This is a genomic window from Flavobacterium aestivum (assembly GCF_026870175.2).
Taxonomy (GTDB): domain Bacteria; phylum Bacteroidota; class Bacteroidia; order Flavobacteriales; family Flavobacteriaceae; genus Flavobacterium; species Flavobacterium aestivum.
In genome coordinates this window covers 3,171,441-3,402,126 of record NZ_CP113977.2, presented here as the reverse complement: position 1 = coordinate 3,402,126, position 230,686 = coordinate 3,171,441, and the positions used below count along the sequence as shown (strand labels likewise).

At 33.3% G+C, this 230,686-nt stretch carries 218 protein-coding genes, 2 tRNA genes and 3 rRNA genes (1 of these 223 running past the window's edge); 131 read left to right on the top strand and 92 right to left on the bottom strand.

The features are described 5' to 3' along the window. Positions 1-88 carry the start of a putative quinol monooxygenase gene (locus OZP08_RS14655; RefSeq protein ID WP_268846830.1) on the bottom strand. The gene continues 209 nt to the left of window position 1, outside the view, so only the first 88 of its 297 coding nucleotides appear in the window; it begins with the start codon at positions 86-88; its stop codon lies beyond the left edge, outside the window. Positions 89-222: 134 nt separating this feature from the next. Then, positions 223-1,053, bottom strand: coding sequence for an SAM hydrolase/SAM-dependent halogenase family protein (locus tag OZP08_RS14650; protein ID WP_268846829.1), 831 nt, complete (start codon positions 1,051-1,053; stop codon positions 223-225). A gap of 128 nt (positions 1,054-1,181) precedes the next feature. On the opposite strand from OZP08_RS14650, the gene OZP08_RS14645 reads away from it, so the two are divergent. The 6 genes from OZP08_RS14645 (at position 1,182) to OZP08_RS14620 (ending at position 6,283) form a co-directional block, all read left to right on the top strand. Beyond that, positions 1,182-1,454 carry a hypothetical protein gene (locus OZP08_RS14645; protein ID WP_268846828.1) on the top strand — a complete coding sequence of 91 codons (273 nt, stop codon included), beginning with the start codon at positions 1,182-1,184 and terminating at the stop codon, positions 1,452-1,454. A gap of 147 nt (positions 1,455-1,601) precedes the next feature. Next, entirely contained in the window at positions 1,602-2,555 is a 954-nt protein-coding gene (locus tag OZP08_RS14640) for a PhoH family protein (RefSeq protein WP_268846827.1), read from the top strand. A 303-nt stretch (positions 2,556-2,858) separates the two neighbouring features. Beyond that, positions 2,859-3,680 carry a Cof-type HAD-IIB family hydrolase gene (locus tag OZP08_RS14635; RefSeq protein ID WP_268846826.1) on the top strand — a complete coding sequence of 274 codons (822 nt, stop codon included), beginning with the start codon at positions 2,859-2,861 and terminating at the stop codon, positions 3,678-3,680. Between the two features lie 19 nt (positions 3,681-3,699). Further along, complete coding sequence (locus tag OZP08_RS14630) at positions 3,700-4,284, top strand: hypothetical protein (protein ID WP_281322191.1); 585 nt, start codon at positions 3,700-3,702, stop codon at positions 4,282-4,284. A gap of 148 nt (positions 4,285-4,432) precedes the next feature. Further along, positions 4,433-5,386 carry a phosphoribosylaminoimidazolesuccinocarboxamide synthase gene (locus OZP08_RS14625; RefSeq protein ID WP_268846823.1) on the top strand — a complete coding sequence of 318 codons (954 nt, stop codon included), beginning with the start codon at positions 4,433-4,435 and terminating at the stop codon, positions 5,384-5,386. A gap of 516 nt (positions 5,387-5,902) precedes the next feature. After that, entirely contained in the window at positions 5,903-6,283 is a 381-nt protein-coding gene (locus tag OZP08_RS14620; RefSeq protein WP_268846822.1) for an ankyrin repeat domain-containing protein, read from the top strand. A gap of 108 nt (positions 6,284-6,391) precedes the next feature. On the opposite strand, the gene OZP08_RS14615 is transcribed toward OZP08_RS14620, so the two are convergent. After that, positions 6,392-6,934, bottom strand: a complete 543-nt coding sequence (locus OZP08_RS14615; protein ID WP_281322190.1) for an SRPBCC family protein — start codon at positions 6,932-6,934, stop codon at positions 6,392-6,394. A 602-nt stretch (positions 6,935-7,536) separates the two neighbouring features. Between OZP08_RS14615 and OZP08_RS14610 the strand changes: the two genes are divergently transcribed. Further along, positions 7,537-8,073, top strand: coding sequence for a hypothetical protein (locus OZP08_RS14610; RefSeq protein ID WP_268846819.1), 537 nt, complete (start codon positions 7,537-7,539; stop codon positions 8,071-8,073). A gap of 111 nt (positions 8,074-8,184) precedes the next feature. On the opposite strand, the gene OZP08_RS14605 is transcribed toward OZP08_RS14610, so the two are convergent. From OZP08_RS14605 to OZP08_RS14590, 4 genes are all read right to left on the bottom strand, one after another. Further along, on the bottom strand, positions 8,185-8,781 hold the full coding sequence (locus tag OZP08_RS14605; RefSeq protein ID WP_268846818.1) for a DUF2238 domain-containing protein: 597 nt from the start codon (positions 8,779-8,781) through the stop codon (positions 8,185-8,187). Positions 8,782-8,815: 34 nt separating this feature from the next. Continuing rightward, complete coding sequence (gene cydB, locus OZP08_RS14600) at positions 8,816-9,853, bottom strand: cytochrome d ubiquinol oxidase subunit II (protein WP_281322189.1); 1,038 nt, start codon at positions 9,851-9,853, stop codon at positions 8,816-8,818. Positions 9,854-9,863: 10 nt separating this feature from the next. Then, positions 9,864-11,216 (bottom strand): cytochrome ubiquinol oxidase subunit I, encoded by a 1,353-nt coding sequence (locus OZP08_RS14595; RefSeq protein WP_268846817.1) that lies wholly within the window; start codon positions 11,214-11,216, stop codon positions 9,864-9,866. A gap of 236 nt (positions 11,217-11,452) precedes the next feature. Next, on the bottom strand, positions 11,453-12,541 hold the full coding sequence (locus tag OZP08_RS14590) for a M42 family metallopeptidase (protein ID WP_281322188.1): 1,089 nt from the start codon (positions 12,539-12,541) through the stop codon (positions 11,453-11,455). Positions 12,542-12,623: 82 nt separating this feature from the next. Here OZP08_RS14590 and OZP08_RS14585 point away from each other — a divergent pair, with 82 nt between their 5' ends. From OZP08_RS14585 to rrf, 7 genes are all read left to right on the top strand, one after another. Continuing rightward, the gene (locus OZP08_RS14585; protein WP_268846816.1) at positions 12,624-13,298 is read left to right on the top strand and encodes a DUF4294 domain-containing protein; all 675 of its coding nucleotides are present in this window, start codon (positions 12,624-12,626) and stop codon (positions 13,296-13,298) included. 402 nt (positions 13,299-13,700) lie between these two features. After that, positions 13,701-20,597, top strand: a complete 6,897-nt coding sequence (locus tag OZP08_RS14580) for a S8 family serine peptidase (RefSeq protein ID WP_281322187.1) — start codon at positions 13,701-13,703, stop codon at positions 20,595-20,597. 980 nt (positions 20,598-21,577) lie between these two features. After that, positions 21,578-23,091, top strand: a 16S ribosomal RNA gene (locus OZP08_RS14575). 130 nt (positions 23,092-23,221) lie between these two features. Next, a tRNA-Ile gene (locus tag OZP08_RS14570) sits at positions 23,222-23,295 on the top strand. A gap of 150 nt (positions 23,296-23,445) precedes the next feature. Next, positions 23,446-23,519, top strand: a tRNA-Ala gene (locus tag OZP08_RS14565). Positions 23,520-23,661: 142 nt separating this feature from the next. Then, positions 23,662-26,545 (top strand): 23S ribosomal RNA (locus OZP08_RS14560). Between the two features lie 129 nt (positions 26,546-26,674). Continuing rightward, positions 26,675-26,784 (top strand): 5S ribosomal RNA (rrf, locus tag OZP08_RS14555). Together the 16S, 23S and 5S rRNA genes with 2 tRNA genes alongside form the textbook arrangement of a ribosomal RNA operon. 146 nt (positions 26,785-26,930) lie before the next feature. Here rrf and OZP08_RS14550 read toward each other — a convergent pair. Continuing rightward, on the bottom strand, positions 26,931-27,134 hold the full coding sequence (locus OZP08_RS14550; protein ID WP_268846812.1) for a hypothetical protein: 204 nt from the start codon (positions 27,132-27,134) through the stop codon (positions 26,931-26,933). 429 nt (positions 27,135-27,563) lie between these two features. Here OZP08_RS14550 and OZP08_RS14545 point away from each other — a divergent pair, with 429 nt between their 5' ends. Then, a complete protein-coding gene (locus OZP08_RS14545) occupies positions 27,564-27,908 on the top strand; it encodes a helix-turn-helix transcriptional regulator (protein ID WP_268846811.1) in 345 nt (114 codons plus the stop codon). A gap of 101 nt (positions 27,909-28,009) precedes the next feature. Here OZP08_RS14545 and OZP08_RS14540 read toward each other — a convergent pair whose 3' ends face one another. The 4 genes from OZP08_RS14540 to porX form a co-directional block, all read right to left on the bottom strand. After that, a complete protein-coding gene (locus OZP08_RS14540; protein ID WP_268846810.1) occupies positions 28,010-28,384 on the bottom strand; it encodes a DUF4258 domain-containing protein in 375 nt (124 codons plus the stop codon). Positions 28,385-28,420: 36 nt separating this feature from the next. Next, on the bottom strand, positions 28,421-29,614 hold the full coding sequence (locus OZP08_RS14535) for an alanine dehydrogenase (protein WP_281322186.1): 1,194 nt from the start codon (positions 29,612-29,614) through the stop codon (positions 28,421-28,423). Between the two features lie 207 nt (positions 29,615-29,821). Beyond that, a complete protein-coding gene (tsaE, locus tag OZP08_RS14530; RefSeq protein ID WP_281322185.1) occupies positions 29,822-30,229 on the bottom strand; it encodes a tRNA (adenosine(37)-N6)-threonylcarbamoyltransferase complex ATPase subunit type 1 TsaE in 408 nt (135 codons plus the stop codon). Positions 30,230-30,305: 76 nt separating this feature from the next. Further along, positions 30,306-31,859 carry a T9SS response regulator signal transducer PorX gene (porX, locus tag OZP08_RS14525; protein WP_281322184.1) on the bottom strand — a complete coding sequence of 518 codons (1,554 nt, stop codon included), beginning with the start codon at positions 31,857-31,859 and terminating at the stop codon, positions 30,306-30,308. A gap of 308 nt (positions 31,860-32,167) precedes the next feature. On the opposite strand from porX, the gene OZP08_RS14520 reads away from it, so the two are divergent. From OZP08_RS14520 to OZP08_RS14480, 9 genes are all read left to right on the top strand, one after another. Beyond that, the gene (locus OZP08_RS14520) at positions 32,168-33,397 is read left to right on the top strand and encodes an HD domain-containing protein (RefSeq protein ID WP_268846807.1); all 1,230 of its coding nucleotides are present in this window, start codon (positions 32,168-32,170) and stop codon (positions 33,395-33,397) included. 130 nt (positions 33,398-33,527) lie between these two features. Further along, complete coding sequence (gene lpxD / locus OZP08_RS14515) at positions 33,528-34,571, top strand: UDP-3-O-(3-hydroxymyristoyl)glucosamine N-acyltransferase (protein ID WP_268846806.1); 1,044 nt, start codon at positions 33,528-33,530, stop codon at positions 34,569-34,571. Continuing rightward, complete coding sequence (locus OZP08_RS14510; protein WP_281322183.1) at positions 34,564-35,952, top strand: bifunctional UDP-3-O-[3-hydroxymyristoyl] N-acetylglucosamine deacetylase/3-hydroxyacyl-ACP dehydratase; 1,389 nt, start codon at positions 34,564-34,566, stop codon at positions 35,950-35,952. Before lpxD ends, OZP08_RS14510 begins: the two co-directional genes overlap by 8 nt. Before the next feature lie 70 nt (positions 35,953-36,022). Next, positions 36,023-36,808: an acyl-ACP--UDP-N-acetylglucosamine O-acyltransferase gene (lpxA, locus tag OZP08_RS14505; protein WP_268846805.1), complete on the top strand. Its 786-nt coding sequence runs from the start codon at positions 36,023-36,025 to the stop codon at positions 36,806-36,808. Positions 36,809-36,920: 112 nt separating this feature from the next. Further along, complete coding sequence (gene efp / locus OZP08_RS14500) at positions 36,921-37,487, top strand: elongation factor P (RefSeq protein WP_268846804.1); 567 nt, start codon at positions 36,921-36,923, stop codon at positions 37,485-37,487. A 68-nt stretch (positions 37,488-37,555) separates the two neighbouring features. Then, positions 37,556-38,485, top strand: coding sequence for a UDP-3-O-(3-hydroxymyristoyl)glucosamine N-acyltransferase (locus tag OZP08_RS14495; protein ID WP_268846803.1), 930 nt, complete (start codon positions 37,556-37,558; stop codon positions 38,483-38,485). Between the two features lies 1 nt (position 38,486). Continuing rightward, positions 38,487-38,849 carry a nuclear transport factor 2 family protein gene (locus OZP08_RS14490; protein ID WP_268846802.1) on the top strand — a complete coding sequence of 121 codons (363 nt, stop codon included), beginning with the start codon at positions 38,487-38,489 and terminating at the stop codon, positions 38,847-38,849. Positions 38,850-38,933: 84 nt separating this feature from the next. Further along, positions 38,934-39,806: a succinate--CoA ligase subunit alpha gene (sucD, locus tag OZP08_RS14485; protein ID WP_268846801.1), complete on the top strand. Its 873-nt coding sequence runs from the start codon at positions 38,934-38,936 to the stop codon at positions 39,804-39,806. Between the two features lie 72 nt (positions 39,807-39,878). After that, positions 39,879-40,307 carry a hypothetical protein gene (locus OZP08_RS14480; protein WP_268846800.1) on the top strand — a complete coding sequence of 143 codons (429 nt, stop codon included), beginning with the start codon at positions 39,879-39,881 and terminating at the stop codon, positions 40,305-40,307. Between the two features lie 74 nt (positions 40,308-40,381). On the opposite strand, the gene msrB is transcribed toward OZP08_RS14480, so the two are convergent. Both msrB and OZP08_RS14470 read right to left on the bottom strand, forming a co-directional pair. Next, entirely contained in the window at positions 40,382-40,774 is a 393-nt protein-coding gene (msrB, locus tag OZP08_RS14475) for a peptide-methionine (R)-S-oxide reductase MsrB (RefSeq protein ID WP_268846799.1), read from the bottom strand. Between the two features lie 5 nt (positions 40,775-40,779). After that, complete coding sequence (locus OZP08_RS14470; RefSeq protein WP_281322182.1) at positions 40,780-41,643, bottom strand: alpha/beta hydrolase; 864 nt, start codon at positions 41,641-41,643, stop codon at positions 40,780-40,782. Between the two features lie 273 nt (positions 41,644-41,916). Here OZP08_RS14470 and OZP08_RS14465 point away from each other — a divergent pair, with 273 nt between their 5' ends. From OZP08_RS14465 to OZP08_RS14450, 4 genes are all read left to right on the top strand, one after another. Further along, positions 41,917-43,197, top strand: coding sequence for a glucose-1-phosphate adenylyltransferase (locus tag OZP08_RS14465; RefSeq protein WP_281322181.1), 1,281 nt, complete (start codon positions 41,917-41,919; stop codon positions 43,195-43,197). 105 nt (positions 43,198-43,302) lie between these two features. After that, positions 43,303-45,237: an alpha-1,4-glucan--maltose-1-phosphate maltosyltransferase gene (locus OZP08_RS14460; RefSeq protein ID WP_281322180.1), complete on the top strand. Its 1,935-nt coding sequence runs from the start codon at positions 43,303-43,305 to the stop codon at positions 45,235-45,237. Between the two features lie 197 nt (positions 45,238-45,434). Next, positions 45,435-46,250 carry a M48 family metallopeptidase gene (locus tag OZP08_RS14455; protein WP_268846797.1) on the top strand — a complete coding sequence of 272 codons (816 nt, stop codon included), beginning with the start codon at positions 45,435-45,437 and terminating at the stop codon, positions 46,248-46,250. Positions 46,251-46,440: 190 nt separating this feature from the next. Beyond that, complete coding sequence (locus tag OZP08_RS14450; RefSeq protein ID WP_281322179.1) at positions 46,441-47,799, top strand: MFS transporter; 1,359 nt, start codon at positions 46,441-46,443, stop codon at positions 47,797-47,799. A gap of 57 nt (positions 47,800-47,856) precedes the next feature. Here the strand turns inward: OZP08_RS14450 and OZP08_RS14445 are convergent, their stop codons facing one another. From OZP08_RS14445 to OZP08_RS14430, 4 genes are read right to left on the bottom strand one after another with little or no spacing between them, the layout of a single operon-like run. Further along, positions 47,857-48,585, bottom strand: coding sequence for a head GIN domain-containing protein (locus tag OZP08_RS14445; RefSeq protein WP_268846795.1), 729 nt, complete (start codon positions 48,583-48,585; stop codon positions 47,857-47,859). 56 nt (positions 48,586-48,641) lie between these two features. Beyond that, a complete protein-coding gene (locus OZP08_RS14440; RefSeq protein WP_281322178.1) occupies positions 48,642-49,712 on the bottom strand; it encodes a DUF4097 family beta strand repeat-containing protein in 1,071 nt (356 codons plus the stop codon). Next, positions 49,696-50,232: an anti-sigma factor gene (locus OZP08_RS14435; RefSeq protein WP_268846793.1), complete on the bottom strand. Its 537-nt coding sequence runs from the start codon at positions 50,230-50,232 to the stop codon at positions 49,696-49,698. Before OZP08_RS14435 ends, OZP08_RS14440 begins: the two co-directional genes overlap by 17 nt. A 2-nt stretch (positions 50,233-50,234) precedes the next feature. Beyond that, complete coding sequence (locus OZP08_RS14430) at positions 50,235-50,789, bottom strand: RNA polymerase sigma factor (RefSeq protein WP_268846792.1); 555 nt, start codon at positions 50,787-50,789, stop codon at positions 50,235-50,237. 320 nt (positions 50,790-51,109) lie between these two features. Between OZP08_RS14430 and OZP08_RS14425 the strand changes: the two genes are divergently transcribed. The 8 genes from OZP08_RS14425 (at position 51,110) to rpsA (ending at position 61,865) form a co-directional block, all read left to right on the top strand. Then, on the top strand, positions 51,110-51,802 hold the full coding sequence (locus OZP08_RS14425) for a hypothetical protein (protein ID WP_268846791.1): 693 nt from the start codon (positions 51,110-51,112) through the stop codon (positions 51,800-51,802). Positions 51,803-52,072: 270 nt separating this feature from the next. Then, positions 52,073-54,526 (top strand): endopeptidase La, encoded by a 2,454-nt coding sequence (gene lon / locus OZP08_RS14420; RefSeq protein ID WP_268846790.1) that lies wholly within the window; start codon positions 52,073-52,075, stop codon positions 54,524-54,526. 178 nt (positions 54,527-54,704) lie between these two features. Beyond that, on the top strand, positions 54,705-55,727 hold the full coding sequence (gene porQ / locus OZP08_RS14415) for a type IX secretion system protein PorQ (RefSeq protein WP_268846789.1): 1,023 nt from the start codon (positions 54,705-54,707) through the stop codon (positions 55,725-55,727). 77 nt (positions 55,728-55,804) lie between these two features. Further along, positions 55,805-56,392 (top strand): murein L,D-transpeptidase catalytic domain-containing protein, encoded by a 588-nt coding sequence (locus OZP08_RS14410; protein WP_268846788.1) that lies wholly within the window; start codon positions 55,805-55,807, stop codon positions 56,390-56,392. A gap of 36 nt (positions 56,393-56,428) precedes the next feature. Beyond that, on the top strand, positions 56,429-57,505 hold the full coding sequence (locus OZP08_RS14405; protein ID WP_281322177.1) for a serine hydrolase domain-containing protein: 1,077 nt from the start codon (positions 56,429-56,431) through the stop codon (positions 57,503-57,505). A 61-nt stretch (positions 57,506-57,566) separates the two neighbouring features. Beyond that, positions 57,567-58,259: a (d)CMP kinase gene (cmk, locus tag OZP08_RS14400; protein WP_268846787.1), complete on the top strand. Its 693-nt coding sequence runs from the start codon at positions 57,567-57,569 to the stop codon at positions 58,257-58,259. Between the two features lie 68 nt (positions 58,260-58,327). Beyond that, on the top strand, positions 58,328-59,704 hold the full coding sequence (locus OZP08_RS14395; RefSeq protein ID WP_281322176.1) for a nucleoside permease: 1,377 nt from the start codon (positions 58,328-58,330) through the stop codon (positions 59,702-59,704). Between the two features lie 382 nt (positions 59,705-60,086). Continuing rightward, the gene (gene rpsA, locus OZP08_RS14390; protein ID WP_268846785.1) at positions 60,087-61,865 is read left to right on the top strand and encodes a 30S ribosomal protein S1; all 1,779 of its coding nucleotides are present in this window, start codon (positions 60,087-60,089) and stop codon (positions 61,863-61,865) included. A 664-nt stretch (positions 61,866-62,529) separates the two neighbouring features. Here the strand turns inward: rpsA and OZP08_RS14385 are convergent. Continuing rightward, a complete protein-coding gene (locus OZP08_RS14385; protein ID WP_268846784.1) occupies positions 62,530-62,883 on the bottom strand; it encodes a helix-turn-helix domain-containing protein in 354 nt (117 codons plus the stop codon). A gap of 115 nt (positions 62,884-62,998) precedes the next feature. Here OZP08_RS14385 and OZP08_RS14380 point away from each other — a divergent pair, with 115 nt between their 5' ends. From OZP08_RS14380 to OZP08_RS14265, 24 genes are all read left to right on the top strand, one after another. Continuing rightward, positions 62,999-63,199, top strand: coding sequence for a hypothetical protein (locus tag OZP08_RS14380; RefSeq protein ID WP_268846783.1), 201 nt, complete (start codon positions 62,999-63,001; stop codon positions 63,197-63,199). 21 nt (positions 63,200-63,220) lie between these two features. Next, a complete protein-coding gene (locus tag OZP08_RS14375; protein ID WP_281322175.1) occupies positions 63,221-65,254 on the top strand; it encodes a hypothetical protein in 2,034 nt (677 codons plus the stop codon). A gap of 15 nt (positions 65,255-65,269) precedes the next feature. Further along, positions 65,270-66,172: an AAA family ATPase gene (locus OZP08_RS14370; RefSeq protein ID WP_268846780.1), complete on the top strand. Its 903-nt coding sequence runs from the start codon at positions 65,270-65,272 to the stop codon at positions 66,170-66,172. A 1-nt stretch (position 66,173) separates the two neighbouring features. Next, positions 66,174-66,824, top strand: coding sequence for a P-loop NTPase family protein (locus tag OZP08_RS14365; RefSeq protein ID WP_281322174.1), 651 nt, complete (start codon positions 66,174-66,176; stop codon positions 66,822-66,824). Continuing rightward, positions 66,811-67,146, top strand: a complete 336-nt coding sequence (locus tag OZP08_RS14360; protein ID WP_281322173.1) for a hypothetical protein — start codon at positions 66,811-66,813, stop codon at positions 67,144-67,146. The genes OZP08_RS14365 and OZP08_RS14360 overlap by 14 nt, the downstream gene beginning before the upstream one ends. Before the next feature lie 5 nt (positions 67,147-67,151). Next, positions 67,152-67,325, top strand: a complete 174-nt coding sequence (locus OZP08_RS14355) for a hypothetical protein (RefSeq protein WP_268846777.1) — start codon at positions 67,152-67,154, stop codon at positions 67,323-67,325. A 12-nt stretch (positions 67,326-67,337) separates the two neighbouring features. Beyond that, complete coding sequence (locus tag OZP08_RS14350; RefSeq protein WP_281322172.1) at positions 67,338-67,553, top strand: hypothetical protein; 216 nt, start codon at positions 67,338-67,340, stop codon at positions 67,551-67,553. Between the two features lie 43 nt (positions 67,554-67,596). After that, positions 67,597-68,238, top strand: coding sequence for a DUF3164 family protein (locus tag OZP08_RS14345; protein WP_281322171.1), 642 nt, complete (start codon positions 67,597-67,599; stop codon positions 68,236-68,238). 281 nt (positions 68,239-68,519) lie between these two features. Further along, on the top strand, positions 68,520-68,696 hold the full coding sequence (locus OZP08_RS14340; protein WP_268846774.1) for a hypothetical protein: 177 nt from the start codon (positions 68,520-68,522) through the stop codon (positions 68,694-68,696). Between the two features lie 18 nt (positions 68,697-68,714). Then, the gene (locus OZP08_RS14335; RefSeq protein ID WP_268846773.1) at positions 68,715-68,903 is read left to right on the top strand and encodes a hypothetical protein; all 189 of its coding nucleotides are present in this window, start codon (positions 68,715-68,717) and stop codon (positions 68,901-68,903) included. A 3-nt stretch (positions 68,904-68,906) separates the two neighbouring features. Beyond that, complete coding sequence (locus tag OZP08_RS14330; protein WP_281322170.1) at positions 68,907-69,143, top strand: hypothetical protein; 237 nt, start codon at positions 68,907-68,909, stop codon at positions 69,141-69,143. Next, on the top strand, positions 69,100-69,396 hold the full coding sequence (locus OZP08_RS14325) for a hypothetical protein (RefSeq protein WP_268846771.1): 297 nt from the start codon (positions 69,100-69,102) through the stop codon (positions 69,394-69,396). The genes OZP08_RS14330 and OZP08_RS14325 overlap by 44 nt, the downstream gene beginning before the upstream one ends. A gap of 169 nt (positions 69,397-69,565) precedes the next feature. After that, positions 69,566-69,901 (top strand): hypothetical protein, encoded by a 336-nt coding sequence (locus OZP08_RS14320; protein WP_268846770.1) that lies wholly within the window; start codon positions 69,566-69,568, stop codon positions 69,899-69,901. After that, positions 69,901-70,344 carry an LvrA C-terminal domain-related protein gene (locus tag OZP08_RS14315; protein ID WP_268846769.1) on the top strand — a complete coding sequence of 148 codons (444 nt, stop codon included), beginning with the start codon at positions 69,901-69,903 and terminating at the stop codon, positions 70,342-70,344. The genes OZP08_RS14320 and OZP08_RS14315 overlap by 1 nt, the downstream gene beginning before the upstream one ends. A gap of 6 nt (positions 70,345-70,350) precedes the next feature. Continuing rightward, a complete protein-coding gene (locus tag OZP08_RS14310; RefSeq protein ID WP_281322169.1) occupies positions 70,351-70,725 on the top strand; it encodes a hypothetical protein in 375 nt (124 codons plus the stop codon). Between the two features lie 2 nt (positions 70,726-70,727). After that, a complete protein-coding gene (locus OZP08_RS14305; RefSeq protein WP_281322168.1) occupies positions 70,728-71,081 on the top strand; it encodes a hypothetical protein in 354 nt (117 codons plus the stop codon). Next, complete coding sequence (locus OZP08_RS14300; protein WP_281322167.1) at positions 71,078-71,608, top strand: hypothetical protein; 531 nt, start codon at positions 71,078-71,080, stop codon at positions 71,606-71,608. The genes OZP08_RS14305 and OZP08_RS14300 overlap by 4 nt, the downstream gene beginning before the upstream one ends. A gap of 49 nt (positions 71,609-71,657) precedes the next feature. Continuing rightward, the gene (locus OZP08_RS14295; RefSeq protein ID WP_268846765.1) at positions 71,658-71,873 is read left to right on the top strand and encodes a hypothetical protein; all 216 of its coding nucleotides are present in this window, start codon (positions 71,658-71,660) and stop codon (positions 71,871-71,873) included. Further along, the gene (locus OZP08_RS14290) at positions 71,854-72,015 is read left to right on the top strand and encodes a hypothetical protein (RefSeq protein ID WP_281322166.1); all 162 of its coding nucleotides are present in this window, start codon (positions 71,854-71,856) and stop codon (positions 72,013-72,015) included. Before OZP08_RS14295 ends, OZP08_RS14290 begins: the two co-directional genes overlap by 20 nt. Next, entirely contained in the window at positions 72,008-72,226 is a 219-nt protein-coding gene (locus OZP08_RS14285) for a hypothetical protein (protein ID WP_281322165.1), read from the top strand. Before OZP08_RS14290 ends, OZP08_RS14285 begins: the two co-directional genes overlap by 8 nt. An 84-nt stretch (positions 72,227-72,310) precedes the next feature. Beyond that, a complete protein-coding gene (locus OZP08_RS14280; protein ID WP_268846762.1) occupies positions 72,311-72,511 on the top strand; it encodes a hypothetical protein in 201 nt (66 codons plus the stop codon). Beyond that, positions 72,498-72,773, top strand: a complete 276-nt coding sequence (locus OZP08_RS14275) for a hypothetical protein (RefSeq protein ID WP_281322164.1) — start codon at positions 72,498-72,500, stop codon at positions 72,771-72,773. The genes OZP08_RS14280 and OZP08_RS14275 overlap by 14 nt, the downstream gene beginning before the upstream one ends. A gap of 77 nt (positions 72,774-72,850) precedes the next feature. Further along, a complete protein-coding gene (locus OZP08_RS14270) occupies positions 72,851-73,318 on the top strand; it encodes a hypothetical protein (RefSeq protein ID WP_281322163.1) in 468 nt (155 codons plus the stop codon). A gap of 80 nt (positions 73,319-73,398) precedes the next feature. Then, positions 73,399-73,644: a hypothetical protein gene (locus OZP08_RS14265; protein ID WP_268846759.1), complete on the top strand. Its 246-nt coding sequence runs from the start codon at positions 73,399-73,401 to the stop codon at positions 73,642-73,644. On the opposite strand, the gene OZP08_RS14260 is transcribed toward OZP08_RS14265, so the two are convergent. Genes OZP08_RS14260 through OZP08_RS14230 form a run of 7 tightly spaced genes read right to left on the bottom strand, consistent with a single transcriptional unit; the run spans position 73,641 to position 79,205 of the window. After that, on the bottom strand, positions 73,641-74,093 hold the full coding sequence (locus OZP08_RS14260; RefSeq protein ID WP_268846758.1) for a hypothetical protein: 453 nt from the start codon (positions 74,091-74,093) through the stop codon (positions 73,641-73,643). The two genes, OZP08_RS14265 and OZP08_RS14260, sit on opposite strands and share 4 nt — an antisense overlap. Continuing rightward, a complete protein-coding gene (locus OZP08_RS14255) occupies positions 74,090-74,647 on the bottom strand; it encodes a phage virion morphogenesis protein (RefSeq protein WP_281322162.1) in 558 nt (185 codons plus the stop codon). The genes OZP08_RS14260 and OZP08_RS14255 overlap by 4 nt, the downstream gene beginning before the upstream one ends. After that, positions 74,648-75,493, bottom strand: a complete 846-nt coding sequence (locus tag OZP08_RS14250; protein ID WP_281322161.1) for a phage head morphogenesis protein — start codon at positions 75,491-75,493, stop codon at positions 74,648-74,650. 23 nt (positions 75,494-75,516) lie between these two features. After that, positions 75,517-76,731: a phage portal protein family protein gene (locus tag OZP08_RS14245; protein WP_268846755.1), complete on the bottom strand. Its 1,215-nt coding sequence runs from the start codon at positions 76,729-76,731 to the stop codon at positions 75,517-75,519. Between the two features lie 2 nt (positions 76,732-76,733). Continuing rightward, positions 76,734-77,186, bottom strand: a complete 453-nt coding sequence (locus OZP08_RS14240; protein WP_268846754.1) for a phage protein Gp36 family protein — start codon at positions 77,184-77,186, stop codon at positions 76,734-76,736. A 1-nt stretch (position 77,187) separates the two neighbouring features. Further along, a complete protein-coding gene (locus tag OZP08_RS14235) occupies positions 77,188-78,777 on the bottom strand; it encodes a hypothetical protein (RefSeq protein ID WP_281322160.1) in 1,590 nt (529 codons plus the stop codon). After that, a complete protein-coding gene (locus tag OZP08_RS14230; RefSeq protein ID WP_281322159.1) occupies positions 78,777-79,205 on the bottom strand; it encodes a helix-turn-helix domain-containing protein in 429 nt (142 codons plus the stop codon). The genes OZP08_RS14235 and OZP08_RS14230 overlap by 1 nt, the downstream gene beginning before the upstream one ends. Before the next feature lie 167 nt (positions 79,206-79,372). Here OZP08_RS14230 and OZP08_RS14225 point away from each other — a divergent pair, with 167 nt between their 5' ends. The 28 genes from OZP08_RS14225 to OZP08_RS14090 all read left to right on the top strand — a co-directional run bounded on the left by OZP08_RS14225 (position 79,373) and on the right by OZP08_RS14090 (position 104,114). Continuing rightward, complete coding sequence (locus OZP08_RS14225; RefSeq protein ID WP_268846749.1) at positions 79,373-80,341, top strand: HK97 family phage prohead protease; 969 nt, start codon at positions 79,373-79,375, stop codon at positions 80,339-80,341. Between the two features lie 3 nt (positions 80,342-80,344). Continuing rightward, a complete protein-coding gene (locus tag OZP08_RS14220; RefSeq protein ID WP_268846748.1) occupies positions 80,345-81,262 on the top strand; it encodes a hypothetical protein in 918 nt (305 codons plus the stop codon). A gap of 71 nt (positions 81,263-81,333) precedes the next feature. After that, on the top strand, positions 81,334-81,639 hold the full coding sequence (locus OZP08_RS14215; protein WP_268846747.1) for a hypothetical protein: 306 nt from the start codon (positions 81,334-81,336) through the stop codon (positions 81,637-81,639). After that, complete coding sequence (locus tag OZP08_RS14210; RefSeq protein ID WP_268846746.1) at positions 81,636-82,091, top strand: CHAP domain-containing protein; 456 nt, start codon at positions 81,636-81,638, stop codon at positions 82,089-82,091. Before OZP08_RS14215 ends, OZP08_RS14210 begins: the two co-directional genes overlap by 4 nt. An 11-nt stretch (positions 82,092-82,102) precedes the next feature. Next, positions 82,103-82,594 (top strand): hypothetical protein, encoded by a 492-nt coding sequence (locus tag OZP08_RS14205; RefSeq protein WP_281322158.1) that lies wholly within the window; start codon positions 82,103-82,105, stop codon positions 82,592-82,594. 6 nt (positions 82,595-82,600) lie between these two features. Next, positions 82,601-83,230 carry a hypothetical protein gene (locus OZP08_RS14200; protein ID WP_268846744.1) on the top strand — a complete coding sequence of 210 codons (630 nt, stop codon included), beginning with the start codon at positions 82,601-82,603 and terminating at the stop codon, positions 83,228-83,230. Beyond that, positions 83,230-84,405: a DUF2586 family protein gene (locus OZP08_RS14195; RefSeq protein WP_268846743.1), complete on the top strand. Its 1,176-nt coding sequence runs from the start codon at positions 83,230-83,232 to the stop codon at positions 84,403-84,405. The genes OZP08_RS14200 and OZP08_RS14195 overlap by 1 nt, the downstream gene beginning before the upstream one ends. 3 nt (positions 84,406-84,408) lie before the next feature. Further along, positions 84,409-84,843: a hypothetical protein gene (locus OZP08_RS14190; RefSeq protein ID WP_268846742.1), complete on the top strand. Its 435-nt coding sequence runs from the start codon at positions 84,409-84,411 to the stop codon at positions 84,841-84,843. A gap of 23 nt (positions 84,844-84,866) precedes the next feature. Continuing rightward, positions 84,867-85,187, top strand: coding sequence for a hypothetical protein (locus OZP08_RS14185; RefSeq protein WP_281322157.1), 321 nt, complete (start codon positions 84,867-84,869; stop codon positions 85,185-85,187). 47 nt (positions 85,188-85,234) lie between these two features. Beyond that, entirely contained in the window at positions 85,235-85,390 is a 156-nt protein-coding gene (locus OZP08_RS14180; protein ID WP_281322156.1) for a hypothetical protein, read from the top strand. Between the two features lie 188 nt (positions 85,391-85,578). Continuing rightward, the gene (locus OZP08_RS14175; RefSeq protein WP_281322155.1) at positions 85,579-88,020 is read left to right on the top strand and encodes a phage tail tape measure protein; all 2,442 of its coding nucleotides are present in this window, start codon (positions 85,579-85,581) and stop codon (positions 88,018-88,020) included. Position 88,021: 1 nt separating this feature from the next. Further along, complete coding sequence (locus OZP08_RS14170; protein ID WP_281322154.1) at positions 88,022-88,576, top strand: DUF6046 domain-containing protein; 555 nt, start codon at positions 88,022-88,024, stop codon at positions 88,574-88,576. Further along, positions 88,560-89,543, top strand: coding sequence for a hypothetical protein (locus OZP08_RS14165; RefSeq protein ID WP_281322153.1), 984 nt, complete (start codon positions 88,560-88,562; stop codon positions 89,541-89,543). Before OZP08_RS14170 ends, OZP08_RS14165 begins: the two co-directional genes overlap by 17 nt. Further along, positions 89,543-90,064, top strand: coding sequence for a hypothetical protein (locus OZP08_RS14160; RefSeq protein ID WP_268846734.1), 522 nt, complete (start codon positions 89,543-89,545; stop codon positions 90,062-90,064). The genes OZP08_RS14165 and OZP08_RS14160 overlap by 1 nt, the downstream gene beginning before the upstream one ends. Positions 90,065-90,071: 7 nt before the next feature. Beyond that, positions 90,072-90,299 (top strand): hypothetical protein, encoded by a 228-nt coding sequence (locus OZP08_RS14155; RefSeq protein WP_281322152.1) that lies wholly within the window; start codon positions 90,072-90,074, stop codon positions 90,297-90,299. Positions 90,300-90,342: 43 nt separating this feature from the next. After that, the gene (locus OZP08_RS14150; protein WP_268846732.1) at positions 90,343-90,600 is read left to right on the top strand and encodes a hypothetical protein; all 258 of its coding nucleotides are present in this window, start codon (positions 90,343-90,345) and stop codon (positions 90,598-90,600) included. Beyond that, entirely contained in the window at positions 90,578-90,862 is a 285-nt protein-coding gene (locus OZP08_RS14145) for a hypothetical protein (RefSeq protein WP_268846731.1), read from the top strand. The genes OZP08_RS14150 and OZP08_RS14145 overlap by 23 nt, the downstream gene beginning before the upstream one ends. Further along, positions 90,862-91,701 (top strand): nucleotidyltransferase, encoded by an 840-nt coding sequence (locus OZP08_RS14140; protein ID WP_281322151.1) that lies wholly within the window; start codon positions 90,862-90,864, stop codon positions 91,699-91,701. Before OZP08_RS14145 ends, OZP08_RS14140 begins: the two co-directional genes overlap by 1 nt. After that, a complete protein-coding gene (locus tag OZP08_RS14135) occupies positions 91,691-92,155 on the top strand; it encodes a hypothetical protein (protein WP_268846728.1) in 465 nt (154 codons plus the stop codon). The genes OZP08_RS14140 and OZP08_RS14135 overlap by 11 nt, the downstream gene beginning before the upstream one ends. Continuing rightward, a complete protein-coding gene (locus OZP08_RS14130) occupies positions 92,152-92,991 on the top strand; it encodes a hypothetical protein (RefSeq protein ID WP_281322150.1) in 840 nt (279 codons plus the stop codon). Before OZP08_RS14135 ends, OZP08_RS14130 begins: the two co-directional genes overlap by 4 nt. 16 nt (positions 92,992-93,007) lie before the next feature. Then, a complete protein-coding gene (locus OZP08_RS14125; RefSeq protein WP_268846725.1) occupies positions 93,008-93,412 on the top strand; it encodes a hypothetical protein in 405 nt (134 codons plus the stop codon). 3 nt (positions 93,413-93,415) lie between these two features. Beyond that, positions 93,416-93,625, top strand: coding sequence for a hypothetical protein (locus tag OZP08_RS14120; protein ID WP_268846724.1), 210 nt, complete (start codon positions 93,416-93,418; stop codon positions 93,623-93,625). Positions 93,626-93,630: 5 nt separating this feature from the next. Then, entirely contained in the window at positions 93,631-94,818 is a 1,188-nt protein-coding gene (locus OZP08_RS14115) for a hypothetical protein (RefSeq protein WP_268846723.1), read from the top strand. 228 nt (positions 94,819-95,046) lie between these two features. After that, the gene (locus OZP08_RS14110; protein ID WP_281322149.1) at positions 95,047-96,135 is read left to right on the top strand and encodes a DNA cytosine methyltransferase; all 1,089 of its coding nucleotides are present in this window, start codon (positions 95,047-95,049) and stop codon (positions 96,133-96,135) included. Between the two features lie 67 nt (positions 96,136-96,202). After that, positions 96,203-97,039, top strand: a complete 837-nt coding sequence (locus OZP08_RS14105; protein WP_281322148.1) for a DNA adenine methylase — start codon at positions 96,203-96,205, stop codon at positions 97,037-97,039. Positions 97,040-97,270: 231 nt separating this feature from the next. After that, a complete protein-coding gene (locus tag OZP08_RS14100) occupies positions 97,271-100,795 on the top strand; it encodes a gliding motility-associated C-terminal domain-containing protein (RefSeq protein WP_281322147.1) in 3,525 nt (1,174 codons plus the stop codon). Between the two features lie 30 nt (positions 100,796-100,825). Continuing rightward, on the top strand, positions 100,826-101,761 hold the full coding sequence (locus OZP08_RS14095; RefSeq protein ID WP_281322146.1) for a PorP/SprF family type IX secretion system membrane protein: 936 nt from the start codon (positions 100,826-100,828) through the stop codon (positions 101,759-101,761). A gap of 91 nt (positions 101,762-101,852) precedes the next feature. Beyond that, the gene (locus OZP08_RS14090) at positions 101,853-104,114 is read left to right on the top strand and encodes an OmpA family protein (protein ID WP_281322145.1); all 2,262 of its coding nucleotides are present in this window, start codon (positions 101,853-101,855) and stop codon (positions 104,112-104,114) included. A gap of 158 nt (positions 104,115-104,272) precedes the next feature. On the opposite strand, the gene OZP08_RS14085 is transcribed toward OZP08_RS14090, so the two are convergent. The 7 genes from OZP08_RS14085 to recG form a co-directional block, all read right to left on the bottom strand. Then, complete coding sequence (locus OZP08_RS14085; protein WP_281323611.1) at positions 104,273-104,800, bottom strand: ExbD/TolR family protein; 528 nt, start codon at positions 104,798-104,800, stop codon at positions 104,273-104,275. 162 nt (positions 104,801-104,962) lie between these two features. Next, positions 104,963-107,383: a phenylalanine--tRNA ligase subunit beta gene (gene pheT / locus OZP08_RS14080; RefSeq protein ID WP_268846718.1), complete on the bottom strand. Its 2,421-nt coding sequence runs from the start codon at positions 107,381-107,383 to the stop codon at positions 104,963-104,965. A gap of 134 nt (positions 107,384-107,517) precedes the next feature. After that, positions 107,518-108,381, bottom strand: coding sequence for a bestrophin family protein (locus OZP08_RS14075; protein WP_268846717.1), 864 nt, complete (start codon positions 108,379-108,381; stop codon positions 107,518-107,520). Between the two features lie 26 nt (positions 108,382-108,407). Next, positions 108,408-109,718, bottom strand: a complete 1,311-nt coding sequence (locus OZP08_RS14070) for a TolC family protein (protein WP_268846716.1) — start codon at positions 109,716-109,718, stop codon at positions 108,408-108,410. Positions 109,719-109,888: 170 nt separating this feature from the next. Beyond that, on the bottom strand, positions 109,889-112,987 hold the full coding sequence (locus OZP08_RS14065; RefSeq protein ID WP_281322144.1) for an efflux RND transporter permease subunit: 3,099 nt from the start codon (positions 112,985-112,987) through the stop codon (positions 109,889-109,891). Positions 112,988-113,072: 85 nt separating this feature from the next. After that, entirely contained in the window at positions 113,073-114,143 is a 1,071-nt protein-coding gene (locus OZP08_RS14060) for an efflux RND transporter periplasmic adaptor subunit (RefSeq protein ID WP_268846714.1), read from the bottom strand. Between the two features lie 331 nt (positions 114,144-114,474). Continuing rightward, on the bottom strand, positions 114,475-116,583 hold the full coding sequence (recG, locus tag OZP08_RS14055) for an ATP-dependent DNA helicase RecG (protein ID WP_281322143.1): 2,109 nt from the start codon (positions 116,581-116,583) through the stop codon (positions 114,475-114,477). 509 nt (positions 116,584-117,092) lie between these two features. On the opposite strand from recG, the gene OZP08_RS14050 reads away from it, so the two are divergent. From OZP08_RS14050 to OZP08_RS14030, 5 genes are all read left to right on the top strand, one after another. Further along, positions 117,093-121,343, top strand: coding sequence for a M43 family zinc metalloprotease (locus OZP08_RS14050; protein ID WP_281322142.1), 4,251 nt, complete (start codon positions 117,093-117,095; stop codon positions 121,341-121,343). Positions 121,344-121,839: 496 nt separating this feature from the next. After that, complete coding sequence (locus tag OZP08_RS14045) at positions 121,840-122,385, top strand: DUF1697 domain-containing protein (protein WP_281322141.1); 546 nt, start codon at positions 121,840-121,842, stop codon at positions 122,383-122,385. An 84-nt stretch (positions 122,386-122,469) separates the two neighbouring features. Then, positions 122,470-122,895 carry a hypothetical protein gene (locus tag OZP08_RS14040; RefSeq protein ID WP_268846712.1) on the top strand — a complete coding sequence of 142 codons (426 nt, stop codon included), beginning with the start codon at positions 122,470-122,472 and terminating at the stop codon, positions 122,893-122,895. A 224-nt stretch (positions 122,896-123,119) separates the two neighbouring features. After that, positions 123,120-124,604 carry an aminopeptidase P N-terminal domain-containing protein gene (locus tag OZP08_RS14035; RefSeq protein ID WP_281322140.1) on the top strand — a complete coding sequence of 495 codons (1,485 nt, stop codon included), beginning with the start codon at positions 123,120-123,122 and terminating at the stop codon, positions 124,602-124,604. 52 nt (positions 124,605-124,656) lie between these two features. Next, positions 124,657-126,369: a carbamoyltransferase family protein gene (locus OZP08_RS14030; protein WP_281322139.1), complete on the top strand. Its 1,713-nt coding sequence runs from the start codon at positions 124,657-124,659 to the stop codon at positions 126,367-126,369. A 1-nt stretch (position 126,370) separates the two neighbouring features. Here the strand turns inward: OZP08_RS14030 and OZP08_RS14025 are convergent, their stop codons facing one another. From OZP08_RS14025 to OZP08_RS14015, 3 genes are read right to left on the bottom strand one after another with little or no spacing between them, the layout of a single operon-like run. Further along, entirely contained in the window at positions 126,371-127,060 is a 690-nt protein-coding gene (locus tag OZP08_RS14025; protein ID WP_281322138.1) for an aspartyl/asparaginyl beta-hydroxylase domain-containing protein, read from the bottom strand. A 3-nt stretch (positions 127,061-127,063) separates the two neighbouring features. Continuing rightward, complete coding sequence (locus OZP08_RS14020; protein WP_281322137.1) at positions 127,064-127,573, bottom strand: hypothetical protein; 510 nt, start codon at positions 127,571-127,573, stop codon at positions 127,064-127,066. A 39-nt stretch (positions 127,574-127,612) separates the two neighbouring features. After that, a complete protein-coding gene (locus OZP08_RS14015) occupies positions 127,613-128,350 on the bottom strand; it encodes a Dph6-related ATP pyrophosphatase (RefSeq protein ID WP_268846707.1) in 738 nt (245 codons plus the stop codon). Positions 128,351-128,454: 104 nt separating this feature from the next. On the opposite strand from OZP08_RS14015, the gene OZP08_RS14010 reads away from it, so the two are divergent. Both OZP08_RS14010 and OZP08_RS14005 read left to right on the top strand, forming a co-directional pair. Next, a complete protein-coding gene (locus OZP08_RS14010; protein ID WP_281322136.1) occupies positions 128,455-130,518 on the top strand; it encodes a M1 family metallopeptidase in 2,064 nt (687 codons plus the stop codon). A 149-nt stretch (positions 130,519-130,667) separates the two neighbouring features. Next, positions 130,668-131,567, top strand: a complete 900-nt coding sequence (locus OZP08_RS14005) for a patatin-like phospholipase family protein (protein WP_268846706.1) — start codon at positions 130,668-130,670, stop codon at positions 131,565-131,567. Between the two features lie 106 nt (positions 131,568-131,673). On the opposite strand, the gene OZP08_RS14000 is transcribed toward OZP08_RS14005, so the two are convergent. Beyond that, the gene (locus OZP08_RS14000) at positions 131,674-132,195 is read right to left on the bottom strand and encodes a DUF7935 family protein (protein ID WP_268846705.1); all 522 of its coding nucleotides are present in this window, start codon (positions 132,193-132,195) and stop codon (positions 131,674-131,676) included. A gap of 175 nt (positions 132,196-132,370) precedes the next feature. Here OZP08_RS14000 and OZP08_RS13995 point away from each other — a divergent pair, with 175 nt between their 5' ends. The 7 genes from OZP08_RS13995 to OZP08_RS13965 all read left to right on the top strand — a co-directional run bounded on the left by OZP08_RS13995 (position 132,371) and on the right by OZP08_RS13965 (position 139,666). Beyond that, positions 132,371-133,138 carry a sulfite exporter TauE/SafE family protein gene (locus OZP08_RS13995; RefSeq protein ID WP_281322135.1) on the top strand — a complete coding sequence of 256 codons (768 nt, stop codon included), beginning with the start codon at positions 132,371-132,373 and terminating at the stop codon, positions 133,136-133,138. Positions 133,139-133,461: 323 nt separating this feature from the next. Then, entirely contained in the window at positions 133,462-134,001 is a 540-nt protein-coding gene (locus tag OZP08_RS13990; protein ID WP_281322134.1) for a lipid-binding SYLF domain-containing protein, read from the top strand. A 300-nt stretch (positions 134,002-134,301) separates the two neighbouring features. Beyond that, positions 134,302-134,832 (top strand): ester cyclase, encoded by a 531-nt coding sequence (locus OZP08_RS13985; RefSeq protein ID WP_268846703.1) that lies wholly within the window; start codon positions 134,302-134,304, stop codon positions 134,830-134,832. Positions 134,833-134,965: 133 nt separating this feature from the next. Continuing rightward, on the top strand, positions 134,966-135,385 hold the full coding sequence (locus tag OZP08_RS13980) for a DUF1801 domain-containing protein (protein ID WP_268846702.1): 420 nt from the start codon (positions 134,966-134,968) through the stop codon (positions 135,383-135,385). Between the two features lie 122 nt (positions 135,386-135,507). Continuing rightward, positions 135,508-137,841: an ATP-dependent helicase gene (locus OZP08_RS13975; protein ID WP_268846701.1), complete on the top strand. Its 2,334-nt coding sequence runs from the start codon at positions 135,508-135,510 to the stop codon at positions 137,839-137,841. Between the two features lie 82 nt (positions 137,842-137,923). Beyond that, the gene (locus OZP08_RS13970; protein ID WP_268846700.1) at positions 137,924-138,544 is read left to right on the top strand and encodes an L-threonylcarbamoyladenylate synthase; all 621 of its coding nucleotides are present in this window, start codon (positions 137,924-137,926) and stop codon (positions 138,542-138,544) included. 96 nt (positions 138,545-138,640) lie between these two features. Beyond that, a complete protein-coding gene (locus OZP08_RS13965) occupies positions 138,641-139,666 on the top strand; it encodes a carboxypeptidase-like regulatory domain-containing protein (RefSeq protein ID WP_281322133.1) in 1,026 nt (341 codons plus the stop codon). A 127-nt stretch (positions 139,667-139,793) separates the two neighbouring features. Here the strand turns inward: OZP08_RS13965 and OZP08_RS13960 are convergent, their stop codons facing one another. From OZP08_RS13960 to OZP08_RS13950, 3 genes are all read right to left on the bottom strand, one after another. Then, positions 139,794-140,645, bottom strand: coding sequence for an OmpA/MotB family protein (locus OZP08_RS13960; protein ID WP_281322132.1), 852 nt, complete (start codon positions 140,643-140,645; stop codon positions 139,794-139,796). Between the two features lie 73 nt (positions 140,646-140,718). Then, the gene (locus OZP08_RS13955) at positions 140,719-141,714 is read right to left on the bottom strand and encodes a glycosyltransferase family 2 protein (protein WP_281322131.1); all 996 of its coding nucleotides are present in this window, start codon (positions 141,712-141,714) and stop codon (positions 140,719-140,721) included. Positions 141,715-141,791: 77 nt separating this feature from the next. Continuing rightward, complete coding sequence (locus tag OZP08_RS13950; RefSeq protein WP_281322130.1) at positions 141,792-142,259, bottom strand: type I restriction enzyme HsdR N-terminal domain-containing protein; 468 nt, start codon at positions 142,257-142,259, stop codon at positions 141,792-141,794. Positions 142,260-142,355: 96 nt separating this feature from the next. On the opposite strand from OZP08_RS13950, the gene holA reads away from it, so the two are divergent. From holA to ettA, 3 genes are all read left to right on the top strand, one after another. Further along, entirely contained in the window at positions 142,356-143,360 is a 1,005-nt protein-coding gene (holA, locus tag OZP08_RS13945; protein ID WP_281322129.1) for a DNA polymerase III subunit delta, read from the top strand. Between the two features lie 52 nt (positions 143,361-143,412). Then, complete coding sequence (locus tag OZP08_RS13940) at positions 143,413-143,595, top strand: CAL67264 family membrane protein (RefSeq protein ID WP_268846697.1); 183 nt, start codon at positions 143,413-143,415, stop codon at positions 143,593-143,595. Positions 143,596-143,697: 102 nt separating this feature from the next. Beyond that, positions 143,698-145,392 carry an energy-dependent translational throttle protein EttA gene (gene ettA / locus OZP08_RS13935; RefSeq protein ID WP_268846696.1) on the top strand — a complete coding sequence of 565 codons (1,695 nt, stop codon included), beginning with the start codon at positions 143,698-143,700 and terminating at the stop codon, positions 145,390-145,392. A gap of 279 nt (positions 145,393-145,671) precedes the next feature. On the opposite strand, the gene OZP08_RS13930 is transcribed toward ettA, so the two are convergent. Together OZP08_RS13930 and OZP08_RS13925 are read right to left on the bottom strand one after the other, a co-directional pair. After that, the gene (locus OZP08_RS13930; protein WP_268846695.1) at positions 145,672-146,088 is read right to left on the bottom strand and encodes a thiol-disulfide oxidoreductase DCC family protein; all 417 of its coding nucleotides are present in this window, start codon (positions 146,086-146,088) and stop codon (positions 145,672-145,674) included. Positions 146,089-146,224: 136 nt separating this feature from the next. After that, positions 146,225-148,390: an endonuclease MutS2 gene (locus tag OZP08_RS13925; RefSeq protein WP_281322128.1), complete on the bottom strand. Its 2,166-nt coding sequence runs from the start codon at positions 148,388-148,390 to the stop codon at positions 146,225-146,227. 182 nt (positions 148,391-148,572) lie between these two features. Here OZP08_RS13925 and ung point away from each other — a divergent pair, with 182 nt between their 5' ends. Further along, positions 148,573-149,244: a uracil-DNA glycosylase gene (ung, locus tag OZP08_RS13920; protein WP_281322127.1), complete on the top strand. Its 672-nt coding sequence runs from the start codon at positions 148,573-148,575 to the stop codon at positions 149,242-149,244. Positions 149,245-149,298: 54 nt separating this feature from the next. Here ung and OZP08_RS13915 read toward each other — a convergent pair whose 3' ends face one another. From OZP08_RS13915 to OZP08_RS13885, 7 genes are all read right to left on the bottom strand, one after another. Next, the gene (locus OZP08_RS13915; RefSeq protein WP_268846693.1) at positions 149,299-150,231 is read right to left on the bottom strand and encodes a transglutaminase; all 933 of its coding nucleotides are present in this window, start codon (positions 150,229-150,231) and stop codon (positions 149,299-149,301) included. Between the two features lie 157 nt (positions 150,232-150,388). Then, positions 150,389-151,516, bottom strand: coding sequence for an SDR family oxidoreductase (locus tag OZP08_RS13910; RefSeq protein WP_281322126.1), 1,128 nt, complete (start codon positions 151,514-151,516; stop codon positions 150,389-150,391). Positions 151,517-151,640: 124 nt separating this feature from the next. After that, positions 151,641-152,579, bottom strand: coding sequence for a GNAT family N-acetyltransferase (locus tag OZP08_RS13905; protein ID WP_281322125.1), 939 nt, complete (start codon positions 152,577-152,579; stop codon positions 151,641-151,643). Positions 152,580-152,581: 2 nt separating this feature from the next. Then, complete coding sequence (locus OZP08_RS13900) at positions 152,582-153,022, bottom strand: DinB family protein (protein WP_268846689.1); 441 nt, start codon at positions 153,020-153,022, stop codon at positions 152,582-152,584. Further along, positions 153,023-153,898, bottom strand: a complete 876-nt coding sequence (locus OZP08_RS13895; RefSeq protein WP_268846688.1) for a nucleoside phosphorylase — start codon at positions 153,896-153,898, stop codon at positions 153,023-153,025. 134 nt (positions 153,899-154,032) lie between these two features. Continuing rightward, on the bottom strand, positions 154,033-154,362 hold the full coding sequence (locus OZP08_RS13890) for a translation initiation factor (RefSeq protein WP_268846687.1): 330 nt from the start codon (positions 154,360-154,362) through the stop codon (positions 154,033-154,035). Between the two features lie 84 nt (positions 154,363-154,446). After that, complete coding sequence (locus tag OZP08_RS13885; protein ID WP_281322124.1) at positions 154,447-155,397, bottom strand: isopenicillin N synthase family dioxygenase; 951 nt, start codon at positions 155,395-155,397, stop codon at positions 154,447-154,449. A 171-nt stretch (positions 155,398-155,568) separates the two neighbouring features. Here OZP08_RS13885 and OZP08_RS13880 point away from each other — a divergent pair, with 171 nt between their 5' ends. The 12 genes from OZP08_RS13880 to OZP08_RS13825 all read left to right on the top strand — a co-directional run bounded on the left by OZP08_RS13880 (position 155,569) and on the right by OZP08_RS13825 (position 168,682). Next, positions 155,569-157,545: an alpha-ketoacid dehydrogenase subunit alpha/beta gene (locus OZP08_RS13880; RefSeq protein WP_268846686.1), complete on the top strand. Its 1,977-nt coding sequence runs from the start codon at positions 155,569-155,571 to the stop codon at positions 157,543-157,545. A gap of 306 nt (positions 157,546-157,851) precedes the next feature. After that, the gene (gene hisG / locus OZP08_RS13875) at positions 157,852-158,709 is read left to right on the top strand and encodes an ATP phosphoribosyltransferase (protein ID WP_281322123.1); all 858 of its coding nucleotides are present in this window, start codon (positions 157,852-157,854) and stop codon (positions 158,707-158,709) included. A gap of 106 nt (positions 158,710-158,815) precedes the next feature. Further along, positions 158,816-160,102 carry a histidinol dehydrogenase gene (gene hisD, locus OZP08_RS13870; protein WP_281322122.1) on the top strand — a complete coding sequence of 429 codons (1,287 nt, stop codon included), beginning with the start codon at positions 158,816-158,818 and terminating at the stop codon, positions 160,100-160,102. A 12-nt stretch (positions 160,103-160,114) separates the two neighbouring features. Beyond that, positions 160,115-161,155 carry a histidinol-phosphate transaminase gene (gene hisC / locus OZP08_RS13865; protein ID WP_281322121.1) on the top strand — a complete coding sequence of 347 codons (1,041 nt, stop codon included), beginning with the start codon at positions 160,115-160,117 and terminating at the stop codon, positions 161,153-161,155. A 55-nt stretch (positions 161,156-161,210) separates the two neighbouring features. After that, positions 161,211-162,347: a bifunctional histidinol-phosphatase/imidazoleglycerol-phosphate dehydratase HisB gene (gene hisB / locus OZP08_RS13860; RefSeq protein WP_268846683.1), complete on the top strand. Its 1,137-nt coding sequence runs from the start codon at positions 161,211-161,213 to the stop codon at positions 162,345-162,347. Positions 162,348-162,395: 48 nt separating this feature from the next. Continuing rightward, positions 162,396-162,746: a nuclear transport factor 2 family protein gene (locus OZP08_RS13855; protein WP_268846682.1), complete on the top strand. Its 351-nt coding sequence runs from the start codon at positions 162,396-162,398 to the stop codon at positions 162,744-162,746. 73 nt (positions 162,747-162,819) lie between these two features. After that, positions 162,820-163,407, top strand: a complete 588-nt coding sequence (gene hisH / locus OZP08_RS13850) for an imidazole glycerol phosphate synthase subunit HisH (RefSeq protein ID WP_268846681.1) — start codon at positions 162,820-162,822, stop codon at positions 163,405-163,407. A gap of 59 nt (positions 163,408-163,466) precedes the next feature. Further along, positions 163,467-164,189 carry a 1-(5-phosphoribosyl)-5-[(5-phosphoribosylamino)methylideneamino]imidazole-4-carboxamide isomerase gene (hisA, locus tag OZP08_RS13845; RefSeq protein WP_281322120.1) on the top strand — a complete coding sequence of 241 codons (723 nt, stop codon included), beginning with the start codon at positions 163,467-163,469 and terminating at the stop codon, positions 164,187-164,189. 87 nt (positions 164,190-164,276) lie between these two features. Then, on the top strand, positions 164,277-165,032 hold the full coding sequence (hisF, locus tag OZP08_RS13840; RefSeq protein WP_268846680.1) for an imidazole glycerol phosphate synthase subunit HisF: 756 nt from the start codon (positions 164,277-164,279) through the stop codon (positions 165,030-165,032). A 55-nt stretch (positions 165,033-165,087) separates the two neighbouring features. Next, on the top strand, positions 165,088-165,687 hold the full coding sequence (hisIE, locus tag OZP08_RS13835) for a bifunctional phosphoribosyl-AMP cyclohydrolase/phosphoribosyl-ATP diphosphatase HisIE (protein ID WP_281322119.1): 600 nt from the start codon (positions 165,088-165,090) through the stop codon (positions 165,685-165,687). Between the two features lie 117 nt (positions 165,688-165,804). Beyond that, complete coding sequence (locus tag OZP08_RS13830; protein WP_281322118.1) at positions 165,805-167,460, top strand: M1 family metallopeptidase; 1,656 nt, start codon at positions 165,805-165,807, stop codon at positions 167,458-167,460. A 97-nt stretch (positions 167,461-167,557) separates the two neighbouring features. Beyond that, positions 167,558-168,682: an acyltransferase family protein gene (locus OZP08_RS13825; RefSeq protein WP_268846678.1), complete on the top strand. Its 1,125-nt coding sequence runs from the start codon at positions 167,558-167,560 to the stop codon at positions 168,680-168,682. A 65-nt stretch (positions 168,683-168,747) separates the two neighbouring features. Here the strand turns inward: OZP08_RS13825 and OZP08_RS13820 are convergent, their stop codons facing one another. Continuing rightward, a complete protein-coding gene (locus tag OZP08_RS13820; protein WP_268846677.1) occupies positions 168,748-169,170 on the bottom strand; it encodes a glyoxalase in 423 nt (140 codons plus the stop codon). A gap of 73 nt (positions 169,171-169,243) precedes the next feature. Here OZP08_RS13820 and OZP08_RS13815 point away from each other — a divergent pair, with 73 nt between their 5' ends. Continuing rightward, positions 169,244-169,630 carry an acyl-CoA thioesterase gene (locus OZP08_RS13815; RefSeq protein WP_268846676.1) on the top strand — a complete coding sequence of 129 codons (387 nt, stop codon included), beginning with the start codon at positions 169,244-169,246 and terminating at the stop codon, positions 169,628-169,630. A 136-nt stretch (positions 169,631-169,766) separates the two neighbouring features. On the opposite strand, the gene OZP08_RS13810 is transcribed toward OZP08_RS13815, so the two are convergent. From OZP08_RS13810 to OZP08_RS13800, 3 genes are all read right to left on the bottom strand, one after another. Beyond that, positions 169,767-170,171 (bottom strand): ACT domain-containing protein, encoded by a 405-nt coding sequence (locus OZP08_RS13810; RefSeq protein WP_281322117.1) that lies wholly within the window; start codon positions 170,169-170,171, stop codon positions 169,767-169,769. A 4-nt stretch (positions 170,172-170,175) separates the two neighbouring features. Continuing rightward, positions 170,176-171,432 carry a mechanosensitive ion channel family protein gene (locus tag OZP08_RS13805; protein WP_268846674.1) on the bottom strand — a complete coding sequence of 419 codons (1,257 nt, stop codon included), beginning with the start codon at positions 171,430-171,432 and terminating at the stop codon, positions 170,176-170,178. Between the two features lie 61 nt (positions 171,433-171,493). Next, positions 171,494-171,769, bottom strand: coding sequence for a DUF3817 domain-containing protein (locus OZP08_RS13800; protein WP_268846673.1), 276 nt, complete (start codon positions 171,767-171,769; stop codon positions 171,494-171,496). 188 nt (positions 171,770-171,957) lie between these two features. Between OZP08_RS13800 and OZP08_RS13795 the strand changes: the two genes are divergently transcribed. The 5 genes from OZP08_RS13795 to OZP08_RS13775 all read left to right on the top strand — a co-directional run bounded on the left by OZP08_RS13795 (position 171,958) and on the right by OZP08_RS13775 (position 177,426). Continuing rightward, complete coding sequence (locus tag OZP08_RS13795) at positions 171,958-172,482, top strand: DUF6155 family protein (protein ID WP_281322116.1); 525 nt, start codon at positions 171,958-171,960, stop codon at positions 172,480-172,482. 112 nt (positions 172,483-172,594) lie between these two features. Further along, on the top strand, positions 172,595-174,133 hold the full coding sequence (locus OZP08_RS13790) for a DEAD/DEAH box helicase (protein ID WP_268846670.1): 1,539 nt from the start codon (positions 172,595-172,597) through the stop codon (positions 174,131-174,133). 72 nt (positions 174,134-174,205) lie between these two features. Continuing rightward, positions 174,206-175,540 carry a DEAD/DEAH box helicase gene (locus OZP08_RS13785; RefSeq protein WP_281322115.1) on the top strand — a complete coding sequence of 445 codons (1,335 nt, stop codon included), beginning with the start codon at positions 174,206-174,208 and terminating at the stop codon, positions 175,538-175,540. 97 nt (positions 175,541-175,637) lie between these two features. Continuing rightward, positions 175,638-176,909: an NAD(P)/FAD-dependent oxidoreductase gene (locus OZP08_RS13780; protein ID WP_268846668.1), complete on the top strand. Its 1,272-nt coding sequence runs from the start codon at positions 175,638-175,640 to the stop codon at positions 176,907-176,909. Positions 176,910-177,012: 103 nt separating this feature from the next. After that, the gene (locus tag OZP08_RS13775; protein WP_268846667.1) at positions 177,013-177,426 is read left to right on the top strand and encodes a hypothetical protein; all 414 of its coding nucleotides are present in this window, start codon (positions 177,013-177,015) and stop codon (positions 177,424-177,426) included. A 304-nt stretch (positions 177,427-177,730) separates the two neighbouring features. On the opposite strand, the gene OZP08_RS13770 is transcribed toward OZP08_RS13775, so the two are convergent. Then, on the bottom strand, positions 177,731-178,237 hold the full coding sequence (locus OZP08_RS13770; RefSeq protein ID WP_268846666.1) for a DUF2911 domain-containing protein: 507 nt from the start codon (positions 178,235-178,237) through the stop codon (positions 177,731-177,733). A gap of 176 nt (positions 178,238-178,413) precedes the next feature. Between OZP08_RS13770 and OZP08_RS13765 the strand changes: the two genes are divergently transcribed. Together OZP08_RS13765 and OZP08_RS13760 are read left to right on the top strand one after the other, a co-directional pair. Then, positions 178,414-180,330, top strand: coding sequence for a DUF294 nucleotidyltransferase-like domain-containing protein (locus OZP08_RS13765; protein WP_281322114.1), 1,917 nt, complete (start codon positions 178,414-178,416; stop codon positions 180,328-180,330). A gap of 2 nt (positions 180,331-180,332) precedes the next feature. Next, positions 180,333-180,929, top strand: a complete 597-nt coding sequence (locus OZP08_RS13760) for a 3'-5' exonuclease (RefSeq protein WP_281322113.1) — start codon at positions 180,333-180,335, stop codon at positions 180,927-180,929. Between the two features lie 32 nt (positions 180,930-180,961). Here the strand turns inward: OZP08_RS13760 and OZP08_RS13755 are convergent, their stop codons facing one another. From OZP08_RS13755 to OZP08_RS13690, 14 genes are all read right to left on the bottom strand, one after another. Further along, entirely contained in the window at positions 180,962-181,450 is a 489-nt protein-coding gene (locus tag OZP08_RS13755; RefSeq protein WP_268846664.1) for a 4'-phosphopantetheinyl transferase family protein, read from the bottom strand. Continuing rightward, positions 181,447-181,701 carry an acyl carrier protein gene (locus tag OZP08_RS13750; RefSeq protein ID WP_268846663.1) on the bottom strand — a complete coding sequence of 85 codons (255 nt, stop codon included), beginning with the start codon at positions 181,699-181,701 and terminating at the stop codon, positions 181,447-181,449. Before OZP08_RS13750 ends, OZP08_RS13755 begins: the two co-directional genes overlap by 4 nt. A 34-nt stretch (positions 181,702-181,735) precedes the next feature. After that, the gene (locus OZP08_RS13745) at positions 181,736-183,016 is read right to left on the bottom strand and encodes a beta-ketoacyl-[acyl-carrier-protein] synthase family protein (protein WP_281323610.1); all 1,281 of its coding nucleotides are present in this window, start codon (positions 183,014-183,016) and stop codon (positions 181,736-181,738) included. A gap of 106 nt (positions 183,017-183,122) precedes the next feature. After that, the gene (locus OZP08_RS13740; RefSeq protein WP_268846662.1) at positions 183,123-183,557 is read right to left on the bottom strand and encodes a 3-hydroxyacyl-ACP dehydratase FabZ family protein; all 435 of its coding nucleotides are present in this window, start codon (positions 183,555-183,557) and stop codon (positions 183,123-183,125) included. Between the two features lie 27 nt (positions 183,558-183,584). After that, a complete protein-coding gene (locus OZP08_RS13735) occupies positions 183,585-184,637 on the bottom strand; it encodes a type III polyketide synthase (protein ID WP_281322112.1) in 1,053 nt (350 codons plus the stop codon). Positions 184,638-184,687: 50 nt separating this feature from the next. Further along, positions 184,688-185,407, bottom strand: coding sequence for a methyltransferase domain-containing protein (locus OZP08_RS13730; RefSeq protein WP_268846661.1), 720 nt, complete (start codon positions 185,405-185,407; stop codon positions 184,688-184,690). Between the two features lie 23 nt (positions 185,408-185,430). Continuing rightward, entirely contained in the window at positions 185,431-186,567 is a 1,137-nt protein-coding gene (locus OZP08_RS13725; RefSeq protein ID WP_281322111.1) for an NAD(P)/FAD-dependent oxidoreductase, read from the bottom strand. A gap of 106 nt (positions 186,568-186,673) precedes the next feature. Beyond that, positions 186,674-188,584: an acetate--CoA ligase gene (gene acs / locus OZP08_RS13720; RefSeq protein WP_268846660.1), complete on the bottom strand. Its 1,911-nt coding sequence runs from the start codon at positions 188,582-188,584 to the stop codon at positions 186,674-186,676. Positions 188,585-189,013: 429 nt separating this feature from the next. Further along, complete coding sequence (gene ilvC, locus OZP08_RS13715; protein WP_281322110.1) at positions 189,014-190,483, bottom strand: ketol-acid reductoisomerase; 1,470 nt, start codon at positions 190,481-190,483, stop codon at positions 189,014-189,016. A 72-nt stretch (positions 190,484-190,555) separates the two neighbouring features. Next, positions 190,556-191,077 (bottom strand): acetolactate synthase small subunit, encoded by a 522-nt coding sequence (ilvN, locus tag OZP08_RS13710; RefSeq protein WP_268846659.1) that lies wholly within the window; start codon positions 191,075-191,077, stop codon positions 190,556-190,558. A 4-nt stretch (positions 191,078-191,081) separates the two neighbouring features. Then, a complete protein-coding gene (ilvB, locus tag OZP08_RS13705) occupies positions 191,082-192,779 on the bottom strand; it encodes a biosynthetic-type acetolactate synthase large subunit (RefSeq protein WP_281322109.1) in 1,698 nt (565 codons plus the stop codon). A 39-nt stretch (positions 192,780-192,818) separates the two neighbouring features. Further along, complete coding sequence (gene ilvD, locus OZP08_RS13700) at positions 192,819-194,492, bottom strand: dihydroxy-acid dehydratase (RefSeq protein WP_281322108.1); 1,674 nt, start codon at positions 194,490-194,492, stop codon at positions 192,819-192,821. 278 nt (positions 194,493-194,770) lie between these two features. Continuing rightward, positions 194,771-195,886 (bottom strand): 3-isopropylmalate dehydrogenase, encoded by a 1,116-nt coding sequence (leuB, locus tag OZP08_RS13695; RefSeq protein ID WP_281322107.1) that lies wholly within the window; start codon positions 195,884-195,886, stop codon positions 194,771-194,773. A 67-nt stretch (positions 195,887-195,953) separates the two neighbouring features. Beyond that, positions 195,954-197,123, bottom strand: coding sequence for a 2-isopropylmalate synthase (locus tag OZP08_RS13690; protein ID WP_268846656.1), 1,170 nt, complete (start codon positions 197,121-197,123; stop codon positions 195,954-195,956). A 154-nt stretch (positions 197,124-197,277) separates the two neighbouring features. Between OZP08_RS13690 and OZP08_RS13685 the strand changes: the two genes are divergently transcribed. After that, entirely contained in the window at positions 197,278-198,822 is a 1,545-nt protein-coding gene (locus OZP08_RS13685; protein ID WP_281322106.1) for a hypothetical protein, read from the top strand. 71 nt (positions 198,823-198,893) lie between these two features. Here the strand turns inward: OZP08_RS13685 and OZP08_RS13680 are convergent, their stop codons facing one another. After that, the gene (locus tag OZP08_RS13680) at positions 198,894-199,379 is read right to left on the bottom strand and encodes a DUF2231 domain-containing protein (protein ID WP_268846654.1); all 486 of its coding nucleotides are present in this window, start codon (positions 199,377-199,379) and stop codon (positions 198,894-198,896) included. A gap of 316 nt (positions 199,380-199,695) precedes the next feature. On the opposite strand from OZP08_RS13680, the gene OZP08_RS13675 reads away from it, so the two are divergent. Further along, complete coding sequence (locus tag OZP08_RS13675) at positions 199,696-201,831, top strand: LTA synthase family protein (RefSeq protein ID WP_281322105.1); 2,136 nt, start codon at positions 199,696-199,698, stop codon at positions 201,829-201,831. Positions 201,832-201,907: 76 nt separating this feature from the next. Here the strand turns inward: OZP08_RS13675 and OZP08_RS13670 are convergent, their stop codons facing one another. Then, a complete protein-coding gene (locus OZP08_RS13670) occupies positions 201,908-202,909 on the bottom strand; it encodes a zinc dependent phospholipase C family protein (protein WP_281322104.1) in 1,002 nt (333 codons plus the stop codon). Between the two features lie 170 nt (positions 202,910-203,079). On the opposite strand from OZP08_RS13670, the gene OZP08_RS13665 reads away from it, so the two are divergent. After that, positions 203,080-204,033, top strand: a complete 954-nt coding sequence (locus tag OZP08_RS13665) for a hypothetical protein (RefSeq protein WP_281322103.1) — start codon at positions 203,080-203,082, stop codon at positions 204,031-204,033. A gap of 4 nt (positions 204,034-204,037) precedes the next feature. Here OZP08_RS13665 and OZP08_RS13660 read toward each other — a convergent pair whose 3' ends face one another. The 19 genes from OZP08_RS13660 to OZP08_RS13570 all read right to left on the bottom strand — a co-directional run bounded on the left by OZP08_RS13660 (position 204,038) and on the right by OZP08_RS13570 (position 224,498). After that, positions 204,038-205,000 carry a YeiH family protein gene (locus tag OZP08_RS13660; RefSeq protein ID WP_268846650.1) on the bottom strand — a complete coding sequence of 321 codons (963 nt, stop codon included), beginning with the start codon at positions 204,998-205,000 and terminating at the stop codon, positions 204,038-204,040. A 72-nt stretch (positions 205,001-205,072) separates the two neighbouring features. Next, entirely contained in the window at positions 205,073-205,969 is an 897-nt protein-coding gene (locus OZP08_RS13655; protein ID WP_281322102.1) for a LysR family transcriptional regulator, read from the bottom strand. A 170-nt stretch (positions 205,970-206,139) separates the two neighbouring features. Beyond that, a complete protein-coding gene (locus tag OZP08_RS13650; protein ID WP_268846649.1) occupies positions 206,140-208,167 on the bottom strand; it encodes a hypothetical protein in 2,028 nt (675 codons plus the stop codon). 116 nt (positions 208,168-208,283) lie between these two features. Next, positions 208,284-209,030, bottom strand: a complete 747-nt coding sequence (gene fabG, locus OZP08_RS13645) for a 3-oxoacyl-[acyl-carrier-protein] reductase (RefSeq protein WP_268846648.1) — start codon at positions 209,028-209,030, stop codon at positions 208,284-208,286. A gap of 256 nt (positions 209,031-209,286) precedes the next feature. Next, positions 209,287-210,237, bottom strand: a complete 951-nt coding sequence (locus OZP08_RS13640) for an NAD(P)H-dependent flavin oxidoreductase (RefSeq protein WP_281322101.1) — start codon at positions 210,235-210,237, stop codon at positions 209,287-209,289. Positions 210,238-210,415: 178 nt separating this feature from the next. Further along, on the bottom strand, positions 210,416-211,030 hold the full coding sequence (locus tag OZP08_RS13635) for a hypothetical protein (RefSeq protein ID WP_268846647.1): 615 nt from the start codon (positions 211,028-211,030) through the stop codon (positions 210,416-210,418). Between the two features lie 14 nt (positions 211,031-211,044). Beyond that, on the bottom strand, positions 211,045-212,010 hold the full coding sequence (locus OZP08_RS13630; RefSeq protein WP_281322100.1) for a hypothetical protein: 966 nt from the start codon (positions 212,008-212,010) through the stop codon (positions 211,045-211,047). A 34-nt stretch (positions 212,011-212,044) separates the two neighbouring features. Next, on the bottom strand, positions 212,045-212,470 hold the full coding sequence (locus tag OZP08_RS13625; RefSeq protein WP_268846642.1) for a hypothetical protein: 426 nt from the start codon (positions 212,468-212,470) through the stop codon (positions 212,045-212,047). Positions 212,471-212,515: 45 nt separating this feature from the next. Continuing rightward, entirely contained in the window at positions 212,516-213,286 is a 771-nt protein-coding gene (locus OZP08_RS13620; RefSeq protein ID WP_281322099.1) for a hypothetical protein, read from the bottom strand. A 49-nt stretch (positions 213,287-213,335) separates the two neighbouring features. After that, positions 213,336-214,295 (bottom strand): hypothetical protein, encoded by a 960-nt coding sequence (locus OZP08_RS13615; protein ID WP_268846640.1) that lies wholly within the window; start codon positions 214,293-214,295, stop codon positions 213,336-213,338. A 27-nt stretch (positions 214,296-214,322) separates the two neighbouring features. Continuing rightward, on the bottom strand, positions 214,323-215,486 hold the full coding sequence (locus OZP08_RS13610) for a hypothetical protein (protein ID WP_268846639.1): 1,164 nt from the start codon (positions 215,484-215,486) through the stop codon (positions 214,323-214,325). 12 nt (positions 215,487-215,498) lie between these two features. Continuing rightward, on the bottom strand, positions 215,499-216,305 hold the full coding sequence (locus OZP08_RS13605) for a hypothetical protein (protein WP_281322098.1): 807 nt from the start codon (positions 216,303-216,305) through the stop codon (positions 215,499-215,501). A 299-nt stretch (positions 216,306-216,604) separates the two neighbouring features. After that, entirely contained in the window at positions 216,605-217,159 is a 555-nt protein-coding gene (locus tag OZP08_RS13600) for a hypothetical protein (RefSeq protein ID WP_268846636.1), read from the bottom strand. Then, positions 217,146-218,540, bottom strand: a complete 1,395-nt coding sequence (locus OZP08_RS13595) for a tetratricopeptide repeat protein (protein WP_281322097.1) — start codon at positions 218,538-218,540, stop codon at positions 217,146-217,148. The genes OZP08_RS13600 and OZP08_RS13595 overlap by 14 nt, the downstream gene beginning before the upstream one ends. A 94-nt stretch (positions 218,541-218,634) precedes the next feature. Beyond that, positions 218,635-219,864 carry a hypothetical protein gene (locus OZP08_RS13590; RefSeq protein ID WP_281322096.1) on the bottom strand — a complete coding sequence of 410 codons (1,230 nt, stop codon included), beginning with the start codon at positions 219,862-219,864 and terminating at the stop codon, positions 218,635-218,637. 88 nt (positions 219,865-219,952) lie between these two features. After that, the gene (locus OZP08_RS13585) at positions 219,953-220,912 is read right to left on the bottom strand and encodes a hypothetical protein (protein WP_281322095.1); all 960 of its coding nucleotides are present in this window, start codon (positions 220,910-220,912) and stop codon (positions 219,953-219,955) included. Positions 220,913-221,103: 191 nt separating this feature from the next. Further along, positions 221,104-223,032 (bottom strand): tetratricopeptide repeat-containing sensor histidine kinase, encoded by a 1,929-nt coding sequence (locus OZP08_RS13580; protein ID WP_281322094.1) that lies wholly within the window; start codon positions 223,030-223,032, stop codon positions 221,104-221,106. Continuing rightward, complete coding sequence (locus OZP08_RS13575; RefSeq protein ID WP_281322093.1) at positions 223,032-223,781, bottom strand: LytR/AlgR family response regulator transcription factor; 750 nt, start codon at positions 223,779-223,781, stop codon at positions 223,032-223,034. The genes OZP08_RS13580 and OZP08_RS13575 overlap by 1 nt, the downstream gene beginning before the upstream one ends. Positions 223,782-224,045: 264 nt before the next feature. Then, the gene (locus OZP08_RS13570; RefSeq protein WP_268846627.1) at positions 224,046-224,498 is read right to left on the bottom strand and encodes a hypothetical protein; all 453 of its coding nucleotides are present in this window, start codon (positions 224,496-224,498) and stop codon (positions 224,046-224,048) included. Between the two features lie 313 nt (positions 224,499-224,811). On the opposite strand from OZP08_RS13570, the gene OZP08_RS13565 reads away from it, so the two are divergent. Together OZP08_RS13565 and OZP08_RS13560 are read left to right on the top strand one after the other, a co-directional pair. Next, on the top strand, positions 224,812-227,358 hold the full coding sequence (locus tag OZP08_RS13565) for a fibronectin type III domain-containing protein (protein ID WP_281322092.1): 2,547 nt from the start codon (positions 224,812-224,814) through the stop codon (positions 227,356-227,358). 105 nt (positions 227,359-227,463) lie between these two features. Next, positions 227,464-228,435: a toxin-antitoxin system YwqK family antitoxin gene (locus OZP08_RS13560; RefSeq protein WP_281322091.1), complete on the top strand. Its 972-nt coding sequence runs from the start codon at positions 227,464-227,466 to the stop codon at positions 228,433-228,435. Positions 228,436-228,624: 189 nt separating this feature from the next. Here OZP08_RS13560 and OZP08_RS13555 read toward each other — a convergent pair whose 3' ends face one another. From OZP08_RS13555 to OZP08_RS13545, 3 genes are all read right to left on the bottom strand, one after another. After that, the gene (locus tag OZP08_RS13555; RefSeq protein WP_268846622.1) at positions 228,625-229,152 is read right to left on the bottom strand and encodes a DUF4303 domain-containing protein; all 528 of its coding nucleotides are present in this window, start codon (positions 229,150-229,152) and stop codon (positions 228,625-228,627) included. A gap of 87 nt (positions 229,153-229,239) precedes the next feature. After that, entirely contained in the window at positions 229,240-229,725 is a 486-nt protein-coding gene (locus OZP08_RS13550) for a DUF2947 family protein (protein ID WP_281322090.1), read from the bottom strand. A gap of 156 nt (positions 229,726-229,881) precedes the next feature. After that, the gene (locus OZP08_RS13545; protein ID WP_281322089.1) at positions 229,882-230,316 is read right to left on the bottom strand and encodes a hypothetical protein; all 435 of its coding nucleotides are present in this window, start codon (positions 230,314-230,316) and stop codon (positions 229,882-229,884) included. Positions 230,317-230,686: the final 370 nt, after the last annotated feature.

Below are 230,686 nucleotides of genomic sequence, written 5' to 3'. Positions count from 1 at the left end.
TTATTTTATCTTTCATTAATTCAAAGTTTTCCAGAAATGCAGGAATATTTTCCTTGTGAAAACTCAATTTGACTATTCGTACAAACATATTGGGATTTTAGATTTTAGATTGCAAATTTTAGTTTTTTTGATGTTACAAGCCGAATATTTTTTTAATTTTTATTTGAGAAAATTAAAGTTTCTTTGTTAGTCATTTTTGTTTTCTAGCTATAATTAAAAATCTCAATTTTTAAACCGTATAGAAACTACATCTCTGTAGTTTAGTCCAAGTAATGTACTTGCGGAACCTACAGTTAATGGATTGCTTCTGAAAATGGCAATTTCAAGAAAACCGGCTTCATTGAAAATAGCTAACTTTTCACCTTCATAATACTTTATAGGATATTTATCAGAACTAGCAATAGCAGAATAATAAGGTAGAATGGCTTTTATTGTAATCCTGTTAAAAACAATTTCAAAGGGTCTTCCTTTGGCTGCTTCTATAAATTGCTTTTTGGAAATGTTAGTAACTACATTTCCAAAATGGTCGATATAAATGACATTACCTTTCAATAAAATCCCATCGTCAGAAAATGTAACTTGTAAATCGGTAACCTGTTTCAGATTATTAATCTCTTTACCTATTACATTTAGCACACCACCTTTTGCAATATGGCAAGCTACTTTTACAAAGGCATCCAGATCGGTAGCATCGCTATGTAGTCGATCATGAATGGTTATCGCGACTATTTTTTGAGGAATTATCTTTTCCGTAAGCATACTTAAGATGCCATTATCAGCAGAAATAAAGAAATGATCGTTCCATTGCATGGCAATATGTTGGTTTTCTTTATTAGATTCTAAATCGACTCCTATGATATGAACAGTTCCTTTTGGAAAACTTGCATAAGAGGCAGAAATGATGTAACTTGCTTCTGCAGTGTTGAATGGGTCAATGTCATGTGAAATGTCTACAATAGTGGCTTCAGAATACTCTGATAATATTTTCCCCTTCAACGCACCTACAAAGTGGTCTTTCAAGCCGTAATCGGTAGTAAGGGTAATTATTGACATAAAATTGTTTATAACTATTGAGTAATATCGTGACCTAAACTTATTTTTTATTAAATTTGAGAAATGCAAAGCTAAAGTATTTTAAGCTTTATTTGAATAGATTTTTATTTGAATTAAAAACAAAATGTATGTCAAAGTTTATTTTTATTTTATTTCTTTTCTTTTGTAGTACACATTCATTTAGTCAGAAGCCCTCACCAGACCCAAAAATAAATTGTACAGGTTTTTCTAACAAAATAAATGAACTTAAAAAAGAAAACGTTGAAACTGCAAAAGTTCAAGAGCCAAATGAAAAAGAGACCGAAACAACTTCTGAAGACGATCTCTGTGATGTTTTAGCCATTAAAGTATCAGATTTATTAAATGAATCGATGTTAAAAAAATTGTTAGCTAACGTATAATTTAAAACTAGAAAAACTACGTTTCTAGAAAGATGTTTTTTAGTATTATTTACCGAATTAGAAATTTAAAACTGTGGTGTAATGAGACACAGCGTAAATATTAAAATTGATTTTTATCTAAATTAATTAACTTAAAAACTTCTTATTTTGAACGAAAGAATCATCGAGTTAATCGACATTGCTCCAAAAGATTTTTGGGGCGCTCAAGACTCTCATCTTGAGTCTATAAAAAAGTATTATCCAAAATTAAAAATTGTCGCCAGAGGAACAACACTTAAGGCATTTGGTGATAAAGAAGTTTTAGACGAATTCGAAAAGCGTTTTCAGCGTTTGATGTTACATTTTACACGATACAACACTATTGATGACAATGTAATCGAAAGAGTTATTCTAAGTGATTCCCAAGACGAAAACAAAGCTTACGGACATGATAAAATTTTGGTTCATGGTGTAGGCGGAAAAATCATTAAACCCATGACTCCCAACCAGCAATTGTTGGTTGATACTATGGCCAAAAATGATATGGTTTTTGCTGTTGGTCCAGCTGGAACCGGTAAAACCTATACGGGTGTAGCCATGGCTGTAAAAGCATTAAAAGAGAAACAGGTTAAACGCATTATTCTGACTCGTCCTGCTGTAGAAGCAGGGGAGAATCTTGGTTTTCTTCCAGGTGATATGAAGGAAAAACTAGATCCGTATATGCAGCCTTTGTATGACGCCTTGCGTGATATGTTGCCCAATGAAAAGTTAGAGGATTATATCTCAAAAGGAATTATTCAAATTGCACCTTTGGCTTTCATGCGTGGGAGAACCTTGGATCATGCTTTTGTGATTTTGGATGAAGCACAAAACACAACGCATTCACAAATGAAAATGTTTTTGACCCGTATGGGAAAAAGCGCCAAGTTTATGATAACTGGTGACCCAGGTCAAGTAGATTTGCCAAGAAGAACGATTTCAGGACTCAAAGAAGCCTTGTTGGTTTTGAAGGATATTGATGGAATTGGTATTATTTATCTAGATGATAAAGATATTGTGCGTCATCGTTTGGTTAAAAAAGTAATTGATGCTTACAAGCAAATTGAAAATAACGATTATTAAATTCTTTAATTTAAATTTAAAAAAGGAGAAACTCAATTGTGATGTTTCTCCTTTTTCTGTTTTAAATCTAAAAATATCCTTCACTAATTTATTTAGCTAATGAAAGTTAAGATATCTATATAATTAAGTTAAAAGCATTTTATATGAGAGTAATTTTTTGTGTATCTTTTTGAAATTCAATAAATTTGAAAGAGTTGAAATTAGGATACACTTCAAAAATGAATTTTATTTCTATGAGATTAAAGAGAGAGTTTCTTAATAATTGAAATTGAAATAAATTCCCCGAAGAAATTGAAATAACAAATGTTGAAAGAAAAAATAAAAGTTGTAATAAGTGATCTAGACGGAACCTTGCTCAATTCAGATCATAGTATATCTGATTATACAAAATCGGTCTTTCAAGAATTACATCATCAAAAGTATTTGATTATTGTTGCTACAGGGCGTCATCATATAGATGCGATGTCTATCGTAGAAAATTTAGGAATACCTATTTATTTAGTGACTTCAAACGGAGCAAGAATTCATTCTCCAAAAAAAGAACTTTTGTATTCCTTCAATATAAAGAGTGAAGCAATCAAATCGATTTTGTCACTAGATATTGATCCTGAAATCACTACAGTATTGTTTAAGGAGGAAGTTTGGTTGACTTCAAAAGTCAATAAAAAAATAAATAGTTTTCAAAAGGATTTAAAATATCCCCCAGAAGTGGTTGATTTTGATGATTTAGAAGATTTTACAGCTATAAAATTATTTTTTACTCATGATAGTCACGAAAAATTAGTTGAATTAAAGAATAGAATTCTGGAAGGTCATTCCGAAGAATTTAATCATGCCTTTAGTTTGCCTATTTGTTTGGAATTTATGGATAAATCAGTAGATAAAAGTGTGGCTATCGGTAAGATTCTAGAGCTTGAAGGATATTCTTTTCAAGATGCGATCTCTTTTGGAGATGGTTTTAATGATGAAAAAATGCTGAATGCAACTGGAATAGGATTGCTAATGGGTAATGCGCCAGATAGTCTTAAAGATAAATTACCTCATTTGGATATTATAGCTTCAAATGCAGAAGAAGGAGTTGCCCAATATTTATCAAGTAAATTAGAATTAATGGATAAAATATAGAACTTAAAACCAATCACTTATGGATAATTTTTTTCAAAGATCTAAGGAGAATTGCATATCAGGTATATTATTTTTACTACCAGTTTTAATCTTATTATTGTTAGTAAAAAAAGTTTTTGGCTACTTTGCTAAGTTTGGTAGTGGAATTGCAAAAGCGATAGGATTGGATCAAATATTGGGGCCTAATGCTGCTAATTTTATTGGTGCATTGATTTTGTTGATATTTGTGTACATATGTGGTTATTTGGTCAGGTTAGCTTTTTTTAAAAGAATAAGTGATGGAATTGATTTAAAACTAAAAGAAATTATTCCAGGTTATGAAAAGCATAAAGATATGGCTAAGAAGCAGTTAATTAATGAGCCAAAGGTAGAAACAGATTTACCTGCTTTAATAAAATTTGGAGACTATTGGCGGCCAGGATTTTTGACAGAGCAGGATGAACAAGGTAATGCCGTTGTAGTTATCCCCAATTCAGACGGTAGTGACAATGGAAAAATTTATATAGTTCCTGTTCAGTGTGTCAAAATCTTGCAAGAAACACCTATAAGTACTTTGAAATCTTCTATAAAGGCATCAGGAAAAGGTCTTTTAGGTTATAAATAATATATTTGTTTTTCTTGTGAACATGATATTGTACAGTATTCAATTTGCATATACTTGTATTATCGATTTCCTTTTTTGGATTTCCTTGCGTTCTCTATTAATTAGTTTTAAATTTGCATTCAAAATTTAACAACACAACACACTACCAATGAGCAATACAATTACCACTACAAATTTTAATTTTCCGAATCAAAAATCAGTTTATAGAGGAAAAGTAAGAGAAGTTTACAATATAAATGATGATCTTTTAGTGATGGTTGCTACAGATAGGCTTTCAGCTTTTGATGTCGTTTTACCAAAAGGAATTCCATATAAAGGGCAGATTTTAAATCAAATTGCCACAAAATTCATGGAATTGACTCAGGATATTGTTCCTAATTGGTTGATTGCTACTCCGGATCCAAGTGTTGCTGTTGGACATTTATGTGAGCCTTTTAAAGTAGAAATGGTTATTCGTGGATATCTTTCTGGTCACGCAGCTCGTGAATATGCTCAAGGCAAAAGACAACTTTGCGGAGTAACAATGGCTGAAGGGTTGAAAGAAAATGATAAATTCCCTGAACCAATTATTACACCAACTACCAAAGCTGATAATGGAGAACACGATGCGGATATATCGAGAGAAGATATTTTGGCAAAAGGTATTGTTAGCGAAGAGGATTATTTGATGTTAGAAAAATATACAAGAGCTTTATTTCAAAGAGGAACTGAAATTGCAGCTAATCGCGGTTTGATATTGGTAGATACAAAATATGAGTTTGGTAAAACAAAAGAAGGAGTTATTGTTTTGATTGATGAAATTCATACTCCGGATTCTTCCCGTTATTTTTATTCAGAAGGATACCAGGAAAGACAAGATAAAGGAGAAGAGCAAAAACAATTGTCAAAAGAATTTGTAAGACGTTGGTTGATAGAAAATGGTTTTCAAGGTCAAGAAGGACAACAAATACCAAATATGACTGATGAATACATTGAATCAGTTTCAGAAAGATATATAGAATTATATGAAAATATTCTTGGTGAAAAGTTTGTAAAAGCTGACATTTCAAATATTAATGAGCGTATTGAAAAAAATGTTTTGGCATATTTGGCTAAGAGATAATTCAAATAATATTCAATCTACGGATGTTTAGTTAATCCGCAATTCATGATTATGAATTGCGGATTTTTTTTAATCAAATTCATAAACGATTAATAACTAGTAATTTAATTAGAATAGTCTGTGAAGTCTTATTTTATGTGCTTTTTAAGAAATTAAATTTCTAAATAGATTTTTGTGTTGTATTGAATTTACTTTTAATAGTTAAAGTTTTGTTAAGTACTGTTACAAAACTGCAAGTTTTGAGTCTATTAATTTAACTGTTTTTAGTTTTTTAATTTTAAATAGATGTTCTTATTGTTTAGTGTTAATTACTGTTTTGCTAAGATTTATTCTTTTAAAGACAGTATTTTGTCAGTATATACATTGATAAAGTTAATTAAATATTAAATTTCGTACTGTATTAAGCATAATACCTTTTTTAGCAATATATTTGCATAAAATTTGTATAAAATAAAAATCATCAATCAAATCATGAACAATTAATTAAATATATACAATCAATCAAAATCAATCATTATGAAAAAATCAATCATTTATTTAGGTGTAGCTTTAATAGCTTTTGCAAATGTTTCATTTGCATCAAATTCAGAGTCATTGTCTAATAACAAAAGCATAGTTAAACTTTATACTGGTTTAACTCCGCTTGGTATTGCTATAAGCAAAGGAGATATTGAGGTAGTCAAAAAATTTATTGAATATGGTGCTGATGTAAATGAAAAATCAAACGGGATGAGTCCGTTAATGATAGCAGCTCGTTATAATAAAGTAGATATAATTAGAATTCTAATTTCAAAAGGAGCAAATGTTAATGATAAAGATGAAAATGGATTTACAGCATTAAAATATGCCGAATTATCCAACGCAAGAGAGGCAGCTCAAATTCTGAGAGAATCATAAAACAAATAAAAAAGGCATCAATTTTAAAAATGATGCCTTTTTTTATTCTCTGTACTCATTTGCTAAGATGATTTCTATAAAGATGATGTTATCTTGAAAGTTAATTAATTATTTTTCCTCTAAGTTAAATTTTAGGTTTTTAAGCCCGTTTTCTAAATCTTTGCCCAGCATTTCTTCCATATTCATAATAGGTAACATCAAATTCATAGGGTAGGGCATATTGCCACAAAATCCCCATATTACTTTAGTTTGGCTTGATGAAATACCTTTAGTTATCATAAAGGCATTGTCTGTAGACTCAAATGGAACTTTAAAGCGGAGCTCAAAATCAATTCGTTCACCTTCTTTTATTTTTGTAATCTCTTGTTCGCCAATTCCAACATTTTTATCCTTACTGTCCCAAGCTGAAATTGCCCCAACAGTTCCATCGGTTCCAGTAAATTTTTTTTTCATTTCAGGATCCATTTTTGCCCAAACACTAAAATCATCTTGATTTTTTAAATATTTGACATAGCTAAATACACTGTCTTTTGGTGAGTCTATTATTATTTCTCTTTCTACAGTATATTTTTTAGGAAGAAATAGTCCAAGCAACAATAAAAAAGCAATGATTCCTAACAAACCAAACAGAATTTTTTTGATGACTTTCATAAGTTTAAATTTAAGAATTTGTAATTAATCAAATTTATTTTATTCTTCAAAAAATAATTTTTAGGTTTCAATATAAAGGTATAAAATTTTATTCAAAGTAAATCTTTTCAATAAAGCCTATTCTTAATTAACGTATTAATTTACAGATAAATATGATTTTGTTTTGTAAGTAGCTTATAGATTAAAAATAAAAAATAGTAGTTGTAAACCAAAGAATTGATAGAAATGTAAGTCTTAATAATGTGAGTTGAACGTAAACATAATTGAAGACTAGAAGTAAGGGAATTGTAATTAATCACGAACGGACATGATTAATTATTTATGGCATGGATTTAATTTTCCATGACAATAGAGTAAAGTCTTAAACGACTGTAATGTTATAAGGTTATTCATTTATTGCATAATGTTTACGGTTTATGTTTATTTTTTGCTTTTCAAAAACCCCAGTAAATTGGCTTAAAAAGTTAATGTAATGTTAAATTTTAGTACTATGTAAAACATAATACTTTTTTTTATCAGTATATTTGTATAGGATATTATTATATGATTTTAATATTCATTTAAAAAACAGCAATCAAACAACAATCAAAAAATCAATTATCATGAAAAATTCAATCTTAGTTTTAGGAATCACATTAGTAACTTTATCTAATGTTTGTAATGCATCGAATGTAAAAAGCGATCTAATCTACCAAGGAAATGTTTTATCTGATTCAGATATAGTATTAGAATCAAATGAACCAGGAAAAGTTGTAAAACCATATCTAAAAGCCGATACAGAAACGTTTAATCCTGATACAGTTATTAGATATGATAACAGAAAAACTGTTAAGGAAGTTATCAGTGAAGATGATAAAATAATTGAGTATACAAATACTGATGAAATGGAGTTTAATGCCTTGGAGGAATCAATGAAAGAAGTAATAGTACAATCAGATTTAATTACTGAATTTAATACTTCTAGTGAAGATTATACCATTTATACAGGAAGAAGTATAGAGGATGAAATCGCTGAACTTGAATTGATTACTGAGAATAATGAGTCTAACGAAACCAGTCCATTGGATTTTAAAATAATAAATAGTAATTCTATGATGTTAAGCAAATTCAATTCTAAAACTTATGTTGGAATGAAGTAATGCTAAATGATACAAGACGCATATAAATCAGGAGAGGTAAAGGAGTACCAAAAAAAAGCACCATTATAAAGAAGATAATGATGCTTTTTTTTTTGTGTGTATTATAATCCTCTATATTTTTATAAGCTGATTGTCTTGTACTTTTGAAAATAGTAATAAAGCGACAATGGCCCCGATCGTAGCAAACAGCATATCGGATTGAGTATCCCAAACATATCCTTGTGTTCCTAAAAATGCATCTCCACCTTCTCCGGTAGAAATAGAAACCCACCATTCAATCCATTCATAAGCAGCACTAATTGCTAAACATATTGAAACGATTATAAAATTGAAAAAGCTCTGATTTGCAATTACATTTTTTCGAACAAATAGTTCTCTGATAATCATTGATGGTACAAAGCCTTGCATAAAATGACCAACCTTATCATAATTATTTCTGCTTTGATGAAATATCTCTCTGATATAATCAAAAAAAGGAACTTCTGCATAGGTGTAATGTCCACCAATGAAAAGAATGATACAATGAATCAAAATCAAAGTATATGTAAAATTGGTAAATCGAAAACGATTGTAAGTAAAGACTAAGATTAAAAAGCCAATTATTGCCGGAATAATTTCCAGAAAACAAGTAAAACCTTCCTTAGGATTTATTATTGACCAAAGAAAAGTTATAGCAAATGCTATTAGTAAGACAGATATGTATTTCATGTTTAATAGTATGGTTTGTTAATCTTGATTTGACTTAATAACTGGTGTCATCAAGTTTTACTTTTCCATTGAATGTTCGGTATAAAAAGAAAAAATAGGCAGCTAATAATGGTGCTCCAATAACAACAATAGTCAGCATTATACCCAATGATTTTTGTGAGGAAGCCGCATTATAAATCGTTACGCTGTACTTGGGATCTATTGTTGAAATCAAAAGCGTTGGATACAATTGCAAAGCAACGAGTATAAGCAAAAAGGCCATTGTTAATGACGAGAAAACTAATGCCAGCATGTATCTCTTTTTTGAAACCAATCGGGGAACATTGGCTACAGCCAAAAAGGATATTATGGGAACAACAAAATAAAGAGGATTGGCTCTGAAATTGGCAGTTACTTCAGGAATAAAAACTAAAGTATAAAGCGTGGTAATTCCAAAGCTTATGATAAAAAATATCATTCCATTTTTAAGCAAGAATGTTAGTCTAGCGTGTAATCGCCCTTCAGTTTTTAATAAAAGATAGATAGCGCCTTGAGTCATAAAAATAGATAATGTTGTAAATCCAACCATAATGGCATATGGATTTAAGAAAGAAAAAAACACTCCACCTTTATAACTAAAATTAGGTCCTAAAGCAAAGCCCTGTAGGATATTAGCTAAAACAACACCCAATAAAAAAGCGATGGAAATACTTGAAATACTGTAGATTATATCCCAGCTTTTTCTCCACCATGTCATTTCTTCGACACTTCTAAATTTAATGGCAGCTGCCCGAAGTACATTTAACATTAAAAAGAGCATAAAGGGAACATACATTGCAGATAGCATTGTTGCATACATTACAGGAAATCCTGCAAATAATGCTCCACCACCAATAATTAGCCAAACTTGATTGGCATCCCAAACGGGAGCGATTGCGTTTATTGCAATCCTTCGGCTTAAATCTTTTCTGAAAAATAAGTGCCATGCACCTGCACCAAAATCAAAGCCTTCTAAAATAGCATAACCCGAGAATAATAATCCGATTACTAAATACCATAATGTAGGGTAATCAATTCCTAAAAAAGTTTCCATAGTATAAAGATTAAAAGGATTTGAATGTTACCGTTGTTTTTGACTCGTCATAAGGTCCATGTTTTATTTTTTTATTGACCGTGTATAAAAATAATGCCAGTAATAGGGAGTAAACTACTGTAAACATAACCAATGAAAAAACGATTTGATTGGAGGCAACTTCTTGAGAAAAAGCGTCGCTGGTTCTTAATTGTCCATAAACGACCCAAGGTTGTCTTCCCATTTCGGCAGTAAACCATCCTACTTGATTGGCAATTTGAGGCAAAATGACAGTAAATGAGAAAATCCATAAGAGCCATTTGGTATCAAATAGTTTTCCTCGCCACCATAAAAAACTGGTATATAATGTAAGACCTATCAATGCCATTCCTATGGCAACCATAATGTGATAAAACTGAAAAACTGCATTTATTTGACTTGGTCTGTCTTCAACAGGAAAATTATTTAATCCTTTTATGGGAGCATCAAAATCATTATGGACTAAGAACGATAATCCGCCAGGAATGCCAATACCAGTAACTTTTTGATTTTCTTTATCTACCCAACCCATAAGATATAAATCGGCAGGTTTGTTTTTTTCAAAATGACCTTCCATGGTAGCGAGTTTTGCTGGTTGATTAACCGCAACTCCATCTGCAGTACTGTGCCCTGAAAGTAATTGGGTAAGTGAAAAAATGGTGGCTACAACTAAAGCAATTTTGAAAGCTTTTTTAGATATTTCAACATAACGTCCTTTTCTAATATAATAGGCATGCACGCTTAAAACCAAAAATGCGCCTGCTAAAATGGCTCCTTGCCAAGTATGAATTATTCTATCTAGACTTGAGGGATTGAAAACCATTGCCCAAAAATCAGTTACTTCTGCACGGGCATTTAACCCTGTACCAATAATATGATAACCCGCGGGAGTTTGTTGCCAGGAATTTGCAACTACAATCCAAACAGCAGAGAACATAGAACCTAAGAACACACCTAAAGCAGATACAAAATGTACCCAAGGTTTTACACGGTTCCACCCAAAAAGTAATATTCCAAGAAAAGTACTCTCTAAGCCAAATGCAAATAATCCTTCTGCAGCTAATGCACTTCCAAAAATATCGCCAACATATCTTGAGTACACAGCCCAATTGGTTCCAAATTCAAACTCCATTATAATTCCGGTAGCAACACCAATTCCAAAAGTTAAGGCGAATATTTTAATCCAAAACCGAGTCAAAATTTCATAGTCTTTATTTCCGGTTTTAATATAAAGTCCCTCCATAATTACCATTATTAACCCGATACCAATACTTAGTGGGGGGTAGATATAATGAAAGGCAATAGTAAAGGCAAATTGTATACGGGCAAGTATTTCAACATCCATGATAACTAATTTTTTATTTAAAAAGCACGCGTAAATTTACAATAGAAACATGACTAATCTGACATTATTAGTCGATTTTACTGATATTTAATGTAACGTGTTAATTATTAATGAATAAGGTTTTGCTTTTGTAAATGAAATTATAATAGATTTCCAATTTGGGATTTAAGTTTGATTTTTTCAAGAGAATATATTCAAAAAAAAAGCACCATTATAAAAATGATGCTTTTTGCTTTTTATTTGAAATATGAAAAGGTTTCGTTGTTTTCAATTTTGAGTAACGTTTCATAAATTAGTTTAATCACGTTTTCTACATCATCACGGTGTACCATTTCGACCGTTGTATGCATATATCGCAATGGGAGCGAAATTAGAGCCGAAGCGACACCGCCATTACTGTAGGCAAAAGCATCAGTATCAGTACCGGTAACTCGTGAAGAAGCCAATCGCTGGAATGGTATATTTTTTTCAACAGCTGTATCCAAGATTAATTCTCTTAAATTATTCTGAACCGCAGGAGCATAAGTAACCACAGGACCTTTACCAATTTTAGTGTCACCTTCAATTTTCTTTTCAATCATAGGAGTAGTAGAGTCGTGGCAAACATCAGTGACAATAGCTGCATTTGGTTTGATAGTTTGTGTAATCATTTCAGCACCTCTCAAGCCTACTTCTTCCTGAACAGAGTTGGTAATGTATAATCCAAATGGTAGTTTAATATTATTTTCATGCAATAAACGAGCTACTTCCGCAATCATGAAACCACCTATTCGATTATCTATGGCACGACAAACGAATTTGTTTTCGTTCAAAATCATAAAATCATCAGGATAAGTAATAACGCATCCTACATGAACCCCCATATTTTCTACCTGTTCTTTGGTTTCACATCCTAAATCAATAAAAATATTACTGATTTTTGGATTCTCTTCCTTGTCTCTGTTTCGAGTATGTATAGCAGGCCATCCAAAAACACCTTTAACAATACCTTTTTTAGTATGAATGTTAACACGTTTTGAAGGTGCAATTTGATGATCAGATCCACCATTTCTAATAACATAAACCATTCCTTCGTCTGTAATATAATTAACATACCAAGATATTTCATCAGCATGTCCTTCTATAACAACTTTATAAGGAGCGTCTGGATTAATAACACCTACAGCAGTCCCGTAAGTATCCGTAATAAAGGTATCAACATAAGGTTTTAGATATTCAATCCATAGTTTTTGACCTTCGGCTTCAAAACCAGTAGGGGAGGCGTTGTTTAAGTATTTTTCTAAAAAGGCAATAGAAGTTGCTTTTAATATTGAATCTGAACTCATAAAATTATTTTTTCGCTAAATTAGAAATTTGTCTTTAGAGTTGCATATATAATGTATAATTTTGTGCTAAAATTATTCTAATATGAAGCTTTTTAAAATTACTGTATTCTTTCTTTTTGCATCATTCGCAATTCAAGCTCAAGAAATAAAAAAAGACACCGTACAAATGGGGTATGTGCTAACAGAAGCAGACACCATATTTGGTGATACTATTGCCTTACCAGAAATAGTAATTGAAAGACATAAAATGAGCGATGAAGATAAGAAACAGTTTTTGTTGCTACAAAAAAGAGTTTATGTTACTTACCCTTATGCCAGAGTTGCCGCAGAAAGATTAACTGCGTTAAATAGAGGCATGCAAAAGTTTACTAATAACAAAGACAAAAAAAGATATTTTAAAATTGTTGAAGACTACTTAAGTAATGAATTCGAAGCCAAATTAAAAAAACTCTCCAAAAAGCAAGGACAAATCTTAGTTAAGTTAATTGACAGGCAAACCGGAAGTACAACCTATGAATTAATAAAGAATTTGAAAAGTGGCTGGAAGGCATTTTGGTCCAATACTACGGCGAGTATGTTTGATATAGATTTAAAGTTAAAGTATCAGCCATTCGAAGTTAATGAAGATTATTTAATAGAGACAATATTGGTCAGAGGATTTGAATCCGGCCGATTGAGAAAACAGGAGGCAGCTCAGCCTATAGATTATGACAAGTTATCTGATTCTTGGTCAGAAAAAGCAAATAAGACAAATTAGAAAATTCGTTTCTACTTTTTAGTTTATAAAAGAGGCAATTATCTTAAGGATAGTTGCCTCTTTTTTTATGGAAAAATATAGATCAAAAATCATTAATTAGTATTCTATATTATTTTTGAGTTAAATCAGTTAAGTTTTTAGATTGTTGGGGTTATGAAAAAATGTTTTTAGCATTTTTATAAATATATTTTTTAGATGAATTTTCTTTCATTTTTATATTTGATGAAATTTTATTGAAAAATTTTTTTTAGGCGACAAACCCAGTGTTTTGTTATATATTTAGAACAAAATTAGCTTTTGTGTTAATTATTTAACAAAAAAAAAGTTCTTATAATTTGTTTGTTATGGTTTAATTAGTAGGTTTACTTCCTTATTAACTGTTAATTAACCAAAAAATTACAAATGAAAAAAGGATTACTCAATTTTATTGTGATTCTTTTTGCGATTTCCGCATGGTCGCAAAATGAATCACAAAATGATTTTTCTGTTTCTGTAAATGGAAACAAAATTACTACTACTGCTAATTTTAAGCGGCAGGTTGAAGAGCTTAAAAAAACTGTAAGTAAGCAAGGTTCCAAAACGGAATATACCTTGTTACAATTTACAAAAATTCCCTCTCTAGATGAACAGCAAAGTTTGAAAAAACAAGGAATAACCTTGTTAAGCTATTTATCTAATAATGCTTATTACGCTTCTGTTAGTTCTCAATTTTATGCCAGAGGAAGTGTTTCTGGTAATATCAGAACAAAAATAACTATTGATCCAAAGTTTAAATTGGATCCTGCTATTGCAGAGGGAGCAATCCCAGATTATGCTATGAATGGTACTACTACAGTAAAAGTTGTAGTGACCTATTTCAAAGGAGTTGACAGCAATACAATTTCTAAAGATTTGACCAGTTTATATGTAAAAGATATAAAAAATAATGAGTCTTTTAATGAGGTTTATGTTCAGGTTTCTAAAGATAAACTAGAAGAAATTGCTAAATTAAACTGGGTACAAAATATCGAATTAATTCCAGCTCCAGTAGAAAGCGATAATCTTCCTGGGACAACTTCTCATAAAGCAAACGTACTTAACTCAGTTATTCCAGGATATGGATATGGTTTGACAGGGAAAGGAGTTAAAGTTGGTATTTGGGATGGTAACCTAGAAAAACATAAAGATCATACCGGTAGAGTTGTGAATAGAGAATATGAATCGAACTCTTCTCATGGTGAACACGTTTCAGGAACTATTGGTGGCGCAGGATTATTAGATCCAAGAGCAAAAGGTATGGCTCCTGAAGTACTTATGTATGGTTGGAATTTTAATACACAGTCTAATGGTTTACCAGTTTATGCTGAAAGAGATCTTGCAGCAAAAAATGATGGAGTAGAGCTTACTTCAAACTCGTATGGGGTAAACCTTGCTTCAGGGTATAATACAGGTAGGTATGGTGCAGGTGATCGTGGTGATGATGATGTTACAGTAAAGTATCCATATCTTTTGAATGTGTATTCTAATGGTAATGCACAAACGGCATACCCAGGAGGATTTAATACCTCTACAAAGAACTCAAAAAATGCATTGCACGTTGCTGCAAATGACCCTAATGATTTAATAAGCACTTACAGTAGTTTTGGACCAACAATAGATGGGCGTTTGGTACCACAAATTGCTGCAGTTGGTACAAATGTTTATTCATTAGACTATAGCAATTCCTATCAAATTATGAGTGGAACTTCTATGGCAACACCAGGAACAACAGGGACAATAGCTTTGTTGTATGAAAGATATAAAAATATTTATAATGCAAAACCTTTGGCATCTTTGATGAAAGCTTTGGTGGCCAATACAGCTAAAGATGCTGGTAATCCTGGTCCAGATTATAAATATGGATTTGGAAACTTAAATGGCATAAGAGCAATTAAAGTTTTAGATAAGAAAATGTTCTATTCAGCATCAGTTGCTAATGGAGCAACTTACGAAAAAGAAATTGTGGTTCCAGCAGGTTTAGTATCATTAAAAGTAATGCTTGCTTATACTGATATTGGAGCAACACCGGGAGCAAGATCTATTCAGGTGAATGATTTAGATATTAAAATAGTAAAAGATAATACGACTACACTTCCTTGGATATTAAATCCTACTTTGCCAAATGCAAATGCTACAAGAGGAGTAGATAATTTGAATAATATAGAACAAGTAACTTTAGACAATCCTGCTGCAGGAACTTATAAAATTGTTGTTACAGGTACAAAAGTTCCATTAAATAGTCAAGAGTTTTCGGTTGTTTATGATTATGTAGCTCCAGAATTGAGTTTAACGTATCCAATTGGTGGAGAAAAATTCAATACTGATTCAACAGAATATATCCGTTGGGATTATGAAGGAGTTGAAAAAACATTTACTATAGAGTATTCAGAAGACGGAGGGGTAAATTATAAATTAATTGCAAAAGATGTTCCGTCAGCGGCAAGAAATTTTGCATGGAAAGTACCTTCAGGGTTAGCTGTAAACTCTAAAATCAGAATTAGTGCAGGAAGTAAAGTAGATGTTTCTAAAGAAACATTTGCAATTATGTCAGAGCCTAAAAATTTAGTTATAGCACCAGCTGCGTGTGGTGTCTCATCTTATAAAATGGATTGGGATCCTATTGTTGGAGCAAAATATGAAGTAATGAAAATGAATGGATATAAGTTTGATGTTGTAGCTACAGTTACAGACCCTACTTATACTTTTGATAATCTTACTGTAAGTGATGACAATTGGTTCACAGTTCGTGCTATCGATATTGCATCGGGTATAGTTTCAGAAAGAGTTTCGGCAATAAATGTAGATCCGGTTTCAGCACCAGTTTTGAACGCATTAAGCTTGCCTTTCAAAGAAAATTTCAACGAAAGAAAAGCAACGAATTATGTATTCTCTAAAGGAACAACAGGAACTATCAAATATGAGTATATTTCTCCTGAATTGTTAGATGGAGTAAAAATGGAAGGATCAGGTGTTGCGTCTTCATCTTCTTGGGTTGCAAGTAATACTACAAACGCGTTTACTAATAATCCAGATTATATTAAAAAAATGTCATTTTGTGATATAGATGCAACAAGTCTTGCAGGGAAAGCCATCAGAATGAAATTTAATTTACTTTGGAGTAGTGTTGGAGCAGCTAATAAAAACTTTTTTAGGGTTTTAGTGAATGGAACACCAGTAAATAGCCATGAGAGTTTGGGAGTTTATGGTGGAGCTGAATTAACAGGTGAAACAGAGTTGATATATGATTTATCTGCTTATGCGGGAACTTCATTCAATGTAACTTTTGAGGCTGTTATGGATAATGATTTTATAGTGGTTAGTAATGAAAATGTGTACAGTTCAGTTTTTGTTGATAATGTTGAGTTTTTTGAAGCAACAGCAACAGATTTGACATTGTCTTCATTAACGCCTAATGCGGCTCTTACTGCTACAGAAACAGTAACAGCAACAGTGTATAATAATTCACCAGTAGCTATTAGTAACATTCCGGTTTCTTATAAAATTAATGGGGGAACAGAAGTTGTTGAAACGATTGCAGGACCTATTAACCCATTGAGTGAAGCAACTTATAATTTCACACAAAAAGCGGATTTTTCTGCTCCAGGAGTTTATACAGTAGTTGGTAGTGTAAATCATGCAGATGATGTAGATGCTAAAAATAATACTATTGAAAAAATGGTTATTAATGCAGGATCTGATGTCTTAATGGGCTCAGCAGCATCTTTAGTAACTTGTTCAGCGGCATTTACTGATAGCGGAACTCGTTTTGCAAATTATTCAGATAAACTTACACAAACAATGACTTTCAAACCTGCTACAGTTGGTAGTAGTGTAAATGTTGATTTCTCAGCTTTTGAGGTCGAAGAAGATTATGATTATTTGTATATCTATAACGGACCAACAGCATCCTCACCATTAGTAGGGATGTATACTGGAAACACATTGCCTCCATCATTTACTTCTACAGCGGCTAATGGAGAGTTAACATTTAAATTTACTTCGGACAGTGAAGTGAATGAGCCAGGTTGGGTTGCTCAGATTTCTTGTGTAGCAAAACCAGTTGTAAACGATGCTGCGATAGCGTCTATAACCACTCCGGAAACTATCGGAAAAAAGACAGCTACCAATGATGTAACTATTCGAGTTAGTAATTTGGGACCGGTAGCTTTGACAAATTATCCAGTATTTTATCAAGTGAATGGAGGTACAAAAGTTACTGATGTTGTGCCAACTATTGCAGCATATACAACTGTGAATTTTACTTTTGCAACCAAAGCGGATTTATCTACTGTAAATGCTACTTATACAATTAAAACAGGTGTTGATGTAGCAGATGATAACGTTGCTAATGACACAAAAGAAAAAACGGTATATAATAAAAATGAATTGCCAGTTCATGCTAATGCCAATGGTTATGGTATTTCTAAATTAAAATGGAACGATGTTGTAAATACTTCTGGAGCTTCGGCATATTCAGATTTTAAGAGTATAAAAATACCGGTATATGCAGGATTTACATATCAGCCAGAGGTTACAATAATAAAACCTGAAGCACCTATTACAAGAGATCAAACTGCAAAAGATGCAGGTGTATTTACAATGATGGTTATTGATTTGAATGGAGATGGTAATTTAACAGACGAGTTCTATGCAGGTAATTTTTGGGTAAATACTGTAATTTCTTCTCCAGCACCAGCAATTCCATCAACAACAAGTACGCATTATTTTAGAAATAATTTTACTCTAGCGGGAGGATTGACTATTCCGGCTAATACAACTGCTGGTGAGAAATTAATGCGTGTTATACACATGTTCCGTTCACCTAATGAATATTATAATGTGAATCTTGGTCCAACAATTGACGGATTGACAACTTCAAGACAGGATTTTGAAATTGAAGAGTATACAGTTAATGTATTGCCATTTACAGTTGCTGATGCAAGTGTAGATAAAATTTCGTCTCCAGTAAAACTAGGAATGAAGCCAGTAACTATTAGTGCGACTGTTCGTAATTATTCGAATGCAGCAATTTCTAACTTCCCTATTGCTTATAAAATTAATGGAGGAACAGAAGTAGTTGAAACTGTTACTGCATCTATTGCTGCAGGAGCAACGGCTTCATTTTCTTTTACTGCAAAAGCAGATTTAAGTGCTCCAGGCGATTATAATATCGAGGTTTATACTAAATTGGTAGGGGATACAGATGCAACAAATGATTCAAAAGCAGTAATGTTCTCACATGCGGCAAATTATGCTACAAATGTAACCGGAACTTTTGATGGTGTAGATGATTTTATAAAAACTGATATAACTCCAGCATTAGGACTTACCAACAATTATACTTTTGAGGCATGGGTTAATCAAAAGAAACCATCAACATTTGCTAGGATTCTTGATAAGAGTAAAGTCTTAGTTTATATACATAACAATAATAGCTTGTCACTTTATAAAGAAAATAGTCTTGTATTTTCTATTACAACAGCAACGGGTTCGTATGTTATGAATACGGGATTAAATTCGATTAAGCAAAACAAATGGCATCATGTAGCATTTACAGTAGATGCGGCTAATGTTTATACTATTTATATTGATGGGGTAGCAGTTCCTTATACAGCTACAGGTACAGCTGGTGCTGCAGTTGATAATACAACAGCTCCTGCATATATTGGTAATAATGCCGGTTTGGCTCGCGGTTTGAACGGAAATATAGATGAAGTTCGTATTTGGTCAGGTGTTCGCGATCAAGCAACAATTGCTAATAATGCGATGACAAAATATGTAGGGAATGAAGCTGGATTATTAGCTTATTATTCTTTTACCGAAGGAGATAAACAATTTGTATACGATACATCATCAAATGATAATACAGCAGTAGTAACAAATGCGAATACTAATGGATTAGGGGAAGGTAAATTTTGGAATGTTCCGGTTTTACTGCAAAAGTTAGATTTCGTAAACCAATTATCATCGACTTATGATGCTAATACAAAAACCTATACTGTATTATTGAATGACGGAGCTGATGTAACTACAGCAGTAGCTAATTTTTCAGCAGGAATGAATAGTATAGCAAAAATAGGAGGAGTAACACAAGTAAGTGGAGTTACCTCGAATGATTATACAAACCCAGTTACCCTTACAGTAGAAGGAGTTGGTTTTAATACAGGTATTACAGAAACCTATACTGTCAAAGTACTTACTGGTTTGAGTAATGAAAGTAAATTGATTTCTTATGATTTTAAAACAGCATGGAATCCTGGATTGATGCAGGAAATTAATACTGAAATTGTTGGAAGTAATGCAACTAAAGTGCTTCCATACGGATTTGATGTTACAAATTTGAGAGCTGATTTTGTTGTTTCCCCTGGAGCTGAGCTTTTCATCGACGGTGTAAAACAGTTAAATTCAAGAACTATTACATCAGATTATTCAAATAGTTATATGGTTACAGTAGTTTCAGAAAATAAACTTTCTCAAACAAACTACATGATTACGTTAAATGCTAAAAATTCTGAGGCAAATATTAAGACTTACTCAGTTTCTAACCAAATTGGAACAAGTGTTATAGATGCAGTTGCAAAAACGGTAAAAACGTATGTAGATAATAATGCCAATTTAAGTACATTGGTTCCAGCTTTCCAAGTGTCTGATTTTGCTACATTACGTATAGGAACATATCTTCAGAATAGTGGAGAGACTGCATTAAACTATACTGCGCCTGTTGGCTATAATGTTCTTGCTCAAAACGGAGCTATCAACAACTGGACAGTAACAATCGAAAGAGCAAAACCAACAATTACCCTTTTAGGAGATGCAGTAGTTTCTCTTAATAAAGGATGTGTTTATGCAGAAGCAGGAGTTACTGCCAAAGATAATTTAAATGCAGATATTGTTGCAGGAGTTGTAACTTCGGGTACTGTTGATGTAAATACGCCAGGTCAATACACTCTTACATATACAGCAAAAGATGCATTAAACAATGAATCTTCTGTTACGCGTACAGTAAATGTTTCGAGTACGACTTGTAGTTTAGGAATAGTTGATAATATAGTAGATGGTTTTGTTATTTACCCAAATCCAGTAAAAGATCAAAAAGTAAATATAATAACTCCATCTAATAGTATTAAGAACATCAGAATATCTGATATCTCAGGCAAGAAGGTTCTTTCTTTACAAACAGTAAATAAAGAACTAAATCTTCCTAATTTACCAAAAGGAGTTTATATTATAAAAGTAGAGCAAGATGGTAAAACATCAACTCAAAAATTAATTGTTGAATAAGAAGACTTATAAAATTGTTTTTAACTGCCTGAAGATATCTTCAGGCAGTTTTTTTATATAACCATTTCTCTAATTAGAAGCTTCATCCCGCTTTTCGTTTCAATCTTGTTGCTCGAACGCCGGGCAATAAGGATTTCCACTACTATCGGGGCTAGGGCATAGGTCTTTCATAAGAGAGATTCTTCTATATATAAGGTGTATTATGTAATTAGGAGTGTATAAAAACATATACCTTATATATAGGAGAGACGGTTTTGAGGTGAGAATCTGTATAAATAGGTGTTTTGGTATAATCAAATTGGTTGTATCCGTCTGCAATTTGAATGCCGATATCCCCAATTTGCCACTAAAAAAGGTGCAAAACGCCTAAATCCACCCCATATGGAGAGCCAAACCGAAAGAAACGTAAAAAAAGAAGAAATGTAAATATCGCAAAACCAAAGTGTTGAAAAAAACTTTAGGATAAGGTTAAAAAAAGGTTAGAAAAAGTATTGTTTAAGTGAATAAAAGGTCTACTTTTGCACCCGCAACAACGCAGACGTTCATAGAGAGACTGGCAAGAAAAAGAAATTAAGTTTGAAAAAAATTTTCAAAAAAGATTTCAAAAAGCTTGCGAGAATTAAAAATGATGTTTACTTTTGCACCCCGCAAAATGCGCAACGTTCCTTGAGAGACTGGATAGAGAAAGAGAAGAAATCGAGATAAAGATTTCGAAAAAAAACTTCAAATTTTTCTTGCCGGTTAAAAAAAGAATTGCTAGTTTTGCACCCGCTTTGAGAAACAACGAAAAGCGCGAAACACGGACTCACACTGAGATGTGAATCTTAGAAAGAATTAAGATACGTTCCTAGACATATTGAATTGACAGCCGTCTCGATTAATCGAGACAAAAGAAATAAGAGTAATAGAATCGAAAGATTTGAATAAAACCACTAGACCTTCAGTCAAATAAATAAAGAGATTTAAATCTCAAACAATATACGATGAAGAGTTTGATCCTGGCTCAGGATGAACGCTAGCGGCAGGCTTAACACATGCAAGTCGAGGGGTATTGGTTTTCGGACCAAGAGACCGGCGCACGGGTGCGTAACGCGTATGCAATCTACCTTTCACAGAGGGATAGCCCAGAGAAATTTGGATTAATACCTCATAGTATTAAAGATCGGCATCGATTTTTAATTAAAGTCACAACGGTGAAAGATGAGCATGCGTCCCATTAGCTAGTTGGTAAGGTAACGGCTTACCAAGGCTACGATGGGTAGGGGTCCTGAGAGGGAGATCCCCCACACTGGTACTGAGACACGGACCAGACTCCTACGGGAGGCAGCAGTGAGGAATATTGGACAATGGGCGCAAGCCTGATCCAGCCATGCCGCGTGCAGGATGACGGTCCTATGGATTGTAAACTGCTTTTGTACAGGAAGAAACACTCCTACGTGTAGGAGCTTGACGGTACTGTAAGAATAAGGATCGGCTAACTCCGTGCCAGCAGCCGCGGTAATACGGAGGATCCAAGCGTTATCCGGAATCATTGGGTTTAAAGGGTCCGTAGGCGGTTTAGTAAGTCAGTGGTGAAAGCCCATCGCTCAACGGTGGAACGGCCATTGATACTGCTAGACTTGAATTATTAGGAAGTAACTAGAATATGTAGTGTAGCGGTGAAATGCTTAGAGATTACATGGAATACCAATTGCGAAGGCAGGTTACTACTAATGGATTGACGCTGATGGACGAAAGCGTGGGTAGCGAACAGGATTAGATACCCTGGTAGTCCACGCCGTAAACGATGGATACTAGCTGTTGGGCGCAAGTTCAGTGGCTAAGCGAAAGTGATAAGTATCCCACCTGGGGAGTACGTTCGCAAGAATGAAACTCAAAGGAATTGACGGGGGCCCGCACAAGCGGTGGAGCATGTGGTTTAATTCGATGATACGCGAGGAACCTTACCAAGGCTTAAATGTAGATTGACCGATTTGGAAACAGATCTTTCGCAAGACAATTTACAAGGTGCTGCATGGTTGTCGTCAGCTCGTGCCGTGAGGTGTCAGGTTAAGTCCTATAACGAGCGCAACCCCTGTTGTTAGTTGCCAGCGAGTCATGTCGGGAACTCTAACGAGACTGCCAGTGCAAACTGTGAGGAAGGTGGGGATGACGTCAAATCATCACGGCCCTTACGCCTTGGGCTACACACGTGCTACAATGGCCGGTACAGAGAGCAGCCACCTCGCGAGGGGGAGCGAATCTATAAAACCGGTCACAGTTCGGATCGGAGTCTGCAACTCGACTCCGTGAAGCTGGAATCGCTAGTAATCGGATATCAGCCATGATCCGGTGAATACGTTCCCGGGCCTTGTACACACCGCCCGTCAAGCCATGGAAGCTGGGGGTGCCTGAAGTCGGTGACCGCAAGGAGCTGCCTAGGGTAAAACTGGTAACTAGGGCTAAGTCGTAACAAGGTAGCCGTACCGGAAGGTGCGGCTGGAACACCTCCTTTCTAGAGCTTCAGTGTTAGCGCAAGCACGCTGGAGAAAGAAGACGAAAAGGACTATTTGGGAACGAATGTGGACGTTTTATTACTCTTGCTGTTAATTTAAAAAAAAAGAATAAGAATTAAGTAAAAACAGAGTCTCGTAGCTCAGCTGGTTAGAGTACTACACTGATAATGTAGGGGTCGGCAGTTCGAGTCTGCCCGGGACTACAAAATTTGAGATTTTAGATTTAAGAATGAAGATTTTAGATTTAAGATTTAAAAAAAAAACTGAAAAATACTTAATAAAAGGAAATTCTAGGGTTGAGACCTTATGAGCTGTGATTCATAACTCATAACTAATAACTCATAACTAAAATTGGGGGATTAGCTCAGCTGGCTAGAGCGCCTGCCTTGCACGCAGGAGGTCAACGGTTCGACTCCGTTATTCTCCACAAGAGCGAAAGCTTATGGCTAAAAGCCAATAAAGTTCATTGACATATTGAGATAAGAAATAATAAAAAGTAGAAAGCAGTTTTACTTGATTTATTTAAGTAAAACGAAACAAAACGGTCATAATTGATTTTATGATTGGTACAATAAGCAAAATAAGGGCGTATGGGGGATGCCTAGGCTCTCAGAGGCGATGAAGGGCGTGATAAGCTGCGAAAAGCTACGGGGATCGGCACACACGATTCGATCCGTAGATACCCGAATGGGGCAACCCACTATGTTGAAGACATAGTACACCGATAGGTGGGCAAACCCGCTGAACTGAAACATCTAAGTAGGCGGAGGAGAAGAAAACAAAAGTGATTCCGTAAGTAGTGGCGAGCGAACGCGGATTAGCCCAAACCAATGTTGTTACGGCAATGTTGGGGTTGTAGGACCACGATATTTCTTGCACAAAGAACCGGAATCTACTGGAAAGTAGAACCAAAGAGGGTGATAGTCCCGTATGGGTAATGAGTGTAAAGGATAGTGGTATCCTGAGTAGGGCGGGGCACGTGAAACCCTGTCTGAATTTGGCGGGACCATCCGCTAAGGCTAAATACTCCTGAGAGACCGATAGTGAACCAGTACCGTGAGGGAAAGGTGAAAAGAACCGTGAATAACGGAGTGAAATAGATCCTGAAACCATACGCTTACAAGCGGTCGGAGCCCATTCGTTGGGTGACGGCGTGCCTTTTGCATAATGAGCCTACGAGTTAACGTTGCTGGCAAGGATAAGTGGTTAAGCCATGGATCCGTAGCGAAAGCGAGTCTGAATAGGGCGCTTTAGTCAGTAGTGTTAGACGCGAAACCGTGTGATCTACCCATGGGCAGGTTGAAGCTGTGGTAACACACAGTGGAGGACCGAACCGGTTGACGTTGAAAAGTCTTCGGATGACCTGTGGGTAGGGGTGAAAGGCCAATCAAACTCGGAAATAGCTCGTACTCCCCGAAATGCATTTAGGTGCAGCGCACGGCGTAAAGTTATATAGAGGTAGAGCTACTGATTGGATGCGGGGGCTTCACCGCCTACCAATTCCTGACAAACTCCGAATGCTATATAATGTTTCCGTGCAGTGAGGGCTTGGGTGCTAAGGTCCAAGTCCGAGAGGGAAAGAACCCAGACCATCAGCTAAGGTCCCCAAATATATGTTAAGTTGAAAGAACGAGGTTTGTCTGCCCAGACAGCTAGGATGTTGGCTTGGAAGCAGCCATTCATTTAAAGAGTGCGTAACAGCTCACTAGTCGAGCGGACGAGCATGGATAATAATCGGGCATAAACATATTACCGAAGCTATGGATTTACAGTTTACTGTAAGTGGTAGGGGAGCATTCTAACAGGGTTGAAGGTGTATCGTAAGGTATGCTGGACTGGTTAGAAAAGAAAATGTAGGCATAAGTAACGATAATGCGGGCGAGAAACCCGCACACCGAAAGACTAAGGTTTCCACAGCTATGCTAATCAGCTGTGGGTTAGTCGGGACCTAAGGCGAACCCGAAAGGGACAGTCGATGGCCAACGGGTTAATATTCCCGTACTAGTTATTACTGTGATGGGGTGACGGAGTGATGAAAGCGCCGCGAACTGACGGAATAGTTCGTTGAAGTACCTACCTATAAGCTGCGCAGGCAAATCCACGCGGCTTGGGGAAATACGATAGTACTCGGAGTCTTCGGACAAAGAGATAGTGCGCCTAAGGGCTTCCAAGAAAAACCTCTAAACTTCAGGTAATAAGTACCCGTACCGTAAACCGACACAGGTAGTCGAGGAGAGAATCCTAAGGTGCTCGAGAGATTCATGGCTAAGGAATTAGGCAAAATAGACCCGTAACTTCGGGAGAAGGGTCGCCCCGAGTAATCGGGGCCGCAGTGAAGAGGTCCAGGCGACTGTTTATCAAAAACACAGGGCTCTGCAAAATCGTAAGATGAAGTATAGGGCCTGACACCTGCCCGGTGCTGGAAGGTTAAGAGGAGATGTTATCTTCGGAGAAGCATTGAATTGAAGCCCCAGTAAACGGCGGCCGTAACTATAACGGTCCTAAGGTAGCGAAATTCCTTGTCGGGTAAGTTCCGACCTGCACGAATGGTGTAACGATCTGGACACTGTCTCAGCCATGAGCTCGGTGAAATTGTAGTAACGGTGAAGATGCCGTTTACCCGCAGTGGGACGAAAAGACCCTGTGCACCTTTACTATAGCTTAGTATTGACCTTGGATAAATGATGTGTAGGATAGGTTGGAGACTTTGAAGTGGCGTCGCCAGGCGTTGTGGAGTCATTGTTGAAATACAACCCTTTGTTTATCTGAGGCCTAACCCCATATTGTGGGGGACATTGCTTGGTGGGTAGTTTGACTGGGGTGGTCGCCTCCAAAAGAGTAACGGAGGCTTCTAAAGGTTCCCTCAGTACGCTTGGTAACCGTGCGTAGAGTGCAATGGCATAAGGGAGCTTGACTGAGAGACATACAGGTCGATCAGGTACGAAAGTAGAGCATAGTGATCCGGTGGTTCCGCATGGAAGGGCCATCGCTCAAAGGATAAAAGGTACGCCGGGGATAACAGGCTGATCTCCCCCAAGAGCTCATATCGACGGGGGGGTTTGGCACCTCGATGTCGGCTCGTCACATCCTGGGGCTGGAGAAGGTCCCAAGGGTTGGGCTGTTCGCCCATTAAAGTGGCACGCGAGCTGGGTTCAGAACGTCGTGAGACAGTTCGGTCTCTATCTACTGTGGGCGTTAGAAATTTGAGTGGATCTGATTCTAGTACGAGAGGACCGAATTGGACAAACCTCTAGTGTATCTGTTGTCCCGCCAGGGGCACCGCAGAGTAGCTACGTTTGGAAGGGATAAGCGCTGAAAGCATATAAGCGCGAAACCCACCACAAGATGAGATTTCTTTTAAGGGTCGTGGAAGATGACCACGTTGATAGGCTATAGATGTAAAGGCAGTAATGTCATAGTCGAGTAGTACTAATAACCCGTAAGCTTATGTACATCCTTTTCCCGAGTCTAAGGACTCGGGAGAGAACTTTCTAAATACTTTTTATGTTCTTTATCTCAGTATGTTAAGATATTGTGTAATGTTGTTCCGAATACGTCGGAATACCCATTGCAAAACGACCTTAAGGTGGTTATTGCGGCGGGGCTCACCTCTTCCCATCCCGAACAGAGTAGTTAAGCCCGCCTGCGCAGATGGTACTGCAGTTATGTGGGAGAGTATGTCGTCGCCTTTCTTTTGAAAACCCTGTTTCTAACGAAACGGGGTTTTTTGTTTTACAAAATACTCGTCGGTTAATCATATTCAGTCTTCTGATTAGGTTGTTTTCTTAAAATAATGAAACCCAATAATTTAGATAAAGAAGCTTAAGTTATTAAAGACTCATTTTTTGGAATTATTTACTTCACTTAATTTTTTATAAAAGAGATATGCTGATGAAGATAAAATAAACAAGTTTATAAGTTCAATAAATAATTCTCGTCCTTTTCCAAATCCATCTAAGGTAATATAGGTGATGTTTACTCCTAATAAAAACAATGAAGTTGCAAATAAAATAAATAATAATGTTTTGTTGAATTTAATCATATTTTTTAAAATTTGATAAATTTACTCAAGAAATTCATCTTTTAATTCTGAATTTTGTAAATAATGGATTTCAAAATATTAGTTTTTACTTTAATGCTTTTTTAGGCAGTATTTTTAATACTGTATTCTTTTCTATTAATTAATAAACTCGTGATTATCATTATTCCAATGATAATTAAAAATAAAGAAAAGTAATCTAAATCTATATTGTTTAATAAGTTATATGCTAGTGATATAACGAGTGAAATGAATGTTGATATTAAAAAATAAGTATTTGTTTTCATAATTTTTTCATACAAGACAAACATACATGATTATCTTTTTAAATCATCGTGTGAAAAATGGGTATTTTTACCCTATTTCTGCATAATTATATTTAATTGATTTGTAGCTTCAAACGTACAAAATTATAAATAAACTGCAAAAATCATGAATATCTTAATAGGTGCTAAGCTAAAATTACTTCGTAAACAAGAAGGTTTGTCTCAAGAACAAGTTGGTGAACGGTTACATATCTCACAATCAGCTTATGCTCGAATAGAAAATGGAGTAAGTAGCTCGTGGGCAATACATTTAGATAAAATAAGTGTATTGTATAATATAAAACCAGAGGACTTATTTAAAAATGAAAACACAATAATTAGAGATATTGATAAAAATAAAGTTGCTAGTAGTTTTAAAAATAGAAATCTAATCACAGAAAAATTGATTGAGGAATATCAAGAAAAGATTAGAGAACTTAAACAAAAAATAGACTATCTAACAAGTAAGTGAAACATCACTTTTTAGATTCTATTTACAGATTATAGATAGTTTTAACAATTACTTTAGTTTGGATATGAAAAAAAACTCTTCGTAATGAAGAGTTTTTTAACTTATTTTTTAACAATATCCTCCAAAACGGCTTTGTTTGAATAATTAATCACTTTAAGGGTGATTTGTTGGTTTTTAGTAGTTTTTCCTTCTATTACATATAATTTTCCTTTTTTGAATGGAATGTTACTTTTATCAAAGTCTACATCTCCCAATTTTAAGGTGTTTTTTATATCGATAGTATCAATCCATTTTTCTGAAAGAACTTTCGAAGCTTTGTCTGAATATAAGAATGGTTTAGTGCTTAAATCATTTAAAACTCTGGCATTTGGAAAATAATTACAACGGGTATCTTTTCCGCTAAATATTGCTGCTACTACAAACAACCCCAATATTAGACCCACTAAATAATAAGCAAAACGTTGTATAAAATTCATGTTTTATTTTTTTTGCAAAGGTATGGTAAAGTTTGCTTAAAAAACAATTAAATTAATATCGTTATCTGGTAAATCAAACCAATCTCCAATGGCTTTATTGGTAAGGATTCCATGATACAAATAAATTCCGTTTTTTAAACCGGCATTGCAACGTATAGAGCTTTCAATACCTCCATCTTCTGCAATCTGTAATAAATATGGTGTAATAATATTGCTTATTGATAATGAAGCAGTTTTGGAATAACGAGAAGGAATATTGGGTACGCAATAATGTAATACATCATTCTTTAAAAAGGTTGGCTTTTCGTGAGTTGTCACTTCTGATGTTTCAAAGCAACCACCAGTATCAATGCTAATATCAACAATGACAGCTCCTTTTTTCATATGTTCCACCATAGTTTCGGTTACAACTACAGGACAGCGTTCTTTACCTCTCATTGCGCCAATAGCAACATCACAACGTCTTAATGCTTTAAGCAATGCTTTTTGTTGTATAGTAGAAGTAAAAATACGTTGATTCAAATTATGTTGTAAACGACGTAATTTTGTAATGGAATTATCAAAAACTTTTACACTTGCGCCAAGACCAATAGCAGTTCTTACGGCAAATTCACCAGCAGTTCCTGCACCAATAATAACAACCTCGGTAGGAGCGACTCCTGTAATATTTCCAAAAAGTAAACCTTTTCCAAATTCATTAGTAATCATCAATTCGGCTGCAATAAGAATAGAGGCTGTTCCAGCAATTTCACTCAATGATTTTACAGCAGGGTAGGAGCCATCTTCGTCTTTTAAATATTCAAAAGCAAGCGCTGTAACTTTTTTTCGTGATAATGCTTCAAAATATGATTTCTTCCTTGTTTTTAATTGAATTGCCGATATTATAATCGACTTTGGATTCATCATCTCAATCTCGGCAATAGTTGGTGGCTCAACTTTTAATATCATTGGGCAACTAAATACCTTTTTTGTATCTTGTGTAATTTCTGCACCGGCATCACTGTATTCTTTATCACTATAACTAGAGCTTACACCTGCACCAGATTCGATCATTACTCTATGTCCTTGATAAGTAAGGGTATTTACCGAATCTGGTGTAAGGCAAATACGGCGTTCTTGGAAACTTGTCTCTTTTGGAAGACCTATAAAAAGCTGGCTTTTTTGCCTTGCGACTTCAAGCTTTTCTTCTTGAGGAAGTAGTTGTTCTTTTGTGAATGGACTTAGTGACATTGATGAAGCGAAATTAGAGGTACAATTTACGAAAAAGATTTAAATGATTGACACAATATATGGGTGGCAAATTTGGCTGCTTTAAATAATTTAAATTTAGTCAATCTGTGTTTATTTATTTTTATATCAGCTTTTTCATAAATTTATGAAGCTACTCTTAAAGTTAAAATTTTACAGGTTTTAAATCGATAAAAAAAATAATTCAAGTTAAGTTAACTCAAGCGAACGTTTTCCGTCAGGAAGTGATTGAATTGTAATTATAGAATGGTGTTCAGGGATCAAATTTTCAATTTTTTCGGACCATTCTATAAAACACCAATTTCCTGAATACAAATAATCTTCTACTCCCATATCTAGTGCTTCACTTTCTTGGTTAAGTCTGTAAAAATCAAAATGATAAACTGTTTTGTTTTCAATTGTTTGATATTCGTTAACTAAGGAAAAGGTTGGGCTGCTTGTAGCATCTTCTACACCAAGAGTTTTGCAAAGCTGCTTGATTAATGTTGTTTTTCCAGCTCCCATTTCTCCATTAAAAAGGATTACTTTATTGGGATTTTGCTCTAGTATTTGTTGAGTAACTTCTTCAAGTTGATCTAAAGAAAATGTGATAGTCATTTTTTTAAGTATTCAGTATTTAGACATAAGTGGTCATTGATTAGTTAATAAAACTGAATCATTGACCACTTTGATATTATTTTGGGTTAAAAATAAGGAAAGGAATAATCATTTCTTCTAACGATATTCCACCATGTTGATAGGTGTTTCTGTAATAACTTACATAATGGTTGTAGTTGTTTACATAGGCCAAAAACAAATCATTTTTTGCAAAAATATAGGAACTACTCATGTTTATAGCAGGCAAACCAATGTGTTTCGGCTCTTTTACGGCGTATACATCTTTTTGTTCATATGTCAAACTGCGTCCCGTTTTGTATCTGAGGTTAAGACTTGTGTTTTTGTCTCCAACTACTTTTGATGGATTTTTTACATTGATTGTTCCGTGATCTGTTGTTAAGATCAATTTGAAACCTAACTTTTGGGCTTGCTGAATAATTTCTAGTAAAGGAGAGTTTTTAAACCAACTTAATGTTAACGAGCGATATGCTTTGTCATCTGAAGCTAATTCTTTTACCACATCCATTTCGGTTTTGGCATGGGAAAGCATGTCAACAAAGTTATATACCACAGTAACAAGATCATTATCCTTTAATGATCGGAAATTTTCGGCTAGTTTTTTTCCTCCAGCCAGATTGGTAATTTTAAAATAATCTTCTTTGATGTCCAGTCTCAATCTTTTTATTTGAGCGGTTAAAAATTCGGCTTCAAATAAATTTTTTCCACCTTCTTCTGGATCATTTTTCCAATATTGAGGGAATTGATTTTCCATTTCGAGTGGAGTCAATCCTGAGAAAATAGCGTTTCTGGCATATTGTGTTGCAGTTGGTAAAATGGAGTAATATGGAACCTCTTTTTCAAGTTTGTAATAATTATTTACCACACCTTCCATTGCTTTCCATTGGTCATAACGTAAATTGTCAATGACTACAAAAAGTATTGGTCTTTCCTTTTTAAGAATTTCAGGAACTACTAATTCTTTAAATAAATTATGAGATTGTATTGGTTTGTCTGCTTTTGGTGCAAACCAGTCTTCATAATTTCGCTCTATAAATTTTCCAAATTGTGAATTTGCTTCTACTTTTTGAGACTCAAGAATTTCAATCATGCCATGATCGTTAATGTTCTCTAGTTTGAGTTCCCAAAAAATTAATTTTTTATATAATTCAATCCAATCTTCATAAGAATTGACCATAGCCATTTCCATGGTGATTTTTCTAAACTCTTTTTGATAGTCTAATGTTGTTTTCTGAGAAATTAATCGTGAATGATCTAAGTTTTTCTTTAAACTCAATAAAATTTGATTAGGATTTACTGGCTTTATCAAATAATCAGCAATTTTAGAGCCTATGGCTTCTTCCATGATATATTCTTCTTCGCTTTTGGTAATCATTATCATAGGGATAGAAGATTTTTTCTCCTTCATTTCAGATAAAGTTTCCAAACCGCTCATTCCAGGCATGTTTTCGTCAAGAAAAACAATGTCAAAGTTGTCTTCTTCAAAAATATCAATGGCATCACGGCCATTATTGCAAGTGGTAACTTGGTAGTTTTTTTTCTCCAGAAATAATATATGAGGTTTGAGTAAGTCGATTTCATCATCAACCCAAAGTATTTTTATAGTATCCATTTAAATTTAATTTTAGTGCAATTTAGTTTTATAGAACTTAATAAATATTAAAAATAGTATAAAATTACTATCAAAAATATGAGGTTTTACAACTTTGATTAAAAGTAGTGTTAAAAATAAGCAATAAAATCGGCTGATTTCTTTTTTTGGATAAAAATAAGCTGTTCGTTTTAAATATTTAATATGCGATTCTAATTGTATAGATTAAGTTAATATTGAAAATTATTCGTACAATTTAAAAGGATTAGATATTAGGTCTTATTCACTAGCTATTTTGTTTATATTTGTTGACCTAAAAAGTATAGAAAGTGTCTCAGATTAATAAACTTAAAATATTCAATGACCCAATTTATGGGTTTATCACCATTCCAAATGCATTAATTTACGATTTAATTCAACATCCTTATTTTCAGCGTTTACGAAGAATTTCTCAAATGGGTTTGTCGTACTTAGTATATCCTGGAGCCAATCATACTCGTTTTCACCATGCTTTGGGTTGTATGCATTTAATGCAAAAAGCTGTAGAAGCATTGCGTTTTAAGGAAGTTACAATTAGTTATGAGGAAGAAAATGCCTTATATATAGCGATATTGTTACATGACATTGGGCATGGTCCATTCTCGCATGCTATGGAAAGCAGTATTGTAGAAGATGTACACCATGAAGAAATCTCTTTATTATTCATGGAGCAATTGAATAAAGAATTTAATGGTCAGTTGAGTCTTGCAATTCAGGTTTTTAAAGGGGATTATCATCGAAAGTTTATGCTGCAACTTATTTCAAGTCAGTTAGATATGGATCGAATGGATTATTTAAAAAGGGATAGTTTTTATTCCGGTGTATCCGAAGGAAATATCAATTCAGAGAGGCTAATACAGATGATGAATGTTGTTGATGATGTATTAGTCATTGAAGAAAAAGGAATCTATTCTGTTGAAAAGTTTTTGATGTCCAGACGATTAATGTATTGGCAGGTTTATTTACATAAAACAAGTTTAGTAGCCGAGCTGATTTTGACTAAAGTCTTAAAGCGAGCTAAAGAATTGACCGAAAGAGGTTTTGTTTTACCAAGTAGTAATCCTTTGTTGTTTTTTATGCAAAACAAAGTAACTCATGAAACCTTTGATACGAAAACATTGGCTTTATTTGCTCAATTAGATGATTTTGATATTATAAGTGCATTGAAATCATGGCAAAATCATGATGATTTTATACTCTCTTCTTTGTGCAAAATGATTATCAACAGGGATTTATTAAAAATTAAATTAACCAATGATAAAGTCTCAACAGAAGAGTTGTTAATTCAGAAAGAACGTTTCTCAATTCAAAATAATATTTCCCTTACAGAATCTAATTATTTTATTTTTAAGGGTAAAATAAAGAGTCAAGCTTACAGTAAAGTAGCTGAACCCATTCGTATTTTAAACAAAGATCTGACAATTGAAGATGTAGTTGAAGCTTCAGATCAGCTGAATTTGAAATCGTTATCGAAATTAGTCACTAAGTATTATATATGTTTTCCAAAACAACTACTATAAAAAGAACATTTAAAACCTATTTTTTATATTTTTGTCGCAGCGAAAAACAGCCAATCTATTTTTTATTTAATATTGATAGTACTTTATTACAAGTTCGATCTTATGCTTATGAAAAATACAACCTTATAAGATGAAATTTACAGCAGAACAAATAGCAGGAATATTAGAAGGAGAAATTGTTGGAGATCCCAATATTGAAGTTTCCCGATTGTCTAAAATAGAAGAAGGTTCTGAAGGATCACTTACTTTTTTATCAAATCCTAAATACATCAATTATATTTATAGTACAAAAGCTTCAATAACTATTGTTAATGATACTTTTGTTCCTGAATCTCCAATAACCACAACTCTTATTAAAGTTGCGGATGCTTATAAAGCTTTTTCAAAATTACTGGAGTTTTATAATCAAGTAAAGCTAAATAAAAACGGTATTGAACAGCCTTCATTTATTTCTGAAAGTGCAAAATATGGTGAAAATCTATATTTTGGTAGTTTTAGTTATATAGGAGATAATGTAGTATTGGGAGATAATGTAAAAATTTATCCAAATAGTTTTATTGGTGATAATGTTACTATTGGTGATAATGTTACTATTTTTGCGGGTGCCAAAATATATTCAGAAACTGTAATAGGTAATAATTGTATTGTACATTCTGGAGTTATAATAGGTGCAGATGGATTTGGATATGCTCCAAATGAAGATGGTACATATAATAAGATTCCTCAAATTGGGAATGTAATTATCGAAGATGATGTTGAAATTGGCGCGAACTCAACAATTGATAGAGCAACTTTAGGATCTACCATAATAAGGAAAGGCGTTAAGATTGACAATCAAATTCAGATTGCACATAACGTAGAAGTTGGAAAAAACACCGTTATTGCAGCACAAACAGGAATTGCAGGCTCTACAAAAGTTGGTGAAAACTGTATGATTGGTGGTCAAGTTGGTATAGTTGGTCATTTAACAATAGGAAATAATGTTCGCATTCAAGCCCAGTCAGGAGTTGCAGGGAATATTAAAGACAACGAAGTTTTGCAAGGAAGTCCAACATTTGGATATTCGGATTTTAGTAAATCATATATACATTTTAAGAATTTACCAAAATTAGTTAAAGAAATAGAGGAGTTAAAAAAACAAATATTAAACCAAAAAAATGGAAACAATGGTTAAACAGAAAACCATCAAAACAGAAATTTCGCTTACTGGTGTTGGATTACATACTGGGAATGAAGTAAAAATTACTTTTAAACCAGCTCCTGTAAATAACGGCTTTACATTTGTACGTGTTGATCTTGAAGGTCAACCTGTTATTGAAGCTGATGCAAATTATGTAGTCAATACACAGCGCGGTACTAATTTAGAAAAATTAGGTGTCAAAATTCAAACTCCTGAGCATGTTTTGGCTGCGCTAATGGGATGTGATTTGGATAATATCATCATAGAATTAGATGCTTCTGAATTGCCAATTATGGATGGTTCTTCTAAGTTTTTTATGGAAGCCATTGAAGAAGCTGGAATTATAGAACAAGAATTAAACAGAAATGTGTATGTTGTAAAGGAAGTGATTTCATTTATAGATGAAGCCACAGGAAGTGAGATCATGGTTATGCCAAGTGATCACTATAGTGTTACAGCAATGGTAGATTTTGGAACTAAAATTTTAGGAACCCAAAATGCAACTATGAAGAGTATTTCTGAATTTAAAGCAGAAATTTCAAATGCAAGAACATTCAGTTTTTTACATGAATTGGAATCTCTTTTAGAAAACGGATTAATCAAAGGTGGAGATTTAAATAATGCAATTGTATATGTAGACAAAGAGATATCAGAGTCTACAATGGAAAATTTAAAGAAAGCATTTGGTAAAGATGAAATAACTGTTAAGCCAAATGGAATTTTAGATAATCTTACTTTGCATTATCCTAATGAAGCTGCCAGACATAAACTTTTGGATATAATTGGTGATTTAGCCTTGATTGGAACAAAAATTCAAGGAAAGATTATTGCTAATAAACCGGGTCATTTTGTAAATACTCAGTTTGCAAAAAAAATGGCAAAAATTATAAAAAACGAACAGAGAAATTATGTTCCTACTTATGATTTGAACCAAGAACCATTGATGGATATTCATAAAATTATGTCTATGTTACCACATAGACCTCCTTTTTTATTGATTGACAGGATTATTGAAATGTCTGATAGCCATGTGGTTGGAATGAAAAATGTTACAATGAACGAAAATTTCTTTGTAGGGCATTTTCCAAACGCTCCAGTTATGCCAGGTGTGTTAATTGTTGAAGCAATGGCTCAAACAGGAGGTATTCTTGTTTTAAGTACTGTACCAGATCCTGAAAATTATTTGACCTTTTTCATGAAAATAGACAATGTGAAATTCAAACAAAAAGTGTTACCTGGGGATACTTTAGTTTTCAAATGTGATTTGATTACACCTATACGAAGAGGGATTTGCCACATGCAAGCGAATGCTTATGCCAATGGTAAATTAGTAGCTCAAGCTGAATTAATGGCACAAATAGCTAGAAAACAATAGATTTAGATCAAATAGCCTTAAAAGTTTAAAAGGCATTTTTCTAAATTAACATTAATATAAAAAAAAGCAGATGAATCAACCGTTAGCATACGTTCATCCAGGCGCTAAAATCGCCAAAAATGTAGTTATTGAGCCTTTTACAACCATACACAATAATGTTGTTATTGGAGATGGAACTTGGATTGGTTCTAATGTAACAATTATGGAGGGAGCAAGAATTGGTAAAAATTGTAATATTTTTCCAGGAGCTGTAATTGCCGCTGTCCCACAAGATTTAAAATTCGGAGGAGAAGATTCTTTAGCAATTATTGGAGATAATTGCACTATTAGAGAATGCGTAACTATAAATAGAGGAACTATTGCCTCTGGGCAAACTGTAATTGGAGATAATTGTTTAATTATGGCAACTGCACACGTTGCACACGATTGCCATGTAGGTAATAATGCAATTATTGTAAATGGTGTTCTTTTAGGAGGACATGTAACAATTGGTAATTATGCTGTTATTGGCGGATTATCAGCAATACACCAGTTTATCAGTGTTGGAGACCATGCCATGGTATCAGGAGGTTCTTTATTAAGAAAAGATGTTCCGCCATATACAAAAGCTGCAAAAGAGCCTTTGTCTTATGTAGGAATCAATTCAGTAGGATTGAGAAGACGTGGGTTTACATCCGAAAAAATTAGAGAAATTCAGGAAATTTATAGAATTTTGTACCAAAAGAGTTATAATGTAACTCAAGCGTTAGATATAATTGAGGGAGAAATGGAAGCTACTCCTGAGCGAGATGAAATAATTGATTTCATCAGAAACTCTTCAAGGGGAATCATGAAAGGTTATACAGGAAACTATTAGTTTTAGATTTCGAATAGCGTTCATACAATTAGAATAATAGATAAAAAATAAAAAAGGTTAGGTTCTCTAGAAGAAGCTAAAATTTAAAATCTTAAATCAAAAATAAATTAAAATGGCATCTACATCAGATATTAGAAACGGATTATGTATTAAATTCAATCACGATATTTATAAAATTATCGAATTTCTTCACGTAAAACCAGGAAAAGGACCAGCTTTCGTAAGAACAAAATTGAAAAGTTTAACAACAGGAAAAGTATTGGATAATACATTTTCTGCTGGACACAAAATTGATGATGTACGTGTAGAAACACACACATTTCAATTTTTATATGCAGAGGGAGATCAATTTCACTTTATGAATGCTGAAACTTTTGAGCAAATTACTTTGGACAAAAATATCCTTGATGCTCCAGATTTATTAAAAGAAGGAACAAACGTAATGGTTCAGATTAACACTGAAACTGATTTACCACTTTCTGTTGATATGCCTGCATCTATAGTACTTGAAGTTACTTATGCAGAACCAGGAGTTAAAGGAAATACAGCTACCAATGCTACAAAATCTGCAACTGTTGAAACTGGTGCAACGGTAAACGTTCCTTTATTCATTAATGAAGGAGACAAAATTAAAATCGATACAGCTTCAGGTTCTTATATGGAGCGTGTTAAGGAATAGTTTTTCAAAAATCCGTATTTAGTCGTTGAAATTAAATACGGATTTTTTATATACAGAATATTAAATTTATGAAATTCCCAAAGGTTTATTCTCTAGAAGATATTGCAAATTTACTTCAATGTAAATTTGTAGGTGATGCTTCTTTTCCTGTTTACGGCATGAATGAAATTCATGTTGTAGAACCAGGTGATATCGTATTTGTCGATCATCCTAAATATTATGATAAAGCTTTAGATTCAGCCGCTACAATTGTATTAATAAACAAAGAAGTAGATTGTCCGGAAGGAAAAGCATTATTGGTTTCAGATGATCCATTTAGAGATTTCAATATACTAACCAATCATTTTAAACCTTTTCAGTTTGCTAATGTTTCTATTTCGGCTTCTGCCAAAATAGGTGAAGGAACTATAATTCAGCCCAATACTTTTGTGGGGAATAATGTAGTGATTGGCGAAAATTGTTTAATCCATTCTAATGTGTCTATTTATGACCATACTGTGATTGGAAATAATGTAACCATACACGCTGGAACTATTCTTGGTGCTGATGCATTTTATTACAAAAAGAGACCGGAAGGATACGATCAATTAATATCTGGTGGTAGAGTTGTTATACATGACAATGTTGGGATTGGAGCGCTTTGTACAATAGATAAAGGAGTAACAGGAGATACTACTATTGGAGAAGGAACAAAAATCGACAATCAAGTACACGTAGGGCACGATACTTTTATAGGGAAGAAATGCTTAATTGCTTCTCAAACAGGTATAGCAGGTTGTGTGATTATTGAAGATGAAGTTACTATTTGGGGACAAGTAGGAACAACAAGTGGAATCACAATTGGGGCTAAAGCAGTAATTTTAGGTCAAACCGGAGTTACTAAATCAGTTGAAGGAGGAAAAAGTTATTTTGGAACTCCAATAGAAGAATCAAGAGAAAAATTGAAACAGCTGGCAAATATCAAAAAGATTCCTGAAATTTTAAATAAAATGAAATAATATGTCTGCTAAAGAGATTGTTAAAAGTTTTTATAAATCGGATGCCATTATTAATCCTGAGATAATGAAAGAGTATTTGCATCCTGATTTTACCTTAGAGTGGAATAGTAGCAAAGGATTTATACAAATGGATTATGATTCTTTAATGAAATTCACAAGCGAAATCAGTAGAGCATATGTTCGTACTAAAGCAAGAATAAGTCATATAATTGAAGAAAATAATTTAGTTTCTGTACGTTTTTCTCATTTTGTAAAAACAATTGAGAATCCAAGAGAAGAAATGTTATTGGCTCATATTATGATTGTTTGGGAATTAAAAGACAATAAATTATATAAGGGTTATCAAATGAGTCAGATTTTGTAATTTATTTTTATTAAAAAAGTGAAGAATAATTACAAAAGCCTTACTTTTGCAACACAATTTTAAAAACTACATAAAAAATATATCATGAGTGTTTTAGTTAATAAAGATTCCAAAATAATAGTTCAAGGATTTACAGGTAGCGAAGGAACTTTCCACGCTTCACAAATGATTGAATACGGTACAAACGTTGTTGGGGGAGTTACTCCAGGTAAAGGAGGAACAACTCATTTGGATCTTCCTGTTTTTAATACAGTAAAAGATGCTGTTGTACAAGCTGGTGCTGATACAACTATTATTTTTGTACCACCTGCTTTTGCTGCTGATGCTATTATGGAAGCTGCTGATGCTGGTATAAAAGTAATCATTGCTATTACTGAAGGAATTCCTGTTGCTGATATGATTAAAGCAAACAGTTATGTAAAAGAAAGAAACGCAAGATTGATTGGACCTAACTGTCCAGGTGTAATTACACCAGGAGAAGCTAAAGTTGGAATTATGCCAGGTTTTGTTTTCAAAAAAGGTACAGTAGGAATTGTTTCAAAATCAGGAACTTTAACTTATGAAGCTGCTGACCAAGTTGTAAAACAAGGATTAGGAATCACTACTGCAATTGGTATTGGTGGAGATCCAATCATTGGAACAACTACAAAAGAAGCTGTAGAATTATTAATGAACGACCCAGAAACTGAGTGTATCATTATGATTGGTGAAATTGGAGGTCAATTAGAAGCTGATGCTGCTAAATGGATCAAAGCTGACGGTAACCGTAAACCAGTTATTGGTTTCATCGCTGGTGAAACTGCTCCTGCAGGACGTACAATGGGGCACGCTGGTGCAATCGTTGGAGGTTCTGATGATACTGCTGCTGCTAAAAAACAAATTATGAAAGACAACGGAATTCACGTTGTTGATTCTCCAGCTGAAATTGGTAAAAAAGTAAAAGAAGTATTGGGTTAATTTCCAGTACGTTAAAATAAAATTCCAAAATGCCTCACGATTTTGTGAGGCATTTTTTTAATTATAAAAAATATGTATAAAGAATTAGAAAAGTTTACAGTAAAAGGGCATTTTACGTTTACACAAGAGGATAGTTTAGAAGAAGTATGTAATGCATCAGAATCAGGAAGTGGTGTTTTCCTAGTTTATGCTGCAAATGCAGATTCTAAAGAATTGATAATGGTTGCTTCTACAGGAACTGTTCAAAACAATGGAACTTTAAAAAGCAAAAACGGAGGTTTAAAAGACAAAATTGTAAACGGACATCAGTTTGCTAAAACAGGAAGAAAATATTCTTGGCCAGCACAAATGAAAATTGAAAATATTGAAAGACTTGAAGTACTTTGGTTTGAAACATTCAATGCTGATGTAAAATCTATCCCAACAAGCGTAGAAGGTCAAGTTTTGCAAAATTTTTTAGATGAGAATGGTAAGTTACCAAGATGGAATGTTGCCTTCTAATACAGTCTTGTTTAAAATAAAAAAGCTTTACGATTGTAAAGCTTTTTTATTTTAATTAGTTTCAAGTCTGGTGCTTATTTTTCTTTAAAATCGATTGATAAAGAATTGACACAGTATCGTTGCCCAGTTTTGGTTGGACCATCTTCAAAAACATGACCCAAATGTCCGCCACAATTTGCGCAAACTATTTCGGTTCGTTTCATTCCGTGAGTATTATCTACAATATATTCTACTTTTCCGGGAATAGACTTATCAAATGAAGGCCACCCACAGTGTGCATCAAACTTAGAATCGCTTTCGAATAGGGAAGTTCCACATCCACCACAACAATACGTTCCATTTTCGTAATGCAAATTATACTTTCCTGTATGTGGATATTCAGTACCTTTTTGACGAAGTATTTTGAATCGCTCAGAGCCCAGTATTTCTTCCCATTCTTTTTCGGATTTCACAAAAGGATAATTCATAATCGTTATTTTTTAATAAAATTAATGATTTTTTCAATTACATGATTATCTGCAAGGATTTTTCGGTGTCCTAAGTGTTTTGTAATCATTAATTCTCCATTTTTAAGATGCTTATGGATATGGATTCCTGCTTTTACAGAAACTTCAGGATCATTTTCATCATGTATTACTAAAGTTGGGATATCAGTTTTAGCGGCAGCTCTGTAAGCACTATAATCGTTCATTGTTCCGCCATATTTGTTCTCTATGTACAAACGCAATTGAGTACTTATTTCTGGCTTTAATTCTAATTTTTTGATGAAGTCATCAATTATATCTTGTACAACGTCTCCGCTTCCTATGACAACTGTACGATTGACCGTGAAGCCTTTTGCTATTGCATTTAGAACAGACATGCCTCCTAAGGAATGCCCAATTGCGATTTCAAATGGACCATATAGTTTATCAAGTTCAAGAATTGAATCAATAAAATCGACCATAATTGATGAATTCCCTGGGGATTTTCCGTGAGCAGGAGCATCAAAGCTAATGGTTGAATAGCCTGATTTTAAAAGTTCATCGGCTATTTTGCATAATTGAGTACCTCTTCCGGACCAACCATGAACCAGTAAAACTTTTTTTTCGCTTACACCGTATTGGTAAACCACTATTTCTTTATTTATGGCAGGGATGATAATTGAGGTTTGAATACTTTTTTGATCCATCTCGATTTCTCGTTTAGGACTCTTATGGCGTATTGGTTTTGTAAATAGTTTGAAGACAAAAACTGTAACCCATTTAGTAGATAAAAAAGCGATAAACTTACTTGTAAGTATTATAAATCTAGGAATTTCTAATGGTTTAGTGTGATTAGAAGGTTTTATTGCCATATTGATAAATGTTGAAAATGGAGAGGTAGTCTTACTTTTTTTTAACTAAATTTAAAACATAAATGTAGTGTAAAATTAAAGCATATTTAATCTTGTATTGTAGTGTTCTTCAATTAAAGTTTTAAATTTTGCATAAAGGAATAAAATTATTTTGGTTAAAATGTATAAATCATTATAAATGAAAATATTTCACATTGGGGCAGAATGTTATCCTGCTGCAAAAGTGGGAGGTTTAATATATCGAATTATATAATTTAATTATTACTAGACGGAATGAAAACTAAAAAGAAAAATATAATAGCTATTATTTTAGGTGGTGGTCAAGGCTCAAGATTATTTCCTCTAACAGCCAGTAGGTCTAAGCCAGCTGTACCAATAGGAGGAAAGTACAGATTAGTAGATATCCCGATTTCAAATTGTATTAATTCCGATATATACAGGATGTTTGTACTGACACAATTTAATTCGGCATCCCTAAATGCTCATATTAAGAACACTTATAACTTTAGTATTTTTAGCCATTCATTCGTTGATATCCTAGCTGCTGAACAAACACCAGATAATCCAACCTGGTTTCAAGGAACAGCAGATGCAGTTAGACAATGTATGCCACACTTTTTAAACCATGAGTTTGATTATGCATTGATTCTTTCTGGAGATCAATTGTATCAAATGGATTTTAATGAAATGATCGATGCTCATATCGATGCTGAAGCCGATATTTCGATCGCTACTTTACCCGTAAACGATAAAGATGCTTCAGAGTTTGGTATTTTAAAAACGGATTTAAAAAGTTATGTTGAATCTTTTATAGAAAAACCAAGTAAAGAATTATTACCAGATTGGAAATCTGAGGTGAGTAATGAAATGAAAAGTCAGGGGAAAGAATATTTGGCTTCGATGGGAATTTATATTTTCAATAAAAAAATATTGATAGAATTGATGTCAAATCCAAACACAAAAGATTTTGGTAAAGAAGTTATTCCACAAGCCATTGGGAATAAAAAAATATTGAGCTATCAATACGAAGGCTATTGGACAGATATTGGTAATATCGATTCATTTTTTGAGGCTAATATAGGTTTGACTGACGATATACCACAATTCAATTTGTTTGATAATGAGAATAGAATCTACACAAGACCACGTTTGTTATCACCATCTAAGTTTTATAAAACAATGGTAGAGCAATCATTGGTATCTGAGGGATGTATTATTCATTCTAAAGAAATTACCAAATCTGTTATTGGAAACAGAAGCTTAATAGGAGAAGACACTGTTATTCAACATTCTTATGTAATGGGTAATGATTTTTATCAGCATATTGATGATATCAACGAGGATATAAAAAATAATAAACCATTGATTGGTATAGGAGAAAGATGCTTTATATATAATGCTATTGTAGATAAAAATTGTAGAATAGGAAATGATGTTTATATAAAAGGAGGTAAACATTTGGCTGATACTACAAATGAATTGTATTGCATCAAAGGAGGAATTATCGTTATTAGAAAAGGAGCTGTTATTTCAGATGGTTTTACTATTAAATAGCTTGTTTTTAAAAGATTAATATAAAATTAAAAAAGGATTATTTATTTTTTTAAGTTTCTTGAAAGCATAATATTTACTATTTTTAAGTATTAAAAAAGTATAAAAATGCAGAATCAAACTCGGATAATAATCGAAAATGTTTTGCCACAATTAGATTGTAGTAGTTTTGCAATTAAAAGAATTGTGGGACAGAAAGTAGTGGTTACTGCAGACGTATTTTCTGATGGGCATGACGTTTTGGAATGTTGTGTGAAATTCAAACATGAATCTTCTAATAATTGGAAAGAAGTTAGAATGACTCCCACTCATAATGACGAATGGATTGCAGAGTTTAAAGTCGAGAAACAAGGTTTTTACACCTATTGCATTGAAGGATGGGTAGATTATGCACTAAACTGGCAACATGGTATAGAACGTAAAATTAATGACAATCAGCATGTGCAATCTGAGTTGTTAGAGGGAGCTGAGTATGTTCGGGCGATTCTAGATTTTGTTAATGCTTCCGAGAAAGAATATCTGAATCAATTGAATCATTATTTTGCAACAGAATCTGAATATGAAAATGCGATAAGAGAAGCAAAATCTCATGAATTAATCCGAATATTCAAAAAATATCCAGTCCGATTATTAGCAAACAAATCCAATGAATTAAGAGTTTATGTAGATCGAAAAAAAGCATTATTTAGTACTTGGTATGAGTTTTTTCCTCGTTCTGCCTCAGCAGAAAAAGGAAAGCATGGTACTTTCAAAGATTGCGAAAAGCTATTGCCACGAGTTGCAGCAATGGGATTTGATACATTATATTTTCCGCCAATTCATCCAATAGGTGAAATAAATCGAAAAGGTAAAAATAATGCCACCAGATCAGTATCTGGAGATGTTGGTTCTCCCTGGGGAATTGGTTCTCATCATGGAGGACACAGATCGACTCATCCCGAGTTAGGTTCTATAGATGATTTTAAACAATTAGTACAAAAAGCGCAAGATTTAGGGATCGAAGTCGCTATGGATTATGTACTTCAAGTAGCCCCAGACCATCCTTATATAAAAGATTTTCCCCAATGGTTTAAATGGAGACCAGACGGAACGGTGCAATATGCCGAAAATCCTCCTAAAAAGTACCAAGATGTCCTACCCATATATTTTGAAACCAGAGACTGGAAAAATCTTTGGAAAGAACTACTGGATGTTGCTTTATTTTGGATTGAAGAATGCAATATCAAAATCTATAGAGTTGATAATACACACACAAAGCCTTTTTATTTTTGGGGTTGGCTGATTTCAGAAATTAAGAAGAAACATCCAGACGTTTTGTTCTTGTCAGAAGCTTTCACACGCCCAAAAATTATGAATGAATTGGCTAAACAAGGTTTTAGCCAATCGTATACTTATTTTACATGGAGAAATTCTAAAAAGGAATTAACAGAATATGTTGAGGAGCTAACTCAAACGGAATTAAAAGAATTTTATAGACCCAATTTTTGGCCTAACACGCCAGATATTAATCCTTATGCATTGCAAAGTGGGAATGAATCAGTGCATTTGCATAAATATTTCCTTGCAGCCACTTTAAGTTCTAGTGTTGGGATTTATGGACCTGTTTTCGAATATATGGCTTGTACACCATTAGGACATGGAAAAGAAGAATATTTAGATTCAGAAAAATACCAGTGTTACCATTGGGATTGGAACAAACAAAACAAGCTAACATCAATAATAAGTCGTATTAATGCGATAAGAAAAGAGCAAGCATCTTTGCAGCAAACCAGTAATATTATTTTTTGTGAGACTAATAATGAGCAAATGATAGCATATTACAAGTTTGATGATGATAAACAAAACGAGACATTGATGGTTGTAAGTTTAGATGCATTTCATACTGGTAAAGCGATGGTAAAATTACCTGTAAAAGAAATAGGAAGCCAAGCTATAAACGTTTCTGATTTGCTTACAGGAAATACGTATTTATGGGATAAAGAATGGAATTATGTAGAACTTTCACATGAATTACCTTTTCATTTATTTAAAATACAGAGATAACGGGAGATAAAATGTTTTAAATGCTATTTGATAAGCCTTTGTTCAATTTTACTCAAGTTGTCAGAGATGAATGTGAAAAGTAAAACATCTATCAAATTCTTTTTGGATAGTAAAAATTCTACATTTCTATGTGGCAAAATTATTTACACCTAACGCGTTAAATATGTAATTTTGTAATGATATTTAATCTCAAAGTCATGAAAAAGTATTTATTAATAGGAGTAGGTGTAATTGGTTTAATTTATTCTTGTGCAACTAATCCTATCACAGGAAAAAAAGAGCTTAATTTTGTTTCAAACAGTGAATTATTTCCATCATCATTTCAACAATACGGAACTTTTTTGAAGGAAAATAAAATAATCACAGGAACTGCAGATGCCCAAAGTGTAGAAGTAGTTGGATCAAAAATTAGAAGGGCTGCTGAAAAATATTTAGCCTATCTAGGACAATCCGCATATTTGAATGGATATCAATGGGAGTATAAATTAGTTGAAGGTAAGGAAATTAATGCATGGTGTATGCCGGGAGGAAAAATCGTTGTTTATTCAGGAATTTTGCCTGTAACTAAAAATGAAGCTGGTCTGGCAACAGTTTTGGGTCATGAAGTTTCACATGCTTTGGCAAACCATGGAGCGCAAAGAATGAGTGCCACTCAATTGCAAGAATTGGGTGCAATAGGAGTAGCTGCAGCAACTGGTAAACAAAGTGCCGAAACACAACAAATGTGGCAACAATACTATGGTATAGGCTCTCAAGTAGGAGTAATGCTTCCATTTAGCAGAAGTCATGAAAGTGAAGCTGATAAAATAGGACTTACTTTAATGACAATAGCAGGTTATAATCCGGATGAAGCTATTGTTTTTTGGCAAAGAATGGCAGCCCAATCAGCGGGACAATCACCACCGGAATTTCTTAGTACACATCCATCTGATGCCACTAGAATGGCAAATCTACAGGCATTGATTCCTGAAGCTAGAGCAACAGCAGCGAAAGTGAATGCTGTATATAAATAATTACCAAGTGTAATTAATTGAATTTTTAGAACTATTTAAGCTATTCATTTAAGAATAGCTTTTTTTATAAATCATATTGATTAAAAAAATAGTAATAATTTATTATTGAAAAATTAATATGTGAATTAGTTGTGTTTTTTGCAATTGCAATTAAAAAATAGATAAATTCGCAAAATAAAAAACAAAAATCATGGCAGATTTAGCAAAAGGAAGTAAGAAGCTATTAAACGCTTGGGCATTTTATGATTGGGCAAATTCAGTTTACCCATTAGTGATATCCTCAGCAATATTTCCAATTTTCTATGAATCTTTATTTTCGGATAGAGACCATTACATTTTTGTTTTTGGCATGAACCTAAAAAATTCAGCTTTAATTAGTTTTGTTACAGCCGCTGCCTTTTTGATGGTTGCTATTTTTTCACCATTATTATCTGGAATCGCTGATTATGTAGGAAATAAAAAATCCTTTATGAAATTCTTCTGTTATACAGGAGCTCTTTCATGCATTGGTTTGAATTGGTTTAGTTTAGAGAACATCTATGTTGGATTATTTTTTTACTTTTTCGGTTTAATAGGTTTTTGGGGAAGTTTGGTGTTCTATAATTCTTATTTGCCTGATATTGCTTTTACAGAGCAACAAGATGCTGTAAGTGCCAAAGGATATTCTCTTGGATACATTGGGAGTGTGATTTTGCTAATAGTAAATCTTGGTATGGTATTGATGCCCGATACTTTTGGAATAACAGGAAGCACTAAAGGAGAAGCAGCTATGAAAGCAATGAAATATTCCTTTGTCATGGTTGGAATTTGGTGGATTCTATTTAGTCAATATACCTATTATTTCTTGCCAAAAGGAAATAAAAACACAAACCGAAAAGTGACCAAAGCTGTTGTGTTTAATGGTTTTAATGAATTAAAAAAGGTTTGGAGATTATTAGAAGAGAACATTCCATTAAAAAGATATTTGACAAGCTTTTTTGTTTACAGCATGGCTGTTCAAACCGTAATGCTTATTGCTACATATTTTGGATCACAAGAAATTGCTTGGGAGTCAAAAAGTCAAAGTCAAACGGGATTAATCATCTGTATTTTATTAATTCAAATAGTGGCAGTTGTAGGTGCAATTTTGACATCAAAAGCTTCAGAAAAATATGGGAATATTCCAACTCTTATTGTTATCAATTGTTTTTGGATGATACTCTGTTCTGCGGCTTATTTTATTGTAACTCCAAATCAATTTTATATAATGGCCGCATTAGTTGGGCTAGTTATGGGAGGAATTCAGGCATTATCCCGTTCAACCTATTCTAAACTGTTGCCTGAAACAGAAGATACAGCTTCCTTTTTTAGTTTTTATGATGTTACCGAAAAGATTGGAATTGTAATTGGGATGTGCGTATATGGTGCTATTGATCAAATCACCGGAAGTCCAAGATTGGCAATTGTATTTTTGGCTGTATTCTTTGCAATTGGTATTTTTTTATTGAATAGGGTTCCAAAAAAAAGAGGCTTTGAAGTAAAGCCCCTTAATGATGTGTCAAGTAATTAGTTGAGGTAGCTAGGTTTAGTTATTGGTTGTAATTGTAATAACTGTGCTTACCATAAATTATATTTTGGAAATATCACCAGAGCCACTAACTTTTGTGTCTTTAGTCTTTGGATTACCTTTGTAAGTTATATCACCAGAACCAGAAACTCTGGCAAATAAACTCTCACTACAGTTTGCTTTCATATCACCAGAACCCGAAATCGTCAGATTCGCTTTTTTTGTTATCAAATTAATAGCGTCTACATCTCCTGAACCTGAGGTTTTAGAAACTAAATTATCAGAACTACCAGTTAAGACAACATCTCCAGAGCCACTCAAATTGGTTTCAAAATCAGTTGTCTTAACATCTAATGTCAAATCACCAGAACCTGATAATTTAGCTTTGAATGTAGGACAGATAATAGTGTTTTTAGATACAATATCTCCTGATCCGGAAAGGGATACAGAACTTATTTGTTCAAAAGGTACAGTCAATACGATATTTTTCTTAGTGCTAAAATGGAGATTTTTCTCTGAATAAATTTTCAATATATTCCCTTCTACTTCAACTTTGATATGAGGAAGTAAATTTTCTTCTCCTTTGATAGATATTGCTCCTTCTGTTCCGGAAACCAAAACCACATCAAAAAAGCCAGAAACATAGATTCCGTCATATTCTGCAGTAGTTCGCTTCTCGGTAATTATTTTTCCGTTTCCTTTTATTTTATTGCCAGATGACTGTTGTGCATTTGTATTTATTGTAAAGGATAGAATACTTAATGCTAATAATAGAATTGATTTTTTCATAGATTAAAAATTATTGATTGAACATGATTTTTGATTTTTATAGATGATTGAAACCGCTATTGTACTTCTTTTTTAAACAATTTTACATTGCCGTAATCTGATGTGATTGAAACTTTGTTTTCACCTTTTTTCTTAAAAAAACCACTAACTCTTTTGCTATTATTGGTTTCCTCTTTAGAATTTACACTCAATTCATTGTCATATCTAAAGTCGCCAAATTTTACAGATACATCAAAATCAAAGCTGTAATTAGGTTGGAAACCAATATCTACACCGGTATATCCAGCTACGATGTTTACATTATTGGCTTTGGCTTGAATGGCATCAACAGAGATGTTACTGTATTTTGTGTTTAGTTTCAATTGATTGGATAAAGAGCCAACATCAATGGTCAAATAATTTCCAATACCATCTAATGAATTGAGTTTCTTAATTTTGACACTTCCGTATTTGCTGTTGTATTTTACATCATTACCCTCATTGATCTCAATTTCAGAATATTCTGAAAGCAAGTCCAGCTTGGATACTTCATTTATTTTTAAGTTTGAATATTTAGAGGTTATTGCGGCATTTTTTAAGGATTCAATAGTAGAACTTGGGCAATAACTAATCTGAATCGCATTGTTGTTTCCGTTTAATTTGCCTAAATTAATTCTTCCGTACTTGCAATTGATATCAGTTGTAGAAAAGAGATCTGTAGTTCGTATATCCCCATACTTATTATTGAGTTTTGCAGTTCCGTTTTTTGGGATTTTTACGGTGTAATTAACCTCAAAATTGTTATTTCTTCCATTACCTTTCAAGCCGATGTTATCAAAGACAGTTTTGGCGGTAACCATGTTTTTTAGACCAATAAAATCTACATTGATTCCTGCTAATTTTTGGTTGACCCACTTTTCGTTATCACCGCTAACCTTGATAAGAACTTCAATTTCAATTTTGTCCTCATTCCAAGTGGTGACAAAAATATTCCCATAAGAGTTGTCAATATTTACTCCGGCATCGCTATTCACGATATAAGCTTTGCTGATAGTTTTTTGTTTTGAATAGGTAAAATCCTCATTCGAAAATCCTAAAAAAGGAATAAATAACAGTAGTAATAGCAGTATGTTAAATTGTTTTTTCATCGTTTAAGTTTTTAAGTTTTTCTGTTTCGTCAATATGCTTTAAAACATTTTGCAAAAATGAAATTCGGGTTTGAAGATTGCTAATCATAGCATAAATAATTGGTTTGCTTTCACCATTAACTTCCAATTCGTGCTTGATTTTTTCATAATCACTATCTAACGATTTCATCTGCTGCAATGCATCATTTATGATTTTTTCGTTTTCTGGTGATTTTTTAGCTTTAACTTGTTCTAATTGATGTTCAATCAAAACGGTAAAAATAGAGTCGGTTTGCTTGGTCTCTTTAGAAGCAAATTTTAATTCTTTGGGTTTGTCATTATTGGTATAAAGCAATGCAATTCCAAGCATGACAACTACAGATGCAGCTATGGCATAGATGTAACCAAAATTCTTTTTTCGTTTTTTAAGAGCCAATTTTTCTGAAAATCGATTACTATGTTGACTATCCATTTCATGAATGTCCCATTGGTTTTCTAAATTTTCAAATAATTGATCTAACTTTTCATTTTCATTTTTCATTTTCATATCTCATTTAGTTTTTTTCTTAAATTTTCTTTAGCTCTGCTTAATGTTGTTCTGCAATTGGCATAACTAATCTTAAGAATTTCACTTATTTCTTCTTGGTCATAACCTTCAATATAGAATAAGGTTAGAACCATGCTGTAATTGTATTTCAAGGACTGAATGGCGTCTAAAACCTGTTTGACTTTTAGATCATTAAAATCTAATTTTTCTCCCCAATCATTTTCTGATTCTTCTAGTTTATAAAGTGATTTTTCAAAATCTTCTGTTTTAAATGGATTGTTTTTTTTATAAAAATCTATGCTATAATTTACAATTATCCGTTTCAGCCAAGCTCCAAAAGCTACTTCTTGCTTGAAATCATTTATTTTGGTAAATGCTTTCAAGAAACCTTCTTGCATGACATCTTCGGCAAAATGTTCGTCTTTCACAATTCGATAGGCCACATTATACATCGCCTTGCAATAGCGATTATAAATCTCAAATTGTGCTTTCTGATTATTCTCTTTGCAAAGCGTAATTAATTCTTCGATATTTTGGTTGGTTAAGCTCAAGCAGTAGTTAATGGTTTATTATAAAAGACATGTTATTTTTTGGTTTGTTACAGTTTTATAAAAATAATTCATTGTTTTTTTGATGCAGCATTTTAGTTTGGCGTATTCCAACTAGTCTTGCTATGCGTTTCGTGCTTTTTTGGTACTACAAAGCACTGTGACAAAAGTGCACCATTGCTATCATTCACATAAACAACTGCTGACCAATGGGGTTTTGCAAACAAAAAAGATATTTTTTCAATTTGTAAAATATAACTTGTGATATTTTTTTTTGTAGTACAAATAATATTACTTTTGACGGCTAAATTCTTAAACAAATTATGAAAAATTTTACAACTTCGTTTTTATTATCGCTTTTAGCAACGTTCTTTTTTACTGCATGTAGTAATGACTCTTCTGATGATGCACCAGTAGCAGAAAATTCAACTGGAGATTATTGGCCAACAACTGTAGACAATAATTGGGTTTATGCTCAAAATGGTGAAGAGACTTCTATGAAAATTATTGGAATTGATGAAATTAATGGAGCTAAATATTATAAATTTAACCAAATGGCAGCATTTGGTTCTTCTATTGCAGGACAAGCATCAGTTTGGATTAAGAAAAATAAAGGTGATTACTATATTAAAATTGGGGATATAAATATTGATGTAAACGGAATGAAGGGTAAGATTACAGGATATGAATTTATTCTTTTTAAAGATTATTTAGAGGCAAACCAAACTTGGACTGGCAGTTATAGTACTACTACAAGTTATAATATTGCTAATTTTCCAAGCATTGTTACAAATGTAAATTGCACAGGGAAAATTTTAGAGAAAAATTTGACTTTGACTATAAACGGTATAACTTATAAAGATGTGATAAAATTTAGTTTAGTACAAAATCCTTCTATTAGTGGGCAAGCTACTTCTGAAATTGTAACAAATTATTGGATTGCCAAAAATGTGGGTCTAATTAAAATAGATAATGCTGGATCTATTAGTGAACTTAAATCAAGTGTAATAAAATAGCATTTTTTTAATTTTAAATTTTAAAACGAAAAACCCAAAATAAAAGTTTTGGGTTTTTTTGTGCTTTAAATTTATTGTATGTTTTTTTGAAATAAAGAAGTAATGTAAAATTTGCTAAGCAATTAATTATTTTGGCACAATGATTGCCCTATTTTACTCCTAAATATAATACAGTATTTATACATCAATATTATCTCTAAATATTGTTATGATGCCTTATATTTGCATTCCGATTTAAAAAATTAATGACAAAAAGACTTAAACTATACTATGTCAAATCATAAAATCCTTACTATTGACAATCTGTCACTTCAAGAATTTGATTCTGAAGCCGAATTAATTCCGTTATTGACTCCTGAAGATGAGGAGGAAATGAATAATGAAGAATTGCCGGATTCTTTGCCTATATTGCCATTACGAAATACTGTTTTATTCCCAGGAGTGGTTATTCCTATTTCGGCTGGAAGAGATAAATCGATAAAATTGATTAATGATGCCAATGCTGCAGGAAAAGTAATTGGGGTAGTTTCACAAATCAATGAAGAAGATGAAGATCCTACAAAAGACGATATTAATAAAGTAGGAACTGTAGCCCGAATCTTGAGGGTTTTAAAAATGCCAGATGGTAATGTTACAGTAATCCTGCAAGGAAAAAAACGTTTTGAAATAACCGAAGTAGTTGCTGAGGAGCCATATCTTACAGCTAAAATTAAAGACGTTCCTGAAAAAAGACCTGCAAAAAAAGATTCTGAATTTAGTGCAATTCTTGATTCGATAAAAGAACTAGCAGTTCAGATTATAACTGAAAGTCCTAATATTCCATCAGAGGCTACTTTTGCTATAAAAAACATTGAAAGCCCTTCATTTTTAATCAGTTTTGTTTCTTCTAACATGAATTTGTCTGTTAAAGAAAAACAAGATTTATTATCGATTAATAGCTTGAAAGATAGAGCTTTGGAAGCTTTGCGCTTTATGAATGTAGAGTTGCAAAAATTGGAATTAAAGAATGATATTCAATCTAAAGTTCGTTTTGATTTAGATCAGCAACAAAGAGAGTATTTCTTGCATCAGCAAATGAAAACCATCCAAGAAGAATTGGGAGGCGTTTCGCAGGAGGAAGAAATGGACGAAATGAGTCTGAAAGCCCAAACCAAAAAATGGGATGAAACGACAAAAAAACATTTTGATAAGGAATTGTCAAAAATGCGTCGCATGAATCCACAAGCTCCGGATTTTGGTATTCAAAGAAATTATTTAGAATTGTTTTTAGAGTTGCCTTGGGGTGAATTTTCTAAAGATAATTTTGATTTGAAGCATGCTCAAAAAGTTTTAGATAAAGACCATTTTGGATTAGAAGAGGTTAAAAAGAGAATGATCGAACATCTTGCTGTGCTTAAATTAAGAAATGACATGAAGTCACCAATTATTTGTTTAACAGGACCTCCGGGTGTTGGTAAAACTTCAATTGGTAAGTCTGTTGCAAAAGCATTGGGAAGGGAATATGTTCGTATTTCATTAGGAGGATTGCGTGATGAAGCAGAGATTCGTGGACATAGAAAAACCTATATAGGAGCAATGCCAGGTAGAATTATTCAAAGTTTAAAGAAAGCGGGAACATCTAATCCAGTGTTTGTTTTAGACGAAATTGATAAATTGTCATCTAGTCATAACGGAGATCCTTCATCGGCTTTATTAGAGGTTTTAGATCCAGAGCAAAACAATTCTTTTTATGATAATTTTCTGGAAATGGGATATGACTTATCTAAAGTAATGTTTATTGCAACGTCTAATAATATGTCAGCTATTCAGCCAGCATTAATAGATCGTATGGAGGTTATAAAAATGTCAGGGTATACTATTGAAGAGAAAGTAGAAATTGCCCGTAAACATTTGTTCGCAAAACAACTTGAGGCACACGGTCTGAAAGCTAAAGATTTGACAATTGGAAAAAAACAATTGGAAAAAATTGTAGAAGGATATACTCGTGAATCTGGCGTTCGTGGATTAGAAAACAAGATTGCACAAATCATTAGAAATGCTGCAAAATCAGTTGCCATGGATGAACCTTATAACAATAAAGTAACTGATGAAGATATTGTAAAAGTACTTGGTGTACCTCGATTAGAAAGAGATAAATACGAAAGTAATGATGTTGCCGGTGTAGTTACAGGATTAGCTTGGACAAGTGTTGGTGGTGACATTCTTTTTATAGAATCACTGATTTCTCCAGGTAAAGGAATAATGACTATTACAGGGAATTTAGGAACAGTAATGAAAGAGTCAGCAACAATTGCTTTAGAATACATTAAAGCGAATGCTGAAATCTTGGGATTGAATCCTGAAATGGTTTCTAAATACAACATTCATCTACACGTTCCGGAAGGAGCTACTCCAAAAGATGGACCTAGTGCAGGAATTGCAATGTTGACTTCTTTAGTATCATTATTTACTCAAAAACGAGTGAAGAAAAACTTGGCCATGACAGGTGAGATTACTTTACGCGGAAAAGTATTGCCAGTAGGAGGGATAAAAGAAAAAATATTGGCAGCAAAAAGAGCTAATATTAAAGAAATCATTTTATGTCATGAAAATAAAAGTGATGTTGATGAAATCAAACCTGAATATTTAGAAGGTCTTACATTTCATTATGTAAAAGAAATGGGCGAAGTTTTAGAGTTAGCGATAACTAAAGACAAAGTCAAAAATGCCAAAGATTTGAAATAACAAAAACTAAAATTTCAATCCCGAAATGGATTATTTTGGATGATTTATAAAATTCCAAGCCCCAATTGTATTAATTGGAGTTTGGAATTTATTGTTTTATAATTTAATTAAGTAATTTATTGTTTTATAATTTTATCTTCGCAACTGCGTTTTATATATTAGAAATAGCGTTTTAAGCATGTCCCAAAAACTTTTGTTATTTTATTTGTTTTTTGTTTTTACCGTGTCATACGGTCAAATAGGAGGGAAGCATACTTATGGGTTCTTAAATTTGGTTACATCACCCAGGCAAGCTGCCTTGGGAGGGAAGACGGTTACTATTTATGATGAAGATGTCAATGAAGCCTTATTTAATCCGGCAACTATAAATGAAGAAATGAACAATCATTTGGCATTAAATTACGGGAATTACTATAAAGAGGTTACTTACGGTACGGCTTCATATGCTTATACATATGATCAACATTTGCAGACATTTCAGGCGGGAGTAAATTATATAAATTATGGAAAGTTTGATGGATATGATGAAAATGGGTTGCCTACATCTGAATTTAAAGGTAGCGAAATAGCTCTTTCTTTTGGTTATGCTTACAATATTCCTTATACTGATATACATGTTGGAGCCAATGCTAAATTTATCGAATCTACTTTAGAGAGTTACAATTCATTTGGAGGTGCAATAGATTTAGGTTTTTTATATATAGATGAAAAAAATGATATAAATTGGGGTTTGACTATAATGAACATAGGAACGCAATTTACGTCTTATGATGGTACGAGAGAAAACTTGCCTTTAGAAATAATAGCAGGAGTATCTCAAGAATTAGAAAATGTGTCTATTCGCTGGCATTTTACATTAGAGAATTTACAACAATGGAATTTGGCTTTTTCGAATCCAGTTAATTCAGAAACGTCAATAGACGGGAGTGTAACTGAAGAAAAAGTTTCCGTTTTTAACAACGCCTTGCGGCATATGATTTTTGGTATCGAGCTTTTTCCTAAAAGAGCTTTTAATCTTAGACTGGGTTATAATTTTAGAAGAGGAACAGAATTGCAAATTCAAGATCAGCGCAATTTTTCAGGGCTTTCATTGGGGTTTGGTCTTAAATTAAATAAATTAAAATTCAATTATTCCTATTCTAAATATACTTTAGCAGGGAATACAAGTCTGTTTGGACTGACAATTAACTTTCTGGAATGATTTAAAAAACGGTAGAGGAGTTGATTGACGCTAACAGAAATGCATAAAAAAAGTATAATTTAAAAATGAAGATGGTGATGAGAAAAATATTTTTTGGCTTAATTTTTATAGGGTTTGTTTTTTCTAGTTTTAATAAGAATTATAGAGGTGGTTCAACCGATATAAAACTGAATAATCAAATAGAAGAAGTAAAAGGACTTATTAATAGTAATTCGAAATACAATAAAGAAATTGCTTTTTTTATTGATATGGAAATTCAATCGGGTAAAAATCGTTTTTTTGTTTATGATTTGAAGAATGATAAAATTATTGATGAAGGATTAGTTGCTCACGGTTCAGGATCAGAAACCGGAATTCCGGGAAAGCTAAAATTCAGCAATATAAATAATTCTCGCTGTACATCATTGGGGAAATATTCCATAGGCAATCATTATTATGGGCAATATGGGAAATCATATAGACTGTATGGATTGGATAAAACAAATAGCAATGCCTTTGGTAGAAGTATAGTTCTGCATGAATTTTGGGCTGTTCCTTATGAAGAGCAAGATAGAAATATATGCAATAGTTATGGCTGTCCGATGGTTAATGAAAAATACTTTGAAAGAATAGAAAAAATAATAGACAACTCTAAAACAAACATTATTTTAAGTATTTACTATTAAATGGATGTAGTAAATACGGTGCAGTGATTTTAACCTATGAAAAAAACAATTCTTTTATCTTTACTTTTTAGTTTGATTTTTAATTTTTCTAAAGCACAATCTATTGAAAAATTTGCCGACAGTATAAGAAAAAAATACAGCATTCCTGAACTGAATTATGCAGTTCTCTCTTCGGATAAAATTATCGAAATGAAAGCTCTTGGCTATAAAAAAGAGGGTTCAGATTCGAAGGCAGCATTAACAGATAGATTCAGAATAGGTTCAAATACCAAGACTGTTACTAGTTATATCGCTTTATTGCTGGTAAAAGAAGGTAAAATCAATTGGAATACTAAATTTTTTGATTTGTATCCTGAGTTAAAAAAGAAAAGTAATCCAGCTTATTATAATGTTACATTACAGGATCTTTTAACCTTTCGAGCAAAAATTATAGGTTGGTCATATACAAATGAAAAACCAAGTCAAAATGAAATACATGGAGATGAACAACAGCAGCGTTATGAATTTGTCTCATGGATTTTGCAACAAAACCCTCCAAAAGAAAAATATTCAGTTTATTGGTCGAATCCAAGCTATGTGATTGCTAGTTTAATGCTTGAAAAAGCTAGTGGGAAACAGTATGCTGTTTTGGTAAATGAACTTGGAAAAAAACTAAAAATAAAATTTGATTTTGGACAACCTAATTTCAAAGATATAAAACAGACATGGGGACATAATGAAAAATTAGAACCTGAAAATCCTTCTGATAACTATAAATTGAATTGGTTGTCATCTGCGGGGAATATTAATGTTAGTTTGGCTGATTATACTAAATTTGTTCAGTTGCAACTTCAAGGTTTATTAGGGAAATCTAAAGTTGCATCAGCAGAAGATTTTAATTTTATGCATTATGGATTGCCTGAATTTTCTTTTGGTTGGAATTCTGAAACTGATGAAACTACCCATTTAAAATATTCGTGGCATGAAGGTACTCCGGGGTCTTTTCTAACTCAAGTGTATATTTGTAAAGATACCGATAAAGCATTTGTGTTTTTTGCGAATGTTCAATCAGATAAAGCGCGTGAAGGTCTGGCTTTGTTATTTGAGAAGCTAAATAAAAAGTACTCCAAATAAGAATGCTTTTTTGGGAAGAATAGAAAAAAATGATTTTAAATCTTATATATTAAAATAAAGAATGAAAAAAATAATTGTAGCAATAGATGGGTTTTCATCCACAGGAAAAAGCACTTTAGCCAAACAACTCGCTAAACAATTAGGATATGTATATGTAGATACTGGTGCTATGTATCGAGCAGTGGCGTTATTTGCTATGCAAAACAATTATATTGGAGTTGATTTTTTAGATAAAGAAAAATTGGTTAATAGCTTGCCTTCTATAAAGCTACATTTTAAATTCAATCCTGAGCTGGGGTTTGCGGAAATGTATTTGAATGATGTCAATGTTGAAACAGAAATCAGAACCTTGGAAGTTTCCAGTTTTGTAAGCGCAGTAGCTGCTATTTCGGAAGTGCGTTCTAAATTAGTAGAACAACAGCAGGAAATGGGTAAAGAAAAAGGGATTATTATGGATGGTAGAGATATAGGAACGGTTGTTTTTCCGAATGCCGAACTCAAAATATTTATGACCGCAGGAGCAGACACCCGCGCACAAAGACGTTTTGACGAATTGCAGGCCAAAGGAGATTCTGTTACTTATGAAGAAGTTTTGAAAAATGTAGTAGATCGCGATTATGTTGATACTCATAGAGTTGATTCTCCTTTGGTAATGGCAGATGATGCTATAGAAGTTGATAATTCTTTCCTAGATCGTAAAGAACAATTTGATGTTGTTTTAGAATTAATAAATGATGTTATAGAAGCTGAATAAATAGTTGCTAATTTCAATTTTAATATTAGTTTTACAGGCTGATATACTTTTTTATAAAAATACAATTCATGGGAATTAAGAATAGGTTAACATTAATGAGTTTTCTGCAGTTTTTTGTTTGGGGAGCTTGGTTGATTACAATTGCAAATTATTGGTTTGGAACCAAAGCATGGGAAGGAACTCAATTTGGTTTGGTTTTTAGTACAATGGGAATAGCTTCCCTTTTTATGCCTACTCTTACAGGAATCATTGCTGATAGATGGATAAATGCTGAGAAATTATATGGAACTCTTCATATTTTGTATGGAGGAGTTTTGTTTTACATTCCTATGGTTGATAATCCAACAAACTTTATATATGTAATGCTTTTGGCAATGTGTTTTTATATGCCAACGATTGCTTTGAGTAATTCGATATCTTATAATGCCTTAAAGAATAGCAATAAAGATGTAGTTAAGGATTTTCCACCAATTCGTGTTTTTGGAACAATTGGTTTTATTGTTGCTATGTGGATTACCAATTTGTCAGGGAATAAAGCTACGGAGTATCAATTCTATATTGCTGGAGTTGCTGCCGCATTGTTGGGAATTTATTCTTTTACTTTGCCTGCATGTAAGCCACAAAGATTAATTAAAGAGAATGCTTCCTTGATGGAAACTCTAGGATTAGAGTCTTTTAAGTTATTTGCAGATTACAAAATGGCTCTTTTCTTTATATTTTCTATGTTTTTGGGAGGAGCTTTGCAGCTTACTAATGCGTATGGAGATGTTTTTCTAGATGAATTCAAACATTTCCCAAAATATACAGATTCATTCGTTGTGAAATATTCTACTATTATTATGTCTATTTCTCAAATTTCTGAAACCTTATTTATACTTGCTATACCGTTTTTCTTGAAAAGATTTGGTATCAAGCAAGTTATGCTGATTAGTATGTTGGCTTGGGTATTGCGTTTTGGACTTTTCTCGTTTGGAGATCCTGTTCAGGGATTATGGATGATTATTTTGTCTTGTATTGTGTACGGAATGGCTTTTGATTTCTTTAATATATCGGGATCATTATTTGTTGAAACACATACAGATCCTAAAAATAGATCTTCAGCACAAGGATTGTTTATGATGATGACCAATGGGATAGGAGCTATTCTGGGAAGTTTTACATCAGGATGGGCTATTGATCGTTTTTTTACAAAATCATTTCATAGTACTGCAGACTTAGCAAATTTTTTACAAACAGGAACGACTAATTCAAAAATGTTGGAGTTTATAAAAAATCAAGGAAATACAATTGGTGCCGATGGGTTATTTGATAAAGTAATCTTGATGAAAGATTGGCATACCATTTGGTTGGCTTTCGCAACTTATGCATTGATTATTGCCGTAGCGTTTGCAATTTTGTTTAAACACGAACACAATCCTAAAGAAGTTGAAGTGTTAAAACATTAAGTAATAGAAGAATTAAACCCGACAGGTTCATGAAAACTGTCGGGTTTTTTATTGTTGATAAATCACTATAAAAACCAATTAGCCCCGATGGAAGGGAAAATCCTTTTAGTACCGTCTTTTGGGACGAGGCTAAAAGATTGGAATGACAGCGGGAAGAATACCTCCAAGAATGCTTGTTTTTTCGCTTCTGAGCCTCTTTTTTAATTACTAATCAACATCTTAGTATAAATATTTTGTTATCTTAAATAAAAGAATTACTTTTGCACACCTTTTGGTGAATAAGAGTTTCCTTTAGGTATCAACTATTTATGTAAAACAGCTTCTGTTTTTTCTATCACTTTGAGAAACTCGAGAGAACACAGAATACAAATTTTTAATCAGCATGTCTGAACAATTAAAATCACAAGAAGAGTTTTTAGCAAATTTTAACTGGCATAACTTCGAAGAAGGTATCGATGCAGTAGATGAGAAAAACTTATTGGAATTCGAAGAACTAGTATCAAAAACTTTCATCGCTACAGATCAAGAAGAAGTAGTAGAAGGTGTAGTTGTTAGAATTACAGATAGAGACGTTATCGTTGATATCAACGCAAAATCGGAAGGTGTTATTTCATTAAACGAATTCCGTTACAACCCAAACTTAAAAGTAGGTGATAAAGTTGAAGTATTAATCGACATCCGTGAGGACAAAACAGGTCAATTAGTATTATCACACAGAAAAGCACGTACTATCAAATCATGGGATAGAGTTATTTCTGCTAACGAAACAGGAGAAATCGTTAATGGTTTTGTAAAATGCAGAACTAAAGGAGGTATGATTGTTGACGTTTTCGGAATTGAAGCTTTCTTACCAGGATCTCAAATTGATGTTAAGCCAATTAGAGACTACGATGTATATGTAAACAAAATGATGGAATTCAAAGTGGTAAAAATTAATCACGAATTCAAAAATGTTGTTGTTTCTCACAAAGCGCTTATTGAAGCGGATATTGAAGTACAGAAAAAAGAAATCATCGGTCAATTACAAAAAGGACAAGTATTAGAAGGTGTTGTTAAAAACATTACTTCTTATGGTGTGTTCATTGACTTAGGTGGTGTTGATGGATTAATTCACATTACTGACCTTTCTTGGAGTAGAATCAACCACCCAAGTGAAGTTCTTGAATTAGACCAAAAATTAAACGTTGTAATCCTTGATTTCGATGATGAGAAAACAAGAATTCAATTAGGATTGAAACAATTAAACGCTCACCCATGGGATGCTTTAAATGCTGATTTGAAAATTGGTGATAAAGTAAGTGGTAAAGTAGTTGTAATCGCTGATTACGGTGCTTTCATCGAAGTTGCTGAAGGTGTAGAAGGTTTAATCCACGTTTCTGAAATGTCTTGGTCTACTCATTTACGTTCTGCTCAAGATTTCGTAAAAGTTGGAGATGTTGTTGAAGCTGTTATCTTAACTTTAGATAGAGATGACCGTAAAATGTCATTAGGTATCAAGCAATTGACTCAAGATCCTTGGACTGATATCACTGCTAAATACCCAGTAGGTTCTAAACATACAGGTATCGTTAGAAACTTTACAAACTTTGGAATTTTCGTAGAATTAGAAGAAGGTATCGATGGATTAATTTACATCTCTGATCTTTCTTGGACTAAGAAAATCAAACACCCATCTGAATTTGTAAATGTTGGTGAAAAATTAGACGTAGTTGTATTAGAATTAGATGTTGAAGGACGTAAATTATCTTTAGGTCACAAACAAACTACTGCTAATCCTTGGGATCAGTATGAAGATTCTTTCGCAGTTGGAACTATCCACACAGGTGAAATTTCTGAAATCGTTGACAAAGGAGCTACTGTAGAATTTGGAGAAGATATCGTTGCTTTCATTCCAACTCGTCACCTTGAAAAAGAAGACGGTAAAAAATTGAAAAAAGGTGATACTGCAGATTTCAAAGTAATTGAATTCAACAAAGAATTCAAAAGAGTAGTTGCTTCTCACACTGCTATCTTCCGCGAAGAAGAAGAGAAAAACGTGAAAGCTGCAACTGAAAATACTTCATCTGCATCTACTACAAATGCACCAGCTGCAACTTTAGGAGATAACAATGATGTATTAGCTGCATTAAAAGCTAAAATGGAAAAATCTGAGAAAAAATAATTTCTAGATTTTTTGAATATAGAAAGCGCCGCAATTAGTATGGGCACTAAATAAGAATGTACAAAATACAGTAGTATAAAATCCCCCTTAAAAAACCCTTAAAAACCCTGTAAAACAAGGCTCTCAGTTAAAAACGAGGGCTTTTTTTGTTATGTAATGGAATGTGCATAAAACGTAAAATACCGTAATAATACCGTAATAAAAACTCAAGAATTAAACCCTAAGTAAAACTATACCGAAACATTTAGCAGAAACAACCCCTTAAAATAGCTAAAAACAGCCATTTAAGACGATTTAATCTCTTTTTAAACCATATTTAAATCTAGTTTAAAATCAACCGTTTTAAACTGAAATTTTTAAAACTTATATTCGATAAAAAAGGAATATTTTTCCTTTGCATAACCAGTTGGGTGGACAGTTGCATGGACAAAAGCAATACAAAAGCAACAATATACTACCCCCTTTAAAAGCTAAAAGGATATACAAAAGAACTTTTTGTAATATTTTCAACCCCCTTTATGAACAATATACACACGTGCGTACAATTATCGTATTTATTATAAATCAATGATATACATCTGTATAAAGTGGCTATAAAAACTAAAAACGTGCACAAATACTTAATTCCTAATCATTTTTAAGCACAACCCAGTGTGCGGGAACTTTAACCTGCCGCTCTCCTGTCAGTGGATTTGTTGTCACCTTCTAATTGAGCTTTAAGCTCTATATTTTGAGCTTCTAGTGATGCAATTTTTTCTTTTTGCATAGCAATTAACTCTTTTTGAATATTTATTAGATCGTTATTAGTGGAATTGACGGTTTCCTGAATTTTTCCAAAGCATAAATAATCCATTGAAGTACCATAAATAGTACATATCTCCATTAAGTGCGCGATTGTAGGCATTAATTTGCCTTGCTCTATCTTACTATATTGGCTACTATCTACCCCGATCGAGGTAGAAAATTCCTTCGAAGACATATTTTTCGACTCTCTTAATTGCTTGATTCTTAAATACATATTTACATATTATTACCTATAAAGGAACATTGTTCCTTTTTTATTTGTAAATAAGGAATATTTTTCCATAAATTTGCCGTACACAATTACAAATAATATTTACAGGTGTAAAGATATGAAGAAAATCAGAATTCACCCGGACATGGCGAAGGAATTAGCTGAAGAGTTTAAAACAACCCGTCAAACAGTTTACGCAGCTTTATGCTATTTCAATAATAGCGAGCTTGGTAAGAAGATTAGGGCAGGTGCAAAAGCTAAACTTTTAAAAGAAGCTGAAGACGTAGTTATTTCAGACGAACCAAATCAAGAAAAGTAACAACACTTATCAAAGAACAAAATGCCACAAATTTGGATTAATAACATGGTAGTTGTAGAATGGGAAGAATTAGTACCGGATTTCTACCCATCATTAGCCGCTTTACAAAAGGATATAGCGCGTTATAAAGATAAACCCTACGGTATTAAAAAAGCCCAGTCAGGAGGTAATTGTAGAAAGATGTTAATATTTTTTGAGAGTCTTCCAAAAGAAACACAAAATACTCTTGGCGACCCAACAAAATGCGACCATCCTTTAGAACTTTATTACAAAGTTGACGGCGGAGCCGTAGATTTTTACTCAAACTTTGAAAGACTGGATGGAAGTTATTTGCACCTCGATGTACAAGAAAAGTATATCGTTAATGCAAGTGTTGTAAAAGCAGTTTTGCAACTGAAAGCAGCTCGAGAGTTAGAACGCACAAAAATGGGTGGTCGCAAAACGGATATTAACCAAACTCTTTGCTATGATGCTCAAAGCTTTAACGAAGTTTTAACAAAGAAGTACAAAGCTACACACAACCTTCCTGCTCACCCACGCAGATTTAATGAAACTCTTAAAAAATTCAACGAGATTGGATACATAAGCCTTGTTAAAGACGTTAGAGGTGCTTCCAAACAAAATCGTCGTATCGTAACTGATGAAATGGTGAAGTTTTTAAATGATTTGTTTGCGACTCAAAGCCACAAACCAACTGCAACCGAAGTGGCAGAACAATACGAAGGATTTTTGGCGGGTTACGTTGAAGTAATTAATAATAAAACCGGTGAGGTTTACAACCCGAAAGACTTTAAAAAACTAAGTAAAGGAACTGTAATTAATTATTTATCGCAATGGAAAAACAGCATTGGAACCCATGCGAAGCGAAGCGGTGACCGTCAAAAGCTTATGCAGAAATTTAAACCTGCACATTCATTGGAACAACCAAAATTTGCCGGTTCCTTACTTTCAATTGATGACCGTCAACCACCTTTTGAATATCTAAAAGGAAAAAGAATGTGGTTTTACAATGCGATTGATTTAGCCAGCGAAGCCTTTACATGCTGGGTTTATGGAAAAAGCAAAGACGGTATTATTTTAGAGTTTTACCGCCAGTTAGTTAGGAATTACCACGATTGGGGTTTAAACCTTCCTGATGGGTTAGAATGCGAAAGCTCTTTAAACAGCTCTTTTAAGGATTCTTTTTTGCGTGAAGGGTCAATGTTCCAAAATGTCAGAATCGAAGCTAATAACGCAAGGGGTAAGCGAATAGAAGCATATTACAGACCATTGCGATATCAACTGGAGAAAAAACGTGAAGGTTGGCTAGCCCGTCCATTCGCAATAAGTGAAAGTAATCAAAAAAGCAGTCAGGAAAAAATCATATTGCCATATGAGCAAATTGTTAACGGCTGTTTAAATGATATTGTGACCTGGAACAATATGCCACACAGCAAAGACAAAACAAAAACTCGATGGGAATACTTTTTAGAGAATCAAAACCAAAACGTGAAAGCAACCAATTACAGGGCTTTCATGCTGCACTTAGGTTATAGAACTGAAACTTCGTGTAATGCAGGAATAATTGACCTACAATACGGGCAATACCTTTTAGGCGATAACGGAAAAATCTTTTTAGGCGATAATCTGATCAGATTGATGAACGAAGTTGAAGGGAAAAACATTGACATCTATTGGTTAGACGATAACCAAGGGAAAGTCTTCAAAGCTCTTATATACCGAAACGGTAAATATATTTGCGAAGCACGTCCAAAACCAACTTACAACCGTGCTAAAATCGAACAAACGGAAGACGATATAAACGCCCGCGAAATAATGAGCGCCTACGTTGCCACAATCGAAGCTTTCCAACGTCATCAACTTAGAGCAATCGACAAAGTAACAGTTATTGATAACAGACAATTCACTTTAAATAACAAGTTTCAAATACCTGGTTTAAATACATCGGTCTTCAGAATGAACAACGAACCTGCGGAATCTGTAGGAACAATTGAAGACGAATCGGACAACATTCCTGTAATCACCCAGAGAAAAGCATTAATCGACAGATTTTAATCAAAAAATAAAGTTATGATACAAATTACCCCTGAATTTAAAGACAAAGTAGTTAGCGAATTACTGAACTTACGCCAAAATTATGACAGCACTGATGCACAGTTTGCGAAACAATGGAATATAAACGGGTCCGTATGGAGCCAATTAAAAAGCGGAAAGCGTGACAGTCTTTTAAAAGACACACAATGGCTAACAATCGGTAGAGAGTTAAACATTAACATGCACGAAAGAACTTGGAATATTGCCCGCACAGAAGTTTACAAAATAATTGAAGAAGATATTCTTTTCTGTCAGGCAAATTCAAAAAGTAAAATCTTTGTTGATGAATGCGAAATAGGCAAAACTACAGCCGCTAAACACTTGTCAAGAACTTTAAAAAACTGTTTTTATGTAGATGCTTCCCAAGCAAAAACAAAGCAGCTATTCATTAGGTTAATTGCTAAAACAATTGGCTTGGACAGCACAGGAAAATACGCCGATGTTATTGCCAATGTAAAGTATTACTTAAAATCACTACCACACCCACCAATCGTAATTATTGACGAAGCCGGTGATTTAGTTTATGAAGCTTTTTTGGAACTTAAAGAGCTTTGGAACGCTACCGAAAATTGTTGTGCGTGGTATTTAATAGGCGCAGATGGTTTAAGAACCAAAGTAAGAAGAGGTATCACAAGTAAAAAAGTTGGATATGAAGAAATTTTCAGCCGTTTTAGTGGAAAATATTCAAATGTAGTACCAACGGACAGACAACAAAAACTTCAGTTCTTTAAACAGCTTATAAACGATGTATTAAATGTGAACGTAGAAGATAAATCGTTAATCCCTGCAATTACAAAAAGATGCTTAACAAGCGATGATACTGAAAGAATCGGAGGTTTAAGAAGAGCCGAAAGTTTATTGATTATAAGTCAGCAGTAATATGGCACGAGTATTAAATATGAAAAATGTTTATGACCAAGTTTTTGACGAATTCAAATTTGACGGTATTTGGTTAGAAACATTAGGTGCACCGGAAACAACAGGCTTATGGATTGTGTATGGTAATGAAAAGCAAGGAAAAACAACCTTATCACTTCAACTGGCCGACTATTTAAGCAAGTTCAAAGACGTATTATATGTAAGTGCTGAAGAGGGCGTTCGGAAATCTTTTGTTTCTGCTTGTCGTAGAGCCGGAATACAACATACAAACAAAAAACTAAAGCCTATCCCATACTTAGATTTTGAAGCATTGGACAAAAAACTAAGTACACGTAAATGCCCTAAGACTGTTTTTATAGACAATATTTCAGCTTATGCAGACGAGCTTACAAAGGCGAAATTTTTAGCCTTCAGGGCAAAGCATAAGGATAAGCTTATCATTTTCTTATCACATGAAGAGCGAAAAGAACCTGAAGGGGCAATCGGTAGATTTATTAAAAAGCTTTCGGACATCTACATACGAGTAGTAGGAAATGCAGGAATTGTTGGCGGTCGATGTCCCGGCGGAATCATCCCGATTAATGAAGAAAAAGCTGTTTTATATCACGGAACAGAAATTTTAAAAAATAATATTGAAAATGTCACTAATTAATAAACTTTTAGACTTTACCCCCGAAATGTATGAAGATATGATCTGGGACACATACTTTGAGTGGTGTATGAACTTTGTAACCGATTATGAAAAGGAACTTCAAAGCGTATTAGCAAACAAAGCTCTAAACAGCTACTTCAGACAGGAATACGTAAAGGTTGAAAAAGAGTTCCTAAAACGTGTCGATATGTACAAAGGTTATGACAGCATTACGTCTGACGATTACAGGAACTTTTATGCAAAATGCACCGCCTTAATTTTTGGTAGGTTTCCAAAACCACTATTAGCCAAAGCAAAAAAAGCATGTATAACATCAAACTAAAATATATGATAGCTACAAAAGATTGGCTCGAAACAAAAGTACAAGAGCTAAACGAGTGGATAATAACCCACGAAAACATAAAACATCCGCAGCTTAACGAAAAGATTCAGAACCGAAATTATTACGTGAACAAGCTGGTCGAAATGGACGAAACTGGAATAGAAAAAATCAAAATTTAAACACTTATAAAAATGGCAGAAACAAGAATCTTTTTAGAAATCACAAGCGAAAAAGGTTTCGCAGAAATTAACGGAAATGCACTTAGGGTATGTGCTTCGCTATCGAGCTTTTTTCACTCGAATCCTGAAGTAAAAAAACTATTTAAAGCATCTATTGACATTGCAGAAAAATATGAAGCTAAAGTAACCACACAACTCGCTAAAAATGAACCTGAAAAACAGCAGTAAGTAAATAACATTGAAGTAATAGACCCAAAAAATTTAAATAAATATGAGTGAACAAAAACCAAAGAAAACGGTTTCAGAATTAGAAGCGGAATTAAAAGTAGCCCGCGAGTCTGAAAGAATTGAAAAAGAAGGCCAAAGGATAGCTTATGAAAGTTTAAAAGCCGAAACCGTTATCCAATTAGTATCAAAAGCCGATCGAATTAATTTAATGCTAGCGGGATTTAAAAAGGATTCCTTTAACAATATGCAAACCATTTATTCACTGCTTCAGGAATACAGTTCCCGACATGCTGACGGAAAAGGTAACTTCAGGATTGAGCATGAAAATATGCGAGTTAATTACAAACGTCAGGGAAAAGCAACTTTCGATGAACGTTCACACCAAGCCGAAAAGCATATTATTGACTTCGTAAATTCAAAATTTTCAGATGACCCAGACACACGAGATTTAATAATGTCGCTTTTGGAACGTAAAAAGGATGAACTGGACATTCAACTGGTACAAAAATTATATGCTATGGAAAACCGGTTCGATGACAATAATTGGAAACGTGGCATTGAGCTACTAAAAGAAAGTTATCACTATTCGCATTCAAAGGATTATATCACTTTCGAGAAACGCGACGAAAACGGACAATGGAACTTAATCAATTTACAATTTTCAAACATTAAATATCATGAGTAAAGAAAACGCAAAATCAGGCGAAATCGGATTTTTAGGATTACTAACAATTGTTTTCATAGTCTTGAAACTAACAAAATACATTGATTGGAGTTGGTGGTGGGTATTATCCCCTCTTTTAATTCCTATTGGCTTATGTATAATCCTGCTATTAGTTCTTGGAATAGCATTCTATACTAAAAATTAGTTGGTTGCCCTGGGCGTATAATTGGTAATAGCATCAGAAATATAAGGACTGGAATGCGGGTTCGAATCCCGCCCAGGGAACAAATAAAACAAAAAAAATGGCAAAAAGGAAATATACAAAACGGGGTGAAAACCCGAAAGCTTATGAATGCTCAAAGAAAAATTGCAAATGGGCTGGAACTGATAACGAAAAAGAACTTAAAGAAATTGAAAAAGGATATAAAGAAATGGTATGCCCTAAATGCGGGAACAATGAATTTTACGGGCTTTTGTAAAACCTAACTTAATTAAATATGACAACAACAAAATTAAAACCAAACGGAATTATGACAAAACATTTATCAATTCACGATGAACTGAAGCATGAAAAAAGCAAAGCAAATTCAGTTCTCGAAAAAGCCAAACAGCTCGAAGCTCAAAAGCTTGCTTCAGGAGCAAAAATCATCAGGATAAATGCTCACACAATTAAATTAATTCCTTAAAGAATGGCAAAGTTTGACAAATTAAAGGAAGGCTTCAAACTATTTGACTACTTCCATCATAACCCCCCTGGCTTATTACCTACGGACACTTTAAAACACGCTCAATTGACAGGCGAATATCTTCATAAAATCTACCTAAAAGGCTATGAAGATGGTTTAAATGAAAAAATTGAAAACGTTGATAAATTGGTAAAAAATGACACAGACAGCGAAACAAAAACAGATACAGACAAAACCTGATTACAAAGATAATTGGGCAGTTTTCAAGCCGAAAAGCAAAGCTCATAAATATATACTTTCGTTGTGTATTCAATACGGTTGGAGTATTGATAGTGATAAATGGGGCGAAATAGCAGATTTGCAAAGGTTAAGTAATTGGCTTAAAAGTGACTTATCTCCAGTTAAAAAGCCGTTGAAGGACATGACACCTACTGAAACTAGCAAAATAATTTTCGCCTTAGAAAGCATGATTGAAAAATATCACAGTAAGTAATGGAAGTTAATAAAAACGAAGGTTTGTTTTCACAGATGAAAAAGGAATGTCAGCACCACCGCTACGGCATTTTAATAAAAGTAGTTGAATCAACTTTAACCTGTGAAACGACGGTTCTTATTTGCTCAAATTGCAAATCTGAATTATCAAAACTTAAAACGAATTGTAGATGAAAGTAGAAATAAAGTTAAACAATGATTCCATTTTAGCCGTAAACGAGCTATTACAGCACATTTACGACATGGGAAAATCAAATGATAAAAAAACAAATGTTTATCGTTCTATCGGCTTCGATTTAGCTGATAAGTTTGATAGCAAAGCAAAAGAGTTGGTTAAAAAGTCCACGTTGTTTGATGTAAATAAAAAACATAAGTTCAGTCTGAAGTTTCATGAAGCTTGGGCATTAGAAATAATTCTAAGAGAACTTTTTACCTATACCGAAAATCACTATGTAAGATTGAAGGTAAACATTGTGATAGATTGTTTAAACCAAAAATTAGCATAATGGAACAATTAATAATTTACACGGTAAAAAGTAAATCCGACGGCTTTATATGGCGTTTTAAATATGATTTAAAAGGCATTTTTAAAAGCTTTGAAATATTGGATGGCGAACTTTCACCAAAGCAATATCAATGGCTTTTTTGTTCGGGTCATTTTCCTGGTAAGCAATTAATGATTGATGCCTGGAAAGAAAAGCTAAAAGAAAATTTTGAGATTATCAAAGCGGAACCTAATCTTGATTTTGATACATCATTTTGGAAAACATATCCTTTCAATCCACTAAGCAAAAAGAAAATTGCTAAGGAGCGTTGGGAAAAGCTAAAAGATGCTGAAAAAATTAAACTCCTCATGAAGATACCCGAATTTAAAAAGCTGAAGACAAAAGAAGGTACTGCGATTCCTTATGCTGAAGTATTCATTAATCAAAGATGGTGGGATAATTAAAAAAATATGGAGTATCATATAACGAAGCAACTATTAGAGAAGCTGTCCAAAAAAGTTGATTTTGACAAGCTAAATAGCAATCAGGTTCCCGAAACATTTAAATATCAAAATAAGTGCTATGTGCCAGTTGGTTCATGTTCTAGTGGAGCAAAGGGAATTATTTCAGTTTCATGTCATGAAGTAATTCCCTTAGAAAAATATATCGATGATGTAGAACCCAAATACAATAATCAGCATTATAGTTTAGTCTTAGCTGGAAAACGTGAAAGGGGTTATCATGCACGATTATTGAAATTAGGTTTTCAAAAATTTGTACTGATTAATCCAATAATTGATTTTAAACCATTAAAAGAAGAAAAGCAACTTAATTTAGTTTTATAATTATGAAAAAAGCAATTTACAAATTTAGTGCCAATTACGGCAGAAGTGGAGATTTAGAGGGCATCTTTATTGCTGCTAAACAAGAAGTAGATAAACTAATTAGCAGTAAAATAGAAGTCTATTTTGGTGAAGTTTTAGGAAAGCATAGTGAAATATACAGAGCTATCGAAAAAAAGGAAATCAAATTAGTAACTGACGATGCTGAAGCTATAAAAATTGTTGCAAAGTATAATTTAACAAGTGGTCATAACCCATTTAATTATAGAAGTATAAACTTTGAAACTACAAGTTTTGATTTGGACGATGATATGACAGTTGGTGAAATAATCCATAAGCTCTTAAAACAAAAAAAATGATACTGCCATTTAGTACAAAAATTGGTGACAAACCCACCTACTTTATTGAAAAGATTTGGGAAGGACTTTTGCGAGATGTTTATGAAAGCGACACAGAATATCAGCAATATTTAAGGCTTCATAAAATAAAATTTTTGGGGTATTGGGATTGGATTCCTGATGAATACAAAAGGATTACAAACCCCAAAATTCACACATTGCGGGACGATGAAAAAGACAGATGGAAGTCTGGAAAGCTTATTCATTTTTTCATCAACAATCAAAAGTCGGACATGTTTCAGTTTGCGCCGGTTCTGCCAGTGGTTAGCACACAAGAAGTCTTTATGACTTATGCACATTCTGACTTAATTGAAATATCAATCGACGACAGGCAATTGTTTAGTTATAATGAAAGATTGGAATTTGCGTTAAACGATGGCTTTGATTCCTGGGAAGACTTTTTTAAATACTTCTACCCAAAAATAACAGCATCAAAGCAAAAGTTCTATAAAGGTAAATTGATCCATTGGACAAACTTAAAATACTGATTGTGGGAAACCGTAATAAGGTCAAAATATCAAATTTTAAATTAGCGTTATGGAAGAAAATATATTAAAAAGTCAGGCGTTTCAGGAACTGGAAAAAATTACTCAAATGATATATAGCCAACCACATAAAATGGCTGAAGTAATAGACGAATACGAAATTGCCAAAAGCATGGGATTGGAAGATTACAATTGTCTATTTTGTCCTGGACCATACAAACTAAAAGTAATAACAGAATTAATCAACAATGAAAACACGAACAATTGAAAACATAGATCAGGAACAATTGAATAAAGAGTTCGCGAAAGAATTTGAACGAATCACTAAGATTGGATCAGTTGTGCATCATGCCACTTTTTTTGACCGCCACGATGAAAAACACAAGGCTTTAATATGTTATTATGACTAAGATGAAAACTGCACTTTTAAAGTCTTTCTTATACGAAACAAGAACAAAGCTTAATGCCGCTAAAGAAGAGATTAAACCAAATCTTATTGAAGGTAGCATCGAAAAGAAAAAGGGTATAATATCTAAATGGGAAGAATGGGAAGAAGTAGAATGTTTTTCAAATTTGGAAGCTGCTATCGAAGGAATTGACAAACTTATAGAAGAATTATAGTTTTTCATTTTTTTATTTTTTTAGTTGGACGAAAGCGAACGGATTTGTACACCGTTCGCTTTTTTTTTTGCTTATATTTGAACTATGGGAAGTAAAGAAAATAAATACGGCTGGAAAGATATTACGGTATTTCTTGGCGGTGTAGAAATAAAAGAAATTACACAAGTCCAATATAGCGAACTAATAAAAGTATCTGATTTAGAAAGTGAATTATTAATTGCTAAAGAAAATGAGCAATACGAATTATGTGCGAAATTAAAAAGACAAATTGATGAATTTAAATAGGGAAATTAATATTATGTCTGAGTTTACAAAAGAAGAATACGAAAAAAAGAGAATTGAAATTATTGATAATTTTACTAAAGAGTTTCATAAGAAAGGTGAACGAGGTCACGCAATGACAATTACAATAATTGAATCTTTGATAAGGGGTGAAAATCCATACAACATTATTGAACAACTTGTAAAAAATCAAGATGAACTTATAGAAAAGTTAAAAGATTTGTGTATGCACTTACCTCCTAAGCCGATAATTATAGAAAGATAATTTATAAATACGCCTTTGAGCGTATTTTTTTATTTATAAGCATTTTCTATATTTGTAATAAGTAAAACACAAGTATCATGAGAAAAATATTATTACTGTTATCATTCTTTTTGTCCTTTGCTATTAAAGCTCAGGATTTGACCACAATCAATAAACTGGAAAAAAGTTATACTATTGATGAAATGCGAGCCTTATCTGATAAAATCTCAAAGTCAGCAAATACAAAGCTTAACTTTCTAAATATTGAGAATGAAAAAAGCCCTACCGAAAAGCTGATCGTATTCCAATATACGGCCGATGGAAAAAATAACGATTTAACTATCATGTTCGCAGCTAATGAAGCTGAAGGCGCTTACTACTTTAAAAACGCTTTTGGCAAATATTCAGATTTAGCTGGTTTTTATGTTTCAACGTTTTACCCTACATCTTCACAGGATATTGTGTTTAATAATTTCAAGCTTCAGGAATACCGGGTTAATAAAGATTTAAGATATAAAATTTCAGAGTTAGAGCCTGACAATTGGACAATTGAAAAAACATATTAATAAAAAAATCCGTCTAAAAAACGGATTTTTTTATTTACAAATATGTCATTGTGTCATATTTTTTTATATTTTTGTCTTATATGTCAGCAGTTAACAGAAAATTAGGGGCTCAACGAAATAAGCTTTTTCGTTATCAGTTAGTACTGGAAGAGTATCAAAGCCACAATACACAGGATATTCCACTTACACGAATTTGGAAAAACCACATTTACCCAAAGTTCGGAATCAGCAAAACTACACTTTACACCATTTTGGGAACTCCTGTAAAAAAGGAACTTGAAAAAGTGGAACAAGCTCAACAAAGCCAAATGTTATTATTTGATTAAACATTTCGGGCTTCAAAATGATATATAATTTCATATTCCTGTACACCGTCATCACGTAAAGTTCGCTGAAGGGTTTTGCGTATCATTTTACCGCAATTGCGTTCCGGGCAAAAGCCGTGAAGCTTTACGTGTACATCTTCAATCAAATCCCAAATTGACCAAGCTGCGTCCTTTTGCCCTTGTGGAGCTTGAAAGCTTGTATTTGTGAGCTTCATATTTGCAACCGTAATTTTAACTGATGCTTCTGCGTTCTGACGGTTAACTGGTTGTTTCGCTTGGTCAACTCCCATATTTGAAAATCCTGCATTATTTACGTCAATCAAACAGCATGGCCATTTAACGGGCATATTTGCACTATAATAGTCTAATTGCCCCCAATTTTCATCTACATAGTTTAAGCCCTTAATAGTGGCTAAATTATTTTGAATGTTTTGTATAATAGTTTTCATATTCTTGGTCTTGCCATGTTAATAATTAGCTTATTAAACTCTTCAGCGTTTCTGTAAAAATTTCGTTTTATAATTCCTCTTGTTATTGGGTGGTCACCGATGAACTGCCTTTTTTCAACTTTCATTATTTTTCCTGTCGGCTGTAATGCGAGCGCCTTCCATTTTTCCGCTTCACCTGATAACCTTCGGTTTCTTTCTGTATTGGCCATTGCCTTTTTTCTTACGTTAAAAGTTACTGCACCGGCATTTTTATAATACATCGCCCAGAAGAATTTTTTCATCTTTTCCGTTACTATAATTTCGCCACCGTCATTGTGAATATCAGCATAAGGAACGCTACTTGTGAAAACGACATTCATTCCCTGAACTTTGGAATTTATCGAACGGCGTAATGTACCGGAACGCATCATTAATGAACCTCTTCGATTCGGTAATTGATTTGTTGGCCACTTTTGATTAAAGAACGCTTTGCGCTCGAAGTTCCGGTCGAAGTTCTGATGTAAATCTACTTTTACATCCTGAAGGAACTTATTTATAATATCGTTTATGTTCATCTATTCAAAGGCTTTAATTGCTTTTTTTGACCCTGCTACTTTTGTATAAGTGTTATTCGGTGGCATTAGCTTTTTGTCCTTTCCTGGATTAAACTTGAATAGGTTTGAGCTATTCCCTTTTTTATCAACTAATGCGGTGGCTTTTTCTCCTTTTTCCATTGCTTCTTTGCTATTGCTTTTGTCATTGTCAGTAGCTAAAACTTCAATTATTCGACATCTACAACGCCAGCCATTTGGTGTATAATAGTAATCCCAAAACGGATCATCTTTTGGAAGCGTAATGTTATGCAATGCTTTATGAGAATCCCTTACCTTGTCATCACCTGCGGTTCTGTACTGTAAATAATAGCGGGAAGTATCATCGCTGAAATTTAACCAGTCCGCAGCGCTTTGCCCAGATTGTATAGCAAAGTTGTGTTCAGCTTCCAAATAATTACGGTTGTAGCTTTCATTCAGCTTCAGGACCTTTTGTTCAAAGTCTTCATAACTGCGAATATTCCCTTCAGCATCTTTTAATAAGCTTCGGGCTTCAGCTAATTGTGCGTGTGTTTTTAGACCGCTAAAAATGAAAATATCTTTTTCTAAATAGTCTTTCATTTCCTGCGGGACTTCGTGCGGTATTCCCTTCCTTAAAACTTTGGCGGTTGCTTTTGCTAAAAGTTTATATTCTTGTACTTCAGATAAATCTTCAGGTTTATAGGTTCCGCGACTGTGAAGCTTTTTAAAGGCTCTTTCAGCGACTTTTAAAACCCTTTTAAAATCATTGTCCTTTTGAATGGATAAAGTGAGTGTTTTACACTGATTGCACCCGCACGGCTCATATTGCAATGATAACTTTTGATGCAATGCCCCAAAATAATCTTTGGGGCTTAGTCGAAAAAATCTAAATGCAATTTTTGGGCTGTATTAGCTTCTTTTTTTGCTCCCAAGACATCAATTCCGAAAGTGCTTTTTACCCACTCTGGATTAACTTCTAAAAATGTTGCAGCTTCTTTGGTTCTTGTCCAAAGTTGGTCTAAGTTTTCAGATTTAGGGTAACTGTAAGTTCGTAGCTTGCTGATAACCCCGATGTTTAAAAGTCCAGGAATGATAACGGTATTCCAAACTTGTTCTATTAAAGATAAATCACTATCTACCAACGTTTGTAACATATCTTGCGAACTTTCATCTTTAGAGCGAGAACCGTTCTTTGTATCTTGTCCGATAATTGCACCGGATATAAGCAATGAATTTTCATTGTTACATAATCTGATTAGATTGTTAAATACATCGCCATTTGTTGCAGTTGTTTGAGCAAATTCAAATTGTTCGCTTTCGTCAATAATAAACCAAGCCGCCGAACCCATGTCACGCATCATACGTTCTGCACGTTTAAGCATACCGGGGTCGTTGGTGTTAGTTTTCATATATCGGGGCGGAATACCGTATATTTCGCATAATTCACTCCAACACGATTGGGCGAACCTTTTGAATAATACGTGCGGGACAGCATTGTTTAAAAGCCCCAATTCGTTCTTATCGCCAAACTCCATTAACCACGTGCCGTATTCAGGGATTTCACGGTAATTAACGCCTTTTTCATCCGTATAATCAAAGTATAAAAACCCGCCTACAGGGTCAACGTTTTGTCGTGGTATAAGCGTAACTTGTATTTCGCCTTTCTCGTTGTAGTTGAACTCAACAAGTGAATGTCCGTAGTAACGAGTATTTAAAATTTGCTTATTCAGCTCGTTCACCCAAATTTGATTTTGCAAAAGTGCTGTTAGCTCCTGGTCAATGTTCCCAGATTCATCTGTTAAAGTAAATGACTGGGACAATGATTTAAGCATACGGTTTTCAATTTGGGACTTCAAAAGCGCATCCAAAATAATTTCATCGTACAGGTTGTACAATTGCCATCTTTTTGGTTTATCTGCTTTCCTTGCCAATGTAAGTGCCTTGTTCCAGCTCCCAATATCCTGACGGGTACGTGAAATCGACTTTGGCGCAATTGACCCTGAATAACGGGGCGCATTTGCATTACTGACAGGATTACTATTTTGTTTTGCCAAATTGGCAGTTTGTTTTTTTCTATTTCTACTCATAACTATTCGTGATTGAATTTAGCGCGGGAACCGTAACTAAAAGGCTGTTTGTCTGGTTGTGTAACTTCCATATCTATTTGTGGCAATTCGTCTAAATTGACAGTTCCTTTTGCTAACTTTGTAAGCCAGTCTATTGCCCGGTCATAACGTTCTTTACATTGCTCATAAATCATATCTGCATTACAGAGCTGACAAATCCACCATTTTGCAACTGTTTTGGTTATTTCTAAAATAGTTGCGTTCCTGGTATCGCCTTCAGCCGAAAAAATAGCAGCTACATCGTAGCGGTAACGGCCGTCAATCCATTCTTTTTTATTATTCCCGGTTAAATAACTTTTTACTTCACCTATGGCCGCTGAAATAGCTTGTGTTACGATTAAATTGTTACCTTCTGTAATTTGGTCAATCTGATAACCATACATTACGCTTCCTAATTCTTCTTTTACTAAATACATATTAATATCTGTTACTTACACGTGCTCCAAAGGCATAATTACTGGTAGCCTTACGGGTTCTTCTTGATAAATAGGAAAATGCTCCTTGAGTTGCATCGGGACCATCGTCATGCGCCTGACTTCCTTTTTCAAATGCTAAAAACTGGTCGATTAATGTTTGAAGGTCACTTTCGGGAATTTCATCGGAATTGAAAAAGACTTCATCACGTTCAAAGTTCCCGGTCATTCCTTCAATCCTATCGAATTTGTTATCTTTAGTTCTTTTGTCTGCTACAACTGGAATTGTATAACCTCTTTTTTCGCCTTCAGCATCGAAGTCCGAAACAAATTCATCCATTGCAAAAAGCCCTTCAATCAAATACCTAATATTTACATCTTCAAGACCAAATCGCTCATAAACATCATATAGCCATTTAGCAGCATGCGCACGGCTCTTTTGTTGTAGGTATGCCAGTAATATGTGATATTCTTTTCCTTTTTTACCTACTAATATCAAAGCTTTGTAATCGGCATTTGCTTTATATGATAAGTCACCATAAAAACATAAAGCATCATACTCTTTTAAAGGGAGTGCTTTTTTACGTTGGATATTTTCATATTTGAAAATTGCACCGTCTTCGATGTGTACGTGCATATACTCACGCATGAAGGAACGATACGGCATTTTTTTAAACTTCTTTTTCCAATATAAAGCCGATGTTTTTTCAGGCCATTCAGGTGTAAAATCTTTTAGGTTTTTCACCGCGCAAACTGTCAGAACCTCAAAGGTCGTATCGCCTTCAAAATCTTCGTCGTCTTCGTCGTCTTCATCTTTTGGAGCGTTTATAATTTCTTTGAAATAAAGCTTCAGACGGTTTGTAATACTGTTTTTGTTGAAGTTGTTATTTGCATAAACAAAACGTTCGGTAGAATCTTCATCACTATCGAAACAACCCCAAATATCTTCCGTAATGAAGTCCACGGATTCACGCATCATACGGTCATTATTTACGTGCTTTTTGCTGTCCACGTCATCAACTACGATGTAATCCGGGCGGTCAGCTTGTTCACGCGCTCCACGTGGATTTTGTCCGAAACCAATAGACATGAATCGAACCCCGTCCGATGTGGTGAAGTCACCATCAGTCCAATTGCCTTGGCTAAACTTTTCCCCATAATCGTTTTTAAGACGGTTGTTAAACTGTAATTGTGCCTGAATACCGGATAACAGTTTGTTTGCCTTCGGTTCAGTTTCACCAATTAAAAGCATGAATTTAAGTTCACCCAATACCAGGTATAAAAACAATGGAATACCCATATCAATATGAACCGATTTTCCCGCCGATCGGAACATTTCAGCCAATAACCTTAATCGCTTGTTTTTAATGATAATTTCCGCAAGCTTACGGTGAAACCAAGCGGATTTCTTTTTGGCATAATTAGGAAAGTAGTATTCGAACCAACGTGTATAATCGGCTTCTAGATACTTAATTCTGTCTGCTTTCTCTTTTGCCGTTTCATGTATGTTTATGGAAGTAGCCTGGGCAATACGAAGGCAATGCTTATCGTAGTCCTGTAAGAGCTTTAAATATTTTCTGTTTTCGTTACTCATTAACTTTCAAGACTTATCCTGTGTTGTAAAAATTGTTTATGAAATCCTGTGCATTTACCTGCAAACTCGGCATCGATTTGAGAAATGAACAAATCCAAATCTTTTAGGATTTTGTGAACTACTATCGGGTCGGCTTTTTTTTCGCATTTATCCAGGGCAGCCATAAGTTTGGAAATTCCGTCCGCTGGTAGCTTTGGAGTTCCACCACTGGCCACGTGTAAAAGTTCTTGCTGAAGTAGTTGTTTAATCTTTGTGGGTGAAGCATGGAAGTTTAGTCTTTGTTCGTCCCATTCATGCTTTTTTGACCAATCGCTAACCGTAGCCGGGCGAACTCCAAAAAGTTCTGCTACTTCTGCATTTGTCGTTTCAAAATTTTCGATGTAGTAAGCTTGCGCCTTTAATCTGATTGCGTCTTTTGCTCGTGCCATTTATACAATTTTATAGACAAAATTCACACATAAAATCAAAGAATTTGGCAAAGTGTAAAGCGACTTTACAGAAGCGAAAAGCCTTTATTTATAAGTATTAAGCCGTTTGCGTATTGTTTTTTTTACTTCAAAATCCGCCTAAAATTTGCAGCATCAAAACAGACAATATGCCAAAACCAAAACCTTTTATTTTCAATGACGAAAGTGTAGAAAACCACTACGGATTTTTCATCCTTACTGAAGGTATTTCTTTGGTGCGATTCGAGAAAAACCCGGTCATGTTATCCAATCATTGGAACTACAATGAAAGTGTACTTGGACATTGGGAAAACTGGTTTATCCAGGATAGTAGATTATTAGGCTATCCGGTATTTGACACGGAAGACGAATACGCCAAACTCATTGCCGGCAAAGTTGAACGAAACCACATTAAAGGCTGTTCAATGGGTATCATTTTCGACCCTGAAGATTTAGTCTATGTAGGTGGAAAATTCATATTGATGAAATGTGAGCTTACCGAAGTATCAATCGTAGCGGTTCCTTCTAACAAAGCAAGTGTACAACTGTACAAAAAAGACAACGAGCCATTTTCAGACATTGAAATTCAGTCGCTATGCCTTTCACTTAAAAACAAAAATTCAGAAAACCCAGAATTAGAAATCAAAACAGAAACTATGAAGAAAATCACTTTGTCATTAGCTGCGTTGGCAGCATTATCATTTGACAAATCTACACCTGAAGTAGATGTGGAAGCTGTGGAAACGGCAGTTTTAAAATTAGGCAATGAGAATGCTCAATTAAAAGCTAAAAACCTTACGCTTGAATCAGCCGCTGAAGCTGAACAAGAAACCAAAATTACTGCAATGGTAGAGTTGGCAATTAAGGAAGGTCGTATCCCTGCAACTAAAAAAGACGATTTTGTGAATTTGGCAAAAGCCAATTTCGATTTGGCAAAATCAACAATTGAAGGAATCCCAGCTAAAGTAAACTTATCCACTCAAATCCAAAACCCGACGGGTGGTGCAACTGAAGTAACTTCAAAAGAAGCCTTCTTAAAACTTAGCACTGCTGAGCAATTACAGTTCAAAGCTGAAAAACCTGAAGAGTACAAAAAATTATTCACTAAAACTAAGTAAAACATGCCAGCAAACTTTCCTGAAGTATGGTTAGACAGGGTTATCGAAAACCTTGATAACTCCGATGTTGCTCCTTTCTTTGCCGATATTCCTGAATTGGATGCCGACATTACAGAAATGGGCGAAGGTACAGCCACAGAAACGAATATTATTCACTGTGCCACTACTGATTTTGATGTAGACATCTTAATCAATAATAACACTTATCCAATCCCTGTACAGGTTTACGACGACGGTACTTTGCAATTTAAATTGGATAAATACCAAACTAAAGTATTGTCAGTTTCGGATGACCAAATTATGGGGGCTTCTTATGACAAAATTGATGTTGTTACAAGAAAAGGAACTAAGAAAATCACTTCAACGAAGTACTCAAAAGGAGTTCACTCCGTAGCCCCACAAACTCACACAGTTAGTACTCCTGTTATGGTTGCTACTGGAGGAACTGAAGGGTTAACTGACGCTACTGGTCGTAAAAGATTAACTTATGAAGATTTAGTTGTATTCAAAGACTTGTGTGATAAAGCGGGAATGCCGGAAGAAGACAGACGTTTAATTTTATGTAACAATCACTGGAATGACCTTTTGTTAGACCGTAAAAATTTCGGAAACCAGTTAATTGATTATGTAAAAGGGAAACCAGCACCGGTTATCTGTGGTTTTGAAATTTTTCAATATTCAATTATGCCACGTTACAGTGCTGCTGGGGCAAAAAAACCTTATAACGCCATTCCGACAGCTGATGACAAAATCGCATCAATAGTATTCTGGAAAGAAGGTATTGCAAAAAAGACTGGGTTAACAAAACAGTACTTTGTTAAAGCTGAAAACAATCCATCAGGACAAACAAACGATTTGGCTTACCGTCACTATTTCTTAGTAACTCCTTTCAGAGCTAAAAACATCGGAGCAATCCTTTAAGAACAAAATCAGATCAGATATATAAAAAGCCGTGATAATAGGCACGGCTTTTTTTTTAAAAAAAATAAGCAATGGAGCAAGTCTTAATTACAATTATCCCCGCCTTTTTCACAGGCTTAATAGGTTGGTTTTTCGGTCGGAAAAAAGAGAATGTAGAAGTCAAGTCAATAGATATTGACAACGAAGTAAAATCGGCAGCCTTTTATCAAAACTTACTCGATGATGCAAGTAAACGATTGAACGACGCTATTAAAGCTATTGAAGAGCGAGATATTAGAATTAAGCAGCGTGACGAAAAAATCGAACAACTCATCGACGAAATCGAAAAACTAACAGACGAACTAAAAAAATATAAACAGCTAAACGGAAAGTCATGACACTAGCGCAATCCTCTTTAGAAGTGGCCACAAGGCAAATCGGAGTAACAGAGATTCCAAAGGGCAGTAATGGCGGCCCCGAAGTAGAAATCTACCTAAAAAGTGTTGGACTTACGAAAGGGTATTCCTGGTGCATGGCATTCGTTTTTTGGTGTGTTTTAGAAGCTTCAAAAAAGCAAAGTTTTCCAAACCCCTTAAAGAAAACTGGGGGTGTGCTTGACCAATGGAATAGCAAACCCGAACTAAGAAGAAATAAACCCGAACCGGGGTTTGTGTTCATAATGGATTACGGCAAAGGCTTAGGACATACTGGCTTTGTCGAAAAGGTTCTTCCTAATGGTAAAATTCAAACTATCGAAGGAAATACAAACATAGACGGCAGCCGTGAAGGTTATGCAGTTTGCAGGCGTACAAGAAACATCAGTGCATGTAAAGGATTTTTACAAATTTAATACTAATTCAAATGCGATTTAAAACAACTTTAATCTTACTGTTTTCGCTCCTAATGTTATCATGCGGCGGAAGTAAGCAAACACCACAAGAATCTGTCGAAAAACATACAACGACCATTAAAGAAGTTGTCCACGACACAACTTTCGTAACCGTACCTGATACTGCTACTTACAGAGCATTACTCGATTGTAAAAACGGCAAAGTAGTTATTAAGGAAGTTTACACAAATACTGAAGGCAAAACACACCTGAAGAAACCGAAAGTTAAAATTGATAACAATAAACTTTCAGTTGATTGTGAAGCCAGGGCACAGGAACTATTTGCACAATGGAAATCACAACAAAAAGAAACCGTAATCGAAATTGTAAAACATATCCCCGTAGAGGTTGTAAAGTCCTTGACATTTTGGCAGAAAGTTCAAATCTGGTCAGGTAGAGTATTCCTGTTTTTGCTTTTCTTTTTGTTGGTTGGGTGGTTCTTACAATTTAAAAAAAATATTTAAAAAACTATGAGAGAGGCAATCAAAAGAATCTTTGATTCAAACAGCAAATTAGACGAAGTATTTGAAACTTCAGACGGTAATCCATTCTATTTGGAAGGCGATGCAAAGAACCACGCACGAACGTTGGAAAACGATAAAGTAACTAAACATCTTCGCCCTTTGGTTTACGAAGATCCTGTAACTGAAGTGAAAGAAGAAACTACTGAAGCAGATAAAACTCCTGCAACTGAAGTGAAGGAAGAAACTACTGAAGCAGATAAAACTCCTGCAACTGAAGTGAAGGAAGAAACTACTGAAGCGGATAAAACTCCTGCAACTGAAGTGAAGGAAGAAACTACTGAAGCGGATAAAACTCCTGCAACTGAAGTGAAGGAAGAAACTACTGAAGCAGATAAAACTCCTGCAACTGAAGTGAAGGAAGAAACTACTGAAGCGGATAAAACTCCTGCATCTGAAGTGAAGGAAGAAACTACTGAAGCAGATAAAACTCCTGCAACTGAAGTGAAGGAAGAAACTCCTGCAACTGCCGAAGCTCCTACAACTGAAGTAACGGAAGAACCTACACTTTTTGACAAGCCAGCTATGGAAGTACCGGCTGAAGAAAAACAACCAAAAAATAAAAAAGATATTAAATAATGGGCGGTATTAAGTTTATCAGACAGAATGGAGGTTTATCCCGCAAACTTGCAGGTGATGACCATATTTCAGGGCTTATCGTTTATGGGGATGCTGTATTCGCAAAAAAACTTTTGCTTTCTGAAGATGAATTGGAAACAAACGGCATTACAGCAACCAGTCACCCGGTGTTACATTATCATGTTTCCGAATTTTTCAGAATTGCATCAGGAGCAAAATTATACATTCAAAGTGTTGCTGCTTCAGACGGAAATTACTCAGAAATAAAAGTACTTCAAAACTTTGCTGAAGGTAATATTAAACAAATTGCTATTTGTGATTACAAAACGTCTGTTAGTGGATTAGAAGCCGCAATGACACGTCTTAATACCATTGCAACTGAATTAGGTGATTTGAATACTCCGTTAAGTGTATTGCTTTCGATGAAAGTTGTTACTGCTGACATGGTTGCTTTGCCTGATCTACATTCTTTCGACAATGAAAGGGTATCATTTGTTTTGGGTCAAGATGCTGGCGGACGTGGTATGTATTTAAAAACTACACAGCCATCATTGTCAAATATAGGAGCTGCTTTAGGAGCTGTGGCTTTGTCTAAAGTACACGAAAGTATTGAATGGGTTGAAAAGTTTGATTTAGTTTCAACAACCTATCCAAAAGCCTTAACAGGTGGCAACGTATTGGCTCGTGAATTAGATGTTTTAGGATTGTGTGATGGTACTTTAATTAGTGATTACACCGCAGCGCAATTAAAAAGCATTCAGGACAAAGGTTACATCTTCGGGATTAAACACATTGGAACAACTGGAAGCTTCTTCAATGCAAGCTCAACGGCTGCTGATTTAGAAAGTGATTACCTGTATATCGAGAATAACAGAACCATTGATAAAGCAATCCGCCAAATCAATAAAAAATTACTTCCTAAACTTTCGGGTCCAGCTTATGTTGATGCAGATACAGGGTTCTTAAATCTTGAAACTGTAAGTGCATTGGAGGCACTTGCTTCAGAACCATTAGACCGAATGTTTCGCGATGGTGAATTAAGTGGATTCACGCTTCAAATTGACCCAAATCAGCAAGTTTTACGCGACTCTAAACTAGAAGTAATTGTAAAGCTTATCCCTGTGGGTACTCTACGTGAACTCATTGTAAAAATTGGTTTAACCCTTAAAAAGTAATAAATGGCACAAGATATAGAACCATTAATCAATGGCATTGAATACGGCTGGGCTGATATTCGATTTACAATTGCTGGCGTTCCGGTTATTGGTGTTCGAGCAATCAAATACGAAGAAGAACAAGAAAAGGAAAATATTTACGGAGCTGGTCGTCATCCTGTAAGCAGAGGTTACGGGCGTGTTAAATCGACCGCTTCAGTTACGTTGCTTGGAAGTACCGTAATGAACTTAAAAGCGGGTGCGCCTAAAAAGCAACTTCATAGAATTGCTCCCTTTAGTGTTGTAATAAGCTACCAACCTGAAGAAGGCCCGATTGTAACGCACGTTTTGAAAAACTGCGAATTCAAGAAAACTCCTTTTGATTGGAAAGAAGGTGATATGAGTAAAGACATCGAGTTAGAGCTTATCATTTCCGAAATCAAAGACACATCAATTTAAAACTAATTTAAAAGACTTTCAAAATGTCAGATACAAAAATTTGTGGATTAACGGATAATGAAATCGTTGATTTAAAGAAAAAACACGGTTTCTTAATCGTTGGAACGGTTAAACAAGGTGACCAGGAATATAATGCAATTTTCAAAGAACCGGATTTCAAAACATTGGAAGCAACTGGCTCAATTGGAGAAAAGAACGCTATTAAAGGAACTGTGTCCTTATATGATAACTGTGTAATTGTTGCTGATGACGACATCAACAAACGTGACTTCCTGAAGCTTAAAGCGGTGGAAAGTTTGGCACAACACATGAACTCATTTAGTGTTACCGTAAAAAACTTATAGGCTCTCTTACCGGAGAGCCTTCCGAAGAAAATCCTGATGCGGAAAAAATGAAAGGTGATGCACTTATCAGGGCAAACTTTTCTGTAAATCCTGAAACTCTACAATTAAGCGAATGGTCAAAACTACGTGCTCAGGCACAATGGTTGGAAGAATGGCGGTTAAAAAACCAAGCGGAATTATTTAAGGTAATGTTCGGTGGTTAGTAGAACTGCTGTAACACTTGTTTGCAAACGTGAATACAGCCACTGCAAACCAAAAAACCACCGTGAAAGGTAGTAACACAGGTAAAATGATTGAAACGATAAAGCTTAAAGAAAATGCCCATCCCATACGGGATAATTTATAACGCACCATATCAAATAATTAATTGATTATTCAAAGATAACAAAAAATGAGTACTGTTTTACCTTTTGGCCTACAATTTACCACAAACGGCAATGCTGTCTTTAGTGGAATAAATACAGGGCTTAATGAAATTCAGGAATCTACTCAAAAAACCACGAAGGTTTTCGGTGATTGTTATAAGGCGCTTTTATCAGTCAATTTAGCTGCTGACGGGTTCAATCAATTAAAACAAAATTTAGATGAAGTAATTCAACCGGGAATTACTCTAAATTCTCAAATGTCCGAACTATCGGCCATTACAAACGTAACCAGTGACGCTCTTAAAAGTATTGAAATGGCAGCACGAAGCACAGCCAAAACATTTGGGACTGATGCTTCTGCTAACGTTGAATCATACAAATTAATCCTTTCACAGCTTGACCCAGCAATCGCCAAAAATGCTGAAGCTATGAAAATAATGGGTAATAACGTAAACGTGTTATCCAAGTCGATGGGCGGTGATTCTGTGGCGGCTACAAACGTTTTGACAACCGCGATGAACCAATTCGGTGTAAGTACTGAAAACCCAATTGCAGCCGCAAAAGTTATGGCGGACATGATGAACGTTATGGCTGCCGGTGCGCAAGCCGGTTCAGCAGAATTGCCACAAATTCAGTCAGCCTTGGAACAAGTCGGAATGGTCGCCAAAACAACAGGATTAAGCTTTGTGGAAACAAACGCCCAAATTCAGCTTTTAGATAAGGCAGGTAAAAAAGGTTCTGAAGGCGGTGTCGCTTTACGAAACGTTTTAACCACTTTGTCTGAAGGAAGGTTCGCAAGTAAAGATGCTACTGAAGGTTTAAAACAATACGGAATTAGCACTTTGAAATTAGCAGATGCAAGCATCCCATTAACAAACCGTTTAAGATTGCTTCGTCCGGTAATGAACGATACCGCTTTAATGACTAAAGTTTTCGGTAAAGAAAACATGGCCGCTGGTATTGCAATGATTAAAGGAGCTGATACCGCTGACGAATTGGCTAAACAAATCACAAACACAAATTCAGCAGTTGACCAGGCTAATGTGGTAATGGGTAGCTACCAGGAACAAATGAACCGATGGAAGGCAAAACTTGAAGACGTAAAAATCAGCTTTTTTAACCTTACTGAATCGATGCTTCCGGCTACTCAACAAATATTTTCGGGTATGGCTGCCGTTGGTGAAGCTTCGAGAGGTTACATCGCTTTAAAGTCCACGCTTGAAGCATTCCTTCCGAACTTGTTTGTTAAAACTGTGGCCACTGAAGCTGATACGGTTGCCACTGCTACAAATACCGTAGGTATGGGAATTGGTGGAAGGATTGCTTCCTGGTATCGTGAAAAGATTATGTCCATAAATGCACAAATGACTATTGGAGCAATTGCGTCAAGAATCTATTCAAGTGCAGTCGGTTCAGTCCGTAATGCAATGTTAAGCGCTTCAGGTGGTGTAAGAGCCTTTTCAATCGCCATAATGAATATACCTGTAATTGGGTGGATAATTGCGGCAATAACGGCCATAATAGTAATTATAAAATTACTGTGGGACCACTCAAAACGATTCCGTGAAATACTCTTCGGAGTTTGGGAAGCTGGTAAAGCAGTTTTTCATAACATCGGTGTCGTTGTAGATCGTGTTTGGAATCAGATTGTAAAACCAATTTTCATGGCTTACTGGAATGTATTCAAATTCGTTTGGAGCAAAATATTTGACTTTGTAAAATGGGTTTTCAATGGTATTGTATCAGTATTTGTGTGGTATTATGAACAAGCGGTCGCAATCTTCACAACAATTAAAGATTTCATTGTCGGGGTTTTTAATTGGATAGTTGAACAAGTAAGCGCTGCGTTACAGGCAATAGGTTCTTTTTTTAGTGGTTTGTGGCAATGGTTTAGCACTGTTTTTTCGGGTTTTGTAAGCTTCATTGATGAATGGCTGATACAGCCAATTAAAAACGCTTTTAGTAGTGTTTGGGATTGGATTGTAGGGTTATTTGATAAAATCATGGACAAGCTTTCCGCAGTATTCTCACCGATTAAAAAACTTTTGAAATCGTTGTTTTCAAGTGAAGGAATGACCGACGTAAAAGCGGCGTACAAAGAAGGTGAGAAAAAAGGAGCTGCAAGCTTTGATAAAGACCACCCGAAAGACAAAGACGATAAGTCAAAAGCGAAACCGGACAGCAAAATTAAGCCGGGCGGAATGGATGTCGCCAATATGTTTGATGTAACAAAAGGATCAGTTCCAAAAGCTGGAACCATTGGCGGAGTTGCTGCCAAATCTGTAAAAGAAAAAGGCGAAGGTAAAGGCGGTAAAACAGTCGGGAATTTAAGTATTACAAAGCTTGTTGAAACGATTAATATTTACAATCAAAACGGCATGTCAATGGATAAAGAAGCGATTGTAAGAGCTGTAAGGGAAGCATTATTAACAGGTGTAGCGGATTACACTTTAGCATTAGAAGATTAAAATGGAAAACACAGATTTCAGATTAGCATTTCAATTTGCAAAACCTTTTAAACCCACTGAAACGGACGGACGAGCTCCATTTGAAGAGATTCCCGATTTAATGGGTTCTTACTGGTTAACCTCGTTGGGATTCCGTTACAAAGGGTTACAAGATTTTGAGTTCATCGAATGCGTAATCAGTATTAATCAGGAAAAAAATATAGTTACCACAGCTTTGCAAGGAAGAGACGGTACAATTAAGGAATATATAAGTGACGGGGATTATTCCATATCAATTGAAGCAGGGATAAACAATTACAGAGAAGGTGACGAAACGCAAGCAAGTTATGATTACCCAGCGGACAAAATTAGGGCGTTGCACAAGTATTTAAAGCTTAAAGATGCGATAGAAGTTCAAAGCGATTTTTTAGAAATTTTCGGAATTCGCTCCGCAGTTGTCAAAAATTACAATTTAGTCCAGGAAACGCATAGTAACAGACAAGGTGTGAGTATTTCGATGCTTTCAGATACGCCTTATGAAATTAAGTTAAAACAGGACAATGTTAAAGTTAAGTAGTGAAATAATTATCGCGGGTGACAAAACTTGGGCTTTTAATGCGGTAGCATCTTGCAAAATTGTTGAAGATGTGACCACCTTAACTGATACCTGCGAAATTGAACTACCAAAAAAAATAAAATGGGAAGGTGCTGACAACGGAACCGATAAGCCACCCATAAAAAGAGGCGATAAAATTACTGTAAAATTAGGTTATAATGATGAGTTAGATATACGTTTTACAGGCTTCATAAGAACGGTGGACGCTAAGAACCCGGTAAAGATTAAGTGTGAAGATGGAATGTTTATACTGAAGCAAAAAAAAGCAAAACCGCAATCGTATAAAAAGGCTATGCTTAAAGATGTGATTAGCGATTTGCTTTCCGGTACTGGAATGGATTTTAAATTGATTGAAAACATTCCTTTAGGACTTTATCGGGTAACTAAGCCTACCGTGGCAGAAGCATTACAGGAACTGAAGGAAAAGCACATGCTTCAATCGTACTTCAGAACCGTAGATAATAAAAGTGTGATGTACGTTGGGTTGAGTTATCCAACTGATGCAAAAAACAAAATACTATTCAAACACGGGAAAAATATTGTTTCCGAAAATTTTGAGTATAGGGAAAAGGAAGAAATCAGAGCCAAAGTAGAAGCGACAAGTTTTGGCGCAAAGCATAAAAAAAACTACGTCGAAGTAGGCGACAGCGACGGTGATGTAATTAAAATCCGTATTGATGGATTAAATGAAGCTGAATTAAAAAAATATGCTAACCAGGCTTTAGAAAGGTATAAGCAAAGTGGTTTTAAAGGAAGCTTTGAAACGTTTGGGCAACTAATGGTAAAAAAATGCGATGATGTTGAAATTTATGCCAGCGATGGAAATAGCGGAATCTATTTAGTTAAGAAAAATGAAATTGAATTTGGTATGAATGGTTTCCGTCAAAAGATAGAGCTTGGACAGCCTTTAAGTGTAGAAGTTAAGTAATGAAAGAAATTATTCAAAGTTTAGCGAAAACTGACGATGAAGTATATGCCAAAGTCGGTACAGTCGAAAAGGTAGATACGGAAGAAAAAACGTGTGATGTTATCCCTTTGGACGGTTCTGCTAAATTATTCGATGTATATCTTCAGGCGGATAGTGATAACGGCGGGATTTTGCAAATACCAAAAGTTGGAAGCTTGGTGTGTGTGATTTTCATTAATAAAGAAACTGCGGTAATTGCCAATACTGGTGAAATTGAAGTTTTGACTGTAAAAATTCAAAACTCCACTTTTGAAATGGACGAAAATAAGTTAACACTTAAAAAAGATAATACCATTTTCGAGATAGACCAGGACGGTTTTTTACTGAAGAAAGAAAATGAAACAATGAAAAAGCTAATGGGTGATTTGTTGAAAGCTATTAAGGCAATGAAATTCACAACGAATAATGGGCCTACAATTCAGCTCATAAACCTTCAGCAGTTCATAGATATAGAAAACCGATTTAATCAATTTTTAAAATGATTTTAAAATGGCTTTAAACGAGGTAAGATTAAAGAATAAAATAAAAGCAGCCTTTCAAGCTGAACAAACTGAGCAATTAGATCATAATGCTTCGTTAGAAAGAATTAGTGACAAAATTGCTCAGGCAGTTATTGAAGAAATAAAAGAATTGAAAATAACCTATACAAGTGGGCTTATAGCTCCAAGCGGTGGTGGACCAGTTACAGGAAACTTGAATAGCGTAATGATAAGTTGATATGAACGATTTATTATTAGACCAGGATGGCGATTTAATGTTTATGAACGGTGATTTCGTTGTAGACGGCTCCGAAGCCCAACACGTAGAACTGATTTTAAAAAGTGAGCAAGGCCAATGGAAAGAAAACCCTGAACTTGGAGCGAATTTACATAAAGCTAAAAGCGGTGTAATAGATAGATTTTTAAACAGGGACATCCGTGTTCAGTTAGAAGCTGATGGATTTGTATTGAATGATTTAACCATTACCCCAACGGGTATAGAAGTAATTGGAAACTATGACACAACTGCAAACACATAATAATCAATCTTGGTTTGATATTTCTGTTTGGATTTACGGAACAATTGACTATGCTTTGACTTTGGCTTTGCAAAACAATAGTTCACTTACTATTGATGTTCCTGCAGGGACTTTTATTGATGTTCCTGATTTACCTAAAAATGCTAGAATATTAGTTGCATTAAAAAACATTCCGGCTACATCAGTTTCGATTAATGAAACGGTTTATCCTACAGTAGGTATAGGAAGTATGATAATAGAAACAAATTTTACGGTAAGATAATGGCAAGAACAGTAACAGAAATACAAAACGAAATTTTTGGGAGTATTACAGCAAATGAAAATTTAGCAGGGTTGACTTCACAAAGTAAAGTGGCTATATATCGTTTGATTGTGTTTGTGGTTTCCTTTGGAATTTGGACACTTGAAACCCTTTTTGATATTCATAAAAAAGAACTTCAAACCGAATTATTAGAACAAAAAAGCGGCACGCTTCCTTGGTATAGAACTATGGCATTGGCATTTCAATACGGGTTTGACTTAATGCCTGACAGCGATAAGTTTAACAACGGAACCGCCACCGATGAACAAATTGAAGCAAGTAAAATTGTGAAATATGCAGCAGTTATTGAAGGATCGAAAGATAGTCGGGTCATCATTAAAATAGCAGGAGAAAAGGGCGGTGTTCTTGCTCCTATTACCAATGTGCAACGCAACGCTTTCGATACGTATATAGATGAAGTGCGTTACGCAGGTGTAAAGGTTACGGTTATTAATTATTTACCTGATCGCTTGTATTTGACTTTACAAATTTACAGAGACCCTTTATTGATAGATGCTTCTGGGAATTCGATTTTAAACGGTGGTAGACCAGTTGAAAAGGCAATAAGTGAGTATATGAAAGAATTACCCTTTAACGGGGAGTTGGTTCTGGCACATCTCATAGATAAGTTGCAAAAGGTGGAAGGGGTTAGAATTCCGAATATTCTAGCAGTGCAATCCTGTTGGATAGACCCAACGATTGGAGGTTATGGAACGCCACAGCCCGTTAATGTAAAAGGAATTCCAGAAAGCGGCTACTATGAGGTGGCAAATTTTGACAATATAACGTATGTGGTATAAAGTAGATTTTAATCGATTGGCGGTATTGATGCTTCCAACTTTTTTGCGAAAGCCATTATTAGTAGCGTATTTACAATCGCTCCTGGTCCCGATTGATTCTTTGTATTACAAATGGTCGATTTTCAGGAATGACAATTTGTATAAAGTACAGCACACAGGGCAGATATGCTACTTAAGAAAAGTACTAAATGATAAGCTGGACGTTTCACGAAGACGTATATACATAGGCGACGGTAATCGACATAAACGGCAATATCTCTATACCAAAGGAGAAAACCGACCGAGATATTTGGGAACTATGTTCCTGTGGCAAAATTCAGATTATGCTGACACCGGTGTCGATTTTATAGTTTATGCACCACAAGAAATAATTAACACTTCACCTTATGAATTAAAAGCCTTGATTGAGTTTTATAAAGCAGGTGGCAAACGATATAAAATAGAAGTAATATGAATTCATTTAATTTCATACAAGCTGGAGGTTTTCCGATGGATGTTGATGTACTCGACCAAATGCAAACGGCTTACAAGTTGTATAATGGTTTGGGAGCATTGGCGGGAGACATGGTCATTATAAAAGGTTGTACGCTTACAGGTTCTACCGTAAGCGATGGCGTTGTATATATCAATGGCGAAGTACTCGAGTTTCGTTCGGGTATTGTAGATACCAATGTGATTATTGTACAGCAAGCTCAAAGCAAGGAGTTTGAAAACGGCAATGTTAATGAGGTGTATTATACCCGTTATGCCACTTTTGGAGTGGCTACCACTTCCTTTCCCTGGACAAGTTTCAAACGTGCTTTTCCGACTTCGCTGATAGTGGAAGAACTGGCGAAAAAAGCCGAAAAAACCGTGGTTGACTCACTCATACAAAGGGTTGGGGTAATTGAGCAAAGGGTCGGAGTAATTGAGGAAAAACTAGGTACAATTGCACGAGGTGCGGAAGTAAATGTACAGGCTGATATGAATGTAACGGATGTGAATAATGATGCATATGTTAAAAACAAACCAACAATGCCAACAATCCCAAAATCAGAAATACTATACAAAGGATTTTTTACTCTTGGGGACCCGATTGGAGAATCAACATACTTGATTACATTTCCTAGTGTAGGTACGGCAAACTATGCTGTATTAGGTTCTTTAGAAGGTAGGAATGGGAATAGATCAATAGATATTGGTACATCCTATATTATATTCAGTAGAGAGCATAATTGCTTTATACTAGGTGTAGATGATATGGGAGGGGTTCAAGCGTTAGACTTCAACTTTATTTTAGTGTCAAAATAATAATCAATATACAAAAATGGCAATAGTAAGCTTAAACGTTATAAAAAACTGGTTTAGGACGGGATTAAAGCCCAACCAAGAACAATTTTGGGATACTTGGGATTCCTTTTGGCATAAGAACGATAAAATACCAGCTTCAAGTATAGAGGGAATGGATGCTTTACTTAATGGTAAAGCCAGTAAAGCGGTTTTGGACGATCATTTGATTAATAAAAATGCGCATCATGAATTGTTTGCAAAAGTTAGGATAGTTGTAATTGGCGATTTTATAATCTTCAAACGAGGTTCAAATCCTGATATTTTAGAACGTACTGATTTTGTGATGGGAATTGTTGAAGGTCAATTTATCAATGGCGAATATTTAGGTGGCGATACCTCATTATTAAATAGTTTTAAAATAATTAATCAACTGGAATTTTAGAATATGAAAACACTTAAAAAATTAAAAAAGCTAAATAAAAGGCTTGAAAAATTAGAAGAAATCATTACAAGTGATTGTATAACTATCACTAATTCGGAGAATGATAAAGAACAAATTACACTCTCATTTGTAAATGGAGTAGTTGCATTCAAAAAAATAACCAAAACTGAAATTATAGAAACTAAAGACATTTCAGAAGTAACTTTTAATTAAATAAAATGGCTAAACAAACATTTAAAACAGAATTAAATTTTAAGGAAGTACCGTCAGGAAGTCCAGCACACAACGCATTGTGTATAAATGAAGATGGTGATGTAAAACAAATTCCTTTTCCAAGTCCTGGGGGTACTCAGGATTTTCAAGGTGTTCTAAATATAGGAACTCATGCAGAGGTAGGAGATAGTTACGCTGATATTATGAGCGTAGGTAAAGGTATTACCTTTACAAATTTTACTGTAAGAAACGGAGATTTTGAGAGGGTTTTGGCGATAGAAAATCAAGGTGTTAGAATCTCTTCTGATGATAATTCAGAATCAGAATTACATTCTACTATAAGAGTAAATGATGGTAATATCTATCTTGAAGTTTCTGACTATACTACAAGTAGTCAGAATAGATTAACCTTAAATCCTAGTACTGTAGGTTTTTCAGATATTAGAGTTCCCTTTAAAGTAGGAACACATACGTTAGCTACCACAAGTGATTTGCCACCTCCTAGTGGTTTAGACAATGTTTTAGGGGTAAATGATGAGTCTAGCCACGGCATAACATTAAAAAAAGTTGGTACCAGTGAGCAGTTAAGACTAACATGGTCTGAGGGTATTTCTTGGTTAAATTCTGGTAATCATTTTTTTACATTAAACTCTTTAGGTTTTCAGACTTCAGATGGCACTGGTAGTGTTAATATAAGTAACTCAGGAGAATTGAAGTACACCAACGGAACTAAGATAAACAAGATAAATTTAGCTAAAGCTTCCAACGGTACTGCTACATTTAATTTCCCTGATGTAACTGGGGTTAAGGTTATAGCATTGACAAGCGACTTGGATTTTAGCTCTAATGTCTTTGTTCCTACCTTTTCAAACCCGTACCAATTAGAAGATTCATCTTCTACTCAACAAGGTTCTTATACTCAAGTAAAAGATGTTGTAACCGTTACTGTACCTCTAGCTTTAAACATCACAACGGCTGGATTTGGCTATATAGATTTTACTTTACCTATACTTAGCAATAGTAGTTTCTCTGATACATTTGTAGGAACTATAACTCTATTTGGGGACAACATGCTTGTAGGCTCTGTCAAAATTGTTAATAACGAAAAAGCTACTTTTTATTTTCAAGGAACTACTACCGGAAGCTATACAGGAGCGGCAATATTTAGTTATAAGAAACAACAAGTCGTGTAATGTAAGGTTTACTGGATATTTCTAAATAGACTGGCTTCTCAGAAGGACAATTGGAAGTAAAAAATAGTCCTCCAACATTTAAAAAAAACTCTCACATCTTAATTAAAATTGTTGCAATAAAGCTACAGTCGGAGGACATAAGTCTTCTGGTTGTGGCTTTATTGCATTTATAACTTTTTAAGATGTGAGAGGTGCAAATATAATCATCAATCATCAATCAAACAACGAATGGAAACATTTAATTACCGATGGAAATTGGCAGACGCCTTATTTTCTAAAAACAAGGGCAAAGTATTTAGTTGCTTTGCCTGTGGAGGTGGTTCTACAATGGGTTACAAGCTTGCAGGCTTCGATGTTATCGGTATCAATGAAATCGACCCACGTATGGCGGAACTCTACCTAAGAAATCACAACCCAAAGTTTACTTTTATCGAAGGTATCCAAACATTCAAAAACCGAACTGACTTGCCACCTGAACTTTATGAGCTTGATATATTGGACGGGTCGCCACCGTGTAGCTCTTTTTCAATGGCTGGTAATCGTGAAAAAGATTGGGGTAAAGAAAAGAAATTCAAAGAAGGACAGGCAGAACAAGTTTTAGATACTCTGTTTTTTGATTTTATCGAACTAGCCGAAAAGCTTCAGCCTAAAATAGTATTGGCCGAAAATGTTTCGGGAATTTTGAAAGGTAATGCCAGGGATTATGTACGCAAAATTTTGACAGCATTTGATAAAGCCGGGTACTTGGTTCAGGAGTTTGAGCTTGACAGTTCACAAATGGAAGTACCACAAAGAAGGGAGCGTGTTTTCTTTATTGCAATAAGGAAAGATTTAGCAGATCGATTACCTAAACCATTCGGGCTACTTTTTGGCGATTTCCCAGCCTTAAATATGAAATACGGACTTGAACCTATTCCGTTCGATAAAATACGCACAAAAGGCTTAAATGATGCTAATTGGACAGATCATGACCAAAGGATATGGGATAGTAGGATTTATGGTGATAGAACTTACGCTTATGTGTTGGAGCGCACAGAAAACCGATGCTCAAATTTCAATAGCTCATTTGTGTATGGGCATAAACCAATTCCTACTATCGCTAGTAGTGAAGGCTCTAAGCTTACACTATTTGACGAACCAAGACGTATGAACTCAGTTGAAATGATTTTAGCACAAAGTTTCCCCCTTGATTATGACTTTGGAAGCAACAAATGCGCAAAGATTCAGTATGTATTAGGGATGTCAGTACCTCCATTAATGATGGCACATATTGCAAACAGAATTTACAATGAATGGAGTGTAATATTTAACACATGATTACTATGTAAAGATAGTAAAAACCAATCATTTAATCAAACTAAAAACTCAAAAAAGTAACATAAAAATGAAAAAATACAACTCAGCACCCCTGCCATTTATGGGGCAAAAAAGAAGATTTTTAAACGAGTTTAAAACAGCTTTAAAAGATTACCCAAAAAACGCTATTTATGTCGATTTATTTGGTGGTAGCGGACTACTTTCGCATACGGTTAAGGCGTTATATCCCGATGCAAAAGTTGTTTACAATGATTTCGACAATTATCGTGAACGTCTTGAAAACATTAGCAAAACAAACGTTTTAATTGCTGATTTGCGCATCATATTGAAAGACTGGCCAAAGGACAAACAAATTACTGGTGATGCGCGTGATAAAGTTATCGCACGAATTGAAGCTGAAGCAATGGTCGGTTATATTGATTATATCACTTTGTCAAGCTCAATTATGTTTTCAATGAAGTATGCCACATCGCTAAAGCAGATAAAAACGTCTAGTTTGTATAATTGCATCAGGCAAACAGAGTATAACGCAGACGGTTATTTGGAAAGGTTAGAAGTTGTCCAAAAAGATTATAAGACTTTGTTTGACCAGTATAAGAATGCTGAAAACGTTGTGTTTTTGGCTGACCCACCGTATTTATCGACTGAAGCCGGAACGTATAAAAGTTACTGGAAATTGCGTGATTATTTAGATGTTTTACAGGTATTGGATAACACTAATTATTTTTACTTTACATCAAATAAATCGTCTATTATTGAGCTTTGCGAATGGGTTGAAACCAAAACCCCGCTAAGTAATCCGTTTGCAGGAGCTTCAAAGGTTGAACTAAACGCCCAGCTCAACAATGTAGCCACTTATACGGACATAATGCTACACAAACAATGGTATACAACTACCACATAAAAAAAACGCCCATATACGGGCGTTTTTCATTATTTTTGAAAAAAATTGTGAACATTCCGAATTGTAAAAATGTACATTCCGAATTTTCGCGATTATTAGCGGCGCTTTTTTTGTTTATGGTATAAAAAAGAAATAATTTGTTATTTTTTTAACTTTTAAACATTAAAAACATGTGGTCATTAGGTTAATTTATTCGAAATAGCTTATTTTTGAAGAAATTTAACACAACTTATGGCAGTAAAATTACCTATCCCTTGCCCATCTCCTTTATCTATTTATTTAAGTGTCTTTATACTTTTTTTTTGTTCCATTAATGTAAATGCTCAGTGTGCGGGAATTGCTGGAAGTGATAATAACACTTTAAATGTTTGTAATATTGCAGATAATTCGAGCAAATCTATAGATTTGAATTTACAATTAGGCTCTCATACATCTGGAGGAATTTGGACAGATGTTGATAAATCGGGAGGTTTAAATAGTACAACCGGTATTCTAAATGCTCAACTAATTACTAAAAGTGGTATTTACAAATATATCTATACCGTTTCTGATGGATTAGGATGTACTGATACCGCACAAATAACAGTGACTATTGGAGCATATGCAGGAATTCCTGGTCCTGAGCGTTCCACTTGTAATAATACAATTGAAAATTTGTTTGGAATTTTTAAAGGAATAACTGTACCATCACCACAAATTAATGGTATTTGGACGGATAATGATAACTCTGGAGGATTAACAAAAAACAACCTCGATACGAAAGTTCCAATTCCAAATAAAACTTATTCTTATACCTATAGAGTTCTATCACCAATTGGTTCAACATGTAATGCATTTGAAGAGTCGACAGTAACTGTTAATATATTTAGAGCCCCTGTTCCAGGAAAATTCGAAAATTTTGCTGTGTGTTCTAATAAAACTAACAATTACACAAACTTTGATTTAAACAATCGATTAACAGGAGCTGACCCTGGAGGAGTTTGGTCAGAAAAAACTGGAACTTCAGAAATTAGTAATGATACAGATTCAACTATTGATATTCAAAATATATACAATACCAAAGGAGCCGGTACTTATACATTTGAATACACTGTAAAATCAGCAAATATTTACTGCGATGATAAATCTTCAACTATAGATATAACTATAGAAAAACAACTTGATTTGACTGGAGCTATTCTTACAGTAGGTCCAAATATCTGTGAAAATGAAATTGCTAGCACCATTGTTTATAAAGCAACTCTTAAACAAGGTACACAAAGTATAGCAGATGCTAGTTACACAATCACTTATAAAATTACCAATCATGTTACAGGAGCAGTGGTAACAAAGCAAACAACTGCAAACAGCAGTAGTGGGGTAATAAAATTTGATATTCTACCGATTGATTTTCAAATGGTTAGCGATTATACTATCGAAATTGTAGATTTTAAAATTGAATCAGGAGTTGCTTGCAATAATATAATGGGAACCACCGCTAATACTGTTTTGTCCATTTTTCCGTTACCAAAGATTAATAATGCTACGCTTACAATAGATGCAGTTTGTCAAACTTCTGATGCAATAGTTAGACTTTTAGGAACATCAAATCTTACTGATGGGAGTTATGATATTGTTTACAATTTAACTGGGAGTAATACTGCAACTGCAATCCATGCAGTTATGAATGTTTCGGGAGGACTAGGGGATTTTCCTATTCCTACTGCTTTAATTCCTAAAAGTAGCACAACAACTATTACCATCACAGGCATCACAAATAAAACTACAGGCTGTACCAATTCAGTAACACTTCCTCCTAAAGATTTTATTGTAAACCCATTGCCTGTTGTTTCGAGTTTAGCCACAACCATCAAACCTGTATGTCAAGGTAACAAAGCAACTGTTAATCTAAAAGGGTTAGGAACCTTGACTTCCATTATTATTGATTATAGTCTTTCGGGAGTAAATAACGGGACTTTTCAAACTATACCTCTAACTGTAGTTGCGGGAGAAGCAACTTTTGATATTCCAGCAACTGATATTCCAAAAGTGGATTCAACTATTTTTACTATCGTTAATATTACTAATTCTTTAACTGGGTGTTCGAGAGCATCAGGAAACCAGACAACGTTTGTAGTAAATCCAACACCATCTATTCCTATTGCCAATGATCAAAAATTTTGCTCATCAAATAATCCAACGGTAGCCAATTTAAATCCACAAGGAAATCAATATAAATGGTTTGATTCGGCTACTAGTACTGTTCCTCTAATTAGTACAACACCTTTAATTACTGGAAATTATTATGTAAAGGAAGTAAATATAATAACAGGATGTGAATCAAGTTTAAAAATGATTAGTGTGCAAAATAATGCAACACCACAAATTAACAGTACTACTTTGATGATTGATCCAGTATGCCAAGGTTATCCTGTAAATGTAAATTTCGTCGGTAATTCTAATCTTGCAGACGGGAATTATGATATTCGTTACAATCTAAGAGACAATAATATTGCTACAGCTGTTCCTATAACCTTAAACATAACTAGCGGATTTGCATCTTTTAGCATTGCTCCTAATTTAATCCCAAAAGCAGGAAACACAACAATTGAAATTGCCAGTATTACAAACTTATTAACGAATTGCTCGAATACTTCAACTCAGCCAAAAGTTTTTGTTGTTAACGCATTACCGGATGTTAGTAGTATGGCTGTAACTGTAAAAGATGGTTGTTTAGGTCAACCCTTAAACGTTCAACTTTCTGGATTAGGAACTTTAACTAATATAACTTTGAGTTATGCCGTATCGGGTGCCAATACAATTGGTTCACAGACAATCCCTTTGGTTGTTAGTGCAGGAAATACTAGTTTTTCAATTCCAGCTGCAGCCCTTTCGACTACTGGGAATAATACATTAATCATAACCGATTTAACCAATACAGGAAATAGTTGTTCAACGATTATAAATTCTGTTCCTAAAAATTTTGTAATAAACTCGATTCCAAATAGCCCAACAGCTAGTAATCAAGAATTTTGCGAAACCAATTTAGCAACTGTGGCTAATTTGACTCCAAACGGTAGCCAATACAAATGGTATGACTCTGCAACAAATGCAACACCATTAGCTTCAACTGCACTTTTGACAACAGCAAATTATTCTTTAAAAGAAGGGAATGCAACAACAGGTTGCGAATCAAATGCAACACCAATTAGCGTTCTTATTAATACAGTTGCTGCTCCAGTTTTGACTCCAAGTGGACAAAATTTTTGCGGTGTTGACAAACCCACAATTCAAAACTTAACCAATAATACAACGGCATCTGGAAATCTAGCTTGGTATGATGCTGCCACAAACGGAACACTACTGCCTAGTAGCAATTTACTTAAAGAAGGCTTTACCTATTACGGAATTGATACTTCTTCAATCACAAATTGTCGTTCATATGCATTGGAAGCAACGGTTTCACTTACCGATTGTACTGCAACACCTGAGAATTTCTTTATTCCAGATGGGTTTTCACCAAATGGAGACGGGATTAATGAAACCTTTCAAATTATAGACATCGAGTTTCTATTCCCGAATTACACCTTAGAAATTTTCAATAGATATGGAAATGTTTTATTCAAAGGAGATATCAACAAACCAGATTGGGACGGAAAAAATTCTAATTCAAATTTTATTGATGGCAATACACCTACAGGAGTTTATTTTTATGTTATCCATTATAATAAAGACAATTTGCCTCCAAAACAAGGTAAACTTTATTTAAACCGATAATTCCATTTTTTTACTTATAATTTTACTCAAATGAAAAAAATAATACTTCTTGTGTTTTTTTTCCTTTCCATACTAAAGGTAACCGCTCAGCAATATCCACATTTCACTCAGTATATGAACAATATGAGTGTAGTTAACCCTGCTTATGCAACAGCTACTCCTGCAATTCTTAATTTAGGAAGTTTGTATCGTTCTCAATGGACAGGAATTGAAGGAGCACCAAAAACACTAACGGTCTTTGCACATACTCCCATAAATAAAAAGATAGAAACTGGAATTTCTTTAATTTCTGACAATATCGGTGATGGTGCTAAAAAGGAAACTAACTTCTTTGCCGATTTTGCTTATATTCTTCAATTGAATGAAAAACATAATTTCTCCTTTGGAGTAAAAGCAGGTTTTACTTCTATAAGCACCAACTTTAATGGTTTCAGATTGAATAGTGGTGATATTGCTACAGATAAAGCATTTGCAGAAAATGTAAATGAAACAGTTCCAAACATTGGGGTAGGAGCTTATTACTTTACGGATAAATATTATGTTGGACTTTCGGCTCCAAACTTACTTTCAGCTGAACATATAAAAGAAAGATCGGACATTAATTCTTTCGGACCTCAAGAGATTCATACTTATTTCACAGGGGGATATGTTTTTGACATTAATGAATCTTTTAAAATAAAACCGGCTTTCATAGCAATATTCGTAACTGGTGCTCCAGTATCTGTTGATTTAACGGCGAATGTATTGTACAATGAAAAATTTGAGCTTGGGGTTGCTTATCGATTTAATGATTCTGCAAGTATATTGATGAATGTCAATGTAACTCCAAATCTAAGAATTGGTTATTCTTACGATTATACTGTTTCAAATCTTAGTCAATTTGATTCAGGTTCACATGAAATTGGATTATTTTATAATTTGGATTTATTAGGTAAAGGATACGATAAATCACCTAGGTTCTTCTAAAAAGTAAAAAATGAATTCGCCAAAATTTAATTTTCAAAATATAATTTATGATGGCGACCATGTTCCTTTAAAAAACAAATATTATTTCCACATGAAAAAAATATATATACTCCTAATCATATTTTCAATCCAATTCATACAAGCTCAGCAACAGGATTTGCTAAGAGCGAATCGTTTATTTGAGAAAACGTATTATAGCGAAGCCATTCCGTTGTATGAAAAAGTAAGTTCAAAAAATCAAACTGCAGAAATAATTCAAAAATTAGGAGACTGTTATTATTTTACCAATGATTATGATAAAGCTCGAGAACAATATGCTCTTTTAGCGAATAGTGCTGGTAAAGAACTCAATGAGGAATTCTATTTTCGATATGCCCAAACTTTGAAGGCCAAAGGAAATTATACTGAGGCAGAAAAAGTCATGCGCAATTTTTTTGTTGCTTCAAATAACAATGAAGCTTTAAAAAAAATGGATAGTGAAATCAAAAACTTAAAAAATGTTTCTGCTATTGGCGAAAGATATACTATTAGCAATTTAGCTTTAAATACTGCCAATTCAGAGTTTGGAACAACTATTTTAGGAGATAATTTAATTTTTGCGGCAGTTAAAAAGAAACCAAATCTTTTTGATAAAACCTATAAATGGAATAATGAATCGTATCTGAATATAGTTAGTATTCCATTAAAAAACATAAATCAAAATGATTCTATTGTATCTTATTTCTCAAAAGATTTGAAATCGCCTATGCATGAATCGAATGCCATTTTTACAAAGGATGGTAAGTTCATGTATTTTACCAGAAACAATTCTACTAATGGTAGGAGAGGGAAGAATGCAGACAAAATATCTAACATTCAAATTTTTAGAGCTGAGTATGTGAAAAATAAATGGACCAATATTGTGGCATTGCCTTTCAATAGTCCTGATTATTCCGTAGAACATCCTGCATTAAGTCCGGATGAAAAAACATTGTATTTTGCGTCTGACATGCCTGGAACACTAGGTTCTTTTGATATTTTTAGTGTATCAATAGATGGTTCAGTTTATGGAAAACCAATTAACCTTGGGGATAAAATAAACACTCCAAGAAGAGAACAATTTCCTTTTGTTTCAGATGATAATAAATTGTATTTTTCTTCAAATGGGCATGAAGGTTATGGAGCATTGGATATTTTTGTTTCAGAAATTCAAGATAATTCATTTTCTAAAGTCTTGAATGTTGGACTTCCTGTAAACTCAGGTTATGATGATTTTGCTTATTATGTAGATTCTGAGAGCAAAGAGGGATACTTTTCTTCAGATAGACCAGGAGGAAAAGGGAAAGATGATATTTATTCATTGAAGGAAACAAAAGATTTGCTTGTAGAAGATTGTAAACAATATATAGCTGGTATTATTACCGATGTAGATACTCATCTTGCTTTAGAAAATGCTAGTGTAATTTTGAAGAATGGCGAGAATCAGGAAATTGAAAAAGCAATCACGGCTATAGATGGAAAATTCAGTTTTACTGTTGAATGCGAAGCAAATTATTCCATATTTGCAACCAAAGAAAATTATACAGAGAATTCTAAGACTCTCAAGATTTCGAGTGAAAGAAATAAATTGAATGATGGTTCTTTGGAAATTAGATTTCTGGAGATTATTAAAAAGGAAGAGCAAGTAGCGCTTGAACAAAAAAGAGCTGCCGATTTACTTTTGGCGCAACAACTGAAAGCTGCCGAATTGGTTGCTCTTGAGCAAAAGAAAAAAGCGGATGCGATTGCTCTTAAAGAAAAGAAGATTGCCGAAGCCAATGAGTTAAAGCAAAAGAAAAAAGATGATGCTATTGCTCTTGAATCCAAAAGATTGGCAGACTTGGAGGCCAAAGAGCAAATGAAAAAAGACAAACTGGCTGCTGACAAAAAAGAAAAAGAAATTGCAGCTGTCAAGAAAAAAGAAAAAATGGCTGCTATTATTGCTGCAGAAAAAGATGTTGTAAAAGATAGAGATCGATTAATCATTAAAACCGATCCAATATATTTTGATTACAATTTGTGGTACATTCGTAAAGAATCTAAAAAAATATTGAATCGTGTTGTTGAATTAATGAACAAATATCCAGAAATGGTAGTTGAAATTGGTTCGCATACAGACAATCGTGGTAATGATAAATTCAATGCAGATCTTTCTCAAAAAAGAGCCGATGCTACAAGAAATTATATTTTAGAACAAGGAATTCCTAAAAAGAGAATTCTTGCCAAAGGATATGGTGAGTCTGTGCCAATTGTAAAATGTATTCCAGAAGATTCTTGTGACGAAGAGCAACACGAATTAAATAGAAGAAGTGAGTTTGTGATTAAGAATTTATAAACAAGCTCTACTTATGCTCAAAACATTAATTAAGAATTTGCCAAAGATGGAATATTCATAAAAGGAGAGAAGAAGCTGATTTTAAGCATAAAAAAAATCCCAATACTATTATAAAACAGTATTGGGATTTTATATTTTCTAACAAAGATTATCTCAAGTTACTTTGATGCGAGTAATTTTGTTTCTTCAGGAGTATAAGAATCAATAATTGTATAAGAATCTATGTTTGCTATTTTCATCTCATCTAGAATATTAACCAAATTACCATAATTAGATTTTTTACTAGGTTTAATAAATACTATTACACCATTATTGGGTTTTCCTATGCTGGCTGAATGTTCATGCACTTTTTTATTAATGTAAAATAATTCTTTACGTATTCCTTCTTTGCCGTATTTAACTTCTTTTGGATTCTCAATAGGACAGCACAACAACCCCATATAAGTAATCATTTTGTTGTTATCATCTAATAAAATTGTATATGAACGATCTCCTTTATAACAAGCTATTGGTCCACATCTTATATCTCCATTATCAGGTAAGCTTAAGTCCATTGTTTTCGGTTTTGACAATTCGCCAACTAGCATAAAAAATATAATCAGCAAAAAAGAAACACTAACCATAGCGGTTAGATCAACTCTTACGTTTAATTTTTTACTCTTTATTTTTCTGTTAATTTCCATAATCTTAATTTTAGATACAATGAGTAAAATGCTTTCCGGTGGATATAAATATAATAAATTTCACATTAATTAAATTCATGTAAAATTAAATTAAGAGAATAAAAAACTCCCAATCCTAAAATTTTAGGATTGGGAGTTTGTATTTTATAGAAACAATATGATAGGTTATCTCAAACTAGCTCCAAGCTCCGTTTCGAAATTCTTAATTAGCTTGTTCATGATTTTGTCAATTTGAGCATCTTCAAGAGTTTTAGTATCATCTTGAATAGTGAAACTCAATGCGTATGATTTTTTACCTTCTGGTAAATTTTGTCCTTCATATACATCAAATAAATTGACATCTTTCAATAACGATTTTTCTGTTTGTCTGGCAATAGTGTAAATACTGTCATATGTTACATTTTGATCCAATAACAAAGCTAAGTCTCTACGAACTTCAGGATATTTTGGAATTTCAGTAAATTTTATTTTGCTTGACATTAATTTCAAAACAGAACCCCAATTAAAATCAGCGAAGAAAACTTCTTGTTTGATTCCAAAATGTTTTAAAACTGATTTCTTAACTACTCCAAATTCTACCAAAGTATCATTTCCTAAACCAATAGCAATTCCTTCAGAGAAAACATCTGTAGATACTGGTAAGCTTTTTGTTTTTGAAATACCTAATCTAGATAAAACACCTTCTACGTAGCCTTTGAATAAAAAGAAATCAGATGGTTTTTGTGCATTTGTCCAATTTTCTTTGTTTTTGCTACCAGTTTGAAAAAGAGTCAAATGTTTGATTTCTCCGTAACCAGCAAGGAATTTATGGTATGATTTTCCGAATTCAAATAACTTTAAATCAGCATTCTTACGGTTAATATTATAAGATATGGCTTCTAATCCTGAAAACAGTAAAGACTGACGCATCGTTGCCAAGTCATTACTCAACGGATTTAACATTGTTACATTGTACTCTTCTTTTAACGATTCAGAAAGTTGAATATATGAAGCTGTAGTCAATGAATTAGCCATCATTTCATGAAACCCTAAAGAGTTCAATTGTGTAGCTACAATGTTTTGCACTTTGTAATCCTCATTTCGTGGAGAATTAGAAACTGTTGCATTTAATTTTTTTGAAAAAATAATATTGTTGTAACCGTAAACTCTTAAAATTTCTTCGATTACATCAATTTCTCTTTGTACATCAACTCTATAAGAAGGAATTACCAATCCCAAACCAGCATCAGAAACACTATTTATTTTAATTTCTAATGAAGCTAAAATTTGTTTGATCGTATCTTTTGGTATTTCCTGACCAATGATTCTTGCAACATTTTTAAAATTTAAGAATACTGTAAAATCCTCAATTTTCTTTTGATAAATGTTGATTACATCTGAAGTGATTTCACCACCAGCTACTTCTTGAATTAATAAAGCTGCTCTTTTTAAAGCATATTCAGTAATGGTTGGATCGATTCCTCTTTCAAATCTAAAAGAAGAATCTGTGTTTAGTTGATGTCTTTTAGCCGTTTTTCTAATACTTACAGGATTAAAATAAGCGCTTTCTAAGAAGATTGAATTTGTGGTTTCTGTTACGCCAGATTTCTTTCCTCCAAATACCCCAGCAATACAAAGTGGTCCTTTCTCGTCACAAATCATCAAATCTTCTTCATGCAAAGTTCTTTCGATATCGTCTAAAGTTGTGAATTTAGTTCCTGCTGGAAGTGTTTTTACAATGATTTTGCCGTTTATTTTTGATGCGTCAAAAGCATGTAGTGGTTGTCCTAAATCATGTAAAACATAATTGGTAACATCTACAATATTATTTTTTGGATTGATTCCAATTGCTTTCAATCTATTCTTTAACCACTCAGGAGATTCTTTTACAGTTATACCTGAGATCGTAACTCCGCAATATCTAGGTGCAAGTTGAATTTCTTTGACATCAACATCAATCTTTAAAGTTCTTTTGTCAATTCTAAAATTACTTACTGATGGAGTAATCAACTCTACATTGATTCCTCTTTGTAAAAATCCAGCTCTTAAGTCACGTGCAGTTCCTAAATGGCTCATTGCATCTGCACGGTTTGGTGTCAACCCAATTTCGAAAACTTCATCATTTTCAATTTTGAAAACAGTAGATGCCAAAGTTCCTGCTGGAATAGATTGGTCAAGAACCATAATTCCGTCATGACTTTCACCAAGACCTAATTCGTCTTCGGCACAAATCATTCCATGGCTTTCTTGTCCTCTGATTTTTCCTTTTTTTATGGTAAATGTATTTCCTTCTTTATCATATAAAACGGTTCCAATTGTTGCAACAGGTACTTTTTGTCCTGCATCAACATTACTGGCACCACACACAATTTGCAAAGGAACTCCATCACCTAAATCTACTGTAGTGATTTTTAAGCGGTCAGCATCAGGATGTGGAATACAAGTAAGCACATGTCCTACAACGATTCCTTCTAGTCCTCCTTTTACCGATTGGTATTTTTCAACAACTTCTACTTCAAGACCCAAATCTGTTAGTAATGCTGATGTTTCCTCGGATTTCCAATCTATTTTAATGAACTGTTTTAACCAGTTGTAAGATATTTTCATTTTATGTTTTTTTCAAGATTACTTCGTCCGTTCGCTATACAGACTAGGGCGCAAATATAATCAATGTTTCGTGAGGTTCAAAGTTAGTTTGTCCCAAAATTTGTCCCAATCATGCAAATTTTTTCGTACGAAATTTATAATATTTCTTCTATATGTTTTTTAATATTTTCTGAAATTTTTGTTGTTGGCAAATCGTTATCATCGTATCCAAAAGGCTCTTCAATTTCTTCTGAAATTAATTCGATACTAGCTAGTACATAAAATATAAAAGACACTACCGGAATTATATAATACCCTAAAATAAATGTATAAGCGTAAGGTAAAGTTAAGACGAAAATAAATATAAACTTTTTGATAAAGGTACTGTAGGAGTAGGGTATTGGTGTGTTTTTGATACGCTCACATGCTCCACAAATATCAGTAAAAGATTGAATTTCGCTGTTTAAAATGATAAGCTGATCTCCCGATATTTTATGGGTAATGTACAAATCATTTATTTTTTGAAACAACATTTTAGCGATTTGATTCGGTCGGTGTTTGTGATGATCCAATACTAAATCAACATGATCAAACAATTGCATACTTGTTTCTTCATCTTTTAAATGTTTGTTTAGCATTGAAGCATAACTTGGAATTAACTTTCTAAAATAGGCCAAATCTTTTTCATCCTTTAGCATAACAGAAAGTTTGATGGCAAGGTTTCGGCTGTTATTGACCAAAGCTCCCCATAATTTACGTCCTTCCCACCAACGGTCATAGGCCGAATTGATTCGGTAAGCCAATAGCAAAGAGATTACAAAACCTAATGTTGTATGGATTACATAAAGGTTTTTGACTTGGCTTGTATCTTTTAATTTAAAATATTCAATCTCAAGATAAGCTATTGCACCTGAGTAAACTGCAATTAAAAGTAATAATGGATATAAATTTCTAAATGTATCCGATTTGTGAAGGCGAAAGATGTAAGCGAACCAAATTTTAGGATTGTATGGAATCATTCTGTCTTTTTTGGCATCAAAAATAATTAAAAATTAAGATTTCCGGCTAATTCTCTTAATGTAATTTCGGACAACTTCGCTTGAAACTGTGCACTGCTCAAACGAATTTTTGAATTGATATAATTTAATTGTGCTGCTCTAAATTCGACAGAGGTAATGGTTCCAATTTTGAATTTTTCGGCTGTTATTTCAAGATTTTGTTTAGCAATAGCAGTATTGTTTTCTTCTAAATCAATCAAATCCAAATTGGTTAAATAAATCTGGAAGGCTACAGTCAAATTGCTTCGTAGCTGAATCAATTGTTGGTCAATTAATAGTCTAGAATTGTCAACTTGCATTTTAGCAATTTTTTCATTTCTGTTTTGGGCATCACCATCAAACAAATTTAAAGAGGCCGAAAAACCATAATTTAAACCGTGTGCTGAAGATTGAGTTGTAAAACCAAGACTTGATCTTGTATCATTGAAATTGTAACCGGTGTTTAGTTTAACCGTTGGATAACGCTCTCCTTTGATTTGCTTCAATTCTAATTCAGATACTTTCTTATTAATAATTTGCATTTCTAATTCAGGATTTTGTTTCTCTGCCAATGCAATTAGTTCTGCCAACTGTAATTTTCTATCTACCTTAATACCTTCGGAAACCTTAAAATCAGTTTTAAGATCACGTGCTAAAATTTGGTTCAAAAGCGTTTTGGCATTAGCGTAAGTTTGCTTTTCTTTTAATAAGTTACCCAAATCCGTATTCAAATCGACTTGAGCGTTTAGCACATCGAGTTTAGATCCTTTTCCGATGGTGTATCTGTTTTTGGTGAATTCTAATCTTTTTTGGGAAATTACAATTGTAGAATCCAAATCAGATAATTTTTGTTGCTCTTGTATCAAATCATAATAAACAGAATTGACACTACTCGTTTTATCGATTATGGTCATTTTCAATTGAGCGTCGCTCATGTTTTGCAATTCCTTCAACTGATCGTATTTTGCAAACATTTTCATTCCGTCAAAAATGGTCCAATCCAAAGCAACACCATAATTCAAATTATTGTTTTTGGCATTTTTTAAATTTACTGTAGTTCCATCAGATCGGGTCTGAGAAGTATTCAAGATGCTGTTATTATCTGTAGCTACTGCATTTATTGATGGTAACATTCCAGCATTTCCAATGGCTACATTAGCTTGATTGATTTTTAAATTATTGTCGGCAATTTTTATTTCATAATTGTTTTCTAATGCAATTTTAACGGCATTTTCAAGAGTAAGCAATTCTTGTGCATTTCCTGTTGAAAAGCAAAGGAAAAACAGCAAGAAGCTTTTAAGAAACAGTTTGGTATTCATATTTATTTTTTTTAAGGTAGATACTAAGTCACTAAGTGGCTAAGATTCTAAGTTAAGTTTGTATTTTTTTCTAAACACTCGTTTGTTACTATTTCCTTTTGCAGATATATATTCTTAAAAGACTTCCTAAATCTTAGCACCTTAGAGACTTAGTAACTTAGAGACTTAGATTATTTTTTTATCTCATGTTCATATTCATCAATATGATCAAATTCTGGATAATGTTTGCGGGCTTTGGACCACATTAGATACAAAGCTGGAATTACAAATAAAGTTAGGATCAAAGAGAAAATTGTACCTCCCACGATAACAACTCCCATTCCAATTCTACTGGTGGCCGCAGCTCCCAGAGACAATGCAATTGGTAATGCTCCTAATGAAATGGCCAAACTGGTCATCAAAATTGGGCGTAACCTTGATTCTGAAGCTTCTAAAATAGCTTCTAATTTTGGTTTTCCTTGCTCTCGTAATTGATTGGCAAATTCTACAATCAAAATACCGTTCTTGGTTACCAAACCAATCAGCATAATGGTTCCAATCTGACTGAAAATATTCCAGGTTTGATTAAATAACCAAAGCGAAAATAATGCTCCTGCTACCGCCATCGGAACTGTCAGGATAATAATAAATGGATCAATAAAGCTTTCAAATTGAGCAGCCAATATTAGAAAAATCAATAATAGTGCTAGTCCAAAAGCGAATGAAGTATTCGAGCTACTTTCGACAAAGTCTCTGGATTCCCCTCCTAAATCGGTGGTAAATGAATCATCCAGCACTTTAGCTTTGATTTCGTTCATCGCATCAATTCCTTCGCTAAGACTTTTGCCTGGAGCGAGTCCTGCAAAAACTGTTGCCGACATGTACCTGTTATTATGATACAATTGCGGAGGATTGCTTTCTTCTTCAATCTTGACCACATTGTCCATCTGAATAAGTTCTCCTTTATTGTTTTTTACATACATAGATGTCAAATCCAATGGTTTGGAACGATCTTCTCTCTCAAACTGACCCACAACTTGGTATTGTTTTCCGTTTCTGATAAAATAGCCAAAGCGCTGACCACTCAAGGAAAGCTGTAAGGTTTGGGCAACATCTTTTACTGAAATTCCTAAACTTTCGGCCTTAGCTCTATCAATAGAAACGTTGATTTCCGGTTTATTGAATTTTAAATTCACATCGGTAACAGAGAAAACGTCGCTTTTTGCAGCTTCATCCATAAACAACGGAATTTTTTCTCTTAATTTTTCGAAGTTTGGAGCCTGAATAATATATTGAATTGGTAAACCACCGCGTCTATTCACGGCAATCGTTGGCTGTTCTGTTACCGAAGTTTTCGCTTCGGAATAGTTGCTAGTCCATTTGGTGAGTTTATCTGCTATTTCTTTTTGGTTTAATTTTCTTTTGTCCGGATCTACCAAGGCAATACGAACTCTACCACTATTTACAGATGATGAGATAAATCCAGGAGAAGTGATTACCAATGCTACTTTTTTCTCAGGAATGGAGTCGTCAATCAGTCTTGATATTTCCTGCATGAAACGATCTGTATAATCATAGGAAGATCCTTCGGGTGTGGTAATAGACATCACAATAGAACTACGGTCGTCATAAGGTGCAGTTTCTTTTTTCAAAATATTGAAAAACAAATAAATCAATCCAAAACAAACGATCAGAATAGGGAAACTCAACCATTTCCTTTTCATAAAAGACTCTAATGCGTTAGCATAAGTACTATTTAGTTTTATAAAAAAAGGTTCGGTACGAATATAGAATTTTGATTTTTTTTGTTCTCCTCCTTTCATTAAGTAGGCATTCAACATTGGGGTTAATGTTAAAGACACGAAAGCTGAGATTAATACAGCAGCTCCAATGACGACACCAAATTCCCGAAACAATCGTCCGACAAAACCTTCGAGGAAAATAACTGGCAAAAATACTGCTGCCAGAGTGATGGATATTGAAATAACTGCAAAGAAAATCTCATTCGATCCTTTAATCGCCGCTTCAATAGGAGACATTCCTTCTTCTACTTTCTTGAAAATATTCTCGGTAACTACAATACCGTCATCTACAACCAATCCTGTGGCAAGAACAATTGCAAGTAGTGTAAGTACATTTATCGAAAATCCAAAAAGCCACATAATAAAGAATGTTGCTATCAGAGAAACAGGAATATCTATTAATGGTCTGAAAGCAATTGCCCAATCCCTAAAAAACAAAAAGATAATCAATATTACCAATAGGATTGAAATTCCAAGTGTTTCGGCTACTTCAATCACTGATTTTTTTACAAAAACGGTATTGTCAATAGCGATATTTAGTTTAATGTCTTTTGGTAAATCCTTTTTTAAACGTTCAAATTGTTTGTAAAATTCACTTGCAATATCCAAATAATTGGCTCCCGGAAGCGGTACAACCGCAACACCAACTAGGGGAGTGCCTGACTGAGTCATTTTGGTCTCGATATTTTCAGGTCCCAATACGGCTGTACCCACATCGCTAAAACGAACTATTTTTTCTCCAACTGATCGAATGATGATATTGTTGAATTCTTCTGGTTTTGAAAGATTTCCAACTGTTTTTACTGTCAATTCTGTATTGTTACCCGTAATTTTTCCAGAAGGTAATTCAACATTTTGACTGTTTAAGGCATCACGAACTTCTGCAACTGTACAACCATAGGCGGCCAATTTTTCTGGATTAATCCACAATCGCATGGCATATCGTTTTTGTCCCCAAATCTGTACTCCACTAACTCCTGGTATGGTTTCTAGTCGTTGCCCAATAACATTTTCGGCATAATCACTCAATTCTAATGCGTTTCGGGTATCACTTTGTACTGTCATCGAAATAATTGCATCACTATTGGCATCAGCCTTAGAAACAACAGGAGGTGCATCAATATCTTGTGGTAAGTTTCGAATTGCTTGTGATACTTTGTCTCGGACATCATTGGCCGCTTCTTCCAGATTTTTATCCAAATTGAACTCAACTGTAATACTGCTGCTTCCTTGAGCACTAGAAGAGGTTACATTTCGGATTCCGTCTATTGAATTGATTGCTTTTTCTAGAGGTTCGGTAATTTGGGATTCAATAATATCCGAATTGGCTCCAGTATAATTGGTTCTGATAGAAACTTGAGCAGGATCTATAGAAGGGAATTCTCTAACTCCCAGATAAGTGTAACCTATAACCCCAAACAAAATAATCGTTAAATTCATGACGATTGTAAGTACTGGTCTTTTGATGCTTAATGTGGATAAACTCATTTTATGAATTGTGAATTATAAATTATGAATTGTGACTGCTGATCTAATCTTTAAATCTTTAAATCCTTTAATCTTTGAATTTTTCCTAATGCTTTTTCATATCCAAAGCCACTTTTACCTTAGTAGAATCTTTTAGGGTCATAACTCCACTTGTTAATAAAGTATCACCCACTTTTAAGCCTGAAAGAACCAAGATAGTAGCATCAGTTCTAGTGGCAGTTTCTACCATAACTTCTTTGGCCATTCCATTATTAGAAATGTATACTTTTTTACCATTTTGAACTGGTATAATTGCTTCTGTTGGTACTACAATGGCATCTTTTATAGTGCTTAGAGGCAATATCACTTTTGCAAATGTTCCCGGTAATAGTTTTCCTTGACTGTTTTCTGTAATTGCTCTTACTTGAAGTGTTCGTGTTGCAACGGCAACTTCTGGTTCAATTGCATATACTTTGGCAATGAATTTCTCAGTAGATCCTTCAACAGTGAAACTTAAAGCGGTATTGGTTTTTACTTGTGAAGCATATTTCTCAGGAATCGAAAAAGTGATTTTTAATTTACTGCTGTTAACCAATTTGGCTACCAAAACTGTTGGAGTTATATAAGTTCCCGGTGAAATAGCGCGTAGACCAATTTTTCCTGAAAATGGAGCACGAACTGATGTTTTCGCAATTTGGGCTTTAATTAATTGACTCTGTGCTTGGGTAGATTTATGGTCAGCTCTTGCAATATCATATTCTTCTTGACTGATTGCTTCTTTTTGTAATAATAATTTAGCTCTTCTTTCATTTTCAGCAGCTAAACCTTCTTTAGTATTGGCTTGAGCCAATTGCGCTCTTAATTCAATATCATTTACTTTAAATAATAGTTGACCTTTAGTGACATTGCTTCCTTCTTGAAAATAAATCCCTTCAACTATTCCGGAAACTTCAGAATGAATTTCGATTTGTTCATTGGCTTCAATAGAACCCGAAAGCGATAAGTCGTTATCAAAAGTCTTTGGTTGAACTACAATTCCTGTTACGGAAATTGGTTTGTCCTTTTGGTCTTTATCTTTCGAACCATTATTTTTTGCATTGTTAGAAGAAATTCTATAACCGATGAATCCAACGAATCCGATTATCAATAAAGTGTAAACAACATTTTTTATTTTCATATTATAAGAGTGTAAAAGAAGTTTAAAAAATCCTTTGATGAGGATAATACAAATTTAGGTTTTAGAATTGTTAAAAATAGAGCTGTTAATTTTTATTTAACGTTTGTACATACAAATATTAAAATTAAGCAAAAATTTACTTTGTACATAGATACTTAGATAATCAAAAAACTGAAAGGTTTAATAGGGGAGAGGTGAGTTTCTAAGTTTTTGAGATGCTAAGCTTGTAAGTTACCGATAATCTTAGAATAATATTTTCTTTTGGTTTCGAAAAAAAATGATTGTTTTTTAGTCCTAACATTGCTTTGTCGGTGCTCAGTAGCTTAGCAACTCAACTAATATAATTCCAAATGTTTTTCTTTTTCGTCAATTCGATGAAAACGGCTTTTAGAATGGCGTTTTCCTGTTTTTGTAAAGGAGCATCATTCTTCAGAATTTGTATGGCATAGTTTCGTGCTAAAATCAGAACGTCTCTATCGCGAACAATATCGGCAATTTGAAGATTGAGAACACCACTTTGTTGGGTACCCATCAAATCTCCCGGGCCACGAAGTTTTAAATCTACCTCAGCAATTTCGAAACCATCATTGGTACTCACCATAGTTTCCATACGGGTTTTGCTGTCGCTTGATAATTTAAAGGAAGTCATCAAGATACAATAACTTTGGTCAGCACCACGGCCTACGCGACCTCGTAATTGATGAAGTTGTGATAATCCAAAACGCTCTGCACTTTCTATTATCATCACACTGGCATTAGGAACATTTACACCAACTTCAATTACGGTTGTGGCAACCATAATATTGGTTTTTCCTTCTGCGAAGCGTTTCATTTCTTCATCTTTTTCGGCAGGTTTCATTTTTCCGTGAAGAATCGAGATTGAATATTTTGGGAGTGGAAAATCGCGAGAAATACTCTCGTAACCGTCCATTAAATCTTTAAAATCCATTTTTTCCGATTCTTGAATCAGAGGATACACAATGTAAATTTGACGTCCCAGAGCAATTTCATCCCGAATGAATTTCCAAACTTTTAATCGATTAGAATCAAAACGATGTACAGTCTGAATGGGTTTTCTGCCTGGAGGCAATTCATCTATGACCGAAATATCTAAATCTCCATACAAGCTCATCGCTAAAGTTCTGGGAATAGGAGTAGCTGTCATTACCAAGATATGTGGCGGGACAGTATTCTTCTTCCATAATTTAGAGCGTTGCTCAACACCAAAACGGTGTTGCTCATCAATAACAGCTAAGCCTAAATTTTGGAATTTTACTTTGTCTTCTAATAGAGCATGTGTACCAATAAGTATCTGCAAACTTCCGTTTTCCAGCTCTTCATGTATGATTCTTCGTGCTGCAATTTTGGTAGAGCCGGTTAGGATTTTTATGTTGATATTCAAGGAAGCGGCCAATTTAGACAGTCCGATAAAATGCTGATTGGCCAAAATTTCGGTTGGAGCCATTAAGCAGGCCTGATAACCATTATCCAGTGCCAATAACATACTCATAAAAGCTACAATGGTTTTTCCTGAACCTACATCTCCCTGTAGTAATCGGTTCATTTGAGCATTGCTGCCCATGTCGGTTCTAATCTCTTTAATAACCTTTTTTTGAGCATTTGTCAATTCAAATGGCAAATGATTCTGATAAAATTCATTAAAAAGTTCGCCTACTTTGGTAAACGGAAAGCCCTTAATTTTATGTTTCCGAATCAAATTCTTTGTTATCAATTGCAGTTGAATAAAGAACAACTCCTCAAATTTTAATCGGAATTGGGCTTTCGCTAAAATTTCGGCACTCTTTGGAAAATGAATATTGAATAAAGCTGCATTTTTGGGTATCAGCTTGAGTTCGTTAGTTAAATAAGAAGGTAAGGTTTCGCTAAACAGAGCTTGGGTTTCCAGAAACAATTGTTGCATCATTTTGTTTACCACACGATTCGTTATTCCGCGATTGGCCAACGTTTCAGTAGATGGATAAACAGGCTGCATGGCTGAACGCAGACTTTTTTGGTGCTCGCTCAATAATTCGATTTCGGGATGCGCCATGCTGTATTGACTACCGTATTGTGCGCATTTTCCAAAAATAACACACACTTCGTTAAGCTTTAGACTTTCTCTAATCCATTTGTGGCCTTGAAACCAGTTCAGATCCATCTGTCCGGTATCATCTATAAATGTGGCAACCAATCGTTTTTGATTGCGACCAAACTCAACTGTTTTAATATTGATGATCTTACCAATAATCTGAACCTCAGCAATATTATTTTGTAGTTCATTAATCTTATAATAGCGAGTGCGATCGATATAGCGATTCGGAAAAAAATTGACTAAATCTCCATACTTAAAAATACCTAATTCCTTACGCAATAATGCACCTCGATTGGGACCAACACCTTTAAGATATTCTATGGGAGTTTCTAGGAGATTATTAGACATTATTGATTTTATATTTTAGAATGCAGATTTTATATTTTTAGTGAATAGAGTAAAGAATTTAGAAAATAGATTTTGTGAGTTAGAGTTTCATGTTTTTAAGTCTATTCTTTTTATTCTATTTTCTATTTATTTTTTGAAAGCGAAGATAGTTTTTTGTTTGCGAATTTAAAAGATACAAATTTTTGAATTTATACATAGAAATCTTTGTTTAGTCTTTCTTTTTTTGATTGAAATTAAAAATAATCAAATACTTGATTTGTAGGTATTTATGAATATATAACATTTTCATGGAAATTATTTACAAAAAAATAATCGCTATTCTTGCGAGCCCTTTAAAATAAAGGCTTCACATTGTGTATATGATATTTTTTTATATCAAAAATTACGAAAAACAAAAAAAAATAGCCAAATTTTTATCAAAAACGTGATATTTTAATATTGTTTCATGTTAAGATAATGTAAATTTTGCATGTATTCTATGTTTAATTTTACAAAAAATAACCTACATTATGAAAAAAAAATTATTTCTGCTTATGTTTTATCTATTTGTGATAAACATAAATGCTCAAGAGCAAAGTTGTAGAGCCAAAGAAGAAAATGAGCTCATTTACAAGAACAATCCGAATTCTCGAAAAGAGCGTTCCGATTTTGATGTCTATAGTAGAAAATTTGCAGTACAACGTGCAAAATCAACTACTAGCAAAGCGGCTGCTGTAACTTATACTATTCCTGTGGTATTTCATGTCTACGGGACAGTACAAAGTGGTAAAACAGTGACTTACGAAAAAATTGTAAATCATCTTAAGCAGCTTAATGATGATTTTAATGGACTAAATGCTGATTATAATACAGTTGAACCTTTCTTCCAGGCAAGAAGATCAACTTTAAATATTCAGTTCAAACTGGCTAAAATTGATCCAAACGGAGGTTGTACTACAGGAGTAGTGTTTCACTCTGCTAAAAATGGATACGGCAATGGGGGAGGTTATGACGACCAGATTGCTGCAGATGCCTGGGATAATACAAAGTATATGAATATTTATATTCAGAATGATTTGTATAATAATGGCACCTTAAATAATTCGGGTGTAGCTTGGTATCCAGATTCTGGAATGACAGCAAGCAATACAGCTCGAGTTGTTTTTAATGGTGCTTATCTTTATGATAATTCTGCAAATAAAGAATTCTCTTCTACATTGACACATGAATTTGGTCATTTTCTAAACTTAATCCACACTTTTGAAGGTGGATGTACAGGAACTGATGAAGTAGATGATACTCCAGTTGAAGATGCTAAACACACCTTATCCTGTACTCCGGGGACAAACTGTTCGGGTGATAAGGTTAATATCGAGAATTACATGGGATATAATGGTGCACAAGGCTGTTACAAAATGTTTACCCAAGGACAAGTTACAAGAATGTTGGCAGCTTTAGAACATCCGGCACGAAAATCATTATGGCAACCAGCTAACTTAATTGCTACAGGTGTTAATTCTGGAGGAGCTTCAATAGCTTCGGTAGTAAGTGCTTTTAAGGAAGCAGTTGCAAACAATGGTACATTTGATGGTACATCAGTAATAGCAATAAGCGGAACAAAAACTTTTTCTAAATCATCTGGAACTTTAGTAGCTGGAACAGACTATACTTCTACATTTCCGGCTGGAATAACTCCTGTCTTAACAGTTAATAGCAATTCTCAATTAACACTCTCATTTACTGGTGCCGCAACGAATCATGCAGTTATCAATAATTCAATAGGATCAATTACATTCAAGGATGCTGCATTTACAGGCGGATTATCCGGTTTGTCTTGTACTAGTTTGAATTTCTCTATGAATTTTGTAGATCCTTATGGGATATTTTATGTTGATATGGCTGATGTAAATATTTCTGCCGCTCAAACTTGGAAAGCATTTGAAATTGTCAAAGGTGATGATGCTCGTTATGGAGGATGGAGATTCGCAGCAAATCATCTGAAAATTGAGACGTATGATAAAAAATTAGTTTGCCAGGCAGGATCAAGAAACATAACAAAATTAGGTTACAATGTACCAATTAGCGGAAGCTCAAATTTTGTAGCACCTAATGCTTATCCAGATGAATTGGATCTTAGAACGTCTACATATACAACTTGGGATGGACAAGTAGGTTATGTAGGGTTTCAATATCTTATAGATGGACTTCCTTGTTATGGATGGTTTAAGGTAAGTGTAAATGCTAATGGCGATGGATATTCCATAACTGAGTATGCATATAACACACAACCAAATGCAGCAATATACACCGGAATTACTGCAAAAGCCGCCGTAACAGTTTCTGCAGATACTTTATATGAAGCTGATACTAACAATGGTAGTGTTACTTCTAATAGTATAATTACTTTGTCAACTAATAATGCCACTTTTACAAAAAGCTCAGGAAATTTAGTTCTAGGGACAGATTACACCATTTCTGGTGTTCCTTCTGGTTTAAACGCTGTATTAACTATGCAAAATAATGCTAATGTAGCTCTTTCTTTTACAGGTGCAGCTTCACAACATTTAGAAACAAATAGCGCTTCAGTTGTAGTAACATTTTTGAATGCCGCAATTACTGGTGGTACATCTATTCTTGCATCTGATAAAGTTACCGTTAAAATAGCATTTGAAAATCCTTATGGAATATACTATGTCGATATGGCTGATGCTAGCGCTGACACAAATAACCAATGGAAATATTTTGAAACTATGCCTAGTGATGATTCGCCTTTTGGAGCTTGGTGGTATGCTGCTAATCACTTAAAATTAGAAACCTATACAAAAAAATTAGTATGTCAAACAGGTACTAGAAATATCACTAAATTAGGATTGGGCGAAGCTGTGAATGGCACAAGAAACATAACTGCGCCTGGAGCATATCCTGACCAATTAGATCTTCGCACACCAACTTATAAAGCGTGGGATGGGCAAACTGGATATATTGGTTTTGAATACTTAAATAGAGGGCGTATTTGTTATGGTTGGTTAAAAGCAACTGTAGCTGCAGATGGTAATAGCTATACAGTTTTAGAGTATGGATACAATACACAACCCGGAGGAACTATATATACGGGGAATAGCTTTCCTGTTACCGTAAATGCTCCAAGTAATTTAGTTGCTACTGCTAATTCAGGATCATTGCAAGTAGGATTAACCTGGACGGATAATGCAAACAATGAAACTGCCTATACTGTTGAAAGAGCAACAGGAAGTGGTGCATATAGTGTTATTGCTACTTTAGGTGTAAATGCGACTTCTTATACAGATACAGGAGTTGCAGCAGGAACTACTTATTCTTATAAGATAAGAGTCAATGCAGGAAGTACCTATTCAAATTATTCTAATGTTGCAACTGCTACTATCAGTGCTATTACCGTAAATACTCCTAGTAATCTTGTAGCAACTGCTAATTCAGCATCACTGCAAGTAGGATTAACTTGGGCAGATAATGCAACCAACGAAACTGCTTATACAGTTGAGAGAGCTACAGGAAGCGGTGCATATACTGTTATTGCATTCCTAGGAGCAAATGCGGCTTCTTATACAGATACAGGACTTGCTGCAGGAACTACCTATTCTTATAAAGTAAGAGCTAATGCAGGAACTACCTATTCAAATTATTCTAATGTTGCTTCTGCAACTATAAACGGAGCCATTACTGTAAATACTCCAAGCAACCTTGTTGCAACTGCTAATTCAACAGCATTGCAAGTAGGATTGACTTGGACAGATAATGCAACGAACGAAACGGCTTATTCTGTAGAAAGAGCAACTGGTAGCGGATCATATAGTGTGATTGCAACACTAGGTGCTAATGTAGTTTCATATACAGATACAGGACTTGCAGCAGGAACTACTTATTCTTATAAAGTAAGAGCCAATGCAGGAACCACTTATTCAAGTTATTCTAATGTTGGCACAGCAACAATTGCTTCTACAGGAGTTGCTGCACCAGTAGTCTCAGCCAATGGAGTTTATGTTGATGGATTTTATACTTATTGGGGATCGGCGATCAGCGGAACAAGTTATGAAGTGCAGTTGTATAATTCTGCTACAGGTTGGACTACTTTTGGGACTTCTACTACGTATTATTTGTATATTCCAAAACAAGGAGCTACCACTAGTTATACATTTAGAGTAAGAGCTATTAACGCTTCAGGAACTAGCAATTGGAGTAATGTTGTAGATGTTACTTTACCGGGAGCTTTAGCGACACCAACTCCGGGTAATTCAGGAATTTATGCTTCAGGATTTTATTCTTCTTGGGTATTAGTAAATAACGCAACTAGTTATGAAGTACAATTGTATAATTCTGCTACTGGTTGGTCTACATTTGGTACTTCAACTATTTATTATTTATGGATTCCTAAACAAGGAACTGATGTAAATTACAGGTTTAGAGTAAGAGCAGTAAATGCAACTGGTATTAGTGAGTGGAGTAATTATGTAGATATTTCTCTACCATTAGCTGGACCTGTGGCTGCAAATGAACCAAATGGATCAACAGATAAACAAGCATTTTTAATTTATCCTAATCCAGCATCTAGCAATGTTAATTTTAGTTTAAATAATGAAAACATTACATCGGGAACTTTATACATTTACAATTCCTTTGGAAAATTAGTGGATGTTGTAAGAAATCAATCTAATTATTCTGTTAGTCATTTACCAAAAGGTGTTTATATCGTAAAATTAGTAGATAATTCTATTGAAGTAACTAAGAGTTTAATTGTGAAATAATTCCAAAATCATAAATACCTAACTATGCTAAAATAGGCTATCATTACTGGTAGCCTATTTTTTTAGGATATAAGTTATAATTTTCAGGATAAACTTAAATAATGTTTATAATCTGGGATGTGTTTTTTATATATCTAATATTTGAAAGATGTGATATTTTAAAAATACTAGTCTTTTTCCTAGGTAATAATACTTATTTTGTAATAAAAAAGGTCTAATTTGTTGTTTTGTATTAAATTTTATATATATTTGGTTATACAACAAATGATTTTATAAAAACATTCTGAAATAAACGAACAGTCTTAATGAAGCTATATTGATTTAATATATTAACTTTTTACTAATTCAAATTGTGTTTTTTTTCTTTACTCTATCGGTTAGCCGGTAGAGTTTTTTCTTTTATGCCACATAAGCTTATTAAAATATTAAGGATTATGAGAATAATTGGAAATCGTTATTATTCAATTTACCTTCGCAAAACAAAACAGTTTAAAAAATGATAACTCATCTCGCACTCCTTCGTGGCATCAATGTTTCTGGTCACAATATGATAAAAATGGACGCTTTGAAAGCAACTTTAGAAGCAATAGGTTTTCAAAATGTGCAAACGTATATACAATCCGGAAATGTTTTTGTGGATACAGAGGAGGAAAATCCTGCGAAAGTTGGATTTTTAATCAAACAGGAGATTTTTAAGGTTTTTGGACATGAAGTGCCTATTGTTGTTATTGGCAAATCGGACTTAGAAAGTTGTTTCAAGAACAATGTGTTTTTGAAAGAATCAGAAGTTGATACTAAAAGATTGTATGTGGCTTTTATTTCGATAGCTTTACGAAGCGAAAGCATCAATGATTTAAAAATGAGTCAAGTAAAACCTGATGAGGCACATATAGATGAAAGCAGAATCTACATTAAATATTCAGTAGGAGCAGGGAAAACCAGATTTGACCAAAAATACATTGAAAAAAAGCTGAATGTAACAGCTACCATGCGCAATTGGAACACAGTGACACAGTTATTGAAAATATTTGGAGAGAGATAAATGAAATTTTTTTCAAAAAAAAACATAATTAGACGCAACTTTTTGCAATTTGTTGCGTCTAATAGATAATTGTAAAAACGAAAAATGAGATATCTTACTTTTATTATCGCTTTTATTACTGTTTTTTCTTCCTGCTCGAAAGACACAGAAGAAACCGCAGACAATCATCTTGAAAAATGGACGTTAGTGAAAATGTATGGATCTATGTTTGATTCAGTAACTACTGAAGTAGCAATGGAATGGCAGGAATATTATTTGTTCAACAAAGACGGAACATTTACAAAATCCAGAATTCGAAACAATATTGAAACAAAAGCTATAGGAACATACACTACAATAGATTATCAATACGGAAAATATTTAGAATTAACATACCTAAAAGACAGTGAAATTATAGGAAGTTGTTTCGGAAATTTAAAAGAAGTGCTTCATTTTAAAACTAATAATATTTTATCTAGTGAATGGAGTGCTTGCGATGGCCCCGGACTAGAATACCAAAAGGTAGATTAATGAGGATTGTTTACCATGTTTTGTTAATAATTTGATTAATTTCAATTATTGCAAATTTTGAAAAGAGAACTCTAAAGCATAAGAGCTTTATTGTTCTCTTTTTTTATTTCTGGATGAGGTAGAATGACATTTTAGAAAAAAAAGATTCAAACTGCAAAAAATATTTATATTTACTTTTATTTTACCGAGAAGTAACACTATACTAATTCTTTAAGCTCAAAAAAATGAAATTTAAACTTTCGATTATTTTCACTCTAACATTAGTTTATGCGACAATAGCGCAAAATGGAAACCCTACTGATTATTTATCGGCTCAGTTTCATAAAGACCGAAGAGAGGCTTTGCGTAAAAAAATGCCAAAGAATAGTGTAGCAGTCTTTTTTGGAAATGCAGTCAGAAACAGAGCCAATGATGTAGATTATGTATATCATCAAGATCCAAATTTTTATTACTTAACCGGATATAATGAACCTAATTGTGTTTTGGTTCTATTTTCGGATAATCAAACCAATAAGGAAGGGAAAACCTATAATGAATTGATTTATGTTCAGGAAAAAAATCCAAATGCAGAACAATGGACAGGTGTGCGTTTAGGGGTAGATGGAGCTAAAAAGAGCTTGGGTTTTGATAATGCTCTTAACGGAAAAGAATTTTTAAACTCAGGCATTGATTTTTATAGCTTTAGTAACGTGTTCTTTACCGATTTTAAAGATGATTATCGTGATTCTCAAAAAGAAGAAGCTAGTTTATACAAGTTAATAGCTTCTTTTAAAAAGCAAATTGGATACAATGTAAAAACGGAAGCTAAAACCAATTCTAGTCTTAAAAATGAGATTACAGTAAATAAAAGTATAACTCCCCAAAAAGCTAATATAGATACTAAAACAATTACTGCTTATATGGCAAGTTTACGTGAAGTTAAGTCGAAAGAAGAAATGGTTTTATTGACTAAAGCAGTTAAAATTTCGGCAATAGGACAGCGCGAAACAATGAAAGCAATGCATCCCGGAATGTCAGAAACAGAAATTCAAGGAATTCATGAATTTGTCTATAAAAAATATGGTAGTGAGTTTGAAGGATATCCTTCTATAGTAGGTGCAGGAAATAACGGTTGTGTTTTGCATTATATAGAAAACAGCAAAATGAAAGTCGAAAATGATCTAGTGTTAATGGATTTAGGGGCCGAGTACCACGGCTATACAGCCGATGTTACCAGAACGATTCCTGCAAACGGTAAATTTTCACCAGAACAAAAAATAATCTATGATTTAGTGTACGAAGCTCAGGAAGCAGGTATTGCCATGGTTAAAATTGGTAATAGTTTTGCAGCACCAGATGAAGCGGCTCGAAATATAATCAGCAATGGTTTGGTAAAATTGGGAATCATTAAAACACCAGAAGAATCAAGAAAATACTTCCCACATGGAACTTCTCATCATATAGGTTTGGATGTACACGATCCAGGACTATATAACACATTCGAGAAAGATATGGTACTTACTGTTGAACCGGGTATTTATATTCCGATAGGAAGTGATTGTGATAAAAAATGGTGGGGAATAGCGGTACGAATTGAAGATGATATATTGGTTACAGCAAATGAGCCAATAAATTTATCTGCAGATGCACCTAGAAAATCAAATGAAATAGAAAGCCTTATGGCTGAGAAAAGTGTTTTGGATGCTTTTGATTTACCAAAGTTGAATTAAAACAATCCATAAACTAGTTTTAAATATTTTCATAATCAAAATTCATATTTAATTGACTCCACCCATATATGTTCTAGGAACAGGACTTTCGCATAACGGTTCGGCTGTATTGTTAAAAAATGGCCGTGTTTGTGTAGGTATAGAAAAAGAACGAATCAGCAGAAAAAAACATGATGGAGGTAATGACAACTTGGCGATTCAATACTGTTTGGATGCGGAAGGTATAGTGTTAAGTGATGTTGCCTTAGTAGTACAATGCGCCAATTTTGATATTCCTGACCGGAATCAGTTTAAAGGCGAAAGAATTTTTGCAAGAACAAATGAACCAGAGATTGTAAATATATCGCATCATTTAGCACATGCTTATAGTGCTGTAGGAACCTCACCTTTTTCTGAATGCGCAGTAATGGTAATTGATGGTTGCGGTAGTCCATTGCATCAGTTTTTAAGCATGCATCCGGAACAAGAAAGGTATATTGATCCTTCATTTTTGAATGAAAGCCAAATGATATGCGAAAAAGATAGTTTTTATCATTTTGATGGTCAAAAACTCACTCCATTGCTTAAAGATTTCAGCAAAATGTCCGATGCAGCTGTTAGTGAACTAAAACTTCCAACCACACAACATTCCATAGGTGGTTTTTATGCAGCAATAAGTTTGTATGTATTTGGAGATATGGACGATGTGGGTAAATTAATGGGACTTGCTCCATTTGGAGATGCAAAGGATTTTAATTTTGATGCTTTTGAATTTCAATCCGGTAGTTTATTGGTTAAGGATAGTTGGAAAAAACACTTTAGGAATCCATCAAAAGGGTATGATTATTTTAAAGAACACTTTTCCTATTATGCCAATGTTGCAAAATGGGCGCAAGAGCAAGTAGAAAAAGCAGTTATTAGTTGTATTGCTAATCGATTGGAACGATTTCCACATAAAAATTTATGTTATACAGGTGGCGTTGCTCTTAATGCAGTTGCTAATGCTAAACTTGAAGATACCAAAATAGTTCAGAATATTTATTTCGAACCAGCCGCTGGTGATAATGGGCTAGCATTGGGCTGTGCTTATTACGGCTGGCTTGAATATTTAAAAATGCCAAAGGTAACTCACGATGGAAGTACTTGTTTTGGCAAGCAATACAATGAAGAACTGATAGATGAAGCACTCGATAAAGAATCTAATGAAAACTATACTCAAAAGAAATTTGAAAGTGAGGAGAGTTTAATTTTATACTGTGCCAAAAAGTTAAACGAAGGTAAAACAATAGCTTGGTTTCAATCAGGTTCAGAATTTGGACCTCGTTCGTTAGGAAGAAGAAGTATTTTGGCGCATCCCGGAATACAGGGAATGAAAGCTCATATTAATAGAAATATCAAGTTTAGGGAAGATTTTCGTCCATTTGCTCCAGCAGTTTTAAAAGAAAAAGTTACACATTATTTTGAATCCGGCAGAAATAGCCCTTATATGATATTGGTTGATAAAACCCGTGCCGAATATCTCGAACAATTGTGTAATGTAACGCATTGCGATGGATCAGCTCGAGTGCAAACTGTTGAGGAAAACTGGAATCCAAGATTTGCTAAATTGTTAAAAGAATTTGAAAAACAAAGTGGTATAGCCGTATTGCTCAATACGAGTTTGAACAAAAAAGGAATGCCAATAGTAGAAACTCCAGAGGAGGCTCTGTACTTATTTGGAATTTCAGCATTGGATATTTTAGTTCTTGAAAATGTGGTAATCGAAAAAAATAATGCTTCAGAATAATTTATTTAATCTCTTTAATTAGATCATTAGCCACGACTGAGCCCATACGTTGTAACTCAGCTATTATGAGTTGTTTTTGTTCATCACTCATCATAGGTTTTGGTCTTATGAATTGATCAGGGTGGGCTTCCGCAAAAAAGAGTTGATCTGTCCAATCATTCCGAATACCGTCGATAACCAAATGTATGCGGTCATTTGTTCCCCGATTCGCTACAGAATGTATAAAATTTGCATCAATATACCAGCATTCACCTTCATTCATTATAATACGATTGCCATCCAAAATAAACTCTACTTCACTATTGGTAATAATTGGGATATGCAATCTAAAAGAACCATCTTCATATCCCAAGCAATGATCACTGTGAGGTTTTATTTCCGCCCCAACGGCTAATTGTAACAAGCGTACTGCAGTTTTTTCGAATAAAAAACCATCTAGAATGGCTTTAAAATAATCACAAGAATCCAGAACCTCTGTATTTATAATGGGTTCATTATTATTTGGTAAAGCATATATAGCATCCGATTTTCCTCCTTGTGACATCAGGGCTATAGAAGTCCATTTGCCTGAATAATCATTGGTGTTGTAATGATCAACCCAATTTTGTTTCAATACTTTTTGAACATCAGCTTTCAAACGTTCTGTATCAAAAACAATAGGGAATTTTATTGTGCGTATTAGCTCTTCCATAACTTAGTCTCTTAACCATTTTTGCATTATAGGAAAAGCTTTTTTTCCTTCAATTGCTGCTCTGTTTTCACTCAAAGTAAGTCCAGCCCATTCCAGAAAAGGCAAACCGATATGATTCCCGCTGCTAAAATTTGAAATAAACCAATCTGAATTATTTTTATATCCATTGGGATGAAAAACAAATTCCAGAGGCAATTCTAAATGACAAATGGCTGCATACGACCATAAAATGGCACCAATCTCATCGCCCTGAGTTGGCCAGTCTTTTGGCATTTCTTCTGTCCCAACCAGTTTCCTTTCTGATGAGGTTGTAACTGCTAAATGTCCAGCTTCGTGTAAAATATCGCCTGGATATAATAACTTTTCAAAATCGATATAAATGCAATTTGCTCCTAGGCATAATCCCGGTAAAAAGGTAGTTTCGTCCAACTTTTTTTCGATAATATCAATTCCGATAGTATTCAAAAAAAACAAAACTTTTTCTAATGCTTCATTATCGTTTTTGGTTATCATAATAATTTATTAAAGGTTAATTCATCTTCTGCGATAAGTTTATTTTACCACCAAATCACAATACCAAAAACCATAATCAAAAGCATCCGATGCCGAAGTATCACAAGCCGTATCTGAGGAATCTTCTTCTTTTGGTTTTTCATATTTGCGATAAACAACTTCACCAATTTCAAATTCAATTGGTTTGGAGAAAATAGGTCCGTCAAAAGCAAAGGTGTGAAATTCCCCATTCTCACCGCAGACATCTACATTTTCTGGTAAATCATTAATGAAGTCTTGATCAATCACTCGACCAACGAAACTTTTATCCAAAAATCTTTCGTTAACACAAACCACAATGGTTTTGAATCCTAATGCAATAAATTCTTGAATTAAATCATGAGTAGGTATTTTCCAGAGCGGGAACACGCCTTCAAAACCCATTTCGGACAATTTATTTTCTCTGTATTTTCGTAAATCTTCCAGAAAAATATCTCCAAAAACAGAATGTGTAATTCCTTGCTCTTTTAATTTGGTGAGGGTAGTTTGCATAACGGACTCATAGACTTCCATCGTTGGCATTTCTGGAATTTGCATGATCTCTAGTGGTAATCCAATGCTTTTAGCTTGTTGTTCTAGTAATTCAACCCGAACGCCATGCATAGAAATACGCTGAAACTGATGATTGACACTCGTTAATAAACAGCTAATTTCATATTCTTCGTCTTGTAGTATTTTATAAAGAGCTAAAGCAGAATCTTTTCCGCTGCTCCAATTAAAAAGGGCTTTCTTCTTCAATGGTAATAGGTTAGATTATTCTGGAAGTAAACTTACAAATTAAGTTCGATTTGTTGGTCAAACCTTTGTAACTTTGAATAACTTAAGCGTCAATTTTAATTTAAATGAAATACATTTTCCTGTTTTTATCCACAATTGTATTAGCACAACAAACAAAATCAGTAGATTTTAAAACCGTTTATGGTCAAATTACTATAAATCTAAATAACAAAAGCATTACAGGGTTAGTAAACTACACGTTTGAGGTATTGAAACCTATTGATACCATCAAAATTGATGCACAAAATATGATATTCTCTGAAGTGGAGTTGAATCAAAAAAATATTCCATTTCAAACCAACGGAAAAGAATTGCTTTTGATATATCGGTTTCAAAAAGGCAAAAATTCCATTCAGTTTAGATACGAAGCCAAGCCTAAGCAAACTATGTATTTTGTGGGATCTGAAGCCACAAATAATTTACAGATTTGGACACAAGGGCAAGGAAAATACACCAGTCATTGGTTTCCGAGTTTTGATGATGTCAATGAGAAAGTAATTTTTAATATGGATGTTGCTTTTGATTCTAAATATCAGGTGTTGTCAAATGGCGTTTTAAAAAACAAAGCAGGGAATAACAATGTAACCCTTTGGAGTTATCAAATGGAAAAACCAATGAGTTCCTACTTATTAATGGTTGCTATTGGAAGATTTGATAAAAGCATAGCAAATGCAAAATCAGGAGTTTCATTAGAAATGTATATCGATCCGAAGGATGTTTCTAGACGAGAACCAACCTATCGTTATTCTAAAGAAATTTTTAATTATTTGGAAAAAGAAATAGGAGTGAAATATCCTTGGAAAATCTATAGACAAATCCCTGTTTCAGAGTTTTTGTATGCAGGTATGGAGAACACTAGCACAACATTATTCACAACACGTTATGTGGTGGATGCTATTGGTTTTGAAGATCGCAGTTATACCAATGTCAATGCCCACGAACTGGCGCACCAATGGTTTGGAGATTTAATCACTGCTCAAAGTGGGAAAGACCACTGGTTACAAGAAGGCTTTGCAACCTATTATGCATTACTGGCGGAGAGATCTATCTATGGTGACGATTATTTTTATTCCAAACTATATGAATCGTCAATGCAACTCAAGCAAGCCTCCAAAACGGATACAATTCCGGTTTTAAATACCAAAGCAAGTTCTTTATCTTTTTATCAAAAAGGAGCTTGGGCTCTGCATGTTTTAAGAGAAGGAATAGGGGAGAAAGCTTTTAGGAAAGCGGTAAAAAACTATCTTAAAAAATATGCTTATCAAAATGTGACAACGCAAAATTTCTTTGACGAAATCAAGAAAGTGTCGGATTATGATTTAGAGACTTTTAGTAAAGTGTGGCTTGAAACACCTGTGTTTAATACTGAGGAAGCCAATAGTTTATTGATGAAAAATAATGCAATGAAGATTCAGCTTGAAGTTGCTAAACTAAGGAATAAACCACTTTCGGAAAAATATGCCTTCTTCGAAAAAACACTACAATCTGATGTTTATTTTACAGTAAAAGTGTCTATTGTTAGTCAGCTCATGAAAGAGAAATTTGAAGATAAAAAACAGTTATTGCGATTGGCGCTACAAACTCAAAATCTTCAGGTTCGTCAGGCTGTAGCAAATACACTTCAAAAAATACCCGAAGAATTCAGAACCGAGTATGAAACATTACTGAATGATAAATCCTATCAAACACAGGAATCTGCTCTGTATTATTTATGGAATAGTTTTCAAAATAAAAGAGTCGATTATTTAGAAAAATCAAAAGATTGGATGGGATTTAATGATTTTAATCTTCGAATTCTGTGGTTGTCTTTAGCAGCTTCAACACCTGAATACTTAACCAACAAAGAAACGTATCTTCAAGAGTTAGTTAATTACTCTTCTCCTAAATATGAGGCCACAACACGACAAAATGCTTTAGAATATCTAATCAATTTTAACGTTATCAACGAAGATGTTTTAAAGAATTTAGTCAATGCCACAACGCATCATATGTGGCAATTTTCAAAATTTGGTAGAGAGAACATTCGTATTTTATTAAAAACTCCAGAAATCAGGACTGCTTTCCAAACCATATTGCCTAGTTTAAACGAAAAAGAACAATTTCAATTGGATAGATTGTTAAAGGAATAGAGATTGATTTAAGTTGCTGAGGAACTAAGTTTCTAAGCGGCTAAACATAGTTTTAATAATAAACTCAATAGCTTAGTTTCTGAGAATCATATAAACTTTCAAAAAAAACTTAGTACCTTAGTAACTCAGAATCTTAGAGCTTATTTTACATGCGAGCATTAGTCATTTCTGGTGGTGGAAGTAAAGGTGCATTTGCAGGGGGAGTTGCCCAGTATTTACTGCAAAACAAAGGGCATTCCTATGATCTGTTTATTGGGACTTCGACAGGGAGTTTATTGATTCCTCATCTTGCTTTAGGGAATATAGATAAGCTTCATTCCATTTATACAAGTGTTGATATGGATAAGATATTTGATATCAATCCATTTATTATCAAAAAGAAAAAAGGCGTAGAATATATAACCATCAACCATTTCAACGTGGTTCGGCAATTTTTTAGAGGCAAAAGAACTTTTGGAGAAAGCCGAAAATTACGGGAATTTATTAAAGCCAGTATTTCAGTTTCAGAATTTCATCATTTACAGTCGTTAGCAAAAGATGTGGTGGTAACGGTTACGAATATCTCTAAAAATGAAGCTGAATATAAGTCGGTAAAAAATTGTACTTACGAGGAGTTTTGTGACTGGATTTGGATATCGAGTAATTATATTCCGTTTATGAGCATCGTCAAAAAAGATCGTTGCGAATATGGCGATGGCGGATTTTCCAGTTTAATTCCAATTAGGGAAGCGATTAATCGCGGAGCTACAGAAATTGATGTTATTATCTTAGAAACCGAAATTAGCATTACAAGAACTATCTTAGGGAAAAATCCTTTTTCGTTATTAATCGATTTGTTTTTATTTACGTTGGATCAAGTTGGAAAACTTGATTTGTTGAACGGTAAACTCGCTGCAAAAAATAAAAACGTAAAACTCAATTTATATTACACACCGACCAAATTAACCAATAATGCACTCATTTTTAATAAAGTAAAGATGAAAAAATGGTGGCAGTTAGGTTTTATTTATGCCCAAAATAAGAGCGAAATAATGTCCGAAATTAGGTGAGAGTAAAGTTTCTGAGAAGCTAAGTTACTAAGGCCTAAGATCTTTATAATAGAATAAAAAAACTTAGAATCTTAGTTTCTCAGAAACGTTGTATCTTAAAAAAGAATTACCACATTTGGCTCACTTCTTTTTTAATATATTCTAAAGCTGCACTACTTGGTGTTTGTTTTTCAAGCAATTCATTCAAAAGCTCTTCTCTTAAGCCATTTGCATTACTTACAGAATCTTTCAAAGCAGCTTTACGAATCATTTGGATTGTAGCATTTTTTGCAGTTGCAATAATAGTCCAACACTCATTAGTCATGTAAATTTGTTGTGCTAAATTGTGTTCGAATTCTTGCTCGATTTGAGCAATAACAAAATTACAATAGTCGTTTTTATCGTTAGAAATAGGTGCAATTCTAGTCAATAAATTAGCAAGACTTATGCGTTCCAAAAACAAAGTCATACGCTCGTATGCTTGTAAGCGTAGGGGTAAAGCATTTTTTTGAGCTTCTTTGCTCAATAAATAACGACGTCTTCCTTCTTCGTTTTTAGTATGAATATTAAAAAATTTATAGGCAACCATTCCGGTAATAACTGCAGGAACAGTATAACCCAATAATTCAAGTATTTTAGATAAATCCATTTTATTTTTATTTTAAAAAAGGCAAAAATAATATTTTCGGGTCAAAATCAATGGCAAATTATCGCAATAATAAATAGTGGAATAGTATTTTTGTTTTTCAGACAAAATGACAAAAACACAGAGAAGCAGTTAGGAACTTCGTGAGCCTGCCAAAATCGGATAGAAATCAAAATATATGGAAACTTACATTATACTATTACTTTGTTTAGCTGCCTTTTTCGCAGGATTCATAGATGCAGTTGTTGGCGGAGGCGGACTTATACAAACACCCATGGGGCTTATACTGTTACCTAATCTTCCCGTGTCAACCGTAATAGGATCTCTTAAAATTCCATCTTTTAGCGGAACCGCATTTGCAGCTTACCAATACATGAAGAAAGTTACAATCAATTGGAAAATCCTAGGGATTATGATGATATTGGCTTTTCCGTCTGCATTTTTAGGATCGACATTGTTGACCTATGTGAGTAATGATTTTATGAAACCTTTATTACTGGTGGTACTCTCATTATTAGCCATTTATACTTATGCCAAGAAAAATTTCGGGCAACACCAAATTAAAGATATTTCTGCAAGAACTCAAATCTTTAATGCAGTAGGAATCAGTTTTGTAGTAGGTTTTTATGATGGATTCATTGGTCCAGGTACAGGGAGTTTCTTTGTAGTGGCTTTCATTGCCATCATGGGATTTGATTTCTTACATGCATCTGCCAATGCCAAAATGGTTAATCTAGCAACCAATTTTGGTTCTATTTGTTTGTTCATGCTCAAAGGAAAAATTATTTGGGTTATAGCTTTGCCCATGGCTGCCAGCAATGCTGTAGGAGGATGGATAGGAGCCAAACTAGCCATAAATAGAGGAAACAAATTCATCCGAATTTTCTTTTTGGTAGTTGTAATAGGTACATTGCTCCGTTTTGCCTACGATGTTTTTTTTAAGTAATATTTACTAATTTTTTGGGCGTAACCCCCACTAGAAAAAGGGCTAACCAATAGTGCCGCTTATGCGCCCTTTTTCTAGTGGGGGTCAGGCTATCCGCGCTACTTCGGTAGCTTGCTTCTATCCTTTACGCAGACATAATTTGAGTAAGCGAAGGTGTTTTTTTGTTTTGGAAATTTGTAGTTACTACGCGGAACAAATTCTTGTAAGAATCATAAAACGAAATATGTTTAAAATATTGATAATCAGATATATTTGTACTTATTTAAGAAGTTTGTATTAACTTTGATGGAGGAAATTTTGCAACAATTTAATACACTTATAAGATGAAAAAATTAAATGTTATTTGGATAATATTGGTAGCTTGTTTTATAAATATAGCGCCTATATTGGGACAATCAGACTCTAAAAAAGATAAAATTATAGCTGACAGTAATACAGCAAAAGCTGAGTTTATTAAAACTGACCATCTTATGAAAGCAATCTTTGATAATGCTCAGGGGTATGTTATCTTTCCTAATGTTGGTAAAGGAGGAGTTGGAGTTGGAGGGGCAGCTGGTAATGGTGCAGTTTATGAAAAAGGTAAATTAATAGGTATGGCTAAGTTGACACAGTTAAGTATTGGTCTCCAAGCTGGTGGACAAGCATATCGTGAAGTAATCTTTTTTGAGACAAAAGAAGGAATGGATCATTTTAAAGAAAGTAAATTCGAATTTGCTGCTCAAGCATCAGCAGTAGCTGTAAGTGCTGGTGTGTCAGGAAACGCAAAATATACTGACGGAGTTATGGTATTCACCATGGAAAAAGGTGGTTTGATGTATGAAGCCTCAGTTGGTGGTCAAAAGTTTAAATTTGATAAAATGTAATATTCTTTTACTGGTGAATACTAATATTTGCTATGAAAATGATTTAATTCAGTTATTCAGATGTATTTCTTGTTCATAAAGATGTTATATTCACTAAAAGGATATAGAAATAATTTGTCCCATTAGAATTCTAGTGGGACTTTTTTTTGGATATGGTTTTATTGATACTCTATTTGTGGTTTCTATTCTCGAAAACATATAAATAGATTTTTTTTCAAAAAAAAGCTACAATATTTTATTTAATTTGTTAAATTAGATGCTTTATTTTCAAATAGTTAGTTTAATTTAAATTAAAATGGTATGAAAAAAAATCTAGCTTTAACGGTAACAGGTTTATTTTGTTTGTTTGTCTCCTGCAAAGATTCAGGGACTACTTCGATGGCGGATCCAAATCAGAAAAATTTAGACATTAACGCCAAAATTATTAAGGCCATTGAAACTGGCGACGCAGAAACTATAAATAGTCTAATTGCAGACGATGTAGTTGATCACATGGGGCCTAGTGGAAAAGAAATAAAAGGAGGGGATAGCCTCAAGCCTATGCTTATTGATATGCATAACCATATGAAAGATTTAAAATTTGATATCATTACAACATCTGCAAATGCGGATTATGTTTTTACGCTTTCAAAAATAACCGGTACAGCAATAGATGCCAGTATGGGGATGCCTGCCGGAACCGTAATGAATGAAAATGTAGTTGATCTAGTAAAAATAAAAGATGGCAAAGTTATTGAGCATTGGAGTTATACTGACCCTACGGTTATGATGAAACAAATGAACGAGTCGAGTTCGATGAATAAAAAAATGGATTCTATTAAAGCTAAGTAACTCGTCGTTTAAGAAAATATTTGCTATATAAAGAATAAAAATGAAAAGCTATGATTATAAAAATTGTAGCTTTTTTTATTTTTAAAATTTATTGGTACTAAAATGTATTATTCAACTGTAAAACCTAGAGATAATGGCAAAAAATAAAACAATTGAAACTGAAAATAGTGTCGCCGACTTTTTAGTATCCATTAGTAATGCAAAAAGACATGAAGACTGTATTTTTATAATTGATTTGCTAAGTAAACTGTCTGGATTTGAGCCGAAAATGTGGGGAACAGGTATTGTTGGATTCGGTATATATAATTACAAGTACGAAAGCGGACATGCCGGAAATGCTCCACTTGTAGGACTGGCATCAAGGAAAAATGCCCTTACTATATATCTGGCTTCAACTTTTGAAGAGAAAGAATTGTTGCTTTCTAAATTAGAAAAACATAAGACCAGTAAAGCTTGTTTGTACATTCAAAAAATAGAAGATATTGATATAGAGATACTGAGTCAATTAGTAAAGAAATCTATTGAGCATATTAAGGAACTGTATCCTAATTGATGCTTTTGGTTTATTTAGAGAACTGCATTCTTTCTATTCTGATAAAGCTGTAATCTGAATTCGGGTAAGGGATGCATATTCATTCTAAAATTGCTATTTTTGCATTAAACAGATTTTTTTTCATGCAAAAATATATAGAACAACTTAACGAGGCACAACGTGAACCAGTATTGCAAAAGGATGGTCCTATGATTATTATTGCCGGTGCTGGCTCAGGGAAAACACGTGTACTTACCATCAGAATTGCTTATTTGATGCATCAAGGCATTGACGCATTTAATATTTTGTCGCTTACCTTTACCAATAAGGCAGCGCGGGAGATGAAGAATCGTATTTCGGATATTGTGGGAGCCAGTGAAGCTAAAAATCTATGGATGGGGACTTTTCACTCTATTTTTGCCCGAATTTTGCGTTCTGAAGCAGACCATTTAGGATATCCATCTAACTTTACGATTTATGATTCTCAGGATTCCTTACGTGCCATTTCGGCGATTATCAAAGAAATGCAATTGGATCGTGATGTGTATAAACCTAAACAAGTTTTAAGTAGGATTTCAAACTTTAAGAACAGTTTGATTACCGTAAAAGCATATTTTAACGATAGGGATTTACAGGAGGCTGATGCAATGAGTAAAAAGCCTCGTATGGGAGAAATTTATCAGCATTATGTGGATCGTTGTTTTAAAGCTGGTGCGATGGATTTTGATGATTTGTTGTTAAAAACTAACGAATTGCTAACACGTTTCCCAGAAGTTCTAGCGAAATACCAAAACCGTTTTCGTTACATCTTGGTAGATGAGTATCAGGATACGAATCATTCTCAGTATTTGATTGTTCGTGCTTTGTCAGATAAGTTTCAGAATATCTGTGTGGTTGGGGATGATGCGCAAAGTATTTATGCATTTCGTGGAGCGAACATCAATAATATCTTGAATTTCCAGAAAGATTATGAAGGAGTAAAAACCTTTAGATTGGAACAAAATTACCGTTCGACCAGAAATATTGTAGAAGCGGCCAACACTATTATTGATAAAAATAAGGTAAAACTGGATAAGGTAGTTTGGACAGCCAATGAGTTTGGCCCTAAAATAAAAATACACCGTAGTATTACAGATAATGAAGAAGGGCGTTTTGTGGCCAGTACAATTTGGGAACAAAAAATGAACCATCAATTGCATAATGGAGCTTTTGCCATTTTGTACCGTACCAACGCGCAATCCCGTGCAATGGAAGATGCGCTCAGAAAAAGAGATATTCCGTACCGTATTTATGGAGGATTGTCTTTTTATCAAAGAAAAGAGGTAAAAGATGTATTGTGCTATCTGCGATTGGTTCTTAATCCAAAAGATGAGGAAGCTTTGATTCGTGTGATCAATTACCCAGCACGTGGAATTGGGAATACGACTATTGAAAAACTGACCATTGCCGCCAATCACTATAAACGTTCGATTTTTGAAGTGATGCAAAACATTGAGCGAATTGATTTGAAGTTGAATTCGGGAACCAAACAAAAATTGCTTGATTTTGTGACTATGATTCAGAGTTTTCAGGTGATTAATGAAAATCAAGATGCCTTTTATTTAACAGATCATGTAGCCAAAAAAACGGGTTTGATTCAAGAGCTGAAAAAAGATGCTACTCCCGAAGGAATGGCAAGAATTCAGAATATAGAAGAGTTGTTAAACGGAATTAAGGATTTTACTGAAGGACAAAAAGAAGTAGATGGCGCTCGTGGAGCATTATCTGAATTTATGGAAGACGTAGCACTTGCTACTGATCTTGATAAAGATACCAGCGATGAAGATCGTGTGGCTTTGATGACGATACACTTGGCAAAAGGACTTGAATTTCAACATGTATTTGTGGTTGGAATGGAAGAAGATTTGTTTCCTAGTGCCATGAGTATGAGTACACGAAGTGAATTAGAAGAAGAACGACGATTATTTTATGTAGCCTTAACACGTGCAGAGCATCAAGCGTATTTAACTTATGCACAATCGCGTTACCGTTGGGGTAAACTGACAGATAGTGAGCCTTCTCGTTTTATTGAAGAAATAGAAAGCCAATATTTGGAATATCTTACGCCACCAGAAAGGAACTACCGCTATAGTCCTGCAAATGATGGTGATGTATTTGGAGATGTGGATAAATCTAAATTACGTTTGGCTAAGCCGGTAGGAAGTACGCCACCTAAATACGTTACAGACAATGAACCAAAATCGGATATCAATTTGCGCAAATTGAAGCCAGTATCTAGTGATGCTTCATCTGGAAAGGCTAATTTGTTTGATAATAAGCTAGTTGCTGGAAATGTAGTTATGCATGAACGTTTTGGAAAAGGTCAAGTAATCAATATGGAAGGTGTAGGAGCGGATAAAAAAGCGGAAATTAAATTTGAAGTTGGTGGTATTAAAAAATTATTACTGCGTTTTGCAAAATTGGATATCATAGGTTAAGAAAATGTTTCTGGTTTCAAGTTTTTATTATGTAAGACTTTTATCTTTAAAATTTTTTTCTAAACTTTAAACAAAAAATCTTATGGCTCAAATAATAAAGATATATCCCGATAAGCCGAGTGAAGCTGCTATAGCTAAAGTGGTAAAAGTACTAAAAGAAGGTGGCCTGGTCATTTATCCAACAGATACTGTTTATGGATTAGGTTGCGATATTACTAATTCTCGGGCTCTTGAAAAAATTGCTAAAATAAAAGGAGTAAAATTAGAAAAGGCAAATTTCTCATTTATTTGCCATGATTTGAGTAACTTATCAGATTATGTAAAGCAAATAGATACTTCTACTTTTAAATTGCTTAAAAGAGCATTGCCGGGGCCTTATACATTTATTCTTCCGGGGAATAATAATTTACCTAAAGAGTTTAAAAAGAAAACAACCGTTGGTATTCGTATACCTGATAATGCTATAGTTTTAGAAATAGTTCGTCAATTAGGAAATCCAATTGTTTCAACTTCTATTCACGATGAGGATGAAGTGATTGAGTACACTACTGATCCTGAGCTTATTTTTGAAAAATGGCAAAATCTTGTTGATTTGGTAATTGATGGTGGATATGGTGATAATATTGGATCTACTATCATAGACTTGTCAGAATATGAACCTATTGTTATTAGGGAAGGAAAGGGAAGTATAGATATCTTATAAGTAAAATCTTTATTTATATAAAACGTTGTAAATTTCGTAATAAAATAACATTTTAGGCGTTGTACGATTAAAACAACCCCTAATATTATATTATTTATGAGAGTACTAATTACAATCTTATCTTTAGTTTTTTCTTTAAATTCTGTTGCTCAAATTGTTAACGGCACAATTTTTAATGAAAAAAAAATACCATTATCTGATGCTGATGTCTATTTAGACGGAACTACAATTTCGGCAACTTCTGATAAAGAAGGACATTTTAGTTTAGATTATAATTATGAAGCAAATAATGTTCTGGTAATAAGTTGTCCTGGGTATCAAACTATTTTTTTGTCATCGTTTGATTCCAAGAAGGAGCTAAATATCTTAATGAAACCTTTGTTGAATAAACTTAATGAGGTTGTAATCACCCGAAATGATAAATTTACAAGAAAGGAGAAGCTCCAGCTGTTTAGAAGATTTTTTTTAGGAGAAACAATTAATGCTTTAAATACATTTATTCAAAATGAAGATGATATTTATTTTAAATACGACAAGGAGAATTATATTCTAAAAGCTTTCTCGGATAAACCTTTGATAATATTAAATACTTCTTTAGGTTATAAAATAAACTATGAACTGGTAACTTTTGAGGTTAATTTTAATAGCTTAAGTGTGAAGCCTGATAATGCTGTTAAGTGTCTTTATCAAGGCTTTAGTCGTTTTGTGGAAACAAATAACTCAAATGAAGTTTTAGCCAAACGGGAAAAAACATTTCAAGGCTCTCAAGTTCATTTTTTTAGAGATCTTTCAAATAACATTTTAGGTAAAGATAAATTTTTGATATATAGTAATCAATTGGCTGTAAATCCAAATACTTGTTTTAAAGTAATTAAAGAAGGAGAGGATTTGATAAAAGTTGAAATACTTCCGCAGAAGGCACAAAAATTAGATAAAGGTGTTTTTGCTTCTTTTGATATAGAATATGACGATAGAGAACAATCAAAAATTATTTTTGAAACCAATACATTCTATATTTATAAGTATGGTAATAATTCTAATATTGGAAGTATTACTTTTTTAGGTGATATGTCTGAAAAGAAAATGGGAGATACATTACCTCTAAATTATGGTATATTGTAACTTTAAAGAAGTTTATGGGAAATGAAATTTGCTTTGCCTAATAAATCCTTGGTAGCAAAAGAAATGGGTATAAAAAAACGCCTCGAATTTATCGAGGCGTTTTTTTATTGCGAAAGAAAAAAGACTATTATTTTCCTGCTGGTGCTGCTCCTGGTTGTTTTTTCATTTCTTTTTCAACCATATCATAGAACTGATCAATTTTTGGCATTACATAGATACGAGTTCTTCTGTTTTTAGATTTGTTTTCTGGAGAATCATTTGGTACCAAAGGAACGAATGAACTTCTACCAGCAGCGATTAATTGCTCTGGTTTTACTCCTAAATCATTAGATAAAATACGGATAATAGCAGTAGAACGTTTTACACTTAAATCCCAGTTATCAATTAAACAAGAGTTTCCTCTTAAAACATCAGTATCAGTGTGACCTTCAACCATACATTCAAAATCTGGTTTGTCATTGATTACTTTAGCAACTTTAGTCAAAACTCCTTTTGCTTTGTCGCTTACTTCATAACTACCACTTTTGAATAACATTTTATCAGAGATAGAGATGAATACTACTCCTTTATCAACATTGATTTCGATATCTTTATCATCCATTCCAACAACAGATTTCAAACTAGTTACTACTGCAAGTGTAACGCTATCCTTTTTAGTCAAGGCATCTTGCATTCTGCTAATTTTCAAATCTTTTTCTTTGATAGACTCTAAAGCTTTCTCGATATTTTCAGCTCCTTTAGTTGTTAAAAGCGTCATATCCTTAGAAGTGTTTATTAAGTGCTGATTGGTTTCTTTTAGACCAGCAACTGTTGCGGTAAGTCCAGCTTTTTCTTCTAAGCAAGAATTTAGTTTTACTGTACAAGTATTTAATAAATCCTGTGTTTCCTTATTTTTAGCTTCCAAGGCTGCGTATTCTTTTTTAGAAACGCATGAAGTTAGGAGCGCTAAAGCGGACAGAGTGATCATTAATTTTTTCATAAAATGCAAAATTTAATTAAACGTGAATTACAAAGTTAGTTTTTTAATTATTAATTTAAAATGTAAATTATTGTTAATTTATTTCAACAAAAACTGTGCCATTTTTAACATAGTAATCATAAACGATGCTTTTCGCTTTAAAGTATTTCTCAACTTGATTTTTTTCTCTTTTTTTATAATTTCTTAAAAATAAGCTGTAAAAAGAGAAATGTGCTCTAATAATAGCCCAACAATGTTTAAATTGACCTCCAAATACGTATTTAACACCTGCAACACCATCCAACAATAATCTAATTATAAGTACTTGATAGAGGGTGTTTTGTGGCAAATTTTTGGTTAACATTAGCAAAGAATTGCGGAAATTAAGGTATGTTTTTTGAGGATTAGCTTGTTGTAAAGTTGCACCACCTACATGGTAAACAATTGATTCTGAGGTGTATTTTATTACATGTCCTTTGTTAATTGCTCGCCAACATAAATCAATTTCTTCCTGATGTGCAAAAAAATCTTGATCAAAACCTTTCAAATCTTTATAAACGGCACTACGAATAAAGAAGCAAGCTCCAGATGCCCAGAAGATTTCCTTTTCATCATTATACTGTCCATTGTCTTTTTCTAGAGTATCAAAAATCCGCCCGCGACAGTATGGGTATCCAAATTGATCAATGAATCCACCACCAGCACCTGCGTATTCAAAGTATTCTTTTCGCTTAAAGTCTAATATTTTAGGTTGGATTATAGCTGTTTTTGGTTCAGTGCTAAATGTTTCTAGTATTGGTTTTAGCCAATTTTCTGTTACTTCTATGTCTGAATTCACTAAAGCATAAATCTCTGTATCAATGTGTTGAAGTGCTTCATTATAGCCTCCAGCAAAGCCTTGGTTGGTTTTGTTTTGTACTATTTTGACAGTAGGGAAATTATTTTTTATGTAAGTTACCGATTCATCTGTAGAAGCATTGTCAGCAACATATACATCGGCTTCTGGAGAAAATTGAATTACGGAAGGCAAAAATTGTTCTAATAATTTCACTCCATTCCAATTTAGTATAACAACGGCTATTTTTTCCAAGTAGATTTGTTTTATTTAATGAATTTGAAATTAATATTTAAAGGTCTTTAAATATTTAATTTTATATAATTCTTTTTTTACACTTTGTTTTCTGCTTTCTTTTCATTGTAATCTGGAAGCTCTCTCAAAAATTCATATCTTTCATTCTCAAAATCCATGAGACAAAAATAATGATTAAGTCCATTGGTTACCATCAAAAATTCGGCTTCCAGTGTCATATTATATCTTGCAATCTGATCGAATGTGGCTTGAGAAATTTTAACTTCAGGGGCTTTGCATTCTATTAATATGAAAATTGTTCCATCTGTATTGAAAACTACGATATCATATCGCTTTCTTAAGCCGTTGACTTTTAAAACTTTTTCGACATTGATTAAAGATTTAGGGTATTTTTTTTCTTCGATTAAATAACTCACCACGTGCTGGCGAACCCATTCTTCAGGTGTGAGAATGATGAATTTTTTCCTGATGGCATCAAAAATAGATACTTTATTTTCGTTATTTTTGAATCGAAAAATATAAGAAGGAAAATTGAGTTTTTGCATGTAGCAAAAATATAAAATAGTTTGTAGGTTTTAAGTTTAAAGTTTCAAGTTGTTGAAATGAAAATCTGAAACCTGAAACCTGAAACAAAATAATGAATGGATGAAGTTGTAAAAATTGTGAATGATATAAAAGGCGGAAACATCAAACCTATTTACTTTTTGATGGGAGAAGAGCCATATTACATTGACAAGTTATCTGAATATATAGAAGAAAATGTTTTATCGGAAGATGAAAAAGGGTTTAATCAAACCGTTTTATATGGTAGAGATGTTTCTATAGAAGATGTGGTTTCTACAGCCAAGCGTTATCCCATGATGGCCGATCGTCAGGTGGTTATTGTCAAGGAAGCGCAAGATTTATCGAGAACAATTGACAAGATTGAAAGTTATGTAGAAAATCCAATGCTAACAACGGTTTTGGTTTTTTGTTATAAATACAAAACATTAGACAAAAGAAAAAAAGTTACTAAGCTTTTGGCTAAAAATGGTGTGGTTTATGAAAGTAAAAAATTGTATGAAAATCAAGTAGGGGACTGGATTAAGCGTGTATTATCCGGAAAAAAATACGCTATAGAACCTAAAGCTTCTGCTATGTTGGTAGAGTTTTTGGGAACAGACTTAAGTAAAATCAATAATGAACTTGAAAAACTGCAAATCATCTTACCTGCGGGAAGTACTATTTCAGCCAAAGATATCGAAGAGAATATAGGATTCAGTAAGGACTATAATGTATTCGAATTAAGAAAAGCCATTGGTGAACGCGACCAACTAAAAGCGTATAAAATCGCTGAGAATTTTGCGCAAAATCCAAAAGATAATCCATTGGTAATGACTACGGGTTTGGTTTTTGGCTTTTTTATTCAGTTATTAAAATACCATGGTTTGAAAGATAAAAATCCAAAAAATGTGGCCTCTGTTTTAGGAGTGAATCCTTTTTTTCTAAAAGATTACGATGTAGCTATAAAAAACTACCCTATGAAAAAAGTGAGCCAGATTGTAGCTTCTTTAAGAGATACAGATGTAAAGAGCAAGGGAGTTGGTGCCAATAGCTTATCACAAGCCGATTTGTTACGAGAAATGCTATATAAAATTTTTAATTAAAGTTTTAAAATGCCGATATTTGTAGCTTCTAAAAAAACAAATACTACAATATATGGGAATGAATAAAAACACCATTTTAGGATGGGCAACTTTAATAATGGTACTCATGGGATTGTTGCTCATATCATTAGGCGCTTTTAGATATGATGATGTAGCGGGTTGGGGATTTGCTGCTGTTGGAATTGGATTTTTGGCTAATGCTTGGGTATTTAACGCATTAAAAGGAAGACTTTAGTATTAGAAAATTTAGTTAATTTAGGATTCAGATAAATAATATCGTTCTAAATACAAGTCATTGAACAATTTAAAAAAAAATAAAACAATAAAAATATAAAAAATGTCAGACGATAAGAAAGTAATTTTCTCAATGCAAAAATTGAGTAAAACCTATCAAGGAGCAGACAAACCTGTTCTTAAAAACATCTATTTGAGTTTCTTTTATGGAGCAAAAATTGGTATTTTAGGTTTAAATGGTTCTGGAAAATCTTCTTTATTGAAGATTATTGCCGGAGTTGATAAAAACTATCAAGGAGATGTTGTTTTTCAGCCTGGTTACTCTGTAGGTTATTTAGAGCAAGAGCCTATTCTTGATGATTCAAAAACTGTTATCGAAATTGTTCGCGAAGGTGTTGCTGAAACGATGGCTGTTCTTGAAGAATACAATAAGATTAACGATTTATTTGGTCTTCCGGAAAACTATGAAGATCAGGATAAAATGGACAAGCTTATGGATCGTCAAGCTGTATTACAAGACAAAATTGATGCTCTTGGTGCTTGGGAAATCGATACTAAGTTAGAAATCGCAATGGATGCATTGCGTACTCCAGAAGGGGATACACCTATTAAGCATCTTTCAGGTGGTGAGCGTCGTCGTGTTGCTTTATGTCGTTTGTTGTTGCAACAACCGGATGTTTTGCTTTTGGATGAGCCTACCAACCACTTGGATGCAGAAAGTGTTCTTTGGTTGGAACAACATTTAGCCCAATACTCAGGAACTGTAATTGCTGTAACACACGATAGATACTTCTTGGATAATGTTGCAGGTTGGATCTTAGAATTAGATAGAGGTGAGGGTATTCCTTGGAAAGGAAATTATTCTTCTTGGTTAGACCAAAAATCGAACCGTATGGCACAAGAAGAAAAAGTAGCTTCTAAACGCAGAAAAACATTAGAACGTGAGTTAGAATGGGTTCGTCAAGGTGCAAAAGGTCGTCAGACAAAACAAAAAGCTCGTTTACAGAATTACGATAAACTTTTGAATGAAGACCAAAAACAATTGGACGAAAACTTGGAAATCTATATTCCAAATGGCCCACGTTTGGGAACCAATGTTATTGAAGCTAAAAATGTAGCCAAAGCTTTTGGTGATAAATTACTGTATGATAACCTAAACTTCACTTTGCCACAGGCAGGAATTGTTGGAATTATTGGGCCAAACGGTGCTGGTAAATCTACCATTTTCAAGATGATTATGGGAGAACAACAAACAGATAGCGGAGAATTTTCTGTTGGTGAAACTGTAAAAATCGCTTATGTAGATCAATCGCATTCTAATATTGATCCTAATAAAACTATTTGGGAAAACTTTGCTGACGGTCAGGAATTGATTATGATGGGTGGAAAGCAAGTTAACTCAAGAGCTTATTTATCACGTTTTAATTTTGGTGGTGGCGAACAAAACAAGAAAGTGTCAATGCTTTCTGGTGGAGAACGTAACCGTTTACACTTAGCAATGACCTTGAAAGAAGAAGGAAACGTACTATTGCTGGATGAGCCTACCAATGATTTGGATGTAAATACGCTTCGTGCATTAGAGGAAGGTTTAGAGAATTTTGCAGGTTGTGCTGTAGTTATTTCGCACGACAGATGGTTCTTAGATAGAATTTGTACGCACATTCTAGCTTTTGAAGGAGATTCTGAAGTGTATTATTTTGAAGGTGGTTTCTCTGATTATGAAGAGAACAAGAAGAAACGTTTAGGTGGTGATTTAACTCCAAAACGTTTGAAATACAGAAAATTAATTAGAGGCTAAGCTTTTATAGAGTTTTAAAATAGAAAAGAGGATGACCACAGAAAGTCATCCTCTTTTTTTATGCATCTTAATTTTTTTTAAAGAGAATTAATCGCTCTTGACACTAACCCAATTAAACCAATAATTACCAAATTTTAAAATAATTTACATTAAATAATAATGAAAACATTTCCATAATAGTAAAGCGATAAAATTCTCAAAAAAAAATAACTTTTTAAGATATGTCAAAATTAATATAATGGGTTTACACAATAAATGATATTTATCATGTAACTCAAATTATTCTAAAAATTTTATTTTTAACTCGGGTGATGGTATCATGCAACTTTCTTTCTTGCCATACCATTTGTAACGATTTTTGGCAATGTAATCGTAAAGTCTGTTTCTGATTCCAGTTGGAATAATTTTAAAAATAATTCCAAGCGAAAATAATCCGTTTAAGCTTTTTGAAATTTGTAATGCAGCATCTGATTTGTAATAGTAAGCAACTCTAGGTTCGTACAAAACAATACTGTCAATATTTTTTGAATCAATGCCTATATAGGTGAGGATTTCTTGACCCAATTCTGACTGTAAAGCCACAAACCGGAAAACATCATTTTTGTCGTGCTTGATAATAAATTGCACAGCAGAATTACATAGATTGCAAACACCATCAAAGAGGATTATTTTTTTATTTTGAGGGAGATTTTGCATATCTAAGTTTTTTGGTATGTCTTTGCGAGGAACGAAGCAAACTCACTAGCATGAGAAGACTTTATAGATTATTGAGACGGACATACTAAGTGAGTTTGCTTCGTTCCTCGCAATGACCCTTATAGGGTTTAAGAAATTACTTTTTAACAGCTTCTACCAATTCCAAGTCGTCTAGACTTACTTTGGAGGTAAACAGACCATAATTTACGACTGCTTTATTTTTTTCTATTTTATCAATACTTCCTACTGATTTTCCGTCTAACATTCGTACGCGGTCACCCACTTTTAAAATAGCTTTTGGCTTTACAACAACAGGTTTTAGTTTCTTTTCTTTCTTTTCCTTTCGGATTTCTTCAACTACAACTGAAACCTCCTCAATAACTTCCTTCTTCTTTTGAATAATTGCTTTAGCCTCTTTTGGAGTGGCTTTTTTGCGTTTGGAATTTTCTATTTCAACGATTTTCAAAAATTCGCCAATGAGAGTTTTTTTGTTTTTATTGTTGAAATATTTTTCGGCAATGTCTTCTATTTTTTGACCAATATAAATTGTTTTTTGGTTGCTGTCATAGAGTTCTTGATAGCTTTCCAATTTTTGCTTGATTTTTACATTGATGTCTTCCATTTTTTTGCCTTCTTCACGCGCTTTGGTTTCTTCTTCCTTTAAATTTATGGAAGTTTTTTCCAATTTAGAGCGCTCTTTCTGTAGATTGGCTATGGTTTTGTCAAAACGAACTTTCCCAATCTCAATTTTTTTCTTGGCACGGTTGATTAGACTAAAAGGAATTCCGTTTTTTAAAGCTACTTCAAAAGTAAAAGAACTTCCTGCCTGTCCTAAAACCAATTTATACATAGGCTCTAATGATTTTTCGTCAAATAGCATGTTGGCATTCGTGGCGCAAGGCAATTCGTTGGCAAGAATTTTTAGATTCGAGTAATGAGTTGTGATCAATCCGAAAGCTTCACGGTGATAGAATTCTTCTAAGAAAATTTCGGCCAAAGCACCTCCTAATTCAGGGTCAGATCCAGTACCAAATTCATCGATTAAGAACATTGTTCTCCTGTTACACTTCTTCAAGAAGTAGTTCATGTTCTTTAATCGGTAACTATATGTACTTAGGTGATTTTCAATTGATTGGTTGTCTCCAATATCTGTAAGAATACGGTCGAATAAAAATGTTTCGCTACGTTCATGAACTGGTATTAGCATTCCAGATTGCAACATCAATTGTAATAAACCAACGGTTTTCATGGAAATGGTTTTACCTCCTGCATTAGGACCAGAAATAACAATTATTCTGTTTTCCTGACTCAATTCGATTGTTTGCGGATGTGTGACTTCTTTCTTTTGTTTATTAGTCAAGTATAAAATAGGATGGAAGGCGTCTCTGAAATATAGACGGCGTTCCTCAGTAATTGTTGGCAAAATTCCGTTGATTCTATTGGCATATTTCGCCTTGGCAGCAATTACGTCTATATCACTCAGGAAATCTTGATACTGGATCAATAAAGGTAAAAACGGACGAATGGCATTCGTTAATTGTTTTAGAATCTTTGTGATTTCCTCTTTTTCCTCATATTCCAGATTGCTGAGTTCACGAGAATATTTCAGTGTGTTTTCGGGTTCTATGTAGGCAATACTTCCGGTTTTGGAACTTCCCAAAATAGAGCCTTTTACTTTTCGTCTGTACATGGCTAATACTGCCAAAACACGACGGTTTTGCACAAAACTTTCTTTGATATCGTCCAGATATCCCAAACTGTTGTATTGTGTCAAGGCTGAACCAAAACTTTGATTCACTTTTCCTCGAACCAAATTCATTTCTCGGCGTATTTCCAAAAGTCGGGGAGAAGCATTGTCTTTTATCTCTCCATATTTATCTACAACCGCATCAACAAGCGTAACGATTTCTTTGGTTAGCTGAATTCCAGAACTTTTGGCACAAAGGCTAGGGTAGTAGTCGTTGAATTTATTTAAAAAAGCCAAAAGAACATTGGTCGTTTCTGATATTGTGGCAATTTTCCTGAAACCTCCTACCTCCAGAAAGCTGTCTTCGATGGCTAAAAATTTAATCTCGTTTGTAATGGCATCAAAGCCATGATTAGGAATTGCATTGTTATTTTGAAAAGAGGAAACATACTCTGATGTCTGCAATAATGCGCTCATCAAAGACTCTTTGTCTCTAAAAGGGGTTATTTCTAAAGCTTTTTGCTTTCCTATGTCGGTATTACAGATATCAGAAATCGTTTCGAGTACCGTGGGAAATTGTAAATCTTGTAATGTTTTTTCGGTAATGGAGATCATTTAATAATTTGATTTTACGATACAAAAATAAGGTTATTTGAGAAAGAAACATAGGGTTATTTTTATGAGATTGATAAAACAGGAAAAGTGAACAATTCATCGTAAAATTGTAGTTTTTTTGTTGGATTGTTTTACAAATCACGTACAAAACTTCCTGTATCTTTGTTGAATAATTTTTGAATATGCAAATCGATTTAATTCCTTCTTGGCAAACCTTATTATCTGATGAAATTGAAAAATCTTATTTTCAGGATTTGATTCAGGAAGTTGATCAGGAATATCAAAACTCTACTTGTTTTCCTCCAAAAGATTTAATTTTTTCAGCTTTTAATAACTGTTCTTTAGAGAATCTAAAAATTGTAATCATTGGTCAGGATCCTTATCATGGAGAAGGTGAGGCTAATGGTTTATCTTTTTCGGTTAATGATTCGGTTAAAATTCCGCCATCGTTACGCAATATTTTTAGGGAATTAACTACTGATCTTGATTCTATTTTCTTGCCAAGTTCAGGAAACTTGGAATCTTGGGCAAAACAAGGTGTTTTACTGCTCAATGCATCATTAACTGTGAGAAAAGATAGTCCAAATAGTCACAAACACCTCAAATGGAATGTTTTTACGGATGCCGTTATTAAAAAAATATCAGAGGAAAAGGAAAATGTGGTTTTCTTGCTTTGGGGGAGTTTTGCACAAAAAAAAGGGGCTAAAATAGATCGTACTAAACACTTGGTTTTAGAATCTGGCCATCCTTCGCCTATGAGTGCTAATCAAGGAAAATGGTTTGGAAATAGACATTTTAGTCAAGCTAATGAATATTTAAAAAGCCATAATTTGCAAATCATAAATTGGTTGTAATTCTTGATGAAAAATATTGGGGCTAAAATAAACTAGCTTCTAATTATTTTTATTTTAATCAAGAGTTAAAGCTCCCAGTATTTCCTCGGATAAAAATGGTCCACCAGGATATTTTGCCGTGTAATCAAGGTTTAGCCAAACTTGGCCACGTTCATCGATGTGGTAATTAAGCTGTTTTTTATAACTTTCTTGAGCAAATAGAATATTTTTTATCAGGTAATTCACTTTTTCCAGATCTTTCATAGAGCCTATCCAAATTTCTGGATATATATGACCTTTGGTATGAATGAGACGAGGAGTTCCTCCAATAGATTTGATAGTTGCAGCCATCAATATGGAATGATCGTCACAATCTCCTGAAAAATACAGTAGAGATTCGGATGCAGTTGCGATGTAGTCGTGATCTTTGGGGTCATTAACGTAATTCCAACGGCTATTTACCTCTTTGAATACGGCAAAACATTGGATTATATTTCTGTATTCAGAATAACCTCTAATGTTTTTAAAATGCTTTGTTGTAGCATAAACAGCAAAATTTCTAACCTTAGGATTTTCGTATTCTATGGCTTTTATAATTTGCGATTTATTAGGGAAAGGCAATAACTTGGCAATAATAATATCTTGTGGATACGGGTTGTTGTTCATGGAGTATAACATAGAATTGTAATCATCAAAAACACTGTTGAAGTTGAAATTACCGAATAAACTGCTATAAATCAATACTAAAAGATACAGAACGATACAAATGATAATGATCGTTCGCAAGGAATACAAAGTGTAATGAATTACAGCTAAAAGGACTATAAAAAGTACAATTCTATCACAATTAAAATACCAATTGGGATTTATTAAATTTTCGTGGAATATTATAAAAAGCGGAATGGTGATTAAGACACTTAAAACTAAAATAACAACACTATCCCAAGGTTTTTTCAACTGAAACTTGGTTTTTAGGGCTTGAAAATTAGTTTTGTTAGGTTGTATCATAATACCCAAAAGTAGGGATCTATTGCTTTTCGTAAAAGTACTTTTTTTTATTTATACTTTCTAGCTCAAATTATTGATTTAAGATATTGTTTAACAATTTTATGATACTAGTATGCTGAGTTTCTAAGAATCTGGATTCTTAGAAACTCAGTTGTAACTATACATTAATGTCTTTGAAATTATTTAAAATCGCATAGCGAATCATATTCGTAAATGCTTCATGGTCTAATTTCGGAATTTCAAGAATTGTATTCAACAATGTGGTATCGTATTCGTTGGCATTTGTAATAAAATAAGGTTTTAGATGCTTTCCGATACTTTCATAATACAATTTCTCGATGGTGTTTTTATACTTAAAATCTAAGGTGTTTTGTATTAAAGTAAAATTGGTATAGCCAACCTCTTTCATGATTAATTGCAAGCCTTTTACAATATTAAAGCTTTTGTTGTTTACAATATTAAGCTGTTCGATATCGTTTCTTTCAAAAGTATTTACAATTACTTTTGCCACATAATCAACAGGTATAATGTTTAAGCCTGTTTCTTCATTGATTATAAAACGTACATTCTCTTGTTCGCCTTTGCGTTGTGAAGTAAAGTGAAAAAATTTGGCCAAAAGATAAAAAACCATGTATTTTGGAATGAAATAATTATTTTCATTTCCTAACATTTTTCCGCCAATAACACTTGGGCGCAAAATTTGAAATGGTAATCCTAATTTTTTACATTCTTGAGCTATAAAGTTTTCCGAATGAAATTTAGCGTCTTCATAAGCATTGCGATGCTCAGGGGTAAAATCTAAATTATGAAAATCATTATCGATTAGACCCTTTCGAATTCCTGATGAAAAAGCGGTACCTATGTAAATGAACTTTTTTATAAAGGGATGAAAAATTGTAAATAACGCTTTTGTTATTTTGGCATTCTCATCAAAAATTTTCTCTTTTAAGTCTTCATCTGTAGATAGATTAACGTATCCGGCAGAATGTATGAAATAAGCTCCTTTTATTTTTTCTGAAAAAGTATCTTTTATAGAAGCTAAATCAACATCAATAATTTCCAGATATTCGTGAAGCTTCTTTAATCCTTTTGCTTTAAGCAGGTTTGGAGTGTAAGTACTCGACAATAATTCATTTACTCGATCTAGAGCCGTGTTATTCCCTTTGTTTCTGGCAATGATATAAAGCTTGTCATCATTATTATTGTTTTTTATAAAAAGCTCCAGAATTTCATACATAACATGCGATCCCAAAACCCCAGTAGCTCCAGTAAGAATTATTTTCATAGTAGTATTTTTCAAAATGCAAATGTAACTCTTATCTAATAATTATGGTAATCCAAATTCAATAGAAAATTTGCCTCAGATTACGTTAAATTTTATCCTTTTTTGCCTATGTTTTAAGAGTCATCTATTTGTTTTCCAGCTCAAACCAATAGCAAGGAATGCCATTCCAATCAAATTCAGAAACTTGTTGCATTCCGATTTTTTTAAGAATTTTTATAGAACCCACGTTTTCTTTATTGGCAGACGCATACATTTTTTGAATCTTCATTTCGTTGAATCCGTAGTCAAGCCAAGCTTTAGCAGATTCATAAGCGTATCCTTTGCCCCAATGTTCTTCAATGAATCGATAACCAATTTCATAAAAATTGACATGGTTGTTTTCTGGCTCGGTAATAAATTTTATTCCTGACCAGCCGATCATTTCATTAGTTTCTTTTAAAACCACTGCAAATCTCCCAATGCCATTTTGTGTATATTGATTTCTTATGTGATCTATGTATTTGCGACTTTCTTCCATTGTTGTAATTGGGTTGTTTCCCAAAAATCTGTGCACATTAGGATTACTGTCTAAACGATATATAGCCATTTCATCAGTAGGCAATATTTCTCTTAAAATAAGGCGTTCTGTTTCTAAAAGTATATTCATTGATTTATTTGATTTAGATGATTGATTTTTTGCAATTATGTTTTTTGCTCTTAGAGGCGAAATAACAATTCGATAGCCATCTGGATCAAGAAACATTTTTCCGTTCTGATTCCAATACGGATTTTTTGAAGTGATTATTGAGATATTATTTCTTGAAATGTTTTCTAACAGGTTGTTGTATTCTAAAACAGTAGTTGGATATAGGGCTATAATATCATCTTCATCAGGGTGATGATTGACATTATCATTTGATTCAGTAAATTCAAAATGCCAATCTAAACCAGACTTTCCAATAAAAACGCCATTATAATTATCATGGTTTTGAAAGCCGCCCAGACGTTCAAAACCTAGAATATTTACATAGAAAGTTTCTATTTTTTCTAAATTATTGGTATGTCTGGCAACTCTTAAAAACATGGTTAAGATTTAATTTGATTTATATGATATTCTAAATGCTCAACATAATCGGTCATTAGAAATTTTAAATCAATTACCGATTGATCAATCATGATAATTTTATAATCGAGTGCTTTTTCATTAACATTTTTGAAAATTCTAATAATTTGCTTGTTTAATGAAAGCCAAAGCTGTACCAATTCGTTAATATCCATCGTTTGATATTGGTTCAAATTAACTAAATCAATCTGGCTATATGGTCTGTGGTGATAAGGTTTCTCCAGATAATTTATTTCTGTAAAACGAACTAAATTATGAATTGCCGAATCTACTAAGTGTCCTAAGATTTCTTTTTTAGACCATTTACCAGGTTTTTTTACTTCTAAAACCGCATTGTCAATAGTTGGAAAATAAATAGCATTTTCGTTAAGTAGCTGCTCGAATTTTAAAATTACATTTTGCATTTAGATACTATTTGAAAGTTTATTTAAAGTATATGAAATCAATTCATCAACCGCTTTATATGGATCTTGGCTAAAAGTCCCCGAAGCGCGATTCGCAATAATTGCATTTAGCGAAAGCGCATTATGTCCTAAAAGTGCTGAAAGTCCATAAATAGCAGCAGTTTCCATTTCGAGGTTGGTAATTCTATTGTTTTCAAAAAGGAAATTATCCATTTTAGAATTCAAGTTGTTATCTTGAATATTCAAACGTAAAATTCTTCCTTGAGGTCCGTAAAAACCTCCAGCAGTAGCTGTAATTCCTTTGTGCATTTTATCGCTTTCGATTATTTTTTCTAATGCAGAAGAACAAGAAACAACACTAGGTCTTCCTTTTTGTAAATCCCAATTGGTGTGCTGAATAAATGCATTTTCGATTTCAGTATTTGAAACCTCAGAGATCAAATAGGAACGGAGCATATTATCAAGACTTAATCCAAATTTTGACAACACAAAACTATCCACAGGGATATCAGTATGCAGAGAGCCTGAAGTACCTATTCGGACAATGTTTAAAGAAGTAAGTTCTTCTTTTGGTTTTCTGGTTTCTAAATCAATGTTGACAAGAGCATCGAGCTCATTAATTACAATGTCAATATTGTCAGGACCAATTCCGGTAGACATCACGGTTAGGCGTTTTCCTTTATAGGTTCCTGTTTGGGTTTTGAATTCTCTTTTCTGGGTAGAAAATTCAATGGTATCAAAGTGTTTGGTTATTTTTTCTACTCGATCTTGATCACCTACAAAAATAATATCATGAGCAATATGCTCTGGTTTTAAATTAAGATGATAGACACTTCCGTCAGGATTGAGTATTAATTCAGATTGTTGTATTACCATTTTGAAATGTTTAAAGGTTTAAGAGTTTAAAACAGTTTAAGGTTTAAAAGCTTTGACGTTTAAGAGTTTAAAGGATTAGGTTTTAAAAACTAATTTTAACCTTTAAACAATAAGTCATAAACTATAAATTTTTTCTATCCGCCAACTCGCTTCACTTTGAATCCTTTTTCTTTTAAAATTGTCATTATTTTGTCACGATAATCCCCTTGTATGATAATCGAAGCATCTTTAAAACTACCGCCAACGCTTAATTTTGTTTTGATTTCTTTGGCTAGAATTTTAAAATCCTCATCAGTTCCTTCGTAACCTTCAATTATAGTGGTTGCTTTACCTTTTCTTTTTTCGAATTTGCAAATCATAGGTTCTTTTTGAACGTATAATTCATGAGCTTCTTTTTCAATTTCTTCTTCTGGAGACATTTCGTGATCCGGAAAAAGGTTCTTTAATTGGTCATGTAAATCCATCTCTTTTTTATTTATAAAAACCAAATTCCAAATCCCAAAAGTGTGTCATTGGAATTTGGAATTTTAGCTTTGGAATTTTATTTCTTACTTTTTAATTAAACCTAAGTCTACTAAACGTTCGTATAGAAAGTCTCCTGCAGTTATATCCTCGTATTTTTTAGGATTTTCGGCATCGATACAGTTGGCTAAACAATTCAATTTCATGTCGCTAACCGGGTGCATAAAAAACGGGATAGAATAACGAGAAGTTCCCCATAATTCCCTTGGTGGATTTACTACTTGATGAATCGTAGATTTCAGTTTGTTATTGGTATGACGAGACAACATATCTCCCACATTTATTACCAATTCATCTGGTTCTGCAATAGCATCAATCCATTCACCATCATGATTCTGAACTTGTAATCCTTTACCTTGAGCTCCCATCAACAAAGTAATTAAGTTGATGTCTCCATGAGCCGCTGCACGAATGGCATTGGCAGGTTCAGATGTAATAGGAGGGTAATGAATAGGTCTTAAAATTGAATTTCCGTCTTTGGCATATTCATCAAAATAAAACTCATCCAAACCAAGGTGTAAAGCCAAAGCTCTTAAGACATAAACTCCTGTTTTTTCCAACATTTGATAAGCCTCTTTACCTACAGCATTAAAACGAGGTAATTCTTTAACTTCAACATTTTCTGGGTATTCTGAAGCGTATTTGGAATCTTTGTCCACATACTGACCAAAATGCCAAAATTCTTTCAAATCACCTTCTTTTCTGCCTTTGGCATGTTCTTTTCCAAAAGAAACATAACCTCTTTGGCCGCCAATTCCCGGAATTTCATATCCGCTTTTGGTTTCTAATGGTAATGCAAAGAAATTTCTAATTTCTCCATACAATTCATCAACCAATTGATCGTTTAAAAAATGCCCTTTGAGCGCTACGAAGCCAATGTCTTCAAAAGCACTTCCGATTTCATTTACAAATTTTTGTTTACGTTTCGGGTCGTCCGAAAGGAAATCACGCAAGTTAACACTAGGAATGTTTTGCATAGTACGTCTATATTTAATACTTTCGAAACTTTTTAAAGCTTCTTGCCACAAAGGTATAGAATAATTTTAACTAGTCATTTTATAAATTATGAATAAATCAAAAAAATATAACAAAAAAATCTAAAACTGTTATATTTTTTTATCTTTGAACCACACAACAAAAACGAAAAAATGAATTTTGATAGAAAAAACCTTTCCGACGAGAAATTATTAGATTTATACAAAAGAATACTCAAACCAAGATTGATAGAGGAAAAAATGCTTATCCTTATTCGTCAGGGAAAAGTGTCTAAATGGTTTTCAGGAATCGGACAAGAAGCCATTTCTGTTGGTGTAACAGCCGTTTTAGATCAAGACGAATACATTTTGCCGATGCATAGAAATTTAGGCGTTTTTACAGGAAGAGATATTCCTTTGTATCGTTTATTTTCACAATGGCAAGGTAAAGCCAATGGATTTACCAAAGGTAGAGATAGAAGTTTTCATTTTGGAACACAACAATATAAAATTATTGGAATGATTTCACATCTAGGCCCACAAATGGGGGTTGCAGATGGAATAGCTCTAGCTAATAAATTAAAAAAGAACGGAAAAGTAACAGCTGTTTTTACGGGAGAAGGAGCAACTAGTGAGGGTGATTTTCATGAAGCTTTGAATATTGCTGCCGTTTGGGAATTGCCGGTTATGTTTGTCATTGAAAATAATGGTTACGGATTATCTACACCTACAAATGAGCAATATCGTTGCGAAAACTTAGCCGATAAAGGTGTTGGTTACGGAATAGAAAGTCATATTGTTGATGGGAATAATTTATTAGAAGTATATAATTTATTATCTGAGTTGAAAGCTTCTATGATAGAGAACCCACGTCCGGTTTTATTGGAATTTCAAACTTTTAGAATGCGTGGTCATGAAGAGGCGAGTGGTACGAAATATGTTCCGCAAGAGTTGATGGATATGTGGGCTGCAAAAGATCCGGTTGACAATTACAGAAACTTTTTGATTCGAAACAAAATTCTTACTTCAGAATATGATGAAGCTGTAAGAGCCGAAATAAAAAATGATATAGAAGAAAGTTTGGCAATTGCCAATGCAGAGCCTGAAATAGTAGCTTCTTATGAGGAAGAATTGAATGATGTATACAAACCATATACACATGAAGCAATACATCCTTCTGACAAAACAGAAAATATTCGTTTTATAGATGCCATTTCAAGCAGTTTGAGACAATCAATGGAGCGATATGAAAACTCAGTTATAATGGGACAGGACATTGCAGAATATGGTGGTGCTTTTAAAATAACTGATGGTTTTGTAGCGCAATTTGGAAAAGAGCGGGTACGCAATACACCTATTTGCGAAAGTGCAGTAGTTTCAGCAGGAATGGGATTGTCTATTAATGGATATAAAGCGATAGTAGAGATGCAATTTGCTGATTTTGTTTCTACAGGATTTAATCCAATTGTCAATTTATTAGCAAAATCACATTACCGTTGGTTAGAAAAAGCTGATGTTGTGGTTCGTATGCCTTGCGGCGGAGGAACTCAAGCAGGACCTTTTCACTCACAAACCAATGAGGCTTGGTTTACCAAAACACCAGGACTAAAGGTGGTATACCCAGCATTCCCATATGATGCCAAAGGTTTATTGAATGCTTCTATAAATGATCCAAATCCAGTATTATTCTTTGAGCACAAACAATTATACAGAAGCTTGTCTCAAGATGTTCCTACGGACTATTATACTTTACCATTAGGTAAGGCAGCTCTATTAAGAGAAGGAACTGATGTAACGATTGTTTCTTTTGGAGCAGCAGTACATTGGGCTTTGGAGACTTTAGATAAAAATCCAGATATTAAAGCCGATGTTTTGGATTTAAGAACCTTGCAGCCTCTAGATACAGAAGCAATTTACGCTTCAGTTAAGAAAACAGGAAGAGTAATTATTTGTCAGGAAGATTCAATGTTTGGTGGTGTTGCCAGCGATATTTCGGCATTAATTATGGAAAATTGTTTCCAATACTTAGATGCGCCGGTAAAACGTGTAGCGAGTTTAGATTCTCCAATTCCTTTTACAAAAGCCTTAGAAAATCAATATTTGCCAAAAGGGCGATTTGAAAAAGAATTGAAAGAGCTTTTGGAGTATTAAAATATAAAAAAGTAAAACCGGTTAATTTATTTAACAAATTAGTAATGTAACGTTAAAATAAAAATAGGATGGTAATTATTTTATCCTGTATATTTGCAAAAGAAACAAAGAATTACCAAATTTTATAAAATTATGTTATCAATTCAATTACATCATCATCATTTTCATAATTGCTCTCAAGCGATGTGTTAATGGTATGCGTGTAATTCACAATATTCTAAAACCCGTTTGAGTACATCAAACGGGTTTTTTATTACCGATTCTTTGTACTCAAGCATATTCTAAAACTAAAAAAAAACAAAAAAAATGAGTACACTAAAAATTGCAATTCAAAAATCAGGACGCTTAAACGAAGAAAGTATCCAAATTCTAAAAGATTGTGGAATTTCCATAGATAATGGAATCGATCAATTAAAAGCTGAAGCAACTAATTTCCCTTTAGAAGTTTTATTCCTTAGAAATTCTGACATTCCACAATACCTGATTGACGGTGTTGTAGATGCTGCGATCGTTGGAGACAATCTTTTGGTTGAAAAAGGAAAAGGAATTGAAGTAGCCCAAAAATTAGGATTTTCAAAATGCAGGGTTTCAGTTGCGGTTCCAAAAACATCAAAATACAATTCCATCAAAGATTTAGATGGGTTACGTATAGCAACTTCTTACCCTAATACTGTTACTGATTACTTTGAATCTTTTGGACTTAGTGTAGATATTCACCAAATATCGGGTTCTGTAGAAATTGCTCCAAATATAGGTCTTGCTGATGCAATTGTAGATATAGTATCTAGCGGAAGTACTTTGTTTAAAAACAACTTGAAAGAAGTAGAAGTTATTCTAAAAAGTGAAGCAGTTTTAGCTGTTTCTCCAAAGATAGATCCTGCAAATCAAAAATTAATAGATACATTAAAATTTAGAATAGAATCAGTTCTGAGAGCTAGAAAATCTAGATACATATTGATGAATGTACCTAATGATAAAATTGAAGCAGTTGGAGAGATTCTTCCAGTTTTGAGAAGTTTGACAGTGTTGCCTTTGGCACAGGAAGGATGGAGTAGTGTGCACTCGGTAATAGATAAAGATACTTTTTGGGAAGTAATAGATAAACTGAAAGATGTTGGAGCCGAAGGAATTTTAGTATGTCCAATCGAGAAAATGGTCCTTTAATAAAGCTTCGCGCTTTAGGCTTTAGGCAATAAGCTTTAAGTCATCTGAAACAAAAAAAGAATTAGCTTATAGCCTACAGCTTAAAGCATAAAGCACACAAAAAAAAATGAATAAAATATACAATCCAAAACCAGAAACTTGGTCAGCAATTTTAGAAAGACCTACCAAAACAGTTGATGATATTGAAGCAACAGTAAAAGGGATTTTTAAAGAAGTTCAATCAAAAGGAGATAGTGCGGTTTCAAAATACACTTCACTTTTTGATGGGGTTACGGTAGATCAATTAGAAGTTTCACAAGCCGAAATAGATACAGCTATCGCATCGATTTCTGAAGAATTAAAGCAAGCCATTCAATTAGCAAAATCGAATATCGAAAAATTTCACGCTGCGCAAAAAACAAATCGTGTTACTATTGAGACAATCGAAGGTGTAAATTGTTGGCAAGAAAAAAGACCAATTCAAAAAATAGGGTTGTACATTCCAGGCGGAACTGCTCCTTTATTTTCGACAGTATTGATGCTTGCAGTACCTGCTAATCTTGCAGGATGCAATGAAATTGTATTGTGTTCGCCACCGGATAAGCAAGGGAATATAAATCCAGCTATTTTATATGCCGCTAATTTATGTGGAGTAACCAAAATATTAAAAGTAGGAGGTATTCAGGCTATTGCAGGTATGACTTTTGGAACCGCTACTATTCCAAAAGTGTATAAAATCTTTGGACCAGGAAATCAGTTTGTAACCGTGGCCAAACAATTGGCAACTCAGTTTGGTGTTGCTATCGATATGCCAGCGGGACCATCAGAATTACTGATTGTTGCAGATGATACTGCCGTCCCAGCTTTTGTTGCTTCCGATTTATTATCGCAAGCAGAACATGGCGCTGATAGTCAGGTGATTTTAGTCTCTACATCAAAAGCATTGATTGATGCTGTAGAATTGGAAATTCAATCACAAATGAATGTTTTACCACGAAAAGAAATTGCAGAAAAAGCAATTGCCAATTCAAAATTGATTTATGTAGAAAATGACTCCGTAGCTTTAGAATTAATTAATGAATATGGACCGGAGCATTTCATTATCTGTGTCAAAGATGAAGCTTTTTATGTAGACAATATCGCCAATGCAGGTTCAGTTTTCATCGGGAATTACACTCCGGAAAGTGCGGGAGATTACGCATCGGGAACCAATCATACCTTGCCTACAAATGGCTATGCCAAAAATTATAGTGGAGTTAATCTTGATAGTTTTACCAAAGCAATGACTTTTCAGAAAATCTCTCCAATTGGAATACAAAATATTGGTTCGGCTATTGAAATTATGGCAGAAGCCGAAGGGTTACAAGCCCACAAAAATGCAGTTACTTTGAGATTGAAAGATTTAAAAAATTAAAGATTGAACGAAATGAATTTCGATATAAATAATTTAGTACGTGATAATGTAAAGGTTTTAAAACCATATTCGTCAGCCAGAGATGAATTTGAGGATTTTGATACCGCAGATATGGTATTTTTGGATGCCAATGAGAATCCATTTAGCAGTGGTGTAAATCGTTACCCAGATCCACAACAAGCATCGGTAAAAAGTATTTTAGCCAAACAGCACAAGGTGAATAGTAACCAGATGCTATTAGGAAATGGTAGTGATGAAGTTTTGGATTTATTGTTCAGGGCATTTTGTGAGCCTAAAGTAGATAATGTGATCACATTGCCTCCTACTTACGGGATGTATGGAGTGCTTGCCAATATCAATGCAGTAGAAAATAGAGAGGTATTGCTTTCAACTGATTTTCAGCCTCAAATTGAAAAAATATTTAATGCAATTGATGAGAATACAAAAATGATCTTTTTGTGTTCGCCTAATAATCCAACCGGAAATTCTTTTTCTGAAGAAAGTGTGACTACTTTATTGGAACAGTTTAAAGGCTTGGTTGTGATTGATGAAGCCTATATTGACTTTTCCGAAAAAGAAAGCTGGTTGGAAAAAATGGATCAATACCCAAATTTGGTAATCACTCAAACGCTGTCAAAAGCATATGGACTGGCGGGAATTCGATTGGGAATTTGTTATGCGTCTGCAGAAATAATCTCGATTTTAAATAAGATAAAGCCACCTTATAATGTTAATGAATTAACTCAGAAAAGAGCTTTACAAAGATTGGATGATACCAATGCGATACAATCTGAAATTAAATTAATAATAGAACAAAGAGAAGAGTTACTTAAAGTTTTACTTCATGTAAATTATGTTGAAAAAATCTATCCAACAGAGGCTAATTTTATCTTGATAAAAGTAGATGATGCCAATAAAAGATATGATGATTTGATAGCCAAAGGAATTGTAATCCGTAATAGAACCACTCAACCTTTATGTGAAAATACTTTGCGTTTGACTATTGGAACTGAATCAGAAAATAAAAAATTAATAGAAGCTCTACAAAATTAAATAACTAAGACCTAACAGTGTTTTGAACACTATTAGGTTTAGAATAAAATAACCTATGAAGAAAGTACTTTTTATAGATCGTGACGGAACCATTGTTTTAGAACCGGAAGGATATCAATTAGACAGTTTAGAAAAATTAGAATTTTATCCAAAAGCATTCCAGTATTTGGCAAAAATTGCCAAAGAAATGGATTACGAATTGGTTATGGTAACCAATCAGGACGGATTAGGAACCGACAGTTTTCCGGAAGAAACCTTTTGGCCAACTCAGAACTTTATCTTAAGAGCTTTTGAAAATGAAGGAGTTCTTTTTGATGATATTTTTATAGATCATTCTTTACCAGAAGACAATGCACCAACTCGTAAGCCAAGAACGGGAATGTTAACCAAATACATTGACAATCCTGAGTATGATTTAGCGAACTCATTTGTTTTAGGTGATCGAATTACCGATGTGGAATTGGCTAAAAATTTAGGGGCAAAAGCTATTTTTCTGAAATCAGAAGACGATTTGGGAATAGCTGAAATCTCAAGTAAAAAAGAGGAATTAGATGAAGTAATCATTTTGCAGTCTACCGATTGGAAAGTAATCTATGAGTTTTTGAAACTCGAAGCCCGTTCAGCAACTATTTCGAGAAAAACAAACGAAACTGACATTTATATCAACTTAAACTTAGACGGAACTGGAAAAAGCAAAATTGATACAGGAATTTCCTTCTTTGACCATATGTTGGATCAAATAGCCCGCCACGGGCAAATGGATTTGGAAATTACCGTAAAAGGTGATCTTGAAGTTGACGAACACCATACGATTGAAGATACAGCTATTGCTTTGGGGGAAGTTTTTGCCAAAGCCTTAGGGAATAAATTAGGAATTGAGCGTTACGGTTTCTGTTTGCCAATGGACGATTGTTTATCTCAAGTAGCTATTGATTTTGGAGGTAGAAACTGGTTGGTTTGGGAAGCCGAATTCAAACGTGAAATGGTTGGTAAAATGCCAACAGAAATGTTTTATCATTTCTTCAAGTCTTTCTCTGATGGAGCCAAAGCCAATATCAATATCAAAGCGGAAGGAACCAACGAACATCACAAAATTGAAGCTATCTTTAAAGCTTTTGCAAAAGCAATAAAAGTAGCAGTTAAACGTGATACGGAGAAAATGATTTTACCATCAACAAAAGGAATGTTGTAAAACGCTATAAGCATCAGACAGTTTTAACGAACTTGAAACAAAAAAAACATGGAAGCAAAAAAGTTTGCCCAAAAATGGATAGAATCTTGGAACTCGCATGATTTGGATGATATCATGAAGCATTATTCTGAAGATATTGAAATTACGACACCAATGATAAAATTGGCAGCTGGAATTGATAATGGTTCACTCCAAGGAAAAAAAGAAGTGAGAGGCTATTGGGAGAAGGCATTAACAAAGATTCCAGACTTACATTTTGAGTTGGTTGATGTGACATCTGGAGTTAATTCTGTGGCACTTTATTACAAATCGATTATGAATAAAATGGCAATTGAAATCATGTTTTTTGATAAAAATGGATTGGTAAACAAAATGATAGCACATTATGCTGATCTGTAAATTAAAGAACTGTTTCAAGTTTCAGGCAACAGAACCTGAAACTTGAAACAAAACGAACCTGAAACAAAAACTAATGAAAATAGTAATCATAAACTACGGAGCAGGAAACATTCAAAGCATCATGTTTGCCATCGAAAGATTGGGATACAAAGCAGTTTTGAGTAATGATCCGGAAGAAATAAAAGCAGCTGACAAAGTTATTTTCCCAGGAGTAGGGGAGGCTAGTTATGCAATGAAAATGCTAAAACAAAGCGGATTGGATACTTTGATTCCAACACTTAAACAACCCGTTTTCGGGATATGTTTGGGTATGCAATTGATGTGCAACAAATCCGAAGAGGGAAATACAGAAGGTTTGGGCATTTTTGATGTAGATGTCTTTAAGTTTTCTCCTAAAGTAAAAGTCCCTCAAATGGGTTGGAATACCATTTATAATCTAAAATCGGATTTGTTCAAAGGAATTGCAGAGAATGAATACATGTATTTGGTGCATAGCTTTTATGCTCCTATTTGTAAAGAAACCATTGCAACGACTGATTATGAAGTTGCCTATTCATCGGCTTTAGAAAACAATAATTTCTACGGAACGCAATTTCACCCGGAAAAGAGTGGTGATGTTGGAGAGAAGATTTTAGAGAATTTTTTGAAATTGAAAAATTGAAAAATTGAGTTCAGTAAATCTTTAAATCATTTAATTTTTTAAATATTTAAATTAAAAACATGAGAATAATCCCCGCAATAGATATTATAGAAGGAAAATGTGTTCGTTTATCGAAAGGCGATTACAACACTAAAATTATATACAATGAAAATCCGTTGGAAGTAGCTAAGTCATTCGAAGCTCACGGAATCGAATATTTGCATTTAGTAGATTTAGACGGTGCAAAATCTAGCAAAATTGTCAATTATAAAATATTGGAACAAATCGCCACGAAAACAAAATTAAAAATTGATTTTGGAGGAGGTTTAAAAGCGGATTCTGATTTGAAAATCGCTTTTGAAAGTGGTGCAAACCAAATCACCGGAGGAAGTATTGCTGTAAAAAACAGACCCATTTTTGAAAAATGGATTTCTGAATATGGTTCAGATAAAATCATTTTAGGAGCCGATGCTACCAACGAAAAAGTAGCTGTTTCAGGTTGGTTGGAAGATTCAAATGAAGACTTGGTTCCATTTATCAAGGACTATCAAAACAAAGGAATTGAGTATGTAATTTGTACAGATATAGCCAAAGACGGAATGTTAGAAGGACCTAGTTTTGATTTGTACGCTAAAATTTTAGCAGAAGCCAATGGTATAAAATTAATCGCTTCTGGAGGAATTTCCACTTTTGATGAATTACCCAAGCTAGCCGAATTAGGCTGTGAAGGAACCATCATAGGAAAGGCTATTTATGAAGGCAGAATTTCGTTGAAACAATTGGAGGATTTTATAATTAGATAATGAGATAATTTGAAAATTAGATAATTTATGAAACGAAACAAACAATTATCTAATTGACTAATTGTCTAATTAACACATTAAGAAAAGATGTTAACAAAAAGAATAATACCCTGCCTAGACATAAAAAACGGTAGAACCGTGAAAGGTGTTAATTTCGTAGATTTGCGAGATGCTGGAGATCCTGTAGAATTGGCAAAAATCTATTCGGATGAAGGTGCAGATGAATTGGTTTTTCTGGACATTTCTGCGACAGAAGAACGTAGAAAAACCTTGATAGATTTGGTTCGAAAAGTGGCTTCAACTATCAATATCCCGTTTACAGTAGGAGGTGGAATTTCGACTGTAGGAGATGTAGAAGTTTTGTTGCAAAACGGAGCAGATAAGGTTTCTATTAATTCATCGGCGGTAAAGAACCCTCAATTAATAAACGATTTGGCACAAAAATTCGGAAGCCAATGTGTTGTAGTAGCGATAGATGCCAAGCAAATTGATGGCCAATGGATAGTGCATTTAGTTGGTGGAAAAGTACCAACTGAACTGAATTTATTTGATTGGGCAAAAGAAGTAGAAGAGAGAGGAGCCGGAGAAATCCTTTTTACCTCGATGGATAACGACGGAACCAAAAACGGATTTGCCAATGAAGCTTTGGCAAAACTATCTCAATTGGTTAACATACCAATAATTGCTTCTGGAGGAGCTGGAAATATACAGCATTTCACTGATGCTTTTATAGATGGTAAAGCAGATGCAGCTTTGGCGGCAAGCGTATTCCACTTCAAAGAAATTGAAATCAAGACATTAAAAAGAGAACTTAAAAATAACCATATTGAAGTTAGATTATAGAGAAAAGAAAATAGATTTTTCGATCTTTTAATTATTCAATCATTAAATTATAATAATGGATATAGATTTTTCAAAAAGTGCACATGGCTTAATTCCTGCCATCATTCAAGATAGTGAAACTAAAAACGTTTTGATGTTAGGGTACATGAATGCTGAGGCTTATCAAAAAACAATAGATACACAAAAAGTGACTTTCTACAGCCGTTCCAAACAAAGACTTTGGACAAAAGGCGAAGAAAGTGGTAACTTCTTGAATTTGGTTGATATTAAAAACGACTGTGACAACGACACACTGTTGATTCAAGTACGACCAGTTGGACCAACGTGCCACAAAGGAACAGATACTTGTTGGGCGACCGAAAACAAACAAGAATATGGTTTTATTTCGAATCTGGAAAACACCATTAAAACCAGAAGAGAAAACGCTGATTCCGAAAAAAGTTATGTGGCTTCTTTGTTTAAATTGGGAATCAATAAAATTGCCCAAAAAGTTGGGGAAGAAGCCGTAGAAGTAGTTATTGAAGCCAAAGATGATAATGATGAATTATTTTTGAGTGAAAGTGCTGATTTATTATTTCATTACCTGATATTATTACAAGCTAAAGGATTTCAACTAAATGATGTGGTTGATGTTTTAAAAAGCCGTCAGAAGTAAGAACAAATTACTATACTATTTCGCAAAGCCCAATGCCAAAAAATATTTGCCATTGGGCTTTCTTTTGTTATAAAAATCAAAAAAAGTATGTAGTTTTGGTAAAAAAATATCAAATTCATGAAAAAGCATCTTAACCTTTTATTGATTTCATTTTTAATCTCCAATGGATTATTGGCACAAGGATTACTGAATAAGTCGGACACCCATTTTACTCGACAAGATTCTTTAAGGGGAAGCATTACCAAAGAAAGATTATGGTGGGATGTAAAATACTATTCTTTGGATATAAAAGTAAATCCTGCAGATAGCACAATTACAGGTTCTAATACCATTCAATATAAAGTTTTAAAGCCTTATAATGTAATGCAAATTGATCTACAAAGCCCAATGGAAATTACCAAGGTGACACAGAATGGAGTTGCATTAAAATACAAAAGAGAAGGGAATGTCTTCTTCATAACATTAACGGCTACCCAAAATATGGGAGCTGTAAAAGAAATAAAAGTCTTTTATCAAGGTAAACCAAAAGTAGCCGTTAGACCACCATGGGACGGAGGTTTAACATGGAAAAAAGATAAAAATGGAAACGATTTTATTGCTTCTTCCTGCCAAGGATTAGGTGCCAGTGTTTGGTGGCCAAACAAAGATCATATGTATGATGAAGTAGAAGGAATGAAAATTAGCGTTAACGTTCCTAGAAAATTAATGGATGTTTCTAATGGTCGCCTACAAAATGTAATACCATTAAAAAATGGGACTACAACCTATGTTTGGGTGGTCAAAAATCCGATCAACAATTACGGAGTAAATATTAATGTTGGTGATTATGTTTCTTTTTCGGAGAAATATAAAGGAGAAAAAGGTGATTTAGATTGTAGTTACTATGTTTTGAAAGATAATTTGGCAAAAGCAAAGGAGCAATTCAAAGAAGTACCAAAAATGTTGAAAGCTTTTGAACATTGGTTTGGACCTTATCCTTTTTATGAAGATGGTTATAAATTAGTAGAAGCTCCGTATTTAGGAATGGAACACCAAAGTTCAGTAACTTATGGGAACGGTTATCAAAACGGTTATTTGGGGCGTGATTTAAGCGGAACAGGTTGGGGCTTAAAGTTTGATTTTATTATTGTTCACGAATCAGGACATGAATGGTTTGCCAATAATATCACTTACAAAGATATTGCTGATATGTGGGTTCACGAGAGTTTCACCAATTATTCCGAAAGCCTTTTTGTGGAATATTACTATGGCAAAGATGCAGGTTTTGAATATGTTAGAGGAGTTCGAAAAAACATTCAAAATGATAAACCTATTATTGGGCATTATGATGTAAACAATGAAGGATCTGGCGATATGTACTTTAAGGGTGCTAATATGCTACATACGCTAAGACAAATTGTAAATAATGATGAAAAATGGAGAAGTATCTTGAGAGGTTTAAACAGTACTTTTTACCACCAAACTGTAACTACAAAACAAATTGAAGATTATTTGAGTCAACAGGTTGGTATGGATTTGAATACCTTTTTCAATCAATATTTGAGAGATGTTAGAATTCCAACATTTGAATATACCATTCAGGATAGTACTTTGAAATACCGTTGGACAAATATTGTTTCAGGTTTTGATATGCCTGTAAAAGTTGTGATAAACGGAAATGAAGTTGCTTTAAATCCAAAAGGGGAGTGGAGTGAATTTACAAACCCTTCTAAAATTGAAAAGGTAGAAGTGAATAAAGATTATTATGTTTTAAGCAATGAAATGGCAAAGTAATTTTATAATGAGTTTAAGCTTAATGGGATAAAAAAAATGTTAGTCTATAGACTTGCAAAAAAGTGTAGTAAGATTCGAAATTCAATAATAAAAAACTTTGACAGAAAAATTAAAAACAAACAGTCCTGAAAAACTTTATGGACTAGATCATTTACGAGCATTAGCAATTTTATTTGTTTTTCTATTTCATTATTTCATACTTAGTGGCGGGCAGCCAGAATGGTTGCCTGGTTTTGCTAAATTTGGTTGGACTGGGGTAGATTTATTCTTTGTTTTAAGCGGTTTTTTAATTTCTTCACAACTTTTTGCTCAAATCAAACTTGGGAAAGCTATTTCATTTAGATTATTCTTTTTGAAACGCTTTTTTAGAATTATTCCGGCATTTTGGGTTACTGTGGGGTTATATTTTTGTTTCCCAGTTTTTCGTGAAAAAGAATCTTTGCCTCCAGTTTGGAAATTTTTGACTTTCACACAGAATTTAGGACTTAATCTAAAAGACTTTGGAACATTTTCGCATGCTTGGTCACTTTGTGTTGAAGAGCATTTTTATTTATTCCTGCCAATTATTCTGATTCCATTACAGTTTTCTAAATGGTTCAAAAAAGCTTATTGGCTTATCATTGTTTTATTTTTATTCGGTTTTGCAATTAGAATCTACAGTTTCAATAATTTATATCTGCCGGAAATTAATAATGAATATAGCTGGATGTATTGGTATAAATACATTTATTATCCAACTTATAACCGTTTAGACGGACTTTTAGTGGGTGTATCTATTGCTGGAATTTATCAGTTTTTGCCAAAACTTTGGAGTAGGATATCAAAATTTGGAAATCAGTTTTTAATTCTTAGCTTACTTGTTTTGACTGGAGCTTACTTTTTATGTGAAGATAGTCAATCTTATTCTTCCTCAATTTTTGGTTTTCCAGTAGTTGCAATAGGTTATGGATTTATGGTTATTGGAGCAGTAAGTCCAACAAGTTTCTTATTCAAATGGAATTCAAAAGTAACAACTTTTATAGCAACACTTTCGTATGCAATCTATTTGACACACAAAGGAATAATTCATATAACACATCAGATTTTAGAAGATTTTAAAATAGATGCTAATCTGATGCTTGTAATTTGTGTTGTAACTTGTACTGTTGCTGCATTTATATTGAATTTCACGATTGAAAAACCATTTATGAAATTGAGAAACAAAATAATAGATCATAAATAATCAACCTAAGAATATTCTAATTTGTTGAAAACATTGAAGAATTCAATTGCATCAATTATTGAAATCTATTTTGAGATATTCACGTTTTGTTCAGCCTCAATATCAAATAATTGAACTTGACTTTTTAATCTTTCTATCAATAGATTCATCATCCTTTTGTTGAGACTGGATGAATTCTGAATATAGAGAGCGTATTCATCAGTCGTAAACAACCCGATGATCATTCCTTTTAAGGCATTTCTAAACTTGATGTCTTTTTGAATCGCGTTTTCTATAATTGCCAATTTGTTTTCGACAGTTTTAGAATAAAAATCTCTTTTGTACTTGCTGATATAATTCAAAAAAGAAGCGATAAATAAATCGTTCTGTAATTTTAAAATCGGTCTGAGTACTTCATTTTGAAATAGCTCTTCTGAGGATGATTGATTGTTTACATTTCCAAATGATTCCCCTCGAATTTCTTTTATAAAAATATCTCTCTGATTCATCTTGCTTTTTTCTTTAAAAATATAAAATTTACTGTTAGCAATGTCTTAAATTAGCGTTATTAAATAAAAAAATATGCGATTTCATACTAGAAAATGGGTAAAACCTGAAGACTTAAACCCAAACGGAACTTTATTTGGAGGGAAATTATTGGCTTGGATTGACGAAGAATTAGCACTGTATACCATTATACAATTAGAAAATCCAAGAATTGTAACCAAACACATGTCTGAAATTAATTTCAGAAGCTCGGCTAAACAGGGAGATATTGTTGAAATAGGTCTTGATGTTGTAAAATTTGGAACAACTTCATTGGTGTTAAAATGCGAAGTCAGAAATATGATGACTCGCGAAACAATCATTACTATTGATAATACTACTATGGTAAATCTAGGAGAGGACGGTAAACCAAAAGCTCACGGGAAAACCGAAATAGAATATGTTAAAAACAGAATGGGTTAGAAATGAGTTGCTAAGGCGCTAAGTTCTGAGTAGCTAAGATTATACAAACAATCATTGAAAGAAATCCATATGCAGTCTATAAGATTGTATATGGTTTTTTTTAAAAATACGAGATTTATGTAGAATGACTAAATATTTATAAAACTGTTGTATCTGAAAAGCGATTAAGAATTTCCATAGCCTTATCGGTGTCTTTTTTGCCTACAAAAATATGATCATGGTAAAATGCCGCCACAACATTACAACTAATCCCTTCCTGAGATAAAGCTTTAGAAAATGCTGCTGTTAATCCAACTGCTTCAAGTGATGAATGTACAGTAAGAGTAATCCAAGAGGCTACAAAAGAATATTCCAGTTTAAGACTGTCTGCCAATTCTTTTTTGAGTATAACAGTAAAACCTTCAGTTTCTCTGAAAAGCATAACAATAGTATTACTTTCAAAAGTGGTTAAGTCATTTACCAAACAAAAAACATAATCTCCTTCGTTGTGGTAAGGTCTCATTGATTTAAGCAACTTTTCTAAATTCTTTTCTCCTTCCATAAATTTAAGGCTTTACAATATTTTCTGTCGGCATTACGAAAATTTCTAAATCAAAATAGGGAACAGAAGCAAAAATATGATCGAATATATCAGACATAATATATTCATAATTTTCAAAACGTTTGTCTTTAGAAAAAGCATACACTTCAAGCGGAACACCATATGGAGTGGGCTGCAATTGTCTGCAAAGCATTAGCATATCTTTATTCAAACCTGGATATTGTTGCAGATATTGCGTAATATATTTTCGGAATAAACCTAAATTAGTCAAGTTTCGACCATTTATGGCTATGCCTTTATCAATTTTATGATTTCGATTGTAATTGTCCACTTCAGCTTTTCGAGTATCAATATAAGCGCTCAAAAGATCAATTCTTTTTAAATTTATGAGTTCTTGATCTTGCATAAAACGGATACTACTGGCTTTGATGATTATATGTCTTTTGATACGTCTACCGTCTGAGTTAAGCATTCCTCTCCAGTTTTGAAACGAATCTGAACTTAAACTATAGGTTGGAATAGTTGTGGTAGTATTGTCAAAATTTCGAACTTTTACGGTTGCCAGATTAATTTCGATTACATCACCATCGGCACCGTAACGATCCATTGTAATCCAGTCGCCTATACGTACCATGTCATTTATTGCTACTTGTACACTTGCCACAAAACCTAAAATGGTATCTCTAAAAATCAAAATTATTACTGCTGAAACTGCTCCAAGAATAGTTAATAATTCCTTTTGGTCAATATCAAATAATTTTGAGATGATCAGAGCAATTCCAAACATCCACAGCACAATCATGATAACCTGAATAAAGCTATCTATTGGTTTGTCGCTGTATCTGGGAATCAGTTTTAGGTAGTCACGTAAGGAATTAAAAATGGTTCGGATGATCCATAAAAGCAAAAGAATGATATAGATACCAACTAATTTTCCGAAAAAGTCTTCCCAGTATTCAAACTTATCCAAAATTACTGGAACTGACTTGAATACAAAAAATAACGGAACCAAGTAAGCAATGTATTTGGCCGTTTTATTGGTTACCAACAAATCATCAAACTTAGTTTTCGTTCGCTGTGCAACAACAGCCATTATAGTAACCAATACAAATCGGGACACTATATATATACCGTATGCCAAAAAGCAGAGTACAATTATATTGAAGAATAAACTCAAATAAGTCGAAAAATTTCGGCTCAAACCCCAATTTCTGAAGATAGGGTAGAGGAAACTAAAAATGAGATGAATGAGTTTATTCATGCTTTACAAGTATTTATGACTATTTTGGGATTAATTCTAAATCGAAATCTTTGCAGCTTAATTACAAATATTTTTTTTCGACATAAAAAGTACCAAACGGCAATAGTGAAGCAATTAGTATAAAGCTGAAATTTTTAAAATCCCAGTTTTGAGCACTTTTTAATAAAAAAGCCAATAAAACATAACCAATAAATAATACACCATGACTCATCCCGATTGGGTACAGTAATGTTTTGTATAAGTCAATGTGAGTTGGTTTAATAAAAAGCATATTCGAAAATAAAACTAAATAAGAAATTCCTTCCAGAATAGCGGTAATCTTAAAAATCTTGAGCATAAGGAGTAAATTAAGTGTTTAATTATTAAGTGGTAAGAGTGATATAAAAAGAATTAAGTACTAAACTAGAAATTAAATCATTTGTAACACTAAATCCCTAAAATAAAAAAACAAAATTAAGTAATAACATTGATTATTGCAGTATTCAATGCCAAAGTAAATTACTTTTGTATTCTTAAACTTTGAAAATGAGCAAGCGAGATTTAAAAAAATATTTAAACGAACTCAATAAAGAACAATTAGAGGAACAAATCCTCGAATTGTATGAAAAATTCAGTCCGGTAAAAGTGTACTATAATTTTGTATTTAATCCAAAAGAAGAAACACTGTTACAGGAATGTAAGCTCAAAATCTCTAATGAATATTTCCCTGTTAAGACGACAGGAAAGAGAAAAAAAGCAAAGATGAGACGTTCTGTAGCTCAAAAATACATCAAACACTTTATACAATTGGGAGTAGATCCATTTGTGATTGCAGATGTAATGCTTTATAATATAGAAATTGCTCAAGCTTTTTCTGCAGAGAATACAATAAAGCAGGAATTATTCTATAAAAGTATGTTCAATTCCTTTGAACAGGGAATAAATTTTATTATTTCGAATGGAATAATAGCGGAATTTAAAACTCGAATCAAAGAGATTCATCATCGTGCTTCAGAACAAAAATGGTATAACGAACCTGATTTTAAAAGAATTATAGAACAATTTTATTAGTAGGTAATATCCTCTAAATTAATATTATTTAATCCGCCCTATAATTTTTAATTAAATTTTAGTAGAATAACTGTTTTTTAGGCGTATTTTTGCAAAAATCCAATAAAAAATAATGCATCAGGACACTTTAGAAATTGAAATTGAAAGCAGAAAAGAACTTTACGCTTACCAACAAGGAGATATTGACGCCATTTTTGAGCGTATAGATAATGCTCCGCCACAACACCATTTATTATATCAATTGCCAACCGGCGGAGGAAAAACAGTAATTTTTTCTGAAATCGTTCGTCGCTATTTATCTCAACACAATAAAAAAGTTGTTGTGCTAACACACCGTATAGAGTTGTGTAAGCAAACTTCAAAAATGTTAAAAGGTTTTGACGTAAAAAATAAAATCATAAACAGTAAAGTAAAAGAACTTCCAGACCAAAACGAATATTCTTGTTTTGTGGCCATGGTCGAAACTTTGAAAAATCGTATCAATGACGAAAAATTGCATTTAGACAATATTGGTTTAGTAATTATCGATGAGGCACATTATAATTCCTTCCGAAAATTATTGAAATCTTTCAAAAATGCATTCATTCTTGGAGTAACAGCTACGCCTTTAAGCTCCAATATAAAATTACCAATGCACCAAAGCTATAATGAACTAATTGTGGGAGACACCATTAATTCATTAATAGAAAACGGTTTCTTGGCAAGAGCAATTACCTATAGCTACGATGTTGGGTTAACATCATTAAAAGTAGGAATCAATGGAGATTACACCGTAAAATCTTCGGATGATTTATATACCAATATGGCCATGCAGGAAAAATTATTGCATGCCTATACCGAAAAATCATTGGGCAAGAAAACCTTGATTTTTAACAACGGAATCAACACTTCTCTTTATGTATATGAAACTTTCAGGGAAGCAGGCTATGGCATACGCCACCTTGACAACACCAGTAGTAATGAGGAACGAAAAGAAATCCTGCATTGGTTTAAGCACACTCCAGATGCGATTCTAACTTCTGTAGGTATCCTTACCACTGGATTTGATGAGCCAACAGTAGAAACCATTATATTAAACAGAGCAACAAAATCATTGACATTGTATTTCCAAATGATTGGTCGTGGTTCTAGAAAATTACCTGGAAAAGATGAATTTTCGGTAATTGATTTGGGTAATAATGCCGCTCGTTTTGGATTGTGGAGTGATCCGGTAAACTGGCAGCATATTTTTAAATCGCCCGAATTTTATTTAGAAAATCTACGTGATGACAACGAAATTGAAATGCATTTCAAATATTCGATGCCTGCAGATTTACGCGCAAAATTCAGCAAAACAGCCGATGTTACTTTTGATGTTGATGAAGAACACAAACTAGCAATCGCTCAAAACTTAAGATCTAAAGTGGTTTTGGATAAATCAATTGATCAACATGCCGCGATGTGTGTGGATAATACTGAAGAATTACAGGAAGCCAAAGCACTTTCAAAAGAATTGGAAGCTGATATTGAAGACCGTGTTAAGCGCTTCTCAAAATGTCTTAGCCAATGTAGCAAAAATTATAGAGAATGGCTGTTAGATGATTATAAACAGAGACTTCTTTTATTGATAGGTAAAAAATACCGAGAGAAAGTTATGAACGAACTGGATTAATAATTTTGCATATCCAATAGAGACGCACTGCTGTGCGTCTCTACAATTTTATAAAATAAAAAAACAGAAAAAATGTCAAAACAATTCTCAGATTTAGGAATTTCAAAAGATATACTAAAAGCGATTACCGAAATGGGAATTGTAAATCCAACAGAAATTCAGCAAAAAACCATTCCGTTACTTTTGTCAAATAACACAGATATTGTGGGACTTGCCAAGACAGGTACGGGAAAAACCGCTGCTTTTGGATTGCCATTATTACAATTGATAGACACTGAAGTTGCAGCTGTACAAGCCGTAATTCTAGTGCCTACAAGAGAATTGGGTCAACAAATTTTCAATAATCTGGAAAGCTATGCTAAATATCTTCCAGATGTTTCTATAGCGGCCATTTGTGGAGGAATTCCAATTAAGCCACAAATAGAACGATTAACAGAACCAACCCACATTGTAGTGGCAACACCAGGTCGTTTGATCGATTTAGTACAACGCAAAGCAATTAGCTTAAAAGAAACTAAATTTTTAGTTCTCGATGAAGCCGATGAAATGGTGGCTATTCTTAAAGATGCTTTAGACGAAATTATTACCGAATTTCCTAAAAACTATAGAACCTTTTTGTTTTCGGCTACAATGCCAGGAACCATTAAGCAATTAATCCAAAATTACCTTAATAAGAATGTAGTTCAGGTAAGCGCAAACATGGAAACAGCAGGTAATCAAGGGATAGATCACAACTATATTGTAGTAGATCCTATTGAAAAACTAGATGTATTAATGCATTTCCTAAATACAAAAGAAGGGGAACGTGGCATTATTTTTTGTAAAACCAAAGCAGCTGTCAATAAGTTAGCCAAAAATCTGGCCATCAATAGATTTTCATCAGGGGCATTACACGGAAGTTTGTCACAAGGAATCCGTGATAGAATCATGGAGCAATTTCGCGAAGGACACATCAATATTCTAGTAGCGACAGATTTGGCAGCAAGAGGAATAGATGTTAAAGAGATTTCTTATGTGGTAAATTACCATTTGCCAGATGTTTATGAAGTCTATGTTCACCGTAGCGGAAGAACAGCTAGAGCAGGTGCCAAAGGACTTTCTTTGACTGTTTTACAACCTGAGGAAGCTAATGAAATTGTTGATTTCGAAAGAGAATTGGGTATTCAATTTTCTGAATACAAGAAGCCGTCTGTAGCGAGTATTGAAGAAAATAATACACTTTTATGGGCAAAACAAATCTTCAAAACCAAACCAAATCATGATGTTGATGCCGAATTGAAGACAAAAATAAAAACCATTTTTCATCATCTGACTAAAGATGAATTGATTGAAAAATTGTTGGCTAATTATTTGTTGCAAAACAAAATTGAATTAGAGAAACCCGTTAAAAAGCAAAAAAGGAACTAATTATTTATAAGTTTTTTAATATTCTAAATTTTATAACATCCATAAATAGCGTATATTTATGGATGTTATTTTTTTAATACTATCATAAAAAAACAATATGGAAATTGTAATAATAGGTGGAGGTTTTGCAGGAATAAATTTAGCCAAAGAACTAGCAAACCAAAAAGACATTCATGTAACCCTTGTAGACAAAAACAATTATAATTTCTTTCCACCACTGATTTATCAGGTAGCAACTGCCTTTTTAGAACCTTCAAGTATCAGTTATCCTTTTAGAAAATTTTTTGTTGGCAAAAAGAATCTGCAATTTCGCTTGGGAGAATTGCAAAAAGTAATTCCTGCGGAGAATAAAATTGTCCTCAATAATGGCGAATTGCATTACGATCATTTAGTTTTTGCAACAGGAGCTGAAACGAGTTATTTTGGAATGGAAAATGTCAAGAAAAATGCCATTCCGATGAAAACACTCAATGATGCCATTGAGATGCGCAATGCATTATTAAAAAATCTGGAAAAAGCTGCTATTTGTAAGGATATTCATGAGCGCAGAAAACATTTGACAATTGTTATTGTTGGAGGTGGTCCCACAGGAGTAGAAGTTTCCGGAATGTTTGCTGAAATGCGAAAAAATATTTTGCTCAAAGAATATCCGGAATTTCAAACATCAGTCAGCAATATTTATTTGGTTGATGGAGGTGATGCCTTATTATCACCAATGAGTAAGGAATCACAAGTAGATACTCTTGAAGCGATAACTCAACTTGGAGTAATAGTCAAACTAAACACCCGAGTGGTCGATTATAAAGACGATATCGTTTATTTTGCAGACGGAAAAACCATACAAACCAAAAATTTAATCTGGGCAGCTGGAGTTTCAGCAAAAGAATTTGAAGGAATTCCAGCAGAAAGTTACGGTCGAGGCAAACGAATGGCTACAGATGCATTCAATAAAGTAAATGCTACGGATAATATCTATGCTATTGGGGATACCTGTATCCAACTTAGTGATGAAAATTTCCCTGGAGGACATCCGCAAGTAGCGCAAGTGGCCATTCAGCAAGGGCTAAATTTGGCTGAGAATTTTAAATCAATGGTTCAAAATAAACCACTTAAACCATTTAAATACAATGACAAAGGCTCTATGGCTATCATAGGGAAAAAGAAAGCGGTTGTTGATTTACCAAAACCAAAAATGCATTTCAAAGGATTTCCGGCTTGGATGATTTGGTTATTTGTGCACCTAATGTCCTTGATAAGTTATCGTAATAGATTAAACACTTTTTACCATTGGATGATTGCTTATTTTTCTAAAGACCAATCATTACGAATGATTATTAGACCGGAGAAAAGAAAGAAAGATGAGGCATAAGCAAAATTTCGTACCTTAGAAGTTTATACAAGATTTTTAAATTCAAGTATTTATAAATGAATATTTTAAATAAGATTCAGAATATTAACTAAAATTAAAAATTATGAAAAAATGTATCATGTTATTTCTTTTTGCAAGCACAATTTCATTTTCACAAACGATTACTTCCAAAATTGAGCCTGTGAGTATTGATCAGTATGAATTTATTAAAAAAGTTAATCAGTTTTATCCAGACATTCCTCTTACGAAACAAATAACAAATTTTTATACTGATGGAAAATTAATTGATTCTAAGCAAGAATTTGATTTAAAAGGAACTGATTTTATTTCTTATAATTTAGGAATTGGACCTTATAACAAAAGAATGGTATTTGATTACACAACGAAAACTGATGGAAAGTCTCATGGAGAAATTTCTCTTTTTAAAGGAGACGTTTATAAAACCATTTATTATGATGACAAAAATCAATTTGAAGTTTTTTTAAATGGTAAATCTGTCTTTCTAAAAAAATACTAATAAGTTTGTCAATTCTATAAAATCACCATAACAAGGTGATTTTATCAAAGTATAAAAATGAACTATAATTTATATTATGTAAAATAGAGTTTTCTAAAACCTACACCATTATAGTATTCAATCTATTTAAATTTCAAATGAATGATGTATCATACGTCGCTTATTTCCGAAAAGTTTTAAAAAAAATAATTTTATGCGATTCTCAGTAAACGATACAAACTCATTTTAAAATTCTAAACGCATTTATTAGATAAAAAAAAATCATCGCCATAACGGCGATGATTTAAAAAAACTTTATGCAAAACTATTTTACATTAAAACCAATATTCCAAGAATCCCAACTTAAAGTCACGTTATTTGGATTTATTGCATAAATCAATTTTTCAGTCATTGATTTAGATTTTGTTGGTTTAACAGTTACACGAAGCTGATCGTTTTTTTGATTATATTTATAAGCTCCCCATTGTTTAGCTTCTTTATTAAAAATGACAACACATTCTTTTTCATTTGGAATTACAAAGAAAGAATATTTACCTGCTGGCAATTTAGAACCTTCAATCGTAATGTCCTTGTTGGTTTCAAATGTGGTAGCTTCATTGGCACCAGCACGCCAGATATCGTTGAAAGGAACTAATTCTCCCCAAATTTTTCTTCCTCTTACGGATGGACTTCCATAATTGATTTCAATGGTTGCACCATTTATTTTTCCAGTAGCCTTTTCAGGTGGACTCAAAGGCTTTTCCTGTGCATTAACAAATGCCGTAACAAAAACTGTTGCAAGTAATAATAATACTTTTCTTGATAATTTCATATGATTAGTTTTTTGATTATCACATAAAATTAGGACAACTTCAATATATTTATTTAGATTTTGTATTATTTTTATGAAAAATTTAACGATTCTAAAATTTAATTGCATTCCTACAATTATGTCTTCTTTTTAAGGGTAATTTTATTATTTTTACTGTCCATACATTATTTCAAACTATGAATACAATTGCTGAACATATTGCTGATTTTTTAAAGGAATACCCGCCATTTGACAACTTGACTTTTCAGGAATTGTCAGAAATAGCCGCAAATATTCGCGTTATAAATTTAGAAAAACACAAAACATTATTTCAAATAAATGATGTTTTACATGATTGCTTTTATGTAGTAGCATCAGGTACTGTCAATTTATCTGTAATTTCAGATGCAGAAGAGACATTGTTAAACAAATGTCATGCTGGTGATGTATTTGGATTACGTCCGTTTTTTGCCAAAAACAATTATATGATGACTGCAAAAGCCCGCGAAGAAAGTGTAATTTATGGTATTCCTATAGCCACTTTCAGACCTTTTGTTGCCAATAATCCGAATGTATTAAATTTCCTTTTAGAAAGTTTTGCTTCTAATACCTGGAATCCAAAAGATAAAGAGAATTTTAGAGGAAAATTAGCTTCTGACAATTTTTTCTATGCAGAACAAAAAAATGAAATGCAATATTTTCAGTCTCTTACCTACAATAGATCTCCTCTTGTTGTAAGTGCTGCTGATAATGCAAAAGAAGTTGCTTTGCGTATGACTGAGAATCTCTCAACGAGTGCGGTCATTTGTGAGAACAATTTGCCTATTGGGATTGTAACCAATACGGATATGTGTTCAAAAATAGCTTCAGGTTTGTTTCCTATAACTATTGCTGTAAACTCTATCATGTCATCTCCGGTGGTTACAGTTGTAGAAAATGTTTCTTTGGCGGAAGCCCAATTGCTAATGCTGAAAAACAATGTTAGTCATTTATGTGTAACCCATGATGGTACAGATAAATCAGTTGTAAGAGGGATAATATCTGAGCATGATCTAATTGTTGCTCAAGCAAATAATCCAGGCGTTTTAATAAAAGAAGTCAAAAGATCGCTAAACCCAAAAGAATTGAGACAAATTCGAGAGCGTTTAGCAGAATTGATTCAAAACTCAATAAATAAAAATATTCCGCTTTCGCATATCAATAATATTGCGAGTGAGATAAATTCTGCCATTTTAAAACGTGCTGTAGAAATATCTATTTTAGAATTAGGCTCTCCTCCTGCTCGTTTTTCATGGTTAAGTATTGGTAGTCAGGGTAGAAAAGAACAATTGTTGCTTACGGATCAAGATAGTATTTTGGTATTTGAGGATGTACCTTCTGATAAATATAGAGACGTAAGAGATTATTTTTTAAAGCTAAGTAAAAAGACCACTTTGATACTTGAAAAAACAGGCTATGAGTTATGTCCAAACGGACATATAGCTAGTAATATGTTATGGTGTAAATCATTGACAGACTGGACTAAACAGTATGATAGTTGGATAAATACTCCAGGTGAAAATAGTAATAATTTGAGTAGTATTTTCTTTGATTTGGATTTGGTTTTTGGTGAGAAAAAAATATTTGAAGCATTAGAGAATAGAATATTTGAGAGTATCGAAAATAATTCTCTGTTTTTTGATTTTTTAGGAAATGACGCTTTAAGAAAAAATGCACCACTTACTTTTTTCAAAAAATTTGTTCGTGAAGAAGAAGAACCAAATAAAGATAAGTTCGATATAAAAACCCGAGCATTGATGCCACTTATTGATGGTGCCAGACTTTTTGCGTTGCACTTTAGCATAAGAGGATTTAATAATACTTATTTAAGATTTAAGCAATTAGCTATTATTGATCCTAAAAATGCCGATATTTATCTTAATTGTGCAGAAGCATTTCTAGTTTTATCAAAATTTAGAGTTAATGAAGGTTTGAAAAATGAAAATTCTGGGCAATATATAAATTTAGATGAATTGACTAAACTGGATAAAGAGAAATTAAAAAATGCTTTTAATCCAATGAAAGATTTAGAAGAATTAATAAAAAGTAATTTTAAACTTACGCAATTCTCATAATAATGTTAGACTGGTTAAAAAATATAAACAAAGAGTATCCTGATTTTTGGAAAACTTATTTATCTAAGTTTGAAGAAAAACCGAATCGATTTGTTGTTTTTACAACTGAAACTACTGGACTAAATCCTTATAAGGATGTGATTTTGTCTATTGGTTCATTTGCGATTGTCAAAAACAGCATTCATATTGGTGATAGTTTTGAAACGGTTCTTTTGCAGTATAAATATCTTCATGATAATGGCTTGTCTAATGAGTTTATTATAGAAAGCAGAATGAAGAAATTAAGTGAACCTGATGCTATTCAAGCGTTCATTGATTATATAGGTAATTCAGTTTTAATAGGCCATCATATTGACTTTGATGTAGAAATGATCAATGTTAGTTTAGAAAGATTGGGCTGTGGCCGATTAAAAAACGAAGCATTAGATATTGACGTAATGTATAGAAAACTAATTGATGCTAATGATAAGCAATTTTCATTAGACGAATTATCAGATATTTTTAAATTACCAAAAACATACCGAAACACTCCCTCAGAAGATGCTTATACAATGGCCTTGTTGTTTTTGAAACTGAAGTCAAGATTGGGTATAAAGTAAAATTTCACTCGAAAGATATTTCGAAAGCTGACTTATATTGTCGAAATGATTCTCTGATAACGACCGTGATGCGTTATAGATACAGGACTCACGTTATTTGAAACGGGATTTACTAAATATGGAATTCCGTTTTCTTTTTTTATAGTTATGTCCGTTTCTAAAAGTTTTATTTTTTTGAAATATTCTTTTTCTAATACGGCAACCGAATAAATATAGCTACTTGTGATTTCTGTTTGGGTATAAAAAACAAAGTCATCAATAGAAACTGTTCCAGTATTTGCACTATCATAATAACACACGAATCGTAACGGGAAAAAACCTCTAATTCCCGTTTGGCGGTTATAAATTTTATAGCAAGCCTCCTTCCTGCTCCATAAATTCCATACCATATGGTCTTTGTTTTTGGAATTTTGAATCAATTGCTGCTCATTTGGAGAAAAAATTTTATCCAAAAAGCGGTTTCTTTTCCAATTGCTTTCCTTGAGAGCTAAATCTAGATCTATAATGTCATTTCCAATCATTTTTTTAATAATTCAGCTTCAATAATACCTATTGCCGCTTTTACATTGACCATTTTTTCCATGGATTCATTATCGATAATAAGGTCGAATTTTTCTTCGATATCTAAGATAACATCAACCAAATTAGCCGAGTTTATTTTTAAATCATTAATGAAATCCGTTTCTTCTGTAAGATTTTCAAAAGCTTCTTCATTTTGAGAGTACGGTTTTATGATATTCTTTAGCTGTTCTATTGTTGCTTCTCTATCCATATTCTTTTAAAATTAGTTCTATATTGTTCTTTTATTAAATGTTAGGATTATATTTCTTAAAAATAATACATCCATTTATATCTCCAAAACCAAAACTGGCTTTTGCAATAATATTTATGTCTTTTTCGATTAACTGACAAGGAATTTTTGCTGCATCAATATAAGTGGAAATTTCAGGATGCAAATCTTCACAATTGATATTAGGAAAAATAAATCCTTGTTGTACTTGCAATACAGTTGCAACACTTTCTACACTTCCGGAAGCCGACAAACAATGTCCTACCATTGATTTCAGTGAATTGATATAGGGAAAATCAGTTCCTTTTCTACCTAGAGCAGTGCACCAATTCATAATTTCCAGACTATCTTTTGAAGTAGCTGTTAAGTGACCATTTATAGCATCTATTTCTGCTGCAGAAATTCCTGCGTTTTTTATAGCGTCTGTTATGCATTTTTGAACTGCTACCGGATTTGGAGCTGTCATTGATCCGGGGCCTCTTTGTCCACCAGAATTTACATTTCCGCCCAAAATCTCGGCATAAATGGTTGCGCCACGTTCTAAAGCAGTTTCTAAATCTTCTAATAATAATGCTCCTGCCCCACTTGACGGTACAAATCCCGAAGCGCTAGCCGACATTGGTCTGGAGCCTTTTTCGGGAGAATCATTATGTTTGAAAGTGCATACTCTCATTGCATCAAAACCTCCCCAAATGTAGGGTCCGGAATCACTGGTACTTCCTGTAAGCATTCGCTTTGCTTGACCAGATTTAATGCGTTCGTAGCCCATTAGAATACTTTCAACACCGGTTGTACAAGCCGAAGAATTGGTTGTTACTTGATTGCCTAGGCCTAGTTTTCCTCCTAAATATGCACTTATACCACTATTCATAGTTTGTGATACACTTGTACTGCCTAAACCTCGTGTTTGTAATGCATCAATTTTATATATGCTTTCACGAAATTTATCAATACCTGACGTTCCTGCTCCAAAAATAGTTCCGCTGTCCCAATTAGGGTCTTCAGTAAGTTCCATAGACAAACCTGCATCTTTCCAAGCATCAATCCCGGCTATGACACCGTATAAAATACCAGATGCATTGAAATTTCGTAATTCCAATTCTGTAAAGTAGTTCAGGGCTAATTCAGTAGGTATTTCTGGTTTTCCTGCAATTTGGCATGCGAATTTTAAACTTTCTAATTCTGAGTCAAATTTTATCCCTGAAATTCCATTTTTTATGGCATGAGTAAACGCATCAAGCCCAACTCCATTTGGAGCAGCTATGCCAAGACCAGTTATTACAACACGATTTTTCAACATTTATTTTTAATTTAAATATTTTAAAAAAAATTAAATGATTTAAAAATTGAAAGATTTAAAGATTTGTAAATAAATTCGGCAATCATTCAATTTTTCAATTTTTTCAATCTTCTAAAATCATCCCTGCAATTGTTCCATTACAAACCACTTCGTCTTTCTCATTTTTCATGCTTACTTTGCATTTTAGTTTACCAAATCTAAAATATATTTTTTGAGAAATCACCGTTACTTTTTCATTGGGAAAAACGGGTTTTAAAAATTCAATATCCGTTGATGTTAAACCTATTGCAATATTTGAATTCACTTTTTTATTTAATAAAAATATCCCCAAACATACCAATCCAATTTGAGCCATGACTTCTGTTAGAATAACTCCAGGTGTAACTGGTTTGTCTTTAAAATGTCCTTTGTAAAAATCTAAATCTTCATCAAATGTATACTCCCCTTCTACCCCTTCCTGATCAATTCTAATAATTTTGTCTACAAACAAAAACGGTTTAGAATACGGTAATTTTGATAGTATTTCTTTTTCTTCCATCGTTTTACAATAGGATTCATTTTTATTTTAAAACTTCAACAAAACCCTTTGAGCTGAGAATCCTGGACCAAAACTCAACATTAAACCAATTGAGCCTTTTTTAGGATAATTATCCATAAATCGTTCCAAGACATATAATACTGTTGCGCTAGACATATTTCCGTATAATCTCAAGACTTCTTTCGTGTCTTCTATGTTTTTGCCTAAATCTGAAAAAAGATCTTCAACCGTTTGCAAGATCTTTTTCCCTCCAGGATGAAAAATCAAATGATCGATATCTTCTATTTTTAAATTGTTTTTTTCTAAAAAAGGATGAATTATGTCAGGGAAATGTGAGGCTATTGTATCTGGAACATCAATATCCAATACCATTTTCAATCCAGAATTAACCAGTTTAAATCCCATCATATGGATGTTATCGTAAAAATGATACATCTCTTCGGCAATTATTTCCGGTCCTGTTTCCTCTTCGCAGGAAGACAGTAAAACGCAAGAGGCTCCATCTCCAAAAATTGCAGCACTTACAATATTTACCATCGAAAAATCATTCAATTGAAATGTTGCCGTTGGGCTTTCTACTGCAATTACAGCGGCTTTTTTTCCTGGATTTGCCAGTAGAAAATTCTTCGCGTATATAATTCCGGATATTCCTGCAGCGCAGCCCATCTCTGTTACTGGTAATCTTACAATATCCTGACGCAATTTTAAACTATTGATTAAGTAAGCATCCAATGAAGGTATCATGATTCCTGTGCAACTAACCGTAATGATATAATCTAAATCATCTGGCTTCCAATCTGCTTTTTTCAAAGCTTTATCTAATACTTTTTCGCCTAAATCAATTATTTCCCGAATATAAATATCATTTCTCTCTTCAAAAGAAGTGTTTCCAAAAACTTCAAGAGGATCCATAATAGAATATCGTTTATCTACAGCTGCTCCCTCGAATATTTTTTTTACTTTCTTAATAAAGCGATCTTCTTGCCCAACCAGCCATGAATCCAGAAATGGAATAATCTCCTGAGTAGTTCTGGAATACTTTGGCAATTGTTTTGCAACACATTTTATTTTTACGCTCATTGATTTCTTTTGTTGATTTCTGATTTTATTCGATAAAAAATGCTAACCTTTTAAACTGTATTCTTTTCAATAATCCATTGGTAACGAAAAGCCCATTTCCATTGAATCTTATGATTATTAAAATTCAATGCTTTTGAAAACCGAACTAATTCCTGTTTTTTAAAGCCTCTCAAAATCGACGTTAATCCATCTTCACACGGCATGCCTTCTAATTTAAATACCAAACATAGAAGTTGAAATAATCTATATGCAATACTGCTTCGTTGTAAATCATTTATTACTATACCTAATCTTGTGTTTGAATCAAAAATGGTTAGCAAATTTGATATTTCGTTGTTTTTAAAATGATGTAATGTTAATGTACACAGCATTATATCGCACTTTATCTCTTTAAAAGAATCACTAAAAATATCCTCACAGCAATAGTTTATATTTGGATATTTTACGGATAATTGTTCAGCATAATTTATTGTGTATCTATTGGCATCGATTCCTATTAATTTAAAATTCAAATTGTTTTCAGCACCATAATCAGCTAATCTCCTCAACATGTCTCCATTCCCGCAACCAACGTCTACAATTGTAATTTGATCCGATTTGGGCACTTTCGAGATTAATTTTTTCACTCCTTGCAAAGTGAGTTGGTTACCTCCCAGTAACTGATTTATTTTGGCAATTTTATTTAACGTGTCTTTTAAAGCATCTCCTTCTAAATTAAAATCGTCCATGATTTCAGATTTATCGGTTCTGTGCTTGGTATTTATATACATTCTTGAAATGGGTTTAAAATAGATTAAGGAGATTTTATCAGAATTGGTTTTCCATGAGTTTTTTTTATAATGATTCCCATTAATGAAGGTAATTTAATCAATATTTTCATCAAAATAGCAGACAATGTTTGTTTTTGCAATAAAAAGCCCAAATAGTGCCCCATTCTTAATCTATCCTTAAAATTTAAATTCCACTCTTTAGTATATTTTTTTTCTAACTCATCTCTAGATTTTATTTCATCATTATAATATTTAATAATTAATTGAGAGACAATTTGGGCACTGTGAATCGCCATTGCCATTCCGTTGCCACACAAAGGATGAATTAATCCGGCGGTATCTCCTATCATTAAAATATGATCTTTGACTGTTTCTTTCTTATCAAAAGATATTTGACTAATGGTTAGAGGTTTTTCGAAAAGCAGTTTGGATTCTTTTAAAATCAAATCTAAATGGGGGTTTTTTACAACTACATGATTTTGATATTCTTCTATATTTTTATAATTTTTAAAAGTTTCATAGCTAGCCAGATAACAAATGTTTATTGCGTCGTTTTCTACTTTTGATACACCACAATATCCTCCTTCAAAATTATGTAAACCCACTAGGTCATTTGGAAAATTACCCGAATAATGCGCTTTGACGGCTAGCCAATGTGATTTTTTTTGAATAAAATTACGGTTTAACTTTAGATCTATATTTGATCTTTTTCCAAAAGCTCCTATAACAATTTCCGAATTTAAAACCCGATTATTTGATGTTGTAATAGTAAAGTTATTATTTTCAAAAGTGATGCTTTCTACATTGTCCTGAATAACTTCACAACCAATTTCTAATGCTTTTCTAAATAAAAATGAATCTAATGCGTACCTGCTTACTCCAAAACCTCCTAGCGGTAGATCGCAATGTATGCTTTTCCCGTTTGTTGTTGAAAAATGCAATTTAGAAATCGAAGTAGGATTTAATTCTGTAATAGTGAGAGAAAGCCAATCAAAATATGAAATGACTTCATTTGAAATATATTCACCACAAACTTTATGCTTTGGATATTCGTTTTTTTCTATTAAAACTACTTTTAATCCCATTTTTATCAAATGGATTGCTGCAGTTAATCCTGCTAAGCCACCACCAATAATCGTTATGGGTTTATTGTTTTTCATAGTATAGCTAATTTAAGCAATTTATTTAAAAGAAAACTTACTAATTAAAACAAAAAAACTGCTCCAAGAAAATTGAAGCAGTTTTAAAAATAAACAAAATTGTTTTTTATTCTATTTTACTTTTCACGATTTCATCCACGATTTCTGGATTTAATAATGTTGTAATATCTCCAAAGTTTGAATAATCTCCTTCGGCTATTTTACGTAAAATACGACGCATGATTTTTCCTGATCTTGTTTTTGGCAATCCAGAAACAAACTGTATTTTATCTAATTTGGCAATAGGACCAATATGGTCAGCTACATGCTGATTGATTTCTTTACTAAGATTTTCTCTATCTCTATATTCACCAGATTCTTTCAAGATTACAAAGCCATATAATGCATTTCCTTTGATGTCATGTGGGAAACCAACAATCGCTGACTCAGCAACAGCTGGATGCTCGTTAATTGCATCTTCGATTGGTGCTGTACCTAAATTATGCCCTGAAACAATAACAACATCGTCTACACGTCCTGTAATTCTATAATATCCAACTTCATCACGCAATGCACCATCTCCAGTAAAATATTTACCAGGAAAGGCAGAGAAATAGGTGTCTTTATATCTTTTATGATCTCCCCAAATGGTTCTGGCGATACCTGGCCAAGGAAATTTAATACACAAACTACCGTCTACTTGATTTCCTTCTATTTCATTACGTTTGTCATCCATCAAAACGGGTTGAATTCCCGGCAATGGTAAAGTTGCATATGTTGGTTTTGTTGGTGTTATAAATGATATAGGTGCAATCATAATTCCGCCAGTTTCAGTTTGCCACCAAGTATCAACCACAGGACAGCGTTTTCCTCCTACGTGGTCATTGTACCAGTGCCAAGCTTCTTCGTTTATTGGTTCTCCTACAGATCCAATTACTTTTAAAGATTTTAATGGGAATTTTTGAATATAAGATAAATTCTCTTTTGCCAGAGCACGTATTGCTGTTGGTGCTGTGTAGAATTGAGTTACTTTATGTTTTTCGATAATTTCCCAAAAACGGCTAAAATCAGGATATGAAGGAACTCCTTCATAAATTACTGTTGTAGCACCATTCAATAATGGACCATATAAAATATAAGAGTGTCCAGTTATCCAACCTATATCTGCTGTACACCAAAAAATATCGTTTTCTTCATAATGGAAGACATTTTTGAAAGTATAAGCTGTGTACACCATGTAACCTGCAGTGGTATGAACCATTCCTTTTGGCTTACCGGTTGATCCTGATGTGTATAATATGAATAAAGGATCTTCTGCATCCATGATTTCAGCAACACAATTACTGCTTGCTCTGTTTAAAAGCGGTTGTAACCATTGATCACGCCCTTCTTTCATGTTGATTTTGGCATTCGTTCTTTTAGCTACTAAAACTGAGGTAACTGAAGGACAATTTTGCAAAGCATCATCAATGATTCCTTTTAAGTCAATCGTTTTATTTCCGCGGAATCCTCCATCTGATGTGATTACCATTTTGCATTCACTATCATTTATTCTTGAAGTAACTGCAGATGCTGAAAAACCAGCAAAAATAACCGAATGTATAGCACCAATACGGGCACATGCCAAAACAGAAACGGCTAATTCTGGAATCATTGGTAAGTAAATACAAACTCGATCTCCTTTGGTAATACCTTGCTCACGCAAAACATTTGCCATTTTTGAAACGCGTTCATATAATTCATTGTAACTAATATGTAGAGCTTCTTCAGATGGATCGTTTGGTTCGAAAATAATGGCTGTTTTATCTCCTTTTTTGGCCAAATGTCTGTCGATACAGTTTTTAACAATATTGACTTTTGCCTCAGTAAACCATTTTATTTCGGCTTCAGCCATATTAAAATCAACAACTTTATCCCAGTATTGGTACCAAGTAAAATTTTCTTCTGCAATTTTGCCCCAAAATTTTCGGGGTTCACGTATCGATTTATTATAATGTTTGAAATACTGTTCTAAACTATCAATCTTAAAATAACTCATTTTTCTAATTTTTTTATAAAAGTATTAAATCTCCCTTGTTTTCAAAACTATTCATCCTAAATAATAAAAAAAAATCACAAAAAGTAATTTTATGATCACTTTTTATGATTTTCTCTTAAAAATTTAAGTTTTTTTGAAGCATAAATAATAACTAAAGGCTATAGTAGAACTATATTTTATCCTTTCCTTTTTTTATAATATTTGACAACAATTATAGTATTCTTTTCTGCTAAAAAAGATTTAGGGATTACTTCACTTAACTTCAATTAAACACTGAAGTTAAGTGAGAGTAAAATGCATTAATACCTTTCAATTACAAATAAATGCTTACTAATTCAAAAATTTTTAAACTTATTGATATTATGCAAATCCCAGCACACCCTCATGTGTGGTAATCCTTAACGTTATATCATTATTCATTCTATAGAACTATCCGATTTTTTTCATTGCTGTCATTGATGCTCTCAACCATGATCCAACTTCTTCTATAGGATGCTGACGTATTGTGTTATTTACAGCTATCAATATTGCATTATCTACACCATTTGATGTTGAAAATGGTTTTCCGATTATATTGGTATCAACCGTTTTCATGAATTCTGTCAATAATGGTTTGCAAGCATGATCAAACAAATAACAACCATATTCTGCTGTATCAGAGATGATTCTGTTCATTTCATATAATTTTTTTCTAGCTACAGTATTAGCAATCAAAGGCAATTCGTGCAATGATTCGTAGTATGCTGATTCTGCTATAATTCCTGCTTCTGTCATGGTTTCGAAAGCCAATTCAACACCTGCTTTTACCATTGCAATCATTAATACTCCATTTTCAAAGTATTCTTGTTCAGTGATTGTTGCTGTTGTTGGAGCGGTTTTCTCAAAATTTGTTTCAGCTGTTGCTGCTCTCCAAGTCAATAGATTGATATCATCATTTGCCCAGTCAATCATCATATTTTTAGAGAATTCTCCAGACATAATATCATCTTGATGTTTTTGGAATAATGGACGCATGATATCTTTTAATTCCTCAGCAATTCTGTAAGCTTCTATTTTTGCAGGATTAGAAAGACGATCCATCATATTGGTGATTCCACCATGTTTCAAGGCTTCTGTAATAGTTTCCCATCCGTATTGGATTAATTTTGAAGCATATCCTGGTTCAATACCTTTTTCTACCATTTTATCAAAACATAAAATAGATCCTGTTTGCAACATTCCGCAAAGAATAGTTTGCTCTCCCATTAAATCTGATTTTACTTCGGCAACAAATGAAGATTTCAAAACTCCTGCTTTGTGACCTCCTGTTGCAGCTGCATATGCTTTGGCTTGTTCTAATCCTTCTCCGTTTGGATCATTCTCCGGATGAACAGCAATAAGGGTTGGTACACCAAAACCTCTTTTGTATTCTTCACGCACTTCTGATCCTGGACATTTAGGTGCGCACATAATAACTGTTAAGTCTTTACGGATTTGCATTCCTTCTTCAACGATATTAAAACCATGTGAATATGATAAAGTAGCGCCTTGTTTCATCAATGGCATGATTGCTGTTACTACAGATGTATGTTGTTTGTCCGGTGTTAGGTTACAAACCAAGTCTGCAGTAGGAATTAATTCTTCATAAGTTCCTACATTGAAACCATTATCTGTTGCATTTATAAAAGATGCTCTTTTTTCTGTAATTGCATCAGTACGTAATGCATAAGAAATATTCAATCCAGAGTCTCTCATGTTTAATCCTTGATTCAAACCTTGGGCTCCACAACCAACTATAACTATTTTTTTTCCTTCTAAAGCGGTAACTCCATTTGAAAATTCTGATTGATCCATGAATTCACAAACTCCTAGTTGTTCTAATTGTAATCTAAGTGGTAATGTATTGAAATAATTTGCCATTTTTTTAATATTTAATGAATGTAAAATTTAATAATTGAAATTGTTATCTGCTTTTTTTAGCACAGATTGATTTTATTTTAATGCTTCTAATAATGTTGAAATTTCCATCTTTTCTTTAGAAATCGATATTCTTCCCGAACGGACAAATTGCATGATTCCAAAAGGTTTTAATTTTGCGTATAATTCCTCTATTTCTGAACGTTTTCCTGATTTTGAAATCACAAAAAACTCTCTTGATACTGTGACTATTTGAGAATTACTTTCTTTTATAATATTCTGAATTTGTCTTTCGTCAAATAATAAGCTTGACTGAATTTTGAATATTGCGCTTTCCAAAAAGATGGTTTCTTCATCAACATGATAAAAGGCTTTAATGACTTCTATTTGTTTTTCTATTTGGCCTACAATGTTGTGTACCCATTTTTCGGTGGTATTTACAACAATGACAAATCTTGAAACATTTTCAATTTCAGATTCGGAAACATTTAGACTCAAAATATTGATGTGGCGTTTCAAGAATATACCTGATATTCTGTTTAGCAAGCCAACATTATTTTCTGAATAAACAGAAATGGTGAACATTTTATTTTCCATAATATTAACTTAATCGTATGTCAGAAACTGAAGCTCCTGTTGGAATCATCGGAAACACGTTATTTTCTTTTTCTACAATCACCTCTAGGAAGTAAGAATCTTTTGAAGCCAACATCTCAGCAACAGCAGCATCTAAATCTTCTCGTTGGGTTACTTTTTTGGATTTGATATAATAACCCTCAGCGATTGCTATAAAATTAGGATTGATCATCTCTGTCGAAGCATATCTTTTATCAAAGAATAATTGTTGCCATTGACGCACCATTCCTAAGAACTCATTGTTCAAAACAACAATTTTAACGGGAACTTTGGTTTGAAAAATTGTACCTAATTCTTGAATTGTCATTTGAAAACCACCATCACCAATAATTGCTACTACTTCTCTATTTGGCATTCCCATTTTGGCACCAATTGCTGCCGGTAAAGCAAATCCCATAGTTCCTAATCCGCCAGAGGTTATGTTACTCTTTGAGGTGTTGAATTTTGAGTAGCGACAGGTGAACATTTGGTGTTGTCCCACATCCGAAACCATAATGGCATCTCCCTTAGAGTGTTTATTAATCATCTCTATAGTTTCTCCCATTGAGATACCATGATTTTTTGATGGATTTAACTCTTGATTGATAACTGATTCCTGTTCAATCTTATATTTTTCCTTGAACTCATTGTGCCAAGAATCATGTGTTTTGTTTTCGATAAGAGGAAGTAAAGCTGTTAATGCTTCTTTTACATCACCTAATACCGCTACAGTTGTTTTAACATTTTTATCTACTTCGGCTGGATCAATTTCAAAGTGAACTACTTTGGCTTGTTTGGCATAAGTGGCTAGATTTCCTGTTACACGGTCATCAAAACGCATTCCTAATGCAATCAAAACATCGCATTCATTGGTTAGAATGTTTGGTCCGTAATTACCGTGCATTCCCAGCATTCCAACATTTAATGGATGATCTGTTGGCAATGCCGAAAGACCTAAGATTGTCCAAGCTGCAGGAATTCCTGATTTTTCTACCAATGCTTTCAACTGTTCTTCGGCTTGACCAAGAATAATTCCCTGTCCGAAAATGATATATGGTTTTTTGGCATTGTTTATTAATTCCGCTGCTTCTTTTACCTTTTCTAGATTTAAAGTTGGCTTTGGAGTATAGCTTCTGATGCCGGTACATTTTTCATAACTAAATTCCAGTTCATCAAATTGAGCGTTTTTAGTAATATCTATTAACACTGGTCCCGGACGTCCTGATCTTGCTATATAAAAGGCTTTAGCAATGATTTCCGGAATTTCATGAGCTTCGGTAACTTGGTAATTCCATTTGGTTACCGGAGTCGAAATTCCAATAATATCTGTTTCCTGAAAGGCATCAGATCCCAGTAAATGTTTACCTACTTGTCCGGTAATACAAACCATTGGAGTAGAATCTATTTGAGCATCGGCAATTCCTGTAACTAAATTGGTTGCGCCTGGACCCGAAGTTGCAATTGCTACTCCAACTTTTCCTGTTGCTCTTGCAAACCCTTGAGCTGCGTGTGTTGCACCTTGTTCGTGACGAACTAAAACATGATGCAATTGATCTTGAAATTTATATAACTCATCGTAAACGGGCATAATTGCACCACCCGGATAACCATAAACTACGTCAACTCCTTCGGCTAATAAACATCTTATAACTGCTTCAGCACCTGATATTTTATTATTTTTCATTTTTTATCTTTTTGGCAATTGCCATTTGAATTTTGGCTATTATTTATCGGTAACACATCCTGTAGATGCGCTTGACACTGATCTTGCATATTTTAAAAGAATACCTTTTGTTGCTTTTAAAGCTGGTTGAACCCAATTGGCACGTCTTTTTGCATATTCTTCTTCACTGATTTTTAAGTTGATGGTGTTCTTAACCGCATCAATAGTAATTAAATCACCATTTTCTACTAAAGCAATTCCACCTCCATCATGAGCTTCTGGTGTAATGTGGCCTACCACAAATCCATGTGAACCTCCAGAGAACCTACCATCTGTAATCAAAGCTACGCTACTACCTAGTCCTGCTCCCATTATGGCTGATGTTGGTTTTAGCATTTCTGGCATTCCTGGACCACCTTTTGGTCCACAATACCTGATGACGACTACATTGCCTGGTTTAACTAATCCGTTTTGAATACCTGGAATAACTTCGAATTCACTCTCAAAAACAACAGCTGTTCCTTCAAAATACTCTCCTTCTTTTCCGCTTATTTTGGCAACACATCCTTCTGAAGCAAGGTTTCCGTATAATATTTGGATATTTCCGGTTGATTTTAATGCATTTTGAATTTCGTGAATTACCTCTTGTCCGTCATTCAAATCTGGAATTGATGCTAAATTTTCTGCTACCGTTTTTCCGGTTACTGTCAAGCAGTTTCCGTGAAGCAGACCTTCTTTTAATAAATACTTCATTACCGCTGGAACACCTCCTACTGCATGTAGATCCTCCATCATGTATTTTCCGCTTGGTTTTAAATCAGCTAGTACTGGTGTTTTGTCACTTATAGCTTGAAAATCAGCCAAAGTAATTTCGACATCTACTGAATGTGCCATAGCAATTAAGTGCATAACCGCATTGGTTGAACCTCCTAAAACTGCTACGATTGTGATAGCGTTTTCAAAAGCCTCACGTGTCATAATATCTCTAGGCTTGATATCTTTTTCTAATAATATTCTAACAGCCTTTCCTGCATCGTGACATTCTTGTTTTTTCTCTTTACTCAAAGCTGGGTTTGATGAGCTGTATGGCAAACTCATTCCTAAGGCTTCAATTGCCGAAGACATAGTGTTTGCTGTATACATTCCTCCACAGGCTCCAGCTCCCGGACAAGCATTTTGAATAACACCTTTAAAATCTTCCGGACTTATTGTATTATTAAATTTCTTTCCTAATGCTTCAAAAGCAGAAACAATATTTAATGATTCACCTTTCCATTTTCCGGAGTGAATTGTTCCTCCGTAAACCATAATCGAAGGACGATTTACTCTTCCCATGGCAATTAAGGCTCCAGGCATATTTTTATCACAACCGGGAATTGCAATCAATCCGTCATACCATTGAGCTCCCATAACGGTCTCAATAGAATCCGCAATTACATCACGAGATACTAATGAATAGCGCATCCCGTCTGTACCATTTGAAATTCCATCACTAACACCAACGGTATTAAATATCAGCCCGACCAGATCTGCATCCCAGACTCCTTGTTTAACATCTTTGGCAAGATCATTTAAGTGCATGTTGCATGTATTTCCTTCATACCCCATACTTACAATACCAACTTGAGCTTTTTTTAGATCTTCCTCTGTTAAACCAATTCCGTGCAACATAGCTTGTGCCGCCGGTTGTGTTTCATCTTGCGTAATCGTCTTGCTGTACTTGTTTAATTCCATTCTATGTTAATTTGTGTATTTAATTTTTATTTAAAAAAAAACCTCCCAGAAGTATGGGAGGTTTTAAATATTTAGTTGACTTATATCTATACCAATCCCTTCCCATATGTGGTAATCACAATGACACTTACAATTAAAATTAGATTGATAATGAGTTTCATTTCCTTATTATTTTTTTGACTCTGCAAAAGTAGAAAAAAGAAATCTAACAGAAAAACATTTATTCAATAAATTGAGTGATTTTAGTGAAATAATTTAAAATTTTATGAATTTAGCTATCAAACTATTGTTGATTGCCCTATTTGAACGTTATCATTCTTAAAATACAAATCATCTTTACTTAATATGACATTAGAAATAAAATCTCCAACATCATTAGTCCCAAATCTTGAGCCTGAGTTTAAATCTATTGTAACTACTTTATACTCAATTGCTTTTTCTATAGCTTCGTAAACTTTTTTGGCTTCTTTTTCTAATCCAAAATGCTCCAATAACATAGCGGCAGATACGATTGAAGCAATAGGATTGGCAATATCCTTTCCTTTTGCTTTAGGGTATGACCCGTGAATAGGTTCAAATAGAGCATTATTATTTCCTATTGAAGCCGAAGCCATTAAACCTATCGATCCCATAATTGCACAGGCTTCATCAGAAAGAATATCCCCAAATAGATTCTCTGTTAAGATTACATCAAATTGTTTAGGATCAGTAATAATTTGCATGGCAACATTGTCTATATAAAGACACTCTAAAGTAATATCTGGATAATTAAGGGCAATTTTTTTTACCGTTTTTCGCCATAGCCTAGATGTTTCAAGCACATTTGCTTTATCTACTAATGTTACTTTTTTTCTTCTGGTTTGTGCCGCTTTGAAAGCTAAATGTGTAATTCGGAAAATTTCTTCTTCTGAGTATTCACAGATATCAGATGCTTTTGTTCCTTCTTCATTTAATTCCTTTACACCATAGTATGATCCACTGGAAAGCTCTCTGTAAATGACAAAATCAGTACCTTCTATTACTTCCTTTTTTATAGGTGAAACATCAAGTAGATTTTTATAAGGCTTAACTGGTCTGATATTGGCATAAAGACCTAATTCTTTTCTAAGTTTTAATAATCCTTGTTCAGGACGTATTTTGGCATCCGGATTATTATCGTATTTGGGATTACCAATGGCTCCAAATAAAACGGCATCGGTATTCAAACAAAGATTTAATGTTTGTTCTGGTAGAGGATTTCTAGTTTTATCAATGGCAGTTGCTCCTATTAAAGCATCCTCAAAAATAAACTCATGATTATATGCAACACTAATAGCATATAACGTTTTCTTTGCCTGTAAGATTACCTCCGGGCCTATCCCATCCCCCGGAAGTACTGCTATTTTTAAGTTCATATTTTCTGCTTTTATTTATTATACCCTAGATGATGACATTTCTTGATCAACTAAAAACCAGCTCTAATTAAATTAGTTCATAATTAATTTTTGAAGCTTCAATAATTTGATGAATATCATGATCTAATACTTCTTTCTTGATATCTGCAAATTTTAAAAATTCGACATATACTATATCTAACTGCGTTTTTGTTAATTCGTAACCCACTTTTTTGGCTCTGTATGCCAATGCTGCTCTTCCGCTTCTTGCTGTTAAAATTATCGAAGACTCATTGACACCTACATCCAATGGATCCATGATTTCATAAGTTGCTCTGTTTTTAATCACTCCATCCTGATGAATTCCAGAACTGTGTGCAAAAGCATTGGCTCCTACAATTGCTTTATTAGGCTGCACGATCATTCCCATGCTATCTGAGACTAATCGGCTCATTTCGTTCAATTGCTTGCTGTCGATATCAGTATATAAATTCAAATAAGGGTGTTGTTTGAAAATCATCACCACTTCTTCAAGAGCTGTATTACCGGCTCTCTCTCCTATCCCATTGATAGTACATTCAATTTGTCTTGCCCCATTTATTGCTCCGGCAATTGAATTGGCAGTTGCCATTCCTAAATCATTATGACAATGACAAGAAAGAATTACATTTTCAATTCCTTTTACGTTTTCTTTTAAGTATTTAATTTTTGCTCCATATTCTTCAGGTAAACAATATCCTGTAGTATCCGGTATATTAAGAACAGTAGCTCCAGATTTAATAACCTCCTCACATACCTTTGCTAAAAATGCATTTTCTGTTCTTCCGGCATCTTCTGCATAGAACTCCACATCTTCTACGTAAGATTTAGCATGGGCTACAGCATTTTTTGCTCTCTCGATTACATCTTCACGTGTTGTTTGCAGTTTGTGAACTATATGCGAATCTGATGTTCCGATTCCTGTATGTATACGAGGTTTTAAAGCATTTTTTAGGGCAGCAGCTGCAACATCTATATCATTTTTTACAGCTCTTGTAAGACCACAAACTGCAGCATTTTTTACGATTTTAGATATTTCAGAAACAGATAAGAAATCACCTGGGCTGGAAACGGGGAAACCAGCTTCAATGATATCAACACCCATTTCGTCTAGGCGATTGGCGATAACAAGTTTTTGTTTAGTATCTAATTTACAACCAGGGACTTGCTCTCCGTCTCTTAAGGTGGTGTCAAAAATTTGGACTTTCTCTCTATTCATTTTAATTTATTTAATGTAATTTCACATCTCATAAACAAAATTAGATTTCATTTCACTAAAACTAAACCAGTTTTAATGAAATATACTACTTATAAAGTAAAAAATAACAATGTAAAGTACTGATTATCAGTTATTTAAATCTACTTATAATACAATGGCTAACCCTCAAAAAGATTTTTTATTTGTATTAATTAAATCGTTGTCCAAATCTGAAAAAAGACAATTTAAAATATTTGCAAGTCGATTAGAAACAAGTTCGAATACAAAGTTTATTGAGTTATTTAATATTTTAGATAAATCAGAAAACTATGACGAGAAGCTTATCCTAAAGAATGGGGTAATAAAGAAGGTGCAATTATCGAATCTAAAATCCTATTTATATAAACAGATTTTGGTTAGTATTCGGTTGAATATTCCAAGCCAGAACATTCGCTATCAATTAAGGGAGCAAATTGACTTTGCTACTATCTTATATAATAAGGGATTGTACAGACAAAGTTTAAAAATATTAGACAAAACCAAACAGCAAGCCTTAGAGAATGATGAAAAACACATGGCTTTTGAGATTGTCGAATTTGAAAAATTAATCGAATCACAATATATTACCAGAAGTATCCAAGGACGAGCGGATGAGTTGGTTATTCAGGCCAAAGAATTAAACTATCGCAATACAATTTCGAGTAAATTATCTAATTTATCTTTGCAGTTGTATGGCATTATGTTAAAAACAGGCTATGTAAAATCAGACGAAGAGTATAAGTATATTGATGATTATTTCAATAAACACATTTCCCGTTTAGACAAATCCAAGTTTGAGTTTAGAGAGAAATACTGGTTTTACAATGCTAATTTATGGAGAAGTTTTTTGGTTCAGGATTTTCTTTCCTGTTATAAATACTCCTATAAATGGGTTACCTTATTTTATGACAATAAAAATATGATTTTTCTAAATCCAGTTTTCTTTTTAAAAGGAAACCATTATTTACTAGAGTCATTATTCATGCTTAAATACAAATCTAATTTCAAAAAATATTTAGAGCTATTAGAAGAGACAATTAATGACCCTCGTTTTCCTGTTAACGACAACATTGCTTCATTGTCTTTTCTTTATTTGTATAATAATAAACTAAATTATCATATACTTGAAGGCACTTTTGCCGAAAGCGAATATTTAATTCCTGAGATTCTAAATAAAATAAAAATTCACAATGAACATCTGGATGAACATCACGAGATGATGTTTTATTACAAAATTGCCTGTATCTATTTTGGTAATGAAAAATATCAGGAATGCATTCTTTATTTAGAAAAAATCATAAACAATAAGAATCTTTCTATGCGTGAAGATTTAATGTGTTTTGCAAGAATTTTGTGTTTGATAGCGCATTATGAGCTAGGGAAAGATTATTATTTAGAAAATCAACTCAAGAATACCTATAAGTTTTTGCTTAAAATGAATGATTTGCATGAGGTACAAAAAGAAATCATTCGTTTCCTTAAAAACTTGAGCACTTTATATCCAAGTGATATCAAAAAAGAGTTCATAAAAATGAGAGAACGCTTTATTGAGCTAGAGAAAAACACCTATGAGAAAAGAGCATTTCTATATCTTGATATTATTTCCTGGCTGGAAAGTAAAATAGAAAACCGAAAAATAAGTGATATTATTAAGGAAAAAGCGAAGTTGAGTAATCGATAATTATAATGTACAAAAAAAGCGGTCGATTTTGACCGCTTTTTTATTAGGCTTTATAACAGAAACTAGTTGTTTTATTTTTCGGACTGCTTTATAGATTCATTAGGCATCATATTAGCATTTGGTCTAATCTCAGTATGGCGAATTTCCCCTCCAGAAGTTCCTACTTTTTGTACTAAAAATAATCCAGCAGTTGCAATAATTAGTATTAAAAAGGAAAGTAGCTTAGCTTTTGTATTATTTTTAAAATTCAAATACAGTCCTACAAGAGATAAGCCACTCGTGACATAAAGTAATATCGCGAGTTTTTCGGCTAATTCTTCGTGTTCATGGATAATCTGTTTTCCTATATTTGGCATATCTTCAACCAATTCCTCTGCTCCTTCTCCAGTTTCCATACTAATTGCGGCAAAAATAGCTGCCACTATAAACAGTACATAAGAGGTATTTATTAATGTTTTATTTTTCAGAATCAGTCCAATTATTAAAATACCAAATCCAAAAATGGTCCCAATAATTGGAAAATGATTAACTATCATGTGAAGATGTGCCTCGTTCATAACTTAATTTGATTTAATTTTTAGAAATTTCATATTTATTCTAAAGATAATATAATTACTTAAAATTAAGAAAACCTTTTTAAGAGTTATCTCTCTCCTTATTTTTTCTTTATAAAGATTAAAATATTCAATTATTATCCTATCACATTCATTATTAGTCTATAAGAAATAGCTAGCGTAATTTTGATTTTTTGTGTATTTAATAGTGCAATGATGGTTTTAAAATGAATTTTATGATAAATTTAGGAATCAAGCCACTATTGAATTTGCACCATCTAGATTCATTTTGTGTACTTTTGCAAAAAAAATAATTTTTATGAATCTTTTAAAAAAGTTCTCCCCTTTTTATAATCTCGCTCTTTTCTACATTATTGTTAGTTTTCTTTTGCGAATTGTATTGGTTTTTCACCCTATTACACAAACTTCTTTTTCTTTTATAGATAGTTTGAAAATCTTCACAATGGGATTCATCTCGGATGCCTTTGTATTTGTAATAGCCACAGGATTTCTATGGTTATATCTTATTTTTATATCCGACTCAAAATATTATAAGCCCTACGGGAATATTATATTTGGATTATTGGTGGCATTATTTCTTTATGTTGCATCTGGAAAAAGCATTCTGAATGAATATGGAGGTGCTTTACCAAAAATTGGAATGATTTTTATAGGTATTAAAACCTTTTTGTTTGGACTCCTACTCTTTTTGCCTAAATATCGCAGCAAAATAAGATTATGCCTTTTCACCTTTGTAATATTCTTATATGTTGTTTTGATCCTTCAAAATGGTATAAGCGAGTATTTTTTCTGGAATGAATTTGGAGTAAAATATAATTTCATTGCGGTTAACTATTTGGTATACACGAATGAAGTTATAGGTAACATCATGGAATCTTACCCAGTAATTCCTTTGTTTTCGGGGCTATTTGCCGTTGCAGGTATTGTTACTTATTTTATAACAAAAAGAACCAAAAATTATATTGAAAACATTCTGACATTTAAAGAAAAAATAAAAACAAGCGGGATTTATCTTTCTCTTTTTGCACTTTCCCTTTTTGCTATTCCTTTATTGGCTAAAAAAGAAAATTCCCAAAATGTTTTTGCCAATGAGTTACAATCTAATGGGATTTATAGATTCTATTTGGCTTTTATGAACAGTGAATTGGATTATTTCAAGTTTTATAAAACCTCGCCTGAAAAAGAAGCTTTTGCTCTATTAGAAAAGCAAATTCCTAATATTTCAGGAGAAACTACATTAAGACAAATCAAAAGTGATGCTTCTGAAACCCATAAAAATGTGGTATTAATAACGATAGAAAGTTACAGTGCTGATTTTATGAAAATGTATGGTAATGATATGAACATCACTCCTTTCTTGGATGATTTGGCTCAAAAAAGTTTATTGTTTACCAATTTATACGCCGTTGGAAATAGAACCGTTCGTGGTCTTGAAGCAGTAACCTTATGTTTCCCACCTACTGCTGGTGAAAGTGTGGTAAAACGAAAAGACAATAAAAATAAATTTTCTACAGGTTCTGTTTTCAAAGACAAAGGATATGATGTGAAGTTTCTTTATGGTGGGGATGCTTTTTTTGACAATATGGAAGATTTTTTTGGAGGAAACGGTTATAATATTGTCGATAAAAAATCATTTACTCCAGAAGAAATCACTTTCGCTAATATTTGGGGAGTTTGTGACGAAGATATGGCTAATAAAGCTATAAAAGTTATGAATGCAGAAGCCAAGACTGGTAAACCCTTTTTCAATCATTGGATGACAGTAAGCAATCACCGTCCGTTTACCTATCCAAACAATAAAATTGATATTCCTGGAGATATTAAGTCACGTGAAGGTGGTGTAAAATATACGGATTATGCTTTGAAGAAATTCTTTGATATGGCTAGTAAACAACCATGGTTCAAAAATACGGTATTTGTAATTCTTGCCGATCATTGTGCTTCAAGCGCTGGTAAAACAGAACTTCCTGTTGATAAATATAGAATTCCGGCCATGATTTATAGTCCAGGTTTTATAGAGCCTCAAAAGTATACTAAGGTAATGTCACAAATAGACGTTATGCCAACACTTTTTGGATTGTTGAATTTTAATTATCAAAGTAAATTTTACGGTCAGGATGTTCTGAAATCGGATTATAAACCAAGAGCTTTGATTGCTACGTATCAAGATTTGGGATTAATAAAAGACAATGTTTTAACGATTATTTCTCCTAAGCAAACCGTAAAACAATTTCAGTTAAATCTGAAACCAGATCAAAAAGTTGCCCAAGATTTTCAAATCTATTATGATCAGGTTCCTTTAAAGAATGAAAGAACTGATCTTGTAAATGAAACAGTATCGTATTATCAAACAGCTTCGGATATATTAAAGAAAAAGAATTATCAAAGTTTAAATTCTAAAACTCCAATTAAGGTAGCTGAATCAGATAAATAATTTTTGATTTTTGAATCATAAAAAAAGCCTGTGAAAATTAATTCACAGGCTTTTCTATTTTTATTAAGACGATTAATTAAAAGTCATTCTCGCTTTCTAAACCAAAAACTTTTCCTTTTTTCCAAAGTTTCAAATCGTTATTTAGATTCTTTTTGTTGCGATTGGTTAATTCTTTTGAGTCTAAATCATCTAGATTTGGTTTACCAGCTTTTACCCAAGCAGTGAACCAAAAATTGGTTGTTGCAACAATTGCTTTTCTCATTTGGCTTTCCACCATACCATTCAATGCAGTGTGGAATTGAGTTACATATTCTTTAGAATATATCAAATCACCAAATTTGTTTTTAGCAATATTCCCTTTTTCGTCTTTATCATACATGGTATCCGGAGTAAAGGTTGCGCGCAATTTTTTATCAATTGCTAAAAGAGGTTGCACTTGGCTGTGTGTATCTTTTATGATATCCCAAGTTGCTTTTTCAACATTATCCACATATTTAGCTTCTCCGGTATAAAAATTGTAATTTTTCCCAAACATTTCAGGAATACGAGATTCCCACATAGAGTGAATCCCTTTTTGATCCGTAAGTTGTCCGTCATGGTTAGCAGAAGTATGCAATGGCATATGTGCATCACCAATGTAATGTGCTAAATCTGCTGCTAAAAACAAAATTTCAGTTTTTCTTTTGTCTTTAAACGCCTTGGTTAGTTTGGTCATTGTTTCTTGTATGTACCAAGGTAAAATACCATTATTGGATAAAAATTTCTCATCGTATTTTTTCTTAACATCCTCAAATGGCAACGGAATAGAATCTACTGCTCCAAAATTTTCCATATCCATAAAATGGCGTGGATTTTCTGCTTTGTCACGTAATGTATATTTACGCAAATCAGGAACTGTTGATTCTTGTGTTATAAAATCGATATGATTATAAAAAAAGGTTTGCAAAGGCTTTGGCAATGCCATAACTGCTGCGTTATTAATGTGTTCGTGGCCAAAAATACCCCAAGACAAAGTAATAAAAGCAATACCAATTGCAGAAAAAGTAAGGACGGTTTGTTTTAATTTGAATTTTTTCATTATATCTATTTTATTGAGCTACAAAAGTATTTTTTTTAAAGATAATTTAAAAGTATACTGATTAAATTAATGTTATTTTATTTTTTGAGGTTTTGTGTAAAAAATGGACACTTTTAAATAAAATTACAAAAGAACAATGTACTTTTGTAGTACTTTTTGATATTATTTATATGCGTTTTATTTATTCAGGTTTCCTTTTTATCCTATTTACTGCTTTCAGTATTGCCCAAAATCCAGAGGTTCAATTAAAAAATGTAAGCGATACAATTCTAAACACCAACAGAACACTTAAAATTAACGGTCCGATTAATGCCATGAAAACAATGCAAAAATTGTTTCCTGGAAAGTTATACCATTTTAGTGATCATAATGATTTTATAAGTTGGAACTGTAAAAGTTGTAAACCAAAGGCTTATGTTGATGTAAACGGGGAAGAAGGTGATCAATTATTCCCATATACAGAAGGTGTTGCTACAAGACTTCTTGCAGATATTGATTATTCTGATTCTAAAGGGAATCAATTTAAGTTTTTTGCATTCAATCATTCTAATTTTGATATGGATGGTTTGCAAACAGGTCGTTTTTCTGGCGGATTATTGGGAGTAGCAAAATTTGCTAAAAATGGCAACACTTGGGAAATGAAATCTTTTCAGCCAGCAATTGCCGCTTTTGGAGCCTTTGCTCAATGCCCAACACCTAAGCTTTTGCAAATTGGAGAAGATCAATATGCATTTACATTATTACATGTAAATGGCGGCGGTGGCGGTCCTTTTGCAGGGTATCTTTATCTTGTTGTTGGTCTTGATGGTAAATATCAACCTATTATGGAGGTTCCAGAGTATGAGCTAACAAATATTGAAAGCACAAGTTGGTCTAGTACCTATACAGTTGAAAAAAACACTACCAAAAAATATTTTAGAGATATAATCATTAAAACAAAAGGCTATTTTAATAAAGCTGCCAAAACTGAAGATGAATTTGAAGTTGATCTTCCGGCAGAAATAGCACCAATGGCTAAAACAAAAAAGTTATTTAATTTTGAAATTGAAAGACGTTTTTCATTTAATGGAAAACGATATAACCTTGTTGGCAAGCCAACTGTAAAGTTCTCAAACATTAAATAGTTGATTATTTTAGATAAATAATGGATGCTAATGCTAAACCTGCAATGCCTATCCAAAGCAATATGCCTTGAAGTAATGGTTTTAATCCAACTGATTTCAAAACTGAACTGTTCAACCCCGCTCCTATTAGGAATAAAGTAACTGTAAGTCCGATTTTTGAAATGGAAACCAAATAGGGAGCTACTTTTGCAACTGGAGAAAAATAGGAATTGCAAACCATTGCCAAAATGAATAGTCCAATAAAATATGGGATTTTCACTTTACTAGATTTATTTTTAAAAACTATTGCTGTTATTAATGCCACAGGTATAATCCACAAGGCTCTGGCTAATTTTACTGTTGTGGCTACCTGTAGGGCTTCTGTTCCATATTTGCTGGCTGCTCCAACTACTGAACTTGTGTCATGAATGGCTATGGCACACCATAAACCAAAATCGTTTTGTGACATTTGCAGCCAGTGACCAATAACTGGGAATACAAATAAAGCAATCGAATTAAGTATAAATATAACTCCCAACGCTACAGAAGTCTGCTTTTCGTCTGATTTTATTACAGGAGCGATTGCTGCAATGGCACTTCCACCACAAATGGCTGTTCCGCAAGATATTAAATGGGATGTTTTTTTCTGAATGCCAAACCATTTTCCTAATAGAGCACCAAATACTATAGTAATTACAATTGATCCAACGGTAAAGAGAAAGCCCTCTTTACCTGCTGCTACCGCACTATCGATATTCATTCCAAATCCTAGTCCTACAACCGAAACCTGGAGTAAAATATTTGTTGCTCTATGGTTTAAATGCAAAAATGGGTGTCCAAATAGATTGGCAACAACCAAACCTAATAACAAAGCTATGGGTGGAGAAACGATTGGGAATAAACAAAGTAATATTAGTAAAACAAAAATAGCTTGTTGTGCTGTACTATTGTTTTTTATAAAATTTTGGGCAATAACTATATTTTTCATTTGTAACGCTTATTTTAACACCACAAAGATCAGTATTAAACTCAATCATTACTAATCGTAAAATATAATACATTATAACTTTAAGTTATAGTGACTCGAAATGTTTTTTATAAATAGCTCGGAAAGAGAATCTGTTTTACCTTGTAACGTGATGATGTAAAAATAGCGCTCAATGATTAAATCCTTGATGTCTAAAATTTGCAATTCTTTGTTTTTAAGTTCTTTATCAATGGCGTGTATCGAAATAAAAGCAACGCAATTAGAATTCATCAGGTACGATTTTATACTTTCGGTGCTGCCTAATTGCATTTCGATCTGTAATTGATCAATTTTAAGATTAAATGGTTTTAATGCATATTCAATAACTTCAAGTGTTCCAGATCCTTGTTCACGCATAACAAACTGCAAGGATTTAAAATCTGTAGGAGTTATTTCTTTTTTTTGAGCTAATGCATTTTTTGAATTGCAAACCAAAACCAATTCATCTTTAATGAATTGTGTGTATTTTATCGATTGATTTTTGGATTGTCCCTCTACAATTCCAATTTCAATTTCTTTATTTAGTAGAGCATTTTCTATTTGTTCTGTATTTCCGTTTAGCAAACTCACTTTTACAGATTCTAATTTTTGATGAAAACGAGCTAATAATGGTGGAATTATATATTGAGAAATTGTGGTACTGGCTCCCAATCGCAACAAGCCTTTTCGTTCATTAATAAGTGCGCTCATGTCAAAATCGATTTCCCTGTAAATTTCAAAAATGTTCTTGGTATGTTTCAACAGAACTTCCCCAGCATTGGTCAGTGCGATTTTTGATCCGTTTCTTTCAAAAAGCTTGATTTTGTATTCTTCTTCCAGTTCCTGAATATGCTTGGAAATAGCGGGCTGAGTAATGAATAATTCGGATGCCGCTTTGGTAAAGCTCAATCGTGTTGCGACAGTGAAAAATACTTTTAGTCTAAAATCCATATTTGTATTTTATTAGCCATTAGTTATAAGTCAAAAGTCTAAAGTCAAAAGTTTAAAGTCAAAAGTTTAAAGTCAAAAGTTTAAAGTCAAAAGTTTAAAGTCTAGAGTTTAAAGTCTAGAGTTTAAAGTCTAGAGTTTAAAATCTAAAGTTTAAAATCTAAAATCTAAACTTACAACATTCCATTGTACTTTCTGACGAACCATTCGGTTGAAAGGAAAACTGCTATCAAAACCAATAACCATTTCCAATCAATCAAAGGAGATTTAGTTACAACGTCTTTTTGGATGGCTTTGTATTCCTCGTTTTCGAGAAGTGTTTTTATCAGTGCATCTATTTGATTCGGGTAAAAATCTTTTCCTTTGGTTTGAACTGCCAATTGTTTCAGTTTTTCAACATTGGCGTTGACGAATTGCTTTTCAATGTCAAAATCCAAAATTTCAAAATGCCCTGAATATGTTGTTTTAGAATTCAATTCTTTTACTGAAAAATTATAGCTACCAGCCAAAAGTCCGTCAAGATTTACTTTATAAGTGTTATTTCCTTTTAAGAGATCAAAGTTCTTGGTTTGTTTTGTTTTTGTGTTAGTTACAGCAATAGTCAAACGTGCTTTTTCATCAAAATCATAATTTTTGTTGAAATATTGAGCGTTTATTTCTATGGCTTCTCCAGTGTTGTAAAAGCTTTCGTGATTGACAATCAATGATTTTTTGGCATTATTAGAAGCCAGATATTGTATAATCTTATTGATAAAAACATCATATTTCTCAAAAGATTGGTTATCAATGTGGCTTTGTAGACTCCATTTCCAACTGTTTTCTCCAAATAAATAGGCTGTTCTTTTTCCTCTATTTTCCGTAAAAGCTAATAAAGGTGCATTGGTATCTATATTTCTGATTTTAGACGAAAGCAAAATATTGACTTCTCCATTTGTTGTTATAGAGCCAAAATCATTTTGCAGTGGTGGGAAATTTTCAAATCCTAAATTGTCTACTGCAAAAAGATTAAACTGAGAATCAAAATTGGCCAAATAATCTTCTTCCTGACCACTCATTTTAAAAATAAAATTATTCTGTTGTTGGTTCAGAAATGAAAAATCGGTGCTTGTACCAGTTATGATAAAAGTATTTAAATTGGCCTTACTGCTAGCATCAAAAATCGATTTGAAGGCCGTATTTGGTTGATATAATATCAGAACATTGTAATCTTGTAAAGACTTGACTTCGTTTGGCTTAACTAGTATTACTTTATGCTGTAAATTAGATTCTATAGCTCTTTTTAAAACACCAATATCCGGATGATTTATAGATGAAACTATTGCGATTGTTGTTTTCTGGTCAATAACTTCTACCGCAAAATTCTTGATGTTATTGAAGGTGTTTTTCTCGTTTTCTTTCGATTCAATTTTAGCTTTATAAATCTGCAAACCAACTTTGTTGGCTGGTAAAAGCAGATTTACAATTGCTGTTTTCTTTGATGCCGAAAAGGAAACACTCTGTTTATGCACTACCTCATTCCCTTGCATAATGCTAAAATTGGTAGTTAGATTTTTATTACCGGAATATTGTAAAAATACTTCGACTGGAAACTTATTCTTAAGAAAAGCATATTTGTTAACATTCAGCTGATTGATTTTTAGATCTAGAACTTTAATAGTATCGCCTAAAACCAATGGGTAAACTTTATTGTTTTCATCAAAACTATACACATAATCATTGCCTGTGGTTTGATTTCCATCTGTGATGAGAACTGTTGGATATAATTTGTTTTTGTTTATGCTTTTTAAATTTTTGGCAACCAAATCTAAATTGGTTTGGGTTCCTTTGAAAGTGTAATCATTTGATTGTTGAAAATCTGAATCAAATAGAAAAGATTGTACTTCGAATTTCTCTTGGATTGCTGCATTCGAAGTAATTTTTTTGGCTAATTCTACCGCTTTTTCTTTTGCATTCAAAAAAGAAATAGAACTCGAATTATCTACCACTATGGGTAATGGTGTTTTGATAATTTCTAGTTTATTGGTTGTGATAATAGGATTTATCAAGAGCAACAAAATAGAAAAAATACTAAGAAAACGTAAAAAAGTCAAAAACAAATTCACATTCGATTTGTTTTTGACTTTGTATAAATATTGAAAAAACGACAAACCACCGGCTATTAATAAAGAAAGTAGTAGTAATAGAATGGTGTTTGTTGTCATATAGTTGATTAAAAGATTGAAAGATTTAATGATTGAAAAATTTAAAGATTAGTATATTTCTTCAATCCTTTAATTTTTCAATCATTAAATCTTTTAATTATTCAATTATTAAATCATTAAGTAAGCATTCCTCCGCAAACATTTAATACTTGACCTGTTACATAAGCACTCATGTCTGAAGCGAAGAACAAACAAGCATTTGCTACATCTTCTGTAGATCCTCCTCTTTTCAAAGGAATTCCATCTCTCCAACCTTTTACTACATCATCACTTAATTTAGCAGTCATTTCAGTTTCAATAAAACCTGGAGCAATTACATTACAACGAATATTACGAGAACCTAATTCCAGTGCCACTGATTTTGAAAAACCAATAACTCCTGCTTTTGAAGCTGCATAGTTAGTTTGGCCTGCATTTCCTTTTACTCCAACTACAGAACTCATATTAATAATAGAACCTGAACGTTGTTTTAAGAATGTTTTTTGAATCGCTTTGGTCATGTTGAAAACTGACTTCAAGTTTACTTCTATAACTTGGTCAAAATCAGCTTCTGACATACGCATCATTAAGTTGTCCTTAGTGATTCCAGCATTATTTATCAAAACATCTACTGAACCAAAATCTGCCAAAACAGCATCTACAAAAGTTTGTGCTTCGTTAAAATCTGCTGCATTAGATTGGTAACCTTTTGCTTTTATTCCCAAAGCATTCAATTCGTTTTCTAAAGCTTGTGCTGATTCTACAGATGAACTGTATGTAAAGGCTACATTCGCGCCATTTTTTGCAAAAATTTCTGCAATACCTTTTCCAATTCCGCGACTTGCGCCAGTAATAATGGCAACTTTTCCTTCTAGTAATTTCATATTCTAAAATTAGTTTATTTTTTTATTAGGAGCTATTCCTGCTATTCGCTTCATATGCAATTCACTGAACACCAAAATAGTTATTAAATTGGCGAAGTACTTTTTACTTTTTCAAAGCAAAAAGTAATGCATATTTACTCCTATCAGGACTAGTTTACAAAGCCCAAATATAATAATAAAATACTTAATGAAAAAAATTACAAATTCAATTAAACCATTTATAAAGAAATAGGGTCTTAAATGAGATTGCTAAAAATTACACGCACAAATGATTAACTATTTTTGAGATAGGGTTTATTTCGGTTGTGTTTTCAATGGTTGGTCCTGCAACCCAAACGGTTTTATAAGTAACTTGTGTTGCAGCTTTAGTAACCGCATTTGATCCCATGATATATCGAACCATTTTTACCCATTTTTTTAAAGACTTATTTTTATTTAAAGTCTTCTCCAACCAACTTTGTTGGGTTCCCACTTTCTTTACATAGGGTGTATTTATAACGGTACATGGTGTTCCGGATATTTTTTCGGTCAGGACAATGTCTTTGGCACCATAATCTACACAAGCTTGCTTGTATTCTTGTGAAACTCCAGACTCTATCGAGGCTATAAAAGGACTCCCAACTGAAACGCCTACTGCACCATAGGATAGCATTGTTTCAAGTTCATGTTTAGTGCCAACACCTCCCGCAGATATAACAGGTAATGAGGTGTTTAAATTTAATTCTTTAATCAATTCATTGGCAGGAAGAGATCCCCTATGTCCTCCCGCTTGATTGTTAACTGCAATTAAGGCGTCAGCGCCTAAACTTTCTACTTTTTTGGCAAAAGCCAAGTCTGTTACATCACAAAAAACTTTAATGCCAACCTTATGAGCCTCTTTTATGGTTTCCTCTGGTGATCCTAATGATGTGATTATAAAATCAACTTTTTCCTCGCACAGTACTGCCAGTTGATCTTTGTATTTTATATTCGATTTATTTACAATTAAGTTATAACCAAAACTTCCGCCTTCTACTTTGGCTGCTTTTAGTTCTTTGATAGAAGCTCTCAATTCATCTAGTGTGCGGTAATTTAATGCAGGGATGCAACCCGCAACGCCTGATTTCATTCCTTCTATTACCATTTTTGTATTGGAAACCAGAAACATTGGCGCCATTATCAATGGGTGCTTAATATCTAAAAGTGTCGTTAGTGTTGGCTTTGTCATTGCTTAAATGTTTTTTATTAAGGCAAATGTAATAAAATATACTATGCACGCCTAGTATTTTGATTTTAATGCAAAACTGCAAGTTTTGATCAAGACCAATACCGCTTGTTTTCAAGTATATAAAGATAATTTTGCTTTTATAAATTTGAAACTTTTCTCGAACTATTTATCTGGTTTTCTATTTCATTTTAGAAATTGATCCATCCAGATTGATTAAGTATTTTTCGAGTACTCTTTTAGATTTGGTAGTATAGGTAATATTATAAATGATTATGTGTAAATCCTTATTGATTATAAATGACTGATAGGTTTCATCCTCTGGCGTTGCGTAACCAATTGATTCCCATGAAATTATTTTTTCGTTTTTTACATTTATTAATGTCTGTGAATCAGAATCTCCGTAGGTGCAATATACATAGGTGTCGAAATCTTTTCCTCCATTATTAATCTGAAATACCTCGTCGGGATTGTCCTCATTGTTTGAGTAAATATACTTTTTGATTGTTTCCAGCTTCTCCCCTTTTACTGTTGGATATCGCTGTGCGAACTTTGCTTCATCTGTATTGGCCAGTTTGTTTTTTTGCTCAAAATCAAAAGGCAGATCAACCATGTGGTTTTGTTCTATAGGCGTCTTTGTTGCTGTACTGGCAATATCCGAATCTGTTTTTCTATTATTAAGGATGACAAAAGAATCATCTTGGAACTTATTCTGACTTAAATCGTTTGTTTTGTCTTTACAGCTAAACAGTATAATGACCAATAAAACAACGGTTGGAAAAACCTGTTTTTTCATCTTTTTTAAATTGTTTATTTTATTCTTTCTTTTACTCTTGATGGAATCCTTTTTGTGTCTTTGCCACTTTCCCGCATTAATGATTCGTATTTTTTATAGGATTCCCTGGCATTTTCAAATTGCTTCATACCCCATTGCGCATCGGCTAAGTTTAAATAGGCCACTACTCTGGTAGGCTCTTTTTTTATGATAATCTTTAATAAAAAAACGGATGCTGCTTTATCATGTTCTGTAAAGCCTATATAATAAGCGAGGTCATTGTATTGTTTTATATTTGATTCATTTACAGGAATGTTATAAACCATTTCGGCCAGTTTGTCAAAGTTTAGATTGCCACTTTCTTTGGTTACCGTTTTTGTTTCAGCTGCCTTTTTATATTCTCTATACAAGATATTAAATTTTTCTTCATTATACTCTTTGAATAATTTAAGCTGTCTTGCTCTTAATTCATCATTTTTTCTATTTTTCCCATCTATTGAATACGAGAAATCCTGATAGGCAACATCTATAACCGGCAGGAAATCTGAATCGATTGTTGCGCTTGTTTTTTTATATAGAATCCAGCTGTCTATTTCATCATAAAATTTGTAGTAGTTTGATTCTGTTGTTTTAAATGACCCGCAACAAGATGCTCCTACCAGTATCTCCCCTCTTCTAGGATTTGAGATAAATAAATTCTGAAGCGGATTTTCTATCGTTTCGAAATCATCAGTAACTACTTCAAGCATTCCTTTTTTTACATAACTCTTCCCGTCATTTAGAAAAATTGTAAGGACGTTTTTTTCCTGCTGTGTATTATCTCTTATGATATAATCCTCAAGATCATCATTATTAAAATATCCTTTAATTTTTTCTTCTACTGGGGTTATTGCCTCTTGATGTGTTTCCTTTCTATCGCTGTTTGAACTCTTTACTTTACAGTAAATTGTTGTACTGAAAAAGAATAAAATAAGGCTGTAGATTATGATGTTTTTCTTCATTTTAGTAAATGGTTTTCAGTTGAATCTTATTTCATTATTCTGATTTTATAAATGACAAGTACTTTTCGTCACATTGTGTAAAATGGGCATATCTATTCATTGAATTTCCATAATTCTGAATTTGGATTTTATTTTCATTGTATATTCCCTCCATTTTTCCAAAAGCCAGATAGACAACATCATCTGTTTTTTGTTTTTTAACCGTGCCTTTTGAAATTATTTTGCTTTTATCATAGATTAAAAATGAATAGATTCCTGCTTTCTTTTCTATTTTGATCTTAAATCTTGAATTTTCACAAGATTCCAGTACATAGACTCCTGTAATTTCCTGATCTGTAATATAATGCATAGCTGCTGTAGGTTTGTTTTCAGTCAGTTTTATGCTTTTAAAGCTGGTCAATGATAATACCACAACCATTATTATTGTACTGAATGCTAATTTTTTGCTTACTTTTTTCATTTGCTATTTTTTAATTTCCAAGAATCAGTTTGAGCTTTCTTTACATCAATAGGTAACAACATTGTAGTTTTCATCTATCTTAAAATATCTTGTTTCTTCACCCCCTAGGCTGCCAATTTCTTTGTACGATAAAAACGCATCTTTATTAGCTTTAAGTAACAGAAAGTATTCTGATTCACCTCTTGTAACGGAAACAATTATTTCTGTTGAGCTATTATCTATTTTGATAAAAAAGCATTTATAACTCTCACCTTCATAGCCTATTGAAGTCAAATATTTTTTAGTCTTATCTGTTGGACTATAACTGTTTCCTATTTCGTTTGGTAAGTTGTCCGTATAATTTTTTAAGTCAAAAGGTACTGCCATTGTTTTATATGGTTTTTTGCCAGATACGAGTACGGTTTCTTTAGGTTTTGGCTGATTGGATACTCTTTTATGATATAGTTTGTTGCCTATTTCTAATATTTTATCTCTTATTAGGGAACTTTTATCATTTAGGATGTTTTCCTTGTTGTTTTTTAGATGTATACTGCTCAAATTTCCATTTTCATCTCCTTCAAAAATGTAGGTTTCAAAATATTCATCTTCGATTTTCTCGTTAATGTACTGTGTTACTTTATATTTTATTTCGACTAAACTTTTATTGCTTTTTCGGGATACTTCATTATAAGTCATGGCACAGCCTGAGCCACAATCTACTGTAAAGGATTCGTTGTTTTGATTATCACTTACTTCTTTAGGGTTGTTTTCATTGTTGTTTTTACAACTCAACAGTGTTAGTATTAAAAAAACGGATGCAATTATTCTTTTGATCATTTTCTGTTTTTTTGAGAATATATTGTAAAACTCATGTTGCTAAAAGTTACTATTTACGAATTTCAAAATCATCTATTTTCCAACCGTTTTTTTGTTTTACCAATGTAAAAACAGCATTGTATTTTTCAGTTTTCTTGTCTTTGAATGTGATTTTCCAATCTTCATTAATAGTTACCTGTTCTCCAAATCTTCCTGTACCACCTAAGGACTTTATATCTATAATACTTTGATATAAAGACAGATTACTGTCAATCTTCTTTATCATCTTTTCGGTGCAATATTCTTTTGCGGTTTCTATTTTTTGCTGTCCAATTGCATAACGAAAATAATCTGCAGTTTCATTTGGACTTAGTGTTGAAACCCAGCCAACAGAGTTTCCATTGCTAATTAATTCGCAAGCAATAGTTCCGTTTTTACTCGTAATGGTTACAATCTCGTCTTCGTATTTTACAGTAATTATTGATTCCTCATTGTTCTCTTTTTTGCCCTGTTCTGTACGTTTAATGATTTTGACAACTCTATTTTGATTATCATATTCATTAAAGATGCTTTCTGTACGGTTGTAGTCATCACCAACAAAATATTTCTTCTCATACTGTAACACAAAGCATTTGGGGTTGTAAACTGTTTTTATTTCTTTGTGTACATTATAGTTTCCGAATTCTGTTACCGCTTCAATCATTGTATTGTTTGTATACAAATATTTTGCACGTTCCTTTTTTGGGTATGAGGCAGTATCTTCCTTTTGAATCTTCTCCCAATCTTTTTTATATGAAAAAAAGTTATTTAAATCAGTTTTTTTGTAAATAGTACCATTAATCTTCTCAACAAAGGTATCCTTATCCTTAAAATTCAAAAATTTATTGGTTCTGAAAACTTCATAAGCTTCTGTTGAAAGTTTTTCATTTTTTGAAGGAGAATAAAATTCAACATCCATTTTAGGGCTTTCCTGGGCGCTACATTTGATTATAGATGATAATAGTAGTGCAAAAATTAAAATGTTTTTCATGAGTGCTTTTATTCAAGTGTATAATCGTCAGTTCTTTTTGGGTCTGATCATATATATACCTGTGTTTTTAATTATAGGTTCTATAGTTCCTGTGTTGCAATCCATCTTACTGCCTAAATCCAGACCGTAATTTATAAATACTACTTTGGTATTTTTTCTGAGATTTATTGGCAATTCATATAAATACAAATCATTTCTACATTTTGCATTTAAATAATATTTTATCGCTTTTTCCTTAAAATACAGTTTGTCAGTATTATATGCTAATTGATAATAAGCTGTATTTAGAAATGTGGGATTTATCCAGTCTGGTAAATCCCAATAATCGCCTGTATAATGATAGGACTCTTTTTTATGAGAAACGATTTTGACCTCGTTTGTTGTTTGATAATCTAATTTTTGCTCCTTTAATATTTGAGTATAATAGGTTTTTAAATATTCATCATTAATTATTTGGCCATCCTGTTTGGTTGAATAAATACCGTTTTTGTTATCTTTTAGTACCATTAATCTTTTATCTGAAAATTTAGCCGGAAAATTTTCAAAGTCTATCTGACCAATAATATCATTCTGCTCCAATGATAATTGATGTGTAAATCGATGCTCGTCTTTTTGAGAAAACAATAAAATCCATTCATTATTTACTTTGAAATACATAGGAAAGCAATTTCTTTCGGAATCAATATTACGGCCTGTCTCATAAATCACTAGTTGTGCATCCCCATAGAGTTTTTCGAATATTGTTTTAAAATCGGCATTACTCATTTCGTTTTTGCCATTGAGCGTTTTAGAGAAAGTAAAATACTTTAATTCGTTACCCGAAAAATCATATACTCCATTTTCTGCAAATACATAGGGTGCAAAGTTTGCGAAGTCAAAAACTGATGTATATTTTTCTTTTGACAAATCTGCCGAAATCATAATATTTCCCTTAGCATCTATCTTAGTTAACCCTTTATTATTTGCTAAATAAAACTCATTTTGTATACTGTCATACAGTATAGGAAAACCACCATTTGCAGATACAATTTCATAATTATCAGATTGTACGGTATCTTGTAGACCTTTGAAATTTTGATACTCTTTTGGTCTGAAAATATCAGCAGTGCTAAGGTTTGTCAAACTACATTTGTCGATACACAGCAGCACAAAAATGATTAGTATAGCAAGCATGATAATAGTTTTTCTCATAGAGGTTATTTCTTAAATTTCGGCTTTGTAATAAAAATAATCTCTTAACTCTTTTCCATTCTGGTCAAAGCCGACTGATTTGAAAGCTTTTATATAAAACACATTATTGCTTTTCCATTTTATTTCCTCAATAGAATCTCCTTTTTTTGAAAAGCAGCTTTTATATTCTGTTAAAAATTTAGTTGGATCAATTTTATCGCTTACTTCTAGAATTACAATTGAGAGGTCTCCTGATTCGTATTCTGGATTTTGAAAGTAAACTATGTATTTGCCATCTGGTGACAGCTCAGGAACTGAAACACTGGAATCTCCCAAGGAAATGATTTTATATTGAAAATCGTTTGATGCATCCAGTAATTTCATTTCTGAAAAACCCAAATGATCTGCCGTGGAAAGTTCTTGTATAGCAACGAGATTTAGACTTGCACAGTGTCCAAAATATTGAAAACCGCTCCAGCCTTCATCTCCTTTGTAGTCTCGATATTTTTTGAATTCATATTTTTGTTTTGCTCCCTGTATGTAAAAAAAGTCTTTGTTGCTCTCAATTTTATTTTTTTTGAAACTATTACTCAAAGGGATTCTGTCATATTCTGCTTCATCAATGCTATCCAGTTCAAAGTGTGGCAGACCGTCTAATTTTTCCTGATAGCCAATCTCTACAATTTTGCTATCACTTTTAAGTTTTTCTTCTTTATTAATGCTTACATTTTCCTTAGTATTAGGCCTCTTATTTTGCTGAACTAATGAAGTTTCAGCTTTTTTCGATTCTTTGCATGATACAATCAGTAGCAAAACAAAAATGAGATATTTTGATTTCATAATGCCTCGTTATTATTTCTGTAGTTTGTCAATAATTTTTTTTCTCTGAAAGGAAGCTATAGATACAGCCAGAAAGCAAATCATAATTATTAGCAAGGTGGTATTGGATTTGCCATACAGATATTGACTTGCTATGCAATACATTATTTCGCAAGAACTTACAAACATTAGTAAGAATATGAAAATTTTCTCTTTAAGCGGTATTGGCTGTGATTTCATAGTTGGTCAGATTTTTTTAGCAATTAACAGTTAATAATTAAATATTTAAATGGCATTACTGTATTAAAAACTTTGAGATATTAAAAACTTTGTGGTAGATTATAAATAATCAGCACTAAGAGAGCAATTATTGGATATCCCCAGACTATTATTTTCCTGAGCAAAAGCATTTTATTTAATTCTGTGAATAAACTAATTAAACAGATCAACCAAATAATGGGCATTATGAAAGGAAAAGGCAACAATATCATTGAGATTGGAACCCAAAATTTATCTATTCCATAGTCATCATCATACCATCTGGTTATGAAAATCGGGTTTAGCTTTTTTTCTGTCAGTGCCTTTTTGAAAGCCTGCTCGTTATGAAACTCTTCTATCTTATTTGTTTTTTCATTAATAATATAGAATATCTCCTTTCCTTTTGCAATTGTATGACCTTTGTAGAAATAAAACTCATTAAACCAAACACTTGAATCATCTATAGTAAGCTCTACGATTCTGCCGATTCCACCGTCATGGTAGAGTTTGTTTCCATAAGGAGTAGCATCCTCCCAAGCTGAAAATTCTCCCGCAAAACAGGTATTAGAGAAAGCCACAAGTGCAAATAAATATATTGAAATCTTAATTAATTGCATCTTTCCAAATGATTATAATTTTATCAGAATAGTAATAGTTACCCGTTTTTATTAGTGTGTTCAAGGTTTCTGCGTTAATCACAATTTCAGGAAACTGTGATTTTGCATCTTCTATGAACCGTTTCTTTTTTTTGTTTTCTCCAAGCAGATGAGCTGTGAGTATTCGTCCGATGTGAGTATCTATATTCTTGTCATCGATCTTGAAAGACGCTTCAAATTTGGCCTGTGCCTCTTTGTAAAGCTCTTCATCCAGCAAAAGATATCCGTAGTTACTCATTTGCATACTATCACCAGTATTTTTACTTAGATATTCATTATAAGCAGCTTCTGCCTTTTTATAATCATGAAGTTGCTGATAAATTAGTGCCAGATTTGTTAATAAAATGCTCTCGTTTGGATCTAGTTTTAGTGCTACTTCATAGTCTTTGATAGCTGCTGAAAATTCTCCTTTTTGCTGATAAAGTCTTCCTCTTTGTGCACGATATCCATAAACATCAGGGGACTTAACAATTAGCCTGTCATAAATTTCAAGAGCAGTTTTCCAATCTTCTATTTGCTGATATGCCTGACCTGCATAGAAAACTAAGTCATTAGCAAAATCACCAAAATCATCTCCATAGCCATCTGGGCTACCTAAGCGATAATGATAGAGTTTGTAAATTTCTATAGCTTTTTGCGGATTAGGGACTTCAATTAGGCATCTTATATAATTATGGTAAATTCTAACGATGATGTCCCTGTCATATTGAATTGCCTTTTCGTAGTTCTTTATCGCATTTTCATTATCGTTCAAAAAATAATAATTATTGGCCATCATCTCATAGAATTCAGGATTAGCTCGATCCATTTCAAGTGCATACTTTATTTCATCCGTAGATTCTTTGTATTGTTTTAAATGAGCCAAACAAAGCGCTTTTAATTGATGATATTCAGGATTTTGAGTATTCATTACTATAGACTTATTGACTGTCAAAAGTGCATCATCGTATTGCTCTTTATTATAAAGTTCAAGCGCAGTATCATATAAAATTTCAGGTTCTTGGCTTGCCGAAGCAGCTGCAACTGCAATATCATAATGAGGTTTAATATTTTCGTATTGCACAGCTTCAGTTTTAGTCAAAACCCTGAGTGATTTTATATTACCCGTATGCTCTTCGATTCCTATCTCGTATAAATTTTCTTTTTTAGAATAGGGTTGCAGTAATATGCTGTATTTAGCATAATTAGGATTATTTTTTGCCTGTATAAAACATAGTTTGGAATTAAGGCCCAACTCCACAACAATTCTACCGGTTTCTTTACGAAAACTGCGGATATAATTGATTTCTTTTTGAATTTTTTCTTGTCCTGTACTTGCTAATGATGTAAGGGTAAGAAACATAAAAAATATAAACCTCATAATTGGTGTTAGTTATAATTGAATTTGATAAATAGTAAGCTTCATTGTTCCTGATGATTGTTCAGATTGCTAAAAATTAATTCTCATAGAAATACTCATATACTGTAGTTAATTTATTATCTGCATCATAATTGTATATCATCTTAGTACACTTATTAGAATTAATTAATGCGATAGATTTAAATAAGATCTTATCTTTATTTTTTAATATAAAAATGCTCTTATTTCCTTCTTCATATCTTATATTTTCAGAAAGTAACACGTTGTCTTTTAGGTCGTAATTCTTCAAATTAGAATAAAAATCTTCCTGTTGATTTTTATATTCGTACTGAAGTTTTTGAGTATCATCGGACTCTTCAATAACACGTCCCCATTCATCGTATTTAGAAAAAGTGGTTCTTACCAAATCTCCGCTCCCGTTAAATGTTTCTTCCTTTATGCACTGAAATTTGTTATTTAAATGATATACTTTAGAAATCATTGCATTTTTTCCATCCACATTAATGATGGTACATTGGTTTTTTCCGTACTTATAGACATATTTAGACTTCACTCCTTTTGCATCTCTTTGCACGGTGCTGTCAATTAAATTGTACGGATTTCGATAATACATAAATTCGGATTGTAGTGCGTCATTTATAAAAGTCGTGTATTGTTTTTCTAATCCGTTTTTGTCATACAAAGTTTCTGATCGCATAATACACTTTGTAGTTTTGGTACTATCGTTAAAAGTTTTAGTAATTACTTTTCCACTAAGACAACTTAAATTGGATGAGGCTTTAGGAAAAATTAAAATGTTCGAGTTTTTTATGAAACGAGTTGCATAATTCTCATTGATTTTAAATTTTTCCTCTAGTTTTTGTCGTGATTCTTTCTGACGTTTTGCAATCTCTTCTTCTCGCGTTTTAACACACTCAATTTTATCATGAAAAGGAACCTTGAAATAAGATTCATATGCTTTAATATAATTATCCGGATTGGTTTCTATAATTGGTTCATCAACACCATTAGATAATATCATCCCAGATTTGAGTTTAGTACCATTGTTGTTAAAATAGTAATAACCATAATTCTTAAATTCAAAGACATAACTATCATTAACACGAAGTACATGCACCTCTTCTATTGATTCAAAAGCCTCAGCAAATCGCTTATATATGGCTAAATGCTTTTCGGATTCATTAGTCTCTCCAAAACTGAAGAAAACTAGGCTTACCTCTTCTTTATTATCAATCTCATAAAGTTCAGCATCAGGCTCTGTGCTATTGGTAATTAGTTTTTTAGAACATGCTGACAGCAATAGCATGCAGGATAGAATGCAGATTAAATTCCTTTTAATTTTTAAAATATTGCTTTTTTTCAACCTTTCCATTTTTAAATTTATAATCGTTCGTTTATTCATCACCAGCACAATTAGCAGTGAAAATACTTTTCTCGATTATTTTGAATGGTTTAATCTCGATTTTAGTTGGAGGAATTTTATCATATTGGTATAAAATTCCTTTGCTATGATAAGCATCCTGCTTTTTTTCGGGATGTAGTTCTTCATCCTTTTCGTAGTTGTGCTTTGAGACATAAGCGTTTTTTGATCGGTCAAACGAGTAATCGCGTGAAATATTCATTGATGGCTCGTCAAAAAGACGGTAAGCGGGATTAAAATAAAGGGTGTCTTTTGGTTTCATCTTTTCGCCCATTTTTATAATTTCATCCATTTCTTTTCTTAGTTTGTCAGTCATTTTCATTTTTCCAAACTGCTCTAAGTCTTCAACTATTATTCCTTTTTCAGTTTTGGGAAAAGGATAAATCATTTCATAATTATAGTGTCTCGGGTCATTATAAACCGCAATAAAATCATTGTATTTGTTTATTGGAAAACTATATGTATTTCTCCGGTCATAATCTCTGATATTCTCTGAAACTACATCTACAAAAGAAATGACATCGCTTTCCTTATTAAAATGCTGAAGGTAGGCACTTTCAAAGCAATTTGGATTCTTGTTGAAAACCCGTTGCATTGCATCAGAATTATCTTTTCCTATAAAAGTTTCCTCTTCCGAAAAACCATCAAATTTTATTTTATAGCCTCCTTTAATATTAGGGTTATATCTCCCATATAATTCAAAAAAATGCTCAGGATTATGAGGATTCAATATAAGCTTATCGTTCTCTATATGCCAATTGCCTTGGAAAAAAGTCGCATAAGCAACTATATAGAAAATATTATTTTCTGCTAAAACCAAACGAGCATCTCCTGAAACACGATAGCACCCAAGATAAGGTTGCAAATTCTGAGCAAATGAACTTAGCGATATTGTCAAAATCAATAATAGGGTGTTTAGTCTTTTTTTTATCATAGGTATTGTTCTTAAATTATTCAACCTAAGTTGCGATTTGCTAATAATGAAGCTTTTATTCACTATACTTTGTCTGAAAATTTAACCAATTTGAATACAAATTTTAGAAAAAAGACAATGCGAATTTATGTAAGTATAAATTCGCTTGATATGATTCGATATTCGCAAAGATTCTTTATAAATGCGTATTACTATCTCTTATTCTTTATAGGAAGAGTAAGCAAAACTAAAGTTCCTCGGCTATTAGAAGAAATTTCTATATTGGTCTTTATCGTGTGTTCTTTTGCCAATATTTCCAAGCGTTCTTTGGCTATAGTCCCCGATAATGACTGATGGTTAGCTTTTGTGTTTGATGCAACGTTATACCCTTTTCCGTTGTCTGTGATTTTGACCCACAATTGACTTTTCAGCAAATGAATTTCTACCGTAATTAATCCTTTATCAGAATGATTACCAATGCCGTGAATAATTGCATTTTCAACAAAAGGCTGAATCAGCATAGGAGGAATTAATAATGCCGAAGTATCTATATCTGGTGATATTATTTCGTAATCAAATGAATATTCAAAGCGCATTTGTTGCAAGCTCAGATAATTTTCTATGGCTTCAAGCTCTTGGTCTAGCGGAACATAGTTTTTTCGGCTTAACTCTAAGCTGCTTCGAAGCAATTTGCTGAACTGACTTAAATATTTTATTGATTTTTCTTTTTCATCAAACCTGATAAAGCTTTGTAATGCCGATAGAGTATTAAAAATAAAATGAGGTTCCATTTGTGTTCTCAGCAATTGTTGCTGCAATAAAACTTTCTCTTTTTCTTGTTTCTGTCTTTTCTGACGTTGGAAAAAATAAAGCAGCATAGCCCAGGAAATGGCAAGTAATGCTAATAATCCAACGATAAGCAACAAAAACTCATTGTTCTCAAGACGTTGTGTAGTATGATCTATGGTTTTATTAAGCCCATAAATAGAACGGTCCTTTGCCTGCAATTGATAAATAGTTGCCATCTCTTCTGTGGCCTGAATACCTGAATTTCTGAGAATAGTATCTTTTAGATCTGATAGTTCATCCGCTGCTTTTTGAGCTTTGAGATTATCTCCTGTGGCAAAATAATAGTGCATTTTGGCTCGCTTATTGAGACACTTTTCATAAAACGATAGTATGTCTAAATACTCATCTTCTATTTTATCAGACTGTTTGATTAAGTCTTCAGCCTCTGAGAATTGTTTGGTATGAACCTGCAAATCTATAAGATTTGCTAGAGTGATGTAGATATTTTTTATTGTAGTTGGTCTTTCAGGCTCAGCCAATAAACTTTCTGTATCGTATTGTTTTACCAAGTTGTAATAACGTATTGCCTCATCATACTGATTGGTTAATGAGTAATAATGCGCCGTATGCTCATTGGTAAATCTAATTTGTATGGAATCATTAGTCTTCTGAGAAATTTGCTCTAATTCCTTTAGATAAAAAAGAAGAGAATCTGCCTGACAAACTTTGCTTTCCTCACAAGAGGTAAATAATTGCGAATACGCGCGAAAACGGTATTTATAATGGTCTATCGGTAACTTTTTCAGAATCTTTAAGGCGAGTTGATTTTGCTGAATCGCCTTTGGATACTGGTTAATTTTATTATTGTCCTGAGCTGCATTGAGCAAGCAGATTACCTTGGCCAACGGTTTACTCTCAAGCGAATCATCATTCATGATTATCGCAGCAGATTTATTAAAATAATATACAGCCTGATAAGACTTCCCTTCAAGTTCTGCAATTAAACCAGCACCGTTGTAAATAGTAAACTTAAGCTCATTAAATTCTTTATGACTTTCTATTAAATCTAAAGCAATATTGATGTGATTTTTGGCACTATCTATATTCGATTTTGCCGAACTTTTTGCAATTTGGTAATGTATAAAAGCTAAACTAGGACTGCTTTTAGAGAAATCTTTTTGTTTCAGTTTACTTGTCCAGAAAGCTAATTTATCGACCTGTTGGTTTTGGTCCAGGCTATCATTGATAGACTCTAGTTTTTTTAATAATTCCTCTGAGGTAACTGTTGTTTTTTCGGGTTTCTGCTGACAAGAAATTACCAAAAGCAATAAAAAAAATGCAATTCTATTCATTATCTCAAAGGGTTTAAATGATCCAAAATAAACTCTTTTCTACGCGTAGCAACAGGAATTTCGGCAAGATTTTTCATGACCATTATACCGGTCTTTAAATATTTGTCAATAAAGTTTTTGTTCACAATATAGGATTGGTGCGTTCTTATAAAAAAATCACTTGGCAAGAGATCTTCGTAATATTTTAAAGGTTTAGAAGCGGTTACTATTTTATTGTTTTCTAGGTAAATTTGGGTATACGAACCTTCTCCAGAAAGGTATATGATTTCATTCAGCCGTATCATCTGTAGACAATCTAGTGATGTGATGCAAATGCTGGAACTCATTTCGATAGATTTTACGGAACTATGCTCTTTTAAGACGTTAATCTGATTTAAATAATCAACACGTTTTACTTTTCTGATTTTTTGAATAGCAATTGAGAATTCTTCGTTGTCTATTGGTTTAAGGAGATAATCTAATGCTCCGTACTTAATGGCTTTTATGGCAAAATGATTATAGGCAGTGATAAAAATGATATGAAAAGTGGGATCTTCTAATTGATTCAATATATCGAAAGCAGTACCGTCAGCCAACTGAATATCCATCAATACTAAATCAGGCTTTATGCTTTTTATGATTTGTAATGACTCTGCTACTGAAGCCGCTGTGGCTTCTAGTTTTAAGCATTCTTCTTGTGAAACAAACCATTCTAGTTCTTTTCTTATGGCAGGTTCGTCTTCTATAATTACAGTTTTTATCTGATTCATATATAAATATTGGTTGCTAAACTTAGGAGGAATTAGCAAGTCTTTTTTTATTTAGCTGATATTTAAATTAATAAATGATTAAAATTAGATGTGATTAAAGCACTGCCCATTTATAAATCTTTCATTAACTTATCCTACAAACTTAAGTCTTTTCTTTTAAAGAGATTAACTATATTTTTATAATAAATTGGGCTTTATTAACCGCTTGCCTATTATAGAAAAGCGTATAAATATGACACATTAATAGAACTCTTATAGACAGATTTACTTATTCGATTTTCTATAAAATGAAATTCTCTCAAAGAAATTATGAAATACATAAATAAAGATTGATCCAATTGTAAAAATTGGAATGGTTGCTAAACGAAAACCCTCTTGCCAAACATTGGTATAAGTGCTCCATGAAGCTTCTCTTTCTATGAATATTTCGGTATCTATTATCAGCCAAGTAGATATGAGAATGAAAGCAGTAATTGTTGTTTTTATACTCTTTTTCGAAATGAATCTAAAAATGAGAAGGTTTATGATAAAAATTAAAAGTACTGGTAATAGTGAAGAAAGAACTAGATCTAAAGAAAAATCACAATCTAAACATGCAGAAGAAACTCTTAATCTATAATCCCATAAAGCCCAGTAACCCTGCACTACAGTGGCAAAAGAAACAGAAAATAAAAGAATTAAGATTCGTACTGCATTAATACAAAATTGACTTTTCATTAGAGCAAAATTTTTGATGCGAATATATAATTTTTGTAATCTAATTAGCTCTCAACATTGCGTGAAATTTAGCTTATTAATCAGCATAAACGGTTTCAAAATCAAAACCATTTATATTACCATTTGATATTTAGTTGATTATGGTTTAAGAATCAATATGTTAACTTAAAATTAACAAAGTTAATCTTAGTTAAATAAAACTAAAGCAAATTCGTATTTAATATTAACATTACTTTAAGAAATAAGGCAATGAATCTATTTCTAAAATAAAAGCAAAATATTTGTTGGATAACAAACTAAATATAAAACTAAAATGAAAAGAGTATTGACAATATTACTTATATCAAGTACTTATCTTGGTATGAGTCAAACAAATTTTGTTCCGGGAAACTGGGCGGGTGTCTTATCCGGATATTGGAATTTTGATAACAATGCTAATCTTGTTCAGGCACAAGTAGGTGCTAATCTTGTAGCACAAGGAAGTTTTACACAGGTTGCAGGTCCTACACCAACTGATTATGCAGTTAGAAAAACTGTTGGCAATTATTTTAAGTGTACACACAATGTGCCTAATTATGGACAAACATATCCAAACAAGTATTCGGTAATGATAGACTTTAAGGTACCTACAACCGGACAATATTACAGCTTCATGCAGACCTATCAAAACAATACCAACGATGGAGATTTATTCATAAATCCGGCAGGAAAAATTGGCGTTGCAGCCTTGACATATTCAAATTCCAGCATTTTACCAAATGAGTGGTACCGATTAGTGTTAACTGCTGATGTTGGCAGTAGCATAAAAATGTACATTGATGGACAATTATGGAATCCTGGTCTCCCGAATACGTTAAACGGGCGTTTTGCTCTAGATCCCCTACTCTTATTATTGGCGGATGATAACGGAGAAGACAATCAAATGGATGTTGCCTCAATAGGTGTTTTCAATAGAGCTTTGACTGCTGCTGAAGTAGCTACAATTGGAGGATATAACCATACTCCTGCTCCTGTTACCAATGGGATGAATCCTTATTTGCAAACTGCTACCCCAACATCTATTTATGTTTCTTGGCATTCTACCAATACAGCACAAAATCCTGTGGTAAAATTTGGTACAAGCAGTACAAATCTAAATCAAACAACAACTGGAACCTGGGAAAGAATAAACAGCACGGCAAATTATTATTGGCACACAGTAAAATTAACGGGTTTACAACCAGATACAGAATATTTTTACCAATGTTATAATGGCACGACAGCTTCATTAGTCAATTCATTTAGAACACCGGCTTTAAAAAGCACGCCAAATCAGCATATTAGAATGGTGCTATTAGGAGACAATCGAACAGATGTTGCTAAAACAACCCAAAATGTTCTGCAAATAAAAAGCAAATTGGTTGAGCTTTATGGACCAAACTTTTACAACTCTGTGGATTTGATTTTGAATTGTGGTGATATCGTTTCTACAGGATCTGTTTTGAGTCAATATACTGATGAATATTTTACACCTTTTGCTCCCTTGACAGCTTCAATACCTTCTATGATTAGTATTGGTAATCATGAAGGAGATTCATCAAACTTTTATAAGTATATGAAGTATGAGGAACTAACAAATGGCTACCCTGTTGGTCATTCTTACAACGAAAAATTCTATAACTATATTTATGGGAATACTCAGATTTTGGCTGTCAATGGTAATTCAGGATATAAGCTAAGCGACCAGATCAATTGGATAGATGCCAGATTACAGGAATCAAATGCTAATGCCGATATTGATTTTGTATTTTCGTTCCTACACCACCCAGGACATAGCGAAATTTGGCCTGATGGTAATGAGGTTTTTGTGCAAAACAGTATACTCCCAAAGTTGAAACAATATCCAAAAAATGCTTTATTGGCTTACGGTCATTCACACAATTATGAGAGAGGTGTAACAGATATTACCTCAGGATCAGGAACACACGATATGTATTTGGAGCTGTCAGGAGGAGCCGGATCAGCATTAGACCGTTGGGGTATGTATGGCAATCAAACTGATTATCCGGAGATTAAAGTAAGTAAAGATATCTACTCTTGGACTTTAATAGATATTGATGTAGATAATAAATCATTTACTGCCAAAACATTTAGCTTTGGGAACAGCAATAGACCGGTAACAAATGAATTAGTAGATGAATTTCATTTGAATTTAAATCAACAAAAACCAGAAACCCCAACCGCTTCCGGATTAGAAAACTTAACTACTTTGGTAGCTTCGCCAATGGTTGGTGTAGATGTACCACAAACATGCCATTTTCAGGTTACGGCTACACCGGGAAATTATACTGCGTTGCTAGTAAATAAAGAGCAAGATAAATACAATATCTATGATGACACTCGAGCACCAAACTATACACCAATAAATAGAAATGCAAATTTAAACATATCAAAATTAAACGCTTCAACATACGGACTTACAACTGGACAAACGTATTATTACAGAGTACGTTATAGAGATGAAAATCTAAAATGGAGTAATTGGTCTACAGAAAATGCATTTGTTTATAATACAGCCGCTCAAATGAGAACTGCTGGAACTATGAATGCAATCGAAAATAAACTGATGGTTTACCCAAATCCAGTTGTTTCAAGTGCACAAATCTCGTTTGAATTGCCTTCGGCATCAGAGAATGTAAAAATTGAATTAGCGGATATAACAGGTAAAATAAGGGAAACTATCTTCAAAGGAAGTTTGAAGGCTGGTTTGCAAACAATCACTTGGAATGTTAGTAATAAATTAAGTCCAGGAATCTATATCGTTAAGTTGAATTCTAATGAAAAGAGTGAAACTTTTCAGGTAATCATTGATAAAAAATAAAGCAATACAATAATTTTTGTAAAAAGTAAATACGCTACAAGGGCTTTTATGTAAATCATAAACGGGGCACTCTTGTAGCTTTTACTTCTTTTAATTATAGGAAACATGATAAAATTAAAAAGTATATTATTTATAGCCTTGTTGGTATCTTTCAATGGAATAATTGCCCAAAAAAGCAATAACCTTTTACCAAAAGAGGAAAACCAAAAGATCTTTTTTGAAGGAACAAAAACGGTAAGCCAAGAAGGCCGTTTGGTAAACAATAAGAAAGAAGGACTTTGGATAGCCTATTATCCAAGTGGCAAAAAAGCATCCGAAAGTATTTATCAGAATGATGAATTGAATGGAGAGTACATTTCTCTATTTGAAAACGGTAACAAATGCACAGAAGGAACTTATGACCATAATAAAGAAAATGGAATTTTTAAAAGCTATTACGAAAACGGAATACTTCTATCAGAAAAGAATTATGACTACGGTATATTATACGGTAAAGCAGTAGAATATTACCCTAACGGAAAACCATTTAGAGAAGAATACCATAAAGAATATACAAAAGTGGGACATTGGAAAAAATGGTATGAAACTGGAGAATTATTTTTTGAGGTTAGCTATGTAAATGATATGCAACAAGGAGAAGCTCTGACTTATTATCCTAACGGAAAAATAAAAGAGCAAGGCACTTTTGATCGTGATATGAAAATTGGTCCTTGGTATTTTTTTGATGAAAACGGAAAAGTACTGGCAGAACAATTCTATAAAGGCGGAATGAAAACAGGGCTTTGGAAATCCTTTTACAAAAACGGAAATTTAAAAGAAGTAGCTAATTATATCGATGATGAAAAGCAGGGTGAATATGCCTTTTATTTTGAAAATGGAAACCTGTCCTCTGAAGGAGTTTTTGAAAAAGATTTAGCCAATGAAAATTGGATAGTCTATTTTGAAAATGGAAAGAAAAAAGAAAAAGGTACCTATTATATGGGACAAAAATCCGGATTGTGGAAGTTTTACAATGAAAAAGGTAGTTTGGTTTTTAAAAATAAATTCGAGACACCTACAACAATTACGCAATACTAATCAGGATTGTTCTACCCTATCCCAATAGTCTTGTTTATGGATAGACCAAAACTCATCGCCGTCAACGATGAATTTTGGTCTATCTTTTAGGTCGTATTTCTATTCATGAATAAGAATGTTATACTCAAAACTAACAACTTTACTATCAGAGTTTTGTACACTTCTTAGTTTTGTAATGGTAAAATCTCTTTAAAACTTTTTTCTCCAATTTTCAAATTCAGAAGATAATTCTTTATTATTCAACTTTTTTACCCATTCTATTTCTTCCTCTGCAACGAAATAATCTGTAGCATAAAAAACTAATGCGAATTTTTCATTCAAATCTGAAAAATAACCTTTTTCTTTAATATTAATTAAGGTATTAATTATTGATTCAAAAATTTGCTGTCTATATTCTGTTAACGAAATATTTCTCGATTTAGAAGCTTCATACATCATTCTGCTTAATGCATCAATTTCATTGCTTATAACGCCTTCTTCTTTCCACTCAGCAGGATACCATTTAAAATATTCTTTATCTTCGTTCGGGTCATTTTCACTTTTTGTATTTAAATAATCCTTTGTATTATAAGATATTGAGACACTCGTCGCATCGCTATCAGAAAACAAACTAAAACCAATTATACTTTTTCTATCTTCATTTTCTTTAATGTTTTCTATAACTTTTATTGTAGAATTTTCTAACAAATTTTCAAATTGTGATAAATTTAAATTCATATATTTTAATGTTGTTTATTTACAAATGTTACAATCAGCAAATTTTTCCTTCATCCTTTCCTTAAATAAAGCAAACACAAATGCTTATTACTTTTGTAAACTTATTTCAGATAAGGAATAGATAGAAAAAAAATCTTCAATATATGACATGCATAGATTTCTTTTTTTACACACAATCAAATTATTATCATCACTTGGATAACAAAAATCATCCCAATATTTTAAAAAAATTGACCAATCTGCTTCAATCGAATTATTAGCTCCCCAAAAAAATGTTATTTCATCATTTAATTTAATATTATTAATTTTAGGTAATTTATTGTTTTTCTCAGATTCTTCTTCTCCCCATTCTAACTCAAATTCATCAATTTTGACAAGATTATTCCAAAAAGCACTAGATAAATTCATTAAGTGCATCTCTTCAGAACCTGTAAATTTTTTCCATTTTATCTGTGATTCTTCAGCTTTATTAAGTTTTATTTTTTTTAAATCTCTAGAATCTATAATATTATAATTCTCATCTGTAAATCTCCAACCAATAGGAGTATTTTGTAATTCTTGAAATGTTGTCATACATTAAAATTTTAAAAAAGATATGTCCATTAAAACCAAAGGTCAAGTAATACGATTTTAAGATAATTTAGTTTCAGGTTTTACTAAGACATTAATTTCTAGTAGAATCAAGTATCCTTTTTTATTTTCATATTCAACATCATCGTTCATCAATTTTTAAATTTTATTTAGATCAAAAACAGAAATTGAATTTAAAATATCATTTTCAAATGTTATATAGACATCTTCATCAATATTTAAAGACGTTTCATTAGAAATATTATATTTATTTTTAATCTCTAAATTTTGTTCAGAACAATATTTTTCAAATTCAGATAGCTTTATGTTTTTAAATACTTCAAAATCATTTATATAAAATGGATTTTTAGTTTCATTATTAACAAAAAATATTCCTGCATGATTTATAAAAAAACTTATAAGTACTAATTCATTATCAAAGAATTTTAATTCAAGGTTATTAAATCTCACATAATCATATTCTTTTAATTCTTCTACTATATTAAAAAAGCGGCATATTCTTTCTCTAGAATCCCCCAAAGAAATTTGCCCAAAAAAACCACTTTTGATAAATTTAGTTATAGATACTTCCATTTTATTCGCAAAGTTTTTTTTAGTACTTTTCAATTTTCTTAACTTCCCTAATATCATAATCAGTGTCCCAAACTACATCACCTTTTTCATTATAAACTTGTATTGGCCAGCCAATGTAATCATTTATAATTATGAATTTTTCTTCTTCAATAATTCTGGCAGAAGGAACAAAAGTCCCATCTTGATAAACTCAGGTTAATAAGTTCTCAATTCTGGTTTATCGTAAAATAAATCATCGCTTTCAACTATAAGTTTAGGTCTTTCTTTCAGGCTGTATTTCCATTCATTAATTAAGAATATTTTACACCAAAATACTGCGCTTTTAAGTTAACAATAAACCTGCTAATCTAGCAGGTTTATTGTTTCTATT

Coding starts and splice junctions, on each gene's coding strand:
- OZP08_RS14650 (WP_268846829.1), bottom strand. CDS start 1,053: ATGTCAATAATTACCCTTACTACCGATTACGGCTTGAAAGACCACTTT.
- OZP08_RS14645 (WP_268846828.1), top strand. CDS start 1,182: ATGTCAAAGTTTATTTTTATTTTATTTCTTTTCTTTTGTAGTACACAT.
- OZP08_RS14635 (WP_268846826.1), top strand. CDS start 2,859: ATGTTGAAAGAAAAAATAAAAGTTGTAATAAGTGATCTAGACGGAACC.
- OZP08_RS14630 (WP_281322191.1), top strand. CDS start 3,700: ATGGATAATTTTTTTCAAAGATCTAAGGAGAATTGCATATCAGGTATA.
- OZP08_RS14625 (WP_268846823.1), top strand. CDS start 4,433: ATGAGCAATACAATTACCACTACAAATTTTAATTTTCCGAATCAAAAA.
- OZP08_RS14620 (WP_268846822.1), top strand. CDS start 5,903: ATGAAAAAATCAATCATTTATTTAGGTGTAGCTTTAATAGCTTTTGCA.
- OZP08_RS14615 (WP_281322190.1), bottom strand. CDS start 6,934: ATGAAAGTCATCAAAAAAATTCTGTTTGGTTTGTTAGGAATCATTGCT.
- OZP08_RS14610 (WP_268846819.1), top strand. CDS start 7,537: ATGAAAAATTCAATCTTAGTTTTAGGAATCACATTAGTAACTTTATCT.
- OZP08_RS14605 (WP_268846818.1), bottom strand. CDS start 8,781: ATGAAATACATATCTGTCTTACTAATAGCATTTGCTATAACTTTTCTT.
- cydB (WP_281322189.1), bottom strand. CDS start 9,853: ATGGAAACTTTTTTAGGAATTGATTACCCTACATTATGGTATTTAGTA.
- OZP08_RS14595 (WP_268846817.1), bottom strand. CDS start 11,216: ATGGATGTTGAAATACTTGCCCGTATACAATTTGCCTTTACTATTGCC.
- OZP08_RS14590 (WP_281322188.1), bottom strand. CDS start 12,541: ATGAGTTCAGATTCAATATTAAAAGCAACTTCTATTGCCTTTTTAGAA.
- OZP08_RS14585 (WP_268846816.1), top strand. CDS start 12,624: ATGAAGCTTTTTAAAATTACTGTATTCTTTCTTTTTGCATCATTCGCA.
- OZP08_RS14580 (WP_281322187.1), top strand. CDS start 13,701: ATGAAAAAAGGATTACTCAATTTTATTGTGATTCTTTTTGCGATTTCC.
- OZP08_RS14550 (WP_268846812.1), bottom strand. CDS start 27,134: ATGATTAAATTCAACAAAACATTATTATTTATTTTATTTGCAACTTCA.
- OZP08_RS14545 (WP_268846811.1), top strand. CDS start 27,564: ATGAATATCTTAATAGGTGCTAAGCTAAAATTACTTCGTAAACAAGAA.
- OZP08_RS14540 (WP_268846810.1), bottom strand. CDS start 28,384: ATGAATTTTATACAACGTTTTGCTTATTATTTAGTGGGTCTAATATTG.
- OZP08_RS14535 (WP_281322186.1), bottom strand. CDS start 29,614: ATGTCACTAAGTCCATTCACAAAAGAACAACTACTTCCTCAAGAAGAA.
- tsaE (WP_281322185.1), bottom strand. CDS start 30,229: ATGACTATCACATTTTCTTTAGATCAACTTGAAGAAGTTACTCAACAA.
- porX (WP_281322184.1), bottom strand. CDS start 31,859: ATGGATACTATAAAAATACTTTGGGTTGATGATGAAATCGACTTACTC.
- lpxD (WP_268846806.1), top strand. CDS start 33,528: ATGAAATTTACAGCAGAACAAATAGCAGGAATATTAGAAGGAGAAATT.
- OZP08_RS14510 (WP_281322183.1), top strand. CDS start 34,564: ATGGTTAAACAGAAAACCATCAAAACAGAAATTTCGCTTACTGGTGTT.
- lpxA (WP_268846805.1), top strand. CDS start 36,023: ATGAATCAACCGTTAGCATACGTTCATCCAGGCGCTAAAATCGCCAAA.
- efp (WP_268846804.1), top strand. CDS start 36,921: ATGGCATCTACATCAGATATTAGAAACGGATTATGTATTAAATTCAAT.
- OZP08_RS14495 (WP_268846803.1), top strand. CDS start 37,556: ATGAAATTCCCAAAGGTTTATTCTCTAGAAGATATTGCAAATTTACTT.
- OZP08_RS14490 (WP_268846802.1), top strand. CDS start 38,487: ATGTCTGCTAAAGAGATTGTTAAAAGTTTTTATAAATCGGATGCCATT.
- sucD (WP_268846801.1), top strand. CDS start 38,934: ATGAGTGTTTTAGTTAATAAAGATTCCAAAATAATAGTTCAAGGATTT.
- OZP08_RS14480 (WP_268846800.1), top strand. CDS start 39,879: ATGTATAAAGAATTAGAAAAGTTTACAGTAAAAGGGCATTTTACGTTT.
- msrB (WP_268846799.1), bottom strand. CDS start 40,774: ATGAATTATCCTTTTGTGAAATCCGAAAAAGAATGGGAAGAAATACTG.
- OZP08_RS14470 (WP_281322182.1), bottom strand. CDS start 41,643: ATGGCAATAAAACCTTCTAATCACACTAAACCATTAGAAATTCCTAGA.
- OZP08_RS14465 (WP_281322181.1), top strand. CDS start 41,917: ATGAAAACTAAAAAGAAAAATATAATAGCTATTATTTTAGGTGGTGGT.
- OZP08_RS14460 (WP_281322180.1), top strand. CDS start 43,303: ATGCAGAATCAAACTCGGATAATAATCGAAAATGTTTTGCCACAATTA.
- OZP08_RS14455 (WP_268846797.1), top strand. CDS start 45,435: ATGAAAAAGTATTTATTAATAGGAGTAGGTGTAATTGGTTTAATTTAT.
- OZP08_RS14450 (WP_281322179.1), top strand. CDS start 46,441: ATGGCAGATTTAGCAAAAGGAAGTAAGAAGCTATTAAACGCTTGGGCA.
- OZP08_RS14445 (WP_268846795.1), bottom strand. CDS start 48,585: ATGAAAAAATCAATTCTATTATTAGCATTAAGTATTCTATCCTTTACA.
- OZP08_RS14440 (WP_281322178.1), bottom strand. CDS start 49,712: ATGAAAAAACAATTTAACATACTGCTATTACTACTGTTATTTATTCCT.
- OZP08_RS14435 (WP_268846793.1), bottom strand. CDS start 50,232: ATGAAAAATGAAAATGAAAAGTTAGATCAATTATTTGAAAATTTAGAA.
- OZP08_RS14425 (WP_268846791.1), top strand. CDS start 51,110: ATGAAAAATTTTACAACTTCGTTTTTATTATCGCTTTTAGCAACGTTC.
- lon (WP_268846790.1), top strand. CDS start 52,073: ATGTCAAATCATAAAATCCTTACTATTGACAATCTGTCACTTCAAGAA.
- porQ (WP_268846789.1), top strand. CDS start 54,705: ATGTCCCAAAAACTTTTGTTATTTTATTTGTTTTTTGTTTTTACCGTG.
- OZP08_RS14410 (WP_268846788.1), top strand. CDS start 55,805: ATGAGAAAAATATTTTTTGGCTTAATTTTTATAGGGTTTGTTTTTTCT.
- OZP08_RS14405 (WP_281322177.1), top strand. CDS start 56,429: ATGAAAAAAACAATTCTTTTATCTTTACTTTTTAGTTTGATTTTTAAT.
- cmk (WP_268846787.1), top strand. CDS start 57,567: ATGAAAAAAATAATTGTAGCAATAGATGGGTTTTCATCCACAGGAAAA.
- OZP08_RS14395 (WP_281322176.1), top strand. CDS start 58,328: ATGGGAATTAAGAATAGGTTAACATTAATGAGTTTTCTGCAGTTTTTT.
- rpsA (WP_268846785.1), top strand. CDS start 60,087: ATGTCTGAACAATTAAAATCACAAGAAGAGTTTTTAGCAAATTTTAAC.
- OZP08_RS14385 (WP_268846784.1), bottom strand. CDS start 62,883: ATGTATTTAAGAATCAAGCAATTAAGAGAGTCGAAAAATATGTCTTCG.
- OZP08_RS14380 (WP_268846783.1), top strand. CDS start 62,999: ATGAAGAAAATCAGAATTCACCCGGACATGGCGAAGGAATTAGCTGAA.
- OZP08_RS14375 (WP_281322175.1), top strand. CDS start 63,221: ATGCCACAAATTTGGATTAATAACATGGTAGTTGTAGAATGGGAAGAA.
- OZP08_RS14370 (WP_268846780.1), top strand. CDS start 65,270: ATGATACAAATTACCCCTGAATTTAAAGACAAAGTAGTTAGCGAATTA.
- OZP08_RS14365 (WP_281322174.1), top strand. CDS start 66,174: ATGGCACGAGTATTAAATATGAAAAATGTTTATGACCAAGTTTTTGAC.
- OZP08_RS14360 (WP_281322173.1), top strand. CDS start 66,811: ATGTCACTAATTAATAAACTTTTAGACTTTACCCCCGAAATGTATGAA.
- OZP08_RS14355 (WP_268846777.1), top strand. CDS start 67,152: ATGATAGCTACAAAAGATTGGCTCGAAACAAAAGTACAAGAGCTAAAC.
- OZP08_RS14350 (WP_281322172.1), top strand. CDS start 67,338: ATGGCAGAAACAAGAATCTTTTTAGAAATCACAAGCGAAAAAGGTTTC.
- OZP08_RS14345 (WP_281322171.1), top strand. CDS start 67,597: ATGAGTGAACAAAAACCAAAGAAAACGGTTTCAGAATTAGAAGCGGAA.
- OZP08_RS14340 (WP_268846774.1), top strand. CDS start 68,520: ATGGCAAAAAGGAAATATACAAAACGGGGTGAAAACCCGAAAGCTTAT.
- OZP08_RS14335 (WP_268846773.1), top strand. CDS start 68,715: ATGACAACAACAAAATTAAAACCAAACGGAATTATGACAAAACATTTA.
- OZP08_RS14330 (WP_281322170.1), top strand. CDS start 68,907: ATGGCAAAGTTTGACAAATTAAAGGAAGGCTTCAAACTATTTGACTAC.
- OZP08_RS14325 (WP_268846771.1), top strand. CDS start 69,100: ATGACACAGACAGCGAAACAAAAACAGATACAGACAAAACCTGATTAC.
- OZP08_RS14320 (WP_268846770.1), top strand. CDS start 69,566: ATGAAAGTAGAAATAAAGTTAAACAATGATTCCATTTTAGCCGTAAAC.
- OZP08_RS14315 (WP_268846769.1), top strand. CDS start 69,901: ATGGAACAATTAATAATTTACACGGTAAAAAGTAAATCCGACGGCTTT.
- OZP08_RS14310 (WP_281322169.1), top strand. CDS start 70,351: ATGGAGTATCATATAACGAAGCAACTATTAGAGAAGCTGTCCAAAAAA.
- OZP08_RS14305 (WP_281322168.1), top strand. CDS start 70,728: ATGAAAAAAGCAATTTACAAATTTAGTGCCAATTACGGCAGAAGTGGA.
- OZP08_RS14300 (WP_281322167.1), top strand. CDS start 71,078: ATGATACTGCCATTTAGTACAAAAATTGGTGACAAACCCACCTACTTT.
- OZP08_RS14295 (WP_268846765.1), top strand. CDS start 71,658: ATGGAAGAAAATATATTAAAAAGTCAGGCGTTTCAGGAACTGGAAAAA.
- OZP08_RS14290 (WP_281322166.1), top strand. CDS start 71,854: ATGAAAACACGAACAATTGAAAACATAGATCAGGAACAATTGAATAAA.
- OZP08_RS14285 (WP_281322165.1), top strand. CDS start 72,008: ATGACTAAGATGAAAACTGCACTTTTAAAGTCTTTCTTATACGAAACA.
- OZP08_RS14280 (WP_268846762.1), top strand. CDS start 72,311: ATGGGAAGTAAAGAAAATAAATACGGCTGGAAAGATATTACGGTATTT.
- OZP08_RS14275 (WP_281322164.1), top strand. CDS start 72,498: ATGAATTTAAATAGGGAAATTAATATTATGTCTGAGTTTACAAAAGAA.
- OZP08_RS14270 (WP_281322163.1), top strand. CDS start 72,851: ATGAGAAAAATATTATTACTGTTATCATTCTTTTTGTCCTTTGCTATT.
- OZP08_RS14265 (WP_268846759.1), top strand. CDS start 73,399: ATGTCAGCAGTTAACAGAAAATTAGGGGCTCAACGAAATAAGCTTTTT.
- OZP08_RS14260 (WP_268846758.1), bottom strand. CDS start 74,093: ATGAAAACTATTATACAAAACATTCAAAATAATTTAGCCACTATTAAG.
- OZP08_RS14255 (WP_281322162.1), bottom strand. CDS start 74,647: ATGAACATAAACGATATTATAAATAAGTTCCTTCAGGATGTAAAAGTA.
- OZP08_RS14245 (WP_268846755.1), bottom strand. CDS start 76,731: ATGAGTAGAAATAGAAAAAAACAAACTGCCAATTTGGCAAAACAAAAT.
- OZP08_RS14240 (WP_268846754.1), bottom strand. CDS start 77,186: ATGTATTTAGTAAAAGAAGAATTAGGAAGCGTAATGTATGGTTATCAG.
- OZP08_RS14235 (WP_281322160.1), bottom strand. CDS start 78,777: ATGAGTAACGAAAACAGAAAATATTTAAAGCTCTTACAGGACTACGAT.
- OZP08_RS14230 (WP_281322159.1), bottom strand. CDS start 79,205: ATGGCACGAGCAAAAGACGCAATCAGATTAAAGGCGCAAGCTTACTAC.
- OZP08_RS14225 (WP_268846749.1), top strand. CDS start 79,373: ATGCCAAAACCAAAACCTTTTATTTTCAATGACGAAAGTGTAGAAAAC.
- OZP08_RS14220 (WP_268846748.1), top strand. CDS start 80,345: ATGCCAGCAAACTTTCCTGAAGTATGGTTAGACAGGGTTATCGAAAAC.
- OZP08_RS14215 (WP_268846747.1), top strand. CDS start 81,334: ATGGAGCAAGTCTTAATTACAATTATCCCCGCCTTTTTCACAGGCTTA.
- OZP08_RS14210 (WP_268846746.1), top strand. CDS start 81,636: ATGACACTAGCGCAATCCTCTTTAGAAGTGGCCACAAGGCAAATCGGA.
- OZP08_RS14205 (WP_281322158.1), top strand. CDS start 82,103: ATGCGATTTAAAACAACTTTAATCTTACTGTTTTCGCTCCTAATGTTA.
- OZP08_RS14200 (WP_268846744.1), top strand. CDS start 82,601: ATGAGAGAGGCAATCAAAAGAATCTTTGATTCAAACAGCAAATTAGAC.
- OZP08_RS14195 (WP_268846743.1), top strand. CDS start 83,230: ATGGGCGGTATTAAGTTTATCAGACAGAATGGAGGTTTATCCCGCAAA.
- OZP08_RS14190 (WP_268846742.1), top strand. CDS start 84,409: ATGGCACAAGATATAGAACCATTAATCAATGGCATTGAATACGGCTGG.
- OZP08_RS14185 (WP_281322157.1), top strand. CDS start 84,867: ATGTCAGATACAAAAATTTGTGGATTAACGGATAATGAAATCGTTGAT.
- OZP08_RS14180 (WP_281322156.1), top strand. CDS start 85,235: ATGAAAGGTGATGCACTTATCAGGGCAAACTTTTCTGTAAATCCTGAA.
- OZP08_RS14175 (WP_281322155.1), top strand. CDS start 85,579: ATGAGTACTGTTTTACCTTTTGGCCTACAATTTACCACAAACGGCAAT.
- OZP08_RS14170 (WP_281322154.1), top strand. CDS start 88,022: ATGGAAAACACAGATTTCAGATTAGCATTTCAATTTGCAAAACCTTTT.
- OZP08_RS14165 (WP_281322153.1), top strand. CDS start 88,560: ATGTTAAAGTTAAGTAGTGAAATAATTATCGCGGGTGACAAAACTTGG.
- OZP08_RS14160 (WP_268846734.1), top strand. CDS start 89,543: ATGAAAGAAATTATTCAAAGTTTAGCGAAAACTGACGATGAAGTATAT.
- OZP08_RS14155 (WP_281322152.1), top strand. CDS start 90,072: ATGGCTTTAAACGAGGTAAGATTAAAGAATAAAATAAAAGCAGCCTTT.
- OZP08_RS14150 (WP_268846732.1), top strand. CDS start 90,343: ATGAACGGTGATTTCGTTGTAGACGGCTCCGAAGCCCAACACGTAGAA.
- OZP08_RS14145 (WP_268846731.1), top strand. CDS start 90,578: ATGACACAACTGCAAACACATAATAATCAATCTTGGTTTGATATTTCT.
- OZP08_RS14140 (WP_281322151.1), top strand. CDS start 90,862: ATGGCAAGAACAGTAACAGAAATACAAAACGAAATTTTTGGGAGTATT.
- OZP08_RS14135 (WP_268846728.1), top strand. CDS start 91,691: ATGTGGTATAAAGTAGATTTTAATCGATTGGCGGTATTGATGCTTCCA.
- OZP08_RS14130 (WP_281322150.1), top strand. CDS start 92,152: ATGAATTCATTTAATTTCATACAAGCTGGAGGTTTTCCGATGGATGTT.
- OZP08_RS14125 (WP_268846725.1), top strand. CDS start 93,008: ATGGCAATAGTAAGCTTAAACGTTATAAAAAACTGGTTTAGGACGGGA.
- OZP08_RS14120 (WP_268846724.1), top strand. CDS start 93,416: ATGAAAACACTTAAAAAATTAAAAAAGCTAAATAAAAGGCTTGAAAAA.
- OZP08_RS14115 (WP_268846723.1), top strand. CDS start 93,631: ATGGCTAAACAAACATTTAAAACAGAATTAAATTTTAAGGAAGTACCG.
- OZP08_RS14110 (WP_281322149.1), top strand. CDS start 95,047: ATGGAAACATTTAATTACCGATGGAAATTGGCAGACGCCTTATTTTCT.
- OZP08_RS14105 (WP_281322148.1), top strand. CDS start 96,203: ATGAAAAAATACAACTCAGCACCCCTGCCATTTATGGGGCAAAAAAGA.
- OZP08_RS14100 (WP_281322147.1), top strand. CDS start 97,271: ATGGCAGTAAAATTACCTATCCCTTGCCCATCTCCTTTATCTATTTAT.
- OZP08_RS14095 (WP_281322146.1), top strand. CDS start 100,826: ATGAAAAAAATAATACTTCTTGTGTTTTTTTTCCTTTCCATACTAAAG.
- OZP08_RS14090 (WP_281322145.1), top strand. CDS start 101,853: ATGAAAAAAATATATATACTCCTAATCATATTTTCAATCCAATTCATA.
- pheT (WP_268846718.1), bottom strand. CDS start 107,383: ATGAAAATATCTTACAACTGGTTAAAACAGTTCATTAAAATAGATTGG.
- OZP08_RS14075 (WP_268846717.1), bottom strand. CDS start 108,381: ATGATTCCATACAATCCTAAAATTTGGTTCGCTTACATCTTTCGCCTT.
- OZP08_RS14070 (WP_268846716.1), bottom strand. CDS start 109,718: ATGAATACCAAACTGTTTCTTAAAAGCTTCTTGCTGTTTTTCCTTTGC.
- OZP08_RS14065 (WP_281322144.1), bottom strand. CDS start 112,987: ATGAGTTTATCCACATTAAGCATCAAAAGACCAGTACTTACAATCGTC.
- OZP08_RS14060 (WP_268846714.1), bottom strand. CDS start 114,143: ATGAAAATAAAAAATGTTGTTTACACTTTATTGATAATCGGATTCGTT.
- recG (WP_281322143.1), bottom strand. CDS start 116,583: ATGTCTAATAATCTCCTAGAAACTCCCATAGAATATCTTAAAGGTGTT.
- OZP08_RS14050 (WP_281322142.1), top strand. CDS start 117,093: ATGAAAAAAAAATTATTTCTGCTTATGTTTTATCTATTTGTGATAAAC.
- OZP08_RS14045 (WP_281322141.1), top strand. CDS start 121,840: ATGATAACTCATCTCGCACTCCTTCGTGGCATCAATGTTTCTGGTCAC.
- OZP08_RS14040 (WP_268846712.1), top strand. CDS start 122,470: ATGAGATATCTTACTTTTATTATCGCTTTTATTACTGTTTTTTCTTCC.
- OZP08_RS14035 (WP_281322140.1), top strand. CDS start 123,120: ATGAAATTTAAACTTTCGATTATTTTCACTCTAACATTAGTTTATGCG.
- OZP08_RS14025 (WP_281322138.1), bottom strand. CDS start 127,060: ATGGAAGAGCTAATACGCACAATAAAATTCCCTATTGTTTTTGATACA.
- OZP08_RS14020 (WP_281322137.1), bottom strand. CDS start 127,573: ATGATAACCAAAAACGATAATGAAGCATTAGAAAAAGTTTTGTTTTTT.
- OZP08_RS14010 (WP_281322136.1), top strand. CDS start 128,455: ATGAAATACATTTTCCTGTTTTTATCCACAATTGTATTAGCACAACAA.
- OZP08_RS14005 (WP_268846706.1), top strand. CDS start 130,668: ATGCGAGCATTAGTCATTTCTGGTGGTGGAAGTAAAGGTGCATTTGCA.
- OZP08_RS14000 (WP_268846705.1), bottom strand. CDS start 132,195: ATGGATTTATCTAAAATACTTGAATTATTGGGTTATACTGTTCCTGCA.
- OZP08_RS13995 (WP_281322135.1), top strand. CDS start 132,371: ATGGAAACTTACATTATACTATTACTTTGTTTAGCTGCCTTTTTCGCA.
- OZP08_RS13990 (WP_281322134.1), top strand. CDS start 133,462: ATGAAAAAATTAAATGTTATTTGGATAATATTGGTAGCTTGTTTTATA.
- OZP08_RS13985 (WP_268846703.1), top strand. CDS start 134,302: ATGAAAAAAAATCTAGCTTTAACGGTAACAGGTTTATTTTGTTTGTTT.
- OZP08_RS13980 (WP_268846702.1), top strand. CDS start 134,966: ATGGCAAAAAATAAAACAATTGAAACTGAAAATAGTGTCGCCGACTTT.
- OZP08_RS13975 (WP_268846701.1), top strand. CDS start 135,508: ATGCAAAAATATATAGAACAACTTAACGAGGCACAACGTGAACCAGTA.
- OZP08_RS13970 (WP_268846700.1), top strand. CDS start 137,924: ATGGCTCAAATAATAAAGATATATCCCGATAAGCCGAGTGAAGCTGCT.
- OZP08_RS13965 (WP_281322133.1), top strand. CDS start 138,641: ATGAGAGTACTAATTACAATCTTATCTTTAGTTTTTTCTTTAAATTCT.
- OZP08_RS13960 (WP_281322132.1), bottom strand. CDS start 140,645: ATGAAAAAATTAATGATCACTCTGTCCGCTTTAGCGCTCCTAACTTCA.
- OZP08_RS13950 (WP_281322130.1), bottom strand. CDS start 142,259: ATGCAAAAACTCAATTTTCCTTCTTATATTTTTCGATTCAAAAATAAC.
- holA (WP_281322129.1), top strand. CDS start 142,356: ATGGATGAAGTTGTAAAAATTGTGAATGATATAAAAGGCGGAAACATC.
- OZP08_RS13940 (WP_268846697.1), top strand. CDS start 143,413: ATGGGAATGAATAAAAACACCATTTTAGGATGGGCAACTTTAATAATG.
- ettA (WP_268846696.1), top strand. CDS start 143,698: ATGTCAGACGATAAGAAAGTAATTTTCTCAATGCAAAAATTGAGTAAA.
- OZP08_RS13930 (WP_268846695.1), bottom strand. CDS start 146,088: ATGCAAAATCTCCCTCAAAATAAAAAAATAATCCTCTTTGATGGTGTT.
- OZP08_RS13925 (WP_281322128.1), bottom strand. CDS start 148,390: ATGATCTCCATTACCGAAAAAACATTACAAGATTTACAATTTCCCACG.
- ung (WP_281322127.1), top strand. CDS start 148,573: ATGCAAATCGATTTAATTCCTTCTTGGCAAACCTTATTATCTGATGAA.
- OZP08_RS13915 (WP_268846693.1), bottom strand. CDS start 150,231: ATGATACAACCTAACAAAACTAATTTTCAAGCCCTAAAAACCAAGTTT.
- OZP08_RS13910 (WP_281322126.1), bottom strand. CDS start 151,516: ATGAAAATAATTCTTACTGGAGCTACTGGGGTTTTGGGATCGCATGTT.
- OZP08_RS13905 (WP_281322125.1), bottom strand. CDS start 152,579: ATGTTTTTAAGAGTTGCCAGACATACCAATAATTTAGAAAAAATAGAA.
- OZP08_RS13900 (WP_268846689.1), bottom strand. CDS start 153,022: ATGCAAAATGTAATTTTAAAATTCGAGCAGCTACTTAACGAAAATGCT.
- OZP08_RS13895 (WP_268846688.1), bottom strand. CDS start 153,898: ATGGTAATACAACAATCTGAATTAATACTCAATCCTGACGGAAGTGTC.
- OZP08_RS13890 (WP_268846687.1), bottom strand. CDS start 154,362: ATGGATTTACATGACCAATTAAAGAACCTTTTTCCGGATCACGAAATG.
- OZP08_RS13885 (WP_281322124.1), bottom strand. CDS start 155,397: ATGCAAAACATTCCTAGTGTTAACTTGCGTGATTTCCTTTCGGACGAC.
- OZP08_RS13880 (WP_268846686.1), top strand. CDS start 155,569: ATGAATTTTGATAGAAAAAACCTTTCCGACGAGAAATTATTAGATTTA.
- hisG (WP_281322123.1), top strand. CDS start 157,852: ATGAGTACACTAAAAATTGCAATTCAAAAATCAGGACGCTTAAACGAA.
- hisD (WP_281322122.1), top strand. CDS start 158,816: ATGAATAAAATATACAATCCAAAACCAGAAACTTGGTCAGCAATTTTA.
- hisC (WP_281322121.1), top strand. CDS start 160,115: ATGAATTTCGATATAAATAATTTAGTACGTGATAATGTAAAGGTTTTA.
- hisB (WP_268846683.1), top strand. CDS start 161,211: ATGAAGAAAGTACTTTTTATAGATCGTGACGGAACCATTGTTTTAGAA.
- OZP08_RS13855 (WP_268846682.1), top strand. CDS start 162,396: ATGGAAGCAAAAAAGTTTGCCCAAAAATGGATAGAATCTTGGAACTCG.
- hisH (WP_268846681.1), top strand. CDS start 162,820: ATGAAAATAGTAATCATAAACTACGGAGCAGGAAACATTCAAAGCATC.
- hisA (WP_281322120.1), top strand. CDS start 163,467: ATGAGAATAATCCCCGCAATAGATATTATAGAAGGAAAATGTGTTCGT.
- hisF (WP_268846680.1), top strand. CDS start 164,277: ATGTTAACAAAAAGAATAATACCCTGCCTAGACATAAAAAACGGTAGA.
- hisIE (WP_281322119.1), top strand. CDS start 165,088: ATGGATATAGATTTTTCAAAAAGTGCACATGGCTTAATTCCTGCCATC.
- OZP08_RS13830 (WP_281322118.1), top strand. CDS start 165,805: ATGAAAAAGCATCTTAACCTTTTATTGATTTCATTTTTAATCTCCAAT.
- OZP08_RS13820 (WP_268846677.1), bottom strand. CDS start 169,170: ATGAATCAGAGAGATATTTTTATAAAAGAAATTCGAGGGGAATCATTT.
- OZP08_RS13815 (WP_268846676.1), top strand. CDS start 169,244: ATGCGATTTCATACTAGAAAATGGGTAAAACCTGAAGACTTAAACCCA.
- OZP08_RS13810 (WP_281322117.1), bottom strand. CDS start 170,171: ATGGAAGGAGAAAAGAATTTAGAAAAGTTGCTTAAATCAATGAGACCT.
- OZP08_RS13805 (WP_268846674.1), bottom strand. CDS start 171,432: ATGAATAAACTCATTCATCTCATTTTTAGTTTCCTCTACCCTATCTTC.
- OZP08_RS13800 (WP_268846673.1), bottom strand. CDS start 171,769: ATGCTCAAGATTTTTAAGATTACCGCTATTCTGGAAGGAATTTCTTAT.
- OZP08_RS13795 (WP_281322116.1), top strand. CDS start 171,958: ATGAGCAAGCGAGATTTAAAAAAATATTTAAACGAACTCAATAAAGAA.
- OZP08_RS13790 (WP_268846670.1), top strand. CDS start 172,595: ATGCATCAGGACACTTTAGAAATTGAAATTGAAAGCAGAAAAGAACTT.
- OZP08_RS13785 (WP_281322115.1), top strand. CDS start 174,206: ATGTCAAAACAATTCTCAGATTTAGGAATTTCAAAAGATATACTAAAA.
- OZP08_RS13780 (WP_268846668.1), top strand. CDS start 175,638: ATGGAAATTGTAATAATAGGTGGAGGTTTTGCAGGAATAAATTTAGCC.
- OZP08_RS13775 (WP_268846667.1), top strand. CDS start 177,013: ATGAAAAAATGTATCATGTTATTTCTTTTTGCAAGCACAATTTCATTT.
- OZP08_RS13770 (WP_268846666.1), bottom strand. CDS start 178,237: ATGAAATTATCAAGAAAAGTATTATTATTACTTGCAACAGTTTTTGTT.
- OZP08_RS13765 (WP_281322114.1), top strand. CDS start 178,414: ATGAATACAATTGCTGAACATATTGCTGATTTTTTAAAGGAATACCCG.
- OZP08_RS13760 (WP_281322113.1), top strand. CDS start 180,333: ATGTTAGACTGGTTAAAAAATATAAACAAAGAGTATCCTGATTTTTGG.
- OZP08_RS13755 (WP_268846664.1), bottom strand. CDS start 181,450: ATGATTGGAAATGACATTATAGATCTAGATTTAGCTCTCAAGGAAAGC.
- OZP08_RS13750 (WP_268846663.1), bottom strand. CDS start 181,701: ATGGATAGAGAAGCAACAATAGAACAGCTAAAGAATATCATAAAACCG.
- OZP08_RS13740 (WP_268846662.1), bottom strand. CDS start 183,557: ATGGAAGAAAAAGAAATACTATCAAAATTACCGTATTCTAAACCGTTT.
- OZP08_RS13735 (WP_281322112.1), bottom strand. CDS start 184,637: ATGAGCGTAAAAATAAAATGTGTTGCAAAACAATTGCCAAAGTATTCC.
- OZP08_RS13730 (WP_268846661.1), bottom strand. CDS start 185,407: ATGTATATAAATACCAAGCACAGAACCGATAAATCTGAAATCATGGAC.
- OZP08_RS13725 (WP_281322111.1), bottom strand. CDS start 186,567: ATGAAAAACAATAAACCCATAACGATTATTGGTGGTGGCTTAGCAGGA.
- acs (WP_268846660.1), bottom strand. CDS start 188,584: ATGAGTTATTTTAAGATTGATAGTTTAGAACAGTATTTCAAACATTAT.
- ilvC (WP_281322110.1), bottom strand. CDS start 190,483: ATGGCAAATTATTTCAATACATTACCACTTAGATTACAATTAGAACAA.
- ilvN (WP_268846659.1), bottom strand. CDS start 191,077: ATGGAAAATAAAATGTTCACCATTTCTGTTTATTCAGAAAATAATGTT.
- ilvB (WP_281322109.1), bottom strand. CDS start 192,779: ATGAAAAATAATAAAATATCAGGTGCTGAAGCAGTTATAAGATGTTTA.
- ilvD (WP_281322108.1), bottom strand. CDS start 194,492: ATGGAATTAAACAAGTACAGCAAGACGATTACGCAAGATGAAACACAA.
- leuB (WP_281322107.1), bottom strand. CDS start 195,886: ATGAACTTAAAAATAGCAGTACTTCCGGGGGATGGGATAGGCCCGGAG.
- OZP08_RS13690 (WP_268846656.1), bottom strand. CDS start 197,123: ATGAATAGAGAGAAAGTCCAAATTTTTGACACCACCTTAAGAGACGGA.
- OZP08_RS13685 (WP_281322106.1), top strand. CDS start 197,278: ATGGCTAACCCTCAAAAAGATTTTTTATTTGTATTAATTAAATCGTTG.
- OZP08_RS13680 (WP_268846654.1), bottom strand. CDS start 199,379: ATGAACGAGGCACATCTTCACATGATAGTTAATCATTTTCCAATTATT.
- OZP08_RS13675 (WP_281322105.1), top strand. CDS start 199,696: ATGAATCTTTTAAAAAAGTTCTCCCCTTTTTATAATCTCGCTCTTTTC.
- OZP08_RS13670 (WP_281322104.1), bottom strand. CDS start 202,909: ATGAAAAAATTCAAATTAAAACAAACCGTCCTTACTTTTTCTGCAATT.
- OZP08_RS13665 (WP_281322103.1), top strand. CDS start 203,080: ATGCGTTTTATTTATTCAGGTTTCCTTTTTATCCTATTTACTGCTTTC.
- OZP08_RS13660 (WP_268846650.1), bottom strand. CDS start 205,000: ATGAAAAATATAGTTATTGCCCAAAATTTTATAAAAAACAATAGTACA.
- OZP08_RS13655 (WP_281322102.1), bottom strand. CDS start 205,969: ATGGATTTTAGACTAAAAGTATTTTTCACTGTCGCAACACGATTGAGC.
- OZP08_RS13650 (WP_268846649.1), bottom strand. CDS start 208,167: ATGACAACAAACACCATTCTATTACTACTACTTTCTTTATTAATAGCC.
- fabG (WP_268846648.1), bottom strand. CDS start 209,030: ATGAAATTACTAGAAGGAAAAGTTGCCATTATTACTGGCGCAAGTCGC.
- OZP08_RS13640 (WP_281322101.1), bottom strand. CDS start 210,237: ATGACAAAGCCAACACTAACGACACTTTTAGATATTAAGCACCCATTG.
- OZP08_RS13635 (WP_268846647.1), bottom strand. CDS start 211,030: ATGAAAAAACAGGTTTTTCCAACCGTTGTTTTATTGGTCATTATACTG.
- OZP08_RS13630 (WP_281322100.1), bottom strand. CDS start 212,010: ATGAAGAAAAACATCATAATCTACAGCCTTATTTTATTCTTTTTCAGT.
- OZP08_RS13625 (WP_268846642.1), bottom strand. CDS start 212,470: ATGAAAAAAGTAAGCAAAAAATTAGCATTCAGTACAATAATAATGGTT.
- OZP08_RS13620 (WP_281322099.1), bottom strand. CDS start 213,286: ATGATCAAAAGAATAATTGCATCCGTTTTTTTAATACTAACACTGTTG.
- OZP08_RS13615 (WP_268846640.1), bottom strand. CDS start 214,295: ATGAAAAACATTTTAATTTTTGCACTACTATTATCATCTATAATCAAA.
- OZP08_RS13610 (WP_268846639.1), bottom strand. CDS start 215,486: ATGAGAAAAACTATTATCATGCTTGCTATACTAATCATTTTTGTGCTG.
- OZP08_RS13605 (WP_281322098.1), bottom strand. CDS start 216,305: ATGAAATCAAAATATCTCATTTTTGTTTTGCTACTGATTGTATCATGC.
- OZP08_RS13600 (WP_268846636.1), bottom strand. CDS start 217,159: ATGCAATTAATTAAGATTTCAATATATTTATTTGCACTTGTGGCTTTC.
- OZP08_RS13595 (WP_281322097.1), bottom strand. CDS start 218,540: ATGTTTCTTACCCTTACATCATTAGCAAGTACAGGACAAGAAAAAATT.
- OZP08_RS13590 (WP_281322096.1), bottom strand. CDS start 219,864: ATGCTATTGCTGTCAGCATGTTCTAAAAAACTAATTACCAATAGCACA.
- OZP08_RS13585 (WP_281322095.1), bottom strand. CDS start 220,912: ATGATAAAAAAAAGACTAAACACCCTATTATTGATTTTGACAATATCG.
- OZP08_RS13580 (WP_281322094.1), bottom strand. CDS start 223,032: ATGAATAGAATTGCATTTTTTTTATTGCTTTTGGTAATTTCTTGTCAG.
- OZP08_RS13575 (WP_281322093.1), bottom strand. CDS start 223,781: ATGAATCAGATAAAAACTGTAATTATAGAAGACGAACCTGCCATAAGA.
- OZP08_RS13570 (WP_268846627.1), bottom strand. CDS start 224,498: ATGAAAAGTCAATTTTGTATTAATGCAGTACGAATCTTAATTCTTTTA.
- OZP08_RS13565 (WP_281322092.1), top strand. CDS start 224,812: ATGAAAAGAGTATTGACAATATTACTTATATCAAGTACTTATCTTGGT.
- OZP08_RS13560 (WP_281322091.1), top strand. CDS start 227,464: ATGATAAAATTAAAAAGTATATTATTTATAGCCTTGTTGGTATCTTTC.
- OZP08_RS13555 (WP_268846622.1), bottom strand. CDS start 229,152: ATGAATTTAAATTTATCACAATTTGAAAATTTGTTAGAAAATTCTACA.
- OZP08_RS13550 (WP_281322090.1), bottom strand. CDS start 229,725: ATGACAACATTTCAAGAATTACAAAATACTCCTATTGGTTGGAGATTT.
- OZP08_RS13545 (WP_281322089.1), bottom strand. CDS start 230,316: ATGGAAGTATCTATAACTAAATTTATCAAAAGTGGTTTTTTTGGGCAA.